This is a genomic window from Bacillus sp. EU63, from assembly GCF_038592915.1.
Taxonomy (GTDB): domain Bacteria; phylum Bacillota; class Bacilli; order Bacillales; family Bacillaceae; genus Bacillus; species Bacillus velezensis.
On the sequence record NZ_CP151944.1, the window covers coordinates 403,186 to 572,500 of the forward strand.

Here is a 169,315-nt window from a genome sequence, read left to right on the forward strand (position 1 = left end):
GCCCGTTTGCCTCAGAGGTGTATCAGGCGCCGTTTCCTTACTATTATCAAAAGCCGGCCGGCATGAGCGACGAGCAGTATGACGACTTTATCATCAGCGCTTTTGAGGATTTCTTTATCGCCGCAGTTGCACCGGAAACCGTCGCCTGTGTCGTAATGGAGCCGGTTCAGGGAGAAGGCGGCTTCATCATTCCTTCAAAACGTTTCGTGCAGCACGTCGCCGCTTTTTGTAAAAAACACGGTATCGTTTTTGTAGCGGATGAGATTCAGACCGGTTTTGCCAGAACGGGAACGTATTTTGCGATTGAACATTTCGAAGCCGTTCCGGATTTGATCACCGTATCCAAATCACTTGCGGCCGGATTGCCGCTGAGCGGCGTCATCGGCCGGGCGGAAATGCTTGATGCCGCCGCGCCGGGGGAACTCGGTGGCACATATGCGGGAAGCCCGCTCGGCTGTGCGGCTGCGCTCGCGGTCTTGGATATTATTGAAGAAGAAGGGCTGAATCAGCGTTCCGAAGAGATCGGCCGGATCATCGAGCATCAAGCGCTCGAGTGGAAAAAAGAGCATGCCTGCATCGGAGAAGTGCGCAGACTCGGCGCGATGGCGGCCATCGAAATTGTCAAAGATCCGCACACGCGGGAACCGGACAAAGCAAAAGCCGCGGCGATCGCTAAAACGGCGAACGAGAACGGACTGCTGCTGCTGACGGCCGGCATTAACGGCAACATTATCAGATTCCTGACGCCGCTTGTCGTGACGGATGAGCAGCTCAAAGAAGGCCTTTCCATTATCGAAGCAGCTCTGTGAGTTCAATTATTGGAATGCCGCCGGATGTGTCTGCTATCATGAAAGTGTGAGATACATCAACAAGCATTCAATGGCTTTACTATAGCAGAGAAAGGAATGTTCAATATGCCAGAACAATTAACAGTGTACAACCCGGCAACGGGAGAGGCGATCGAAAGCATCCCCCAGCAGACGGCCGAAGATGTTGAAAAAGCGATTGAACGTTCACATCAAGCGTTTCAATCATGGTCCAAAACATCAGCGGGAGAACGTGCCTCACTTTTGAGAAAATGGTATGAGCTGATTGTTGAAAATAAAGAAGAACTTGCGGAATTAATTACGAAAGAAAACGGCAAACCGTATGAAGAAGCGGTCGGAGAAGTTTTATACGGCGCCGGTTATATTGAATGGTTCGCCGAAGAAGCAAAACGGATTTACGGCAGAACCGTACCTGCGCCGACAACGGGCAAACGGATTGTCGTCACCCGTCAGGCGGTCGGCCCGGTAGCCGCGATCACGCCGTGGAATTTCCCGAATGCGATGATTACAAGAAAAGCCGCGCCCGCTTTGGCGGCAGGCTGTACGTTCATCATCAAACCGGCGGAGGATACGCCGCTTTCCGCTTACGCCCTTGCGCGTCTCGCATATGAAGCGGGAATTCCGAAGGACGTGCTGCAAGTGGTGATCGGTGACGGAGCCGAAATCGGAAACGTCTTCACCAGCAGCCCGAAAATCCGTAAAATTACTTTTACCGGCTCAACGCCTGTCGGCAAAATCCTGATGAAAAACAGCGCCGACACCGTAAAACATATGTCAATGGAGCTTGGCGGACATGCGCCGCTGATCGTGGATGAAGACGCTGATCTTGATCTGGCGGTAGCCCAAACAATGGCCTCTAAATTCAGAAATGCCGGCCAAACCTGCGTCTGTGCGAACCGGCTGATCGTACACGAATCCGTAAAAGACGAGTTTGCGAAAAAACTGAGTGAAGAAGCTGCGAAACTCAAAGTCGGAAACGGTCTTGAAAAAGGCGTAAACGTCGGCCCTGTCATCAACAAAAAAGGCTTCGATAAAATCGTCGGCCAAATTAATGACGCCGTGGAAAAAGGCGCAAAAGTGCTGACGGGCGGAACGTATGACCAAAACGATGAAAAAGGATGCTATTTCGTGACGCCGACCGTGCTGTCAAACGTAGATACATCCATGAACATCATGCATGAAGAAACATTCGGCCCGGTTGCGCCGATCGTTACGTTCTCAGATATTGATGAAGCGATCAAGCTTGCGAACGATACGCCGTTCGGGCTTGCGGCTTATTTCTTCACAGAAAACTACCGCCGCGGCATCTATATTTCTGAACAGCTTGAATACGGCATCATCGGCTGGAATGACGGCGGTCCGTCCGCGGTTCAAGCGCCGTTCGGAGGAATGAAAGAAAGCGGCATCGGCCGTGAAGGCGGTACGGAAGGCATTGAACCGTACCTGGAAACCAAATACATGTCTATCGGACTTTAATGAGCCGAAAAGAAAGCCCCGCTTCTAAGCGGGGCTGTTTTTTATTGAGCAGTCTGCCGGTGAATATCGCCGGCAGGCTTTTTTGATCTTGCGGGAATAATCGGTTCGATTCCAGACAAAATAACAGCAAATACGATTGAAAGAAGGTCGCCATCATGGATATATTACTGGCTCTTCTCCCGGCTTTATTTTGGGGGAGCATCGTGTTATTTAACGTCAAATTAGGCGGCGGGCCTTACAGCCAGACGCTGGGAACGACAATCGGGGCGCTCATCGTTTCGTTTGTGCTGTATCTGTTTGTCCACCCGGTGCTGTCTGGGCGCATTTTTATTGTCGGCATCATCTCGGGGCTGTTTTGGTCGCTCGGCCAAAGCAATCAGCTTAAAAGCATACAGCTGATGGGCGTTTCAAAAACGATGCCGATATCAACGGGAATGCAGCTCGTCTCGACTTCTTTGTTCGGTGTGATCGTATTCAAAGAATGGTCAACCCCGATCGCGATTACGCTGGGTATTCTCGCCCTTATTTTTATCATCGTCGGGATTGTGCTCACATCTTTAGAAGATAAAAAGGGGCGGGCGGACGGAGAACCGGGAAACTTAAAAAAAGGCATTGTCATCCTGCTGATCTCCACGCTCGGTTATTTGGTCTATGTCGTTGTGGCCCGGCTGTTCGGCGTATCCGGATGGTCAGCGCTTCTGCCGCAGGCGATCGGGATGGTCATCGGGGGACTACTCCTGACGTACAAGCATAAACCGTTTAATAAGTACGCCCTCAAGAACATTCTGCCGGGAATCATCTGGGCGCTCGGGAATATGTTTCTGTTCATCTCACAGCCGCGCGTCGGAGTTGCGACAAGTTTTTCCCTTTCTCAAATGGGGATCGTCATCAGCACGCTCGGCGGAATCTTCATTCTCCGTGAGAGCAAAACGAAGCGTCAGCTGGTCGCCATTGCCATCGGGATTATCCTGATCATTGTGGCCGCGGTATTCTTAGGCGTTGCGAAATCAAATTCATAACAAATGCAGGAGGTTTGAACATGTACACGGATTTAAAAGGAAAAGTCGTTGCCATTACGGGAGCTTCATCAGGATTAGGAAAAGCGATGGCGATCCGCTTCGGACAGGAGCAGGCGAAAGTCGTGGTTAACTACTATAGTAATGAAAAAGACGCTCAAACCGTTAAAGAAGAGATTCAAAAAGCGGGAGGCGAAGCGGTCATCGTTCAAGGAGACGTCACAAAAGAAGAAGATGTCAAAAACATCGTGCAGACCGCAGTGAAGGAATTTGGCACATTGGATGTCATGATCAATAACGCCGGCATGGAAAATCCGGTTCAGTCGCATGAAATGCCGCTCAAAGACTGGAACAAAGTCATCAATACCAATCTGACCGGCGCTTTCTTAGGAAGCCGCGAAGCCATTAAATATTACGTAGAGAATGATATTCAAGGAAACGTCATTAACATGTCAAGCGTACATGAAATGATTCCATGGCCGCTGTTTGTTCACTACGCGGCGAGTAAAGGCGGCATCAAATTGATGACGGAAACGCTGGCGCTTGAGTACGCGCCGAAGCGCATCCGTGTTAACAATATCGGACCGGGCGCCATCAATACGCCGATCAACGCGGAAAAATTTGCGGATCCCGTTCAGAGAAAGGATGTGGAAAGCATGATTCCGATGGGATATATCGGTGAGCCGGAAGAAATCGCGGCTGTCGCCGTCTGGCTTGCTTCAAAGGAATCAAGCTACGTAACCGGCATTACGCTGTTTGCTGACGGCGGAATGACAAAATATCCGTCATTCCAGGCAGGACGCGGATAAGAAAAAAAGCGATCGCAGGCTCTTTAGAGCCGGATCGCTTTTTGCTTACGCGCGTTTTTTCTTTACAAGCGCCGCGATGGAAAGGATAATCGCCGCAGCTGACAGAACGATGGCCGCAATATCAAGCGCTGATACGCCGGATTTGCTTTCTTCGTTTGACTGTTCAGCTCCGTGCGCATCCGTCACGCTGGCCGATTTCGTGATTTTCGTAATTGAGTGAGGCGTGTCGGCTTTCTCATCACCCGTCCATTCTACAATGCTGCCGTCTTTGTAATATTGGTAAGCGTCCCAAGCGGCATCTCCGCTCTTTTCAGGATTTTTCGCAACGAACGTGAACTGCTGGAATTGGCCGGGCTGAATGCCGCCGTCCTTTGCTTCCCAAGTGACGGAGACCGCTTTGTCATCATGTTTGGATACGGATGTTTTCCAGCCCGGAATCGGCTGATACTGCTGAAATTCAACGCCTGCGGGCATTTTCAGCACGACTTTCGTTGTCGGCTCATTCTTTTCCACAGGCACTTTCATCGTGTACGTTTCCCAAGAACCGGCCGCGGATTCCGCGGGTTTGACTGAGACGTGGGCGCTTGCTGTCGCCGTAAAACCGACGAGTGACAGGGTCACGGCGGATATGAATAATAAAGCCTTTTTTTTCAACATGAGATACACTCCTTAGTTTGTCGTTGAGAATATTTGGTTGATTTCATTAAAATCGTTTGTCAGCCCGTGGACTTTGATCTTCCAGTTTCCCTTTTCGGTGATGGATAGGTTGGCGGCTTCAAATGTGCCTTCCTTCGTCTTCTTCAAATCAAAGGTGCTTTCATGCTGTTTGCCGCTGAAGCCCGTCTGGTAAACAGTGACCGTAAATTGCTGAATGTCTTTTACCAAGCTGCCGTTATGATCGGTGACAATGACTTGAAATTCATTTTTACCCGGCTGGTTCGGCGTAATGTGCAAGGATAGGGTCTCCCCGTTTCCGATCGTTTCTGAGCCGTTAAAAGGCAATGGCGCAGGCGGCGGCGGGCTGGGCAGGCTTGTGAAGACGGCGGTTGTGAATAATACCGCGATGCCTAGTGCCCATTCGGCCTTTATCGTTGCGCTGATGCTCCTTTTTCTGCTGAACTTCGTCATCCATACGTGAACGGCGCCGAGCGCAAGCATGATGACAAACAGTCCGATTTTCAAAAGGAGCGTCTTACCGTAAGCGGTGTGAAAGAGTGAATCAAACGTGCGGATAATGAAAAATCCGTTCAGTACACCTGAAAATAACAGCACGCCGACAGAGGCGAACGCCCAAGGAGAAAACCGTCTGACCGTTTCCCAAGCGATGGTTTTATCGGGTTTTCTCCACTCTGATGAAAGAAGCAGCACAAGCGCGGCGATACCGCCCATCCATACAGACGCGGCCGATAAATGGAGAAAGTCCATTGCGATGCCGACCGCTTTTTCGTCGATAACCGCCGCGTGCCCGGCGAATGCTTTTGCCAAAAGCGAAGCGAAGCAGAACAACAGCGGCGCCGTCCAGTACGCAAATGACCGGAATGCTTTCTTCTTCAGCAGCGGGATCATGGACAGGGCGAGCAGGATAAATAAGCTGATCTGGATCATCCAGACGTACCCGCCTGCCGTTTTCAGAAGCGTTTCTTTTACATAGTCCGGCTGAAACGCGGCGCTCCAAGCGCCGCCCGCGTTTTCTTTCGTCTGGATCGGGAGCTGGCAGATAAGCGCGAGCCCCGTTAAACACAAAGAAATCACGAGCAGCTTTACAGTTCGTTTTGCTTTTGATGAATCTTTATTATTTCTGTACCAAAACAGATGGAAAAAAGCCGTGCCGATAAACAGGGAGAGAGCGGTGTACAAAATACCGCGGTCGATGGCCGCTTCAGGATGAAGCGCCGCTTGCGATGATGTCTGCTCCTGAAGTTCTCCGCCGGCTTTTCCGATACTGAAAGGGATGACGCCGGATACCGGATGTCCGTCGGCCGATACCGCGTTCCATTCCGCTCTGTAAATATCATGCGGCAGATTTTTTTTTAATGCCGCGGTCATGATGCGGGCATTATTTTTTTGAATCACCGTTTTGCCCGCGTCAACCCGTTCACCGGATGAATTATAGACCTTAATGGAGTGGAAGCCTTCTTCAATCTGTTCATTAAACTCAATTTCAATCTGCTTCGGCGCTTGTTTTAATTCGCTGTTCTCACCCGGATTTGAGTTTGTGATGTAGGCGTGGGCGAAGCTTGTTTTCGGAATCAAAACAAGGAACAGCAAAAAGATGAGCCAGCGTTTGTTCTGTCTCATGGATGATGACACCGCCTTCCGGTTGGTTGTTGTTATGTCTTGCTGCAGGTGCATCCCTTCTGCCTGTCGTGTAAGATGATGTCCGCCGCCTCGTCAAAGGTGCAAATGACCCCGCCGAATCCTTTTTGAAACCGTTCTGCGTAATCAAGCGTTGAGAAGGGAATCGCCTGAGGCCGGCAGCAGTGAAGGTCAATATCGGCATGGACTAAAAAGTATGCGGAAGCTGCCGTCAGCGTCGTCTGAAGAAGAAAATCCTTACAAATGACGTGGGACGCTTCTTCCTTTTTATCCTCATACCGCAAAATCGCGCAATGAATGCAGCACATCTGCTCAACGGTTTGTGAAACGGTAATAAGCTGAACAGAATACGAATGCTGAATCGGCCGCAGGCAATAGCCGCATTGATTGGCGCTTCGTTCTGAAGCGGGAGGGAGCGTAATGCCGCCGGGTGTCCGGATAATCCGGTTTGCATCCGCCAGCTGATTGACGTCTCTGTACACGGTCATCTCGGAGACGCCGAATCTCTCGCTTATGTCAGAGATTTTCAGCGCGCCCTCTTCTTTCAGCCATTCAAGCAAGGTTTGCTGTCTGTGAATCGGAAGCAATTCTTCATCCTCCTTTTTATGCGAATGAGTGATGAACCTCCCTCTAAGAGTAGATGTTTTCACAAATGCACACAAGAGCCTGATGATAAAATATGTGAAAAAATGTTGAACAATCACAAATGTAAAAGACGTAGTCAGACTCTGTTATAATAGAAGAGTTGAATGGAGGAATAAACATGAAAGAAACGACCTGCCCGAACTGCGGCAAGCCGATTACAGGCGACATGGTCAGATCATCCATGATCCCGTGCCAGTTTCAGTGCGGGCATTGCCATGTGAAATTGCGTGAATATAAAGTATCAGCTCCGATTATGGCTGTGGCCATTGCGATTACGGTGCTTTTGATTTATCTTGTGCAGATGGCCAGAACCGCCGTCATGCCGATGTTTCCGGCAGCGCGGTATGTGCCGGCCGCCATTTTCGCGCTCGTATGTGCGTATCCGGTGTTTATTGTCAGTGAGCGGCTCATTGCCAAACTCGTCGTCACAAAAGGACACATTATATACAGAAAGCGGTAAGACACCTTTGATGAGGTGTCTTTTTTTTGTTAAGGAGTTGTCACAGTCTCTGTGCCAAACTCCTCTTTACTTTTCATTGAATGGGGATTGTAAGCGTTTTATGATGAAGACACAGGGGAGAGAGAGAAACCCCGTGTCTTATTTATTTTCATCTGAAGGCAAGCAAACAGGGAGGGAATGAACATGCAGCAAGAACAGCAAGCTGGCATGAAAGTGAAGATACAGCGGTTCGGCAGTTATTTAAGCGGTATGATCATGCCGAATATCGGCGCATTTATCGCATGGGGAATTATCACCGCGCTGTTTATTCCTGCGGGATGGTTTCCGAATCCGCAGCTGAATACATTGGTAAGCCCGATGATTACGTATCTACTGCCGCTTTTAATCGCATATACGGGCGGAAAAATGATTTACGATCACCGCGGGGGAGTCGTCGGAGCGACGGCCGCCATCGGAGTCATTGTCGGAGCGGACATTCCGATGTTCTTAGGGGCAGTGATTATGGGGCCTTTGGGCGGTTATCTCATTAAACAATTAGACCGTGTGTTTAAAGATAAAGTCAGACAGGGTTTTGAAATGCTGATCAACAACTTCACGGCGGGAATTATCGGAGCTGTGCTGACGATTATCGCGTTTTATGCGATCGGCCCGGTTGTCCTGTCTCTTAACAAATTGCTGGCGGCGGGTGTGGAAGTCATTGTCCACGCGAATTTGCTGCCGATTGCAAGCGTTTTCGTAGAACCGGCGAAAGTCCTGTTCCTGAATAACGCGATCAACCACGGCATTTTAAGTCCGATCGGAATCGAGCAGGCCGCCAAAGCGGGTAAATCCATTCTGTTCTTAGTGGAAGCAAACCCCGGGCCGGGACTCGGTATTTTACTGGCATATATGTTCTTTGGGAAAGGCTCTTCAAGATCGACGGCTCCGGGAGCGGCGATCATTCATTTCTTCGGGGGGATTCATGAAATCTATTTCCCTTACATTTTAATGAAACCGATGCTGATCCTCGCGGCGATCGCCGGGGGAGCGAGCGGACTGCTTACATTCTCGATCTTTAACGCGGGTCTTGTCGCCGCATCATCTCCGGGAAGCATCATCGCCATTTTAGCGCTGACGCCGAAAGGAAGCTACCTCGGCGTGCTGACGGGCGTCAGCGTTGCCGCGGCCGTATCGTTTATCGTCTCGGCGCTTATTCTGAAATCGTCTAAAGCGGGCGAAGAAGATTTGACAGCCGCGGCGGAAAAAATGCAGGAAATGAAAGGCAGGAAAAGTGAAGCGGCGGCCGCATTGGCGGACAAAGAGGAAGAGCCGGAAAACAGCGCCGCTGATATTTCCGCCGACCAAGTCAGCCGCATTATCTTCGCGTGTGACGCGGGTATGGGATCGAGCGCAATGGGCGCCTCCATTTTAAGAAACAAAGTGAAAAAAGCAGACCTGGATATTGATGTGACAAATACGTCGATCAATAATCTGCCGAATGACGCGGATATCGTCATTACGCATAAGGACCTGACTGACCGCGCGAAAGCGAAGCTGCCGCAGGCGGTGCACATTTCGGTTGATAATTTCTTGAACAGCCCGAAATACGATGAACTGATTGAAAAGCTTAAAAACTAATCAAACAGAAAGAGGGATTTTCATCATGGAAGTATTGGCTAAAGCGAACATCAAACTGAACCAGACGGTGAACTCAAAAGAGGATGCCATCCGCCTCGCGGGACAGACATTGATTGATAACGGCTACGTGAAGAACGGCTATGTGGAAAAAATGTTCGAACGTGAAGAAACATCATCCACGTTTATGGGGAATTTCATCGCGATCCCGCACGGCACGGAAGATGCAAAGGATGAGGTGCTTCATTCAGGTATTTCCGTCATCCAGATTCCGGACGGTGTGGAATACGGTGAAGGCAATACGGCAAAGGTCGTTTTCGGTATCGCCGGAAAAAACAATGAACACTTAGACATCCTGTCAAACATCGCCATCATCTGCTCAGAGGAAGAAAACATCGAACGGCTGATCAGTGCAAAGACGGAAGAAGAACTGGCCGCTATTTTCAGCGAGGTGAACTGACATGATTGCCCTTCATTTCGGAGCGGGAAACATCGGGCGGGGCTTTATCGGCGCCCTGCTCCATCATTCCGGCTATGACGTAGTTTTCGCTGATGTGAATGAAACGATGGTCAGCCTTCTCAATGAAAAGAAGGAATATACCGTGGAGCTTGCCGACGGCGGCCGGCAGACCGAAATCATCGGCCCCGTTTCAGCCATCAACAGCGCGGTGCAAGAACAAGAGCTGTACGGGCTGATCAATGAAGCAGCGATCATTACGACGGCGGTGGGCCCGAACGTTCTCAGACTCATCGCCCCGTCCATCGCGGAAGGGCTGAAGCGCAGAACGTCCTCTGAGCCTCTCAATATCATTGCCTGTGAAAATATGATCGGCGGCAGCAGTTTTCTGAAAAAAGAAGTTTTCGGACATTTGACGGAAGCGGAGCGGGAACTCGTGAACCGGACGGTCGGCTTCCCGGATTCTGCGGTGGATCGGATTGTGCCGATTCAGCACCATGAAGATCCGCTGAAAGTATCCGTAGAACCGTTTTTTGAATGGGTCATAGACAGAACCGGCTTTGCCGGCGGCCAGCCGGTACTGGAAGGTGCGTTGTTTACGGATGATCTTACGCCTTTCATCGAGAGAAAGCTGTTTACCGTCAATACCGGCCATGCCGTTACGGCGTACGTCGGCTATCAGCGCGGATTAAAAACCGTCAAAGAGGCCATCGGCCATCCGGAAATCCGGCGTGTCGTGTACGATGCACTTTCAGAAACGGGCGAGTACTTGGTGAAAGCGTACGGCTTTAAGCAAGCCGAACACGAGCAGTACATGAAGAAAATCATCGGCCGCTTTGAAAATGAATACATCACGGATGATGTGACAAGAGTCGCCAGATCACCGCTTAGAAAACTCGGAGCGAATGACAGATTAGTAGGGCCGGCCAAAAAAATAAAAGAACCGAACGCGCTGGCAGAAGGCATCGCCGCCGCCCTGCGCTTTGACTATCAGGATGATCCGGAAGCGGTTGAGCTGCAAAAGCTTATCGCGGAAAAAGGCACGAGCGGCGTTCTTCAAGACATTTGCGGTATTCAGCCGCATGAGCCGCTGCACGGCATCGTGCTCAAAAAGCTCAATCAATAAAAATGAACCCGCGTCGGGGGACGCGGGTTTTTTCTTACGTTATAATGAGAGGGAAGGGAGGCTGCGTGATGAATCAGAAGCTATTGCCCCATCGTTTTCCGTTTCTTTTGATTGACGGCACGACGAACAGTGAAGCCGGAAAATGGGCGGCTGCTTACAAAAACATCAGTGAAAATGACTGGTTTATAACTGAATCCCAAAGAGAGATGCCATTTTCGCTCGTCGTTGAAGCAATGGCCCAAACGGCGGCTTGCGCGGGAATTACCGGCGGTGACGGCCTCGGTCTTTTATCCGCGGTGAAGAAAGCGGAAAGGTTAGGTGCCGCTTTGCCGGGAGACCGTCTGGATCTTTTTTTTGAGGTCACGCGAATCAGGCGCGGTTTTGTGTTCGGCCGGGCGAAAGCGTCCGTTGCCGGGAAGCCTGTGGCGGAAGCTGAGCTCAGCATATTTATCCAGCCATCGTAAAAAAAGCCGCCTCCAGCGGCGGCTTTCGGACAAGTCTGTTATTTTGTATCATAATCTCTTTCACTTTGTGAATTGTCCCTTTGGTCATGTTTGTGTTTTTCGTCATTGGCGTTTTCTTTCAGCTCTTCCAGCGGAATCGGATCGGTTAAATCATGATGTTCAGGATTTTCATTCGGTTTGTTCTTTTGTTTTCTTTCTTTCTTTCATCCTCCATCACCTCAATATTTCTTTTCCTCAACGTTCTCCCCGCCAAACGCAGGAAGCGGTTTTTTGTTCCTGCGGGTCATATGTATTAAAATAGAGACGACTACATTATAAAAAGTGAGGTACATATATGCCGATACAAAGAGAAGACGCAGATATTAAACTGATCGCGATTGATATGGACGGAACTCTGCTCAATGACGAGCAGCTCATCCCGGAGGAAAACCGGCGGGCGATCAAGGAAGCGGAGGCGAAAGGAATTCACGTCGTCATCAGCACAGGACGCACGCTGATGACCTGCCGCGAACTGGCTGAGTCTCTCGAGCTGTCATCCTTTTTAATCACGGCAAACGGCAGCGAAATCTGGGATTCCAACTTTGAGCTGGTTGAGCGCAAGCTTCTTCATACCGATCATATTCAAAAATTATGGGATCTGAGGAATAAGCACAACACGAATTTCTGGGCCTCTACCGTCGATAGAGTGTGGAGAGGGGAATTCCCGGAAACGATTACGGATCATAAGTGGCTTAAGTTCGGATTCGAAATCGAGGATGACGAAGTGCGGAATGAGGTGCTGAAAGAGCTCAAAGAATACAAGGAGCTCGAGATCACAAACTCAAGTCCGATCAACATCGAAGTCAATGCCCTCGGTATCAACAAAGCGGCTGCGCTTGCGAAGGTATCGGAAAAACTCGGCTTCACGATGGAAAATGTGATGGCCATGGGTGACAGTCTGAATGACATTGCCATGATTGAAAAAGCGGGTGTCGGCGTCGCCATGGGGAATGCGCAGGACATTGTGAAAGAAACAGCTGACTGGGTGACTGATGTCAACACGGAAAACGGGGTCGCCAAAGCGATCCGCCACTGGGTGTTATAATAGAAAAAAGAGAGAGTCTCGGTATGAGACTCTCTCTTTTTTGTTTTGTCAGATTTGTGACTAGGTCCATGGTAGGTTTTCTGACAAAAGGATGTTCAAACCTGTCAGAATTAAATATAATGAAGAGAAATCCAACAATTCGGAATAGTCATTCCGAATAGCGGAATGATAATAATATAAAACGTTTACAATACAGGAGGGATCTTATGTTTCAGATTGACATCAATTGTGATTTAGGAGAGAGTTTCGGTGCTTATAAAATCGGGCTGGATGAAGAGATTTTGGACTATGTGACATCTGCAAACATCGCCTGCGGCTTTCATGCGGGTGATCCCAGCGTGATGCGCAAAACGGTTGCGCTTGCGGCGGAAAAAGGCGTGAAAATCGGCGCTCATCCCGGGCTGTTCGATCTGCAGGGATTCGGGCGGCGGCAGATCGCGATTACACCCGAGGAAGCGTATGATCTGACGCTGTACCAAATCGGCGCGCTGTCAGGGTTTTTAAAAGCAGAAGGTGTCGAAATGCAGCATGTGAAGCCGCACGGCGCTTTATATAATATGGCCGCCGTCAATCCCGGCCTGTCAGAAGCCATCGCTCAGGCGGTCTGTCATTTTGATCCCGGGCTTATTCTTTTCGGGCTTTCCGGAAGCGAGCTGATTAAAGCGGGAGATCGAATCGGACTGAGGACGGCAAGCGAAGTGTTTGCGGACCGCACCTATCAGGAAGACGGCACGCTGACGCCGCGTTCAGAGCCGGATGCGCTGATTCAGGATGACAAAAAAGCGGTCGGTCAAGTGATTCAAATGGTGAAAGACAGCACGGTGACATCACGTAAGGGACAAGCTGTAAGCCTGAAAGCGGACACGGTCTGCATTCACGGAGACGGAGCCCACGCCCTCACATTCGCAAAAACAATCAAAAAAGAATTAAAAGCGGCAGACATTCAAATCAGCGCGCTTGCAAAAGACTGAGCAGCAGAGGGAGGAAGACAGCATGGAGCAAAAGAAAAAAACAGCCGGAAAGGCTTCCGGCAAATGGTCGCTTCTTTTAGGCGCGACATTTTTGATGGCGACATCATCAATCGGGCCCGGCTTTCTGACGCAAACGGCCACGTTTACCAATACATTGGCGGCAAGCTTCGGCTTTATCATTTTAATTTCTATTATTTTGGACATTTTCGCGCAAACCAATGTATGGCGGATTATCGCGGTTTCCGGAAAGCGCGGCCAAGAGATTGCCAATATGGTGCTTCCGGGCGCCGGTTATGCCATTGCTTTTCTGGTCGTGCTCGGCGGACTTGCATTTAATATCGGAAACATCGGCGGCGCGGGTCTCGGTCTTCAAGTATTATTCGGGATCAAACCGGAGATCGGCGCTTTAATCAGCGCAGCGGTCGCGGTGCTGATTTTTGTCATAAAGGAAGCCGGAAAAGTCATGGACCGTTTTATGCAGATCGCCGGAATCGTCATGATCGTATTGACGGTGTATGTTGCCGTAACGACGGCTCCGCCGGTCGGACACGCCGTTGTGAAAACTTTTATGCCTGATCATATCAGTGTGCTGGCGATCGTGACGCTTGTCGGCGGCACGGTCGGCGGGTACATTACATTTGCCGGCGGCCACCGTTTGCTTGATTCAGGCATCCAAGGGAAAGAAGTCATTCCTCAGGTCACGAAAAGCTCCATCACAGGCGTTCTGATTACATCGATTATGCGGATTGCCCTGTTTCTCGCCGTGCTCGGCGTCGTCTCAAAGGGCCTGAGCATTGATCCTGATAATCCTGCGGCTTCTGTATTCCGGCTTGCGGCGGGAAATGTAGGCTATAAAATTTTCGGCGTCATCATGTGGTCTGCCGCTATCACGTCTGTCATCGGCGCCGCCTATACATCGGTGTCATTCTTCAAATCGTTTTCAACAAAAATCGAAAAGCACTCACATGGCGTAATTATCGGTTTTATCATCGTATCCACTCTTATTTTTGTCACGATCGGCCAGCCTGCTAAAATTTTGGTCGCGGTCGGTTCGCTTAACGGCTTAATTCTGCCGCTTGCATTAGCGATGATTCTGTTGGGCGCTTATAAGAAAAAAATCGTCGGCGATTACAAGCATCCGATCTGGCTCACGATTGCAGGGGCGATCGTAGTGGTTGTCATGGCGGTTATGGGTATCTATACATTATTCACGCAGATGCCGCAGCTATGGAGCTGATGATATGAAAAAACATATGAGAGACATGAGCCCCGAAGAAATCAGACAGCTGATCAGGAAGGGGCAGATGACCGGGCCGACGGCGGGGGTGGCCGCTTCTTACGCACAAGCCAATCTCGTCGTTTTGCAAAAGGATCTTGCCTTTGATTTTCTCTTATTCTGCCAGCGCAATCAAAAGCCTTGTCCGGTGCTTGACGTGACGGATGCGGGTTCACCCGTTCCGGCAATAGCGGCGCCGGGAGCTGATATCCGGACGGACTTGCCGAAATACAGGATTTATCGGCATGGCGTGCTTACTGAAGAGGTAACGGATATTACGCCGTATTGGAAGGATGATGATGTCGGGTTTTTGATCGGCTGCAGTTTTTCATTCGAGCAAGCCCTTATCAATCAGCAAATTCCAATCAGGCACATCGATGAGGGTTTGAATGTCCCCATGTATAAAACAGACATTGACTGTGTTCCCGCCGGCCCGTTTTCGGGAAAGATGGTCGTCAGCATGAGACCGATTCCGGAAAGGCTTGCAGTCCGCGCGGCGCAGGTCACGTCACGTTTTCCCGCCGTGCACGGCGCCCCCGTCCGCATCGGAAATCCGCAAAGCATCGGCATCAGCGATTTGCATCAGCCGGATTTCGGAGATGCCGTAACGGTGCGGGAAGGTGAAGTTCCCGTATTCTGGGCTTGCGGCGTTACACCCCAGGCGGTGATCATGGAAGCAAAGCCTGACATCGTAATAACACATTCACCGGGGCACATGCTGATCACCGATATACGAAATGAATCGCTTGCTGTCCTGTAAAGTGAGAAAGAATACAACGAGGTGATGACAATGATGCAGTATAGCGGAAATACAGCGCTTGATATACAGCCGTACGGTGATTCCGCCGTTATCATCCGCTTTGGCGGGCACATCAGCGAAGAGGTCAACAGCCGGGTGCATGCGGCGGCAGCCTGTATGGAAGAACGGCCGTTTCCGGGCTTCGTTGAATGTATTCCGGCATTCACAAGCTTAACGATCTTTTATGATATGTATGCCGTCTCAAACATAAAAAAAGGCGTCTCTCCTTTTGCCCTGGTCAAGAAAGAAGTGACAGAACGTCTCAGTCATATAATGACCGACCGCCAGGAAGAGCGCCGGGTGATGGAAATCCCCGTTTGCTACGGCGGTGATTTCGGTCCCGATTTAGAAGAGGTCGCTGAGATGAACGATCTGACCCCGGAAGACGTCATCCGCATTCATACTGAAGGCGAATATCTCGTTTATATGCTCGGATTTGCGCCGGGATTTCCGTTTTTAGGAGGAATGTCTGAGCGGATCAGAGCGCCGAGAAAGGCGTCGCCAAGGCCGTCCATCCCGGCCGGTTCAGTAGGAATCGCGGGAATGCAGACCGGTGTGTATCCGATATCCACTCCCGGCGGCTGGCAGCTGATCGGCAGCACCCCGCTCCGGCTTTTCAGGCCGGAAGAACATCCGCCGAGTCTTTTGAAAGCGGGCGATACGGTGAAATTCGTCCGGATCACGGCAGAGGAGTACAGCCGCATCAAGGAGGGAGCCGAATGAGTATGAAAGTGGTAAAACCCGGTCTCTTGACGACGGTTCAGGACACGGGGCGGACGGGGTATCAGAAATACGGTGTACTGGGAAGCGGCGCAATGGATACGATCTCTCTGCGCATCGCCAATCTTCTTGCCGGAAATCAAGAAAAAGAGGCGGGGCTGGAAATTACGCTTATGGGGCCCGGGCCTTCCTTTGAATTTTCAGAACCTGCGGTTATTGCCGTCACGGGAGCTGATTTCGCCCTTCATATTAATGGGGAGCCCGCCCCTCTGTGGAAACCGGTTTTGATAAAGGAAAACAGCGTCGTCTCGTTCGGGCCGTGCAAGATGGGGAGCCGCGCTTATCTCGCCGTCGCGGGGGGATTTGACGTGCCCGCCGTCATGGAAAGCAAAAGCACGTATGTCAGAGCGGGGATCGGGGGCTTTTGCGGAAGAGCGCTCCAAAAAGATGATGAGCTGCCGCTCGGCCGTATGACGCCATGTTCGGAATCAATCGCGTACCGTCTGAGCGATTCTTTCGGACAGCATGGTTTCTCAGCGCCTGATTGGTCTGTCAGCAGCAGGGGATTTCTGCCGCTGAAAAAAAATCCGGTCATACGAGTGCTTGAAGGCGCTCAATTTCACGCTTTTACAGAAGAAGCAAAATTGCGTTTTTATCAAGAGTCATATACGGTCACGCCTCAATCCGACCGAATGGGCTACCGGCTGAAGGGCGCTCCGCTTGAATTGCGGGAGCCGCTGGAGATGGTATCTGAGGCCGTGACGTTCGGAACGGTGCAGGTGCCGCCGGACGGCAATCCGATTATTCTGCTGGCTGACAGACAGACGACGGGGGGCTATCCGCGGATGGCGCATATCATATCCGCCGATCTTCCTCTCGTCTCCCAAACGATGCCGGGGGAACATATTACGTTCCGGGCCGTTTCGCTGGAGGAAGCGGAAATGCTGCTTTTGGAGAAGGAACAGCAGCTGAAGGAGCTGAAAGCAAGGCTCAAAATGGAATGGCTGATCTGACAAAGGGGCTAAAGACCATGGAAAACAAAAACAAAACCGTCATCAAATCAATGGAACTGCTTCATTTGTTTCTGACTGAACCGAGTCTGAGCTTAAATGAGCTGGTTTCTCTATCGGAAATGCCGAAGACCTCGGTTCACCGGATGGCAAGCTCACTGGAGGAAACGGGGTTTCTCACCCGGGCGGCGGACGGCCGTTATCAGCTTGGTCTGATCTTTTTACAATTCGGCCAGCTCGTCTCTGAACGTCTGGACATCAGGAAAATAGCCAAACCGATTATGGAAGAGCTGTGCAGCGAAGTGGATGAGGCCGTTCAGCTGATCATGAGGGACGGAGATGAAGCCATTTACGTCGAAAAAATTGAAGGCACTCAAACCGTCCGCCTGTATACGGCCATCGGCCGCCGGTCGCCGCTGTACGCGGGAGCGTGCGCCAGAAGCATTCTATCGTTTCTGCCAAAAGAGGAGATTGACACATACATTCAGAAGACAAAGCTTGCCGCAATCGCCTCAGGCACGATGACGGATCGGGCTGAACTGCTTCAATCCATTGAAAGATCCTTACAATCAGGTTATACGATCAGCTATTCGGAATTAGAAGATTACACGGCGGCGATCGGGGCGCCGATTTTCAATCACGAAGGTAAGGTGGCTGCCGGAATCAGCATCGCCGGCTTCGAAGCCCGTTTTTCAGAGGATAGGCTGCCGTATTTAACCGAAAAGGTCAAAACCGCCGCACAGCATATTTCTGAGAAATTGGGTTATTGACCGAGCCAATTTTTCTTCACGCGCGTACATTACAATATCGATAGTAACGAGTGGAGGAAAGTAAATGGGACTTGTTTATACGGCGCTGGGGGATTCTTTGACGACGGGGAGGGGATCCGGGCCGTTTTCCGCCGGTTTTGTCCAGCGGTTCGGGCGTATGATGGCAGAAGATTTACAGACAAGAACCGACGTATCCATCTTTGCCAAATCAGGCCTTGAGACGGGAGAAATTCTCGGGCTTATGTCCTTGCCGTACATTCAGAGGCGGATTCAGGCTGCTGATATGATTACGATTACAGGCTGCGGCAACGATTTGATCGATTCGGTTCAGGCATATCAGCAAACATCGGACGCTTCGGTGTTCACCAGCGTGTCCAGTCACTGCCATGAGAACTTTGAAAAGATGATTGCCAAGATCGCTGCCTTAAAAGGGCCGCACCCGTCTCCTTATGAGATCCGCGTCTTCAATTTATACAATCCTTTCCCGGGCATCTCCATTGCAGAAAAATGGATATCCTCTTATAATGCGCATCTCAGCACACTCGCATCGGCGCCGCACGTCAAAATTGCCGACGTCCACAGCGCTTTCAAAGGAAAAATGAATGAATATCTCTCTCATGACCGCGTACACCCCAACAGCAAGGGGTATGAAGTCATGGCATGCGTCCTGCGGGGGCTCGGATACGGAAGCCTTGCCCGCTCATAACCGCGCGCTCCTTTTCATCGGGAGCGCGCTTTTCGTGCTCCTTAAAACAAACTTAAAATTGTCCGACTTTCGTTCTATCCGCGCAAAAAATACGCTAGAATAATGGGGGATAAAGACAGAAATAGAATTGTGTTCAAAAAATGATAACAGAAAGGATGGATTGCTTTGCTGCGCGCCTTAAAACTGTCACTCGCGATGCTGATTATTATACTTGCGGCCGCCGCATTTACGTATGCGGAACATACCTCTGTCATACAGCCGGTTATGCTCGTGTTTCTCGGTGCGGTCATGTTCATTCAGGGGCTGGAGGAAAAACGGAAAGAAAACGACGGTTCCGGGAAATTCAATATCTATACCGCCGTTTTTGTATGGTCGATCTCCTTAATCGGTTTTACGCTTCACGCGATCTGAGTCTGATAGATCCTCAAAATGCTCCACAACGGGAAATGGTGAATAAAAACGGTGCAGTAAGGCTTTCCATTCCTGATAATCCGGCGATCCGCGAAAGCCTTTTGTATGATCTTCCAATGTCTCCCATTCCACAAGCAGCAAATATTTATGCGTCTTTTCCATACATTTGGACAAGGAATGGGACAGATAACCTTTCATGCCCGCGATAATCGGCTCCGCCCGGCGGAATGCCTCTTCGAATTCCCCCTCAAGACCTTCTTTTACATACAGCATGGCTGCTTCTCTGATCATCTGAAATTCCCCCTTTTTTTAATAGATACATTGTATAAGAATATGGCCCGTGACGGCAGGAAAAACAAAAAAATTTTAAACACTATGAGAAAAAAATCCTTGCCAGCCTGATTTGGTTTAGGAGAAAATAACAGTTGGAAGGCAGGGGAATAGACAGTGAAAAAAGGGTTATACCTATTACTTTTACTCGCAGGAATCATAGGTTTGATCGGCTGCTCGAAAACGGAATCGGCCGAAGACAGAATGAAAGATTTCGTAAAAGACTGGAACGGCGGTCATTACGATAAGATGTACCAAAGCCTCACCCAGGATGAAAAGAAAAAACTATCCAAAAAGGATTTTGTAAAACGATATGAAACCATTTATGAACAAGCAGGGGTTAAAAATCTGAAAGTCACTGCCGAAAAACAGGACGAAGACGACAAGAAAAAAGATGACCTCCAGCACATCGATTATAAGGTCAGCATGGATACAAAAGCAGGGAAGGTCGCTTTTGAAAACACGGCCGTCCTGAAAAAAGAAAAAACAGACGATGGGGAATCATGGAACATCGACTGGAATCCTTCTTTTATTTTCAAACAGCTTTCCGATGACAAAACCGTGCAGATCGCAAATGAAGAACCGAAGCGCGGACAAATTTACGACAAAGACGGAAAAGGTCTCGCCGTGAATACTGAGGTGCCGGAAATCGGCATTATCCCTGGAAAACTCGGCAAGGATAAAGACAGCGTGATCAAAAAACTGTCTGAAAAACTGGACCTTTCTGAAGACGATATCAAAAGCAAACTGAACCAGGGCTGGGTAAAAGACGACTCCTATGTCCCGATTCAAAAAATCAGACCGGATGATGAAAGCAAGGTCAAAAGCCTGCTCGCACTAGACGGCGTGACGAAAACGAAGGTCAGCTCCCGCTACTATCCGTACGGCGAAAAAGCGGCCCATCTGACCGGCTATATTAAAACCATCACAGCGGAGCAGCTGAAAAAAGCGAAAGACGGCCAATACAGCGATACTTCCAAAATCGGCATCGCCGGCCTTGAAAATGTATATGAAGACAAGCTGCGCGGCACGACCGGCTGGAAAATTTACGTCCCGCAAACAGGTGAGGTCATTGCTGAAAAGAAAGCCGAAAGCGGGCGGGATATTCATGTAACGATTGACATGAAAACGCAGACGAAGCTGTATGATTCTATGAAAGACGACAGCGGAGCGGCAGTCGCCCTCGAACCGCAAACGGGAGAGACCCTCGCGCTCGTCAGCGCACCGTCTTATGACCCGAACGGCTTTATTTTCGGCTGGAGCGGCAAAGAATGGAAAAAGCTGAATGAAGATAAAAACAATCCGTTTTCAGCGAAATTCAACAAACTTTATGCGCCGGGATCAACGATTAAACCGATTGCCGCGGCAGTCGGCCTGACAAACGGCACATTGAAAGCGTCGGAAAAGAAAAAAATCACCGGTAAAGAGTGGCAGAAAGATTCGAGCTGGGGCGGTTACCATGTCACACGCGTATCAGAGCGCCTGAATGAAGTGGATCTCGAAAACGCGCTGATCACATCGGACAACATCTACTTTGCGCAAAATGCCATAGATGCCGGAGCGGACGCGTTTACAAAAGGATTAAAAACATTTGGCTTTGATGAAGAGATTCCGTACCAATTTCCGATTGAAAAGTCCTCAATCGCTAACGGCAAGCTTGATTCCGAGATCCTTCTCGGAGATACGGGCTACGGCCAGGGGCAGATGCTGATGTCTCCTCTGCACTTAGCGGCTGACTATACCGCATTTGTAACAGACGGAAATCTCGTCAAACCGACATTGATCAAAGACGGAGAAAAAACACCGCAAATCTGGCATAAGCAAGTGGTGTCGAAAGCCAATGCCGAAGAAATCACAAAAGGGCTGAGAGGCGTCGTTGAAGATCCGCGCGGCTCTGCATATCAGCCGGCCGTAAGCGGCATTACCGTAGCCGGAAAAACCGGCACAGCCGAGCTGAAAACGTCTAAAGAAGATAAAGACGGCAAAGAAAACGGCTGGTTTGTCGGTTACGATTATAAAAAGAAAGACCTCTTGATCGCGATGATGATTCAAGACGTCAAAAAACGCGGCGGAAGCCATTACGTCGTTGAAAAAGCGAAAAAGCAGTTTCAGAATCATTAAATGACGATTTTTGCGGGCTGAAAGGAAAATCGGCCGCCGAAGCAGAATGAAACAGCATGGGCAATTCCTGAAAACAGAGATACAAGAGGCTCTAAGAAAAAGGGGGATTTCACATGCAGCGCATTCAATTGGCTGAAGACCTGGAATTTTCAAGAGTGATACACGGGCTTTGGCGTCTGAACGAATGGAATGTTTCAGACGGAGAGCTGCTGAATCTGATTGAATGGTGTATCAGCCAAGGCATCACCACCTTCGACCATGCCGATATATACGGCGGTTATACGTGTGAAAAGCTGTTCGGCGGCGCTTTGTCCCTTTCGCCTTCAATAAGGGAGCGAATCGAAATCGTCACAAAATGCGGGATTGTCATTGAATCACCGGAGCGGCCCGGAAACAAGTCGCATCATTATAATACGTCGAAGTCTCACATCTTAGCGTCGGCGGAGCAGTCGCTTTTGAATCTGAATACGGATTATCTGGATGTGCTGCTCATTCACAGACCGGACCCGCTTATGGACCCGGAGGCTGTGGCTGAAGCGTTTCACGCGCTGAAAAGCTCGGGCAAGGTCAGATATTTCGGGGTATCGAACTTTAAAGCGCACCAGTACAGAATGCTCGAATCCTATTTGGATGATCCGCTCATCACAAACCAAATTGAAATCTCGGCGTACGAGCTGGAAAATATTCATGACGGCACGCTGGATTTCTGTCAGGAAAAACGCATTCCGCCGATGGCGTGGTCACCGCTTGCGGGCGGGAGCGTTTTTACAGGACAATCAGATAAGGACCTCCGAATCCGTGCCGCGCTTCGTTCCGTACAGGAAGAAATCGGCGCCGCTTCCATTGACGAAGTCATGTACGCATGGCTGTTCACCCACCCGGCAGACATCATGCCGATTGTCGGCAGCGGAAAAGAGAACCGCATTTCCGCCGCGGTGCGTGCATCCGCATACAAACTCAGCCATGATCAGTGGTTCCGGATTTATACCGGTGTCCAAGGCTGCGATATTCCATAAACAGAACAAACGCCCGGAAGGTATCTTCCGGGCGTTTGTTTATGTGGTGTGCAATGTCTAAAAACAAGTAAGGTCACTTTGAAGTATAGCCGTGCGGATCAAGAGTAACAAGCGTCATGGCATATTATCTGACACATTTTTCTTTTTCAATACTGTCACACGGCCCAGTGCCAAATTGCCATTTGAAAATGGTTGAATAATCATTGAAAGCGTTTTATATTATAATTTACACCACTTTCCCCGGCAGCACTCCCCATATGCCATACTTCTCACAACTAGAAAATCTGGAGGCGCGTTTCATGTATATGACAGCGAGAGAACAAAAATTAATGAAACATCTATTACTGCAGAACCGTTACGAGACAGTGCATGAACTGGCAGAAGCTTTACAAGTCAGCACAAGAACCGTTCACCGCGAGTTAAAAACAATCAAACCGATAATGGAATCATTCGGTCTGGCACTTGATAAACAGCCCGGCAAAGGACTGAAAGCGGTAGGAAACCCGGAGGACAAACAAAAACTCCTGTCAGACCTGTCCTATGAACAGCATGAATACAGCGCTGAGGAGCGGAAACTTTTAATTCTATGTTCTCTATTAGAGTCGCAAGAGCCGATCAAGCTCTACAGTCTGGCGAACGAATTGCAAGTGACAAACGCGACAATCAGTTATGATCTGGATGAGCTGGAGACTTGGATTGCGCCCTTCGGCTTGACGCTGATCCGAAAAAGGGGCTTCGGCATTCAGCTGACGGGGCCGGAAAATGCGAAACGGAAAATCGTCGGCAATCTCATCGTCAACCGCCTTGATATTCAAAGCTTTTTGGAAGCAGTTGAATTGAATATTAAAGGAAAACCGGACGATGCTGAAAAAATGTTCGGCGTCGTAAATAAAGCGGAACTTTTGAAAATGGACCGGCTCTTAATTCAGCTCAAGGAAAAAATCGCGATCGCCTTATCTGACAGCTCATACATGGCGCTTGCGGTTCATTTAACCTTTGCGATGGACCGGATCAGGCTCGGAGAAACCATCACGATGGAGGCTTCGGAACTAAAAGCGCTGCAGCAGACGAAGGAGTACGGCTCTGCGCTGGAAATAGCAAAAGAGCTTGAAAAAGCGTTCGGCGTTTCAATTCCGGAAGCTGAGATCGGTTATATCACCATTCATTTGCGGAGCGCCAACCGCAAATACAAAACGGAATTCAAACCGGAAGACATAGAGGTTGAAACGGCCTTGCAAACGAAGCAGCTGATCGGCTTCATTTCTGAAAAAATTAAAATTGATCTGACGGAAAACGGTTCTTTATACGACGGTTTAATCGCCCATCTGGAGCCTGCGATCAACCGGGTAAAAGAAAATATCGACATGTACAACCCGATGACCGAGCAAATTAAACGCGACTACTTTCTGCTGTACATGGCCGTAGAAGAAGGAATGGAAAAATTCTTTCCGGGGCTTCTTTTCTCTGATGATGAGATCGCTTTCATCGTTCTTCACTTCGGCTCCGCTCTGGAAATCAAACGGGAAGAAGCGAAGATCAAAGCGCTGATCGTCTGTTCTAGCGGCATCGGGTCGTCCAAAATGCTCGCATCCAGGCTGAAAAAAGAGCTTCCGGAAATCCGTTCCTTTGATATGTCTTCCCTCATCGAACTGAAGGACCGAGACACCGCTGCGTATGACATGATCGTATCCACTGTTCCGATCCCGTATGAAAACATTGATTACGTCATGGTCAGTCCGCTTTTAAACGAAGAAGACGCTGATCAGGTCAAGCAGTACATCAAAAGAAAAATTCCGCTGATTCTTGACAAAAAAAGAAACGGTAAAAGAGAAGAGAAGCAGCCGGAGACGCCTGATATGCTGGAAGCGGCCGGCCGTATGGCGCATTACGCGGCGGTTATCCAAAGCGTGCTGCGGAACTTTTCGATCAAATCCATTGATTCAAACACGGCGTATGAGCTGTTTTTGAACCGTATGTTTGACATGCTGGAGCAAGAAGGATTGGTTCATAATGCCCAAAAAACCGCACAGCGCCTTGCTGAGCGTGAACGACAGGGCGGACTCGGCATTCCGGGAACGGCGATGGCCCTGTACCATCTCAAAAATGAAGAAATTGTCACGCCTTTTTTCAAAATTTATGATTTGACAGCTCCATGCAGTGTCAAAGGCATGGACGGAAATTCCCTGACCGTCGGCCGCGCTTTGGTGATGATGGCGCCGGCTGATATGCCCGCTGAAGGGTCGGAAATACTAAGTGCGGTCAGCTCGGCCATTATCGAGTCTGAAGACAGTATAAAAGCCTTCCAGACGGAGGATGAGGCCGATTTATACAAACGTTTAAACAAGCTGTTTTATCATTTCATTCAGGAGAAAGGACAGCGGTAAACAGGAAGCGCACACCTCATGTGGGGTGTGTTTTTTTGTGCATGTATGAGGGTAAGGGGAAGGGAAGAAACTAAAAACACGGGACTATTGTATCATTCACTGATGGAATAGTTCTAAAACAAAATAGTTTTACAAGTTATATTTTTTGGTTTAAAATGGGTTGCGTGAGAAAGAAAATCTGACAGAGTTTTTTTGTGATTTATCATTATGGGAGATGAAAATATGGAGACATTACAGCATCTGATTCTGCATGACATTTCAAATAGCGAAGAGATCGAAGCTGTAAAAAGCGGTGCGTATACCCTGACCTACGCGGAATATCGAAAACGAATCAACCAGCTTGCACAAGCGCTTCTTGATAAAGGAATAAAAAAAGGCGACAGAGTGGCGATGCTTTGCAAAAACGGCCACGCGGCATCCATTGTCATGTTTGCGGCACTCGAAATCGGCGCGGTGGTTGTGCCGGTCAGCTGGCAATTAACACCTTACGAAATGAAAGGCATTTTAGCAGCCTGTGAACCGAAAGCTGTTTTTTACAGCACTGAATTTAAAGAGATCATGGAAGAAGTGCTTCCTGCGCTTGCATCTTCTCTTAAACTGAAGGTCGTAACAGGAACAGCTGCGGAGACAACGCCTGAGTTTGACGCTTTATTGACAGGCTCCGGTGATACACCGGATGTCGAAACGGTGTCTGAAAACGATACGGCATTGCTGATGTTTACCTCAGGCACAACCGGCAATCCGAAACGCTGCATGATCACTCACGGCGGTATATACAACTACGTAAACGCGACATTGGCTTACACGGGGAGAATGCAGCATGTCCGCTTCTTAGCATGCCATCCGAATTACCATACGAGCGCGATTATCTGCCAGATGGTCGGCACGATGAGCGGAACGACATTCATTATGACAGACAATCAGGACCCTGTGGAAAACTTGAAGCTCATCGAAAAAGAAAAAATTCAAACCATCATGGCGCTGCCAGTCTATTTCACATACCTGCTGAAAGCATGGGAAACGCACCAGACTGACATGTCTTCTATCGTTTATATGATGACGGGAGGCACAAAGGTGCCAAGCAGCCTGATCCAGCAGTATCTCGACATCGGCATCCCGCTCATGCACGGATACGGAAGCACGGAAGCGTGGGGCATCAGCTCTTGGAATCCGCAAATGGGAATGGATAAAGCCGCTTCCGCAGGTAAACCGATGGAAGAAGTGGACGTCCGCGTTGTAGATCCGGAAACAGGTGAAGTCCTTCCGCAAGGCTCAATTGGAGAAGTCGTTGTGACAAGTCCGTTTTTATTCAAAGGCTACGAAGGTAACGAAGAAGCGACACGAAAAGTGCTGAAAGACGGCTGGTTCCATACCGGCGATTCCGGCTATGTGGATGAAGACGGATTTATCTTTATCACCGGACGTTATAAAGATGTCATCATCTACGGCGGCGATAATATTTATCCTGACCAGATTGAAGAAGTCATTCAGCAAGTGCCGGGAATTCTCGAAACAGCGGTTGTCGGTATCCCTGATCCGCTTTACGGCGAAAAGCCGAAAGCGTTCATCGTGACAAACGGCAGAGAAGGCCTGACAGAAGAAGAAGTGACCCGTTTCCTTCAAGAACGTCTTGCCGCCTTTAAAATTCCGGAAATTGAGTTCGTCAGCGAACTTCCGAAAAACAACCTTGGAAAAGTGAGAAAAGACGTGCTCCGCAAACAAGCGGTACGTTCATAATTGAAACTAAAACCCGGCTGCCAGCCGGGTTTTTTTTCTTGCGTTCCATGTGAAACATTTTACTCCGAAAACATTTTGAACTGTCTCAATCATGTTTATCCGGAAGACAGCAGAGGTAGACAAGAAATATGAGATCGAACAAGAAGGAGGAACTTGACATGGAAAACTATCCGAAGGAATTCCCGGCGGAATCACAAAACCGCCAGCCGGGCATTGAAAACGAAATGAATCCGGCGCCTGTTTACGAATACAAAGAATATAAAGGCGCTGACAAATTAAAAGGGAAAACCGCGCTCATTACAGGGGGCGACAGCGGTATCGGACGCGCCGTTGCGGTTGCTTACGCGAAGGAAGGCGCAAATGTCGCGATCGTCTATTTTGATGAACACGGTGATGCGGAAGATACAAAAAAACGAGTGGAAGAAGAAGGCGTAAAATGTCTGTTAATCCCCGGCGATGTCGGTGAGGAAGACTTTTGCAATGAATCCGTTGAAAAAACGGTTGAAGAATTCGGGCGTCTTGATATTCTCGTGAATAACGCCGCGGAACAGCATCCGAAAGAAAGCATTAAAGACATCACAAGCGAGCAGCTTCACAGAACCTTTAAGACAAACTTTTACTCACAATTTTATTTGACTAAAAAAGCGATTGATTACATGAAGCCGGGCAGCGCGATCATCAATACGACATCCATTAATCCTTACACAGGCAATCCGCAGCTGATTGACTACACGGCTACGAAAGGCGCGATTAACGGTTTTACGAGATCCATGGCGCAAGCGCTCGTCAACGATGGTATCCGTGTCAACGCCGTGGCGCCGGGGCCGATCTGGACACCGCTTATCCCGGCGACATTCTCAGAAGAAACGGTCGCTTCCTTCGGTCAGGATACGCCGATGGGCCGGGCAGGCCAGCCTGTTGAGCATGTCGGATGCTATGTGCTCTTGGCCTCAGACGAATCCTCTTATATGACCGGACAGACGCTGCATGTCAACGGCGGCAGATTTGTGACCACATAAGGAGGCAGACCGATGACGATATCGAAGCATGACGTGAATGCATACTATCAAAAAGCGGGAATCGTTCTGACTGATGATGAAGTCGAAGACATTCAAATCATGGATTACGGTCTAGGCAAGCTTGAGGAAACCGGGCTTCAGCTGTTTATTTACGTGAATACCGACCGCTACTGTTCGAAAGAATTGGTGCTCTTCCCGCGCCAGACGTGTCCGGAACACCGCCATCCGCCGGTCGGCGGCGAGAAGGGAAAACAAGAGACATTCCGCTGTCGCTGGGGGAAGGTGTATCTCTACGTGGAAGGCGAAAAGACAGAGAACCCAAGCGTCCTCCCGCCGGAAGAAGACAAGGAATACTACACCGTCTGGCATGAGATTGTGCTTGAGCCAGGCGGACAATACACCATTCCGCCGGATACGAAGCATTGGTTTCAAGCGGGAGAAGAAGGGGCGGTCGTTACGGAAATGTCATCGACAAGCACGGATGATCACGATGTTTTCACCGACCCGCGCATTTAAGGATGAGGCTGCACGCCTCATCTTTTTTGTATGGAAAAAAATGAATTTACCTGTATAATGGCTAATAAAGGAAAGAAGGTGCGGTCGTGTTTTCCTGTCAAATCCGGGAACATCTGACGATCAGATTGCTTGCCAAAGAAGATACGGACGAATTGTATTCTGTTATGAAGCGAAATCAAAACCATCTCAGCGAATGGCTCAGCTGGGCGGAAGAACTGGCTGATATTGATACGTACCGAGATGTGATCATCCCTGAATGGCGCTATAAATACGCGGAAGAGAATGGGTTTGACGCCGGAATTTTTGTGAAGGGCCGGTTTTGCGGCATGATCAGCATCCATAATGCCGATCCAGTCAATCAAAAAGCAGAGATCGGCTACTGGCTGGATCGAGAGCATGAAGGATTCGGCATCATCACCGCAAGCTGCCGGGCGGTCATCACCCATGCATTTCAGGACCTCGGGCTGAACCGCATCATGATCAGCGCGGCTGAAAAAAACACGAAAAGCAGGGCGGTGGCGGAACGGCTCGGATTTCAGAAAGAAGGACTGACGAGAGAAGGCATTTTCGTACAGGGCGCCTATCATGACACGGTGAACTACAGCATGCTGAAGCGGGAATGGAGCGAAGATCGGCAGAAGAGCACATTTCTTGGTTTAAATGTCTCCCCAATGTGGAAAAGTAACAGCGGAGACGTTAAAAAGGAGTGATTCTTCATGAATCAAAATGAAATCAAAGAAAAAGTGCTTGAAGTACTGGATCATCATAAAGTCGGTTCGCTTGCGACGGTAGAGCAAGGCAAACCGCATTCACGCTACATGACATTTTTCCATGACGGCTTAACGATTTACACGCCGACGAGCAAAGACACTCATAAAGCGGAAGAAATTGAAAACAATCCGAATGTTCATATTCTGTTAGGGTATGACTGCGAAGGATTCGGTGACGCTTATGTGGAAGTGGCCGGAACCGCCAAACTGAACAACTCAGCCGATTTAAAAGAAAAGCTGTGGGATCCGAAACTGGAACGCTGGTTTGACGGAAAAGACGATCCGAACATGGTGATTCTTGAAATTGAACCGAAGCAGATCAAGCTCATGAACGCGGGTGAAAAAACGCCGGCCGAGCTGGAACTTTAATAAATCATTTGATCATTCAGGGGCAATCTGTTATACTTAATTGCTAAGTGACAACATGCAAATAAAAAAGAAAGTAAACTTCTTTTTTCTGTTTTGATATAGAAGCTTCAGGCTTCAACGGACAGCTTGAAAAAAAGCTGGGCTTATTCTTTTCCTTCTGACATTCGCCCCTAACGAAGAGATGGAAAAAAGACTTTTTGTTTTACAATTCACACCGGCGCGGCTTCGGAGCCGCAGTGACGATTGAGAGGTAGGGCTTTCGTTGTCTTGTGTTCAAGAACTTCCATGGTGTTTACTTTCGAAGAATGATTCTATCGGAACTGTTAATACGAATCACCCGCGGGCTAAGGCGGGCAACCATATATTATTTATTTGCGTAAGAAAAGAATAAGACAAAACCGCGCCGGGCATCCGGGCGGTTTTTTTATGTAACCGGCCGAAACCTCGCCGCAGTCTGCAGAGTCTAATCAGTAGAAAAGATTTGGAGGAATCATACATTGCACGTTATTACTTCACAAGTACTGTTTATCTTCTGTTTTCTGCTGCTGATACATTCGATTGAAACGCTTGCCTATGCAACACGCCTTTCCGGCGCGAGAGTCGGTTTTATCGCGTCCGCGCTGTCATTATTTAATGTCATGGTCATCGTGTCGCGCATGTCAAACATGGTTCAGCAGCCGTTTACCGGACATCTGATTGATGCCGCCGGATCAAACGCCCTGTCTCTTGTGGGCGCCCAGTTTCGATTTTTAATATTCGGCTCCACGGTCGGAACGATACTCGGCATCTGTCTTTTGCCGACATTCGTCGCGTTATTCACCAGGGCGATTATACACTTGGCGGACGGAGGAGGCTCCGTTATGCAGGTATTTAAAAAAGGATTTTCACTGAACGGGCTGAAGCATGCGCGTTCTTATATCAGACTGCCGTCAGTCTCCTATTTAAAGGGGCTTCAATTCCGAATGATCCCGAAACGCTTGTTTGTCATTAATATGGTCATTACGTCTATTTACACGATCGGTGTTCTGTCCGCTCTGTACGCCGGCCTTCTGGCGCCTGAGCACAGCACGACGGCCGTGATGGCATCAGGCTTAATCAACGGAGTTGCGACTATGCTGTTGGCTGTGTTTGTTGATCCGAAAGTTTCCGTACTGGCAGACGATGTGGCGAAGGGCAAGCGCAGCTACGTCTCCTTAAAATGGACATCATTGACGATGGTCACATCAAGGGTCGCGGGCACGCTTCTCGCCCAGCTCGTATTCATCCCCGGCGCTTATTATATCGCCTGGGTGACGAAATGGATGTAACGCATGAAAAAAGCTCCTCTGCAGAGGGACTGACCCCATAAGATGAGACAAATAAAAACACCTTCAAGTTTGAATACGGATGATTGTTAGCCGAAATTAGACTTGGAGGTGTTTTTTCTATGGGGACAAGAGTGAGTTATCCGGTTGAAGTGAAACAGAAGGCTGTAGAAATGAGATTGGCAGGCGTACCTATGAAAGAGATCCTGCAGGAGTTGAATATTAAGAATAAGACACAGGTTCAGACATGGGTTAGATGGTATAAGGCTGGTGATACACATCGATTCGAACAGCCTGTTGGAAAGCAATACACTTACGGAAAAGGTCCGGAGTATTCTTCCGATTTAGAGAAACTGCAGGCAGAGATTCGTTACCTGAGACAACAGAATGAAGTTTTAAAAAAGTACAACGAATTGGAAAGGAAGTTGATAGCGAAACGTCAGTCGAACTTGTAGAAATATTGCACAGCACAATGACCGTACAGGATATCTGTATTCATTTAGGTATCTCTCGAGCGTCTTATTATCGTTGGAAGAAGAATCTGATGAAGGATCATCCCAAGCGCCATTTGGAAAAACAAATCGGCACGTTGTGCCGAGAGCACAAGTATCGATATGGATATCGAAAAATCACAGCCATACTAAAAAAGAGAATGTGTATTAACCATAAAACGGTTCAACGTATTATGCAGAAAAATCAATGGCAGTGTCGGGTTAAGGTGAAAAAGCGCAAGAAGGATGGGCAGCCATATGCCGTGGTCGATAATATATTGGATCGGAACTTTCAGTCTGATCGTCCTCTTGAAAAACTAGTAACGGACATCACATATTTGCCTTATGGACAGAAACAATTGTACCTTTCCAGTATATTAGATTTATACAATGGAGAAGTGATTGCTTTTACTATTGGGGATAAGCAGGACACAGCCTTTGTCTTAGACACACTTGATCAGCTACCAATGCTGCCTGAGAACTGCGTGTTACATAGTGACCAAGGTTCTGTGTATACATCTTACGAGTATCAAAAAGCTGTTAAAACAAAAGGCATTACCATGAGCATGTCCCGCAAAGGGACGCCCGCTGATAATGCCTCCATCGAATCGTTTCATTCCTCGCTAAAGTCTGAAACGTTCTATCTTAACAGCATTGATCGAACTACGACTGCCATCGTAGAACGCACTGTCATAGAATACATTCATTATTATAACAATATTCGTATTCAAACCAAACTAAACAACCAATCACCGATAAACTATCGGCAATTGGCTGTTTAAAAGGTGTTTTGACCCCTGTCTCAAAAACGGGGGGCAGTCCCGCAGAAGAGGAGCTTTTTTATTGATAATGTCTCAGGCCGCGATCATAAATAAAATTACCGAACGGAATAAAGGCCGCGATAAAACCGGCGGCTGACCATTTCACATGCCATTTGACAGTGAACGCCGCATACGCCAGCACCGCCAGATAAATGATAAACAAACCGCCGTGAATGGAACCGGCAATGGTGACGGCGAGCGGATGATGAGCCCAATACTTCAGCGGCATTGCGATAAACAGCAGCACCAAAAGCGACATTCCTTCAATAAACCCCATCGTGCGAAGTCTGCCGATCGGCGTGTGTAACATACAGCTCCCTCCTGTCGGACATCTTTTTTCCTCTATACTATAAGCAAAGGGCAGTCCTAATATGACCATTTCGCGTCTGTTCCTAAAAAAACCTTCATTAATTCAGCCTGTTGTTCTTGTCATTTTTCGGATTTCTCTTGATAATATAGCCAAAAGGGTAAGGAAGGACTACAGTCATGAAACTAGATAATGTGGATCTGAGCATCATTAAAGAGCTGCAGCGGGACAGCCGCCTGTCCATGCGGGAGCTTGGCAGAAAAATCAAATTGTCAGCCCCGTCCGTCACAGAGCGTGTCAGACAGCTTGAATCCTTCGGCGTTATTAAACGCTATACATTGGACATTGATCAAAAAAAGATCGGACTTCCCGTTTCCTGCATTGTCGAAGCGACGGTAAAAAACGGAAAATACGATCAATTCAAAACCTACATTCAATCCATTCCCAACATTGAATTTTGTTTTCGGGTCGCCGGCGCGGCGTGTTATATGCTGAAGATGAACGCGGACAGCCTGGAAACGATCGAACACTTCATTAACCGCACCTCTCCGTATGCCCAAACCGTGACCCACGTCATTTTCTCAGAAATTGACACAAAAAACGTCCTCGATTAGAGAGAGCGTGAGGAAGTCTGTTATAATAACAGGATGATTGTGAAAGAAAGAGAAGTGAAAAGCATGTCAAAAACAGTTGTATTAGCTGAAAAACCTTCAGTCGGCCGGGACTTGGCCCGCGTGCTGAAGTGTCATAAAAAAGGAAACGGATATCTTGAAGGCGACCGCTACATCGTCACATGGGCGCTCGGACATCTGGTAACGCTCGCTGACCCTGAAGGATACGGCAAAGAATTTCAATCATGGCGGCTTGAGGATCTGCCGATTATTCCTGAGCCTTTAAAGCTCGTCGTCATTAAAAAAACAGGAAAACAGTTCAATGCGGTCAAAGCTCAGCTTGTCCGGAAAGACGTCAGCCAGATCGTAATCGCTACAGACGCAGGACGGGAAGGGGAGCTTGTGGCCCGCTGGATTATCGAAAAGGCAAACGTCCGCAAACCGATTAAGCGGCTGTGGATTTCTTCTGTGACAGATAAGGCGATTAAAGAAGGATTCCAGAAGCTCCGCAGCGGCAAAGAGTACGAAAACCTGTATCATTCCGCGGTTGCCAGAGCGGAAGCGGATTGGATCGTCGGCATCAATGCGACCCGCGCCCTGACGACGAAATTTAACGCGCAGCTGTCATGCGGACGCGTCCAGACTCCGACACTGGCGATGATCGCCAAGCGTGAAGCGGATATTCAGGCGTTCAAACCCGTTCCTTATTACGGTCTCCGCGCGGCGGCTGATCAGATGACGCTGACATGGCAGGATAAAAAAACAAAGCAGACAAGAACATTCGATCAGACGGTGACCGGCCGTTTGGCAAAAGATCTGCAAGGAAAGCCGGCAGTCATTTCAGAATTGAAAAAAACGGCGAAGAAAAGCTTCGCTCCCGGTCTTTACGACTTGACGGAATTGCAGCGGGACGCTCATAAGCGCTTCGGTTTCTCCGCAAAAGAGACGCTGTCCGTGCTTCAAAAGCTGTATGAACAGCATAAGCTTGTCACTTACCCGCGGACAGATTCCAGATTCCTTTCCGCAGACATCGTGCCGACTTTAAAAGACCGTTTAAACGGCATGGAAGTTAAGCCGTACGCACAGTACGTCAATCAAATACTGAAGCGGGGCGTCAAAGCGCATAAAGGATTCGTCAATGATGCGAAAGTATCGGATCACCATGCCATCATTCCGACAGAGGAGCCGCTGATCCTTTCAAGCCTCAGCGACAAAGAACGAAAACTTTACGATCTGATTGCCAAACGTTTTCTCGCCGTGTTAATGCCGGCGTTCGAATACGAAGAAACAAAGGTTACAGCCGATATCGGCGGCGAAACATTTACCGCAAAAGGGAAAACGGTTCAATCGCCTGGCTGGAAAGCCGTGTATGATATGTACGAGGATGACGACGATCATGAGGAAGACAAAGACCAGACGCTCCCGGATCTTCAGCAGGGTCAGCGCCTCACTGTCTCATCATTGAAAGAAACGAGCGGACAGACGAAACCGCCGGCGCGCTTTAATGAAGGCACGCTGTTATCCGCAATGGAGAACCCAAGCGCCTTTATGCAGGGAGAAGAGAAGAACCTAGTGAAAACATTGGGTGAAACCGGCGGACTCGGAACAGTCGCCACCCGCGCTGATATCATTGAAAAACTGTTCAACAGTTTCTTAATCGAGAAAAAAGAAAAAGATATTTTCATTACGTCAAAAGGGAAGCAGCTCTTACAGCTCGTCCCGGAAGATTTAAAATCGCCGGCCTTAACCGCTGAGTGGGAGCAAAAGCTCTCCGCCATCGCAGCGGGCAAACTGAAATCCGCCGTGTTCATTAAAGACATGAAAACATATGCGGGCAAAACGGTGAAGGAAATCAAAAACAGCAGCCAAACTTTCAGACATGACAACATTTCAGGCACCGCCTGCCCTGATTGCGGCAAAATGATGCTTAAAGTCAACGGCAAACGCGGCACGATGCTCGTATGTCAGGATCGTGAGTGCGGCAGCCGGAAAACGCTGGCAAGAAAAACAAACGCCCGCTGTCCGAACTGTCATAAGAAAATGGAGCTTCGCGGCCAGGGTGAAGGCCAAACCTTCGCATGTGTATGCGGCCACCGGGAGAAACTGTCCGTCTTTGAAAAGCGCAAGGCGAAAGATAAATCCGGACGCGCATCCAAGCGGGACATCAACTCTTATATGAAAAGCCAAAACAAAGAGGAGCCGATGAACAACGCGCTGGCAGAACAGCTGAAAAAACTCGGCCTGGATAAATAAATCAGAGAAAGGCAGCATTTGTAACGAAATGCTGTCTTTTGTTGTGTTTTTTACTGTAATGGGAATACGATCCATGTGAAGAGGGAAAAGGTGAGCAGGCGGTGCTCCCATTTAAAATTTCCCAATGTGAAAAAATGCTAGTATTCTTTTATCGTTTCCTATATAGTAAAAATACTTTGTGAAAAAATAAGATATGGGTCTAAAAAAGGATTTGTAAAATAGGAGGATAGACTGTGAAGCAATTCGTTTTTCGTCTGATGATCCTTTTGATTTCGATTGTTCTGACGGCGGGGTGCGCGGAGGCCGGCACTGAAAAACAGGCGGCGGCCGAATCGTCCGGACCGCTTCAGCCCGCAGAGCATTTTATTTATCATAAATTGATGAACGGGCGGGGGATGATCCGGACGAACATATCCGGTGAGCCGGAATATTTATCTGAGTCTCTCGGACTATGGATGGCATTTTTGCTGAACAGGAAAGATGAACGGCAGTTTCAAGCGCAATATCAGCTTCTCACCGATTCGTTTCTGACGAAAAACGGGCTTGTGTCGTGGAAGATTGACGGGAATAAAGCGAGCGGCACCAATGCCTTAATTGACGATTTCAGAATTATGAACTGTCTGAATGAGGCCGGAACCCTGTGGGGTAACAGTGAATACGGGAAAACAGCGGTGCAGATCGGGAAGGCGCTGGAAAAATACAATACGAATGACGGGTATTTTACGGATTATTATGATGCCGCTTCAAATGCCGCATCAAAGACCGTGACGTTGTCCTATGTCGACCCCGGCGCCTTACAGATGCTCAGAGAAAAGGGGATTATCGATGAGAAAACGGAAAACCGGAACCTTGATGTTCTCAATCTTGCGCCCCTGAAAAATGGTTTTCTGCCGAAATCGTTCAATACTGAAACAAAGGAATACAAATATGACAGCGAAGTGAATGTCATCGACCAGCTGTACGCCGCCGTGAATCTGAAGCGGGGCGATGACAAAGCCGCCGCGCTGTCAAAATGGATCATAGAAGAATGGAAGTCGCGCGGACAGCTGTACGGACGGTACATCGCAGACACGAAGGAGCCGGCGGTTCAATACGAATCACCGTCCGTTTACGCCCTGGCCGTTCTTTTTTTAGCAGAACAAAAAGCTGATCCGGCTGTCATCAAGCCGCTTTATGAAAGAATGACTTCATTTGAAACACTGGACACGCTGAAACCTGATTACGGCGGCTATATGAGCGGGGGCGATACACATTCTTTCGATAACCTGCTGCCGCTTCTGGCTGAAAGGAAATTGTTTAATGAAAATATCATTCAATGAATCACAAAAACTGTGCAGCTACACAGCAGTTATGCTGGTGCTGCTGTCTTTTTTTATTTACTATGCGTCTCAGCAATCCGCAGGGCTTCTGATAACCTGCATCACATTGCTTGTCACGGGAGCCGGCATATGGTTCGGGGCAATCTACGCGCTCGTCATCACCTTACTCGTCTTATTTGTTCTCGGCAGCCTGCTCCTGTGGTTTCAGACCGGGGGCTTTATGGCGTCTGCCGGTGCCGAAAGTCTGCAGGTGCTGGTCATTTGGGGGATTGCGCTGCTGCTCTTTTCTTACATAGCGGGAAGGATTCACGAGTTGGCGAAGGGGCTTGAGCGCTCAGTGAAACAGCTGCGTGAAGAGATTACGAGCTTTGTCGCCGTCGACAGGGTGACCGGCTTTGACAACCATCTGCGGATGAAGCTGGAGCTTTCTGAGGAAATCAAGCGGGCGGAACGCTACGGCAATTCCTTCGTCTTTTTGCTGCTGCACATGCATTATTTCAAGGAATTCAAATCCCTCTACGGAGAAAAAGAGACCGACCGCCTGCTGGCATTTATCAGCCGCCAAATCCGGTCAAGCGTTCGGGAAACAGACAAAAAATTCAGGCCGTCCGCTGAACGGTTCGGCATCGTGCTGACCCATACGCCTGAAAAAAACATGCCGGCCGTTCTGGCGAAGCTGAAAAAGGAATTGGATACGTACCGGCTGCAAAACGGTAAATACGTCTCCATCACCTTCCGTGTATGTTACTTGGCGTACCGAAAGGATTTACAAACGGCCGAGCAATTTTTAAATGAACTGGAAAACGAGATGATGATGAATGAACTCTAAATGGATACGTCTCTTACTCTCGGCGCTCTTCATGATTTCGGCGGTTTATGTTCCCCTTACGGCGGAAGCAAAAGACAAAAAGGACGGCATTCTCATTATTTATACAAGCACGGACGGCAAAGAAACCGCTGAGGTCAAAATGCTTGATCTGACCGCGGGCCATTTCTCATCAGCCGTCACCGTGAAAAGCGACGGAGACATCACAGCCGCGGACCTCAAAAAGAATCGGCGCGTCATCTATTACGGCGTCACGAAAAAAAAGCTCAGCACATCATTTGTGTCACTGATCAGCAGTATGCCGCAGCAGCTTATCAGCATCGGCTATAACGCCGGACAGTTCCGCCAATTTGCGGGTTTGTCCCTGACAGAGAAAGAAACGGTATACCGCATTTACAGCAAGAAAGAAAAAACAGACATGCCGCTTGAAAAAGGAATGTCCGTGCTCGGCGTATCGGGAGTAAAAGGAAAGCCCCTTTATACATACCGGTCCGGTGACGGCGGCACCCGCCCTTTTATGTGGAAAACGGCGCGCTCTGACTATTATTTCGGTGTGACGAGCCTGTTAAATGATTCGTTTCTGACGGCGAAAGCGCTGCGCAGCGCTTTCGGAGAATCAGCGGGCGGCACCCTCCTTTATTTGCGGCTTGAAGACATCAGTCCAATGTCAGATGAAACATTGCTTTACGAAGCGGGCTCTTACCTGCATAAAAGACACATTCCGTTTATTCTGGCGGTCATTCCGGTCTATCTCAATCCGGAAAACGGAGAAAAAGTATACCTGGCGGACAAGCCGAAAATGGTAAGTGTCCTGAAAAAACTTCAGCAAATGGGCGGCAGCATCATTATTCACGGCTACACGCACGCATACCGATACAGCGAAACGGGAGAAGGCTTTGAATTTTGGGATGCCAAAGCGGATCAGCCGATTACGTCAGAAAATGCGGATGATACTCCGGTCAAGCTTGAAAAGGAACAGGATTTTCCGAATGAAAAAGCGTACCGGGCGTATGTGAAGCCTTTCCGTGAAAAAGAAAACATCTACACGAGAACGAAGCTGGAGCAGGCGATTGACGATCTGACAGAGCTCGGCCTTTACCCGCTGTCATTCGAAGCGCCGCACTATACGATGTCTGAAGAAGGCTACAAAATCGCATCTTCTTATTTCTCCAGCATTTTCGGACAAGTGCAGCTCAGCGGCACGACGTGGAAAACCTCGGGCGCCCCTCCGTTCGTCTCAAAGCCGGCTATGCTGGACGGGATGACGCTGTACCCTGAAACAATCGGTTATGCCGATAACTCAAAGGAAAATCCGCTCGGAGATATGGAGAATCATATTTCGCAGATGATTGATTTCGGCGGCGGAGTGGCGGGCGGTTTCTACCATCCGTATCTCGGCATGAAATACCTCCCCGAGCTCGTCAATCAGATGGAGCGGATTCCCGGCGGCGAGTGGCTCGATCTGAAGAAAACGAAGCAAACGGTAACGTCGGACAGCGTCAGGATCAAAACGGACGGGGACGGAACCATTCATGTGGAAAACAAGATTCATCCGATAACGGCCTTTTTCAATCATCATCAGCAGACGCCTCTGGAAAAAGCGCTTTGGATTCTCTCCGGCGTGGTGTTATTGTTTATCATCATGTTCGCCTGCTACGTTCTTTATTTGCGCGCCACATTAAAAAAACGAATCTTTAAGGAGAGAAGGAGCCTTGAGTAACATTCTGTTTTTTATCTCATTAAGTTTAATATGGGTGATGCTTCTCTATCACATGTTTCTGATGCAGGGCGGATTCAGGCATTATATGACCTTCGAACGGAACATTCCGAAATGGCGCGCAAAGATGGGGGAGCTCCCGAAGGTCAGCGTGCTCATTCCCGCGCATAATGAGGAGGTCGTCATCAGGCAGACGCTGAAGGCGATGGTGAACCTGTATTATCCGAAAGACAGGCTTGAGATCATCGTCGTTAATGATAATTCCTCCGACCGGACGGGAGACATCGTCAATGAATTTTCCCGTCAGTATGACTTCATTAAAATGGTCATCACAAAGCCCCCTAACGCCGGAAAAGGGAAATCTTCGGCGCTGAACTCAGGGTTCGCGGAATCGAACGGAGACGTGATCTGCGTGTATGATGCGGACAATACGCCGGAAAAAATGGCGGTGTACTACCTGGTTCTCGGTCTGATGAATGATGAGAAAGCGGGAGCGGTTGTCGGGAAATTCCGTGTCATCAACGCGGCCAAAACGATCCTGACGAAGTTTATCAATATTGAAACCATCTGCTTTCAGTGGATGGCGCAGGGCGGCAGATGGAAATGGTTCAAAATCGCCACCATCCCGGGGACGAACTTCGCGATCAGGCGGAGCATTATCGAACAGCTCGGCGGCTGGGATGATAAGGCGCTGGCGGAGGATACCGAGCTGACCATCCGCGTGTATAATCTCGGCTACCATATCCGCTTTTTCCCGGCGGCCGTGACATGGGAGCAGGAGCCTGAGACATGGAAGGTCTGGTGGCGTCAGCGGACAAGATGGGCGCGCGGCAACCAATACGTCGTTCTCAAGTTTTTATCCCAATTTTTCAAGCTGAAACGCAAGCGGATCATCTTCGATCTGTTTTATTTCTTTTTTACGTATTTTTTGTTTTTCTTCGGTGTGATCATGTCAAACACGATTTTTATCATCAATCTTTTTTACGACCTGCATCTGGCAGTCGGGTTTTTGGCGATGATTTTGTGGATACTGGCCTTTTTCCTGTTTATGACTGAGGTCATGATTACTTTAAGCATTGAAAAAACAGAAATGAACAAACAAAACTTCTTTATCGTATTTCTGATGTACTTTACATACTCTCAGGCTTGGATCGTGCTCGTCATCTGGTCATTATTCACAGAGATCAAGCACCGCTTGTTCAAGCAGGAAGTCAAGTGGTACAAAACGGAGCGATACAATCAAAATAAAAGCGGGTGACCTTTTTGAAAAAAGCGATCATATTGATAACTGGCCTTTTGCTATTGATGTATAACGGGCAGGCGGCCGCGGCCCGGGAACTGAAAACGGACGGTTCCGCCCTCGGAACAAGCGCCGGCGCAAAAGAGCAGCAGGCGCTGACTGGCGATCTGATGACACTGTACGGGGCGAAAGACAGCGCAGAGCTGACCTATCAGATTCCTGCGGGAGCTTCGAATGCCGATCAGTCGCTTCTGATTGATTACGAGGCGTCAAACTTATTAATTGCCCCGTCTTCTTTAACCATCGCCATTGATGATGAACCCGTCAAATCCATAAAGCTTGACGGCAGTTCCAAGCGGAAAACGGTGAAGCTCAATCTCAGCAAAAGCCAATCCGCCCAAGGCTATCACAATGTATCATTACGATTTTACGGCGTATTAAAAGAGGGCGTCTGCGTCAGGCAGGATACGTCAGGCAACTGGATAAAAATTTATCCGGACAGCCGGCTTGTACTTTCAGAAGCAAGCAAGTCAAAGGGAGCGGATCTCGGCCATTTCCCGTATCCGTTTGCCCAATCAGGCAATACGGGTGAAGAAACCGATATTATTCTTCCTGACAAACCGACCTCGGCGGAAGCTGAAGCCGCAGTCAAAACAGAAGCATTTCTGAAAACGGCAGACAGCAGGCTGAAGGTATCCTATGTAAAAGAATCCGACGCCGGCAAAATCAGCAATCCGTCAATTGTCATCGGCGCTGATCAACATTGGAACGGGAAAATAAAAGAACTTTTCGAACAGGGGAACATCAAAGCGGAAGACAACAAACTTCTTCTCGCTGAACGGGTTCTGACATCAGGGGACAAACGGCAGCCCGTCCTGTTTGTCACGGCGCAATCAGACAAAACGCTGGCGGATAAAATCCGCGTCATCACAGACAGCGCTTATTCAGCTCAGCTGGGCGGAGATACTTTGACAATCGGCCGCCTTCAGCCCGCTGCGGAAAAGACAGGCAATAAACTGACATTAGAGGACTCCGGCGCGGGAAATGTAACGGTCGGATCAAACAAAACGGCGTCAGAGCACTTCTTTTACCCTGCGGCGGCCGCTGTTGATAAAGACGGTAAGGTCAAGCTTTCACTTACATTAAAAACGTCGGAATCGATCCGGACGAAGGCGGATTCAGCAAATGACGCCGAGAGAGCGGAGCTGAACGTCATGGTCAACGGACAGCCGAATGCGGTTGTTATGTTTCAAGCCTGATGTGACAAATTGCAGATCAATGTACCTGCTGCTTCGCAAAAGCTTCGGATCAATCGGGATTGAGACGTGGTAAAAGCCGTCTTTATCTTTATTGCCGAGATATCCGTGTATCGACCGTGACGAAAACAAATGGGTCTATATTGATAAAAGCAGCACGCTGACGTATCCGGTAAGCGATGCGGCGCAGAAAGCTGATTTCGGGCAATGGCCGCTCCCGTTTGCGGGCGGCGGGAAAGAGAAAACAGTGATCGTCATCCCGGATGACGTAAACATGCAGACACTGAAAGAGCTTTCTCTGGTGGCGGATTCATTCGGAAACGGCTTTACCGTAAAGACGGCATCAGACATGAAGGAAGCGGATGCCAAAGGCCGGAATGTTGTGTTTATCGGAGGCCTGCCGCAAATTCCGCTTTTGAAATCAAACGCTTCTAAGCTTCTCGTGCCCTCAGACCGCAGCGGCGCGTACGATGTTTCTTCGTTTCAAATGCTGAATGAGACAACGAAACAAGTCGCGTTTACCCAGGAATCACCTTGGGACTCCGGCCGGAGCATCGCTGTTTTTGCTCCGTTATCAGGAAGCGGCGCGTCTGTCACAAAAGAGCTGATCAGCTTTTTAGACAGCACAAGCGATGCCGCAACCGTCATTAACGAAACGGCCGGCCGGCAGCTGTTTTCGAATCATCAGCAAATCAAGTCCGATGACAGCAGTCCGGCGGCTGATACGAAAAGCCGTTCCGCACCACTGAACGTTACGTATATTGCTGTTTTCGCGGCGCTTATGATCATTGCGGCCGGTCTGATCTGGCTGACGGCAAGAAGGAAAAAAAGAAAAACGGATCATGAAAAAAGCGAAGAGTAATGAAGGAAAAAGAGGCCGTTAACAGGCCTCTTTTTTTGTATTTTCATTTCCATTTTTGGCGGCGGTTTTTTTATTTTTGAAACAGCATAAAAGCCCCTTTACAACTGAACGGGACGGGAGTATGATCTCTTTTATAATCTATATCGCTTAATCTGTAATCAGAGCGGGGGAACCAATTTGCGGCGCGTGATGCCGCTTGGGGTGAATCCTTTTTCAGGTAGGGCCAACTCTCATCAGCCCGAATCCGACAGCTAACCTCGTAAGCGTTCATGAGAGGAGATGAATGAAACCTGTGCACGATTATGGCGCAGGGGCATCCGTTTGCCTCTGTGTCTTTTTGCTGTGCTGAAATATGGCATGCAATCGTTATTCGGAGACATCATAGCAGTAAGGGTTTGTAAATCAAACGGAAAATGAAAAAAAGGGGAAAACAACAAATGTACCATTCAATCAAAAGATTTTTGATTGGGAAACCGCTGAAATCACAGGCGGCCGGAGAGCAGAAACTCACGAAACTCAAGGCGCTCGCCATGCTTTCTTCAGACGCGCTGTCATCAGTTGCTTACGGAACGGAACAGATTCTGATCATTTTGGCTGCGGTAAGCGCGGCCGCGTTTTGGTATTCCATTCCGATCGCAGCCGGTGTTCTCATTTTGCTGCTAGCTTTGATTCTGTCCTACAGACAGATTATTTACGCTTATCCGCAAGGCGGGGGCGCTTATATGGTTTCAAAAGAAAACCTTGGTGAGAAGCCGGGTCTGATTGCGGGCGGCTCATTGCTTGTTGATTATATTCTGACGGTGGCGGTAAGCATTTCTGCCGGAACTGACGCCATTACATCGGCATTTCCGGCCCTGCACCCGTATCATTTGCTCATTGCTGTTTTGCTTGTAATTCTGATTATGATTTTAAATTTGAGAGGACTGTCAGAGTCGGCGTCCATTTTGGCGTATCCCGTCTATCTGTTTGTGGCGGCGCTTGTCCTTTTGATCGTCGTCGGACTGTTTAAGCTCATGACGGGCCAGGTTCATCCGGCCGAACACACGCCGATCGGCACACCCGTGGCGGGCATCACGCTGTTTTTGCTGCTGAAGGCCTTTTCATCCGGCTGTTCGGCACTGACCGGTGTGGAAGCCATTTCAAACGCGATCCCGGCCTTTAAAAATCCTCCGGCAAAAAACGCGGCCCGCACTTTGGCCATGATGGGGATTCTGCTGGCGATCTTATTTACGGGGATTACGGTGCTGGCGTACGGATACGGCACGGGACCGAAGCATGACGAAACCGTTATTTCGCAAATCGCCGCGGAAACTTTCGGCCGCCATACGGTGTATTATTTCATTCAAGGCGTTACATCCTTGATTCTCGTGCTTGCGGCGAATACGGGCTTTTCCGCTTTTCCGCAGCTGGCGTTTAATTTAGCGCGCGATCAGTATATGCCGAGAATGTTTACGGTACGAGGCGACCGATTAGGATTTTCAAACGGAATCATCTTTCTCGGTATCGCGTCCATCTTGCTCATTCTTTTATTCGGCGGCCGCACGGAACATTTAATTCCGCTTTATGCCGTCGGCGTGTTCATTCCGTTTACGCTGTCGCAGACGGGAATGTGCATCAAGTGGATCAGGCAGAAGCCGAAGGGCTGGGCGGTAAAAATGCTGATCAACTCATGCGGCGCCGCCATTTCATTTATGGTGCTGTGTATTTTATTCGCGACGAAGTTCAATCTTGTCTGGCCGGTGCTGTTATTCATGCCTGCTGTCGTCATGCTGTTTTTCGTCATTAAAAATCACTACACCGCGGTCGGCGAACAGCTGCGGGTCGTTGATCAGCAGCCTGAGGAAATCAGGGGAACCGTCGTCATCGTGCCTGTCGCCGGTGTCACCACCGTCGTCCAAAAATCGATTCAGTATGCGAAATCATTATCGGATCAGGTCATTGCGGTTCATGTTTCCTTTGACAGAGAAAACGAAAAAAAGGTGGAAAAGCGCTGGGAAGAACTTCATAACGGCGTCCGCCTCGTCACCCTTCATTCCTCATACCGCAGTCTGGTTCACCCGTTTGATAAGTTTTTAGAAACGGTCGAACAAAAAGCGAAAAAAGAACAGTTCTCCGTGATGGTGCTGTTTCCGCAATTCATTACGAAAAAACGCTGGCAGACCATCCTTCACAACCAATCAGCCTTCTTGCTCCGAGTCCGGCTGTTTTGGAAGAAGGACATAATCGTCGCCACCCTGCCGTATCATTTTAAAAAGTAACGGCAAAGACCGCAGGCTGAAATGCCGCGGTCTTTTTTGTAAAGGAGGACGCCATGGCTCAAGGCGCTTTTGTCATCATTCAAAATGACGGGCGGGACATATTGCTCGTAAAACGAAAAGACATTCCCTTATGGGATTTGCCCGGGGGCAGGATCGCAGAAGGTGAAACACCTGAATCCGCAGCCGTAAGAGAGGCCTTCGAAGAAACCGGTTATAACGTGACCATCATAAAAAAAGCCGGTGAGTATGAAAGGCCGGCATTTGAAGATACACAACATGTCTTCATCGGAGCCATTACCGGAGGAACACCGCTGATGAACGGGCCGGAAACCGCCGCATTACGCTGGTTTTCCCCAAACCGGCTGCCGCTGTTCATGGTGCCGAACAGGAAACTCCAAATAAAAGACGGACTCAATGGGGCGGCAAATCGTAAGGCAGTCCTTAAAGACCGAAATCTGTTATCCATCCTTGATCTGCTGAGAAAAAAGCTGAGAGTATAGCCCGTGTTTCAACCCGTATGAAAAAGGGGATGAATACAGGTAAAAGGAGGATGCAGTATGCCAAGTAAAACAGCAGGACACGTAATGACGGAGCTGCTTGAACAATGGGGAGTCGGTCATATATACGGCATTCCCGGAGACAGCATTAATGAATTTATCGAAGAACTGAGACATGAACGAAATAACCTGACATTCATCCAAACCCGGCACGAAGAAGTCGCAGCCCTGGCCGCCGCGGCTGAGGCAAAACTGACCGGGCAGATCGGTGTCTGCCTTTCAATCGCAGGACCGGGGGCCGTTCATCTGCTGAACGGTTTATACGACGCCAAAGCGGACGGCGTTCCGGTGCTGGCGATTGCGGGACAGGTGGCTTCCGATGAAATCGGCCGTGACAGCTTTCAGGAAATCAAATTAGAGCAAATGTTTGAGGACGTGGCGGTATTCAACCAGCAAGTACATACGGCAGAAGCGCTGCCCGATCTTCTGAATCAGGCGATCCGCACGGCTTACAGCAAAAAAGGCGTTGCCGTTTTAACCGTTTCTGATGATTTATTCGCGCAAAAAATCAAACGGGAGCCGGTTTACACATCGCCGATATACCTCAAAGCTGATATAGAGCCGAAAAAAGAACATCTCGTGACATGCGCGCAATATATTAACAACGCAAAAAAACCGGTCATTCTCGCCGGCCAAGGGTTAAAATCAGCAAAAGAGGAGCTGCTCGCATTCGCTGATAAAGCGGCCGCTCCGATTGTCATTACCCTTCCGGCAAAAGGCGTCGTGCCTGACAGCCATCCCCACTTTCTCGGGAATCTCGGGCAAATCGGCACAAAGCCCGCCTACGAAGCAATGGAGGAATGCGATCTGCTGATCATGCTCGGCACATCGTTCCCATACAGGGATTATCTCCCGGATGATACGCCTGCCATTCAGCTTGATTCGGATCCGGCGAAAATCGGCAAGCGCTATCCCGTCAATGCGGGAATCGTCAGTGATGCGGCTCTGGGGCTGAAAGAGCTGACGGAATACATTGAATATAAAGAAGACAGAAGATTTTTGGACGCCTGCACCGAGCACATGAAGCATTGGTGGAAGGAAATCGAAAAGGATGAAACTGAAGCGACTCATCCGCTCAAGCCGCAGCAGGTCATTGCCCGGCTTCAGGATGCCGCCGCAGAGGACGCTGTCCTGTCAGTGGATGTCGGAACGGTTACGGTGTGGATGGCCCGCCATTTTAAGATGAAGAAGCAGGACTTTATCGTCTCAAGCTGGCTCGCCACGATGGGATGCGGGCTTCCGGGAGCGATTGCCGCAAGCCTTGCCGAACCTGAGCGGCAGTCCATCGCCATTTGCGGAGACGGCGGATTTTCAATGGTGATGCAGGATCTGCCGACGGCTGTTAAATACAAACTGCCGATTACGGTTGTCGTTTTAAACAACGAAAATTTAGGCATGATTGAATATGAACAGCGGGTCAAAGGCAACATTGACTACGTCACCCAGCTGCAAAATATGGATTACGCCGCTTTTGCAGAAAGCTGCGGGGCAAAAGGCATCAAAGTGACGAAACACGAGGAATTGGCTCCCGCTTTTCATGAAGCGCTCAACTCAAATGAGCCGGTCGTCATCGACGCCGTCATCGGCGACGAGCCGCCGCTTCCGGGAAAAATCACTTACGGCCAAGCGAAGGGCTTCAGCAAATACATGCTGAAAAACTTCTTTGAAAACCAAAAAATCGAAATGCCGTCTCTAAAGAAAAGCTTAAAACGGCTGTTTTAAGAAGCCGGCGCTTATAAAAAAATAAACAGGCAGCATGCCTGTTTATTTTTTTGTTGGGCGGCTTGCTTGCATATAGCCGTCCTAAACGAAAACGGAGATTGTGAAAAGCCACGGCTAGCGAGCGATGGCTGATCAAAAAACTCGTGAAGGACCAGTGCAATTCATCTCAAGAACAGCCAGAGAGCGGTCACAACAGCGATCATAAAGTAATCTCCATCATTCAGTGTAGTTCCATTTTTGACAAACACAAGTGCCGTACGGTTTGTCTTTGTCCCTTTCGGGGTTTTAAGCGCAATGTTCTTCCCTATATTGTAATAAACAATTTTAAACAAATAATATGCCAGCGAACAGAATAAAAAGAGCAACATGAACTTGCCAATAAACAATATCATGTTTCATTACTTCCTTTTGCAGTTTTTTCGTTTGAATATATGACGGAAAAGTCAGGATGTTATATAAAAGGAGAAGTATTTTACAGAGGCTGGTGTTATTCATTAATGAACGGTTCGCCGCAACATCCCCAGATCCGGAATCATTTCAAAACGAAAGAGAAGCCCGAGGATTATTAAAAAACAGTCCCTAATGTGTCCGCTTTTTTTTGGAAATTTGATCTAAGATGAACATAAAGAGGGTGAATAAGAAGGACACCGTAATCATATCTATCAGAAATATATTAGGAGTATCTTTTATTAATAGCAGCCATACCACCTGCAAAACTAAAGAAATAGAAAAATAAGATATATATGTCATGATCCTCATATTTGTTACCCCCTTAGCCTAATTTCTCTTTTGTGATCTTATCCAAATTAGTGAAAAGGATATCCAATCCCGAAAATAAGAAAGTGATGAACAATGAAAGAAGCACTTCTCCACCTTGAAATATAGATATGTTCTCAATGATATGATTGGAAACGTATTGAATTGAGAAGTAAACAGCAGCCCATGCAAAAATGAATTCAAGGATATAGGCTGACCAAGCAGGCAATGTCAAAACATGAGTCATTCCTTTTACAATTGCCGTAAGGATAAGCATATAAACTAAAGCTAAAATACTGACGACGACAGAAAATATGTATAAGTCTGAAAGTGAACCATATATGATATATTCTCCGAAAAAATGATGTATTGTTACAGCTGCAAAACAAATAATCAGGCTGGGGACAGTCACAGCGAAGAACAGAGAGAATCCAATAAGTACGATGAATGCTGCATGAGCTAAGCGGTTTGGCGGTGTATCCACGATCTCTTTTTTTAATAGAATCATAAAAATAAGAGATGAAATCACAAGGCAGCATAAGAAAGTGAGCAAAACAGTAAAAAAGACAGTCATGTGACATCTCCAATGAAAAAGTGCTATTAGAGTGAATCTAACAGCACTTTGCATTTACTTCATACGTATTTTCCTGACGATCATTTATGAATGATTTTAAAATGCTTTCATTGCTAAAGTTGTCAAATGAGCGAGGTTTTTAGCCTGACTGTCAGAAAGTCCGGACTTTTTAAGTGAAAGATAAAGATTCTTTTCCACGTCAGTCCAGCTTAAGGCGACATACTCGTTCAGCATTTTCTTTAAAACCGGTTCTATGTGTTGATTGAAAACGGATTCGAGTTCATTTCTTATTTTCTTTCCTGCTAATTTTTCAACAAGATTGAATAATTTTGTTTTATTTTTCAGCACTTCTCTGATTACATCTTTGACTGGTTTTGACACAGATGCATCGCTTTGTGCTTTAAGTCCGTAGGAAAATTGCGTATCAGTCTGATAAAAAAATGATTTGGTCGTTCCAGTGGCATTGGCAGTATTATTATGATTTTCTTTAGCTAAGGATGCGGGGACAAAAGCAGTAGTTACAAGGGCTAAAGATGCGGCAAACAGAATGCCTTTAGCTGCGTGTCTAATGGGAAATCCTCCTTTAGAAATGTAGTGTAGAGAGAAATGAAAGTCTATGTATTTAGGCGGGACCGATATGATCCGCTTTGAACATTTCCCCTCTCAGATACCATTCTATCAATAGGTATTTTTGGGGTAAATAGGATTTTCATACAGTATTTTTCTTATAATTCAAAATCTTCTTTAGCAGGATTCATTTTGGCTGCAGTTTCGATGATGGGACATGGGCTGAAGCCTATATAACACATGTACAGGCTGATTGAGGCGGAATCACATTATCGGAGCGGTTTATAATTCAGGGTTAATGAATAAAAATAAACAGGCGGCATGCCTGTTTATTTTCGTTTGCGTGAAAGAGCGAAGAAAAACGGGAAGGCGGAGCCGGCCAATAACGTACCGAATAAAAACATGCCCCCGATGAACACATGATAGTTCACCCCGCCGATCCAAAGCCCCGTGATTAAGGAAACGATGCTTAATGCGATCATCAAAAAGCCGGGAATCAGACGTTTCTTACCCGTTGTCCGATAAGCAAAAAGAGAACAGAAGATGCCGATGACAATCGGCACAATCCACAGATAAAAAAGGATAAATACTGACATAAGCAAAACTCCGATTTTTCTTCTATCATACCAAAAACGCCCGGAAAAAGATACGAACGGCACCCGGCGCTAAAAGAAAAACCGGCCGCTATGGCCGGTTTTTTTCTAACGGAAGGAATCGTAGATCACAAACAGATTAAGCGCGATCACCAAAACCGCAATCAGCCAGGCGAGAGCCGTCACCCATTTTCGGTTCGTCAGGGCGCCCATCAGGCGTTTGTTGCTTGTAAACATAATCAGCGGCACGAGCGCAAAGGCGATGCCGAATGAAAGAACGACCTGGCTCCATACGAGCGCTTCTGTGGCGTTGACCCCCGAGATAATGATGATCATCGGCGGAATGATGGTAATGAAACGCCGCAAATAAAGCGGGATACGGTAACGGATGAAGCCCTGCATGATAATATCGCCTGACAATGTGCCGACAGAAGAGCTTGAAAGCCCTGCGGCCAGCAGCCCGATCCCGAAGAGAATGGCTGAAGCCGGCCCGATATAGTGGCCGAATTGCTGATAAGCCACGTCTAAATCTTCTACATACAGCCCGTTCTTGAAGAAAAGCGCGGCAGCGACGATGAGCATGCTTGCGTTAATCGCCCCGGCGATCACCATCGCGATGAGAATGTCAATCGTCTCGAATCTAAAAATCTTTTTCCGCTCACTATCCGTTTTTCCGACGACACGGCGCTGTGTCAGTGCGGAATGTAAGTAAATGGCATGCGGCATCACGGTTGCGCCGAGTATCCCGGTTGCCAAGAGCACACTGTCCATTCCGTCAATTTTCGGGATAAACAGCCCTTCGAGAACGGAGGCGGCGTCAGGTTTGGCAAAGAAGGTTTGCAGAGCGAAGGCGATCACCACGACAAACAGAAGTCCGGCGATGCCCGCTTCCAGCGCCCGGTAACCCCTGCGCTGCAGCTCTAAAATCGCGAATGATCCGATCGCCGCGATAATGGCCGCTTCAACCATCGGTATGCCGAACAGCAGGTTGAGCCCGAGCGCCGCCCCGATAAATTCTGCCAGATCAGTTGCCATAATTACCAGTTCACCCTGTATCCACAGCCCGGCGGATACCCATTTCGGGTACCGGTCTCTGGCGATTTCCGGAAGGTTTTTACCCGTGGCAATGCCGAGCTTCGCGGAAAGAACTTGAATTAAAAAAGCCATCAAGTTTGAAAAGAGGATGACCCACAGCAGCATATACCCATATTTCGAACCAGCTGAGATATTCGTAGCGAAGTTTCCCGGATCAATGTAGGCAATCGCCGCGATAAAGGCGGGGCCTAAAAAAGGCAGAAGCCGCTTGAATCCCTTGCTTTTGCCGTCAAGTGCATCCTGCACGGCTTTTGATTGCAGTGATTGTGCTGAGATGTCTTTGCTCATTATGTCTCACCTAAATTCCGATAGATTTTTAGCTAAATAACAAAAAGTTTCCTAGATGCAAATTATTTTATCTACATCATAAATCCGCTATTATGAGATGTCAAGTTCTTTATGTTCAATAAACCGGTACATTGATGCCCTGTTTTATCTATGATATGTATCCCGCCGAAGAAAGGTCCGAAAATGAAAACGGCATCGTTCCGGGAAAGAAGCGATGCCGTTCGCAAAGCGTGTTTCCGCGTCCGATCATGCGCGGATGCGTGGAGCGTTCTTTTAAAAAGGTGAAAAGAGGACACTTGCCCATATCACTTCACAACTTTCTGTCCGCCCAACTGATTTGAGAAAAAGACGCTGTATTTCCTCCGTTTTCCCGGGTAAATAGAATAATAATGTTTCTTTCCATTGGAAGATAAAACCTTTCTGTACCATTCAAATGACCTCCGGAAAAACTCCGGCCGCTCTGAATAAACGTTTGAATCAACGATATATCAGTGATTCCAGTCCAATAAACCGCTGTTATCTATCAATTAAAGAATCGGCATGGCCACTTGCGAAGAAAAGAAGTTGGAGCATTAGACTTATTTCAGTCTCCCGGGCAAAAAAGTATAATAACGTCAGGAAAGCTTTCCAGCCATATGATAAAAGAGGGGGAATTTTCCTGGTACGTCGTTTGTCGATCATTTCTTTAGCCATGATTTTTGCTGTTTCTTTATTCGCTTTTGGCGGCTCTGCATCAGCAGCAGCTTTCAAACCTAAAGCTGAACCGGACGTTTCCATTTTAGCCAGCGGGGGTACAGTCGGTATTTACGGTGCTAATATGCGCTCATGCTCTAAGGTCAGCTGTTCAACGATCACAACATTCTCAAGCGGTAAAAAAATTACAGGTTCTTGGGTAACCGGAGAATATGTTCAAGGCCACTACACTAATTCTAATAAATGGCTGAAAGTCACGTATGCAGGAGCGACAGGCTACGTTTCAGTCACCACACTATCTTATTATTACGGTTTATAATCAGAAAAACCCCGTTCTCTTGAGAGCGGGGTTTTTCCTTTATTCCGATTCAATTTCCGCGTTTCGTTTCATCATCGTGTTTCATCAGCTGATCGATTTCTTCCTTAGAAGCGTTTTTTTTCCACTCTTTCGCCTGACTTGTCGCAATGGGAATGGCCCGTCCTTCTTCATAACCCTCATCTATCATCGCATTCGCGATTTCGATCGCTTTTTTCTTCACAGGTTCCTCGAGATTCTTCAATGATTGCGGATAATCCTTCATAGACCAAGGCATGTCTATCACTCCTTTATGAAAAGTGTTTCCCGCCTGAAGAAAAAGAAAACCGCCTCATCAAAAAGAATGACAGCTATTTTTATGAGAGACCAGCAATTTCCGAATAAAATATAAAGGATAAAGAAGCAAGTACAGATTGAATGCCCACCACATAAGATCAAAATCACCGATAAATACCCAAAAGGCAATCGCTTGCAGGCCTGAACAAAAGGTCAGCACAAGTGATATTAATGCGAAAGGGCGCCATAACGCATGTTTCCGTTTATAAAGAAACAAGCTGTACAGCCCGGTTATCGAAATGAAAATATCTAAGGGAAAGAATGACCAGTTCCAGGCCATGATCATGGCGTTATCATAATCTTTAAACACCATGTTTTTTGGAATCCACTCAAAAAAAGTAACAATCCAATAAACGATAAATCCAATATCTGTAATGAGGAAGAGAACCTTTAACCCTTTCATCATCTGTTTCTGTCCGTATGAACGCTGATGCCGTTTGATGACGTTTCACTTTCAGAAATAAAGTTTAAGGAAACGACACCGATGATGATCAGAAGAACAGAGACAGCTTTTATGACAGAGAACTGTTCATGAAAGAAAAAAATTCCGATCATGGAAATCAGCACGATCCCCATTCCCGACCAGACCGCATATGCGATGGAGACACTTATATATTTCAAAGTCAAAGTAAGAAAACAAAGGCTGCCGATATAAAACAATAATAATAAAATACTTGGGACAAGTTTTGTAAATCCATTTGATAATTTCATGCTGACCGTACCCAATACTTCAAAAATGATCGCTAAACTTAAATAAATCCATTGCATTCAGCATTCTCCTTCAATCGTATTATTCAAAATTATACAATATATAGAATTTGAAGAAAATTAAACAATGGAATGTTTTCCGGATAAAAAGTCCGGCCGGGTGTAAAAAGAAAACGCCATAAAGGTATACTATGTAGAAAGAAATCAGAAAGGGCGTGCAGGACGGGTGACAGAAGAACGGACAGATCTGGAAAGACAACTGAGAGACATTCAAAAATGGGAAAAGGCGCAGCAGAGGGCGATGTTCTGGCAAACATTCACCCGCTTGCCGTTTCAGCTTTTGGACAAGCTGACACCGCAATTTATTCAGAGGAAAATCGGACTCATACTCGATGAAACGGGAACGTTTATTCAGTCAGGCGGACAGTACCTTACATCAGAAAAGCGCATCATGAAAAAGTTTCAAAAACGGCTGCCGCACGGTACATGTCAAACGCTTCACGACATCCGCAATGCGCCGCTTGCCGTCATGGACGAAATCGCAGAAGCCATAGCGCGTACAAGCGTAAAGGCCGCGACGGTGCAGGGAGCCGCAACGGGAGTCGGCGGCGTGTTTACGCTTGCGGCAGACATTCCGGCGATGCTCGGCCTGTCCTTAAAGACGCTGCAAGACATCGCGGTTGCTTACGGCTTTGATCCGAAAGACAAAAAAGAACGCGTGTTTATCGTCAAATTGCTTCAGCTTGCATCCAGTGACGTCATCGGAAAAAAAGCGATCCTGCAAGATTTACGGCAATATGATCAAAACGACCAAACCTATCAGCGCGTCGCCTCGCAAATCCAAGGCTGGCGGGAAGTCGTTTACAGCTACCGCGATACGTTCGCCGCGAAAAAACTGCTGCAAATGGTTCCGGCCGCAGGCATCATCTTCGGCGCGTCCGCCAACCGTTCAGCTTTAGAAAGCATCGCGGAAACAGGCATCATGCTTTATAAAAAACGCCGGATTCTAAAACGCATGAACGATACAGAATGATAAAAAACCACCCGCAAACACATTCAATGTGTTTTCTTTGTTTAGCAGTTCTGAAATCGGGAAACCAACAACCAACACCAATTAAAGGAGGAATTCAAAAATGGCACAAGATAATAACAAAATGAGCAGAGAAGAAGCAGGTAAAAAAGGCGGAGAAGCTACAAGCAATAACCATGACAAAGAATTCTATCAGGAAATTGGTCAAAAAGGCGGAGAAGCCACAAGCAAAAATCACGACAAAGAATTCTATCAGGAAATCGGTGAAAAAGGCGGAGAAGCCACAAGCAAAAATCACGACAAAGAATTCTATCAGGAAATCGGTGAAAAAGGCGGAGAAGCCACAAGCAATAACCATGACAAGGAATTCTATCAGGAAATCGGCCAAAAAGGCGGAGAAGCTACAAGCAAAAATCATGACAAAGATTTTTATAAGGAAATCGGCCAAAAAGGCGGAAACAGACGAAGCAGCTAATAAAAGCATAAAAGGCAGACAACCTGCAGATCAAAAGCGATCCGGCACATCAGCTGGATCGCTTTTTATTTTGGGAAAATCTTGATCTGAGCCGCCGTTACGATACAATAAAATGAAAAAGGGGTTTTTCACTCGTGTCTGACATGCTGAATTTGCTCGCTATCGCCAATAAAGTCAAAGAAAAACACGCCAATTTTTCAATCGCGGAGATCAATGACCACTGTGTGCGCCTCGCAGTATTTACGGGAGAATATGACTGGCACCATCACCCTGACTCAGATGAATGGTTCATCGTTCTGGAAGGTGAGCTGCTGATCGATTTTAAGGACAAAGAAACCGCAGTGCTCAAAGCAAATGACAGCCTGCTCATCCCGAAAGGCACGATTCACCGCACCCGCTCTTACGTCAGAACCGTGAATCTCTGTGTCGAGCATACGCATGCGAAAACAGTCATCACAGAGGAACGGTCATGCTGATCAAAAAGATTGTATGTGAAACAGACGCTGCAAACGCTGAAGCATTTGGGCAAGCACAGTCAAGGTGGAGAGCATTATCATGTGTAAATGGCTTCGTCAAACAGGCCGGCGGCTGGCGGAAAAACGCAGACGGCCTGTTCATCGCAGAGATCATCAGTGTTTGGGAGAACAGACAGGCCTATGATGATTTTATGGAGAACGAACATGACCGCATATACGAAGAAAACGAGCAGAAGGCTCAATTCTTTCAATAGAAGTGATGCTGTACGAGGGGGATGAACCTGTCATTCACGAGCTGTTACATCACCCGGACATCCGATACGAACCGGACTGGACAGTTGTGCGCAAATAAAAAAAGCCCCTTTAGAGGCTTTTTTATTTTCGTCCGGGAAGCGTGTTGTGGACATACGGCGGGACGGGGTCCAGCTTAGCTATTTCGCCGTGCGCTTTCGGTTCCTTTTCGTATTCAAATGGTTCTCCGTCCGGCGCTGTTTCCTTCAGCCAATTTTGTTCAGCGCTTTCTGCTCCATCTGAGAAATGAATAAGCTTATGGGAGAATGACTGTTTTTCCAGCGCCTTCGGGAATGTGGAAGGAACGATCGGACCTTCCTGTTCTTCTAATTCTTTAATGGCCGCAAGCCATTGGTTTTGATGCATGGTATCGCGGGCCAATAAAAAGCTGAGCATATCTTTCACGCCTTTATCATCGGTCATTTCATACAGGCGTGCGACTTGAAGCCTTCCTTGTGATTCGGCGTTCAGATTGGCGCGGAAGTCTGCCAGAAGGTTTCCGCTTGCGACGATATAGCCTGCGCTCCACGGAACGCCCGTGCTGCTCTCCGGCATTGCCCCGAGTCCTGAGACAATTGCATGATGCGGATTCATCCCGCCTAAAATGGACCCGATGACCGGATCATCAGCCGCTTTTTCCTGCTCTGCCAGCGGGGCGTCTTCTAACAGTCTCGCAATCATCGTCGCGATCATTTCGACATGGCCGATTTCTTCCGTCGCGGTATCCATCAGAAGATCCTTATATTTTTCATTGCCCCGTGTATTCCATCCTTGGAACAAATATTGCATGGCGACGGATATTTCCCCGTATTGTCCCCCTAAAATTTCCTGCATCTTTTTTGCGAACAGCGGATCAGGACGATCCGGTTTAGCCGGATGCTGCAGTTTTTTCGTATGTGTAAACATGTCTCCATCTCCTTTTTTGATCTGTCCCTATTTACTTCCCCGGCGGGAAAAGGGATGAAACGGAGATGGGCGTATTGGTCCTGCTAAGGCTCGCGGCGCAAGGATAACAAATCCTGCACAAGCCCGCGGCCGATCACCTGTTCATATTGTCCGTAAATCGGGTCGAGGCGTTTCATCCATGTGTTCTTTTCCGCTTTGCTCAGCACATGAATATGAATGGATGAATTCTTCTTTATCTCTTCAAGCTGGTCTTTATTCATTTTCTCAGCGGAGGCTTCGTTCCATTCCGTCGTTTCTCTCATCGCCTCCGTTAAGATGGTTTTCGTTTTTTCTGTCTGCGAATTCCAGAAATGCTCGTCGGTCATCACGGCATAACCGAGGTACCCGTGATTGCTGATTGTCAAATAATCTTGAACATTATAAAATTTTTTAGAATAGATATTTGAAATCGTATTTTCTTCTCCGTCTACGAGATTGCTTTCCAAGAGCTGAAACGTGGAATTAAAGGAATCCTGCCGCGGGTGCGCGCCGAGCAGACGGTACTGGTCTTCGATCACGCTGCTCGGCATGATCCTGAGCGCCTGTCCTTTCAAATCGTCCGGAGTGAAGATCGGCCCTTTATTTGACGTGAGCTGCTTAAACCCGTTCGTCCAGTACGCCAGTCCTTTCAAATGATGCTTTTCTAATGAAGCGAACAGGCGTGTGCCGATTTTGCCGTTGAGGCCTTCTTGCACGGCTTTATAGTTTGTAAACGCGTACGGCAGATCCAAAACACCCCATTCGGGAGACAGTGATCCGAGCTTTGAGGTGGAGGGAGCGATGAATTGCACGTCCCCGTTTTGGAGGGCGTTTATTTCTTCATTATCTGAATAGAGGCTCCCGTTTGGAAACACCTCTACTTTAATGGTGCCGCCGGACTTTTGATAGACAAGGTCCGCAAACTTATTCGCCGCCCGCCCTTTAGGCGTGTTCTCAGCAACGACATGGCTGAATTTGAAAACGATTTGATCTTTCAGGCCTTCCTGTTCGTCATCATAATACGGTTCTTCCGTTGAGAAACGATCATGAAAGCCGATGAATAAAGCGGTTCCGATACCGAGTACCATCAGGCTGAGACAAGTCAGCAAGCTTTTCATCGAAAACCCCCTCCGCCATTTTCTATAACAAGCATAATCGGGCGGGCCGTTTTCGTAAAGAGACGGAAAGGAAGAGGCCAATGACGAAAAAAAAGCTCACCATCCGCTGGAAAATCACCATACTTTCGTATATCGTCGTGCTTTTTACCTTTTTGATCGTCGGCATCGTGCTGATCGGCAATATTCAGCATACAGAGGAGCGCGAGCTGAAAAAACGGCTGATGAATACCGCGCGGACGGTATCTGAGATGACCGATGTCAAACGCGCCCTAGAGCAGAAAAAACAAAGGGAAGACGTGCGCCATGCGGTCGAAGAAATAAGGATCATCAATGAAGCGGACTACATCGTCGTTATGGATATGGATCATATTCGCTATTCACATCCCGTCAGCACAATGATCGGAAAGCGTTCAAGGGGTGAGGACGAAGCCGCGGCGTTCGCCGAGCACATTTATTTTTCCGAAGCAAAGGGAGAGATCGGCACCGCCGTCCGCGCTTTTTATCCCATCAAAGACCGGGATTTGAATCAGATCGGCGTCGTTCTGGCCGGTAAAACGCTGCCCGGATTCGGTGAAATTCTTCTTCAGCTGAAACATGAAATACTGTTTATCGTTCTGCTGGCGCTCGGGTTCGGACTGGCCGGCTCCTTTTTGCTGGCCCGCCACATCAAAAAACAAATGTTTTGGCTGGAGCCCCATGAGATCGTGAGAATGTATGAGGAACGGACCGCTACGTTTCATTCGATGAATGAGGGCGTCATCGCGATCGATAATCAGCATCACATCACCATTTTTAATGAAAAAGCGAAGCAGATATTCAATGTCAGACAAGAGACCGATGGCAGGCTGATCTGGGACGTGTTAAAAGATTCGCGGCTCCCTGAGATCGTCGAGCGGAACCGAGCCGTATATAATGAAGAAATCCAAGTCAGCGGAAAGGTGATCATGAGCAGCAGAATTCCGATCGTCATGAAAAAGAAGGTCATCGGAGCCGTCGCCATTTTTCAGGACAGGACGGAAGCGGCGAAAATGGCGGAAGAACTGACAGGCGTGAAAAATTTTGTCGATGCGCTCAGAGTCCAAAATCATGAACATATGAACAAGCTTCACACCATCGCGGGACTCATTCAGCTCGGAAAATCAGAAAAAGCGCTCCAGCTTGCTTTTAAGGAATCATCAGAACAAGAAAGCGTCACCGATTTTCTTCATCAGGCCATTCAGAATGACGCTGCGGCGGGGCTGCTGTTAAGCAAAATCAAAAGAGGAAAAGAGCTTGGCATTTCTGTGAAAATTGATGAAAACAGCAGTTTCTCGGCATTTCCGGAGCATGTCGACCAGCATGACATTGTCGTCCTGCTCGGCAATTTAATTGAAAATGCGTTCGGCGCATTCGAAACAGCGGACACGGAGGACAAACATATTGACATCAGTATCGAGCAAAATGATGAAGTGCTTGCTATATTAATAGAAGACAACGGAAGCGGGATTTCCGATCAGCACATCCCGCGCCTTTATGACAAAGGGTTTACCGTCAATAAAACGGGAGGAACGGGATACGGCTTGTACCTCGTCAAACAAATCGTCGACAAAGGGATGGGCGTTATTGAAGTCGACACACGGCAGGGACAGGGAACGGCATTTTCTATTTTATTTCCGATGAAGGGGGAGGAATCATTCGATGGACATCAAGGTGCTGCTTATTGAAGATGATCCGATGGTGCAGGAGGTGAATAAAGAATTTATCACCGGTGTTTCGGGGTTCAGCGTCATCGCCACAGCCGCTGACGGAGACGAGGGAATCAGGCTTATTAAAGATCTGCGGCCCGGGCTCGTGGTATTAGACGTATATATGCCGAAAAAAGACGGAATTAAAACGCTCCAGGAAATCAGAAAACAAAAGCTCGAAGTGGACGTCATCATTGTCTCGGCCGCAAAAGACAAAGAAACAATCCAGCTTATGCTGCAAAACGGTGCGGCCGACTATATTTTGAAGCCGTTTAAGCTGGAGCGGATGAGACAGGCGCTCGAAAACTATAAACAATATAAGCGGAAAATTGAAGAGCATGACACCATGTCGCAAGAGCAGCTTGACATGCTGCTTAAAATTCCGCAAAATCCGTCCCGGGATCTGCCGAAGGGGTTAAATCATTTTACGATGAATGAAATTTTGACCTATATGAAACAGCAGACGGAGCCGCTTTCAGCTGAAGAAGCCGCCAAAGCGCTCGGAATCGCCAGAGTGACGGCGCGGCGTTATCTTGATTTTCTTGAGAAGGACGGCCAGATTAAGCTCGACATTCAATACGGGGGAGTGGGCCGGCCGGTTAACCGCTACAAATTCGTCCGCTAGCCGAGACCAAAAAGACCAAAATGTCCGTTATGATCATAAGCTTCCCCTCTTTGTTTGAAAACGCTATCATTTTCATATAGACGCAGCGAGAGGCAAGGGGGAGTAGGGATGAAAATTTTCAAAAATCTTACGGTGCAGGTCATCACGGCGGTTATCATCGGCGTCATTGTCGGACTCGTATGGCCTGAGGCCGGGAAGCAGATGAAGCCGCTCGGCGATACATTTATCAATGCGGTAAAAATGATTATCGCACCGATCATATTCCTGACGATCGTGCTTGGCATCGCCAAGATGGGAGACATGAAAAAAGTCGGCAAAGTCGGGGGAAAAGCATTTATTTATTTTGAAGTCGTGACCACCATTGCCCTTATTATCGGACTTCTGGTCGTCAATATCATGAAACCCGGTGAGGGCCTTGATTACAGCAAGCTTGAAAAAGGGGATGTCTCTCAGTACACCCAAAACGGGGGACAGGGGATTGACTGGATTGAATTTATCACTCACATCGTTCCGTCAAATATGGTTGACGCTTTCGCAAAAGGCGACATTCTTCAGGTCTTATTCTTTTCTGTTTTATTCGGTGTCGGCCTGGCGGCGCTCGGTGAAAGAGGCAAAAGCATTATTGATTTCTTCGATAAACTGTCGCACGTTTTTTTCAAAATCATCGGCTACATCATGCGCGCGGCGCCGATCGGCGCATTCGGGGCCATGGCCTATACGATCGGTCACTTCGGCCTTGATTCCATCAAGCCGCTGGCGAGTCTGATGCTGTCTGTATACGTTACGATGTTCCTGTTTGTATTTGTCGCTTTGAATATCATTTGCAAACTATTCGGTTTCAGCTTGTGGAACTATCTCCGTTTTATTAAAGATGAACTGCTCATCGTTCTCGGCACAAGTTCTTCTGAGTCCGTCCTTCCGCGGATGATGGATAAAATGGAGCGTTACGGCTGTTCCAAATCGGTTGTCGGCCTTGTCATTCCGACGGGATATTCTTTTAACCTGGACGGCACCTCGATTTATCTGTCCATGGCGACGGTTTTTCTGGCGCAGGTATTCGGCGTTGACCTTACCATCGGCCAGCAGGTTACGATCATTCTCGTGCTGATGCTGACATCAAAAGGCGCGGCGGGCGTAACCGGAAGCGGATTTATCGTGCTCGCCTCCACTTTATCGGCGCTTCAGGTTATTCCGCTGGAGGGACTGGCGCTGCTCCTCGGCGTTGACCGCTTTATGAGTGAAGGAAGGGCGATCGTCAACCTGATCGGAAACGGAATCGCCACCATCATCGTAGCCAAGAGCGAAAATGAGTTTGACGAAGCGAAAAGCACACAGGCCGTAAAAGAAATGAAAACGGCGGTATAAAAGGAAAGGAACGGCATGCATCCGGCATGCCGTTCTTTTTTTCGGCTGCCATGAGTAAAAAAGATAAATTTGTTTAAATTTATTAGGAGGTGGACAAAGACCTTAGCGTCATTTTGTTATATAATTTACAATTAGAGAGTGAAAGATGAAATCTAAGGGCTTTTTGTCCTAGCAGGAGTGTATAAATGGCGGCTATTTTTAAATTTTTTCAGCATCCGGGTGTCAGACGTTTTTCCGTTTTTCTTGTTTTGACTGGGGTGTTAGTTGTATTCCGAAGTATGATTAATTTGATTTTGCTTACGTTTATTTTTACTTTTCTGATGGATCGGCTGGAGACTGTCATCCGGCACGTGTTGAACCATTTTTTCCGGATCAGCCAGAGGGTGGTCATCACCATTTTATATATTGCGCTGGCTGTCGGGGCGACTGTCGGAGGCTTTGTCTTTTACCCGATTGTTGCCAAGCAGATTGAACAGCTGATTAAGCAGATCAAGCACATCGCGTATCATCCCGATGTCATTCCGTTTTATGATGAGATATCGAGCGTGTTCGGCGATATCAATATCGGTTCCTATGTAAAAGAAGGTTTTAATGTACTGTATACATACTTGGCCGATATCAGCACTTTCGGTTTGCAGGTCGTGATGTCACTGATTCTCAGCATGTTTTTCCTGTTCGAGAAAAAGCGGCTCACGGAGTTTATGAAAAAATTTCAGCACAGCAAGCTGTCTGTTTTTTACTACGAACTTGCTTATTTCGGCAGCAAATTTGCGAGAACATTCGGCAAAGTGCTTGAAGCCCAATTTATTATCGCGCTGGTGAACTGTATCCTCACCTTGATCGCATTGGCCATTCTGCATTTTCCGCAGCTGTTCGGCCTGTCCATCATGGTCTTTTTCCTCGGGCTTATTCCCGTTGCGGGTGTGGTGATTTCGCTCATTCCGCTCAGCATCATCGCGTATACGACGGGCGGCGCAGCGTATGTCATCTACATCGTGCTGGTCATTTTCGTCATCCATGCGATTGAGACGTACTTCCTTAATCCGAAACTGATGTCAGCGAAAACGGAACTGCCGATCTTTTTTACCTTTACGGTTCTGATTTTCTCGGAACATTTCTTCGGCATTTGGGGCTTGATTATCGGAATTCCGATTTTTGTGTTCCTGCTTGATATTCTGGATGTCGTCAATAATGAAGAGAAGGAAAAAAACGGACCGGCTCCTGATAAGACATAACGTCGGCTCCGGCTCTTCACGAATATATGACTAATGTTATAATGCAGACAGTGCCTATGTACGGGCACTGTTTATTTTTTGTGAAAAAGGAGGAAGGCTGTATGACTGAGCCGATTTTACATATTGAAGGCCTTGACAAAACAATAGGCAAAAAGCACATTTTAAAAAACATCAGCATGGATGTCAGGCAGGGCGAGATCATCGGTTTGCTCGGTCCGAACGGGTCGGGAAAAACCACACTTATCCGAATCATCGTCGGTCTTTTAAAGAAAAACAGCGGCACGATTACAATTAACGGCTTTCAGCACGATGCTGATTTCGAAAAAGCGCTTGAATCCGTCGGAGCGATCGTGGAAAATCCTGAATTCTACCCGTACCTGACGGGGTGGGAAAATCTGAAGCACTTTGCCAACATGCACAAAAACATCAAAGAGGACAGGCTTCAGGAAGTCATCGAGCGGGTCGGGCTCACAAATGCCGTTCATGACAAAGTTAAAACGTATTCCCTTGGTATGCGTCAGCGTCTCGGGATTGCACAGGCCATTCTTCACCGTCCGAATCTGCTCATTTTAGATGAACCGACAAACGGGCTTGATCCCGGCGGAATGAAGGATTTCCGCGATCACTTAAAGGAACTCGCGGAGCTTGAAGGGACGAGCATCCTTTTTGCGACGCATTTATTGCGTGAAGTGGAGGACCTTTGCGACCGTGTCATCATCATTCAAAAAGGTGAGATCAAAACAGAGGTTGTTCTGCGCGGCGCTGAGGAAAAAGAAGAAAAAGCCGTCCTCGACATTCAGCCGGCTGACGAAGCATTTGAATGGCTGTCCCAACAGCAATTTGCTCCGGAGAAAAACGGCGGGGGCATTACCGTCACCGTAGCGAAGAAGGACATCCCGGCATTAAACCGTGCGCTCGTCGGACAAGACTTCCTCGTGTATTCCATCATGCCGTATGCGGAATCGCTGGAGGATGAATTCATGAAAGTGACGACGGCGCTTCAAGAGGAGGGGGAGACGAATGTTTAAATTGACAGCGAATGAGCATATGAAACTCTTTAACCGAAAAGTCTCATTGGTGGCGCTGATTCTGATGGCCGTTCTCCAATTTATTATGGCGCTTGTCATTAAACGGCTTGTCATCAGTTCCGGAACGGATGAGAATTTCATCGGCTATATGGCGTACGCGCCCGGGCTGAATATTCTGCTTGAGGCGTTAACAATCGTGATCGCGGCAACGATCATTTCCGCTGAATTTGATAAGAAAACGATCAAATTTTTGTTAATCCGCCCGGTAAAGCGGGAGCGGATTTTTGTATCTAAACTCATTACCGTATTTTTGGTCAGCTTGTACCTGTATGCGGCGTACTATATTCTGTCTCTGCTGTTCGGCATGGCTTTCTTCGGCGTGTCGGTGACATCTGAATCAGGGACGCTTCTGATGAACACCCTGAAAGTAATCGGCACGAACTGGGTCGAGGCGTTTGCGATGGCATGCTTTGGCTTGTTGTGTTCTTCTGTATTCCGAAACAGCGCAACGGCCGTCATTTTGTCATTTATCGTGCTGTACGGCGCAAAATCACTCGTGACGATTATGTCGCTCTTCCAAAACAAATGGGGAAGTTTTCTGCTGTTCGCAAATACTGACCTGACGCAATATATGAGCGGGGCGAAACCGCTGTTTGCGGGAATGACGCCGTTATTTTCCGCAGGCATTATCATTATCCATATCGTATTCTTCTTAGCCGTCGCTTGGTGGAGCTTTTGCAAACGCGATGTTCGGGTATAAAGTAAAGGAATGACACTTTTGTGAAAAAGATCACGATAAATCAATAATTTATGCTATTTTGATTTATAATAAAGGTAATGACGGAGGTGCTCACTTGAGAAATTTTATTACCGCATTACCGATTGTGTTATTGCTTGGTTTTTCCTTTGTGTCATTCATGTTCCAATTCGAACATCTTGTTTATTTCAGGCTTGCGCTGGGTTTGTTTTCTACAGTGGGGCTGTTTCTCTTATATAAAATGAAGTCGGGATTCCGTTATTTCATCATCTACCTGTATGCAAGCTGGATCGTGCTTGCGGCGGTTACCGCGTTTGAAGAGCCGATTTTTTCAAGCTTTTTCTTTGGCGGGCTTGTGATGACGATGGGTTATCTCACATATATGCTGATTTATCTCGGGCTCAAGCAGGACCGCGGCCCGGAAGCAGTCTGAACGCGCTATTCCATGGAATAGCGTGTTTTTTTGTACAGCCTCACAGTTGCGAAACGAGACTTGAATCTCTATAATACTTATTAACTTTATCGGAATTATAATGGGGGGATTCCAGTGTCTTTATGGATACAGAATGAACGGCAGAGGGAATGGATGGAAAAAATCGGCCTGCTTGCAGACGAATTTCAAAAAACAGCCGCGCTTGATGATGAGGCGGGCCGTTTTCCCGCGGAGAAAATTCAAAGACTGCGCGACGCGGGATATACGGCGTTAACGGTACCTGAGGCATTCGGCGGTGCAGGCATTTCCGTTTATGATATGGTGCTGTTTCAGGAACGGCTGGCGCGGGGAGACGCGGCCGTTGCTCTCGGAATCGGCTGGCATTTATCCGTCATGGGTGAGCTCGGAGAAGGAAACAGCTGGGATGAAGATGTCTTTTCATTTATCACAGAAGAGGTGAAAAAGGGAGCCGTCCTGAACAGGGCAGCGACGGAACGGCAGACCGGCAGTCCGACGAGGGGAGGAAGACCCAGCACCTCCGCTGTCAAAAAAGACGGAAAATGGGTGCTGAACGGCCGAAAAACCTTTACAACCCTTTCACTGACTTTGGATTATATGCTTGTGACGGCATGGATTGAAGAAAAACAAACGACCGGTGTTTTTCTCATTCATAAAGATCAGGCAGGCGTTTCAGTCGAAGAAACATGGGATATGATTGCCATGAAGGCGACCGGAAGCCATGATCTCCTTTTAGATCATGTCACGGTCAGTGATGAGCGGCTTGTGGAGCTTATCAGCGGGCCGAGAGCGGCGAAAGTGAATGGCTGGCTGCTTCACATTCCCGCTGCTTATCTGGGTATCGCTCAAGCGGCAAGGGACTATGCCGTCCGGTTTGCATCCGAATATTCGCCGAACAGCCTGAACGGACCGATTAAAGACGTGCCGGCCGTTCAGCAGCGTGTCGGGGAAATGGAGCTCGAATTGTTAAAAGCGAGACAGTTTCTCTTCACGGCGGCGCAAATGTATGATGACCCGAAACGCCGCCCTTTCATCAAAAGCGAGCTCGGCGCCGCAAAACATATTGTGACAAATGCCGTCCTTTCTGTTGTTGATAAAGCAATGAGAATCACCGGCGCAAAAAGCCTGGAGCGAAATAATCCGCTTCAGCGGTATTACCGGGATGCCCGGGCCGGCCTTCACAATCCGCCGATGGACGATGCGGTCATCGGCAAATTAGCGGCGGAAGCCTTTGAGCAATAAAAAAAGAGCCTGAAAAAGGCTCTTTTTATGTATGGCTGTTGTGCCGGAGCAGTTTTTGATGCTTGCGGTCAATTCTGTCATAGATCACATTCATCAGCTTTTGATTATTCATAATGGCCGCCTTGTTTTCTTTTATCAGCTGTTCGTATGTTTTTATTTTACGTTTCGCCATGAGCCCGCACCTTCCTTACATATTTGTATTCGCTTTCTAATTCTCCGAGCGATAATTCATATAAATGCCGTTCCGACTTTTTGTATATTCCGTTATTGATCAGCAAATGGATCAGATGTTTTTTTCGTCCTTCAACTGATGATCTGAGCTGAGGAGAAGACCTCATGATTACCCTCCTAATCAAATGATATTGAGAATCATTATCAGTTAATGAAAGTATACAATGGTCATATTCATATGTAAAGGAAAAATACCGCCAATTTTTCGACAAAAAGTTTCCCGGGGAATAATGCTGTCGAATATTGCATTTGATCAGATCAAAGCTGCTATTTTTCCGCTTTTCCATCCATACTATGAATGAGAATGGAGGAATCCTTACATGAATGATCAAACGGCAAACTTAAAACGGGGCGAAAAAGGCGCGATTCTTAATATCGCCGCGTACCTCATCCTTGCCGCCGTCAAACTGGTGATCGGTCTTATTTATCATTCCGAAGCGCTCAGAGCGGACGGGTTAAATAATGCCACGGATATTGTCGCATCACTGGCTGTGCTGATCGGGCTCCGGATTTCCCAGCGACCTGCGGACAGTGATCATGCCTACGGACATTATCGGGCTGAAACAATTTCTTCATTAATTGCGTCTTTTATTATGATGGCGGTCGGTATTGAAGTGCTGATCGGAGGAGCAAAGGCGATTGTCAGCGGAACGGAGGCCGAGCCGAGCTTCATTGCGGCATGGACGGCGCTCGGAAGCGGGATTGTAATGTACGGCATGTATGTATATAACAGCCGTCTTGCGGATCGGGTTAAAAGTTCTGCGCTTCATGCGGCGGCGAAAGACAGCCGTTCTGACGCCTATGTCAGTATTGGGGCGTTTATAGGCGTCTTAACGGCCCGGCTTCATCTGCCGTGGATTGATCCGGTCATTGCTTTTCTGATCGGAATCATCATCTGTAAGACGGCATGGGACATCTTCAAAGATGCATCCCACTCATTGACGGACGGATTTGATCTGAAAGATTTGGAGCCGTATAAACACACAGTGAAAGAAATAAAAGAGGTCAGCAGGCTGAAGGATGTGAAAGCAAGGTATTTGGGGAGCACGGTTCATGTGGAAATGGTCATTACGGTAGATCCGGGACTGTCTGTGAAAGAAGGCCACGAAGTAGCCGATGAGGTCGAATATGCAATAAAACATGAACATGATGTGACTCATGTCCATGTTCATGTAGAGCCTGAAGTCATAAACAAAGATCGTGAAACGAATTAAATATGCTGTGATAAAAATTCTGTGACTTCTTCGGGCGTTTTCGCGTTTGCGCTGTGAAGATGCGCTTTCTTTTCGCCGTTTTTAAAGATCAGAAGGCTCGGTATGCCCATTACCTGATATTTGTCGGCAAGCTCAGGGAGCTCGTCTCTGTTCAGCTCATACCAATCATTTTGATTATATTCTTCCAAAATATCGCCGATGAACATATTCATGCGCGTGCAGTCAGGGCACCAGTCAGCGAAAAATTTCACGATGATTTCCTTGTCGGATTGAATAAGTTCATTAAATTGTTCTGTTGTACTGATTTTTTTCATATGACACATCTCCTTTTCCATGCCATTTTAATATAAAATAAAAAGGAATTACATACAAATGCTTTCATATTCAGAATGCCCAAAAATAATTAGATCATTTTCTGAGGAAAGTGATAAGATAGTAAAGATGAATTGTTGTGGGGGGAATATCCATTGAAAACAAGTCTAGGATTGGTGTACGGCGGAAAGTCAGCCGAACACAATGTATCGCTGCAGACAGCATTAGCTGTAACAAAAGCGCTTAATACTGAGAAGTTTGATATACATCCGATTTACATCACTGAAAAAGGAGAATGGCAAAGAGGCCCGCTGCTGACTGAGCCGGTTTCCAACGTGAAAATGCTTCAGCTGGAACAAAACGGTGAAAGTTTCGCTCTATCAGCATTGAACCGGGAAATGTTTCCTGAAGCGTCGCCTGACGAAAAGGCGCCGATCGATGTCGTATTTCCGCTTCTCCACGGACCGAACGGTGAAGACGGCACCATTCAGGGTCTGCTGGAATTGCTGAACGTTCCTTATGTCGGCAACGGGGTGCTTGCATCATCAGCCGGCATGGATAAAGTCATCATGAAGCATTTGTTCGCTCAAGCGGGGCTTCCGCAGGCGAAGTACGCCGCTTTCTTAAAAAAGGACTGGAAACAGACGCCGGACAGCTGCTTACAGCAGGTTGAAGAGGAGCTTGGGTATCCATGCTTCGTCAAACCGGCGAACCTCGGATCAAGCGTCGGAATCAGCAAATGCAGAAACCGTGAAGAGCTTGAAAAAGCCTTCGAACTGGCTTTTGAGTATGACCGGAAAATTGTGGTTGAAGAAGGAATCGCCGGCAGAGAAATCGAAATCGGCGTACTCGGAAATGACGAACCGAAATGCTCCGCCGTCGGTGAAATCGCGCCGAAAACCGACTTTTACGATTACAAGGCGAAATATGAAGACGGCGACACGGATTTAATGATTCCCGCGCAAGTGACGGATGAACAATATGCGGAAATCAGCGAGATGGCGATTAAAGCCTTCAAAGCGATTGACGGATCAGGCCTTGTCCGCGCCGATTTCTTCCTGACCAATGACGGTCAAGTGCTCATTAACGAAGTGAACACAATGCCGGGCTTTACGCCATTCAGCATGTTCCCGCTGCTTTGGAAAGAAGCAGGCGTAGATTACAGTGATCTGATCGAACAGCTGGTTGAGCTGGCAAAAGAACGCCATGCCGAAAAACAGCTGATTAAACATACATTTTAATGAAGACGGACACTGCCTGAAGGGGCAGTGTCTTTTCCCGTAACAGACAACATTTTCAGAAAGCGAGGTGCCACCTTTGATAAAGCGAACTGTAAAACGAATCGCAGATATGGTCAAAGGCACACTGACAAATCCCGTATTTGAACAAACAATGATTGAGGGCGCCGCAACCGATACGCGGACTTTGGAAAAAAATCAGCTGTTCATTCCTTTAAAAGGCGAGCATTTTAACGGCCACACCTTTGTGCCGCAAGCATTTGAAAAAGGCGTTTCCGCGGTGTTGTGGGACCGCTCTGAACCGAATCCGCCGGAAGAGCGTGCTGTCATCCTGGTCGATGACACGCTGGAGGCGCTGCAAACATTGGCAAAAGCTTATTTGAAAGAGCTCGGCACACGGGTTATCGGGGTGACTGGGAGCAACGGAAAAACGACAACGAAAGACATGCTTCACGCCGTTCTCGGCACGCAGTACCGCGTTCACAAAACCGCCGGCAATTTCAACAACCATATCGGCCTGCCGCTGACCGTGCTTGCCATGCCTGAAGATACAGAAATCGCCGTTTTAGAAATGGGAATGAGCGCGAGAGGCGAAATTGATTTTCTGAGCCGTCTTGCTGAACCGGAAGCTGCCGTCATTACCAATATCGGCGAATCCCACATGCAGGATTTAGGCTCAAGAGAAGGAATTGCGGAGGCAAAACTTGAAATTATAAACGGACTTCGGGAAGACGGCGTTCTGTTTTATTTCGGGGATGAGCCGCTGCTTCGCGAAAAGACGTACACTTGCCGGACAACGACATACGGCGCAGGCGCGGACAATGATCTCCGCCTGAAAGAAATAAAACAGGCGGAAGAAGGCACGTACTTTAATATCGACGGGATCGACCGTTCTTTCTTTATTCCCGTTCTCGGCAGACATAATGTGATGAATGCCATGGCCGCATACGCCGCCGGCATCTATTTCGGCATTACGCCGGAAAATGCCGCTCTGGGACTGAGCCGCCTGAAGGTGACGGGGATGAGATTGGAACTGGTCAAAACGGAAAACGGCATCTCGATCGTAAACGACGCATATAATGCGAGCCCGACGTCAATGAAAGCGGCGGTCGAATTAATCGAAACGATGAAAGGCTATCGGAAGAAAATGCTCGTGCTCGGTGATATGCTTGAACTTGGTGATGAAGAAAAAGCATTCCACGAAGAATGCGGTGCTGCGGTCAATCCGGCGGAAATCGACCATGTATTTACTTACGGCACACTCGGCGCATTCATCGCTGACGGAGCGCGCCGGCATTTTGAAGAAGGGCGCGTCAGCCATTATCTTGACAAAAAAGAACTGCTTTGCGCCATACAGGAAAAGACCGCTTCCGGCGATCTCCTTCTGTTTAAAGCATCAAGAGGTATGAAGCTCGAAGAAATCGTTAAAGATTTATTAGAGAAGAAATGAAAAAATACCGATCAGCATTATAAAAATATACAAAAATGAAGAAACTAATTCAGGGTGAAATAATTCTGTCCGTATGAAAAAGAAAGGCCGCCGGCTGGGAAATCCCGTCCGGCGCGGGGTCCGGCCTCGTTCGCGGGAAGAATCCGGTCAGGCCGCTTCCGGCCGCCTGACCATCTCGCCTTATTGAAAAACACATAGTGTAATGGTAAGATTAAACGTAAAGTAATTCGGGCTTTGTATACGTATGATCCTGTCCTTTGGATGAAAGGGCAGTTTTTAGTGGTAAATCACGACATTACTGAAACAGCAATCAGAAGGAGTTTGAATAATTTGACTATAACGTTTCAAGATTTCCAATTAAGTTCTGATCTCATGAAATCAATCAATCGTATGGGATTTGAAGAAGCAACACCGATTCAGGCACAAACGATTCCGCTCGGACTTTTAAATAAAGATGTCATCGGACAAGCGCAAACAGGTACAGGTAAAACAGCTGCGTTCGGTATACCCCTTGTTGAAAAAATGAACCCCGAGTCTCCTAATATTCAAGCAATCGTAATCGCGCCAACCCGTGAATTAGCCATTCAAGTATCTGAAGAGTTATATAAAATCGGACAAGATAAGCGTGCGAAAGTACTGCCTATTTACGGCGGCCAGGATATCGGACGTCAAATCCGCGCATTGAAGAAAAACCCGCATATCATCGTAGGTACGCCGGGGCGTCTTCTTGACCATATCAACCGCCGCACGATCCGTTTAAATAACGTGAACACGGTTGTCATGGATGAGGCTGATGAAATGCTGAACATGGGATTCATTGATGACATTGAATCCATTCTCTCAAACGTGCCGAGCGACCACCAAACGCTCTTATTCTCAGCAACAATGCCTGCGCCGATCAAACGGATCGCAGAGCGTTTCATGACTGAGCCGGAACACGTAAAAGTAAAAGCGAAAGAAATGACTGTGTCCAACATTCAGCAGTTCTACTTGGAAGTGCAGGAGCGCAAAAAATTCGATACGCTGACTCGTCTTCTTGACATTCAGTCTCCGGAACTTGCGATCGTATTCGGACGTACGAAACGCCGTGTCGATGAGCTTGCTGAAGCCCTGAACCTTCGCGGATATGCGGCTGAAGGAATTCACGGCGACTTAACGCAGGCGAAACGTATGGTTGCGCTTCGCAAGTTTAAAGAAGGTGCGATCGAAGTGCTTGTAGCGACTGACGTTGCCGCCCGCGGACTTGATATCTCAGGCGTTACCCACGTTTACAACTTTGACGTGCCTCAAGATCCTGAAAGTTACGTTCACCGTATCGGAAGAACGGGCCGTGCAGGAAAAACGGGTATGGCGATGACGTTTATCACACCGCGTGAGAAAAGCATGCTTCGCGCGATTGAACAAACGACAAAACGCAAAATGGACCGCATGAAAGAGCCGACGCTTGACGAAGCATTAGAAGGACAGCAGCAGGTGACGGTTGACCGTCTGCGCACGGCGATCAGCGAAAACAACCTGAACTTCTACATGACGGCAGCTGCGGAATTGTTAGAAGATCATGATGCAGTGACAGTTGTGGCTGCAGCCATTAAAATGGCGACAAAAGAGCCGGACAGCACGCCTGTACGCCTCACTGATGAAGCGCCTATGGTCAGCAAACGCTATAAAAACCAGCGTACTTCTAAGCGCAGAGACGGCCAAGGCGGCGGCTACCGCGGCGGCAAAGGGAAAAACAACAACCGTTCTTCCTACGATAAAAAACGCTCAAGCGACCGCCGTTCTTCAGGTGACAGACGCCAGAAAAAATCATACTAAAACACAGGAAGCGGACCCTTTTACGGGGTCCGCTTTTTTTTTGATATGCCGGAAAGTGAATCTTTTTTGCAAATCAGCCGTATTTGTATGTATGATAAAAAATGGGAGGTAGGTATGTTGAGAGCACAGCCAAAAAATCGAATCAGTCCAAGCGGCTTAAAAGTCTGGCGTCTTCAGGAAATCATCCTGTCCGCCTTCTGTCTTCTGGCCGTTATAGCAGCAGCTGTTTTAAGCCATTTCTTCCATTGGCCGTATTGGATCACCGGAGTCCTCGGCATCATTTGGGTTATCGGTTCAGTAATATCCGTCTATGCCATACCGAAAATCAGGCACAGGATCTGGCGCTATGAAGTCCATGAAAATGAAATTGATATTCAATCCGGCATTTTTATTGTCAAACGGGTCATTGTGCCGATGGTGAGGGTGCAGCACGTAGATACTTCACAAGGCCCGCTCCTCAGAAAGTACCGTCTGGCCTCAGTCAAAATCTCCACGGCGGCAACCGTTCATTCCATTCCGGCGCTTGATATGGAGGAAGCTGACCGGCTGAGGGATTCCATTTCCCGTCTGGCAAGGGTGACGGAAGATGATGTCTGAGCCGAAACGTCTGCATCCGGCGGCCGTGATTTTGAACTTATTCCATATTATTATCGAAACCATTAAAAACATTATTCTGCCATTTTTTCTCGTCTATATTGTAAACTCCAACCACTTCATCCGCTTTTACGGAGGCATTGCGCTCGCCGTCCTGCTTATCTGGCTGATTACGGCTAGTGTGATTGAGTGGAGAAAATTTACATACCGGATTGAGGACGGAGAATTCAGAATTGAAGAAGGCTTGTTTTTTACGAAAAAGAGATACATCTCCATTGACCGGATTCAATCAATGAATACGAGTGCCGGCATCATTCAGCAGCTTTTTAAGCTTGTTAAGCTTCAAATCGAAACGGCCGGCGACGGGAAAAACGCTGAAGCCGTCTTATCCGCCATTACTGTGGAAGAGGCGGAACGGATCAGAGCGGCTGTTTTTCAGCAAAAAGCGGAGCAAGAAGAACGAGGGGAGACCGCAGCGGAGCAGGAACCGATGCGCGGGGAAGATGTGCAATCCGTTTACCGCCTGTCTGTAGGTGAGCTGCTTATGGCCGCCTCAACATCCGGGGGAATCGGTGTCATCATCTCAGCGGTATTCGCCCTCTTTTCTCAGATTGATGAAGTACTTCCGATGGACTGGCTCTATGACAGGTTTTCCTTTCTCAAGCATGCGAGCATCGGCATATACGCCGTGATCATTTTCATAGGATTGTTCATCGCCTGGCTGTTAAGCATCGCCGGTATGATGATCAAGCATGCCAACTTTAAAATAGAAAAAAAGGAACACGAATTGGTCATTACCAGAGGAATTATTGAAAAGCATCAAGTGACAATCCCGCTCCGTAAAATCCAAGCCATTAAAATGAAAGAAAATGTGATCAGGCAATTATTCGGATACGCGACGGTTGCGATTGTCAGCGCCGGCAGTGCGGGGAATGAGAAAGAAGGAGCACAGACGATTCTGTTTCCGATCATCCGCAAATCAAAGCTCGGAGTGATGCTGAACGGTTTCACACCGGATTACGTGCTGGAAGAAAACCGGAATCATTTGCCGAAAAGGGCGCTGCGCCGGTATTTATTCCGATCCATAATCTTCTCGGTTTTCGTGATCATCCCGCTTTGTATTCTGTTTAAGCCGTGGGGATATGCATCGCTCCTCGTGCTTCCTGTCGAACTGGTGCTAGGATATGCCTCGTTTAGGACAGCGTCATGGTGCATAAACGGCGGCAGGCTTCAGATCACCACGAGGCTGATCGGGAAGACGACCACGATTATGCTGAGAAGAAGAATGCAGATGTTTGAAGTCAGCCGCTCCTTTCTGCAAAAAAGAAGGCGGCTCGCATCTGTGGCTACCGCAGTGAAATCAGCTCACCACATGGAGCATGTCATGCTGAAGGATGTCAGCGAGGAAGATGCCGAACGCATCGGGCGCTGGTATTCATATGAAAAAGCGGACGGTTAATACCGCCGCTTTTTTTGCTGCACGCATAAAAAGGAAAGCAAAAATCCGCCTGCCAGTCCGAACAAATGCGCCATAATGTTAATATTAGAGTTGATAAACGTCGACAGCACCGCGATGATAAGCAGGGTCATAATCATTTTCGACTGATCCCGGCCGATCAGCTCCTTGCGGAAAACAGTCAAAAACACATACACGCCGAAAAGTCCGAAGATCGCGCCGGATGCGCCGACATGCACATAATCAAGCGGTTCGGCAAGATACGTGCCGATATTGCCGATGATGCCCGATACGATGTACACAATCAGAAAACGGACTTTTCCGAGCATCTGCTCAAGCGGGGGCGCGAATAAAAAGAGAGACATGGAGTTAAACAAAAGGTGAGTGAAATTCGCGTGTAAAAACATTGGTGTCACCAGCCGCCACCATTCTCCCGAGGAAACGCCGTAATTATAGCCTGTCACAGCATCTGACCACATCATGACGGAATGAAGCGGCATACTGAAAAACAGCCACAAGAACGCCTGCAGCGCCAAGATACAGCTGACGGCCGGATAACGTCTGATAAAAGTCTGGAAATTTTCCGTTCGTATAAACATCGCAAGCCCCTTTGCATCTGATTTGTTACATATATAGTAACACGTTTATGACATAAACCGTTTTTTAGTACGGACTTTTAGGAGGAATTCACATGATTTTCGGAATCGGAATCGACATCGTTGAACTGCACAGAATTGAAAACATGCTCAGCCGGCAGGCGAGGTTTCCGCAAAGAATATTGACGGAGGCTGAATACGCCCGTTTTACATTGCTGTCGGACAAAAGGAAAATTGAATTTCTCGCGGGAAGATTTGCGGCAAAAGAAGCCTTTTCGAAAGCATACGGCACAGGTATCGGCAAAGAGCTCAGCTTTCAGGATATTGAAACCGGAAACGACAAAGCGGGAAAGCCTGTGCTGGCCTGCGCCAAGCTTGACTGCGCGGCGGTTCACGTCTCCATTACCCACACAAAAGAATACGCCGCGGCACAGGTCGTGATTGAAAGGTTGTCACGCTAGTCTGCATATTAGCCGGAACCCCTTCATATATTTGATAGTGCATTAAGGGAGACAAGTTGTTTGAGGCTTTTATGGTACGCGTCCGTCCGTTCAGGGCGTACCGTTAAAGTCAAACAAGCGATTTCTTCCCTTTACATCAATTGAGAAGAAGGGGTTGAAAAAAGGTGAGAAAAAGCTTTGTTTTGCTTTTAACGGGACTGCTTGCCGTCCTTATTCTTTCGGCCTGCGGCCAAAAATCACAGGAAGATATCGTGAACGGTTTAGATAAGAAGGCGAAAGAATACACCTCGTACAAAGCGAAAGCCAAAATGACCATTGAAACGGGGAGTGATCCGCAAGTATACAATGTGGAAATCTGGCATAAAAAACCTTCCCTGTACCGGGTCTATCTGGAAAATCCGAAAAAAGACCAAAACCAAGTCATTTTACGGAACGCCAACGGAGTCTTTGTCCTCACGCCGTCGTTAAATAAGAGCTTCAGATTCCAAAGCGACTGGCCGAATAACAGCAGCCAAGTATATTTGTTTGAGTCACTTGTAAAGGACGTGCAGCATGACAAAGACGCCGTCTATTCCGCCAAAGATAAAAAGTACACGTTTGAAACAAAAACAAACTATCAGCACAACAAAATGCTGCCGACTCAGGAAATCACTTTCAACAAAAAGGACATGAGCCCGTCGCTCGTTAAAGTTATGGATACAGACCGGAAAGTGATGGTAAAAGTCGAATTCAAAAGCTTTGAATTCAACAAACCGTTTGATAAAGACTCTTTTGACGAGAAGAAAAATATGACGCTTTCCCAGATGGACGTCGCCACAAGCGCCAAGCCGTCTGATTCATTTGCGGTCAAAACACCGCTTCAAGTGCCGGCCGGCGTCAAAAAGCTTGAAGAGAAAGATATTTCAACGGCGGACGGCAAACGGATCGTCATGACTTACGGCGGAGAAAAATCATTCACCCTTATTCAAGAAAAAGCCCATATCGCAAAAGCCGCCTCTGCCGTCACGCTGAAAGGCGAACCGGTTAATCTCGGCTTCACGGTTGCGGCATTATCTGATACGTCTTTAACGTGGACATATGACGGAGTGGATTATCTTCTGTCATCACAGGATCTTACAAAAGATGAAATGGTGGCCGCCGCCAAAAGCATGCAGGGACAGTCGTCAAAATAACGTCAAAAAAGAGGCCGCCGCTGTCGGTCTCTTTTTTGATTCCATTTCACTTTGCAGAATAATTTTAGTATGATAATAACAATATGAATTGAAAATAATGCTAGGAAGTGTATCGAATGAACACAGCATCCTTTTACAGAGAAACGTGGGCGGAAATCAACCTGTCCGCGATTAAAGAAAATGTCACGCATATGAAAAAACACATCGGGCAAAACGTCCATCTCATGGCGGTTGTAAAGGCGAACGCTTACGGCCACGGAGATTTGGAAGTTGGGAAAGCCGCGCTTGAAGCGGGTGCCTCTTGTCTTGCCGTAGCCATACTGGATGAAGCGATTTCATTGAGAAAGCGGGGCATTACAGCGCCGATTCTCGTGCTTGGCGCCGTGCCGCCCGAATATGTACAAGCAGCTGCCGAGTATGACGTAACACTCACGGGATATTCTGTTGAATGGCTTCAGGAAGCTGCGCGCCACCTCGGAAGTGCAACAGTGCCGTTTCATCTGAAAGTCGACACCGGCATGAACAGACTCGGAGTCAAAACGGAGGAAGAAATCCAAAGCGTGTTAAAAATCCTCGGTCAAAATCCCGGTTTAGTCTGTAAAGGCGTATTCACCCATTTTGCTACCGCGGATGAGAAAAACAGAGATTATTTCCTCTTCCAGTTTGACCGCTTTAAAAAATTGATCGCTCCGCTTCCTTTAAAAGAATTGATGGTGCACTGCGCGAACAGCGCTGCCGGACTTCGTCTTAAAAAAGGCTTTTTTAACGCGGTTCGTTTCGGCATCAGTATGTACGGGCTCCGTCCTTCTGCTGACATCCAAAGCGAAATTCCGTTTCAATTAAAACCGGCTTTTGCGCTGCACTCTGTTTTATCCCATGTGAAAAAGATCCGCAAAGGGGAAAGCGTCAGCTACGGCGCAACATATACGGCAGAGAAGGATCAATGGATCGGAACGGTTCCCATCGGCTATGCAGACGGGTGGCTCCGCAAGCTGAGCGGCACGTCTGTGCTGATCGGCGGCAAACGTATGAACATCGCGGGAAGAATCTGCATGGATCAATTGATGGTCGAATTAGATCAATCTTATCCGCCGGGCACCAAAGTCACCCTGATCGGCAGCCAGAAGGGAGAAACGATCACGATGGATGAAATCGCCGGGCGGCTTGGGACGATTAATTACGAGGTCCCTTGTACCATTAGTTCCCGCGTTCCCCGTATGTTTTTGGAAAATGAGAGTATAATGGAAGTAAGAAATCCTTTACTGCAAGATAATACAAGCAAGTAGCCGTCATCCGGAAAAAGAGAATTTATAAAACAGCTTTGCTTGACGTTTGAATAATGGTATCATTATGTCTGGATGGATGAATTGGTCGTATCCGTAAGTTTGGTGGAGGTGTATGTTTTTTGTCTGAATCCAGCGCAAGAACCGAAATGAAAATCAGCTTGCCCGAAAACTTAGTAGCTGAATTGGATGGTGTAGCGATGCGGGAGAAACGAAGCAGAAACGAACTGATATCACAAGCAGTGAGAGCGTATGTCAGCGAACGGACAACTCGCCATAACCGTGATTTGATGAGACGCGGGTATATGGAAATGGCGAAAATCAACTTGAATATCTCTTCTGAGGCTCACTATGCTGAGTGCGAAGCAGAAACGACCGTTGAGCGCTTAGTCAGCGGAGGATAATCATTTTGATTGTAAAGCGCGGCGATGTTTATTTTGCTGATTTATCTCCTGTTGTTGGCTCAGAGCAAGGCGGCGTACGCCCGGTTTTAGTGATCCAAAATGATATCGGAAATCGCTTTAGCCCGACTGCTATTGTTGCAGCCATAACAGCCCAAATACAGAAAGCGAAATTACCAACCCACGTCGAAATTGATGCAAAACGCTACGGTTTTGAAAGAGATTCCGTTATTTTGCTGGAGCAAATTCGGACGATTGACAAGCAAAGATTAACGGATAAAATAACTCATCTGGATGATGAAATGATGGATAAGGTTGATGAAGCCCTGCAAATCAGTTTGGCACTCATTGATTTTTAGTCATATTTTGGTTGCTCATATAGAGCAACTTTTTTTGTTTTCGAAAAACATAAGCGCTATAATAAAGAGATAATCAAACAAAATTTGTTGTTTTGTGTCGGGAGGTCAGTGAAACCCATGTCGAATCAGAAAGTGTATCAGTTCATCATTGATCAGCATGATGAACTGCTTGATACTTGGACAGCCAAACTAAAAGAAGTAGGCAATCAGGAAGACTATCAGCTTACGAATCACATATGTGAAAATATTTGTAAAGACTATATAGACATTCTTTTATTATCGACTAAAAATGACGAGGCTACGGAAGAGCAGATCAGTGAGCTCGCACTGCGCGCCGTTCAGCTCGGTCTGTCACTGAAACTTCTTTCAGCCACCCTGTCAGAGTTTTGGAAACTGCTTTACGAAACGATGGTCGACCTTAATATGGCCGATCAGGACAGAGCAGATTTGATTTTGGAAATAGACAGCTTTTTCAATCCGATCAACACGGAAATTTTAAATCAGTATTCTATCTCCTGGGAAAAAACGGTTACTTTGCAAAAAATCGCGCTTCAGGAATTGTCGGCTCCGCTGATCCCGGTATTTGAGCATGTAACGGTCATGCCGCTTGTCGGGACGATTGATACGGAGCGTGCAAAGCACATTATGGAAAATCTGTTAAACGGCGTCGTAAAGCACCGTTCACAGGTTGTATTAATTGATATCACGGGCGTGCCGGTCGTTGATACGATGGTGGCGCACCATATTATTCAGGCATCGGAAGCGGTGCGGCTTGTCGGCGCGAAATGCCTGCTCGTCGGAATCCGTCCGGAAATCGCGCAGACGATCGTTAATCTGGGAATTGATTTGTCGCAGGTTATTACGAAGAATACCCTTCAAAAAGGAATTCAAACAGCGCTTGAAATGACAAATCGAAAAATCGTTTCATTGGGGGAATAACATTGTGAGACATCCAAAAATCCCGATCCTGAAACTGTATAACTGCTTATTGGTATCCATCCAATGGGAACTTGACGACCAGACAGCTTTGCATTTTCAAGAAGATCTGCTGAACAAAATCTATGAAACCGGCGCAAACGGGGTCGTCATTGACCTGACATCCGTTGACATGATCGATTCATTTATCGCGAAAGTGCTCGGCGATGTCATCACCATGTCTAAATTGATGGGCGCAAATGTCGTATTGACGGGAATTCAGCCGGCTGTGGCGGTCACATTGATTGAACTCGGAATCTCACTTGAGGAAATTGAAACGGCGCTCGATTTAGAGCAAGGGCTTGAGACATTGAAGCGGGAATTGGGGGAATAGCGATGAACGACCAATCCTGTGTGAAAATCATGACAGAATGGGATATCGTAGCCGCCAGACAGCTTGGCCGCAACGTTGCGAAGGAATTAGGCTTCGGCACGGTGGACCAGGCCAGAATCACGACGGCTATCTCAGAATTGGCCAGAAACATTTACTTATATGCAGGCAAGGGCCAGGTCAGCATAGAACAAGTAAACGACAGAGGGAAAAAAGGCCTTAAAATTATAGCAGAAGACAAAGGACCCGGAATCCCCGACATCCGTAAAGTGATGGAAGACGGCTTTTCAACGTCAGGCGGACTGGGAGCGGGACTTCCGGGCGTCAAAAGGCTGATGGACGAATTCAGCCTGCAATCTGTTGCAGAGGAAGGAACAGAGATTCAAGCCGTGAAATGGCTTCGGTAGGAGGTTAGAACGTGGATTTCAGGGAGGTTATAGAGCAGCGGTATCATCAGCTGCTTAGCCGATATATAGCCGAATTAACAGAAACATCTTTATATCAAGCCCAAAAATTCAGCCGAAAAACGATTGAACATCAGGTTCCTCCGGAGGAGATCATCAGCATCCACCGAAAAGTAGTAAAGGAACTGTATCCGGATCTGCCGGAAGATGTTTTTCATTCGCTGGATTTTTTAATAGAAGTCATGATTGGCTACGGGATGGCTTATCAGGAACATCAAAGTCTGAGAGATATCCAGCAGGAGCTTCGTTCAGAAATTGAAATTGCCGCAAATGTTCAGCAGACGCTGCTTGGCACAAAAATTCCTGAAGAAGAAGATCTGGATATCGGGGCAATCAGCGTCCCCGCCAAACAGATGAGCGGGGATTATTATCACTTTGTCAAAGACAAGGAATCGATTAACATCGCGATAGCCGATGTCATCGGAAAAGGAATACCCGCCGCATTGTGCATGTCGATGATCAAGTATGCCATGGACTCTCTTCCGGAGACCGGCATTCACCCCTCCCAAGTGCTGAAAAATCTTAACCGCGTTGTAGAACAGAACGTGGACTCAAGCATGTTTATCACCATGTTTTACGCAAACTACAATACGAAAAATCACCAATTTACATATGCTTCTGCGGGGCATGAACCGGGCTTCTACTACTCTGAAAAAGAAAAAAAGTTTTATGATCTGGAGGCAAAAGGATTGGTGCTGGGAATTTCTCAGGATTTTGATTACAGCCAATATGAACAGCACATGGACGAAGGAGACATGATCGTTCTTTTTTCTGACGGCGTCACCGAATGCCGCACCGAAAACGGTTTCTTAGAACGCAGCGACATTCAGCGCATGCTGGAAGAACATATGGATTGCTCCGCGCAGGATATGGTCAAAAATATTTACGACAGCCTGCTGAGACTTCAGGACTTTCAGCTTCATGACGATTTTACGTTAATTGTTTTGAAAAGAAAGGTTTAAAAAAACAGCAGCACGGGTAAAAAGCCATTAGCACGAGTAAGGATAACTTTCAGAGGTGATACGATGAATTTAACGGTAGATATGAAGGAGAATCTTTCAGATATACAAATCAATATCGCTGGAGAAATCGATGTATACTCAGCTCCGGTGGTTCGTGAAAAGCTGATGCCCCTGGCAAACGAGGGGAAGGACATGAGAATCTGCTTAAAAGATGTAAACTATATGGACAGTACGGGTTTAGGCGTTTTTGTAGGCGTGTTTAAAACGGTGAGCAAGGAAGGCGGCTCTCTGAAGCTTGAGAATCTTTCCGACCGGCTCGTCCGTCTGTTTGAAATTACGGGGCTTAAGGACATCATCGACATTTCGGCAAAGTCAGAAGGTGGCGTGCAATGAGTACATCAGTTGATTATATAGAGATGAAAATTCCGGCCGAACCGGAATATGTAGGAATCGTCAGGCTTACGTTATCAGGGGTCGCAAGCAGAATGGGCTATACCTATGATGACATTGAAGATTTAAAAATCGCTGTCAGCGAAGCTTGTACAAACGCTGTCCAGCATGCATACAAAGATGAAAATAAGGGAGAAGTATCCGTGCGGTTCGGTGTGTTTGAGGATCGGCTGGAGGTCATTGTCGCCGATCAGGGAGACAGCTTTGATTTTGATCAGAAGCAGCAGGATCTCGGGCCGTACACACCTTCGCACACAGTCGATCAATTGTCAGAAGGAGGGCTCGGTCTGTATTTAATGGAAACGCTCATGGATGAAGTCAAAGTTCAAAGCAACTCTGGCGTAACCGTGGCGATGACAAAGTATTTAAATGGGGAGCGAGTTGATCATGGCACAACCATCAAAAACTACGAAACTAACTAAAGATGAAGTTGATCGGCTCATACGCGACTTTCAAACACATGATAATAAAGAAGCCCAGGAAACACTCGTCGAGGTGTATACCAATCTCGTCGAAATGCTGGCAAAGAAATATTCAAAAGGAAAAAGCTTTCACGAAGACCTCCGCCAGGTCGGGATGATCGGACTTCTCGGAGCCATTAAACGGTATGATCCCGAGGTCGGCAAATCCTTTGAAGCATTTGCGATTCCGACCATCATCGGCGAGATCAAACGCTTCCTCAGGGATAAAACATGGAGCGTACACGTCCCGAGACGGATTAAAGAACTCGGGCCGCGCATTAAAATGGCGGTGGATCAGCTGACGACAGAGACGCAGCGGTCGCCGAAAGTCGAAGAAATCGCAGCCTTTCTCGATGTGTCAGAAGAGGAAGTGCTTGAAACGATGGAGATGGGAAAAAGCTATCAGGCGCTTTCTGTCGATCACAGCATCGAAGCGGATGCGGACGGAAGCACCGTCACGATTTTAGATATCGTCGGGTCGCAGGAGGAAGGATACGAACGCGTCAACCAGCAGATGATGATCAAAAGCGTGCTTCATGTGCTGTCCGACCGCGAAAAACAGATTATCGATCTAACATTTGTGCAAAATAAAAGCCAAAAAGAAACAGGGGACATTCTCGGAATATCTCAAATGCACGTCTCGCGCCTGCAGCGGAAAGCGGTGAAAAAACTGAGAGAGGCCTTGATTGGAGATCCCTCCATGGAGCTAATGTAATGATTCAGGTTGAAGAAAATGAACATGTTCAAACTCTCGTATACCAATTAAATAAAGAAGGCAAGTCCATATGCGGCGACAGCTTTTTTATGAAGGCGAATGAAGAAGAATTAGTTTGCGCGGTAGCGGACGGTCTCGGCAGCGGATCTCTTGCCAACGAATCCTCGTCAGCCATTAAAGACATCGTGGAAACGTATGCGGATGAGGATGTGGAAAGCATCATTGAGCGCTGCAATCAAGCGATGAAAAACAAAAGAGGGGCGACTGCCTCCATCTTAAAAATCAATTTCATCAAAAGGGAATTGACATACTGCTCGATCGGCAACGTCCGTTTCTTCCTGCACTCCCCATCAGGCGAAGTCTTTCATCCGCTGCCGATTTCGGGTTACCTCTCAGGCAAACCGCAAAGATACAAAACGTATACGTCATCATACGAAAAAGGGGCGAGGTTCATCATCTACACGGATGGGCTTGAGGTTCCGCATATCCGCACCTGCTTAAAGCAGGGACACTCAATAGAAGATATATCAAAATCACTTCATCCGTACACAACATCCAGACGTGATGATTTGACCTATATTCTAGGGCAGCTTTTATCGTAAGGCTGCTTTTTTTATGTTCCGCCGTTTTTTGATACACTAGAGAAAGAATGAAGAGATGGAGGCTTTTGTGATATGGAAACGTTAGCCCTTTTGAAAAAACAAATTGCTGAAGAAACAGCGTTATCCCAAAAACATGTCGAAAGTGTCATCCGCCTGCTGGAAGACGGCAACACCGTCCCGTTTATTGCGCGGTACCGAAAAGAGCAGACCGGCTCAATGGACGAGGTGCAGATTCAGGCAATCTCCGAGCGGTGGCAATACATACAAAACCTGACGCAGCGGAAAGAAGAAGTCATCAGATTGATCTCTGAGCAGGACAAGCTGACGGAAGGGCTGAAGCAAAAAATCGAACAAGCGGTCAAGCTTCAGGAAGTCGAGGATTTATACCGTCCCTTCAAACAAAAACGGAAAACAAAAGCCACCGTCGCCAAAAGCAAAGGCCTTAAACCGCTTGCGGACTATATTCTTTCTCTCCCGAAAGAAAACCGCCTTCACGACATCGCTGATCAATATATCAGTGCAGAAAAAGAAGTCGCTTCAAGAGAGGAAGCCATTGAAGGCGCGAAGCACATCATAGCCGAACAAATCTCGGATGATCCTCATTTCAGAAAGTGGATCCGCCAGGAAACGTATAAAAAAGGAATTCTCACTTCCGCGGCAGGCAAGTCAGCCGCAGATGACGAGAAAAACGTCTATGAAATGTACTACGAGTACGAAGAGCCGATCCAAAAGGTCGTTCCTCACAGAGTGCTTGCGATGAACCGCGGTGAAAAAGAAGGCATTTTAAAGATTGCGATCGAACCGCCCGCCGATCAGATAAAAACTTATTTAGAAAAGCAAATCATCAAACGCCGTGAAACGCCTGTGAAAGAAACGCTGAAAGAAGCCATTGAGGACAGTTACAAACGTCTGATCCAGCCGGCTATTGAGCGCGATATCCGCAAAGAGCTGTCAGAAAAAGCAGACGCGCAGGCGATTCATATTTTCGCTGAAAACCTGCGTAAGCTCCTGCTGCAGCCGCCGATGAAGGGGAAAGTTGTGCTCGGCGTCGATCCGGCCTTCCGTACGGGGTGCAAACTGGCAGTTGTTGATGAGACGGGAAAAGTGCTGAAAATCGACGTCATTTACCCGCACGCTCCCGTAAAAAAGACAGCGGAAGCCCGGAAAAAAATCAAAGAATTGCTGGACCGGTACGAAGTCGAGGTTGTGGCGATCGGAAACGGCACGGCATCACGGGAGACAGAGCAATTCGTCGTTGATGTGCTGAAAGAAACAGAGCGGGACATTTATTATGTCATCGTCAATGAGGCCGGAGCAAGCGTGTATTCCGCGTCAGAAATCGCCCGTGAAGAATTTCCGGATTTTCAGGTCGAAGAGCGCAGCGCCGTCTCCATCGCGCGGAGATTGCAGGACCCGCTGGCCGAGCTTGTAAAAATTGATCCTAAATCCGTCGGCGTCGGGCAATACCAGCATGATGTGAGCCAAAAGCATTTAAATGAATCACTCCGTTTTGTCGTAGAGACCGTCGTCAACCAAGTCGGGGTGAATGTCAATACAGCATCCGCCGCGCTGCTTCAATATGTAGCCGGGTTATCCAAAACCGTTGCCGGCAATATCGTCAAAAAAAGGGAAGAGCTCGGAAAATTTACAAACCGCAAAGAGCTGAAAGAAATCCCGCGTCTCGGCGCAAAAACATATGAACAGTGCATCGGCTTTTTGAGAGTGCCCGGAGGACCGGAGCCGCTCGACCGCACCGGGATACACCCGGAAAGCTATAAAGAGACAAAGGCGCTGCTCAAAAAACTGCAGCTCACTGCGGATCAGATCGGAAGCGCGGACGCAAAAGAGAAAATCAGCGCACTGCCGCTGTCTGAAACGGCTGAAGAGCTTGGTATAGGAGAAATTACGCTTGCGGATATTTGCGGGCAGCTGACAAGGCCGGAGCGAGATCCTCGTGACGAAGTGCCGAAGCCTTTGCTGAAAAAAGACGTTCTGCAGCTTGAGGATTTAAAGGAAGGAATGGAATTGCAGGGCACCGTCCGCAACGTTGTAGACTTCGGCGCTTTCGTCGATATCGGCGTCAAACAGGACGGGCTTGTGCACATTTCAAAACTGAGCAATCAATTCGTCAAACATCCTCTCGACGTCGTATCGGTCGGAGACATCGTCACCGTATGGGTTGAAGGGGTTGACGTGCAAAAAGGCAGAGTGTCGCTGTCTATGGTAAAATAAAAGCACTGCTTACGAGCAGTGTTTTTTTCTGTAGAAATACCAGCACTGGTTCAGCAGTTTGATTTGGTAATTGTCCTTTTCTAAAAACGCTTTTTGCATTTGTTTCATCAGCCAATTCGGCATGGCTCATTCCTCCTCAGCTTTTAGTTAGAGGTCGGTTTTAACTCATTGTATGCGAACGGTGAATTGTCCCGTTCAATGTTTTTAAAGCGGGGTGCACTTATGGATAACGAACAACTTCAACAGCTGACGGAAGACATCTCTGCACAAGATTTCGGAAAGCCGTTCCGTCACAGAGCCTTCTTCAATGACCGGCTGAAAACGACAGGCGGCCGGTACATGCTGTCTTCCCATAACATCGAATTAAACCGCAAATATCTGCTCGAACACGGGCAGAGCGAGCTGGTAGGAATCATCAAACACGAGCTGTGCCATTATCATCTTCATCTTGAGGGAAAAGGGTACAAGCACAGAGACAAAGACTTCAGAGACCTGCTTCAGAAAGTCGGAGCGCCGAGATTCTGCACGCCGCTGCAAACCAAAAAGACACAAAAGAAAACATATATGTATAGATGCGCGGCCTGCGGCCAACAGTATATAAAGAAGCAGGCAATGAACCCGGAAAGATATGCCTGCGGAAAGTGCAGAGGAAAAATCAAAAGAATTTTTTAAAAAGGCTTGACTCATTTTAATGTTCTATGTTAAATTATAAAAGTCGTTGAGAGACAACGACACTTTCTTAAAAAAATAAATGTTGCTTCTTGACACAATATGTCGCATCATTTATAATAAAGAAAGTCTGATTATTCCACAGTAGCTCAGTGGTAGAGCTATCGGCTGTTAACCGATCGGTCGCAGGTTCGAATCCTGCCTGTGGAGCCATATGGAGAAGTACTCAAGTGGCTGAAGAGGCGCCCCTGCTAAGGGTGTAGGTCGCGTAAGCGGCGCGAGGGTTCAAATCCCTCCTTCTCCGCCAGATAAGTTCTCAACCAGACGGCCCGTTGGTCAAGCGGTTAAGACACCGCCCTTTCACGGCGGTAACACGGGTTCGAATCCCGTACGGGTCACCATTTACCTTCGTTGGGCTATAGCCAAGCGGTAAGGCAACGGACTTTGACTCCGTCATGCGTTGGTTCGAATCCAGCTAGCCCAGCCATTTTATTTAAAAATTTTGAATCACTTTTAGAGCGAGCCATTAGCTCAGTTGGTAGAGCATCTGACTTTTAATCAGAGGGTCGAAGGTTCGAGTCCTTCATGGCTCACCACTTGTCACGCGGGTGTGGCGGAATTGGCAGACGCGCTAGACTTAGGATCTAGTGTCTTACGACGTGGGGGTTCGAGTCCCTTCACCCGCACTTTCTTTTCAAAGTGCTGATCATCATCACTAGCTTATATGCTTAGTGGAAAGACAGCTTCATAGCACGCGGTCGTGGCGGAATGGCAGACGCGCTAGGTTGAGGGCCTAGTGGGTGAATAACCCGTGGAGGTTCAAGTCCTCTCGGCCGCATCAATGATACCAAGGGTTTAACCACCTTTGGTATTTTTTTGTGCTTATTTTTAAATGATCTACTATCCACAAACTGCCCGCTTACCTAAAGTAAGTCATCTGCAGTAGACATCGCATAAATATTTTCATCATTATAGGTAGTTACTAATGCCTCAAACTCCAATTTGCAAAAGCAGAGGAAGTATTGCTAAGCATGGAGGGAAAACAAAGATGCCTTGTTATATGATCAGTTATTAGAATTTAGACACGAGATAATAGGGCAGGGGCATAAAGGTACTGAAAAGCCTTAATCTTTTTTAAAAGGTTAAGCCTTTTTTGGGCTATAAATGTAATCGGTGTCCAATTAGTTGCCCTGAATTCATGAAAAAGGATAAAATAGGTGTAAATAAGTTGTTATTTTAAAATTAGAATCAATTCTTTATCACAAAAGCAATAATAACTAATCAGCGAAGAAAGGATAACAGTCAAATGAAAACATTAGTTATCGTTATACACCCTAATTTGGAAACGTCTGTTGTCAACAGAACCTGGATGAATCGTTTAAAGCAAGAGAATGACATTACGGTTCATGACCTGTACGGTGAATACCCTAATTTTATCATTGATGTAGAAAAAGAGCAGCAGCTCCTGTTAGATCATGAGCGTATCGTTTTTCAGTTCCCAATGTATTGGTACAGCAGTCCCGCGTTACTCAAACAATGGGAAGATGATGTGTTAACACATGGCTGGGCTTATGGAACTGGAGGTACTAAATTGCATGGAAAAGAACTACTCTTAGCTATCTCCTTAGGCGCACAGGAATCTGATTATCAAGCAGGCGGAGAATATAATATCACGATCAGCGAGCTTATCAGACCGTTTCAAGTCACTGCTAGCTATATAGGAATGCGTTTTCTTCCTGCCTTTACACAATATGGGACACTTCACCTTTCAAAAGAAGATGTTAAGAACAGTGCGGAGAAATTGGTTGACTATCTTAAAGCTGAGCATTGATCCGGTATTCGCGAGGGAAGTTGAAATAAATGATGTGAAACTAATTACAGCAGGGCGATGAGTACATATTTCTTGATGAAATGTAGATTTCCTTGGTCTCTAATCGGTGCCCAGTTTGTGCTCAGAATTCATGAAAAATGATGAAAATAAGTATAAATAAAATAAACAGATGCTTTGAATAAAAGCTTTTGTAACTCATGATAGGTTTTTACTAGGTTGAGGGACCAGCGGGTGAATGACCCGTGGAGGTGCAAGTCCTCTCGGCCGCATCAATGATACCAAGGGTAATAAAGAGATCCTTGGTATTTTTTGTGCTTATTTTTAAAAGATCTACTGCCCACTTACCTAAAGTAAGTCATCTGCAGTAGACATCGCACAAATATTTTCATCATTATAGGTAGTTACTAATGCCTCAAACTCCAATTTGCCAAAGCAGAGAAAGTGCTGCTAAGCAAGGAAGAATACCAAGACTTCGAGGAAAATGTTTGCTGATGTTGAAAATTTTTCGATTGAAGTCGTTGATTATTTTCATGAACGAGGAAGCTTAATGCTCTCTACGAAAATTAAAAAAGGGGAGATTATTGATGAAAATCAGCCGGTGTCTATTGGCTGCAGTGATTTTAGGTAGTGTATTTTCAATAACTTATTTGCAAAGTGATCAAAATACTCAAACTATCTGGACAATACTTTGCTTGGTTCTTATTTGTCGATAGTCGCCGTAACGAAAACCAGCGAAAAAACTGAATTTCATCCTTCTTTCCTGGTTTACAATGTTATTTGGCGCTGGTATGGATATTCGTCTAGTCTTTTAAGGTACAGTTGAACCAATCATCCACTATGCCGTTAGCTCTCCATCAGGTGAAACAGAAACCCCCAGACTTTAGAGAAGCATTACGCTATACATTCTGGGACTGCATGCTTGGACCGTTTATACGCTTGTATAATGTGGATTTGATAATTAAGGAGTCGATATTATTAAATGAAGTTTAACAAGAAAAAAATTAACGTTGTAGACATTCAAAAAGCGAAGAAAAGCGTGTTTGCTACAGGGATAGGAAACGCGATGGAATGGTTTGATTTTGCTTTATATTCTTATTTGGCAGTTATTATTAGTAAAAACTTTTTCAGTCCGGTTCAAAACGATGAATTAAAGTTAATATTTACTTTTGCTACATTTGCAATTGCCTTCTTACTTAGACCGGTAGGCGGAATTATTTTTGGTAAAGTGGGTGATAAATTTGGTCGGAAAATAGTATTAACAATTACTATTTTAATGATGGCTTTATCTACTTTAATAATTGGTGTGCTTCCTACCTATGACCAGATTGGTGTATGGGCCCCTATATTATTACTCTTAGCTCGTATTCTGCAAGGTTTTTCTGTGGGTGGAGAGTACGCTGGTGCAATGGTATATATCGCAGAATCTTCTCCAGATAATAAACGTATAAGGTTAGGCAGCGGTTTAGAAATCGGGACATTATCTGGTTATATAGTAGCGTCTGTTTTAGTTACAGTACTTTTCTGGACTTTATCTGATGTTCAAATGAATAGTTGGGGATGGAGAATTCCTTTCTTCTTAAGTATTCCAATAGGATTATTTGGTTTATATTTGAGAAGTCATTTAGATGAATCACCAATCTTTGAAAATGACATCTCTGAAAACCAAGAACAACAACCAGGTTTATTAGAAGTCATTAAAACATATAAAAAAGATATCTTTTTATGTATCGTATTTGTGGCATTTTTCAATATAACCAATTACCTATTGTTAGGTTATATGCCTTCTTATTTAGATGAGAACCTTGGTATAAGTGATAATATAAGTACACCGGTTACAGCAATTGTATTGATTATTATGGTACCGTTCGCTTTAACTTTTGGTAAATTGGGAGATAAATTAGGAAATAAAAAAGTTATAACAATTGGATTAGTATTAGGAATTGTATTTTCGATTATCTCTTTTCAATTTCTTAATATGGGGAGTCTAATATTCTTATTTATAGGACTTTTAATGTTAGGTATTGTATTATCTGTATACGAAGGTACTATGCCAGGATCTTTACCTACGTTGTTCCATACTGACATTAGATATCGAACATTATCCTGGACATTCAACTTATCAGTTTCTATTTTTGGCGGAACAACACCTTTAGTTGCTTCTTGGTTAACCCATGTGACAAGAAACAATTTGGCGCCGGGTTTCTATTTATTAGCAGTTAGTTTAATTGGCTTAATAGTTGTGTTAACCTTATTTAAAGATACTTCAGGTAAATCTTTAAAAGGTTCTTACCCAACAGTTGCTTCTAAAGCTGAGTTTCAAGAAGCTGTTGAAAATCCAAAAGATTCACTGTGGTGGAAAATGGAACAAACAGAAAAGGAATGAAAAAAACATCCATTTAATTGACCGGCTACTCGAAATACAGACTCAGAGTAAGCTGGGATTATCCGAGCAGCAATGACTGCAGCTCTTTTATATTCTGGAGGGCTTACTGCTTTGCAAAAGCAGCGTTGCTATTCTCGATCGTCATTATTTTATTGGTTGTGTCCTAATAATAAAACATTGACGCAAGAACGAAGAGAAATTAAAAGGTCCGAGCAATACAGCAAAATAAGAAATAAGAAGCTTTGTTATGCCAGTTCTTCTCCCGAAGGAGAGCTGGCTTTTTATTTTCTATATGGGGCCCAAAGCAGAAAACGAGAACTTGTACGCTAACTAATAATCCTATTGTTTTTATCAACAAAGGTTTTTTGGATATGAAGAGGGTGAACTGGTGAAAAAATGGAGTTTGTTGTGGAGTTAGCTTTTCAATTAGGGACATCTCAACAACAAAATAATAACCAGCCCGATTAAAAAGCTCATCAAAAGTTCCATTATTCCAACGTTAATATATTTGCGATAAGTTATTGAATCAATATACGATCCACTCAATTATTTGAGTGGATCTGTTTGTTTTTTATTTATTTGCAGCAGTCTCTAAGTGACGAAACAATAGATGAATTAAAACCCTTTACGCAGCCAAGTTGCGGCAAGATCAATTGCTCCGCGCGCAGCTTCAGTTTTAGCTAAGGCGTTGAGCATCACGAAATCGTGAATGATACCTAATGCAGTATTTGATAAAACCGGTTGTAATGAAGAAGAAATTAAAAGTTATAACAAGGAAATTCGTAATTTACTTAACATGCTGACAACTGAGCAATAGTTTTATGAATATAGATGGAGGGCCCTGCGGGTGAATAACCCTTGGAGGTTCAAGTCCTCTCGGCTGCATCAATGTTACCAAGGGTTGTAGACGCCCTTGGTATTTTTTTGCGGAAAATTCATCTGTTACTGTATAGTAGGCCGTATGATTTGTCAGTCACCTTCATCCTTCTGCTGACTGCGTGCGGCGGTAGTAAATATGATAATGCAATTAATGAAGTGATGAAGCAGGAGAAGAAAGTCAGAAAAGAAATACGAGCAGATTCAGATGAGTACAAAAGAGGTAACGCCATAATTCGTGTATATGATGACGGGAAGTATATTCAACTTGCGTTTTATCTGCCAGAAGAAAGTTCTCGCAAGAGCTGACTGCTTATTCTTTATTATGAGAAGCTTGGAGATTCTTATGAGGAAATGACACATATGCCGGGTGATAGTGATGGCGACCGCCTTGGTCTTTATAAGAAAACACCTGATTATAAAGAGGTTAAAAGCAAGGAAACAAAAACAATGTGCTTGTTCATTCCTGATAGGGGAACAATTGTTTCACCGTTAAGTTGTTGTGTGAGAGCCAGTATGTTAAAATGCTACGTAGATTTAATAATAAAGTTTAGATTCAAGGAGATTTATTTATGAAGTTGGATGAATTCACCATCGGGCAGGTTTTTCAAACTAAATCTTTTGAATTAACAAAAGAGAATATAATGAATTTTGCAGAAGTGTATGACCCACAATACATGCATTTAAATGAAGAAAAAGCAAAAATGGGCAGATTTAATGGAATTATTGCTTCTGGAATACAAACGTTATCTATTACTTTTAAGCTTTGGATTGAAGAAGGGTGTCATGAAGACGATATTATTGCTGGGACAGGAATGAATAATATAAAATTCCTAGCACCCGTTTACCCTAATGATAAACTGCACACTATTGTTAAGGTTATTGATAAAAAACCAAATAAAAGCCAGACGGGGATACTTACTGTATTGTTATCTACCTATAATCAGAAAGAAGAAAAAGTGTTTGAAGGTGAGTTATCAGTATTAATGAAACGCTAAATGACTTTTGTGGCATATCATCGTCACCTTTCATTTTTTATAGGTGTCTGGATGAAATAAGCAATCATCTTAATGAATTGAGTGGACTTTGAGTCTGCTCTTTTTTATTTGTTCAACCTATGTCAAGAAACAAAGGACTAACAATAACGAAAAAATCATCTCGTAAATACGAATTTAAACATTGCTGACTTGAGGTTTTTTGCATATTTCTCTGTATCACTGCACCGGATGAATATCTATAATGAGCGTTCTATCCTTCGATGTTATGTCTCCTTTTTACTTTTTGGTTTTGTCAGTTCAAAGCTGTACTTTACCATGTCATGGATTTGGTGCTCTGGGAGTCCCTCATCTAAGGTAAGAGTATTCCAATGCTCCTTGTTCATATGGTATCCGGGCTTGATTTCTTCAAAAAGACCACGTAGAAAATCAGCCCTTTCAGGTTCGCATTTAAGGTTGACACATAAGTGTTCGTCGCGGGTGAAGATAAGTGCAAATATTTTCTTATTCCCTTTGTGCCGAATTGCAGTCCAACCATCTCCAAAAGGATGGTCTTCATAAGAGTTTGGAAAGGTTAGGCAGTAATCTTTTATTTCATCATAATTCATTATCAATTCACTCCATACCTCATTATTTTTATATACAGAACATATTTGTTCAAACTAAGATTTGCGGTTTCTTTTATACCAATCCGAGATTTCCTCAAGTCTTTGTTTGAACTTAGCTTCTGAACCTTGAGTTGTTGGATAGTAATACTCACCCCTATTAAAGAATCTGGCATCGTCTGCATTGTCGTTAATTTTTCCTCTGTATCATGAGCATATTTATATCCCTTACCGTAATCTAAATCTTTCATCAAAAGGAGCAGACTTTATGTCTGCTCTTTTTTTGTTCATGAAAAAGCCATTTTTCTTATCCTCAATCTGATAAAAGATTTTCTGTGAAATCATTTAACAATTATTGGTCAATTTTTCTTTTTCAATAATATCCTTTACCACATCATCAATTGTGATATGCCCAAGAGCTTTTTCCAAGGCAGATTGGGCGATTTCAAATATTGGACCAATTGTACTTTGAATGTTCCGGCCTACAGGACATTGAGGATTGGGATTTTCATGTATACTAAACAATTCTTTATCTTGAACAACATGAACTGCTCTATAAACATCAAGTAAGGTGATTTCAGTTAAATCCCTCGCTAATTCAGCTCCTGCAATACCTGGCCGAACTTTTACTAAACCTGCTTTTTTCAGCATCCCCATAATTTTTCTTATGAAGGCGGGATTTGTATTTACACTTCCAGCTAAAAATTCAGAAGTGCTAATTCCGTCTTCATTTATTTCAATAAGAGCCAATATATGAATTCCTACAGCAAAACGGCTGCTAATAGACATGATTTCTTCACCATCCTAATTACGTTACACTCTTTATAGTACACTTGTAACTGAATGTATTACAAGTTCTTTTACTCTAATATGCTCAATTAACAAGATGATAAAAGTATTGACAAATAAATAAGGTGTAACTAAAATTATTACATGTAATCGATATGGTTACATTTAAAATTTTGAATGATTAGGAGGACTTTAAATTGAAAATTGGAATCATTGGTGCAACCGGAAAAGCTGGAAGTCTTATCTTGAAAGAAGCGGTAAGCAGGGGACATGAAGTAACTGCAATTGTAAGAGATGCTGCAAAACTTAAAGAGGAAAAGATTTCAATCATTGAAAAAAATATAATTGATCTTACATCGGATGATCTAAAAAAGTTAGATGTAGCAGTTAATGCCTTCGGTGCTCCATTAGGAGAAGAACAGGCACATGTAGATGCTGGCCGGGCATTAATTAGGGCATTAAAAGGAACGGGCACAAGAGCTGTAATTGTAGGTGGAGCAGGGAGTCTTTATGTAGACGAAAATAAAACTGTCAGTGTAATGGATACACCTGATTTCCCGGAGATTTTTATTCCAACAGCTAAAGGCCAAGGTCGTAACTTGCAAGAACTAAAGGAAACTTCTGATATTAACTGGACATTTATCAGTCCTTCAGCGGTATTTGACCCAGACGGGAAAAGAACTGGATTTTATCAGTCAGGAAAAGATCATCTTCTTGTGAATTCGAAAGGCGAAAGTTATATCAGCTATGCAGACTATGCAATTGCAGTATTGGATGAAATTGAAAATCCAAAACATATAAATGAACGATTTACAGTTATTGGAGAAGCTGAATAAGTTATTGAGTAGAAACAAAGGGGTACCATTAGTGTCATCGCTAATGGTATCTTTCTTCTAAGAATGTACGGAGACATTGAAAACTTTGCAATCAGAGCAGCTGATTTATTCGAGTTGATGATAGAGTAGGTGCTTAGTGAGTTGGACCAAAAAAATATGTATAAATAGCTCTGACTAAAACCTTTGTGGGTTAGTTAGAGCTTTTGTAAACCCACTCGTTTTCGTGAGTGGGCTTTTTTAAAATACATCTATCAACATGATATTTATTATTAAGTACGGTAAGGGGTCCGTCAAAACTTCTAAATTACAGAAGTTTATTTTCATGGTAGTTTAATCATGATGTCACTTTCGAATAATATCGATTAAACTTGATTGAATAGATCAAGACATAAATAACGATTAGTGCGGCAAATGTGTTTAGAACAATTAATGAGTGATTCAAGCTAAAGAAACTGGTCAAAATGCCGACTCCAATTGGAGGGATAATGAATCCGGAATAAGCGCACAAATAAAATGCTGATATTACTCTCGGTCGTTCTTCCGGCTTAGGCAGCTGTCCGGCAAACCTTAATGCTGCTTGGAACGACCAACCGGCGCCGACCCCTTGGATAAGCATTCCAATCCAGAGCATCCATAAATCGCCTGTCTGTCTGGAGAAAACAATGATCCACGGACCGATGGCCAGCAATACAATTCCGATGCGCATTCGCTTAACTGGATTCTGTACCCACGGGAAGAATTGTATCAAGGCAGCCACGCCTAAGAGTATGAACACCAACACACCTGCTAATGAGAGATTAGAGGAGTGAATGACGTTTTTGACATAGGAAGGAATGACGGAAAATACGATTCCGCCTAACATGAAGAATGTAAAAGCCGGAAGTCCAATAAATGAAATAAAATGGGATCGTATATTTTCCGGTATACCGAGCGAAATTTTTGTATTCAGCGGTTTTGGTTCTTCTTTAAGACTCGGTAACATTTCCAGAAATACTAAAGAACTCAATAGCATGGCAAGCAAAAGCCAAAATGGCATTCGAAGCGGCTGAACCTGCACATATTGCAACACTAGACCAGATATAGCCGGACCCATGCCGAATCCAACGTTTACGAATACTCCCGATAACTTAATAGCAGTACTTAGATGCTGGCGAGAGGTTTGTGATAATAAAAATGTGGTGGCCGTTCCTGTAAAAGCGCCATATGCAATGCCTTCCAAAATCCTTGCCGCAAATAGCATCCAGACGTTCTGGCTCCCTATGAAAAGCAACGTTGACGCGATGGATAGCCAGATGCTGATGCGAAGGATCTTCTTTAATCCCCAGGTGCTCCCCTTGGCTCCTACGATTAGCAAGGTCGGAACCAAGATAACGGCATAAACAGCAAACAACATTGTAATCTCTAGGCTGCTCATTTGATAGTGACTCCCGTATATAGGGAATAATGATGAAATATAAGTGGCTCCGCAAGACATCATCAGAATAATCCAAAACATTCTCTTCATCTTTCGTTCTCCTCGCACTTTATTAGTAAATCCGTTTTATTTGAGAATGATCGTTCTTAATAGGGTAAAAAATTATTTCTTTAAAATGGATAATGTCGTATCCACGATCTGCTCTAATTTATCTCTGTTATCTGTTGTCTTGATCATCACTCGAAGCCCGATTAAAGCATTATTTATATATTGGGATAGTAATTCCGCGTTTTGCCTCTTATCGAGTTCTCCGGACTGCTGACCTGCCTCAATGAGTTCACGGATTAGACGCTCTGTATCGGTTAATCGTTGATCTACCCAATCCTTACATTCGGAATCATGCAGAGCCAGTTCAACTGCTGTGTTTACGATCAAACATCCTTTAGGGTATTCGCCTTCTCCTCTAGTAATGACTCTATCGAACAACTGCCGGATTGCTTCAACTGCAGTAAGATTCTCTTTATTGATTTTTTTCTTCGACTGCAATTGAGTGTAACGGTTTAAAGCCTTAATGTATAACGAATGCTTATCTCCGAAGGTATCATACAAACTTCTCTTGTGCACTCCCATATGGTTAACTAAGTCTGTCATGGAAGTTTTCTCATACCCTTGTTCCCAAAATAAACGAACAGCTTTAAGCAGTACTGCATCTTCATCAAATTCCTTGGTTCTAGCCACTAAATTCCCCTCCTTGTGATGGTAATCATAACATATTGAGAACGATCGGTAAAGAATAATTATGATCCATTCCTCTTCTTATCTTTAGAACGATCCTGTCCTTTTGTCATAAATGGGGTCAATCTAAGATTGGGAAAGATCAGTTTCAAAAGGATCTTTTTTCTTTAAAACGGTGGCTATTTTAAGATACATGGCACCAATGATATGTCATGTAACTTTTTGGAAATGAAAAACTACTCCATTTTTACTCCACAATATGAATATTCAAAGGTTTTATAACAGAAAACACAGTTTTACTTTATTGATGGCCCAACGGGTGAATAACCCGTGGAGGTTCAAGTCCTCTCGGCCGCATCTCAATGATACCAAGGGTTTTGACACCTTTGGTATTTTTTTGTTGTAAGCGCATGTGGCATTAAAAAAAGTGCTGACCTCTGCACAAAATCTTTGTGCGAGTCTGCACTTTTATTCTGCAAGATACACTGCCATTATCACCGATTACGGGCGTTTATTTAATCCGTTCTTAGCCGAGCTGATACCTGGCTTTTAGAAGTTTTTTTTAAGTGGTTAAAACCAACAAATTTTTTGCCTTCTTCATCCCATAGACGGAACTTTAACGACTTAAAACTTGTTGCCAGTGTGATGGTCGGAACGTTTTGCAATGGTTCAGTGTTGTTATGCACGATTTCAAGCTTATAGTTTGGGACTCTTGGGCTTAAATGATGAACATGATGGAAACCGATATTGCCTGTCAGCCACTGCATGACTTTTGGAAGCTTATAAAAAGAGCTTCCTTCAACGGCTGCTTTTACATATTCCCAATGCTCATCTTCTTCGAAATATGAATCCTCAAACGTATGCTGAATATAAAACATCCAAATTCCGAGGGATCCCGATATCATAAAAATTGGCGTCTGGACCAGCAGAAAGTTTTGCCAGCCGATAGCCCAACATAAAAGTGCTGCCAAAGCGACGATCCCCAGGTTCGTTACATATGTATTCATCCGTTCTTTGCGTTTTGCCCCTTTACGATTAAAACGATTGGTAATCCCGAAGACGTAAATCGGTCCGATAATAAACATAACAAACGGATTTCTGTACAAACGGTACATTATTTTTGTCTTAGTTGAGGCTTCTTTATATTCCTCAACAGTCAGTACCCAAATATCGCCCGTACCGCGTTTGTCCAGGTTGCTGCTTGTCGCATGATGGACAGAATGATCGTGTGCCCAATGATCAAACGGATGCAGAGTCAGAATTCCTGTAATTGTTCCAAGGATTCGATTCGCCTTTCGGTTCTTAAAAAAGGAATAGTGGCAGCAATCATGAAAGATGATGAAGGTTCTCACTAAAAAACCTGCCGCAACGACAGAAATCGCTGATGTAAGGATATAAGAAATCGACAAGCTCTTATAGGCCAAACACCATAACAGGAAAAACGGCACCAATGTGTTAATGATTTGACAAATACTTTTGTGTAAATCGGACTTTTCATAAGGGGTAACCAGTTTTCTCAAAGTCCTTAGGTTTTGTTCATTCATTTTTAAAAGCTTCCCCTTCCCTGATGTTCTTAATCTGCGTATAGAAAACGTTTTATTGCCTTTGAAGTCCCAGCTGTCATACTCCATGTATGATAAGTATCTTTCCTAATCTTATGTAAAACTATTGAAGGTCAGAAACTGTTCTCCATCTCGATTAAATCTTTATTAGCAATGGCCAGCCGGGATACAAAAAGCGTATGAAGATTATACCCGGCTCTTTATCGGGCCAAACTCTCTCCATGCTCCCCTATGTGAATCGGTTTATTTAGACCGTAAACATTGATTGTTTGAGGAACAAACATGACAAGTTAATACCGTTAAAATAGGGGGTATACTTGAATGATCGTTTGGAAACATCTGCAGAAACAAAGCTATACCAGTGAACAGCCAAGAATATCTTGTACTTGAACAAGAAACAGCTGAGCTTTTTAAAGAAATCTTTAACAATCAATATGAAGTACTGGGATTGAAGACACTCGTGATTCATTTTCACGGTGTTTTCAAACCATAGTCATTAATAGGCATCTTATTTTGCACTCGTATCGACAGGTTTAACAAATAACATCATGAATGAATTATAATATTAATTTGCAGTTATTTCCGTTTCGTGCTATGATAAAGGGGAATTATTTTTGTTCGTGTAAAGGATAGTATGAATATCGACTTTTCGTCTTGATGATACTTTGGGCAAGGATAGTAATACAATGTGTAACACACTAGGAGGCAACAAAAATGGAACAAGGTACAGTTAAATGGTTTAATGCAGAAAAAGGTTTTGGATTTATCGAACGTGAAAATGGAGACGATGTATTCGTACACTTTTCTGCAATCCAAAGTGACGGATTCAAATCTTTAGACGAAGGTCAAAAAGTAACGTTTGACGTTGAGCAAGGTGCTCGTGGAGCTCAAGCTGCTAACGTTCAAAAAACTGCTTAATCTTTAATCGTTTATACAAACAGGCTCTTTATACAGGGCCTGTTTTTTTATGTTCTCTGTATCATACTGAATAAAAAAAACCCTACTCAACGTTCGAGTAGGGACAGTTGCTACAAGGTAAGAAAAAGGTTTAAAACCTCAAAGGATTGTTTACAGTATAACATACCGGATTGACGATATGTGGAATATATATAAATGATTTGTTTTTATGTTCTCAATATATCTGTATGTTATTCTTTGTTACATTTCGCATATCTCTAATATGAAAAGAAGATAAACAACTGCTATTCACTGTCGCAAGAGATGTAAGAAATTCTTAAAGATAAAGAGGAGAGTGGTTGTTTTTTCTTCCGGAAATAATCACTTAGACCTAAAACAATGAAAGCCCTGCCTCTCTTCCATCCTTACGGCTCCTTGTCCGTGCCAGTGTGAATCAGGATTACAAAAATCAAGTGACTATTTCATCGAGAATTCAAGTGTTCGTTGAAGAAAAAATAAAACAGATTAGATTGAGGAGTAATAGAAGCGGTTAATGTTTAAAAAGTAAGTTGAAGAGGTTGAACGTCTAATCGTAATATTCCGAAAACTTTCGGGTGCTTTTTGGAATGCAAAACATTATTTAAAATTAACCTTAGCAGAAACTTTTTATTTGTTTTTCAGTGATTCCTTTAATGACTTCCAGTTCACTAATCAAAAATTCATATGCATTATCCAGCATTTTTTTTTCGCTTGCGTTAAGTGCTTTTTCTTTCTTCATACGCATTAAATCACGTACAACTTCAGCGCCTTCTTGTATTTCACCCGTTTTTATTTTGTCCGTGTTTATTTTATACCTTTGCTTCCATGGCAGTAACCTATCTGATTCTCCATGCTGAAAAATGTGCATAATGTGTTTTAATGCAAGTATATCGGTAACTGGTCGTATATTCGAACTCAATATTTTACGCGTTGGAATCATAACTGTCATATTACTGATTGACATTCTTATGACATAATACTGTTGTTTTTCCTCTAAGAATTCTTTTTCTTCTATGGCTTCAATTGTACCTGCTCCGTGCATTGGATAAACAATGTTATCGCCAATTTGAAACATATCATCCACCTCCATATATAGGAACTTAACTTAAGGTTATCATATATGGAGTGAGATATCAAATTTTTAATGATAACATGGTCATTTATTGGTGTCAATAACTTTTTTGAAAAACAACATCAAAACAAGAGGGAACCTGTGGGATTCCGGCTTTCATAACCAATGAAATGTTGAGGGTCCAGCGGGTGAATAACCCGTGGAGGTTCAAGTCCTCTCGGCCGCATCTCAATGATACCAAGGATTTTTTACAACCTTTGGTATTTTTTATTTCTTTTTAAAACATGTGTTTTGTGGCCAAAAGAGTTCGCTGCTTATAGGAAGTCGTCCGGTTTGCCAGCCATCCTTTGAAGAGTCTTTTTATTTTCCTTAGTGTATCGGTTATTCTGCTGACTGCGTGCGGCGGAATGAGATATGATAATTCGATTAATGAAATGATAAAATAGGAGAAGACAGCCAAAAAGAAATGAGAGCAAATTCAGATGCGTAACACAAGAATAACTCATCGTGATCGTATTCGTACACATTTTTACAGAGGAGGACAATTATGATTGGAATACTGGCAGGAATGGGGCCAAAATCTACTGGGCCATTTGTAGATAAGGTAGTAGACGAGTGCCAAAAAATATATGGAGCAATACACGACATGGATTTTCCTCATATGATGATTTATTCTTGTCCGACTCCTTTCTACATGAATAAACCTCTCAATCATACGGACATGGAAAAGGCAATTATTGAGGGGGCTGTAAAGCTTGAAAAAACGGGTGTTGATTTTATTGCAATCCCATGTAATACCGCACATATTTATTTTAATCAAATAAAAAATGCGCTTTCAGTCCCTTTACTAAACATGGTTGATGAAACCATAAAAAAAATATCTAAAGGTTCAAAAAAAGCAGCTCTTTTAGCCACCGTTCCTACGGTTCAATCTGGAATATTTCAAGAAGCGTTAAACAGAGAAGGTTATGATTTTTTACATCAAGATAGTTGGCAAGTCTATGTCGATCACATAATAGAAAAGATTAAACAAGGTCAAATCGATGAGGCTGGTACATTATATGATGAATTACACCGTGACTTAGCAGAAAAGGTTGATACGGTTATCATTGCATGTACGGATTTAAATATGGTCACGGATCAAAAAAGCAGCGAACTTACCTTTGTTGATTCATCAGCTTGTCTCGCTCAAGCCATTGTAAATAAGTATGTATCATTAACAAAATAAGCCGTCTGATTTATCAGCAAATTCAGGGCGCTTTTTTCCGTTAAAGCGCCCGGCTTCGGCAGATATACAATCCTCGATTACTTCTTTGAATGTAACTTCCCCGTGTTATTGTTCTTTTAACATTGAATATTTTCGATACGCTTTATAGTAACTGATACCGAAGACAACAGCCATAAGAGCGGGAAGCGACCTTAGAAGGGCAAATGGAGTTTCAAATAAAAATGCTTTCCAAAACATTGCGCCTTCCATACTCCACAGACCTTCAGCTAAATACAAACCTGAATTCGTGTAAATCATATTACAATAAAACAAGCACAGTAACCCAAAACAAGATGAAAAACTCATTAGTCTTTTATAATAATTACTCTTTGATTGGCGATCCGAGAAGATTTCATTTTGATCATCATCTTCTTTTTGCCAATATCGAGTTCCAAGCCCCCATGGGCCATTTATATAAACCCAGCCGAAGTCTTCATATATCTCTCTGTAATCTTCGAATTTTTTCTTTGATAAATAATCTTGATAATCCAGTCTCATCACATATTTTTTGTCGGTTTTTTCGAAAGTGTATATTCCTAATCCGCTGATATTTGTACAGCGATAGCCTTTTTGTAATTGCTCGTTCAGCCATTGCTCCTCTTTTTCAATATCAAAAAACATCTTAAATGTCTTCATTCGATTCACTTCCTTCGTGCAGGGATAAAATATGCAGTAACCTGTTTTGTTCCATTTTCAAAATGGCGCTTCCTTCCGCAGTTATCATATAAACTTTTCTCCGGCCCGACTCTCCAACAGGTTCAATCCAGCCATGCTTATTCAAGTTTTCAATCGCGCCGTATAATGTGCCGGCTGCTAAAATAACAGTTCCGTTACTCATCTTTTCGATCTTCTGCATGGCGGCATAGCCATGAAGCGGCTCCCGCAAAGCTAATAAAATATAATGCATGGTTTCAGACAGCGGTAATAATTTATGTTTCATATCCTCATCCTCTATTCAGTCTGACTATATAGTTAAACTTAATACAGTTCAACTAAATAGTCAATGGTCTTTTCAAAATTTGTCAAAGGAACTTGAAAATCAAATCTAAAAAGTCGCTTTTCTTACGTAATGGGAAGCGACTTCTGAGTAGTCCTATTCAATTAAATGGCCCGATTGTTGGATGTAATGCTTAACTTCAGTGTTTGAAATGTCGGGCGGTAATAAGATTTCACTTTATCGAATGCCCAGCGTATAAATACCCCAGGAAGGTCCAAACCCTCTCGGCCGCATTAATAATACCAAGGGTTTTGAGTCCCTTGGTATTTTTTGTTCATTGTATGATGACGTAAACTTCTGACTTACTTAGTGGCTGTCGTTCCAGTTTTTCTCTATAAAAGTATTAGCAGGCTGTAAGTTGGTTTTGTTCGCAATTTCAATGACAGCGGGAACCACGGAAGGGTCTGTTTTGGAGAAGTTAGGAATCCGTGGATCTAACCGGAAAAAGCGATCTCCCAGCAGATTCGCGCTGACCATGGATTCATAGTAGCCATTTCCGCCGGAGATCATCTGAAGAAATGGCAGTAAAGGTTCATTAGGCGACCTGTCCAAAAGGACTCCCCAATTTGGAGGAAGGTTCTTCAGATTTTCGGGACGTATGTTATCCGCACTCACCATTCCCCATCCCCTCGTATCTCTTCTTAACCGAGTCGGGGCTTCACCTGTACCGATGGATAGCGCCGCAATTTGATCCAGTGGCACGTTGGCTTTACCAACCGCAAACGCGATACTGGCCGTACTGGGGTTCGTTGCCACTACATATCCGTCCACGTAGTTTTGATAGGCTCGTTGCGTTGCGGGAGCACCGCTGCTCCGCAGTATGACATCACTCACTTTCTCATTTAAATAGGGAGAGCCGGGAAAGTTGTGAAATAATACGGGCGTCCAACGATCCAGTGCTGGGGAGTATAATTTGAATGAAGGGACAACAATTCGTTTTCTTACATCTTTAAGACGAAGTCCTGGCGGGAAAAAGTTTCGTACCGCTTTAATAAAACCGGAATATGGTAATTGTTGATTGAAAACAGGTCCGCCCGGCCGGGAAGTGCTGAATGCGGGCAGGATTTCATCCTCAAAATACTGAAGTGTTTCCTTCGGAGATCTTCCGCTTGCTAATGCAAGGGCAGTAAATGAACCGATTGAATTTCCCGCAAATACATGGGTTCGACTTATTAATGCTGGATTTTCTTCAGCCAGTCTGTTCAATAGTTGTAAACTTAAAGCACCTAAGGTACCGCCCCCGTCAAAGGTCATGATCCGATATTTTGCCAAAGCTGATTTCTCCTTTCTGATGAAAACTATCATTCAGTATATGTTCACCCAGAGTCTATTGTATGGATGAATGAATATCTCCTTATCTTAAAAATGGTTTGATTATCAATCCAGCGAGTCGGGAAAGAATATGTTTTTTATTTAAAGAGGTTTTTTCCGGGAAAAAGGAGAATTATTTAAAAATAAAAGGGGGAAAACACTTGAATACGATTGACCTTATTGTTTTACATTTTGAAGAAGTAAGACGGCGAAGCATCAAGTTATGGACAGCTATACCTGAGGAAAAAATGGACTGGCGCCCGGATTCCGAAGCAATGTCGTGTAAGGAAATGATAAGACATGTATTAGAAGCGGAATTTCTTTATCATCACATTTTACTAAAACAAATGAATGAGTCTTCAGAGGAATCTAAAAACCCGTATGAATCAAAAACGTTTACCACAGTAACCGAAGAATTAGAATTCGCAAAACCGTATCGGGCCGAGTTTTTGACATTCATCAAATCGTTAAACGAAACAGATTTAACAGATATAAAGATTGACAGGTCTGATGTTGGATATATTCGCGAACTAGGAGACATGTTATTAAGAATCGCTTATCATGAGTCCGTACATACCGGTCAGCTTTTAGACTATCTCAGAACTGCTGAAGTGGACAGGCCTTTAATTTGGGACTAGTTAAATGATTGAGTTTTACATGGGAAGGGGAAAGAATGGAATATAAACCGATTAATTTCCAAGAGAAATTAGCTGCGTTCCAAGATCAATGGTCTCCAAAAGTAATCGCTGAAATGAATGATTATCAATTTAAACTTGTTAAAGTACAAGGGGATTTTGTTTGGCATAAGCATGACGAAACAGATGAAGTTTTCATTGTCATTAAGGGTAATTTAATCATTGAATTTCGTGATGGAGAAGTAAAATTAAATGAAGGTGAAATGTTTGTCATTCCGAAAAATGTTGAACATAAACCTTATGCAGAATCAGAGTGTCACATTTTGCTTGCAGAACCTAAAGGTGTTGTGAATACCGGGCAGGAAATAACTGATCAAACAGCTGAAAATGATGTCTGGGTCTAGCCTGTAACAAAAAAACGATCAAAAATCCGAAAGACCGAATGACGATTAGAGAAAATGATCAGGAAAACCAATTAAGAAAAATTTAAGGTTAAATATTGAAAAATTTTGTTAATATTATAATACATTGTTTGGAAATGTAATCATTTTATAAGGAGTTTTCTAATTGCGTTGGAGTAAATGGTTCAATATTTTTTGCATAGCAGCATTGGGATCAATATATGGCTATAAATTGTTTACTAACCAAGAAGTCAGTACGGCTCGTTTAATCATAGCTGCTGCAATTATCTTGTGGAACATTGTCGGACTTTTTAGCAAAGAACCAGTAAAACAAACACAGCAAGCAAACTAAAAGTCAAAAACACAAAAAGTTGGTACAGAAGGATGCTGCAGCGCGCAGCATCCTTTTTCGCAGTCTCTCTTTTTACGCTGCTTATCATAAATCATTTAAGTTTCATCAAGCATCCAGAATCTGTTGCATCGATAAATGAAAATTGCCCTAAAATGTGTCGATTCATCAACATAATAGTCCAAGCTGGGGTTTTTTATTTACATAGTATGAAGAGATTAAAAAATGCGAGAAGGAGTGGCGTAATGTATTATAACGAAGGTGAAGATCAACAGTACGTTCAGAAGAAAAAGCCATACAACGAAGCCTGTGACCTTGGCCATGATTTTGATATGGCGGACGACGAAGCAAGAGCGGAAGCAGCAAGAGAAGCAGAAGCGAGAGCCAGAGCGGAAGAGGCAATAGCAAGAGCGGAAGAAGCAAGAGCCCGAGCAGCAGAAGCAAAGGTAAAAGCGGCAAAATTAGCAGCAAAAGCGAAATGTAAAAAACGTCATAAGAAAGAGAAAAAACATGATTGCAAACGTAAGCACAAGAAGAAAAAATAAGAGCTTTTCATCATGTAAAAGATAAAATTCATGTGTATTGATTTTACCCGTACAGGGGTGCAAAAACGATAAGAAAAAGATTCTTGTCGGGCGATCAAGCAGAAAGGTTGCTCAGCCGGTGTCTCGGCAGAACCACGCATGGCAGGGCAAACATAATTTTCTATGGACTTCCATAGTTTGGTCGGTATATCACGCCAATAAATGTAAGTGCCTATCATGACAAAAAGGCAGGAGAGACAAGAGTTTCGGCAGCTTGCCGCTCTTGTTTTTTTTTGTTTTTATATCATCTTCGCGTATATGTATCTATTTTTAAGTTTGCAGATCATCTGTCTAAGAATTTGTCCCATTCCTACATATACTGGTATCGGAATCAAATGCTTATTGGGAGTGAAATAGATGGGATCAGCACAGTTAACAGGACGCATCATCTTCAAAGGGGACCCCGGCTATACACAGGCGGTTAAGAATTGGAACCCTTATGTTGATGTCTGTCCGCTTGTCTTTGTTTTTGCACAAAATTCATACGATGTAAGTAATGCTATTAAATGGGCTCGTGAGAAGAATGTGCCTATGCGTGTCAGAAGCGGCCGCCATGCTCTGGATAAAAATCTTTCCACGGTAAGTGATGGGATTGTTATTGATGTGAGTGACATGAATAAAGTTTTCTTAGATGAAAAAAACGCGGTAGCAACCGTTCAAACCGGCATTCACGTCGGCCCGCTTGTAAAAGGTTTAGCTCGGGAAGGTTTTATGGCCCCGTTCGGAGACAGTCCAACCGTCGGAATCGGAGGAATCACAATGGGAGGCGGATTTGGAGTGCTTTCACGATCGATCGGCCTGATAAGCGATAACCTTCTCGCACTGAAAATGGTAGATGCCAAAGGCAGGATTATTCAAGCAAATCAATCCCGCAATGAAGATTTACTGTGGGCTTCCAGAGGCGGCGGGGGAGGCAATTTCGGATATAACACCCAATATACGTTCAAAGTTCACCGTGCCCCTAAAACCGCAACCGTCTTTAATATTATTTGGCCGTGGGAACAGTTAGAAACGGTATTTAAAGCGTGGCAAAAATGGGCGCCGTTTACAGACGAACGATTAGGATGCTACCTGGAGATTTACAGCAAAGTAAATGGCTTGTGCCATGCGGAAGGATTGTTCCTCGGTTCAAAACCAGAGCTGGTTCAATTATTAAAACCTTTATTAAATGCCGGAACGCCGGCACAAACAGTAATCAAAACACTATACTACCCGGATTGTATAGATTTCTTAGATCCTGACGAACCGATTCCCGGCAGATCTGATCAGAGTGTTAAATTCTCCTCGGCGTGGGCGCTCAATCTTTGGCCGGAAGAACCTATTGCAGTAATGAGACAATTTTTAGAAAAAGCGACTGGGACAGAAACCAATTTCTTTTTTATCAATTGGGGCGGCGCGATAAGCAGAGTTCCAAGCAGTGAAACAGCCTTCTATTGGCGCCGGCCATTGTTTTATACGGAATGGACGGCTAGTTGGAAAAATAAATCACAAGAAGCTTCGAATCTTGCATCAGTTGAAAGAGTGCGTCAGCTGATGAAACCATATGTAACAGGTTCATATGTAAATGTTCCGGATCAAAATATCGAGAACTTCGGAAAAGCATATTATGGCTCAAACTTTGCAAGGCTTCAAAGAATAAAGGCGAAATACGATCCCGAAAATGTATTCCGTTTTCCGCAAAGCATCCCGCCCTCGTATAAATAGTTTGATCGTTTTGGGAAACAAAATAAAATGCTGCGTTTGCATTCTAAACATTATTATTGGAGCACACCAGAACATTCAGGTGTGTTTTTATTGTTGTTTTCATTTCTGAAATGTGGTTATTCACTTATATCGATTTCCCATAAGTGTCCATCGGGGTCTTGGAAGTGACCGGCGTATCCGCCCCAAAAAGTATCATGAGCGGGGTCAGTTATCGTTGCTCCTGCCTGTTTTGCCTGTTCCATGACTTTATCGACTTCAGCTTTACTGCTGACGTTATGTCCTCATGTAAATTCCGCAGGGCTTGGAGCAGTTAACGTAACGTTTGATTCATGTGCGATGTTTTTGGGTCCCAAAGGGCAAGTTTCAGTCCCGTTTGCAAGTCAAAAAAAGCAGCTGCGCCATGTTCAAATCTGTACCGGCTGTTCCTTCTGTAGGCAGACCCAAGCCATCCCGATAGAAGTGCAGCGATTTTTCTAAATTGTCTGCGCCTGAAGTGATTACTGTAATCCGCAACTTCATAGCAATCATTGATTAAGAGCAATATAAAGTATTGGACATTTTCATTGAAAATATTTTGACATTTCAGTAAAGAACCTATATATTCATATATGAGCACATAATCATATACGGTTATTTTTGTGTCCATGTTAGAATGCTTCATAACAGAAAAGAAATAATAAATGCAGTGTATGAGATAAGGAGGAGATTTTTATGGGTCACAATCACAATCACGCTGGCGGGTCCAATAAGAAGGTTTTATTGATCTCTTTTATCGTGATTACAGGTTATATGATCATAGAAGCGATAGGCGGATTTTTAACCAATAGTTTAGCGCTTTTGTCAGATGCAGGCCATATGCTGAGTGACTCGATCTCATTAATGGTTGCTCTGATTGCTTTTAAATTGGCCGAAAAAAAGGCAAGTCATCATAAGACATTCGGCTACAAACGATTTGAGATTCTCGCAGCTGTGATAAACGGTGTTGCATTAATAGTGATTTCCCTTTATATCATTTATGAAGCAATCAAACGTTTCTCTCATCCGCCGGAGGTAGCAACAACCGGCATGCTGACGATTAGTATCATCGGGTTAGCTGTGAATATATTGGTCGCTTGGATTATGCTGAACGGCGGAGATACAAAGAATAACCTGAACATAAGAGGGGCTTACTTACATGTGATAAGTGACATGCTCGGATCTGTAGGTGCCATACTGGCTGCGATTCTTATCATCTTCTTCGGGTGGAGCTGGGCAGATCCAGCGGCCAGTGTCATTGTGGCTATTCTTGTTCTGAGAAGCGGTTACCATGTGACGAAAGACTCCATTCACGTATTAATGGAAGGAACTCCGGAAAATATCGATGTCACTGACATCATTCATACAATTGAAGAGACAGAAGGAATTCAAAGCATTCATGATTTGCACATATGGTCTATCACAAGCGGATTGAATGCTCTTTCCTGCCACGCTGTTGTTAACGATCAACTGACCATTTCTGAAAGCGAAAGTATTTTACGCAAAATTGAACATGAACTTGTAGACAAAGGCATTACACATGTAACCATTCAAATGGAAACAGCAGCGCATAATCACGACAATACGATTCTTTGTCAGGCCCAAACTGAGAATCCGCGTGACCATCATCATCATCATTAAAGGAGGAAATAGGGACTCACTTGTCTGCTGACAATTAGGATAAAACCGGAGGGGGGATTCATATGTACGACACGATAGTAATCGGAGCCGGTCAGGCAGGAATCTCAGTAGGATATTATCTAAAGAAGTCGAAACAAAAGTTTATCATTTTGGATAAAAGTCATGAAGCAGGAGAAAGCTGGAAAAACCGGTATGACTCATTGGTTTTATTTACTTCTCGAATGTACAGCTCTTTGCCTGGAATGCCGCTTGAAGGAGACAAGCATGGACTCCCTTCAAAAAATGAAATTGCTGCTTATCTGAAAAAATATGTTGAAAGATTTGAAATCCCGATCCAATTACGGACAGAAGTAATAAGTGTCCAAAAATTAAAGAACTATTTCTTAATAAAAACAAACCGGGAAGAATATCAAACGAAGAATCTTGTGATGGCCGCAGGTCCTTTTCATACCCCTAACATTCCATCAATATCAAGGGATGTAGCCGATCATATTCATCAATTACATTCTTCACAATATAAACATTCAAAACAACTGGCGCCTGGGAATGTACTGGTAGTCGGCGGCGGGAATAGCGGGGCTCAGATAGCTGTTGAATTATCCAAAGAAAGAGTTACATATTTGGCTTGCAGTAATAAACCGGTTTATTTCCCTTTATGGATTGGAAAAAGAAGCATCTTTTGGTGGTTTGATAAATTAGGAGTTTTACATGCAAGTCATACATCAATATTAGGCAAGTTCATTCAAAAGAAAGGCGACCCCATATTTGGGTATGAATTAAAACATGCAATAAGACAGAAGAAGATCATCTTAAAAAAAAGAGTCATAGCCGGAAAGCAAAATGAAATCATTTTTAAAGATTCATCTTCATTAGTAGTAAACAATATCATTTGGGCAACCGGTTTTAAGAATCCGCTTTGTTGGATGAAAATAGAAGGTGTTTTGGATAAGGAAGGCCGAATTATACATCACCGGGGTGTTTCAGCTGTAGAAGGATTGTACTTTATTGGTTTGCCTTGGCAGCATAGGCGAGGTTCAGCGCTGCTTCAAGGTGTAGGAAATGATGCTGAATACATTGTAAAACAAATGAACGGCGGATAGACTGAGGAGAGCAGTAACTTACGTGTTTACTGCTCTTTTTTGTGTTGAATAAGTCCGGTTATGTGACTGTGTAAAGCCGAAAAAATCATTAATAAGAAGATCCCTGACTCATTGATTGTGCAACATTCTGACGTACTTCCCGAGCTAACTGCGCGGCACGTAAGGAAGCCTGCCAAATAGCCGGACTCACTGCAGATTGACTGATGGATAATGCCTGTTGTGTGGCTGGAACCATTGGTCTTAGGAGATTTTCCGCCTCGTCTACAGATGACGCGTATTGGTGACCGGCTGCTCTTCGCAGGTCTGCTATCGCTGCGGGGAAGTTTGACCATAGACGAAGTATTGAATTCATGCAGCCAACCATAAGAGGAAAATGAGGAGCCCGGCCTTGTCCGGAGGCGAGAAGCTCTGCTGCGCCTAAAGCGGAATAAACGTGATAGCTCAACGGAGTAAGATATTTCGCGTGTACAGTATGAAGTTCTCGTAATCCCCAAGTGTCTGGAAGAAATCTGAATTCTGAACTCATACCGCATCCCAGAGCGAGTGCTCTGCTGACAGCCTGCAAGTGTTTCACTACCGCAGCCATTGATTGTTGAAAGGAGGACGAGTGTATTGGAATTTGTTGAATCGCAGATAAATGGCTTCGCATTTTATGATTTGCCTGACTTAAATCAGGCTGCTGTCTGTAATCATATACATAATACGGATAATAATCATAATACATATCTAGACTCCCTTTATGAATGACTTTTAGGAGCAGGATATGCACCCAGATTGTTTTTGATAAGGGCATGTGCCTAAATGAATCCATCAGTGCAACTATTTTCGTCCGCGCATATTCAGTTGGTATTTTTTATGAAAACGGATTTTGTGGCCAAAACGTTTCTGCTAACTTAAGTCTTTTAGGCTGAAAAAGGGAATTTCTTAGTGCGGCACACTCTCATACAAAAAGCATAGGATAATATCACAAAAATTTAAAATTGCGGGGATGAAAAATGTATTATATACCTTTTTCGCATCAATGTTATTATTGTGTGAATGTACCGATGTATAGCGATGGAAGGTCTGTTTATTGGACTTTTCCAAATAACCATGATCCTTCATACGAAGATAGAAACCTTCTCTTGAAAGATTATGGACCAAAACCATTTGTTGTGAATATCAATAAAGCCGCAAAACAAAACAATACGTTCCGTACGGCCCTATGGACAGGAAAGCATTTTCAAATTACTTTGATGAGTCTTGGTATTGGAGAAGATATCGGTTTGGAGATCCATCCTCACGTAGATCAATTCTTACGGATTGAGCAAGGCCGAGGGATAGTTAAAATGGGCAAGAGTAAAGATAATTTAAGTTTCCGAAGAAATGTCTATGATGATTATGCCATTGTTGTCCCTGCCGGCACTTGGCACAATGTTATTAATACGGGTAATACGCCGTTAAAACTATATTCAATTTATGCTCCTCCCAACCATCCGTTTGGTACAGTTCATGTGACAAAGGCCGATGCAGCGGCTGCGGAAGATTAGTAGGATTCCAGAGGACTTTGCTGCTGCAAAGACTATAGAAAAAATGGTATTGGGACAGCATGATGAAATAAAGCGATTGAATGGCTGAAACACAAAATATTAACGTTTCAGCTTGTCATAGTGCAGTTGATGCGATGCTTTATTCCACAACTTTTCAACAGCAAATGTGGTTTTTTTGTCTGACCATTTTAATTGATTGGCAGTCAGTGAAAATAGACATTTGTAATGAATTTATCGTTGCTCCTCCAAATAAGCGGCTTTAACTGCCAAGTTTCTGTTTCTCTTCATACCATTTGCGAAGCTGATGAATATGAGCTTGATGATATCTATTATGGTCTGCCATATGCCATATTCCCCATTGAATGGTTGCTTGTTTTTCTGCTTCATAATCTGCTGTATGATTCAGCTGATCGTCAGTTAATTGATAACAAACAGACTTAAACATGCTGAATACTTCTTCATAATCAGTGAGAATTTGTTTTAATGAAACACCGGAAATGAAAGGGATCTTATTGTTCTGATCTAACATTGGTCCATACTTCTCTTCAAGCTGCTTTGGTATCGGTTCACCCTTTATTCTGAATATCCAGTTGAGATCAACATATGCTAAGTGTCTTATTAGCTGAGCTGTACTATTGTATGTTTGATTTGGTCCTTTATAATCGATCTCCTGCTGTGACATGTCTGACACAATGGATATTAAGCGGCTGTAATTTTCATTAACGGCAGAATACAGCATTCCCACAAGATGATCCATGTGCGTTTCACCTTTTAAATCTAAAATCATTAACCCCACCTCATTAGCACAATTTTTATATCAGTTTGCCTTATTACTCATATTTGTCAAGCCATCCGGGGAATGGGCCGCTGTAAGACGAAGCTATGAAGCAGGCTCTCTTTGCCTGCTTTTTTTGTGTGTCGGCTTTACATCTGACATGTTAAGTTATCTGAAACTGTACCTTTTTAAATGTCAGACAGTGTTATATGATACTCTGCAGATATTCAAGAATATGTACTTGGAGGACATTCTCATGCGAAATTTTAATGTTGCTATCCCTACGCCTTTTCATGAAGATGAAAGTTTATATTTAGAAGGATTTGATGCTATTGTCGAACATTTGAAAAACAGCGGTATCCATTCGTTACTCATATGCGGCACGACTGGTGAACAGCATTCACTCAGCATAGATGAGCGTCTTCAGATCATTGAGTATATTAATCAGCGAAAATTTGAAGATGTTGAACTGATGTTCGGTGTTTCAGCCGTAAGAACCAGTGATGCCGTCAAACTGATGAAACACATCGAGAAAACCAATATTGATTCTGTACTGATTGGTTTTCCTCCTTATATAAGACCGACACAGCAGCAAGCCGTTTATTACGTTGACGAACTTCTCAGTCATACCTCTAAAGAGGCTGTGCTTTATAATAACCCCGGCCGGACCGGTTTTAATCTGAGTGAGAAAGCGCTTAAAGACTTAATAAGCCGGCATCCGGGGATAAGGGGGCTGAAAGAAGGAGGAGACGTTCTGCGTCATAAACAAACAGAGTTCCCTGATCACTTTATTTTGTTTGCGGCAGGAGACGTTGAATTTCCGAAGATGCTGAGTAACGGGTGTAACGGCCTGTCAAGCATGGCGGGAAATGTCTATCCTGAAGAAATCAGAGAAAGCTTCAGCAGCTTATCAGAAAATAAACCGATTAATCTGGATCGAATAAACGATCTGATTGCTGAAGTGACAAATCATCATACTGTCATGAATATAAAAAATCACTATAAGAAGATTGGGATTCAAGCAGGCAGCTGCCGGTCACCCATTATATAAGAAATGTTCCGTCGCGGATAAGTGAAACATGTGATCAGCGCGCTTTCTGTACTTGGATTAGGCTTAATAAGCAAGTTATATAATACTGTCATTAGCGGGGGCGTAAGCATTTGTTTAACTTTACATAAGGGAACCCTTATGATATGGTGATTATTGCTAATATTGACAAGAAAGAGGTGAAAGCGATGATAACGATTTATGGAATTTTGTATGGTGAAAATGCAAAAATTGGAAACATCTTGGCGGATAAAGGGAGCAGTCTGTCCTTTTTTAAGCCAAATCATCATACAAAAACAGTTATCGGTGCTTTTTCTCTATGTCAAATAAACGATAATCCAATGACATAATGTCCTTGTTTATTTGTGCATGATGTTATTTAAGCGTAACACCGATAATTGTGTCGGTGTTTTTTTGTGCCTGATTTTTAAAAAAGGTTAGATGATCACTCCCTTCTATTTACTCAAACAAACCAGAGTTTTATGGAAGGATGAGAAAACATGCAACAAAAAAACAAGTATATAAGAATTCAAGAGTTCCTGAAACAAAATAAGTTTCCTGATTTTAGAATGAATCAAATCAAAAATGCTGTGTTCAAAGGGAGAATAAATCATTTCATTGAAATAACGGTTCTTCCTAAATCCTTGAGAAAATTGTTAATAGAGGAGTTCGGAGAGTCAATTTTAAATATTGCTCCTTTAAAAGTGCAGCATTCTGAGCAAGTTACAAAAGTCTTATTTGAAATTTCAGGAGACGAAAAAATAGAAACGGTTAATATGAAATATAAAGCCGGTTGGGAGTCATTTTGTATATCCTCGCAGTGCGGCTGTCATTTCGGCTGTACATTTTGTGCAACAGGAGATATTGGTTTAAAACGCAGCTTAACATCAGATGAAATGACTGACCAAATTTTGTACTTTCACTTAAAAGGACATTCAATTGACAGTATTTCTTTTATGGGAATGGGAGAAGCATTAGCGAATGTACAAGTTTTTGATGCTTTACATGTGCTTACAAATCCGGAGTTGTTTGCTTTAAGCCCTCGTCGGTTATCTATTTCGACCATAGGTATTATTCCGGGCATTAAAAAAATCACTCAGGATTATCCGCAGGTCAACCTGACGTTTTCATTACATTCTCCTTTTAATGAACAGCGAAGCAAGTTAATGCCGATTAATGAACGCTTCCCGTTATTGGAGGTAATGGACACATTAGATGAGCATATACGTGTGACCTCAAGAAAAGTTTATATTGCTTATATTATGCTGCCGGGAGTTAATGATTCTATTGATCATGCGAATGAAGTAGTAAATCTTTTAAGAAGCAGATATAAGAGAGGGAACTTGTTCCATGTAAACATCATTAGATATAACCCGACTGTTAGTTCACCTATGAGATTTGAAGAAGTAAATGAGAAACAAGTTGTAAACTTCTATAAAAAATTAAAGTCAGCAGGAATTAACGTGACCGTCAGAAGTCAATTTGGCATTGATATAGATGCTGCTTGCGGACAATTATATGGAAATTATCAAAAAAATAAGAACCGATAAATCAGGTGCAGAACTCGGTTTGACTTCATATTATTTCATTTGATAACATAAAATGGTTATCGTGATTGAAAAAAAGATACCCGTTTTTATAAAAAAGGAGTCATAACGTTGCTGAAAAGGTTTTTTCTTGTTTTTCTTACGCTGATAATGTCTATATTTGCTGTATTCGCGGCTGCTGAAGAGTCTCCCGGCGATCGTGTCATTTCTTTTGACGAGCCTATGATTTTATTGATCTCGCTCGGAATCATCTTATGTTTGTTCATTCCGCCAATCGTCATGTCCTTTTTTGGCAGCTTGGTTGTGAGAATCATATCCGGAGTCTATCAATGTTTTATCGTCCTAACGTTTGCGGGGCTCATTCCGATTGGATTTCTGATTCCCAATGGCTTTTTGACAATTCTTGCTGCCGTCCTGGGAACTTTGGTCAGTTCAGCCAGTGTTGCGGTCACCTTATTCGTTGGCAGGACAGAGAACACAAATAAGCTTTCGTAAGCGGTTTTGACAACAATAACACGTCCTGAAAACACCAAGTGTCACAGACCCTTGGTGTTTTTTAATTCCGGCAGAAAAGAAGGTATAATGGGCGGGGAAGAGGTGTCAGCCAATGAAAATAACCAGAGAGACATTAGAAAAACAGCAAATTTGGATATATGGTGTGACTCTTGTGATCGGAGGAATAGCGGGGATCGCCGGGAAAGATTCAGGACTTCGCTGGGGATGGACGATATCACCGTTTATCGCTGTTCTCATGTATGCCATGTTTGCCCAAATCCCATTCTTGAAGCTGAGGGAAGCCTTGTCAAACCTCAAGTTTATGTCGGCTTTACTGATCGGTAATTTCTTAGCTGTACCTGTCGTTGTATGGGTGTTAACCGCCATTTTTCCTCAATCTCCTCCTATATTATTAGGGGTTTGTTTGGTATTGCTTACACCTTGTATTGATTACGTCATCGTCTTTACTCAGCTCGGCAAAGGAAATGAGAGATTAATACTGGCTTCCACGCCGGTTTTGTTCGCCGTTCAGATGGTATTGCTTCCGTTATACCTGCGGCTGTTTATCGGGAAAGAAGTGATAGGAGCTGTTCATGCGGGACCGTTTCTGGAAGCATTCTTATTGTTAATAGCGGTGCCGCTGCTGGCGGCGGTGATGACTCAATTATGGGCTGATAAGAAGCCGGCGGGAGAAAAGGTGCTGGAATGGACGGCGTGGCTGCCTGTTCCTTTTATGGCTCTGGTCTTACTGGCGGTCGTCGCCACACAAATCGGCAAGGTCATCAGTGATGCTGACATCATTATACGTGTGATCCCGATCTATCTGTTATTCCTGCTCATTATGCCGTTTGTCTCCCGGTTTATCGCAAATGCGTTCTGTCTGGATACAGGTGAAGGAAGAGCATTGATCTTCAGCACAGGCACAAGAAATTCACTCGCAGTCCTTCCGTTAGCGCTGGCTTTGCCGGATGCTTGGGCCTCATTGGCCGCCGCTGTTATCGTCACACAGACGATTGTTGAGCTGATAGGCGAATTGGTTTATATAAAAGCGGTGCCCGGATGGCTGCTGAAATAAAAAATAATTTAAACTGAAAAAAACATACCAACAAATAGTGGTATGTTTTTTATATCGATTATAAAGTTGCAATATCAATGACGAAACGGTAGCGGACATCGCTTTGGAGAACCCGTTCGTACGCTTCGTCGACTTGATCGGCCGGTATCACTTCAATTTTAGGAGCAATGCCGTGCTCGGCGGCAAAATCAAGCATCTCCTGAGTCTGCGGAATACCGCCGACGAGTGAACCCGCAATGCTGCGGCGGCCCGTGATTAAGGAGAACACACTGTATGAATCCGGCTTAGCGGGCGCTCCCACATTTACCAATGTACCGTCAATGCGAAGCAGAGATAAGTAGGCATCTACGTCAAGGTTCGCGGATACTGTATTTAAAATAAGATCAAAACGTCCGGCCAGCTCAATAAATGTATCCGGATCGCTTGTTGCAAAGTAATGATCGGCTCCAAATTCAAGCGCTTCGTCTTTTTTGTTCATTGAGCGGCTGAGGACGGTGACCTCTGCGCCTAAAGCGTGCGCGAATTGAACGGCTAAATGTCCGAGCCCGCCCATTCCGACAATCGCCACTTTTTTGCCGGGGCCGGCATTCCAGTGTTTCAGCGGAGAATACGTGGTAATGCCCGCGCACAATAGCAGGCTGGCAGCATCCAAATCCAGCTGATCGGGAATCCGGACAACGAATCTGTCAGTGACAACTATTTTCTGGCTGTAGCCGCCGTATGTAGGGTTTCCGTCGTAGTCCAGGTTATTATAAGTCTGAACAACGCCTTTTGTGCAATATTGTTCGTCTCCGTTAAGGCAGTATTCACATTCCCCGCAGGAGTCTACAAAACAGCCGACACCCACACGGTCGCCGACGGCAAATGTGGTGACGTCTTCACCCACGGCTTCCACAACTCCGGCAATTTCGTGCCCGGGAACCATCGGAAAGATTCCGCCGCCCCATTCATCGAATGCGCTGTGGATGTCTGAGTGACAAATCCCGCTGTACTTAATATCAATCAGGATATCGTGCGGCCGTAATGCTCTTCTCTCAATCGTCGTCTGCTCAAATTTAGCTTTTGCATGCGGAGCGCTTAATACACGAGTCGGATGATTATTACACATGGTTATCTTCCTTTCCAAGGTAAAGTGATGAATCCTCTGTTCGGTTTTACTTTAAATGTTAAAGCGGACTTTAAGTCAAGGAGTTTGGTTTATTTTTTTATGAAATGATATTCTATAATGGCACGCTTATGAAAGGTATGAAGGACGGGTGGTAAGAATATGAAGATTGCACAGGCTGCAAAGCAGGTTGAGTTATCAGCCGCAACGCTTAGGTATTATGAAAGTATAGGACTGATTCCTCCGGTAAAACGCGATGAAAGCGGCATCCGCGATTATGACGAAGATGATGTGAATTGGATTCAATTTATAAAATGCATGAGAAGTGCCGGGCTGTCGATTGAGGCGCTGATTGAATATACCGCTTTATTTATTGAAGGAGCCGATCATACGATCGAACCCCGAAAAAACATCCTGATAAATGAAAGGAAAAGGCTGACGGAGAAACAGAGGGAAATTGATGAAACCATAAAACGATTAAACAGGAAGATTGAGGATTACGAAGATATCCTTGAAAATGAAGCGAAACTTAAAAACAGATTGAAAGCTGACTGTATTTCTGAATGAAGAGAAGGTGTCCCGGACGCGGGGCCGCATGAAATGTACCAAGGGAAACGAGCCTTGGTTTTTTTATTTTCTAAAGAGAGGAAACAAAACAGCTTTTTCTATCTTATCAATCATTACTTATCCTTTTTTCAGCTTGACTTTTTTACTGCAGACTTTTAAAGTGTGAAATGTTGCTTAGACTGTGATTAGCGACTTTAATGCTGAAAAGAGGTGGTTTACCCAGATGAACAATAAAAAGAACCCTTGGGCGTTATTGCCTTTAGTCTTATTCGTAGGGCTTTTTGTCGGCTCTGGTCTGGTGACCGGAGATTTTTATAAATTGCCGATCTTGATTGCCGCGATTATTGCGTCAGCTTTTGCGCTGTTATTTAACCGGAAGAAATCGCTCAATCAAAAAATAGAATGGTTCGCTTCCGGTGCGGGGCATCCTGATATTATCATTATGGTTATGATTTTTATATTGGCAGGTGCCTTTGCTTCAGCGGCTGAAGCGATGGGGGCGGTGCATTCAACTGTCAATCTTGCTTTGAGCGTTATTCCGCAGCAGTTTTTGCTGCCGGGGCTGTTTATCATTGCTTGTTTTATTTCTATATCGATGGGAACATCAATGGGCACGATTGCGGCGGTTGCGCCGATCAGCGCGGGTTTGAGCGGCGAGCTTGGCATCTCCGCCGCGATTCCGATTGCGGCTGTGGTCGGCGGAGCTATGTTCGGAGATAATCTTTCTTTTATTTCCGATACGACCATTGCGGCAGTCCGGACGCAAAAAACACAAATGAGGGATAAATTCAAAACGAACTTTCTGATTGTTTTGCCCGCTGCCATGGTAACTGTTATTATCTTATTTTTTATTCCGGCAGGACACGCCGTCCATACGGGAGCTGCATCTTACAGCTTGATTAAGGTGCTTCCTTATATCGCCGTGTTGGTTTTTGCGTTAATCGGTATTAATGTGATGGCTGTCATATTCGGCGGATTGATTTTGACGGGAATCATAGGGTTAGCGTGCGGCAGCCTGACGTTTGATTCTTATTTTAAGGCGATTACGGATGGAATTGCCGGAATGAGCGATCTGATCATCCTGTCCATGCTGATCGGAGGGATGGTCGGCGTGATGAAACAAAACGGCGGGATCGACTTTTTACTGGAGTTCATCACGAAACGAATCCGTTCGAAAAAAGGCGCCGAAGCCGGCATTGCCGGACTGGTCAGCGTGACGAATCTGGCTGCGGCCAATAATACGATCTCCATTATTGCAGCCGGGCCGATTGCAAAGAATATCGCTGATAAATTCAACATCGACAACAGAAAATCGGCAAGTATTCTGGATATCTTTTCGTGCATGATTCAAGGATTGATTCCTTACGGCGCGCAGCTGTTATCAGCCGGAAAATTCGGGAATATTTCACCAGTCAGCATCCTGCCATACTCTTTCTATCCCGTTTTCATCGGAATCTGCGGCATCGCCGCCATCATATTTGGACTGCCGAAATTCACAAGAAATACGAAATAAAAAAAGGCGCCGTTCGGCGCCTTTTTTCTTTCATGACAGCCAAGCATTTCTCAAAAGCTGTACGCCCTGTGTGATCTGATCCGTATCGAGATGGGCGAAACCCAGCTTTATGATCGGCGGTTCGGGTTTTTCGGCAACGAAATAATCGGCGGTAGGATATACCTTCACTCCGTACTGAAAAGCGCGTTTGATTAATGTTTCTTCTGTATAGTTCAGGTGAACTCTCACCAATATATACAATCCCGACTGCTCGCCGATGATCGTCACATGCTCGCCGAACTGCTGCTTTACATGTGAAATCAAGTGGTGCATTTTGCGCCTGTAAACAATACGCATGCGCTTAATATGGCGGGTCCATTCACCGGCCTTCATCAATTCAGCCATGGTCAGCTGGTTAAGCGAAGAAGCGGTGCTTTCGAAATGAATAAACCGTTTTTTATACCGGTGCAAAAGGCGTTGCGGCAAAACCATATAGCTTATGCGGATGCCAGGAAGAAAGGATTTTGAGAAATTCCCTAAATAAATCACCCGGTCTGATTGAATGGAAGCAAGAGCGGGAAACGGCTGCTGTGTATAACGGAATTCACTGTCATAATCATCCTCAAGAATATAACCCTCTCTATGATTCACCCAATTGATCAGAGTTTGGCGCTGCTGAATGGACATGCTTACGCCGTAAGGGCTGTGATGGGAAGGGGTCACATAGATTAATTTTTCTTTCATTGCATGTAATTGAGAAAAATCAGCTCCGTTTTCATAGACAGGCATCGTCTCCAGAGAAAGCCCATGAAATTGAAAAGCCGCTCTGGCACCGTCAAATCCCGGGTCTTCAACGATCATTCCCGAAAAATCCTCTTTCAGAATCCGGCTGAGATATATCAGCATCTGCTGGGTGCTGCTGCCGATGATAATGGAATCCGCATCTGTTTTCACTCCGCGGGATTCCAAGAGATAAGCGGCAATTTGTTCACGCAGGTCTCTCTCGCCGAACGGTTCACCGTACAGAAAGCTTTTCTCTGATGTCAAAACTTGATTGTATAATTTTCTCCATGTTTTCAGAGGAAAATGATTTTGATCGACGGCTCCGGCACGAAAATCAATCAGGATCGGCTGAGTTGATTCGGTTTTCTCAGCGTAAACAACATCATGTTCTTGTTGAAATAAAGAGGGTTCTATTTCATTAGCAAAATATCCTTTGCGTGTTTCTCCGCGAATGTATCCCTCCGCTAAAAGCAAATCATAGGCCATCAGCGTTGTATTACGGCTTACCCGCAGAGAATCTGCCAGCTCCCGAATTGAAGGCAGCCGCTCATCTGCCTGAATATTTCCCTGCTCAATCAATGTTTTAAATTGCTCATAAATTTGTTTGTATTTCGGGGTATCGCTTTCGAAAGCGAAAATCATATTTTTCATCAGATGTTCTCCTCTGACACGTATATTTATTCAAAACTGTACCTTTTTAAATGTCAGTTGATATCTTATTATAGCGGAAAGCGCTTTATCAATCCATGTTCAGAGAGGAGAGTTTTTATGTATATTCCCGCTCCATTTCAGCTGAGTGAAGCTGAAGCGTGCGATGTAATCAAAGAGTATGGTTTCGCAGCATTGTTTTCAACGGCGGAAGGCATGCCGTATGCAACCCACCTGCCATTGATGATGAGTAAGAATAACGAATGCTTATACGGTCATTTTGCATTGCCGAACCCCCAATGGAAAGAGATTGATGGCCAAAACGTGTTAGCCGTTTTTCAAGGGCCTCATTGTTATATCTCGCCTAAATGGTATGAGACGAATCAGGCTGTTCCCACATGGAATTATGTGGCGGTTCATGTTTACGGAGAGGCGGAGCTTTTGGATGAGGAAGAAACCGTGCAGTCGATGAGTGATCTCGTATTGAAATACGAAAGCCCCGACAGCCCGTACAAATTAGAGGATGTCGATGCGAAATTGCTGGCAGGCATGAACAAAGGGGTAAAAGGTTTTAAAATCAAAATCAGCAAAATAGAGGGGAAAGCAAAGCTGAGTCAAAATCATTCAGCCGCAAGACAAGGGCTGGTCGTACAACAGCTCAAACAGATTCCTCATACAAACGAACAGCTCATTTCCGGCTTGATGGAAGAAAACATCAAACGGATCACTGCGAACAACTGACAAGCATACTAAAAACATACCGGCAGCATGCGGTATGTTTTTTCAGGTTACGAAGCTTTTCTCAGGATGAATAACGACTCAAACAGCACATAAATCAACGGCGCCATTAAAATGAAGAAAGAATGAAAAATAGCATACGGTATGAGTAAGTAAACGATAAGTTTCAATAGAATGGAAGACGTTTTATTCAATGTCCAGCGGTTTTTCAAGATATCAGTCATACAAGCTAAAACAAGGCCGACCGTCAAATATCCGGCTGTGATGTAAAGATAAATAAAAAGGTAAAACGGGTAAGAAGACAACGGCGGTGTGTCTTCCTGTGTCATTTTTAAACCCACATAAAAGACCAATAAAAAGCAAACGGACGAAACGAGAGCTAACAAAAGGTGTTTATATAAATACTTCTTCATGTGCTCACCTGCCTATGGCGCAATTATTTCTTAACATATTATGACATGGTTTTACCGTTTCTGCTATGTGAGCGGGGCGTAAAGAATCAATATCATCTTTTCATGAATCCGGATTTTTTGTTCGGATGGATGTAAAGAAGAATACACCAAAAAAAGCTGTCAGCTTGGTCCTGACGGCTTATTTTTGGTGAAAGGCTTATTTCTCTGTGGTGAAATAAAGCAATGCTATGACCGGAAAAGCGATTCCAATCCATAATGTGATACTCCACCCGCCTGAGGCGTATGCCCATCCTCCGATTGATGATCCTATAGCACCGCGGAGAAAGAAGATTGCCATAAATAATCCGTTTAATCGGCTGCGAAATTCAGGTGCCAACGAAAAAATGGCACGCTGACTGAGTACGAGATTGGCAGATACCCCCATATCCAACAGGATAGCAGCGGCCACCAGAACTGCTATTCCGACGGGGGAGCTGCTCTGAATCATGAGCGGGAGTAATAAAGAAACGATGACAACACCGAGAGCGATTCCGGTGGCAAGCCGGGTCAAGCCGCGATCAGCCAGACGGCCGCCTATCGGTGCAGCCGCTGCACCCGCAATGCCCGCTAATGCATACAGCGCGATTGCCTTTTGAGAAAAATGAAAAGCAGGACCGGACAATAATAAAGGCACAGTCGTCCAGAATAAGCTGAAAGCGCCAAATACAAACGCATGATAAATGGCACGGCGGCGTAAGACCGGAGTCGTGCGCAGCAGCTTCCACATTGAACCGAGTAAGACGGTGTAGCTTGTGTTTGCTGTTGGTTTTCTGGCAGGAAGCACTTTTGATAAGATGATTGCCAGGACAACACTTAACGCGGCGGATAAAGCAAATATGGCATTCCACCCCCATATATCAGCGACCAGGCTGGATATCGGACGGGAAAGCATAATACCGAGCAGCAGGCCGCTCATCACATTGCCGACAACCCGGCCGCGTGCGGCATCTGGTGCAAGGTATGATGCGAACGGAACTAGCACTTGGGCCGCGATTGATCCCAGTCCGATGAAAAACGCAGCGGTTAAAAACAGTGTTCCATGCTTCACAAATGCTGTCAGTGTCAAAGCGGCTGCGCTTAGAAGGAGCGATACAACGACAAGTTTTTTGTTTTCGATAATGTCTCCCAAAGGGACGAGAAACAGTAAGCCGGCAACGTATCCGATTTGGGTCAGCGTGACAATCAGTCCGGCGCTGCTTGGAGAAAGTCCGATTGCCGCACTAATGAATCCTGCCAAGGGCTGTGCATAATAAAGATTAGCGACAATGATACCGCATGCCGTTGCGAGAAGAAGGGTTAAACCAGGTGAAATTCCCTGATCTGCTGTCTGTTTGTTTTCTTTAGCCATATGAATGAACTCCTTTTTAAGTGGTTTTTATGATGCTTGATAAATGATTTGCTGATTCATCTCCTTTACGCAGAGGCTTTTGGAGTCTGTGTTTCATCAAGATTTCCCTCAAGTTACTTTGTAAACTAAACGTTTAGTTTTATTATAAGCAAATGATATACTAAACGTTCAGTTTTGTAAATGGGTTTCTGTTTTCTTTTTTTATACAGGTTAAGTATACTGAACGTATCGTTTATAATTCGGGAAGGAATGATTCATGTGCAGAGTAAACGAGGACGGCCGCGCGATGAAGGAACACATAAGGCGATTCTTTCTGCAGCCTATGACCTACTGTTGGAAAATGGCTTTGACGCGGTGACAGTCGATAAAATTGCTGAGCGTGCCAAAGTGAGTAAGGCAACGATTTATAAATGGTGGTCAAACAAGGCTGCCGTTATCATGGACAGCTTTCTTTCGACCGCTACGGACAGACTGCCTGTGCCCGATACAGGATCAACAGTGCAAGATATATTGACCCACGCCACGAATTTAGCAAGGTTTTTGACGAGCCGGGAAGGAACCGTTATTAAGGAATTAATCGGTGCGGGGCAGCTGGATGCAAAATTGGCGGAAGAATATCGCACGCGATTTTTCCAGCCCCGCCGCCTCCAAGCGAAAGGCCTTCTGGAAAAGGGAATTCAAAAAGGTGAATTAAGAGAGAATCTTGATATTGACGTAAGCATCGATCTCATTTACGGACCGATTTTCTATCGCCTGTTGATCACAGGTGATGAGGTGAATGATTCCTATGTGCATGATCTGGTGATGAGTGCGTTTAAGGGAGTTCAGCCTGCCTGAAAAATACTCGGATCATGTGAAAGAGATGCAGACTTCTGCTGCCTATGGGCGGAATATAATGAAAGGCCGAACAAGTTCATTGTTCGGCCTTTTCTGATTGATTTGCGAACTGCCGGGCGGCCGCCACGCAAGCGATAACGCCGACGTTTACCGCCGCAAGTTCCCATCCTGCTTTTTCATGGAGAATCATGGCGGCCAGTAACAGCCCGAAGAAAGGCTGCAGAAGCTGCAGCTGTCCGACCGCGGCGATGCCTCCCTGGGCGAGTCCGCGATACCAGAATACGAAGCCGATCAACATGCTGAATATTGAGACATATGCAAGACTGAGCAGTGCGGGCGCGCCGATGTTTGACCATGAGTCCGGCATGAAGCAGAAAGACAGGATGAACATAAGGGGAAGCGATAAAACGAGAGCCCAAGAGATCACCTGCCAGTTGCCAAGCCGCCGGGAGAGGCGGGCGCCTTCGGCATAACCGAGACCGCACACGATAATCGAAGCGATCATGTACGTATCACCGAGCGGAGAGGATTCCCCTCCTTGCAGCAGAGCATATCCGGCTACGAGGATGCTGCCGGCAGCCGAGAAAATCCAAAAGACCGGCCTGGGCCGTTCGCCTCCTCGCAGTACGCCGAAGATCGCTGTCGCAAGCGGGAGAAGCCCGATGTAGACAATGGCATGAGCGGATGTGACATGCTGAAGCGCTAATGCTGTAAGCAGCGGGAAACCGATCACGACGCCGAGCGCTACTGTTAGTAGTGAAATGATGTCGCTTTTGGCAGGGCGTTTCTCCTGAAAAATGAGGAGCAGAGCGCCTGCCAATATACCGGCTATCGCGGCGCGGCATACGGTGAGAAATACCGGGTCAAAGTCCGCTACAGCCAAGCGGGTCGCGGGAAGCGAGCCGCTGAAAATGAGCACGCCGATAAATCCGTTAATCCAGCCGTTTGCGGCCTTATTCATTCCAATCACTCCAATATATATTTCTAAACCCATTTTCAAAGTTTATAATGACTATAAACTGAAATTGGCCATATACAAATGGCCAGTTTTTATAAAAAGAAGAATGCCAGTTTGGAGGGAGTAAAAATGGATATCACGCCATTTTTAAATAGAGATCTGGATATTCCGCTTTATCAGCAGCTTTATCGGCATTTTAAGGAAAATATGCATCAGGGCCGTATTCCTAAAGGACTGAAGCTTCCTTCAAAAAGGCTTTTGTCAAGTCAGCTTTCCATCAGTCAGACGACTGTGGAGCGTGCCTATGAACAGCTTGCCGCCGAAGGCTATATTGTCAGTAAGCCGAGAAGCGGATGGTTTGCCGATTATGACTCGGACGCCGTCTATGTGAAAAAGCCGGGTGCTTCGCCTGTTCAAACAAAGGCGAAGGAAGACCGCCAATGGATTGATTTTCACTACGGCACTGTGGATGCCGCTCATTTTCCTTTTTCGGCATGGCGCAAAAGCATGGTTGCAAGCTTAGATCAATATGGGCACGAGCTGTATCGGCCCGGGGATGATTTGGGCGAGCTTGAACTGAGAACGCTCATTTCAGAATACTTATATCAGTCGCGCGGCGTGAATTGCCGTCCTGAACAAGTGATAGTCGGCGCCGGGAACCCTGCTCTTTTGCAAATGCTGTGCAAAATATTTGAAGCAAATCTATCCATCGGATATGAAGATCCGGGTTTTCCGAGAGCGAGGGAGATTTTTAAAGCCAATCACATGAAGATCATTCCGATACCCGTCGATGATGAAGGAGTCTGTATCCGGAAGCTGAATGAAGAGCGGCCGCGTCTTGTATATGTCACGCCTTCTCATCAATTTACGTTAGGAACGATTATGCCGGTAAACAGAAGGATTCAGCTGCTGAAATGGGCGAAGGAACATCAATCGTTCATTATAGAAGATGATTATGACGGTGAATTCCGATACACCGGCCAGCCGATCCCATCATTGCAAGGGCTTGATCAGCATCACCGTGTTATTTATATGGGAACGTTTTCCCAATCTCTGCTTCCTTCGCTTCGCATCAGCTATATGATTCTTCCTTTGCCGCTTATCGAAAAAGGCAGGGAAATCGCTTCTTTATATAAGCAGACCGTCTCCTGCCACAGTCAGCTGACGCTGGCTCAATTTATCAAAAGCGGAGAGTGGCAGAAACATATTAACAGAATGAGAAAGCTGTACCGGAAAAAAAGAGCGGTATTATTAGAGGCCGTGCGGCGCGAGCTGGGACAATACGTCAGGATTCGCGGAGAAAATTCCGGGCTGCGGATTTTACTTGACGTTCAGCTGCCTTTCAGTGAAAAAGAGCTGATTGAAAAGGCGGAGGAACAAGGAGTCAAAATCTATCCCGTGTCTCTCACCTATCAAAAACAGCTCCCTGAAAAAACAGTTTCTCTCGGTTTCGCGGGGGTTTCTGAAACCAATATACAAGAAGGTATAAAAAAACTGAGAGCCGCCTGGGCGCTGTAAAAGGCAGCTCACAGTTTGAAATACTGAAGCTTGAGTCAGGGGTGCTGTCTCAGCAGCAAAACAATTTATAGGACGGGCAGGCGGAGCGCCGTATCAATATTTTGCAAATTGAGCCGGACTTGTTCATTTGTGTTCCACGGGTGATACCAGCCTTTTTCCATCATATAGCGTGAGATTTGCTCGTGCATGTCAAGGGCTTCTTCTAAGTGCCGGGTGAGGATCGCTTTCACTTCAGGCGTTCCGGCTTCCGTCGCCGCCATCGCATAGTTTCTGACACCGCTTTTTGCCGAATTCAATAAATCCATTGCGACAATTTGGTCTGTCAGTGCATTCATTCCCGTCAAGTATTCAATAATCGGATTCATTCGTGATTCATCTCCTCATTTCATGCTGTGCATCAGATAAAATCGAGGCAAATTCCTGCAATTGCCTTGTTGATGTATCCACATCCTGCTGCATGATTTCTTTCAGCTGCGGATCGGATACGAGCGCTTTCATGGTTTTGGATTTCGTCAGACAAAGTGACTTAAAAGAAGCCATCTCCTGAATTTCGAGTAATTCATGTAAGGCGCTGGCCATTTCTGTAGCCTCCGTTCTTTAAGGTTTGAGTACAACTTTAATACAATCATCTGTTTTCGTGTCAAACATCTCATAGCCGTGCTTCGCTTCACTGAGCGGAATGACATGGCTTACAACATCGCCCGGATCAATTTTGCCGGTTGACACCAATTCAAACATATACGGCATATAGTGGATGACCGGAGCTTGTCCTGATCGGATATTGACGTTCCGCTGCATGATATCGCCAAGGGGAAACCCGTTGTATCTGCCGCCGTACACACCCGTAATCTGGATCGTTCCGCCTTTTCGCACCGCTTGGGACGCGATGACCAATGCGCTCATCGCCCCGCCCTGAAGTTTTAATCCGCTGGCGAGGAACTCGAGATCCGTCATTTTTCCGTCCATGCCGACGGCGTCAATGACAACGTCGGCGCCGCCTTTGGTGATTTCCTTCAGGTAGCTGCCTGTATTTTCGTGGTCTTCGAAGTTCACGATTTCTACTTTATTCGTCCGTTTCGCATGCTGGAGACGGTAGTTGACATAGTCTACGGCTATTACGCGTTTCGCTCCCTTTAACCAGCAGAATTTTTGAGCGAAAAGGCCCACGGGCCCGCAGCCGAGAACGATAACTGTATCGCCTTCTTTTACGCCGGCATTGTCGACGCTCCAAAAGCCGGTTGTCATCGCATCGGAAATAACACTCAGTTTCTCATCCGGTTCTTCGCATGTTTCGGGAACTTTAAAGTGGGTAAAGTTCGCAAATGGAACGCGCAAATATTCGGCCTGGCCTCCCGGATAGCCGCCGGCATTTCCTGAATAGCCGAAATAAGCGCCTATATCGCCGTTCTCATTTGATTGATCACACTGGCTTTCCAGGTGATTCTTACAATAAACGCATTCTCCGCAGGCGATATTAAAAGGAATAATGACGCGGTCGCCTTTTTTGACTTTCGTCACGCCGGGACCGGTTTCTTCCACGATGCCCATCGGTTCATGGCCGATGATGTAGTCTTCCTGCAAATTCGGGATGAGTCCGTGGATTAAATGTAAATCTGATCCGCAAATTGCCGTACTTGTGACTTTTATAATCATGTCATCGTGTTTTTCAATCTTCGGATCAGGCACGTCTTTGACAACGACGTTTTTCACTCCTTGATACGTTACGGCCTTCATGCTGTAATACCTCCAGTGTTAGTGTTCATCAGGTGTGCGGTCAAACATCCCTTTTCTGTTTGTTTCAACGGGAAACAGGTTCATGCTTCCGACCATGAGGGTATTTTTTGCAGAGAGCTGATCCAATTTATACTGTTCGCTCAAATCATGCGGGTGAAACCACTTTTTGCTGACCATCAAGTCTGTTATCTCCTGATGCATCGCGATTCCCTGCATGAGCTGTTTGCGCAGCAAAGCTCTTACATCAGGTGAAGCGGTTTCTGTTAAAGCAACGGCGGTATTTCTGACGCCTTCTTTGGCGCGTATGAGAAAATCCATTGCGAATGTCATATCCGCAAGTTCAGGGACATGTAATGAATTGATCGGATCTAAATGGTCATGATTCAATGATGCTTACCTTCCTTTCAATTGATGATCGAAGTCGGCCGGTTTTGAGGAACGGGAGCCTGAAACGTTGCCCGTTCATAAACCGCCTGCAGATCAGCCAGGTCTTGAGAGGCTTGCTGAACGTCTTTTTCCATTAACGTTTTCAGATCCTGATCAAACACAAGCCCTTGCATGAGCTTGGATTTCGCTACACAAAGCGTCTTGAAGTTAATGATTTCATGTAAGTCCAGCGACTCGTGAGCCGCTAATTCACGCTTTTCCATAATCGTCTGAAACCTCCCTTTCTAAAAATACGTAATTAATTTCCCCTGAGAAAAGAGCTCTAGTCTTACAAATTTTGTTTATAAGAAAAAAGAGAGAAGAAATCTGACGGTACATCAAAAAAGAGGAAGCACAATCGCTTCCTCTTGTTCACATGGAACGGCTGTTGGTGTCCTGAACGTTTTTCTGATGCGCGGGCTGTTTTGCCGCGCGGGAGACGAGACCGCTGAAACCCGGGGAAGGTCATAAAAAAGATATGAACAAAAACAGCTTGCGAACAATCCCGCAGGCTGTTTTTTCTTTCACTCGTCATGCAGGGACAGAAGGGGAAGGTGAGAAGAAGGCATATATGGTATGATGACAAATAGAATAAAACCTCGTGAGGCCGGTCGGCTAAAAGGAAGTGGACAGAGATTGTTTGGTACAAAACATCAAGAAGACTACGTCTCCCGTGACAGACGCTCATTGCATATGCTTGCGCTTCGGGTGCCCGGTCTGGCGTTTATTTTAATGGTATATGCCGCATCAGTCTCTTTGCAGTACATTTATGAAAGCTGGACGGTTTTTTTGCAGCTGTTATTCACGATATTGATCGTCATTTTTACCGTGCTGCACTGGCATTCCCATCGCTGGGTGAAGAAAAAGACGTTTCTTTATTTCATCATACAGGGATTTATCATATATACATCGGCTAACTTGATGACCGGCGGCTATATCGCGCTGGTGATCGGTCTCTATGCCTTTTTAATTGGGCAGATTATCGGAATGTCGGATAAGGGAAAAACGCTGCTCATACTCTATCTTTTCATTTTAATGTCCATAACAGCCCTGCATCAGGAGCATCCGCATCATCTGCTGCGTTTCATCGTTATCGCCGCTCCCATCATGATCGTGATTATCACGTATGCGGCCACATTTTTCGCGCAAGTTGATGAAAAAATAAAAACACAGATGACGCTTGAAAAATTAGAGCTCGCTCACCGGCAAGTGAAACAGCTGACGCTTCAGAATGAAAGACAGCGGATGGCGAGAGATTTGCACGATACGCTTGCCCAAGGATTGGTCAGCTTGCACATGCAGCTTGAAGCGGTGCAAGTTCATCTTTCGAAAGATAACACTGACAGAGCGAAAGACATCATCAGCCAGTCAATGGAAAGAGTGAAGGGCACATTGGCTGATGCGCGCTTGGCCATTGACAACCTTCGCAGCAAATCAGAAGAGATCGGCTTCTTAAAAGAAAGCATCACTGAACAAATCAACCATTTTACAGAAGCCTCCGGGCTGTCTTGTTTTTTAGATTACAGCGTGCATCATGTGCTTGACGTTCATACGGCGGAGAATTGCCATTACATGATCGGAGAAGGCCTGACAAACGCCGCCAAGCATGCAGAAGCAAAAAATGTCTGGGTGTCCGTTCGGGAAGAAGAGAGACAGATCCGCATAACCGTCAAAGATGACGGGAAAGGCTTTGATGCCGGAACAGAAATGAGAAAAAGCGGACATTACGGGCTGCTTGGGATACAAGAACGCGTCAATATGATGAACGGCACTTTCCGTATAACAAGCGCCAGATCAGCGGGGACTCAAATTGAGATCATCATACCAATTCAGGGAGAGGCGGAACATGTATAAAGTGTTAATAGCAGATGACCATCTTGTCGTCAGAGAAGGTCTGAAGCTTTTGATAGAAACAAATGACCATTACACCATAACGGGAGAAGCGGAAAACGGGAAAACCGCCGTCCGCCTCGCAGAGGAACTAAAGCCCGATGTCATTCTCATGGATCTGTACATGCCGGAAATGAGCGGGCTGGAAGCCATTAAACAGATAAAAGAGCATTCTGATGTGCCGATCATTATTTTGACGACCTATAATGAAGATCATCTGATGATAGAAGGCATCGAATCAGGCGCGAACGGTTATCTGCTGAAGGACACAAGCTCAGAAACCTTATTTCATACGATGGATGCGGCGGTCAGGGGAGAAGTGCTTCTGCAGCCGGACATCTTGCGGCGTTTCCGGGAAATGAAAATGGAACGGGCAAATGCCAATGAAACACAGCTGACGGAAAAGGAAATCATAGTTCTGCAAGCCGTTGCGCAAGGACATAAAAGCAAAGCGATCGCCTTCGATTTAGGAATCTCAGAGCGGACGGTAAAAGCGAGATTAACATCGATTTATAACAAATTAGGCGCTGATTCGCGGACGGAAGCCGTCACCATTGCCATGCAAAAAGGCATTCTGAAACTGAATATATAATGAAAAACTGCCCAAACGTACATGCCCCTATGTACGTTTTTTTTATGTGAATGTGAACTACAATTAGGCAGAAAGTAATGATTGGAGAGGAGTATTCGATGTCTGGTTTTTTATATAAATTAGGGGGATGGTCTGCCCGCAATCGATTAAAAATGATCAGTGCGTGGCTCGTGATACTGATCGCTTCGATTGTGATCGCCATCTCGTTAAAACCTGCTTTTTCTGAGGATATGTCAATTCCCGACACACCTTCTGAAAAGGCGATGGATATGATTCAAAAAGAATTTTCAAAGGGTCCCGATAAAGGAAGCATACGGGTTATTTTCGGAGCTGAAGACGGGAAGAAATTGACGTCAAAACCGGAAAAACAAGCGATTGAAGAGACATTAAAGAAGATCAAAACAGATCATTCAGTCGCTTCGATTGCAAGTCCTTTTGAGATAGGAACCATTTCTAAAGACGGATCAGTGGCATATGCCGATATTACGTACAAAAAAGCGGCGGATGACATTACGGATGCGTCTGTTTCACATATTAAACACAGTCTGTCCGCCGCAGGAGACAAAGGTCTGCAGACGGAGCTCAGCGGCGATGTGCCGGGGGCCGGTGTTGAAATCGGCGGTGTATCTGAAATTGTCGGCGTTGTGCTGGCATTCGTCGTACTGGCTATTACGTTTGGTTCATTAGTCATAGCGGGGCTTCCGATTGTCACGGCCCTGATTGGGTTAGGCGTAAGCGTCGCGCTGACGTTAATCGGGACACAGTTCTTTACGATAGCCTCGGTCAGTCTCTCATTATCCGGAATGATCGGACTGGCCGTCGGGATTGATTATGCGCTGTTTATCTTTACGAAGCATCGTCAGTTTTTGGGCGAAGGTGTACAAAAAAATGAATCGATCGCGAAAGCCGCGGGAACGGCTGGCAGCGCCGTCGTTTTTGCGGGACTGACCGTGATCGTCGCGCTTTGCGGATTGACCGTTGTCGGCATTCCGTTCATGTCTGCCATGGGGTTGACTGCGGCACTCAGTGTGCTGATGGCTGTATCGGCTTCTGTTACGCTGGTGCCTGCGGTGTTGTCAATCGCAGGAAAACGGATGATTCCGAAATCAAACAAGAAGAAAGAAAAGAAAAGCGCCGACACGAATGCCTGGGGGCGCTTCGTTACAAAGAAGCCTATTCTGTTAAGCATTTTCAGCATTATTCTTTTAGCCGTCATCAGTCTGCCGGCCATGCATTTAGAGCTGGGGCTGCCTGATGCGGGAATGAAAGCGAAAGACAGCCCGGATCGCCGCGCCTATGATCTGTTGTCTAAAGGATTCGGCGAGGGTTTTAACGGCAAGCTGACAATTGTTGCCGATGCAAAAGGGGTCAAGGGGAACAAAAGTGAAGCTTTTCAAGACGCCGTGAACGAAATGAAGGACTTGCACAATGTGGCGAGCGTCACACCGGCCATGCCGAACGAAAAAGGGGACTATGCCATTATTACGGCAGTGCCTGAAACCGGGCCGAATGATAAGGCAACGAAAGAGTTAGTGCAGGATATACGGAAACGATCAGACAAAAACGGCATCCGCCTGCTCGTCACCGGTTCAACCGCGGTAAACATTGATATTTCAGACCGGTTAAACGATGCCATTCCGGAATTCGCCATTCTCATTGTCGGGTTTGCGTTTGTATTGCTGACCGTTGTTTTCCGCTCGCTTCTCGTGCCCCTTGCCGCCGTCGTCGGCTTTTTGCTGACGATGACCGCTACACTCGGCTTATCGGTATTCGTTCTGCAGGATGGGAATTTCACCGGCTTACTCAGCATTCCGGAAAAAGGCCCGATTCTCGCCTTCCTGCCTATTTTAGCGATCGGTATTCTTTTCGGACTGGCGATGGATTATCAAGTATTCCTTGTCAGCAGAATGAGAGAAGAATATGTCAAAACAAAAAATCCGGTACAAGCCATCCATGCCGGATTGAAACATAGCGGACCTGTCGTAACAGCGGCGGGACTGATCATGATTTTCGTCTTTGCGGGATTCATCTTTGCGGGAGAAGCTACGATCAAATCCATGGGCTTGGCAATGACCTTCGGTGTTCTTTTTGATGCGTTCATTGTAAGAATGACCATTATTCCGAGTGTCATGAAGCTGATGGGACATGCGGCCTGGTACTTGCCGAAGTGGCTGGATAAGATCATTCCGAATGTGGATATCGAAGGCCATAAGCTGACACAAGGCAAAACACCGGAGAAACCGGAAGAATAAAATGAAAAAGCAGATCGTTATGATCTGCTTTTTTTATGTGCTGACCGCATTCATGAAAAGAGAAAAAAGCTTTTTCATGTCTTCATGTTTTTTTGTCAGCATTTCAGGATGCCATTGCACACCGACGACAAATAATTCACCCGTCCGTTCAATCGCTTCAATGGCCCCGTCTTTCGCATAAGCCGCGGCTTTAAACGAAGGCGCCGTTTCTTTTATGATCTGGTGATGGAATGAATTCACCCGCGCTGAATCGCCAAACAAAGAATGGAGACGTGTCCCTTTTTCAAAGGAAACATGATGGGTTTTTAACGGCGGATCTTTTTCTTGATCGTGCTTGATTTCAGCAAATGAAGCGTGTGTCAGATCCTGATATAAAGTTCCCCCGTAAGTGACGTTTAACATATGCATCCCCCGGCAGATGGCCAGAATCGGCTTTTCTAAAGCAACCGCCGTGAGAATCAGCTCCTTCTCGTAGGCGTCCCGATCAGGAAAGGTCTTTCTTAAAGCCTGTAAAGGTTCTTCACCGTAAAACAGCGGGTCTATATCCTGACCGCCGGACAGAATGATCCCGTCAACATGAGAGACCTGTTCCTTTACAAGCGCCGTCTCTTGAATCACCGGCAGTATAAACGGCACACCGCCGGCCTCAGAAACAGACTGAATATAATCATTATTGACATATGCCCGATTATAACCCGGGAAAGGACCGGATTGATCAGCCATAATGTTTCCCGTAATTCCGATGCGTTTGGCCATTCTTTGCCCCCCTGAACCATGCTCATAATAAATCTGAACGTAGGTTGTACAAATCAGTTTGAAATTATTCTTCATGATACGTGAACTTTCAAAAAAAAAACCCGTGACAATCACGGGCTTTTACATTCATTTCAATTTCTTGATTTCTTCCGTCAGCTCTTTGAATTTTTGATCAAGCTCACGATATTGTTTATCAGCCGGAGTCATGAAGCTGAGTTTTCCGAGGACTTCCTGCCGTTCGGTTTCAAGCTTTAATCGCAGTTCTTCAGCATCGTCCCTGACGGAGGGAGATTCTTTCCATTGTTTTCGGACGCTGCCATTTGAGATATCAAGCCGGATGTCCGTCGTCTTTTCGAGAAAGTAGCGATCATGAGATACGATGATAAGCGTTCCGTCGTATCGGGCCAAAGTGTCTTCAAGCTGCTCGCGTGACGGCAGATCAAGGTGGTTTGTCGGCTCATCCAGAATCAGCACATCTTTCTCCTCTAAAATAAACGCCATCAGTTTGCATTTGACCCGCTCTCCCATGCTCATCTTGCCGATGGGTTCCGTCCATTGCGCTGCGGTAAATCCTAAATGCTTCATGAGGGATTGCACATTGCCCCTTGCTTCGAACGTTTCTTTGTAAAAAAGCTGTTCGGGGGTTTTATCAAGCGGAAGGTCGAATACTTCCTGGGTTAAATATCCGACATTTGCAGACGGAGATATCCATATGCCGCCCTGCGCTTTTTCCTGACCGAGGATGACCTTCAATAATGTTGTTTTCCCGCTGCCGTTCGGGCCTGTAATCGCGATCTTTTCACCGTGCATCACAGTGAAATTCACGTTTTTGAAAAGCGTTCGGCCGTCATATGACTTTGTGACATCCCTTACTTCTAAAAAACGCTTTCCCGCTTTTTTGCGGTGCTCAATGGAAAAACGGACTTCATACTCCGCTTCAACCGGTTCTGCTTTCACTTTTTCAAGCTCTTTTTCAAGACGCTTCTGCTTTGATTTAATCTGGGCGTCCGTGCGTTTTGCTTTTACACGATGGTATTCTTTAAAGCCTTCTATTTTCGTTGATTGGGCGTGGGCTTTTTTCGACCAGGCGCTCAGCTCGTTCATTTGAGCTTCAATCCGTCTGATCATATTTTGCTGATTCTCATATTCCCGCTGCTGTGTCAGCCTTCTCTGTTTGCGGACCTCCATATAGCTTGAATAATTCCCTTTATGTTCAATGAGTTTCTTTCCTTCGATGGCCCAGATTTTTGTCGCCGCTGCATCTATAAAAGCACGATCATGCGAAACGAAAATAATGGTGCCTTTGTAATTCTTGATCTGATTTAGCAGTATTTCTAAACTGTGCTGATCGAGGTGGTTCGTCGGCTCATCTAATAACAAAAGGCTGCTTGAGGAGGAGAAACCTTTGGCAAGACGGGCTTTCAGTTTTTCTCCGCCGCTCAATTGCGAAAAGGCGCGTGCGGGCACGTTCCACTTTTCTAACAAGGCTGCCTCCGCAGGCTCCGGATGGCCGGAATCATAAGCTTCCGTTTCTTGTTCCACCATATATATGTTCACATCTTGCATCATCTGAATCTGTCCTTGTGACGGCGCTTTTTGATTGCAGATCAATTGCAGCAATAACGATTTGCCGGCGCCGTTTTTACCGATAACGCCGATGATGTCACCTTGCTGAACGCTCGCGCTGATCTGTTCAAAAAGGGGAACGCTGTTGATTTCATAACTGATGCCGCTTATTTTTAACATTTCTTTCATATGTCAATCCCTCGCTTTAAAGGGAGGACAAAAAAATCCTCCCAATTGATTTGGAAGGATTAGCCGTACCTGTGCATGATCAAATAAGCTATTTTCACATAGCTTTCGTATCGTATAGAAAATGGGCAGACTAATCCTATTTTTTCTGATTTGAAATATTTGATTTCAAACGGTCAAAATAAGATTAGTTAATCATTGTCCACCCATCATCCCTTCGTATTTGTTACAAACAGTGTAGCACACACTTATCTGTAAAAGCAAAGGGTATAAGCCTTTTTATTCCAGATTGGAGACTTCCCACTCTTCTTCTAAAACGGCATAATAATATTCATCCCACCATTCATTATCATGGGGGATGCATTTTTTAAAAAATCCTTCCCGTCTCATCCCGATCTTTTCCATCACCCGGTGCGAAGCCGTGTTTTCCGGCTTACATGTCGCAATGATCCGGTGTAATTTCATCTTGTTAAAACCGAATGCCAGCACGGCGCGCGCCGCCTCTGAAGCATATCCTTTGCCCTGGTATTCCGGGTGAAACACCCAGCCGATTTCATACGTATGATCGCCAAAATACTGAAAAAAAACAATGTGGCCAATGACCGTTTCCTCATCCTTCAATAAAACGGGAAACTTCCCGGCATGTTCACCGCTGTTTTCAGTAACGAATTTCCTGGCATCATCTTCGGTAAAGACACCCTCTGGTATATATTTCATGACATTCGGATTTGATGTGTACGCATAGACATCCTGCCAATCTTCCGGTTCAAATGTGCGAATGACGAGCCTGTCAGTTTTGATATTCATTTTTTATGTTCCTCCATCAAAAAGATTTCATTTACTACTTCGATTGAAAGATGTAAAAACCTTTGAGCGGGGAAGAGCCGAATAAAAAAAGCCTGCAGCTATACACTGCAGGCGGTTATTTTTCATTTGCGGCGGCGGGCAGGTTTGTAAACCCGAATTGCCCTCCGACAGCTTCTTTTACTTCATGAATAACGATAAATGATTTCGGGTCAATTTTTTGAACATGTTTTTTGATTTTCAGCAATTCGTTCTTTTTAATGACGACATAGATAATGCGCTTGTCTTTGCTGCCATAATACCCGTATCCGTAAAAAATCGTCGCCGCGTTGCCGTACTCAGAGGTGATGGCTTTGGCGATTTCTTCGTATTGGTCAGACATAATGGTGAGGGCTTTTTTATTATGGAAACCCTCAATGACAATATCGACGATTTTGGCGCACAGATATACGAATATAAACGTATACAGCATGTGATTGATGCCGATCGCTAAAACGGATGCGAAAATGATGACACAATCCATATAAAACATGCTTTTGGAGATGTTAAAGCCCTTTGTGTAATTTAATAAATACGCCAAAAGCGTGGTTCCGCCGGTAGATCCGTCAGCAATAAAGATCAATGCCAGCCCCGCTCCCATCAGCAGAGCGCCGAATACAATCCCAAGCACCATGTCGTGCACGCCGAACGGAATAAAGCTGACGATGCTGAGAAAAACAGAAGTCATCCCCGTACCGAGTATCGTGTATAAAATCGTTTTTTTCGTTAAAAATTTATAAGCCAGCCCGATAAAAATCAAATTTACAACCAGAGTCGTAATACTTGCAGGTATATGGAAAAGATAATATAACACGAGAGCGATTCCCACGGTGCTGCCGTCCCCTAAATGATTCGGGATGACGAAAAATTCCACGGACGCCGCAATAAGAAAGGCTCCGGCCATAATCATCAGTATATCCTTGCAAATGTTCTTCATGTGCAAACCTCCTCTGCAGTCAAAAATATATAAAAAACAAAAACGCCTCAAAAATTATCCAGCAGAACTAAATAATTTTTAAGACGAATCATTCACAATCTCGTTTGTTCATTCAGTAAAGAATGATCAGCTTCAATATCGAAGATTATATAGACACCTTCACATCTTGTCAATGCCGTGAAAATTGATTTTTCTGCAGTGTATATGAGGTTTAAATCAAGTTAAAACGAGGAATTATATCAGAAGAGTTTTCATTTCTGCTCTATCAATAAGAGAAATGTAATGAAAGACAACGAAGAAGGGATGATGACATTGGAACGAATTTTTATCAGTCCGGCCAAATACGTGCAGGGAAAAAACGCCATTGAAACGATCGGCGGACATCTGGAGGGCATTGGTGAAAAAGCCGTCGTCATTGCGGACAAAACCGTATGGGATATCGCGGGCCACAAGGTGACGGCTGAATTAAAGAAAAGCAATATTTCTTCTGAAGAGGCGGTTTTCAACGGCGAAGCCTCCCAGGAAGAAATGAAAAGAATTGCCGGCATCGCAGAAAAAGCAGGCGCGACTATTGTCATCGGAGTCGGCGGCGGTAAAACGCTTGATACCGCCAAAGCCGTATCAGATGAAATAAACGGCTACACCGTTATCGTGCCGACGGCCGCTTCAACGGATGCTCCGACAAGCGGGCTGTCTGTCGTGTATTCTGAACAAGGCGCGTTCGAAAACTATCGTTTCTATCATAAGAATCCTGACCTGGTTCTGGTCGATACGAAAATCGTCGCGGAAGCTCCGCCGCGCTTTTTAGCATCAGGGATTGCCGATGCGATGGCGACGTGGATAGAGGCGCGCAGTGTCATCGCCAATGGCGGTAAAACGATGGCAGGCGGAATTCCTACCATCGCCGGAGAAGCTATCGCGGAAAAATGTGAAGCGGTGTTATTCAAATACGGACGTCTCGCTTATGAGTCTGTGAAAGCGAAAGCCGTTACGCCCGCATTGGAAGCGGTGGTTGAAGCCAATACACTTCTGAGCGGACTGGGATTTGAAAGCGGCGGCTTAGCTGCGGCACATGCCATTCATAACGGATTTACCGCGCTTGAAGGTGAAATCCATCACTTGACCCACGGTGAAAAAGTGGCATTCGGCACGCTCGTTCAATTGGCGCTGGAAAAACGTTCGCTTGAGGAAATTGAGCGGTATATCGCGTTTTATATCAGCTTGGGGCTGCCTGTCACACTTGAAGACATCAAATTGAAAGACGCATCTAAAGAGGACATTATGAAAGTGGCAGAAGCCGCGACGATTGAAGAAGAAACGATTCATGCCGCTTTTGACGTGACGGCTGACGACGTGGCGGATGCCATTATAGCGGCTGATCAATACGCAAAAGCTTTTAAAGAAAAACACGCGTAAAACCTTTTATGCGTGACCCGGAACCAAGGGCTGTTACAGCCCTTGGTTTTTTTGTGCCCTTTGAAAACTTTTAAAAATAAAGAAAAAATTATGATACAATATACAAATGTTTTGAGAGATTGACAAAGGAAAGGTGGGAACGATATGCTGCATAATCCGACCGGTAAGGAGCGGCTTGCGCTGGCTTTTCTTCTCGGAATGCTTGCGATACTGGGGCCGCTCAATATAGATATGTATCTGCCGAGTTTCCCTGAAATCGCTGAAGATTTAAGCGCCCGCGCATCGCTTGTCCAGCTCAGTTTAACCGCATGTCTGATCGGGCTGACAATCGGACAGGTTGTTGTCGGCCCGTTAAGTGACGCGAAGGGAAGAAGAAAACCGTTATTACTATGTATTTTTTTATTTGCGTTGTTTTCTCTGTTTTGCGCACTTGCACCGAACATTGCAACACTAGTGATTGCCCGTTTTCTTCAAGGGTTCACCGCTTCGGCAGGACTCGTTTTATCCCGTGCAATCGTCAGAGATGTGTTTACGGGAAGAGAGCTTTCTAAATTTTTCTCGCTGCTGATGGTCATTACCGCCGTCGCGCCGATGGTGGCGCCGATGACGGGAGGCGCGATTTTACTGCTTCCGTTTGCATCATGGCATACGATTTTTCTCTTTTTAACGTTTATCGGTTTTTTGCTTGTTCTCATCATTGCGCTCAAGCTGACAGAAACCCTGCCGCCGGAAAAGCGGATTCCGAGCTCCATCGGAAATTCCGTGCGGACAATGGGAAGCCTGCTGAAGGATCGGTCATTTATCGGCTATGCGCTGACGGTCGGTTTTATTCACGGCGGGAGCTTTGCGTATGTCTCCGGAACGCCTTTCGTGTATCAGGATATTTACGGAGTATCGCCTCAGGTATTCAGTGTTTTATTCGGCATAAACGGTCTGGCGATCATTACCGGAAGCTTTATCATCGGGCGTTTCGGCGGGATCATTCACGAAAAAAGCCTGCTGAGAATCGGCGTGATTACAGCGATGACGGCGACTGCCGTTCTGCTCGTCATGACGATCATTCACGGGCCGCTGGCGGCACTGGTGATTTCAATTTTTATTTATATGATTACGATCGGCATGACGCTGACAAGCACCTTTACATTGGCGATGGAAAAGCAGGGACACCGCGCGGGAAGCGCAAGCGCACTGCTCGGCATGCTTCCGCTTCTTCTCGGTTCCATCGTGTCGCCGCTTGTGGGGATGAATGAAGCGACGGCCGTGCCGATGGGGGCAATTATGTTCACGACATCCGTTATCGGTTCCATCGCTTTTTTCGCCTTAACAACAAAACCGGAGAAAGCAAAAAAGGAGTGAAATGATTCACTCCTTTTTTTGATGCCCGCTATTCATATTTCTTCAGCACGATCGCCGAATTATGCCCGCCAAAGCCGAATGAGTTGGAAAGGCCTATCGTTAACGATTGCTGGCGGGGCCCGTCTGCTACATAGTCCAAATCACATGCCGAATCAGGGTGCTGCAGATTGATCGTCGGCGGAATGATGCCGTGTCTCAGGCTTTCTGTCAGAGCGATGGCTTCAACGCCGCCTGCCGCGCCAAGCATGTGGCCGAGCATTGATTTGTTGGCCGTAACCGGAATGTCATAGGCAAGCTCCCCGAATAATGTCTTGATGGCCAATGTTTCAGAAAGATCTCCGGCTTTTGTGCTTGTCGCATGGCCGCTTACGACATCAATGTCTTCCGCTGAAACGTTCGCCTTTTTCAAAGCGTTTTTCATCGCCAGGTATGCGCCCGTTCCTTCCGGATGGGAGGCTACCATATGATAGGCGTCAGAGCTTGCGCCGTAGCCGAGCACCTCACAAAGGATCGGGGCATTTCTGCCGATTGCGCTATCCAATGATTCCAATACTAAGATGCCCGCGCCTTCACTCATGACAAACCCATCGCGATCCGCGTCAAACGGCCGGCTTGCCGCGGCGGGGTCTTCGTTTCTCGCTGACAGCGCGTGGGCATTGCCGAAGCTGGCTAATGACAAATTCGTAATCGCCGCTTCCGCTCCCCCGGCAAACATGATATCTGCGTCATCATTCCGAATGGCGTTGAATGCTTCCCCGATCGACGTATTGCCGATGGAACACGCGGTGACGGGAGAAAGTGAGGGGCCGAGCGCGCCTAATCTGATGCTGATTTGAGCGGCGGCCGCGTTTGAGATCATCATGGGGACAAGGCTCGGGCTCACTTTTCGCGCTCCCCGTTCATTTAAAGTATGAACGTTATCAATCAAAGTCGTGATGCCGCCGATTCCCGAACCGACGTACACGCCGAGGCGTTCACGGTCAATCTGATCGAGCTGAATCCCGGAGCTTTCAAGCGCCTGTTCCGCTGCCGCTAAAGCAAACTGGCTGAAACGGTCAAGCCGTCTCGCTTCTTTTCTGCCCCATCTTTCTTCTGCGTCAAAATCACGGACGGTACCGGCTATTTTTGTCTTTGAACCGGAGACATCAAACGAATCGATGAAAGAGATTTCCGATTTTCCTTCCGTCAGGTGTTTCCAAAATGTATGCACATCATTGCCGAGAGGTGAAATCACTCCCATTCCGGTGATCACAACTCTTTTCATGGTCATTCCTCCTTCAGTATGTATTTATTGTAACTCGCAATTATCCTATTACAAGTTGTTGATTATCCTAGTATAATGAATACCAGGGTAAGAGAGGAGAGATTCGGTATGATACCAGAAGGAAGATTGCAGGCGCTTTCAGAGTTTTTAAAAACGCAGCGGGCCAAAATTTCTCCGCAGATGGCCGGGCTGCCGATGGGCACACGGAGAAGAACGCCCGGACTCCGAAGAGAAGAGGTCGCGCAATTAGCCGGCGTAAGCACCACGTGGTATACGTGGCTGGAGCAGGGCAGAGACATTAAAGTGTCCGCAGCCGTATTGGACGCCGTTTCCGATGCGCTGCAGCTCAACAAAGATGAGAGAAATTATTTATACGCGCTTGCCATTGAGGAGGGCGTGAAGCAGCCGTTTACCGCGGAGGAAGAAGCGGTTATCAGCCCGTCGCTTTCAAAAATCCTGCAGGAGCTCCGTTATTGTCCCACCATTATCTCGGACAGGCGTTGTCATATCGTAGGATGGAACCAGGCCGCGGCTCACGTGTTTTTAGATTTTGAACAAATTCCTCCTGAAAAACGGAATCTCATAGAGCTATTGTTTTCCAGAAAAGAATTAAGAAGTTTAGCCGTGAACTGGGAGCACTTTGTGAAAGGATTCATCGCCATTTTCAGAACGTATTACGGCCAGTATGTAGCTGATACGTGGTATTCTCAGTTTATAGAAGAAATGGAGAAAACGTATTCGGAATTTCATACGCTGTGGAATGAGAGCGAAGTCAGCTCGGCACCCGAAGTATTAATTGAGTTCCGCCACGCGAAGGCGGGAAAAATGGTCTTTAACCTGACTTCATTTCAGGTTCAGGGCAACAGTGATCTGCGCTGCAGTGTGTATACGCCGGTAGATCATACCGAAACGGAAGCAAAGCTGAAAAAGCTCTTCGAAAACAGGTGAAGAACAGAAAAAAACGGGAGGCGGCCGCCTCCCGTTTTCAGTTTAAAATAAAAGCATGAGACCGGCGATGGCCGGTGTTAAAAAGATGGCTGATTTCAGAATGACTTTCGGCACGAGGTTGGTGAATTTCGCTCCGACATATGCGCCGCACATCGTTCCGATCAGCACTTTGACCAACAGCATATAATCGACAAATCCTTCCGTCACATAACCGAGTCCTCCGCCGACCGCAAGCGGGATAATGACAAGCATGGTGGTGCCGACCGACTGGCGGATGGATAAGCGCAAAAGAATCATTAAGCCGATTTGGATGAAAGGGGCAGAGCCGATCCCGAATGTTCCGGACAAGATTCCTGCGATGACACCGAGTACAACGGCTTTCACCCATATATTCAGATTGCTTTGCCGTCCGGAATCTTCATGTGTTTCTTTTACAAGAAATAACCGGACTAAAATAAGCAGAGCAGATAAAAACAGCATGCCCGCCGTCAAGTAATGCAGCAAATCTGCGGGGATAAGAGAAGTAAGCCTTGCCCCGAAAAACGAACCGAATGCCGCAAAAACGCCGACGATGAGGCCGATCTTCATCTGAATATTGCCTTCACGGTAGTGGCTGAAAGCCCCCGACAAACTTGTGAAAGCCATTCCGGCGAGGGAGGTGCCCAAAGCCGTATGAATCGGTACGTGAAACAGTATAGTTAAAAGTGCAATGACAAAACCGGCTCCCCCGGCGCCGATAAACCCGAGAATAATCCCGAGAAGAAACATAACGAGTATAATAAGCACAATCTTCTCCTCCATTTAGATGCCTGATCACCATGTTCCGCTCCGCTGTATCAGGTTCTAATAATCGACCGTAGTCCGTCGACCGTCGTCTGATATCTTTATGTTACCTTAAATTTAAGGTATTGGCAAGAAGACGAATCGCTTTTATACAGAGGGTTTACAGCTCTTTCACCATCACTTTTTCCCCGTTTGAGTCCAGCTCTCCATTGAATAAGAAGCCGAATTTTTGATAAAGCCGCAATGCATGCACGTTATCTTCAAACAGGCTTAAATAAATCCGTCTGCAATCATATATTCGAACGAGATGGCGGATAAGGGCATCAAGCAACAGCTTGCCCAATCCCCGTCCCTGATAACGTTCATCAATAAAAAAACGGTCAAGCCACACTCTTCCGTTTTCATTTTCCTCATCATATTCCGGAAACCATCCGTACATGGCAAAGCCGACCAATTCCCCGTTAACATAAAGACCGGCCGGCTGATAATGCCGGCAATCCTCAGCATCTTGTAAGCACTCTTCCGCGGTTTCAATAAATGAAGTCTGGCTTTCACTTACATGAAGCGCCAGTATATCGGCACGGTTTTCTTCCGTGACTGTTCTGATTTCAATCGTCATACTTGTTACTCCTCTTCCGCTTTTTTTGAGACGGTAAAGCTTTCATTGCGTAAGCCATTTGTGAATCAGCCTTCTCTCGGATACAATGATCATCATAAAGGATATGGTTACCGTATAGTCAAGGAGGCATTATGAGCGAAGACGTCAGAAAATACTTCACAACGGGTGAATTTGCAAAACTGTGCCACGTAAAAAAACAAACCCTGTTCCATTATGACGAGATCGGCCTGCTTTCTCCGGAAATCAAAAAAGCGAACGGATACAGATACTATTCCTATCATCAATTCGAACTGTTCCAGGTCATCGGCCTGTTTAAGGAGGTCGGCGTGCCCTTGAAGCAGATCAAACCGCTCTTAACAGACAAAACCCCTGAGGGTATCATCACACTTTTAAAAGAGAAATCTTCAGAAATCGAAAGCAAAATCAAAAAGCTGGAGCACCTGCAAAGGATGATTCAGACAAAGGTGAAGCTGACCGAACAAGCCTTGGAGACAGACTTTTCCTCCGTCTCATTGCAGCGATTAGATGAAGAGACACTTATGATAGGACGACCCGTACTCCATTTGCCAGAACGGCAATACACTGCCGCCATTTCCGAATTGATCCGTTATATGCGGGTACATGAGCTCGATCAGGGGCACCCGGTCGGCGGACTGTTTGCGCGGGAGCAGATTCTGAAAAAAGAATTCTACAACTACACCCATTTTTATATGAAGACAGAAGAAGGCATAGAGAATAGAGACCTCCATATTAAGCCGAAAGGGCTTTATGCCGTCGGGTACCAAATAGGGGATGAAGCGGAAGCGGCTTACCGCAGCATCATGCAGTTTATTGAAGAGTATGGGCTGGAAATGGGCGATTATGCATATGAAGAATATATGCTTGATGAGGTTGTGGCGGACGGGTTTGACAATCAGATCACAAGAATCCAGCTGCAAGTCCGCAATCGATAAAGCCGGTGACGCCGTTCGTTTACGTCTTCTAACAAACCTTGTATAATGAGAAAAATCAGATTGCAATTGAGGTGAAACACGATATGTTTCTAGCGCCCTTATTTGAACATGATGTACCGGCAGCACTTCTCCGCCCTTAATGGAGAAAAGTGACTGCGCTTCTCTCCGTTAGGGCATATGACGTGACCTAATATGATAACGGAGGGTGCATCAAATTGAAAAATACATTGTTCGGTTCGATTTATTTGGCATTGGCCGCCAGTATCTGGGGCGGTATGTATGTCGTTGTAAAAGTTGTGGTAGCGGTCATTCCGCCGCTTGAACTGGTATGGCTGAGATATGCGGTGGCGCTTCTTTCGCTTTTGATTCTCAGTTTGTTTACACGCCAATCCTGGAAAGTTCATAAACGTGATTTATTACTGATCGCTGCGATCGGATTGATCGGCAACACGATTTCGATCGTCACGCAGGAAATCGGCACGAAATTATCAACCGCGCAGATGGGTGCGATTATTACGGCATCCACTCCCGCATTTATGGTTGTATTTGCCCGGCTGATGTTGAAAGAGCGGTTAACGCTGAAAAAAGGAATAGCGACAGGGCTGGCGACGATCGGAGTATTGCTCATTGTGGGGAACGGAGATCTCGATATGTCGAGCCAGCTCGGCGGTCTCTCGCTTCTGGCTGCGGCGCTGACATGGGCTTTGATGTCCGTGCCGATGAAACGGGTTCCCGGCCATTACTCACCGCTTGTCGTCACAACGTATTCCATTTGCGTCGCATTTGTCATCCTGACCCCGTTTACAGCGGGCCCGCTTCAGGAGATTCCTTTGTCTCAGCTTGCCCGGCCTGAGATATGGGGCGGACTTTTATATTTGGGTGTGATCTCAACCGCCTGCGCGTTCATGCTTTGGAATCGCGGATTGCAATTACTGAATGCGGCAAGCGGCGGTCTGTTTTTCTTCTTTCAGCCGCTTTCCGGGACATTGCTCGGCTGGCTGCTGCTGGGAGAGACGATCGGAGGAACCTTCTGGATCGGGGCGGCCCTTATTGTTTCAGGCGTCGTTCTCGTCATGAAAGAAAAATAGAAAATGAAAAAAAGCCATTCAGCAAATGAATGGCTTTTTTCTGATTTCCCGGCAGGATTCGCTCCGCCATAAACAGAAAACAAGGAGCAGAAACGGATCATGGGCACCGGTACTCTCAAGGTGCAATTCGGGGGTTCGTCAATTAACATAAGGCGGTGAAAAAATGGAGCCAAAATGGCTTGAATGGGCAAAACAGCTTCAATCCGCGGCGCAAGCGGGGCTGGCTTATTCCAAAGACATATATGATATTGAGAGATTTGAAGAAATAAGAAAAATAAGCGTGGATATCATGGCGCATCATACCGGCATCGACAAAAGGATCATCAAAGACGTATTCGCCGGTGACAAGGGCTATCCCACTCCGAAAGTTGATATCAGAGCGGCAGTTTTTAAAGATCAGAGCATATTAATGGTAAGAGAGAAAAGCGACGGCAGATGGGCGCTGCCGGGCGGGTGGGCTGATATCGGGATTTCACCGGGCGAGACCGCTGTCAAAGAAGTAAAGGAGGAGTCGGGAATCGACGTAAAGCCCGTTAAACTGTTAGCTGTAATGGATAAGAAATGCCATTCCCATCCGTCGTCCGCCGCCCACGTTTACAAAGTGTTTATCAAATGCGAGATCATCGGCGGCCGGCTCAGGGAGGGAACGGAAACAAGCGCGGCCGGCTTTTTTGCGGAAACGGAACTGCCGCCGCTATCTGAAGCCCGCAATACGGAAAGTCAGATTGAAAGGATGTTTGCATATCTCAAACATCCGGATGAACCCGTTTATTTTGATTAAGGCAGCAAACAGAAAGAAAAGGGGGCCCGAGTATCATGGAGGATTCAATTAAACAGCAGGCGCAGCGGCAATTTGCCAAAAACGCCGCGAAATATGTGACTAGTCCAGGACACGCCGCAGGAGAGGATTTGGCGTATCTCGTTTCAGCTTCCGGTGCCGAAAAGCATATGGACGTGCTGGATATCGCGACGGGAGGCGGACATACGGCTAACGCTCTCGCTCCTCTCGTACGCTCTGTTATCGCATATGACCTCACGGAAGAAATGTTAGCAGCCGCTGAAGCATTTATAACCGGAAACGGATGGACGAACGTGTCATTCGAAAAAGGCGATGCTGAAAAGATGCCGTTTGCCGATGCTGCTTTCGATATCGTCACATGCAGAATCGCGGCGCATCATTTTCCCGATGTCAGAGCCTTTGTTCATGAAGCGTTTCGGGTTGTCAAACCGGGCGGCAGACTGCTTCTCATTGACAATACCGCACCTGAAAAGGATGAATATGACCATTTTTATAATGACATTGAAAAGAAACGGGATCAGAGCCACTTTCGGGCGTGGAAAAAAACAGAATGGCTCCGTTTTCTGGAGACAGCCGGCTTCCGGATTGAATCCGCTGTCTGCTTTTTGAAACCATTTCAATTTACCGTCTGGTGTGAACGGGCAGGCCTGACTGAAGAGAAAGCCGCATTACTGGAAAAACAGATGCTGGATGCTCCTCGTGATATACAGCGGTTTTTTTCTGTAGAAAAGGATCAATCAGGCCGTATTGCGTGCTTCACAGGTGAATCGGCCTGTTTCTGTGCGGTCCGTCCCGTCTGAGACGAAAAAAACCGCTGTGCAGTTTTCCTGCCCGCGGTTTTTTCGTATTATCTGTTCTTGATTTGAGAAATAATAGCGGAAGTGACGTCTTCCGCTGAATGTTTTCCGCCGACATCAGGAGTCAGAATGCCGCTGTTTGTGACCGTTTCAATAGATTGTAAGAGGAGATGGCCCAGTTCCTCTTCTCCGAATGAATCGAGCATTAATTTCGCCGTCCATATTTGGCCTATAGGATTGGCAATTCCTTTTCCGACAATATCCGGGGCGGAGCCGTGAACAGGCTCAAACATGGAAGGATATTTGCCGTTTACATTGATGTTGGCTGCGGGAGCGATTCCGACGCTTCCCATAATCGCCGCGCCGATATCTGTCAGCACATCTCCGAACAGATTCGAAGCGACAATGACATCAAAGCGTTCCGGCTGCGTGACAAAGAAGGCCGCCAGTGCATCGATATGCTGGGAATCCGTCTCAATCCCGGCGTACTCCCGGCTGACCTCTTTAAAGATGTCATCCCAGAACGGCATCGAGTGAATAATACCGTTTGATTTCGTCGCGCTTGTGACGTGTTTCCGCCGACTTGCCGCCAGTTCGAAAGCATACCGCATCACTCTTTCCGTACCCCGGCGGGAAAAGACCGCGTTTTGTATGGCGATTTCGTCCTCACCCTGATAGATTCTGCCGCCGACAGAGCTGTACTCGCCCTCACTGTTTTCGCGGACGACTATCAGATCAAAATCCTTCGGGTTAACGAGGGGGGAAGTGATTCCCGGCAGGAGCTTTGCCGGCCGCACATTAATCACCTGTTCAAATTCCCGGCGTATCTTGATGAGCAGCCCCCACAGCGAAACATGATCGGGGACGAGTTTTTGATTCCCCACCGCTCCCAAAAACAAAGCATCAAAGTGCTGTAACGTTTCTAATCCATCATCCGGCATCATAGTCCCGTGCTCCAAATAATACTCGCAGCTCCACGGAAAAGAAGTGAAATCAAAGGCAATGCCTCCATGTAATTCGGCGATCGCGTTCAACACCCGCTCCGCTTGCGGAACTGTTTCTTTCCCCACACCGTCCCCCGGTATGCTGGCAATTTTGTAAGTTTTCATGTTTCCGTCACCTCTGAATGAATTGTTTTCGGTTTACGGCAGACCGTCGACCGTCGTTCGCTATAATTCCATATTACGCCACATCCGATATGCTGACAAGCTCGGGAATGTTGCTTCCATAGATAAACTGTTATATGATCTTGGTAACAATAAGGCCTAAATTGTATGAAGAGGTAGGAAAGATGGATAATTTTAAATTAGATAAGCCAATCCCGTATTATCTGCAATTTTATTCCCAATTGAAAAAAATGATATTTGACGGGATTTTTAAACCGGGTGAACGGCTGAATGAGACTCAGCTGGCCAAGGATTTCGGAGTCAGCCGGTCGCCGGTCAGAGAAGCCATGCGGCTCCTTGAAAAGGACGGGCTTTTGACGGCAGACGATCGAAACGGCTTTGTCATTTATTCTTTGTCCGTTAAGGATGTTGAAGAGATTTATAAAATCAGAATGTCACTTGAATCACTGGCGGTCGAACTCGTTATTGATGAAGCGGCTGAGAGTGAAATGGACCTCATTGAAAAACAGCTGCGGGAGACGGAAGAAGCCATCAATAAAGGCGTCAAAGAGACTGAGATTATTTCCTTAAACGAGTCGTTTCATCGGCTCCTTGTGGATTTCAGCCGCAACAGCCGGCTGGCCATGCTGCTTGAGCATGTCAATGTGCTGATTCATTTTTGCAGAGTTCTTAATTTTAAAGGCGATGACCGTGCGGAGGTTATCCTGCATGAGCACCGGAAAGTCTTTGAAGAAATAAAAAAGGGCGATAAAACAAAAGCCGTGCAATATATGACGGAGCATCTCAAGCATGATGAAGAACATCTGAAAGGCGTGCTCAAAGCGGGAGAAACAGACGAATCATCACGATAGACAAGGTGAAAAGCCTTGTCTTTTTTTTTGCCGATGTCATCGAACCGTCATAAAGACCTGACGGATGTTCCTTGCATGATTTTTTCCGCGTCATTTATGATGGATATGGAAGAGACGCAAAAAAGGCAAAGGAGTTTGAAAAATGGCGAAACATATTCTGATGATCAATTTTCCCGCAGAAGGACACGTAAACCCGACTTTGGGTATGACAAAGGCCTTCAGCGAACGGGGCGATCACGTTCATTATATCTCAACGGAAAAATACAAAAGCAGACTGGAAGGAGTAGGGGCGAAAGTTCATCTTCACAGCGATCTGCTCAGAATGACACCTATTGATCCCGGCAGTCCGTCCGGTATACTTGCATTTTTAAAGGTTCATATCAAAACGTCACTGGAGATTTTACATATTGTGCAGCGGCTGGCAGAGGACATTCAATTCGACGCCGTCTATTATGATAAATTCGGTGCGGGAGAGCTGGTGCGGGATTATCTCAACATCCCCGGCATCTCTTCTTCAGCATCCTTCCTGTTCAATGAAGACCGTCTGAAAATACTGCCGCTCCATCCGGAATCGGGCGTGCCGTTTCAGCCGGACAGGGAATGTGAAGAGCTGTTGGCCGAGATGAAAGACAAATACGGTGTCGCCCCTGACAGCATGGTTCAATTTATGAACAACACAGGTGAATTGAACGTCGTCTATACAAGCAGGTATTTTCAGCCCGAAAGTGAGACATTCGGAGATGAGTATTTATTTATCGGTCCGAGTTTTCCGAAGAGAAAAGGGCGCGTCGACTTCCCGATTGACTCATTAAAGAATGAAAAAGTCATTTATATCTCAATGGGAACGGTGCTCGGGGACACGGAAGCGTTTTTCAATCTGTGCATAGACGCGTTCTCAGATTTTGAAGGAAAAGTAGTCATTGCCGCCGGGGAAAAAGCCGATCTGTCGAAAATCAAACAGGCGCCGGAAAACTTTATCATCGCCCCGTACGTGCCGCAGCTTGAAGTGCTGGAGCAAGCCGACGTGTTTGTCACGCATGGCGGAATGAACAGTGTAAATGAAGGCATTCATTATCAAGTGCCGCTGGTCGTCATCCCGCACGATAAAGACCAGCCGATGGTTGCGCGCCGCCTGACTGAATTGGATGCAGGCTATACCGTGCAAAAAGATGAAGTGAGCGCTGAAAAGGTAAAGCTTGCCGCGGAAGAAGTGCTGCATAACGGAAAATACAAACAAGGCATTCAAGCCATTAATGAAAGCTTTAAAGAATGTACGGACATGAAGGATGTTCTGGCCCGGATCGATCGGTTTATTGAACAAAAACATGCTCAATAATACATGGAAAAAGCCTGTTTCCTCTGCAAAAGGGAAACAGGCTTTTTATAATGGCTTTTAGATGATGTGATGTTCTTCATTTGCAAGTTTCACAAGAGTCAGAAGAGATTCTGCCTCACGTGCGTCGAGTGTTTTTGCCAGACGGTCTTTTTCAAAGATCTGCTGGCCGAAGACATTCACTGACGCCTGGTCAACCGCCGTGTGCCAGTCCTTTTGTGAATGATTCTCAGAAAAAGAGAAAACGAACACGGCAAAGACCGCTATAAGCATCGCCATGACCCAAAATTTTTGCCGATTTCCTGCTGCTGACATAGGCCGCCTCCTAAACATTTTACTGGTATTAGATCATATATGAGCTGTTTTTAACAGAGTAAAGAAGTCATTATTTCATGTAGTCCAAATGAAACGGAGCACAGCCGAAAGCCCGCCGGTCAGGCCGATGAGCCAATTCATATTTTGTTCATATTTTATTAAAAGTTTATCCAAGCCTGTCCTTTACAGTAGATATAACCACAAAATGCTGCTGAAAGGAGCCTTTAAAAAATGCATATTCATATGATCAACAAAAACCAGTTTGAGAGTGACTTGGAGGCGGCCGGCTTCAGCCGTCAGGCAGATGATATTATCGGCAAAATGAAAGAGTACGTAACGGAATACGCGGCTTCATCCGAACGGTTCCTGATTGAAATTCAAACCGTCATGAACGAATACAAAGCCGTCGTCTGTGCGATGTTTTCGACCATGGAAATTGCCGGTGCAAATAAAGACGAGAAGCATGTTGAATTTGAAGCCTGCACAGTATTGTGTGAATAAAAGACATTCATCAAACCTCCGCGGCTGCCTGAAGCGGCAGTATACTGACTGGTGTTTCGAGAAGGGAAAATATTGAAACTTCTATAGCGGCCGTTCGTATAAAAGAGTAAATCAGCTTGTATATGGAGGTTCGTGAAATGAACGATAAGAAAAAACAAGCTTTTGAACAGCTTTTCAGCACTTTAGACGAAAGGCATGAAATAAACGGCGCTGTATTGGCAGCGAAAAACGGCCGCATCTTATACCAGGGGTCATTCGGCGCTGCAGAACTGAATACAAAGAGGATGCTGAATGACCAATCGGTCTTTGAATTGGCCTCAGTATCGAAGCCGTTTACAGCTTTGGGCGTTATCATTTTAGAGCAGCAAGGGAAGCTGCGTTATGACGATATGATAGAGCGATGGCTTCCTGATTTTCCTTATCCGGGCATTACCATTCGGCATTTACTCCATCATACGTCAGGATTGCCGGACTATATGGAGTTGTTCTTAACACATTGGGACCGGGACAGAATTGCCGTTAATCAAGATGTGATCGATATGCTTAAGCAGCATAAGCCGGATGCTTATTTCCCGCCGGGCAAGGAGTGGCTGTACAGTAATACGGGGTATGTGGTGTTAGCGGTTATTATAGAAATTGTATCAGGCATGAGTTTTGCTGAATTTATGAAACAAGCCGTATTTCATCCGCTTCGTATGCACGATACGCGGATTTATAACAGGAGGCTGAGTAAAGAAAACATCCCGAACTATGCATATGGCTATGTGTATGATGTTCATTCCGGAGAATATGTGCTGCCGGATGAACTTGAGGAAACCGATTATGTCGTCTTTCTTGACGGGATTCAAGGTGACGGAACCGTTAACTCCGCTATTAGAGATTTATATCTGTTTGATCAGGCTCTTTATACGGAAGAAATCATCAGCAAAGAGTCTAAAGATCAAGCGTTTACACCGGGCTATTGGAATGAAGAAGAGCAATTCGGATACGGATTTGGCTGGATGATTCAAAACAGCCGGCAAAAAGGGAAGGTTATCAGTCACGACGGAGGCTGGCCGGGCTATTCAACTCTGATGATCCGGTATATTGACCAGAATAAAACACTGATTTATCTCAGCAATATGGAACAATCGTATCAATTTGAACAAGCTGTAATTGCCGCGGCTGTAAACATCTTATTTGATCAGCCATACGTGATTCCGAAACGTCCGGCAGATCAGAAAAAAGCAGATATCGATCCTGCGATTTACAGCAGATTTACCGGCAATTACTCATTTCAGGATGACACACATGCATCGGTGGCGGTAAAAGAAAACCGATTGTATCTTACAATAGACGGGCAGACACCATTCGAATTATTCCCAATGACGGAAACCCGTTATTTTGTCAGGGCGCTGCCGCTTGAAATTGAATTTGCAGGTGATAAAGCACAAACAGCCCCGCATTTTGTTTTATATCAGGACGGCACAGAAGAAACGGCTGTGCGGATAGACTGAGTGACATGCAAAACAAAACCGCCGTCCTGAGAAGACGGCGGTAATAGAAAAGTCAAACCCCTTTGATGACGCGAAATTTTCTTTTCGGCTCTGACATAAATATAGAAGAAAAAATCATAGCTCCGAGCATTGTGATGTATTCCATATAAAGCGAAACTTCTGCCAAAACCAACCCCGCAATCATTAAAACAGCGCCCAATACCACCGCAAAAACCTTCGTTTTCATGATGAGTTCCCCCTATTATCTGATAATTGAATTATACTGCATCTCCATTAATGTGTACATTTTGTGAACAATTTCACCTGATGAAAGGCAATAAAGAGAGATTTGAAGAATTAGGAGAAATGACAGGCCATCTTTTTGTTTTACCGAAGAAACGAAAGGGAAAGTGAAAAATCAAAAAGGCAAAGGAGTTCTTGAAATGAAAGCGAGACTATTTTTATTCAGCATGTTTCTCCTGATCCCCGTTCTGGCGCTTGCCGGATGCAACAGCCAATCTTCAGGAGGAAGCGAAAAAGCGAAAGACAAAGAAACGCACTCTCACGAAGACATGAATCACTCAGGTTCATCCGAGGTGCCGAAAGGTTTAAAGAAGGCCGAAAATCCGACTTATAAGGTCGGCAGTGACGTCATGATTTTAGCTTCTCATATGAAAGGCATGAAAAATGCGCAAGGAACCGTAAAAGGTGCTTATGATACAACGGTTTACAGTGTATCTTACACTCCGGAAACGGGAGGAAAGCGCGTCGAAGATCATAAATGGGTCATTCAGGAAGAGCTGAAGGGCGCCGGTGATAAAACGTTAAAACCGGGTGACAAGGCCGTGATCGAGGCATCCCATATGAAAGGCATGAAGGGCGCCGAAGCCGTTATTGATTCAGCCGAAAAGACAACCGTTTATATGGTCGACTATACACCGACTGACGGCGGCCAAAAAGTAACCAATCATAAATGGGTGACAGAAGACGAGCTTGCTGCCGCAAAATAAAAAGACCGCAAAAGCCGAAGGAACTCCTTTGGCTTTTTTGCGGTCTCACATTTATGCGGATTTTCTTTTCAAAGCGGGTCTCGTTAAAGAGAATACAGCTAACGCGACAGCGATAATGACAATCAAACCTCCGCACCAGGCTGTTGCTGTGACTGAACCGGTTTGTCCGATCACGCCGCCGCCGATGGCTGACCCGAGCGCGATGCCGATCTGCAAAGCGGACGTGTTGAAGCTTTGCTGAATATCGGAAGACTCAGGCGCAATTTTGATTAAATAGCTTTGCTGCGCCGGCGCAAGGCTCCAGCTGAGCAATCCCCAGATCACCATCGCAGGCAGGAAAATGATTAAAGAAACCGTTGTCAGCGGAAGAATAAACAGGATCAGAGCGAAAGAAACGGTCACAAGCATGATGCTTTTAAATGCCCCTAAGCGGTCATACAGCCAGCCTCCGAACGGGCCGCCGCATACCGCTGACAGACCGAACAAAAAGTAGCATACACTGACCCAAACGGAACTCAAATGAAGCGTTCTTTCCAAAAAAGGCGCAAAGTAGGCATAGAGTGTGTAATGCCCCGCCAATGTAAACAAGGTGACAAGATGTGCGCTGGCAATTTTGGCGGTCCCGATCGTCTTGATCTGCTCACGAAACGGAATCATTTTTTCAGCAGGTATTTTTTCGAAAAAGACGCTGATAATCAGCATGGAAACGAGAGATAATACGCCGATTCCCAAGAACAGAACGCGCCATCCGAAGGCATTGCTGATGATAATACCGACAGGCACGCCTAAAGCGATTGCGGAGCTGAACCCCATGAAAATGATGCCGATCGCCCGCGCTCTGTATTCAGGTGCCACGATTTTAGGAGCAATCGTTAAAGAAAGGACGACAATCAGCCCTGTGCTCATGGAAGCGAGCACCCGTGACACCATAAGTACGGCGAAATTGGGACTGAAATAAGCGACCAGATTACTTAGGAAGAAAATAAACAGTGCGATTAAATAAAGCCGCTTTCGTTCAGCCTTTGCCGTCACTGCCAAAAGCAGCGGGCCGGATACCGCGTAACCGAGCGCAAACACGCTGATCAGCTGCCCCGCGCTGACGATGGATATATCTAAGTCGGAAGCGATTTGCGGAAGAATACCGCCCACAATTAATTCAACCAATCCGACTGCGATGGTAGATGCTGCAAGCAGAAATACTTTGAAATTCATGTACAGATACTCCTTTTTTTATTTTTTAGAAAATAAAAAATCCTGATTACAAAAAGTGTACGGGACAATTTTTGTAATCAGGATTTTACGGTTCCTGGTAGACACCCTCAAACCATATCATTGAGGTTATACAATGTATGCAATATTCGGTTGTGTCCGTTTCTGCAAAAAATTCTACCATAATGGTGAGGGAGATTCCATAGAAAATTCGAGGAAATCCTTTCAAATTTCAATATCGGCGGCTGTAACGTCATTGATGAAGCAGGGAAAAAAATTTATGATAACCGTAAGGAGTCTATACAGATCAAACATTATACAGCCGGAGGAAACCGATGAATAAGTACGAAAAAATCGCCAACGAAATGAGAAAGAGGATTAAAAGCAGTGTATATGATATAGATCAGCCGATCCCGGATGAAAAGACGCTCGCTGCGGAGTTCGGGTGCAGCCGGATGACGATGAAGCGGGCGCTTGATACACTTGCGGCTGAAGGGATGCTTTTCAGAAAAAGAGGGCATGGCACGTTTATCATTCAATCAGCCATGCAGGATGAACACGTTCACGTAGTCAGCAACGAAATTCTCGGCTTGAGCAATTTGTTAAAAGGCAAAGATATCAAGAGCAAGGTCATCCGGTTTGAAGTGCAGTTTCCGTCTCAAGATGTCGCCGCACATTTGGCCATCGATGAAAAGACTCCCGTCTATTATGTAGTGAGGCTCAGAATCGTTGAAGGCGAACCGTACGTTCTTGAAAAAACGTACATGCCGGCGAGCCTTATACCCGGCATTAATGACGAGGTGCTCAACCATTCCATCTACGATCATATTACGCGGGAACTCCAGCTCAAAATCGCAGGCTCACACAGAAAAATCAGAGCGTGCAAGTCGGATGATATGGATCAGCAATATCTCGGCTGCCGGCCGGATGACCCGATACTTGAAGTCGAGCATGTAGGCTTTTTGGACAACGGCACTCCCTTTGAATATTCATTTTCCCGCCACCGTCATGACAAGTTTGTCGTGACCTCAGTCAATATAAAACGTTCATAAAGCGCCGAAGAGTGAGAGAAAAACTCACTCTTTTTTTTGTTGCCGCTGATTTACATCTTCGCTTCTTTTATGTTATATTACCCAATGATAGAATCATCCTACAAATTTCAGAGGTGTTTTGATGGAGATATCCAAAACAAGCAGACTGTCGCTCGTAGAACAAGTGGTGGCGCAAATTGAATCGTTAATTCAATCGGATAAATGGCCGGTCGGGACGCGCATTCCCCCTGAGCTGGATTTAATGAAGCAATTTGATGTGAGCCGAAACACATTGCGTGAGGCCATTCGAGCGCTCGTACATGCCGGCCTGCTTCAGACAAGGCAGGGGAGCGGTACGTATGTCAGCTCATCCAGTGTTCTCGGCGCGGCATTTTACCGCCATATTAAAAAATCAAATTTGCTTGAAACATTAGAAGTCAGGTACGCACTCGAAAGAGAAGCTGCACGATTGGCGGCGGAAAGGCGTAATGACGAAGACCTGAAAGCACTGAAGGCATGCTTGGATGAATGTGAAGCGGCCTTGCAAAATGAAGATCGAAAACGGTATGCCGAAGCCGACATTAAGCTGCACAAAACCATTGTACAGGCGGCCCATAACAACATGCTTTCTGATCTATACGAGCATATGACGGAGGCGCTTTGTGCGTCAGTCCATAACCTGTTGGAAATCACCCCTGCTATCCGGATCCACACCCAGCTTGCCGCCGCGATTATCGGACAGAAACCGGATCAGGCCATGGAGGCCGTCAACCAATACATCAGAGTATTTAAAGATACAATACACATGGAGGATGAACATGAAAATTAAAGACGAACATCAAATTCTGCAAGCAAGTCAGCGTAAAAAACTGATATTGCTGGTCATCGGAGTCATATTGATAGGGGCCAACCTCAGAGCGCCTCTGACATCGGTCGGACCGCTCGTTTCCTCAATTCGGGACAGCCTCGGCATGACCAATGCGGCTGCCGGCACCATTACGACAGTGCCGCTTTTGGCCTTTGCATGTCTGTCACCGTTTGTACCTTTATTGTCCCGGCGCTTCGGGACCGAGATTGTCTTACTGTCATCATTAATTGTCCTGACAGCCGGAACTCTGCTGCGCTCCATCGCCGGAATCGGCACTCTCTTTTTCGGAACGATCCTGTTGGGATTGTCGATCGCCGTATGCAACGTCCTGCTGCCGAGTCTCATTAAACATAAGTTTCCCGGAAATTTAGGCATCATGACCGGCGTCTACTCGGTTTCTATGAATCTGTGCGGCGCGATTGCATCCGGCATCAGCGTGCCGATCGCCTCTTCAGCGGGGTTAGGCTGGAAAGGCGCGCTCGGCTGCTGGGCTATCCTTTCTTTCATTGCGTTTGTCATGTGGATTCCGCAAATGCGAGGACGCGAACTGCCCGTCCGCACGACTGGGACAAACGGAGAGAAGAAAAGCAGTCTGCTGCGGTCTCCGCTGGCTTGGAAGGTGACGATGTTCATGGGGCTGCAATCCCTTATTTTTTACACCGTCATCGCTTGGCTGCCGGAAATTCTTCAGCAGAATGGACTCAGCTCAAGTAAGGCGGGATGGATGCTTTCATTAATGCAATTCTCAGTCCTGCCGATTACTTTTATCGTGCCGATCGCTGCCGCTAAAATGAAAAATCAGCGCGCACTCGCCGGACTGACGGCTTTATTTTTCCTTATCGGCATTGCCGGCGTTCTTTTCGGAAGCCCGGCTCTCACTCCGCTATGGGTCATTTTGATCGGAATTGCGGGAGGCTGTGCGTTCAGTCTGGCGATGATGTTCTTCAGCCTGCGGACCCGGCATGTTCATGAAGCCGCGGCGCTTTCCGGCATGGCACAGTCATTCGGATACCTGCTTGCCGCGTTCGGGCCGCTCGTATTCGGTTTGCTGCATGACATCACGCACGGCTGGACGGTTCCGTTATTCATGCTGATCGCAGTCTCCGTTCTGATTTTCATTTTCGGAGTCGGAGCGGGAAAAGCGGAACAGATCAAAACAGCATAAAAAAACAAAGGGCCCGTTTAGGGTCCTTTGTTTTTTGTTTAAAAAGCTGTCTCAGGCCGTCACGCTGTCAGTTTTAAGCCGATGACACCGATGAGGATAAGCCCCAGAGACACCAATTGTGACAGATTGAATTTTTCTTTAAACCAAAGTATGCCCACGGCCGAAACGCCGATGCTTCCCATGCCGGTCCAAGCCGCATACGCGACACCTGTGGGAAGAACCTGCATCGCTCCGGAAAGGCAAAAGAATGAAAGCATAAAGCCTGTTACCATGACAATCAGAGGCCACTTTTTTTTAAAACCGTCAATATGTTTCATGGCAACGGCCGCTACAACTTCCTCCGCTCCGGCAATAAATAACAGCAGCCATGCCATTAATGTTCACCCCTTGTTTCAGTTTCTTTCGTAAATACCTTCATTCCTAAAATGCCGGACAACAGCAAAGCCAAAAAGAATATTTGCCCGATTGAAAACGATTCGCCTAAAATGACGCCCGTTACATATGTGCCGACGGTGCCTATTCCGACAAAAACGGTGTATGCGGCAGCCATCGGAATTTTTTTATAAGAGCGGATCAGCATCAGAAAGCTGACGGCAATCAGAAGGAAAATACCAATCCAATCAAAGAGCGAGTCCGCATGCTTCAGGGCGGACGCCCAAACGACTTCTAACAGTCCGGCTATCAATACAAGCAGCCAATACATGATACAGTCACCTCAGTTATGAATGAATGTCAGTCATTTTTACGGCGGTCAAAAATGATCGGTCTCTGCCAATCATTTCTGCAAGCTTCTTTTGAGAAAGCTGAATATTTCTTTTTTATATACTTCGAGATCGACATCCTGTTCACAGCCGATATAAAACCGTTCAGCCGCGTTCTCGACAACGTTGATAATCGTTCTGGCCGTCCATCTGACATGAATGCCGCTGTGGACCTCACCCTGTTCAATGGCCGTATTGATCACGCCTTCCAGCCAGGAATAATAAGGCTGATAAATGGCTTCCCATTTCTCCATTGAATGATCGATGGCAAGACCGGAATAACAGAGAACGATAATATCTTTATGAAGCCGGGTGATGTGAAATGTCTCATCTACCAAAATGTCCAGCAACGTCCAAAAATCTTCAGAACCGTCCGTTTTCCCTTTTATTCTGTCCAGCGTAGTGTCGAGCAGGTTTTCTGCAATCGCGGATATCAGTGCGTTTTTAGAAGAAAAATATAAGTAAAACGTACCTTGGGCCGTGCCGGCTTTTTTGACGATTTCTGAAATGGATGCTTTGTCTAATCCTTTTTCAGAAATGACTTCAATCGCGGCTTGCAGGATCTTTTCGTATTTTCCCGAGCTTTGTTTTGCCAATAGAGGGGTTCCTCCTTTTATGAATGACTGTCATTCATTTTATCGCATGTTCGCTTTTTTGTCATCCTTTAAAATAAAAATACCGGAAAGAAGACCATACTTCTTTCCGGCATTCGTCATTTATCACTGTCGATCATAGCCTTCGGCAGACCCGTATATTTTGCCCAGTAATAAATACCGAGCGAGCCGATGGCGATCAGAATCAGGTCAAGCGGATTGCTGATAATGCCCAATCCGTGGCCGAACGAGCCGAGATAGGAGAAAATCAGCATCATGACATAAAAGCCGACGATCCACCATGCTGATTTCAGCTGCTGCCGTATGCTGACATCATCTTTGGGAGCATATTTACTGAAACAGAGATAGATCAGAAACATGACAATTTGAGAACCGAGAAGCCAGGATACGGTGCGCCATCCGGACCAATATACAATATAAGAGGTAAAAATAAACGACAGCGGTCCGATGATGCTCATCCCTTTTAAATAAAACGGTCTGTTAATATTCTTCGCGTTGACTCTCAGCGCCGCAGAAGAAATCGGCGCAATCGCATAAGACAGAATCAATGCGACGGAGCATACGTTGACAAGAGCGTTCCAAGAAGGGAACGGAAGCGTCCAAAAAACAGCCAGACCGAACGAAAGCCAAAGGGAGGCACGCGGTGTCCCGGTTTCTTTATTGACTTTAGAAAAAATGCTGAATAATGTTCCGTTTCTGGCCCAGGCATAGACGAGACGTGAAGTCGTATTCATAAAGATATTTCCGTTACCGCCCGGTGATAAAATCGCATCTAAAATGACCAATGTCGCCAGCCACCCCAAACCGAGCAAAACGGCGATATCTTTGAACGGAAGGGAGAATTCAGTCCCGATAGCCGGCCATCCGTGCTTCAGGGTATCCGCCGGGATCGCCCCGATAAAAGTGAGCTGCAGCACGGTGTAAATAATAGTAGAAACGATAATACAGACAATCAATGCGATCGGAATGTTCCGCTTCGGATTCTGCACTTCACTCGCGACAGCCACAATCGGATGCAGCCCAAGGTATGCAAACATGACGCCGCCTGTGGAAATCGCGGCCTGAATTCCGGTAAAACCAAAAGGCGCGAATCCGTGAACGGTCATATTGCCCGGGTGAAAATGAAAAATCAGTACCACAATTACCGTAATCGGTACGACATATTTAAAAATCGAAATAATGAAGTTTGCTTTCGCAAAGGTTTTGACACTCCAGTAATTGAGGAGGAAGAACAGGCAGAGCAGCGCAAATTGCAATATCCACCCGGCAATCGTCGGAGAATCGGAGCCTTTTACGGTCAAACCGGGAAACCAATACGCCACGTATTGGCGGACTGCCGTGACTTCTATAGAAATAAGACTCGTGTATGCCACAATGGTGACAAAGGAAATTAAATATCCGACCAGGTGTCCGTGTGAATATACGGGGTACCGGATAATTCCCCCGGTCCGCGGCAGCGCGGCGCCCAGTTCCGCATAAACCAAGCCGATCAATAAGATGATTCCCCCGCCGATCAGCCAGGAAAAAATGCCTGATGGGCCCGCTTTAGAGGCGACGTTACTGACGGCAAACAGCCATGCCGAACCGAATATGGCTCCCATGCCGATTAAAATAAGATCAAAAAGTGACATAGTTTTCTGGAAGTTTCCTTGCTTAGACATTCGCTGCCTCCTTAGAAAAGACATTGTTCTCTTTACATAATTCCCATTATCATTCAAACATACCCAGCCGGCCGGCTGGAAAATTAGGACAACTTTCGAAACGAAGTATGTACAGCAATGTGCTCACATTATAATAACGGCCGTATGGCAAGATCTCCCGGCTTATATTCCCCGTTTTAAACACATTCAAACCTCATATTCAGAAAAACAAAAAACGCCCGAAACAGGCGTTTTTTGTTACAAGTTCATATCTTTCAGTCCGGGGCTGTGCTCATTCGGAAGCTCGGGAAGTTCCGGCACGGGGAAACCTTTAGGAGGCTCGGACACACTTAATTCGCCGCCGTTTCGGCTCGGCGTCGTTCCCTGCAGAATTTCTCCGATCCGTGTCGGATCCAGTCTGAAATTAAATTGGGTATTATGATAACCCATCTCAACGAATTTCCGGCATTCCGGGTATTTTTCAATATCATAATTCGGCACGGGAAATAATTTGCCCCATTCGACACCCAGTGTTTCCAACGCTTTTGTAAATGCATTTTGATGGGCGTTGTCACGGACGATCAGAAATCCGAGTGTTTCTCTGAACGTCTGATTTGAACTCATTTCATAAATGCGTGTCTTTTGCAGCACGCCGGTTGATTCCAGCACGACATTGTCCAATAAATCGGAAATCAGATTCCCGTGGTTGTATACCCAAGACCCGTTCCATGGATTGCCGCCGGCGTCTACAGGAAGAGAACTTTGCGCCCCGATGATAAAATGGTGCGGATTGGCGTGTTTCACCGCTTCATCAAGCGGCGCCTGATCTGCTGCCTGATTTCCGGCGCCCTCAGCGCCGCTTTCATCTAGCAGTGCATTGATCGTACTTTGGACGAGTTCAACGTGTGCGATCTCTTCTAAAAATACACCGCGAAGCAGGTCACGGAACTGTTTTTCTTTTCCTCTGAAATTAGAGCTTTGGAAAAAGTATTGCATCATCGTCCGCATTTCTCCGTAGTGCCCGCCTAAAATTTCCTGAAGCACCTTGGCCGCGGCCGGGTCCGGCTTGTCCGGTTTAATGATATTGATCAGCTCTTCTTTGTAATAATACATAAACAGCGCCCCCTGAAAGAAGTTTTCGGTTCTTCTGTTAGTGTCTTTGCAAAGTCAGTTTTTATGTATCGGCATCAAAAAAAGGACGGAAAGCGTGTCCGTCCTTTTGTGTTAAGCCTCAACCGCCCCGCGAAGTTTCGTGTTGACAAGCCCGTTCCATCCTTGATCCATCGTACTGTGAATCTCGGAGCTTTTCCGATTGACTTTATTGATGACGGCTTCCGGCTCTTTCCATCCGCCGTGAATGAGAGTGAATTCCGTATCTCCGCTTTCCGTTTCCTTTAAGACAAAAGAAACGATCCAGCCTTCCGTATCCCACGAAAAAGACAGGCGGTACGGCGCTTCAATATCCAGCAGCTTGCACGGAGACGGACCGAACGGAGATTCCAGCTGAAACTCACTGTCTTCTTGAGGTGTGAAATCATTCGGCATAAACCAGAGAGACAGGCCGTCCGCAGTGGAGACCGTATCCCAGACAACTTGTATCGGCGCCTTGAAAACGGCGGTATGAATAATGTCGGGTAATGGCTGATTGCCGCTGTTGTTGTTTTTGTTATCTTTGTTTTGTTTATCAGACATGATGCGTAACCACTCTTTCGCTGTTTTTACTTTTGATCATACTACACGGGGCAGGACATTTGAAATCAAATCAAACTTATTCTATGCTTTTCCAAAGCCATTCAATTCATTTTAAGGAGACGTAGTGATGACAGATCAATTTAAAGCGTTAGTAGTCGATCAACGTGAAGACCGGTTTTCAGTCAGCGTACGGGAGCTAGCGGTTCAGGACCTTCCCGAGGGTGAAGTGCTGATTAAGGTTTGCTACTCAGGGGTGAATTATAAAGACAGCTTGGCTGCCATTCCTGACGGCAAGATCGTAACGTCGTATCCTTTCGTGCCGGGAATTGATTTAGCGGGAATCGTCGTTTCCTCAGATGACGCCCGTTTCAAAGAGGGGGACAAAGTCATTGCGACAAGCTACGGCATAGGTGTTTCCCGCTTTGGCGGTTATAGCGGGATGGCCCGCATTCCGGCAGATTGGATCGTGCCGCTGCCTGAAGGTCTGACACTTAAAGAAGCCATGACGATCGGAACCGCCGGCTTCACTGCCGCATTGTCCGTCCAGCGTCTTGAAGAAAACCATGCCGCTCCTGAAAAAGGGAAGGTGCTGGTGACGGGAGCGACAGGCGGCGTCGGAAGCTTTGCCGTCTCCATTCTTTCAACCTTAGGTTACGAGGTCGAGGCCAGTACGGGAAAAGAAGAAGAAAGCGGCTATTTGAAGAGCCTCGGAGCGAAGACGGTCATTCACCGTGATGAAGTGTATAACGGCACGTTAAAACCGATGCAAAAACAAAAATGGGCAGCGGCTGTCGATCCGGTCGGAGGTGAGCCGCTTGCTTCAGTTCTCAGCCAGATTCAGTACGGCGGATCAGTTGCTGTGAGCGGACTGACAGCGGGAACGAAACTCCCTGCTACAGTCTTCCCGTTTATATTGCGCGGCGTCAGTCTCTTGGGAATCGATTCCGTATTCTGTCCGATGGAGACAAGAAAGAAAACATGGCAGCGTTTAGCTGATGACTTCAAGCCTGCAGATCTGGAGGCCTTTATTCAAAAGGAAATTACACTTGAAGAGCTGCCGGATACGCTTCCTGCCCTTTTAAAAGGAGAAGCGAGAGGGAGAACGATTGTTACAATAAACGAAGAATAAAACAAAAACCCCCAACTGCTGATTGGGGGTTTTCAATATATAATCAATTATTTATTAAAAAGAGATTAACTATTGAGTATATAGTGAAAATGAGTTGATTAAAAACATAAATTGATTACATATAGGTAATATAAAGGTAAGATATAAAATTTTCTGAAATATTTATTGACTGAAAGCGCTTTTAAAATTATGATGATAACATAAGTACCAATAATATCATTATAACTTCACTACAAAGTAACTATAAAATAACAATTTGACGAGAGGGGAGAGCGAATAATCACTATAAATGATAACGCTTTCAGATCATTTTCTTCTTATATAACTGTTTTGGACGGTCAGAACTTGTATGCAGACGTTATAGGTGTAAATATTGATAACTGAATATTCCGATATTATCTCTGTGTAAAAACTAGGAGGATTTGAAGATGAATAAAAATAGCAGCCAGCATTCATTTTTAAGAACCATCATTTTAGTATCGACGTTCGGGGGTCTACTTTTCGGCTACGATACAGGTGTAATTAATGGGGCGCTGCCGTTTATGGCGGAAGCTGACCAGCTTAATCTTACGGCTTTGACTGAAGGGATGGTGGCGAGCTCCCTGCTCTTGGGGGCTGCGATCGGAGCAGTTTTCGGAGGGAGATTGTCGGACTATAACGGCAGACGTAAAAATATCCTTATCCTTGCCGTTTTGTTCTTTGCAGCGACGCTTGGATGTACACTGGCGCCTAACGTATCGGTTATGATCATCTCCCGTTTTCTGCTGGGGCTTGCCGTTGGGGGAGCATCCGTAACCGTTCCGGCGTATTTGGCTGAAATGTCGCCGGCGGAAAGCCGAGGGAGAATGGTTACCCAAAATGAATTGATGATTGTAACGGGCCAGCTGCTTGCCTTCACGTGTAATGCTATCATCGGCAATGTGCTTGGTGATACCTCTCACGCCTGGCGTTATATGCTCGTTATCGCGGCCCTTCCGGCGGTATTCTTGTTTTTCGGTATGCTGAAAGTTCCTGAAAGTCCGCGCTGGCTTGTTTCTAAAGGAAGAAAAGAAGATGCTCTGCACGTTCTCCGGCGAATAAGGAATGAAGAGAAAGCGAAGTCTGAGCTCGCTGAGATTGAATCTGCCTTTCATAAGGAAGCTGAGATGGAGCAGGCCACCTTTAAGGATCTTGCCGTTCCGTGGGTGCGCCGCATTGTGTTTATCGGGATCGGAATTGCGGTAGTGCAGCAGCTCACCGGCGTGAATTCAATTATGTATTATGGAACTCAAATTTTAAAAGATGCCGGTTTCGAGACAAAAGCCGCATTAATCGGCAATATTGCCAACGGTGTGATTTCGGTGCTCGCGACTTTTGTGGGAATATGGCTTCTCGGCAAAGTCGGCCGCCGCCCGATGCTGATGACGGGGCTGATCGGAACGACTGCGGTGCTGCTTTTGATCGGAGTTCTGTCTGTCGTGCTGAAAGGATCGCCTGCTCTTCCTTATGTGGTTCTTTCATTAACAGTCACTTTCCTTGCGTTTCAGCAGGGGGCTGTCTCTCCGGTGACCTGGCTGATGCTGTCGGAGATATTCCCGCTTCGATTGCGGGGACTTGGTATGGGGGTCACTGTCTTCTGCCTCTGGATCGTGAACTTCCTTGTGGGTTTAACTTTTCCGGTCCTGCTCGCCAACATCGGATTGTCTGTAACTTTCTTCATTTTTGTTCTATTAGGGATAGCGTCCGTTATATTTGTGAAAAGGTTCCTTCCGGAAACGAAAGGTCTGTCGCTCGAACAGCTTGAACAAAACTTCCGTGCTTATGAAAAAACAGATCGTAATAGCGCAGAAGCTGAGGTGAGCGGGTAATCTGAATAGACGCGGGGTTCCTAGGAATCCTGCTTTTTTATTTATTATATAGAAGGGAATAATAAATGAGAAAAAAGTTTCGTAAAAGTGTTGACCTCATTTAAAGAGCATGGTATATTATTAAACGTCGCTGATGAACAAAGCGATAACGACAAATGAGAAAATGATCTTTTTAAAAAAAGACTTTACAAATTCTCAAAAGCGTGTATAATAAATGAGGTCGAGAAAAAAGACTTCGTAAAGAAATAAAAAAACACTTGACATCATAACTGATTGGTAGTATGATAGTTAAGTCGCCTGATAAGCGCCCGTAGCTCAATTGGATAGAGCGTTTGACTACGGATCAAAAGGTTAGGGGTTCGACTCCTCTCGGGCGCGCCAATTCAAATGCGGGTGTAGTTTAGTGGTAAAACCTCAGCCTTCCAAGCTGATGTCGTGAGTTCGATTCTCATCACCCGCTCCATCATAATGATCTTTGAAAACTAAACAAGACAAAACGTACCTGTTAATTCAAAGTTTTAAATAAATCGCACAGCGATGTGCGTAGTCAGTCAAACTAAGGTCTGCACGATGCAGATCACACAGACGTCACTGCAGGATGCAGCGAATGTAGTCTGTGATCCATTTATCGGAGAGTTTGATCCTGGCTCAGGACGAACGCTGGCGGCGTGCCTAATACATGCAAGTCGAGCGGACAGATGGGAGCTTGCTCCCTGATGTTAGCGGCGGACGGGTGAGTAACACGTGGGTAACCTGCCTGTAAGACTGGGATAACTCCGGGAAACCGGGGCTAATACCGGATGGTTGTTTGAACCGCATGGTTCAGACATAAAAGGTGGCTTCGGCTACCACTTACAGATGGACCCGCGGCGCATTAGCTAGTTGGTGAGGTAACGGCTCACCAAGGCGACGATGCGTAGCCGACCTGAGAGGGTGATCGGCCACACTGGGACTGAGACACGGCCCAGACTCCTACGGGAGGCAGCAGTAGGGAATCTTCCGCAATGGACGAAAGTCTGACGGAGCAACGCCGCGTGAGTGATGAAGGTTTTCGGATCGTAAAGCTCTGTTGTTAGGGAAGAACAAGTGCCGTTCAAATAGGGCGGCACCTTGACGGTACCTAACCAGAAAGCCACGGCTAACTACGTGCCAGCAGCCGCGGTAATACGTAGGTGGCAAGCGTTGTCCGGAATTATTGGGCGTAAAGGGCTCGCAGGCGGTTTCTTAAGTCTGATGTGAAAGCCCCCGGCTCAACCGGGGAGGGTCATTGGAAACTGGGGAACTTGAGTGCAGAAGAGGAGAGTGGAATTCCACGTGTAGCGGTGAAATGCGTAGAGATGTGGAGGAACACCAGTGGCGAAGGCGACTCTCTGGTCTGTAACTGACGCTGAGGAGCGAAAGCGTGGGGAGCGAACAGGATTAGATACCCTGGTAGTCCACGCCGTAAACGATGAGTGCTAAGTGTTAGGGGGTTTCCGCCCCTTAGTGCTGCAGCTAACGCATTAAGCACTCCGCCTGGGGAGTACGGTCGCAAGACTGAAACTCAAAGGAATTGACGGGGGCCCGCACAAGCGGTGGAGCATGTGGTTTAATTCGAAGCAACGCGAAGAACCTTACCAGGTCTTGACATCCTCTGACAATCCTAGAGATAGGACGTCCCCTTCGGGGGCAGAGTGACAGGTGGTGCATGGTTGTCGTCAGCTCGTGTCGTGAGATGTTGGGTTAAGTCCCGCAACGAGCGCAACCCTTGATCTTAGTTGCCAGCATTCAGTTGGGCACTCTAAGGTGACTGCCGGTGACAAACCGGAGGAAGGTGGGGATGACGTCAAATCATCATGCCCCTTATGACCTGGGCTACACACGTGCTACAATGGACAGAACAAAGGGCAGCGAAACCGCGAGGTTAAGCCAATCCCACAAATCTGTTCTCAGTTCGGATCGCAGTCTGCAACTCGACTGCGTGAAGCTGGAATCGCTAGTAATCGCGGATCAGCATGCCGCGGTGAATACGTTCCCGGGCCTTGTACACACCGCCCGTCACACCACGAGAGTTTGTAACACCCGAAGTCGGTGAGGTAACCTTTTAGGAGCCAGCCGCCGAAGGTGGGACAGATGATTGGGGTGAAGTCGTAACAAGGTAGCCGTATCGGAAGGTGCGGCTGGATCACCTCCTTTCTAAGGATTTTAACGGAATATAAGACCTTGGGTCTTATAAACAGACGTTCCCTGTCTTGTTTAGTTTTGAAGGATCATTCGATTCTTCGAGATGTTGTTCTTTGAAAACTAGATAACAGAAGTAATTCACATTCAATTAGTAATGCAAGATATCACGTAGTGATTCTTTTTAACGGTTAAGTTAGAAAGGGCGCACGGTGGATGCCTTGGCACTAGGAGCCGATGAAGGACGGGACGAACACCGATATGCTTCGGGGAGCTGTAAGCAAGCTTTGATCCGGAGATTTCCGAATGGGGAAACCCACCACTCGTAATGGAGTGGTATCCATATCTGAATACATAGGATATGAGAAGGCAGACCCGGGGAACTGAAACATCTAAGTACCCGGAGGAAGAGAAAGCAAATGCGATTCCCTGAGTAGCGGCGAGCGAAACGGGACCAGCCCAAACCAAGAGGCTTGCCTCTTGGGGTTGTAGGACACTCTGTACGGAGTTACAAAGGAACGAGGTAGATGAAGAGGTCTGGAAAGGCCCGCCATAG

General features: G+C 45.8%; 172 protein-coding genes, 9 tRNA genes, 2 rRNA genes, 10 pseudogenes and 2 riboswitches (2 of these 195 running past the window's edge). Of the genes and pseudogenes, 132 read left to right on the plus strand and 61 right to left on the minus strand.

Going from position 1 to position 169,315, the window contains the following annotated elements:
• The 4 genes from gabT to gdh form a co-directional block, all read left to right on the plus strand.
• Window positions 1-809, plus strand: the 3' portion of a protein-coding gene (gene gabT, locus NYE38_RS02015) for a 4-aminobutyrate--2-oxoglutarate transaminase (protein ID WP_025649992.1). It extends 499 nt beyond the left edge of the window; only the last 809 of its 1,308 coding nucleotides appear in the window; its start codon lies beyond the left edge, outside the window; it ends in the stop codon at window positions 807-809.
• Between the two features lie 105 nt (window positions 810-914).
• Complete coding sequence (gene gabD / locus NYE38_RS02020) at window positions 915-2,303, plus strand: succinate-semialdehyde dehydrogenase (protein WP_007410282.1); 1,389 nt, start codon at window positions 915-917, stop codon at window positions 2,301-2,303.
• Window positions 2,304-2,458: 155 nt separating this feature from the next.
• A complete protein-coding gene (locus NYE38_RS02025; RefSeq protein WP_014416913.1) occupies window positions 2,459-3,322 on the plus strand; it encodes a RhaT/GlcU family sugar-proton symporter in 864 nt (287 codons plus the stop codon).
• Between the two features lie 20 nt (window positions 3,323-3,342).
• Window positions 3,343-4,128, plus strand: coding sequence for a glucose 1-dehydrogenase (gdh, locus tag NYE38_RS02030; protein ID WP_007609424.1), 786 nt, complete (start codon window positions 3,343-3,345; stop codon window positions 4,126-4,128).
• A 45-nt stretch (window positions 4,129-4,173) separates the two neighbouring features.
• Here gdh and NYE38_RS02035 read toward each other — a convergent pair whose 3' ends face one another.
• The 3 genes from NYE38_RS02035 to NYE38_RS02045 are packed head-to-tail and all read right to left on the minus strand — an operon-like array spanning window position 4,174 to window position 7,031.
• Entirely contained in the window at window positions 4,174-4,785 is a 612-nt protein-coding gene (locus tag NYE38_RS02035) for a DUF1775 domain-containing protein (RefSeq protein ID WP_007410287.1), read from the minus strand.
• A gap of 12 nt (window positions 4,786-4,797) precedes the next feature.
• A complete protein-coding gene (locus tag NYE38_RS02040) occupies window positions 4,798-6,426 on the minus strand; it encodes a copper resistance CopC/CopD family protein (RefSeq protein WP_340801347.1) in 1,629 nt (542 codons plus the stop codon).
• 32 nt (window positions 6,427-6,458) lie between these two features.
• Entirely contained in the window at window positions 6,459-7,031 is a 573-nt protein-coding gene (locus NYE38_RS02045) for a DeoR family transcriptional regulator (RefSeq protein WP_017419264.1), read from the minus strand.
• A gap of 176 nt (window positions 7,032-7,207) precedes the next feature.
• Here NYE38_RS02045 and NYE38_RS02050 point away from each other — a divergent pair, with 176 nt between their 5' ends.
• The 5 genes from NYE38_RS02050 to NYE38_RS02070 all read left to right on the plus strand — a co-directional run bounded on the left by NYE38_RS02050 (window position 7,208) and on the right by NYE38_RS02070 (window position 11,210).
• A complete protein-coding gene (locus tag NYE38_RS02050) occupies window positions 7,208-7,549 on the plus strand; it encodes a hypothetical protein (protein ID WP_007609433.1) in 342 nt (113 codons plus the stop codon).
• A gap of 177 nt (window positions 7,550-7,726) precedes the next feature.
• Entirely contained in the window at window positions 7,727-9,166 is a 1,440-nt protein-coding gene (locus NYE38_RS02055) for a PTS mannitol transporter subunit IICB (RefSeq protein ID WP_340801344.1), read from the plus strand.
• A 25-nt stretch (window positions 9,167-9,191) separates the two neighbouring features.
• A complete protein-coding gene (locus tag NYE38_RS02060; RefSeq protein WP_012116817.1) occupies window positions 9,192-9,623 on the plus strand; it encodes a PTS sugar transporter subunit IIA in 432 nt (143 codons plus the stop codon).
• 1 nt (window position 9,624) lies between these two features.
• On the plus strand, window positions 9,625-10,746 hold the full coding sequence (locus NYE38_RS02065) for a mannitol-1-phosphate 5-dehydrogenase (RefSeq protein ID WP_160216727.1): 1,122 nt from the start codon (window positions 9,625-9,627) through the stop codon (window positions 10,744-10,746).
• 68 nt (window positions 10,747-10,814) lie between these two features.
• Window positions 10,815-11,210 carry a 3-hydroxyacyl-ACP dehydratase FabZ family protein gene (locus tag NYE38_RS02070; protein ID WP_003156298.1) on the plus strand — a complete coding sequence of 132 codons (396 nt, stop codon included), beginning with the start codon at window positions 10,815-10,817 and terminating at the stop codon, window positions 11,208-11,210.
• Window positions 11,211-11,248: 38 nt separating this feature from the next.
• Here NYE38_RS02070 and NYE38_RS02075 read toward each other — a convergent pair.
• Window positions 11,249-11,407: pseudogene (locus NYE38_RS02075) on the minus strand (hypothetical protein); the annotation flags it as partial.
• A gap of 137 nt (window positions 11,408-11,544) precedes the next feature.
• Here NYE38_RS02075 and NYE38_RS02080 point away from each other — a divergent pair.
• The 9 genes from NYE38_RS02080 to NYE38_RS02120 all read left to right on the plus strand — a co-directional run bounded on the left by NYE38_RS02080 (window position 11,545) and on the right by NYE38_RS02120 (window position 18,957).
• On the plus strand, window positions 11,545-12,294 hold the full coding sequence (locus NYE38_RS02080) for a Cof-type HAD-IIB family hydrolase (RefSeq protein ID WP_095273139.1): 750 nt from the start codon (window positions 11,545-11,547) through the stop codon (window positions 12,292-12,294).
• A 206-nt stretch (window positions 12,295-12,500) separates the two neighbouring features.
• Window positions 12,501-13,265, plus strand: a complete 765-nt coding sequence (locus tag NYE38_RS02085) for a 5-oxoprolinase subunit PxpA (RefSeq protein ID WP_007609444.1) — start codon at window positions 12,501-12,503, stop codon at window positions 13,263-13,265.
• 22 nt (window positions 13,266-13,287) lie between these two features.
• Window positions 13,288-14,502 (plus strand): NRAMP family divalent metal transporter, encoded by a 1,215-nt coding sequence (locus tag NYE38_RS02090; protein ID WP_061861856.1) that lies wholly within the window; start codon window positions 13,288-13,290, stop codon window positions 14,500-14,502.
• Between the two features lie 4 nt (window positions 14,503-14,506).
• Complete coding sequence (locus NYE38_RS02095; RefSeq protein ID WP_340801341.1) at window positions 14,507-15,301, plus strand: putative hydro-lyase; 795 nt, start codon at window positions 14,507-14,509, stop codon at window positions 15,299-15,301.
• 30 nt (window positions 15,302-15,331) lie between these two features.
• On the plus strand, window positions 15,332-16,063 hold the full coding sequence (pxpB, locus tag NYE38_RS02100) for a 5-oxoprolinase subunit PxpB (RefSeq protein ID WP_159353786.1): 732 nt from the start codon (window positions 15,332-15,334) through the stop codon (window positions 16,061-16,063).
• Between the two features lie 2 nt (window positions 16,064-16,065).
• Complete coding sequence (locus NYE38_RS02105) at window positions 16,066-17,073, plus strand: biotin-dependent carboxyltransferase family protein (protein WP_159354691.1); 1,008 nt, start codon at window positions 16,066-16,068, stop codon at window positions 17,071-17,073.
• A gap of 17 nt (window positions 17,074-17,090) precedes the next feature.
• Complete coding sequence (locus NYE38_RS02110) at window positions 17,091-17,840, plus strand: IclR family transcriptional regulator (RefSeq protein ID WP_340801339.1); 750 nt, start codon at window positions 17,091-17,093, stop codon at window positions 17,838-17,840.
• Between the two features lie 64 nt (window positions 17,841-17,904).
• Window positions 17,905-18,546: a GDSL-type esterase/lipase family protein gene (locus NYE38_RS02115; protein WP_007609458.1), complete on the plus strand. Its 642-nt coding sequence runs from the start codon at window positions 17,905-17,907 to the stop codon at window positions 18,544-18,546.
• Window positions 18,547-18,711: 165 nt separating this feature from the next.
• The gene (locus tag NYE38_RS02120; protein WP_003156283.1) at window positions 18,712-18,957 is read left to right on the plus strand and encodes a YczI family protein; all 246 of its coding nucleotides are present in this window, start codon (window positions 18,712-18,714) and stop codon (window positions 18,955-18,957) included.
• Here the strand turns inward: NYE38_RS02120 and NYE38_RS02125 are convergent.
• Window positions 18,928-19,248 carry an antibiotic biosynthesis monooxygenase gene (locus NYE38_RS02125; protein ID WP_017419255.1) on the minus strand — a complete coding sequence of 107 codons (321 nt, stop codon included), beginning with the start codon at window positions 19,246-19,248 and terminating at the stop codon, window positions 18,928-18,930. The genes NYE38_RS02120 and NYE38_RS02125 overlap by 30 nt on opposite strands.
• A 156-nt stretch (window positions 19,249-19,404) precedes the next feature.
• Here NYE38_RS02125 and NYE38_RS02130 point away from each other — a divergent pair, with 156 nt between their 5' ends.
• From NYE38_RS02130 to NYE38_RS02175, 10 genes are all read left to right on the plus strand, one after another.
• The gene (locus tag NYE38_RS02130) at window positions 19,405-21,408 is read left to right on the plus strand and encodes a penicillin-binding transpeptidase domain-containing protein (RefSeq protein ID WP_017419254.1); all 2,004 of its coding nucleotides are present in this window, start codon (window positions 19,405-19,407) and stop codon (window positions 21,406-21,408) included.
• 113 nt (window positions 21,409-21,521) lie between these two features.
• Window positions 21,522-22,424 (plus strand): aldo/keto reductase family oxidoreductase, encoded by a 903-nt coding sequence (locus NYE38_RS02135; RefSeq protein WP_038456976.1) that lies wholly within the window; start codon window positions 21,522-21,524, stop codon window positions 22,422-22,424.
• A 299-nt stretch (window positions 22,425-22,723) separates the two neighbouring features.
• A complete protein-coding gene (locus tag NYE38_RS02140; RefSeq protein WP_340801335.1) occupies window positions 22,724-24,808 on the plus strand; it encodes a transcription antiterminator in 2,085 nt (694 codons plus the stop codon).
• A 222-nt stretch (window positions 24,809-25,030) separates the two neighbouring features.
• The gene (locus tag NYE38_RS02145) at window positions 25,031-26,545 is read left to right on the plus strand and encodes a class I adenylate-forming enzyme family protein (RefSeq protein WP_260654796.1); all 1,515 of its coding nucleotides are present in this window, start codon (window positions 25,031-25,033) and stop codon (window positions 26,543-26,545) included.
• A gap of 158 nt (window positions 26,546-26,703) precedes the next feature.
• Complete coding sequence (locus tag NYE38_RS02150; protein WP_176283122.1) at window positions 26,704-27,564, plus strand: SDR family oxidoreductase; 861 nt, start codon at window positions 26,704-26,706, stop codon at window positions 27,562-27,564.
• A gap of 12 nt (window positions 27,565-27,576) precedes the next feature.
• Complete coding sequence (locus NYE38_RS02155; protein WP_014304360.1) at window positions 27,577-28,080, plus strand: D-lyxose/D-mannose family sugar isomerase; 504 nt, start codon at window positions 27,577-27,579, stop codon at window positions 28,078-28,080.
• 86 nt (window positions 28,081-28,166) lie between these two features.
• Window positions 28,167-28,790, plus strand: coding sequence for a GNAT family protein (locus tag NYE38_RS02160; RefSeq protein ID WP_038456983.1), 624 nt, complete (start codon window positions 28,167-28,169; stop codon window positions 28,788-28,790).
• A 6-nt stretch (window positions 28,791-28,796) separates the two neighbouring features.
• Window positions 28,797-29,219, plus strand: a complete 423-nt coding sequence (locus tag NYE38_RS02165) for a pyridoxamine 5'-phosphate oxidase family protein (protein ID WP_029974297.1) — start codon at window positions 28,797-28,799, stop codon at window positions 29,217-29,219.
• 497 nt (window positions 29,220-29,716) lie between these two features.
• Complete coding sequence (locus tag NYE38_RS02170; RefSeq protein WP_014416933.1) at window positions 29,717-30,526, plus strand: lipid II flippase Amj family protein; 810 nt, start codon at window positions 29,717-29,719, stop codon at window positions 30,524-30,526.
• 119 nt (window positions 30,527-30,645) lie between these two features.
• Window positions 30,646-31,796, plus strand: a protein-coding gene (locus NYE38_RS02175; RefSeq protein ID WP_094246999.1) for an IS3 family transposase whose coding sequence is annotated in 2 segments (ribosomal slippage) — window positions 30,646-30,919 and window positions 30,919-31,796 — 1,152 coding nt in all. Because the reading frame shifts where the segments join, the coding sequence is not laid out codon by codon here.
• A 58-nt stretch (window positions 31,797-31,854) separates the two neighbouring features.
• Here the strand turns inward: NYE38_RS02175 and NYE38_RS02180 are convergent.
• Window positions 31,855-32,145: a DUF3817 domain-containing protein gene (locus NYE38_RS02180; RefSeq protein ID WP_007410179.1), complete on the minus strand. Its 291-nt coding sequence runs from the start codon at window positions 32,143-32,145 to the stop codon at window positions 31,855-31,857.
• A 176-nt stretch (window positions 32,146-32,321) separates the two neighbouring features.
• Between NYE38_RS02180 and NYE38_RS02185 the strand changes: the two genes are divergently transcribed.
• The 11 genes and pseudogenes from NYE38_RS02185 (at window position 32,322) to NYE38_RS02235 (ending at window position 46,763) form a co-directional block, all read left to right on the plus strand.
• On the plus strand, window positions 32,322-32,756 hold the full coding sequence (locus tag NYE38_RS02185; protein ID WP_007410180.1) for an Lrp/AsnC family transcriptional regulator: 435 nt from the start codon (window positions 32,322-32,324) through the stop codon (window positions 32,754-32,756).
• 63 nt (window positions 32,757-32,819) lie between these two features.
• Complete coding sequence (locus tag NYE38_RS02190; RefSeq protein ID WP_003156261.1) at window positions 32,820-35,006, plus strand: DNA topoisomerase III; 2,187 nt, start codon at window positions 32,820-32,822, stop codon at window positions 35,004-35,006.
• A 233-nt stretch (window positions 35,007-35,239) separates the two neighbouring features.
• The gene (locus NYE38_RS02195; protein ID WP_017419246.1) at window positions 35,240-36,325 is read left to right on the plus strand and encodes a hypothetical protein; all 1,086 of its coding nucleotides are present in this window, start codon (window positions 35,240-35,242) and stop codon (window positions 36,323-36,325) included.
• Window positions 36,306-37,154, plus strand: a complete 849-nt coding sequence (locus NYE38_RS02200; protein ID WP_025649983.1) for a diguanylate cyclase — start codon at window positions 36,306-36,308, stop codon at window positions 37,152-37,154. The genes NYE38_RS02195 and NYE38_RS02200 overlap by 20 nt, the downstream gene beginning before the upstream one ends.
• Window positions 37,144-38,871, plus strand: coding sequence for a DUF2334 domain-containing protein (locus NYE38_RS02205; protein ID WP_025649982.1), 1,728 nt, complete (start codon window positions 37,144-37,146; stop codon window positions 38,869-38,871). Before NYE38_RS02200 ends, NYE38_RS02205 begins: the two co-directional genes overlap by 11 nt.
• Window positions 38,864-40,126: a glycosyltransferase gene (locus NYE38_RS02210; protein ID WP_017419244.1), complete on the plus strand. Its 1,263-nt coding sequence runs from the start codon at window positions 38,864-38,866 to the stop codon at window positions 40,124-40,126. The genes NYE38_RS02205 and NYE38_RS02210 overlap by 8 nt, the downstream gene beginning before the upstream one ends.
• Before the next feature lie 5 nt (window positions 40,127-40,131).
• Window positions 40,132-41,349, plus strand: a pseudogene (locus tag NYE38_RS02215) (cellulose biosynthesis cyclic di-GMP-binding regulatory protein BcsB); the annotation flags it as partial.
• A 121-nt stretch (window positions 41,350-41,470) separates the two neighbouring features.
• Window positions 41,471-42,226 (plus strand): annotated as a pseudogene (locus NYE38_RS02220) (hypothetical protein); the annotation flags it as partial.
• A 134-nt stretch (window positions 42,227-42,360) separates the two neighbouring features.
• Window positions 42,361-42,507: riboswitch (cyclic di-AMP (ydaO/yuaA leader) on the plus strand.
• Between the two features lie 156 nt (window positions 42,508-42,663).
• The gene (locus tag NYE38_RS02225; RefSeq protein WP_025649980.1) at window positions 42,664-44,484 is read left to right on the plus strand and encodes an APC family permease; all 1,821 of its coding nucleotides are present in this window, start codon (window positions 42,664-42,666) and stop codon (window positions 44,482-44,484) included.
• 53 nt (window positions 44,485-44,537) lie between these two features.
• Window positions 44,538-44,984, plus strand: coding sequence for an NUDIX hydrolase (locus NYE38_RS02230; RefSeq protein WP_017419242.1), 447 nt, complete (start codon window positions 44,538-44,540; stop codon window positions 44,982-44,984).
• Window positions 44,985-45,041: 57 nt separating this feature from the next.
• On the plus strand, window positions 45,042-46,763 hold the full coding sequence (locus tag NYE38_RS02235) for a pyruvate oxidase (protein WP_014304370.1): 1,722 nt from the start codon (window positions 45,042-45,044) through the stop codon (window positions 46,761-46,763).
• 161 nt (window positions 46,764-46,924) lie between these two features.
• Here the strand turns inward: NYE38_RS02235 and NYE38_RS02240 are convergent, their stop codons facing one another.
• From NYE38_RS02240 to NYE38_RS02260, 5 genes are all read right to left on the minus strand, one after another.
• Window positions 46,925-47,155 carry a hypothetical protein gene (locus tag NYE38_RS02240; RefSeq protein ID WP_022552619.1) on the minus strand — a complete coding sequence of 77 codons (231 nt, stop codon included), beginning with the start codon at window positions 47,153-47,155 and terminating at the stop codon, window positions 46,925-46,927.
• A gap of 380 nt (window positions 47,156-47,535) precedes the next feature.
• Window positions 47,536-48,093 carry a hypothetical protein gene (locus NYE38_RS02245; RefSeq protein ID WP_106068005.1) on the minus strand — a complete coding sequence of 186 codons (558 nt, stop codon included), beginning with the start codon at window positions 48,091-48,093 and terminating at the stop codon, window positions 47,536-47,538.
• Between the two features lie 96 nt (window positions 48,094-48,189).
• Window positions 48,190-48,474: a hypothetical protein gene (locus NYE38_RS02250; protein WP_014720743.1), complete on the minus strand. Its 285-nt coding sequence runs from the start codon at window positions 48,472-48,474 to the stop codon at window positions 48,190-48,192.
• A 515-nt stretch (window positions 48,475-48,989) separates the two neighbouring features.
• Window positions 48,990-49,256 carry a hypothetical protein gene (locus tag NYE38_RS02255; protein WP_014416946.1) on the minus strand — a complete coding sequence of 89 codons (267 nt, stop codon included), beginning with the start codon at window positions 49,254-49,256 and terminating at the stop codon, window positions 48,990-48,992.
• A 105-nt stretch (window positions 49,257-49,361) separates the two neighbouring features.
• Complete coding sequence (locus tag NYE38_RS02260) at window positions 49,362-50,639, minus strand: Nramp family divalent metal transporter (RefSeq protein WP_088056325.1); 1,278 nt, start codon at window positions 50,637-50,639, stop codon at window positions 49,362-49,364.
• A gap of 655 nt (window positions 50,640-51,294) precedes the next feature.
• Between NYE38_RS02260 and NYE38_RS02265 the strand changes: the two genes are divergently transcribed.
• A complete protein-coding gene (locus NYE38_RS02265; protein ID WP_007410203.1) occupies window positions 51,295-51,648 on the plus strand; it encodes a hypothetical protein in 354 nt (117 codons plus the stop codon).
• A gap of 58 nt (window positions 51,649-51,706) precedes the next feature.
• Here the strand turns inward: NYE38_RS02265 and NYE38_RS02270 are convergent.
• The 3 genes and pseudogenes from NYE38_RS02270 to NYE38_RS02280 all read right to left on the minus strand — a co-directional run.
• A pseudogene (locus NYE38_RS02270) lies at window positions 51,707-51,922 on the minus strand (DUF2188 domain-containing protein); the annotation flags it as partial.
• Between the two features lie 57 nt (window positions 51,923-51,979).
• Window positions 51,980-52,387, minus strand: coding sequence for a DUF5360 family protein (locus NYE38_RS02275; protein WP_014720748.1), 408 nt, complete (start codon window positions 52,385-52,387; stop codon window positions 51,980-51,982).
• Window positions 52,384-52,749 (minus strand): multidrug efflux SMR transporter, encoded by a 366-nt coding sequence (locus tag NYE38_RS02280; RefSeq protein WP_017419236.1) that lies wholly within the window; start codon window positions 52,747-52,749, stop codon window positions 52,384-52,386. The genes NYE38_RS02275 and NYE38_RS02280 overlap by 4 nt, the downstream gene beginning before the upstream one ends.
• Window positions 52,750-52,915: 166 nt before the next feature.
• Between NYE38_RS02280 and NYE38_RS02285 the strand changes: the two genes are divergently transcribed.
• The 4 genes and pseudogenes from NYE38_RS02285 (at window position 52,916) to NYE38_RS02300 (ending at window position 55,022) form a co-directional block, all read left to right on the plus strand.
• A complete protein-coding gene (locus NYE38_RS02285) occupies window positions 52,916-53,722 on the plus strand; it encodes an EcsC family protein (RefSeq protein ID WP_003156231.1) in 807 nt (268 codons plus the stop codon).
• Window positions 53,723-53,822: 100 nt separating this feature from the next.
• A complete protein-coding gene (gsiB, locus tag NYE38_RS02290) occupies window positions 53,823-54,194 on the plus strand; it encodes a glucose starvation-inducible protein GsiB (RefSeq protein WP_012116853.1) in 372 nt (123 codons plus the stop codon).
• Between the two features lie 134 nt (window positions 54,195-54,328).
• Window positions 54,329-54,670, plus strand: coding sequence for a cupin domain-containing protein (locus NYE38_RS02295; protein WP_039252672.1), 342 nt, complete (start codon window positions 54,329-54,331; stop codon window positions 54,668-54,670).
• Window positions 54,664-55,022: pseudogene (locus NYE38_RS02300) on the plus strand (YdbC family protein). The gene NYE38_RS02295 and the pseudogene NYE38_RS02300 overlap by 7 nt, the downstream one beginning before the upstream one ends.
• Window positions 55,023-55,045: 23 nt before the next feature.
• On the opposite strand, the gene NYE38_RS02305 reads toward NYE38_RS02300, so the two are convergent.
• The gene (locus NYE38_RS02305) at window positions 55,046-55,867 is read right to left on the minus strand and encodes a manganese catalase family protein (protein ID WP_003156225.1); all 822 of its coding nucleotides are present in this window, start codon (window positions 55,865-55,867) and stop codon (window positions 55,046-55,048) included.
• A gap of 83 nt (window positions 55,868-55,950) precedes the next feature.
• Entirely contained in the window at window positions 55,951-57,003 is a 1,053-nt protein-coding gene (locus NYE38_RS02310) for a TRAP transporter substrate-binding protein (protein WP_017419232.1), read from the minus strand.
• A gap of 80 nt (window positions 57,004-57,083) precedes the next feature.
• On the opposite strand from NYE38_RS02310, the gene NYE38_RS02315 reads away from it, so the two are divergent.
• The 8 genes from NYE38_RS02315 to NYE38_RS02350 all read left to right on the plus strand — a co-directional run bounded on the left by NYE38_RS02315 (window position 57,084) and on the right by NYE38_RS02350 (window position 65,430).
• A complete protein-coding gene (locus NYE38_RS02315; protein ID WP_014416956.1) occupies window positions 57,084-58,706 on the plus strand; it encodes a sensor histidine kinase in 1,623 nt (540 codons plus the stop codon).
• Complete coding sequence (locus NYE38_RS02320; RefSeq protein ID WP_003156219.1) at window positions 58,681-59,352, plus strand: response regulator; 672 nt, start codon at window positions 58,681-58,683, stop codon at window positions 59,350-59,352. The genes NYE38_RS02315 and NYE38_RS02320 overlap by 26 nt, the downstream gene beginning before the upstream one ends.
• Window positions 59,353-59,460: 108 nt before the next feature.
• Window positions 59,461-60,717, plus strand: a complete 1,257-nt coding sequence (gene dctP / locus NYE38_RS02325; RefSeq protein WP_012116859.1) for a C4-dicarboxylate transporter DctP — start codon at window positions 59,461-59,463, stop codon at window positions 60,715-60,717.
• A gap of 185 nt (window positions 60,718-60,902) precedes the next feature.
• Window positions 60,903-61,952, plus strand: a complete 1,050-nt coding sequence (locus NYE38_RS02330) for an AI-2E family transporter (RefSeq protein WP_340801307.1) — start codon at window positions 60,903-60,905, stop codon at window positions 61,950-61,952.
• Window positions 61,953-62,053: 101 nt separating this feature from the next.
• Window positions 62,054-62,980, plus strand: a complete 927-nt coding sequence (locus tag NYE38_RS02335; RefSeq protein ID WP_012116860.1) for an ABC transporter ATP-binding protein — start codon at window positions 62,054-62,056, stop codon at window positions 62,978-62,980.
• Entirely contained in the window at window positions 62,973-63,740 is a 768-nt protein-coding gene (locus tag NYE38_RS02340) for an ABC transporter permease (RefSeq protein ID WP_007410217.1), read from the plus strand. The genes NYE38_RS02335 and NYE38_RS02340 overlap by 8 nt, the downstream gene beginning before the upstream one ends.
• Before the next feature lie 94 nt (window positions 63,741-63,834).
• Complete coding sequence (locus NYE38_RS02345) at window positions 63,835-64,170, plus strand: hypothetical protein (protein WP_007410218.1); 336 nt, start codon at window positions 63,835-63,837, stop codon at window positions 64,168-64,170.
• A 114-nt stretch (window positions 64,171-64,284) separates the two neighbouring features.
• Window positions 64,285-65,430, plus strand: coding sequence for an acyl-CoA dehydrogenase family protein (locus tag NYE38_RS02350; protein ID WP_289394639.1), 1,146 nt, complete (start codon window positions 64,285-64,287; stop codon window positions 65,428-65,430).
• Between the two features lie 25 nt (window positions 65,431-65,455).
• Here NYE38_RS02350 and fbpB read toward each other — a convergent pair whose 3' ends face one another.
• Complete coding sequence (gene fbpB, locus NYE38_RS02355; protein ID WP_003156206.1) at window positions 65,456-65,602, minus strand: Fur-regulated basic protein FbpB; 147 nt, start codon at window positions 65,600-65,602, stop codon at window positions 65,456-65,458.
• Window positions 65,589-65,768, minus strand: a complete 180-nt coding sequence (locus NYE38_RS02360) for a Fur-regulated basic protein FbpA (RefSeq protein WP_003156203.1) — start codon at window positions 65,766-65,768, stop codon at window positions 65,589-65,591. Before NYE38_RS02360 ends, fbpB begins: the two co-directional genes overlap by 14 nt.
• A gap of 213 nt (window positions 65,769-65,981) precedes the next feature.
• On the opposite strand from NYE38_RS02360, the gene NYE38_RS02365 reads away from it, so the two are divergent.
• Window positions 65,982-66,875, plus strand: a complete 894-nt coding sequence (locus NYE38_RS02365) for a cation diffusion facilitator family transporter (RefSeq protein WP_017419229.1) — start codon at window positions 65,982-65,984, stop codon at window positions 66,873-66,875.
• Here NYE38_RS02365 and NYE38_RS02370 read toward each other — a convergent pair.
• The gene (locus NYE38_RS02370) at window positions 66,872-67,189 is read right to left on the minus strand and encodes a thioredoxin family protein (RefSeq protein WP_003156200.1); all 318 of its coding nucleotides are present in this window, start codon (window positions 67,187-67,189) and stop codon (window positions 66,872-66,874) included. The genes NYE38_RS02365 and NYE38_RS02370 overlap by 4 nt on opposite strands.
• A 153-nt stretch (window positions 67,190-67,342) precedes the next feature.
• On the opposite strand from NYE38_RS02370, the gene NYE38_RS02375 reads away from it, so the two are divergent.
• The 5 genes from NYE38_RS02375 to NYE38_RS02395 all read left to right on the plus strand — a co-directional run bounded on the left by NYE38_RS02375 (window position 67,343) and on the right by NYE38_RS02395 (window position 73,743).
• Window positions 67,343-68,428, plus strand: coding sequence for a D-alanine--D-alanine ligase (locus NYE38_RS02375; protein WP_003156199.1), 1,086 nt, complete (start codon window positions 67,343-67,345; stop codon window positions 68,426-68,428).
• A 76-nt stretch (window positions 68,429-68,504) separates the two neighbouring features.
• Window positions 68,505-69,875, plus strand: a complete 1,371-nt coding sequence (murF, locus tag NYE38_RS02380; RefSeq protein WP_340801299.1) for a UDP-N-acetylmuramoyl-tripeptide--D-alanyl-D-alanine ligase — start codon at window positions 68,505-68,507, stop codon at window positions 69,873-69,875.
• 330 nt (window positions 69,876-70,205) lie between these two features.
• Window positions 70,206-71,690, plus strand: a complete 1,485-nt coding sequence (cshA, locus tag NYE38_RS02385; protein WP_014416963.1) for an ATP-dependent RNA helicase CshA — start codon at window positions 70,206-70,208, stop codon at window positions 71,688-71,690.
• Between the two features lie 117 nt (window positions 71,691-71,807).
• Window positions 71,808-72,287: a PH domain-containing protein gene (locus NYE38_RS02390; protein ID WP_025649968.1), complete on the plus strand. Its 480-nt coding sequence runs from the start codon at window positions 71,808-71,810 to the stop codon at window positions 72,285-72,287.
• The gene (locus NYE38_RS02395; protein WP_021495081.1) at window positions 72,277-73,743 is read left to right on the plus strand and encodes a PH domain-containing protein; all 1,467 of its coding nucleotides are present in this window, start codon (window positions 72,277-72,279) and stop codon (window positions 73,741-73,743) included. The genes NYE38_RS02390 and NYE38_RS02395 overlap by 11 nt, the downstream gene beginning before the upstream one ends.
• On the opposite strand, the gene NYE38_RS02400 is transcribed toward NYE38_RS02395, so the two are convergent.
• Window positions 73,740-74,339 carry a rhomboid family intramembrane serine protease gene (locus NYE38_RS02400; protein ID WP_015239195.1) on the minus strand — a complete coding sequence of 200 codons (600 nt, stop codon included), beginning with the start codon at window positions 74,337-74,339 and terminating at the stop codon, window positions 73,740-73,742. The two genes, NYE38_RS02395 and NYE38_RS02400, sit on opposite strands and share 4 nt — an antisense overlap.
• 92 nt (window positions 74,340-74,431) lie before the next feature.
• On the opposite strand from NYE38_RS02400, the gene acpS reads away from it, so the two are divergent.
• From acpS to NYE38_RS02470, 14 genes are all read left to right on the plus strand, one after another.
• Complete coding sequence (acpS, locus tag NYE38_RS02405; RefSeq protein WP_053104569.1) at window positions 74,432-74,797, plus strand: holo-ACP synthase; 366 nt, start codon at window positions 74,432-74,434, stop codon at window positions 74,795-74,797.
• A gap of 164 nt (window positions 74,798-74,961) precedes the next feature.
• Window positions 74,962-75,969, plus strand: coding sequence for an outer membrane lipoprotein carrier protein LolA (locus NYE38_RS02410; RefSeq protein ID WP_007410230.1), 1,008 nt, complete (start codon window positions 74,962-74,964; stop codon window positions 75,967-75,969).
• Window positions 75,970-76,085: 116 nt separating this feature from the next.
• Complete coding sequence (gene alr, locus NYE38_RS02415; protein WP_053285486.1) at window positions 76,086-77,255, plus strand: alanine racemase; 1,170 nt, start codon at window positions 76,086-76,088, stop codon at window positions 77,253-77,255.
• Between the two features lie 119 nt (window positions 77,256-77,374).
• Window positions 77,375-77,656, plus strand: coding sequence for a type II toxin-antitoxin system antitoxin EndoAI (gene endB, locus NYE38_RS02420; RefSeq protein ID WP_003156188.1), 282 nt, complete (start codon window positions 77,375-77,377; stop codon window positions 77,654-77,656).
• A 5-nt stretch (window positions 77,657-77,661) separates the two neighbouring features.
• Window positions 77,662-78,012, plus strand: coding sequence for a type II toxin-antitoxin system endoribonuclease NdoA (ndoA, locus tag NYE38_RS02425; RefSeq protein ID WP_003156187.1), 351 nt, complete (start codon window positions 77,662-77,664; stop codon window positions 78,010-78,012).
• Between the two features lie 117 nt (window positions 78,013-78,129).
• Entirely contained in the window at window positions 78,130-78,951 is an 822-nt protein-coding gene (locus NYE38_RS02430) for an STAS domain-containing protein (protein WP_003156182.1), read from the plus strand.
• A 4-nt stretch (window positions 78,952-78,955) separates the two neighbouring features.
• Complete coding sequence (gene rsbS / locus NYE38_RS02435; protein ID WP_007609584.1) at window positions 78,956-79,321, plus strand: RsbT antagonist protein RsbS; 366 nt, start codon at window positions 78,956-78,958, stop codon at window positions 79,319-79,321.
• A 2-nt stretch (window positions 79,322-79,323) separates the two neighbouring features.
• Window positions 79,324-79,725: an anti-sigma regulatory factor gene (locus tag NYE38_RS02440; protein ID WP_003156178.1), complete on the plus strand. Its 402-nt coding sequence runs from the start codon at window positions 79,324-79,326 to the stop codon at window positions 79,723-79,725.
• A gap of 11 nt (window positions 79,726-79,736) precedes the next feature.
• Window positions 79,737-80,744 carry a PP2C family protein-serine/threonine phosphatase gene (locus NYE38_RS02445; protein WP_007609589.1) on the plus strand — a complete coding sequence of 336 codons (1,008 nt, stop codon included), beginning with the start codon at window positions 79,737-79,739 and terminating at the stop codon, window positions 80,742-80,744.
• A gap of 63 nt (window positions 80,745-80,807) precedes the next feature.
• Window positions 80,808-81,137 carry an anti-sigma factor antagonist RsbV gene (gene rsbV, locus NYE38_RS02450; protein ID WP_003156176.1) on the plus strand — a complete coding sequence of 110 codons (330 nt, stop codon included), beginning with the start codon at window positions 80,808-80,810 and terminating at the stop codon, window positions 81,135-81,137.
• Window positions 81,134-81,616, plus strand: a complete 483-nt coding sequence (gene rsbW, locus NYE38_RS02455) for an anti-sigma B factor RsbW (RefSeq protein WP_003156173.1) — start codon at window positions 81,134-81,136, stop codon at window positions 81,614-81,616. The genes rsbV and rsbW overlap by 4 nt, the downstream gene beginning before the upstream one ends.
• Window positions 81,582-82,370 carry an RNA polymerase sigma factor SigB gene (sigB, locus tag NYE38_RS02460; protein WP_003156171.1) on the plus strand — a complete coding sequence of 263 codons (789 nt, stop codon included), beginning with the start codon at window positions 81,582-81,584 and terminating at the stop codon, window positions 82,368-82,370. Before rsbW ends, sigB begins: the two co-directional genes overlap by 35 nt.
• Complete coding sequence (locus tag NYE38_RS02465) at window positions 82,370-82,972, plus strand: PP2C family serine/threonine-protein phosphatase (protein WP_007410234.1); 603 nt, start codon at window positions 82,370-82,372, stop codon at window positions 82,970-82,972. Before sigB ends, NYE38_RS02465 begins: the two co-directional genes overlap by 1 nt.
• A 72-nt stretch (window positions 82,973-83,044) precedes the next feature.
• A complete protein-coding gene (locus NYE38_RS02470) occupies window positions 83,045-85,204 on the plus strand; it encodes a Tex family protein (protein ID WP_065180973.1) in 2,160 nt (719 codons plus the stop codon).
• 9 nt (window positions 85,205-85,213) lie between these two features.
• On the opposite strand, the gene cmpA is transcribed toward NYE38_RS02470, so the two are convergent.
• Window positions 85,214-85,327, minus strand: a complete 114-nt coding sequence (cmpA, locus tag NYE38_RS02475) for a cortex morphogenetic protein CmpA (protein ID WP_003156164.1) — start codon at window positions 85,325-85,327, stop codon at window positions 85,214-85,216.
• A gap of 99 nt (window positions 85,328-85,426) precedes the next feature.
• Between cmpA and NYE38_RS02480 the strand changes: the two genes are divergently transcribed.
• The 13 genes and pseudogenes from NYE38_RS02480 to NYE38_RS02540 all read left to right on the plus strand — a co-directional run bounded on the left by NYE38_RS02480 (window position 85,427) and on the right by NYE38_RS02540 (window position 90,087).
• Window positions 85,427-85,876, plus strand: coding sequence for a SprT family protein (locus NYE38_RS02480; protein WP_017419220.1), 450 nt, complete (start codon window positions 85,427-85,429; stop codon window positions 85,874-85,876).
• A 135-nt stretch (window positions 85,877-86,011) separates the two neighbouring features.
• Window positions 86,012-86,086: transfer RNA gene (locus NYE38_RS02485), tRNA-Asn, on the plus strand.
• Window positions 86,087-86,089: 3 nt separating this feature from the next.
• Window positions 86,090-86,180 (plus strand) — tRNA-Ser (locus NYE38_RS02490).
• Between the two features lie 19 nt (window positions 86,181-86,199).
• Window positions 86,200-86,274, plus strand: a tRNA-Glu gene (locus NYE38_RS02495).
• Between the two features lie 11 nt (window positions 86,275-86,285).
• Window positions 86,286-86,360 (plus strand) — tRNA-Gln (locus NYE38_RS02500).
• Window positions 86,361-86,393: 33 nt separating this feature from the next.
• Window positions 86,394-86,469, plus strand: a tRNA-Lys gene (locus NYE38_RS02505).
• Between the two features lie 8 nt (window positions 86,470-86,477).
• Window positions 86,478-86,559: transfer RNA gene (locus NYE38_RS02510), tRNA-Leu, on the plus strand.
• Between the two features lie 68 nt (window positions 86,560-86,627).
• Window positions 86,628-86,711 (plus strand) — tRNA-Leu (locus NYE38_RS02515).
• A 468-nt stretch (window positions 86,712-87,179) separates the two neighbouring features.
• A complete protein-coding gene (locus tag NYE38_RS02520) occupies window positions 87,180-87,704 on the plus strand; it encodes an NAD(P)H-dependent oxidoreductase (RefSeq protein WP_065180990.1) in 525 nt (174 codons plus the stop codon).
• Window positions 87,705-88,176: 472 nt separating this feature from the next.
• A pseudogene (locus tag NYE38_RS02525) lies at window positions 88,177-88,332 on the plus strand (tetratricopeptide repeat protein); the annotation flags it as partial.
• Window positions 88,289-88,417 carry a hypothetical protein gene (locus NYE38_RS02530; RefSeq protein ID WP_223204396.1) on the plus strand — a complete coding sequence of 43 codons (129 nt, stop codon included), beginning with the start codon at window positions 88,289-88,291 and terminating at the stop codon, window positions 88,415-88,417. The pseudogene NYE38_RS02525 and the gene NYE38_RS02530, both read left to right, overlap by 44 nt.
• 12 nt (window positions 88,418-88,429) lie before the next feature.
• Window positions 88,430-88,585 (plus strand): annotated as a pseudogene (locus tag NYE38_RS02535) (BCCT family transporter); the annotation flags it as partial.
• 98 nt (window positions 88,586-88,683) lie between these two features.
• The gene (locus NYE38_RS02540; RefSeq protein WP_021495073.1) at window positions 88,684-90,087 is read left to right on the plus strand and encodes an MFS transporter; all 1,404 of its coding nucleotides are present in this window, start codon (window positions 88,684-88,686) and stop codon (window positions 90,085-90,087) included.
• A gap of 615 nt (window positions 90,088-90,702) precedes the next feature.
• Here NYE38_RS02540 and NYE38_RS02545 read toward each other — a convergent pair.
• A pseudogene (locus NYE38_RS02545) lies at window positions 90,703-90,804 on the minus strand (esterase); the annotation flags it as partial.
• A gap of 249 nt (window positions 90,805-91,053) precedes the next feature.
• On the opposite strand from NYE38_RS02545, the pseudogene NYE38_RS02550 reads away from it, so the two are divergent.
• A pseudogene (locus NYE38_RS02550) lies at window positions 91,054-91,539 on the plus strand (cystatin-like fold lipoprotein).
• Entirely contained in the window at window positions 91,536-91,961 is a 426-nt protein-coding gene (locus NYE38_RS02555; protein WP_017419214.1) for a MaoC family dehydratase, read from the plus strand. The pseudogene NYE38_RS02550 and the gene NYE38_RS02555 overlap by 4 nt, the downstream one beginning before the upstream one ends.
• 263 nt (window positions 91,962-92,224) lie before the next feature.
• Here NYE38_RS02555 and NYE38_RS02560 read toward each other — a convergent pair whose 3' ends face one another.
• Together NYE38_RS02560 and NYE38_RS02565 are read right to left on the minus strand one after the other, a co-directional pair.
• A complete protein-coding gene (locus NYE38_RS02560) occupies window positions 92,225-92,566 on the minus strand; it encodes an MmcQ/YjbR family DNA-binding protein (protein ID WP_015239219.1) in 342 nt (113 codons plus the stop codon).
• Window positions 92,567-92,908: 342 nt separating this feature from the next.
• Entirely contained in the window at window positions 92,909-93,352 is a 444-nt protein-coding gene (locus NYE38_RS02565) for an Rrf2 family transcriptional regulator (RefSeq protein WP_017419213.1), read from the minus strand.
• A 197-nt stretch (window positions 93,353-93,549) separates the two neighbouring features.
• Between NYE38_RS02565 and NYE38_RS02570 the strand changes: the two genes are divergently transcribed.
• Window positions 93,550-94,188, plus strand: a complete 639-nt coding sequence (locus NYE38_RS02570; protein ID WP_017419212.1) for an NAD(P)-dependent oxidoreductase — start codon at window positions 93,550-93,552, stop codon at window positions 94,186-94,188.
• Between the two features lie 334 nt (window positions 94,189-94,522).
• Here the strand turns inward: NYE38_RS02570 and NYE38_RS02575 are convergent, their stop codons facing one another.
• The 3 genes from NYE38_RS02575 to NYE38_RS02585 form a co-directional block, all read right to left on the minus strand.
• A complete protein-coding gene (locus tag NYE38_RS02575) occupies window positions 94,523-95,692 on the minus strand; it encodes an MFS transporter (protein ID WP_017419211.1) in 1,170 nt (389 codons plus the stop codon).
• Between the two features lie 72 nt (window positions 95,693-95,764).
• Window positions 95,765-96,340: a TetR/AcrR family transcriptional regulator gene (locus NYE38_RS02580; RefSeq protein ID WP_237586965.1), complete on the minus strand. Its 576-nt coding sequence runs from the start codon at window positions 96,338-96,340 to the stop codon at window positions 95,765-95,767.
• Window positions 96,341-96,852: 512 nt separating this feature from the next.
• The gene (locus tag NYE38_RS02585) at window positions 96,853-97,881 is read right to left on the minus strand and encodes a fatty acid desaturase (RefSeq protein WP_026092308.1); all 1,029 of its coding nucleotides are present in this window, start codon (window positions 97,879-97,881) and stop codon (window positions 96,853-96,855) included.
• Window positions 97,882-98,613: 732 nt separating this feature from the next.
• On the opposite strand from NYE38_RS02585, the gene cspC reads away from it, so the two are divergent.
• The gene (gene cspC / locus NYE38_RS02590) at window positions 98,614-98,817 is read left to right on the plus strand and encodes a cold shock protein CspC (RefSeq protein WP_003156143.1); all 204 of its coding nucleotides are present in this window, start codon (window positions 98,614-98,616) and stop codon (window positions 98,815-98,817) included.
• Between the two features lie 631 nt (window positions 98,818-99,448).
• On the opposite strand, the gene NYE38_RS02595 is transcribed toward cspC, so the two are convergent.
• The gene (locus tag NYE38_RS02595; protein ID WP_110085355.1) at window positions 99,449-99,910 is read right to left on the minus strand and encodes a CarD family transcriptional regulator; all 462 of its coding nucleotides are present in this window, start codon (window positions 99,908-99,910) and stop codon (window positions 99,449-99,451) included.
• 544 nt (window positions 99,911-100,454) lie between these two features.
• Between NYE38_RS02595 and NYE38_RS02600 the strand changes: the two genes are divergently transcribed.
• Entirely contained in the window at window positions 100,455-101,135 is a 681-nt protein-coding gene (locus NYE38_RS02600; RefSeq protein WP_123117619.1) for an amino acid racemase, read from the plus strand.
• Window positions 101,136-101,240: 105 nt separating this feature from the next.
• On the opposite strand, the gene NYE38_RS02605 is transcribed toward NYE38_RS02600, so the two are convergent.
• The 3 genes from NYE38_RS02605 to cotR form a co-directional block, all read right to left on the minus strand.
• The gene (locus tag NYE38_RS02605; RefSeq protein ID WP_340801276.1) at window positions 101,241-101,810 is read right to left on the minus strand and encodes a DUF2812 domain-containing protein; all 570 of its coding nucleotides are present in this window, start codon (window positions 101,808-101,810) and stop codon (window positions 101,241-101,243) included.
• Window positions 101,797-102,114, minus strand: coding sequence for a helix-turn-helix transcriptional regulator (locus NYE38_RS02610; RefSeq protein ID WP_015239232.1), 318 nt, complete (start codon window positions 102,112-102,114; stop codon window positions 101,797-101,799). Before NYE38_RS02610 ends, NYE38_RS02605 begins: the two co-directional genes overlap by 14 nt.
• A gap of 363 nt (window positions 102,115-102,477) precedes the next feature.
• The gene (cotR, locus tag NYE38_RS02615) at window positions 102,478-103,443 is read right to left on the minus strand and encodes a sporulation hydrolase CotR (RefSeq protein ID WP_014416989.1); all 966 of its coding nucleotides are present in this window, start codon (window positions 103,441-103,443) and stop codon (window positions 102,478-102,480) included.
• 200 nt (window positions 103,444-103,643) lie between these two features.
• Here cotR and NYE38_RS02620 point away from each other — a divergent pair, with 200 nt between their 5' ends.
• The 5 genes from NYE38_RS02620 (at window position 103,644) to NYE38_RS02640 (ending at window position 107,155) form a co-directional block, all read left to right on the plus strand.
• Window positions 103,644-104,120 (plus strand): DinB family protein, encoded by a 477-nt coding sequence (locus NYE38_RS02620; protein ID WP_014416990.1) that lies wholly within the window; start codon window positions 103,644-103,646, stop codon window positions 104,118-104,120.
• A gap of 35 nt (window positions 104,121-104,155) precedes the next feature.
• Window positions 104,156-104,521 carry a cupin domain-containing protein gene (locus NYE38_RS02625; RefSeq protein WP_017419204.1) on the plus strand — a complete coding sequence of 122 codons (366 nt, stop codon included), beginning with the start codon at window positions 104,156-104,158 and terminating at the stop codon, window positions 104,519-104,521.
• A gap of 163 nt (window positions 104,522-104,684) precedes the next feature.
• Window positions 104,685-104,870, plus strand: coding sequence for a hypothetical protein (locus NYE38_RS02630; RefSeq protein ID WP_017419203.1), 186 nt, complete (start codon window positions 104,685-104,687; stop codon window positions 104,868-104,870).
• 242 nt (window positions 104,871-105,112) lie between these two features.
• On the plus strand, window positions 105,113-105,412 hold the full coding sequence (locus NYE38_RS02635; RefSeq protein WP_017419202.1) for a hypothetical protein: 300 nt from the start codon (window positions 105,113-105,115) through the stop codon (window positions 105,410-105,412).
• Window positions 105,413-105,808: 396 nt separating this feature from the next.
• The gene (locus NYE38_RS02640; protein WP_104843114.1) at window positions 105,809-107,155 is read left to right on the plus strand and encodes an FAD-binding oxidoreductase; all 1,347 of its coding nucleotides are present in this window, start codon (window positions 105,809-105,811) and stop codon (window positions 107,153-107,155) included.
• A 116-nt stretch (window positions 107,156-107,271) separates the two neighbouring features.
• Here the strand turns inward: NYE38_RS02640 and NYE38_RS02645 are convergent.
• Window positions 107,272-107,674: pseudogene (locus NYE38_RS02645) on the minus strand (VOC family protein).
• Window positions 107,675-107,866: 192 nt separating this feature from the next.
• On the opposite strand from NYE38_RS02645, the gene NYE38_RS02650 reads away from it, so the two are divergent.
• Both NYE38_RS02650 and NYE38_RS02655 read left to right on the plus strand, forming a co-directional pair.
• On the plus strand, window positions 107,867-108,811 hold the full coding sequence (locus NYE38_RS02650; RefSeq protein ID WP_063636962.1) for a cation diffusion facilitator family transporter: 945 nt from the start codon (window positions 107,867-107,869) through the stop codon (window positions 108,809-108,811).
• 62 nt (window positions 108,812-108,873) lie between these two features.
• On the plus strand, window positions 108,874-109,911 hold the full coding sequence (locus NYE38_RS02655; RefSeq protein ID WP_017419199.1) for an NAD(P)/FAD-dependent oxidoreductase: 1,038 nt from the start codon (window positions 108,874-108,876) through the stop codon (window positions 109,909-109,911).
• Window positions 109,912-109,999: 88 nt separating this feature from the next.
• On the opposite strand, the gene NYE38_RS02660 is transcribed toward NYE38_RS02655, so the two are convergent.
• On the minus strand, window positions 110,000-110,635 hold the full coding sequence (locus tag NYE38_RS02660; protein WP_017419198.1) for a hypothetical protein: 636 nt from the start codon (window positions 110,633-110,635) through the stop codon (window positions 110,000-110,002).
• Between the two features lie 271 nt (window positions 110,636-110,906).
• On the opposite strand from NYE38_RS02660, the gene NYE38_RS02665 reads away from it, so the two are divergent.
• On the plus strand, window positions 110,907-111,440 hold the full coding sequence (locus NYE38_RS02665) for a cupin domain-containing protein (protein WP_063636959.1): 534 nt from the start codon (window positions 110,907-110,909) through the stop codon (window positions 111,438-111,440).
• A gap of 259 nt (window positions 111,441-111,699) precedes the next feature.
• On the opposite strand, the gene NYE38_RS02670 is transcribed toward NYE38_RS02665, so the two are convergent.
• Complete coding sequence (locus NYE38_RS02670; protein ID WP_022552656.1) at window positions 111,700-112,227, minus strand: DinB family protein; 528 nt, start codon at window positions 112,225-112,227, stop codon at window positions 111,700-111,702.
• Between the two features lie 244 nt (window positions 112,228-112,471).
• Here NYE38_RS02670 and NYE38_RS02675 point away from each other — a divergent pair, with 244 nt between their 5' ends.
• The 5 genes from NYE38_RS02675 to NYE38_RS02695 all read left to right on the plus strand — a co-directional run bounded on the left by NYE38_RS02675 (window position 112,472) and on the right by NYE38_RS02695 (window position 116,380).
• On the plus strand, window positions 112,472-113,266 hold the full coding sequence (locus NYE38_RS02675) for a dihydrodipicolinate synthase family protein (RefSeq protein WP_026092306.1): 795 nt from the start codon (window positions 112,472-112,474) through the stop codon (window positions 113,264-113,266).
• A 143-nt stretch (window positions 113,267-113,409) separates the two neighbouring features.
• Window positions 113,410-113,613: a hypothetical protein gene (locus NYE38_RS02680; RefSeq protein WP_017419194.1), complete on the plus strand. Its 204-nt coding sequence runs from the start codon at window positions 113,410-113,412 to the stop codon at window positions 113,611-113,613.
• A gap of 150 nt (window positions 113,614-113,763) precedes the next feature.
• Window positions 113,764-114,813, plus strand: a complete 1,050-nt coding sequence (locus NYE38_RS02685; RefSeq protein WP_340801266.1) for a Cfr family 23S rRNA (adenine(2503)-C(8))-methyltransferase — start codon at window positions 113,764-113,766, stop codon at window positions 114,811-114,813.
• 108 nt (window positions 114,814-114,921) lie between these two features.
• The gene (locus NYE38_RS02690) at window positions 114,922-115,305 is read left to right on the plus strand and encodes a hypothetical protein (protein WP_022552659.1); all 384 of its coding nucleotides are present in this window, start codon (window positions 114,922-114,924) and stop codon (window positions 115,303-115,305) included.
• 112 nt (window positions 115,306-115,417) lie between these two features.
• A complete protein-coding gene (locus NYE38_RS02695; protein WP_021495046.1) occupies window positions 115,418-116,380 on the plus strand; it encodes an arsenic resistance protein in 963 nt (320 codons plus the stop codon).
• A gap of 58 nt (window positions 116,381-116,438) precedes the next feature.
• On the opposite strand, the gene NYE38_RS02700 is transcribed toward NYE38_RS02695, so the two are convergent.
• Window positions 116,439-117,488: an NAD(P)-dependent alcohol dehydrogenase gene (locus NYE38_RS02700; protein WP_340801262.1), complete on the minus strand. Its 1,050-nt coding sequence runs from the start codon at window positions 117,486-117,488 to the stop codon at window positions 116,439-116,441.
• A 159-nt stretch (window positions 117,489-117,647) separates the two neighbouring features.
• Here NYE38_RS02700 and NYE38_RS02705 point away from each other — a divergent pair, with 159 nt between their 5' ends.
• Entirely contained in the window at window positions 117,648-118,052 is a 405-nt protein-coding gene (locus tag NYE38_RS02705; RefSeq protein ID WP_123117625.1) for a MerR family transcriptional regulator, read from the plus strand.
• Window positions 118,053-118,275: 223 nt separating this feature from the next.
• A complete protein-coding gene (locus tag NYE38_RS02710) occupies window positions 118,276-119,565 on the plus strand; it encodes a Na+/H+ antiporter NhaC family protein (protein WP_104843117.1) in 1,290 nt (429 codons plus the stop codon).
• A 30-nt stretch (window positions 119,566-119,595) separates the two neighbouring features.
• Here NYE38_RS02710 and NYE38_RS02715 read toward each other — a convergent pair whose 3' ends face one another.
• A complete protein-coding gene (locus NYE38_RS02715) occupies window positions 119,596-120,978 on the minus strand; it encodes a PLP-dependent aminotransferase family protein (RefSeq protein ID WP_257989092.1) in 1,383 nt (460 codons plus the stop codon).
• A gap of 117 nt (window positions 120,979-121,095) precedes the next feature.
• Here NYE38_RS02715 and NYE38_RS02720 point away from each other — a divergent pair, with 117 nt between their 5' ends.
• Window positions 121,096-121,716, plus strand: coding sequence for an FMN-binding negative transcriptional regulator (locus tag NYE38_RS02720; protein ID WP_021495040.1), 621 nt, complete (start codon window positions 121,096-121,098; stop codon window positions 121,714-121,716).
• Window positions 121,717-121,763: 47 nt separating this feature from the next.
• Here NYE38_RS02720 and NYE38_RS02725 read toward each other — a convergent pair whose 3' ends face one another.
• Together NYE38_RS02725 and NYE38_RS02730 are read right to left on the minus strand one after the other, a co-directional pair.
• Window positions 121,764-122,126 (minus strand): hypothetical protein, encoded by a 363-nt coding sequence (locus tag NYE38_RS02725; protein WP_022552664.1) that lies wholly within the window; start codon window positions 122,124-122,126, stop codon window positions 121,764-121,766.
• Between the two features lie 196 nt (window positions 122,127-122,322).
• On the minus strand, window positions 122,323-123,513 hold the full coding sequence (locus tag NYE38_RS02730) for an MFS transporter (protein WP_063636955.1): 1,191 nt from the start codon (window positions 123,511-123,513) through the stop codon (window positions 122,323-122,325).
• Window positions 123,514-123,771: 258 nt separating this feature from the next.
• Between NYE38_RS02730 and NYE38_RS02735 the strand changes: the two genes are divergently transcribed.
• Entirely contained in the window at window positions 123,772-124,350 is a 579-nt protein-coding gene (locus tag NYE38_RS02735) for a TetR/AcrR family transcriptional regulator (protein WP_021495037.1), read from the plus strand.
• Window positions 124,351-124,426: 76 nt separating this feature from the next.
• Here the strand turns inward: NYE38_RS02735 and NYE38_RS02740 are convergent, their stop codons facing one another.
• Window positions 124,427-125,311 (minus strand): DMT family transporter, encoded by an 885-nt coding sequence (locus NYE38_RS02740; RefSeq protein ID WP_063636953.1) that lies wholly within the window; start codon window positions 125,309-125,311, stop codon window positions 124,427-124,429.
• A 126-nt stretch (window positions 125,312-125,437) separates the two neighbouring features.
• Here NYE38_RS02740 and NYE38_RS02745 point away from each other — a divergent pair, with 126 nt between their 5' ends.
• On the plus strand, window positions 125,438-126,826 hold the full coding sequence (locus tag NYE38_RS02745; protein ID WP_063636952.1) for a PLP-dependent aminotransferase family protein: 1,389 nt from the start codon (window positions 125,438-125,440) through the stop codon (window positions 126,824-126,826).
• 65 nt (window positions 126,827-126,891) lie between these two features.
• Here the strand turns inward: NYE38_RS02745 and NYE38_RS02750 are convergent, their stop codons facing one another.
• The 5 genes from NYE38_RS02750 to NYE38_RS02770 are packed head-to-tail and all read right to left on the minus strand — an operon-like array spanning window position 126,892 to window position 129,210.
• Window positions 126,892-127,191, minus strand: a complete 300-nt coding sequence (locus NYE38_RS02750) for a spore coat protein (RefSeq protein ID WP_014417026.1) — start codon at window positions 127,189-127,191, stop codon at window positions 126,892-126,894.
• Between the two features lie 7 nt (window positions 127,192-127,198).
• Window positions 127,199-127,405 (minus strand): hypothetical protein, encoded by a 207-nt coding sequence (locus NYE38_RS02755; protein WP_014417027.1) that lies wholly within the window; start codon window positions 127,403-127,405, stop codon window positions 127,199-127,201.
• 18 nt (window positions 127,406-127,423) lie between these two features.
• On the minus strand, window positions 127,424-128,560 hold the full coding sequence (locus tag NYE38_RS02760; RefSeq protein ID WP_014417028.1) for a zinc-dependent alcohol dehydrogenase: 1,137 nt from the start codon (window positions 128,558-128,560) through the stop codon (window positions 127,424-127,426).
• An 18-nt stretch (window positions 128,561-128,578) separates the two neighbouring features.
• Complete coding sequence (locus NYE38_RS02765) at window positions 128,579-128,947, minus strand: spore coat protein (protein WP_014417029.1); 369 nt, start codon at window positions 128,945-128,947, stop codon at window positions 128,579-128,581.
• 17 nt (window positions 128,948-128,964) lie between these two features.
• Window positions 128,965-129,210 (minus strand): hypothetical protein, encoded by a 246-nt coding sequence (locus tag NYE38_RS02770; RefSeq protein ID WP_007409324.1) that lies wholly within the window; start codon window positions 129,208-129,210, stop codon window positions 128,965-128,967.
• Between the two features lie 412 nt (window positions 129,211-129,622).
• Between NYE38_RS02770 and NYE38_RS02775 the strand changes: the two genes are divergently transcribed.
• The 3 genes from NYE38_RS02775 (at window position 129,623) to NYE38_RS02785 (ending at window position 133,720) form a co-directional block, all read left to right on the plus strand.
• Entirely contained in the window at window positions 129,623-130,840 is a 1,218-nt protein-coding gene (locus NYE38_RS02775) for a sensor histidine kinase (RefSeq protein ID WP_025650280.1), read from the plus strand.
• Complete coding sequence (locus NYE38_RS02780) at window positions 130,833-131,468, plus strand: response regulator transcription factor (RefSeq protein ID WP_014417035.1); 636 nt, start codon at window positions 130,833-130,835, stop codon at window positions 131,466-131,468. The genes NYE38_RS02775 and NYE38_RS02780 overlap by 8 nt, the downstream gene beginning before the upstream one ends.
• A 98-nt stretch (window positions 131,469-131,566) precedes the next feature.
• Window positions 131,567-133,720: an MMPL family transporter gene (locus NYE38_RS02785; RefSeq protein ID WP_025650281.1), complete on the plus strand. Its 2,154-nt coding sequence runs from the start codon at window positions 131,567-131,569 to the stop codon at window positions 133,718-133,720.
• Between the two features lie 33 nt (window positions 133,721-133,753).
• Here NYE38_RS02785 and NYE38_RS02790 read toward each other — a convergent pair whose 3' ends face one another.
• The 4 genes from NYE38_RS02790 to NYE38_RS02805 all read right to left on the minus strand — a co-directional run bounded on the left by NYE38_RS02790 (window position 133,754) and on the right by NYE38_RS02805 (window position 138,008).
• Complete coding sequence (locus NYE38_RS02790; RefSeq protein ID WP_104843124.1) at window positions 133,754-134,476, minus strand: gamma-glutamyl-gamma-aminobutyrate hydrolase family protein; 723 nt, start codon at window positions 134,474-134,476, stop codon at window positions 133,754-133,756.
• Window positions 134,477-134,602: 126 nt separating this feature from the next.
• Window positions 134,603-136,231: an ABC-F type ribosomal protection protein gene (gene abc-f / locus NYE38_RS02795; protein WP_014417038.1), complete on the minus strand. Its 1,629-nt coding sequence runs from the start codon at window positions 136,229-136,231 to the stop codon at window positions 134,603-134,605.
• Window positions 136,232-136,507: 276 nt separating this feature from the next.
• Window positions 136,508-137,035 carry a GNAT family protein gene (locus NYE38_RS02800; protein WP_340801246.1) on the minus strand — a complete coding sequence of 176 codons (528 nt, stop codon included), beginning with the start codon at window positions 137,033-137,035 and terminating at the stop codon, window positions 136,508-136,510.
• 115 nt (window positions 137,036-137,150) lie between these two features.
• The gene (locus tag NYE38_RS02805; RefSeq protein WP_003156057.1) at window positions 137,151-138,008 is read right to left on the minus strand and encodes a YitT family protein; all 858 of its coding nucleotides are present in this window, start codon (window positions 138,006-138,008) and stop codon (window positions 137,151-137,153) included.
• Window positions 138,009-138,290: 282 nt separating this feature from the next.
• On the opposite strand from NYE38_RS02805, the gene NYE38_RS02810 reads away from it, so the two are divergent.
• Both NYE38_RS02810 and NYE38_RS02815 read left to right on the plus strand, forming a co-directional pair.
• Window positions 138,291-139,424 carry a glycerol dehydrogenase gene (locus NYE38_RS02810; RefSeq protein ID WP_065180736.1) on the plus strand — a complete coding sequence of 378 codons (1,134 nt, stop codon included), beginning with the start codon at window positions 138,291-138,293 and terminating at the stop codon, window positions 139,422-139,424.
• Window positions 139,425-139,568: 144 nt separating this feature from the next.
• Complete coding sequence (locus NYE38_RS02815) at window positions 139,569-140,780, plus strand: Bcr/CflA family efflux MFS transporter (protein ID WP_017419177.1); 1,212 nt, start codon at window positions 139,569-139,571, stop codon at window positions 140,778-140,780.
• Window positions 140,781-140,808: 28 nt separating this feature from the next.
• Here NYE38_RS02815 and fabF read toward each other — a convergent pair whose 3' ends face one another.
• On the minus strand, window positions 140,809-142,044 hold the full coding sequence (fabF, locus tag NYE38_RS02820) for a beta-ketoacyl-ACP synthase II (protein ID WP_065180737.1): 1,236 nt from the start codon (window positions 142,042-142,044) through the stop codon (window positions 140,809-140,811).
• Window positions 142,045-142,152: 108 nt separating this feature from the next.
• Here fabF and NYE38_RS02825 point away from each other — a divergent pair, with 108 nt between their 5' ends.
• Complete coding sequence (locus NYE38_RS02825; protein WP_014417044.1) at window positions 142,153-142,992, plus strand: helix-turn-helix transcriptional regulator; 840 nt, start codon at window positions 142,153-142,155, stop codon at window positions 142,990-142,992.
• 42 nt (window positions 142,993-143,034) lie between these two features.
• On the opposite strand, the gene NYE38_RS02830 is transcribed toward NYE38_RS02825, so the two are convergent.
• Both NYE38_RS02830 and NYE38_RS02835 read right to left on the minus strand, forming a co-directional pair.
• Window positions 143,035-143,778: a sulfite exporter TauE/SafE family protein gene (locus NYE38_RS02830; RefSeq protein ID WP_017419175.1), complete on the minus strand. Its 744-nt coding sequence runs from the start codon at window positions 143,776-143,778 to the stop codon at window positions 143,035-143,037.
• Between the two features lie 157 nt (window positions 143,779-143,935).
• On the minus strand, window positions 143,936-144,394 hold the full coding sequence (locus tag NYE38_RS02835) for a GNAT family N-acetyltransferase (RefSeq protein WP_017419174.1): 459 nt from the start codon (window positions 144,392-144,394) through the stop codon (window positions 143,936-143,938).
• 131 nt (window positions 144,395-144,525) lie between these two features.
• Between NYE38_RS02835 and NYE38_RS02840 the strand changes: the two genes are divergently transcribed.
• The 4 genes from NYE38_RS02840 to NYE38_RS02855 all read left to right on the plus strand — a co-directional run bounded on the left by NYE38_RS02840 (window position 144,526) and on the right by NYE38_RS02855 (window position 148,034).
• Window positions 144,526-145,347, plus strand: coding sequence for a MerR family transcriptional regulator (locus NYE38_RS02840; RefSeq protein WP_003156048.1), 822 nt, complete (start codon window positions 144,526-144,528; stop codon window positions 145,345-145,347).
• Window positions 145,348-145,562: 215 nt separating this feature from the next.
• On the plus strand, window positions 145,563-146,435 hold the full coding sequence (locus tag NYE38_RS02845) for a DMT family transporter (protein WP_340801240.1): 873 nt from the start codon (window positions 145,563-145,565) through the stop codon (window positions 146,433-146,435).
• A gap of 163 nt (window positions 146,436-146,598) precedes the next feature.
• Window positions 146,599-147,216, plus strand: a complete 618-nt coding sequence (locus NYE38_RS02850) for an NUDIX hydrolase (protein WP_017419172.1) — start codon at window positions 146,599-146,601, stop codon at window positions 147,214-147,216.
• Between the two features lie 35 nt (window positions 147,217-147,251).
• Window positions 147,252-148,034 (plus strand): class I SAM-dependent methyltransferase, encoded by a 783-nt coding sequence (locus NYE38_RS02855; protein WP_017419171.1) that lies wholly within the window; start codon window positions 147,252-147,254, stop codon window positions 148,032-148,034.
• Window positions 148,035-148,081: 47 nt separating this feature from the next.
• On the opposite strand, the gene NYE38_RS02860 is transcribed toward NYE38_RS02855, so the two are convergent.
• Window positions 148,082-149,140, minus strand: coding sequence for a tartrate dehydrogenase (locus NYE38_RS02860; RefSeq protein ID WP_017419170.1), 1,059 nt, complete (start codon window positions 149,138-149,140; stop codon window positions 148,082-148,084).
• A 182-nt stretch (window positions 149,141-149,322) separates the two neighbouring features.
• Here NYE38_RS02860 and NYE38_RS02865 point away from each other — a divergent pair, with 182 nt between their 5' ends.
• Window positions 149,323-150,009, plus strand: coding sequence for a GntR family transcriptional regulator (locus NYE38_RS02865; RefSeq protein ID WP_025650286.1), 687 nt, complete (start codon window positions 149,323-149,325; stop codon window positions 150,007-150,009).
• 142 nt (window positions 150,010-150,151) lie between these two features.
• Window positions 150,152-151,345, plus strand: a complete 1,194-nt coding sequence (locus NYE38_RS02870; RefSeq protein WP_012116955.1) for a macrolide family glycosyltransferase — start codon at window positions 150,152-150,154, stop codon at window positions 151,343-151,345.
• A gap of 57 nt (window positions 151,346-151,402) precedes the next feature.
• On the opposite strand, the gene NYE38_RS02875 is transcribed toward NYE38_RS02870, so the two are convergent.
• Window positions 151,403-151,657 (minus strand): hypothetical protein, encoded by a 255-nt coding sequence (locus NYE38_RS02875; protein ID WP_014417054.1) that lies wholly within the window; start codon window positions 151,655-151,657, stop codon window positions 151,403-151,405.
• A 231-nt stretch (window positions 151,658-151,888) separates the two neighbouring features.
• Here NYE38_RS02875 and NYE38_RS02880 point away from each other — a divergent pair, with 231 nt between their 5' ends.
• A complete protein-coding gene (locus NYE38_RS02880) occupies window positions 151,889-152,158 on the plus strand; it encodes a hypothetical protein (protein ID WP_007409303.1) in 270 nt (89 codons plus the stop codon).
• 137 nt (window positions 152,159-152,295) lie between these two features.
• Entirely contained in the window at window positions 152,296-153,654 is a 1,359-nt protein-coding gene (locus tag NYE38_RS02885) for a serine hydrolase (protein WP_063636949.1), read from the plus strand.
• Between the two features lie 52 nt (window positions 153,655-153,706).
• On the opposite strand, the gene NYE38_RS02890 is transcribed toward NYE38_RS02885, so the two are convergent.
• On the minus strand, window positions 153,707-153,880 hold the full coding sequence (locus NYE38_RS02890) for a hypothetical protein (RefSeq protein ID WP_007409301.1): 174 nt from the start codon (window positions 153,878-153,880) through the stop codon (window positions 153,707-153,709).
• 196 nt (window positions 153,881-154,076) lie between these two features.
• Between NYE38_RS02890 and NYE38_RS02895 the strand changes: the two genes are divergently transcribed.
• A complete protein-coding gene (locus NYE38_RS02895; RefSeq protein ID WP_017419166.1) occupies window positions 154,077-154,643 on the plus strand; it encodes a YdhK family protein in 567 nt (188 codons plus the stop codon).
• 51 nt (window positions 154,644-154,694) lie between these two features.
• On the opposite strand, the gene NYE38_RS02900 is transcribed toward NYE38_RS02895, so the two are convergent.
• A complete protein-coding gene (locus NYE38_RS02900; protein WP_007409299.1) occupies window positions 154,695-155,855 on the minus strand; it encodes an MFS transporter in 1,161 nt (386 codons plus the stop codon).
• Window positions 155,856-155,909: 54 nt separating this feature from the next.
• Window positions 155,910-156,009, minus strand: a riboswitch (purine riboswitch).
• Between the two features lie 178 nt (window positions 156,010-156,187).
• Here NYE38_RS02900 and NYE38_RS02905 point away from each other — a divergent pair.
• From NYE38_RS02905 to NYE38_RS02915, 3 genes are all read left to right on the plus strand, one after another.
• Window positions 156,188-156,904 (plus strand): GntR family transcriptional regulator, encoded by a 717-nt coding sequence (locus NYE38_RS02905; RefSeq protein WP_014417057.1) that lies wholly within the window; start codon window positions 156,188-156,190, stop codon window positions 156,902-156,904.
• Window positions 156,905-157,025: 121 nt separating this feature from the next.
• Entirely contained in the window at window positions 157,026-157,712 is a 687-nt protein-coding gene (locus NYE38_RS02910) for a FadR/GntR family transcriptional regulator (protein WP_014417058.1), read from the plus strand.
• The gene (locus tag NYE38_RS02915; RefSeq protein WP_012116961.1) at window positions 157,702-158,916 is read left to right on the plus strand and encodes an MFS transporter; all 1,215 of its coding nucleotides are present in this window, start codon (window positions 157,702-157,704) and stop codon (window positions 158,914-158,916) included. The genes NYE38_RS02910 and NYE38_RS02915 overlap by 11 nt, the downstream gene beginning before the upstream one ends.
• A 59-nt stretch (window positions 158,917-158,975) precedes the next feature.
• On the opposite strand, the gene NYE38_RS02920 is transcribed toward NYE38_RS02915, so the two are convergent.
• From NYE38_RS02920 to NYE38_RS02945, 6 genes are all read right to left on the minus strand, one after another.
• Window positions 158,976-159,290, minus strand: coding sequence for a multidrug efflux SMR transporter (locus tag NYE38_RS02920; protein ID WP_003156024.1), 315 nt, complete (start codon window positions 159,288-159,290; stop codon window positions 158,976-158,978).
• On the minus strand, window positions 159,290-159,619 hold the full coding sequence (locus NYE38_RS02925) for a multidrug efflux SMR transporter (RefSeq protein ID WP_003156023.1): 330 nt from the start codon (window positions 159,617-159,619) through the stop codon (window positions 159,290-159,292). Before NYE38_RS02925 ends, NYE38_RS02920 begins: the two co-directional genes overlap by 1 nt.
• A gap of 72 nt (window positions 159,620-159,691) precedes the next feature.
• Complete coding sequence (locus tag NYE38_RS02930) at window positions 159,692-160,273, minus strand: TetR family transcriptional regulator (RefSeq protein WP_007409294.1); 582 nt, start codon at window positions 160,271-160,273, stop codon at window positions 159,692-159,694.
• 116 nt (window positions 160,274-160,389) lie between these two features.
• A complete protein-coding gene (locus tag NYE38_RS02935) occupies window positions 160,390-161,952 on the minus strand; it encodes an APC family permease (RefSeq protein WP_017419163.1) in 1,563 nt (520 codons plus the stop codon).
• Between the two features lie 237 nt (window positions 161,953-162,189).
• Window positions 162,190-163,044, minus strand: coding sequence for a manganese catalase family protein (locus NYE38_RS02940; RefSeq protein WP_014417059.1), 855 nt, complete (start codon window positions 163,042-163,044; stop codon window positions 162,190-162,192).
• A 111-nt stretch (window positions 163,045-163,155) separates the two neighbouring features.
• On the minus strand, window positions 163,156-163,623 hold the full coding sequence (locus tag NYE38_RS02945) for an SRPBCC domain-containing protein (RefSeq protein ID WP_017419162.1): 468 nt from the start codon (window positions 163,621-163,623) through the stop codon (window positions 163,156-163,158).
• Window positions 163,624-163,750: 127 nt separating this feature from the next.
• Between NYE38_RS02945 and NYE38_RS02950 the strand changes: the two genes are divergently transcribed.
• From NYE38_RS02950 to NYE38_RS02975, 6 genes are all read left to right on the plus strand, one after another.
• Entirely contained in the window at window positions 163,751-164,752 is a 1,002-nt protein-coding gene (locus NYE38_RS02950) for an acryloyl-CoA reductase (RefSeq protein WP_025650290.1), read from the plus strand.
• 428 nt (window positions 164,753-165,180) lie between these two features.
• A complete protein-coding gene (locus NYE38_RS02955) occupies window positions 165,181-166,599 on the plus strand; it encodes a sugar porter family MFS transporter (protein ID WP_022552683.1) in 1,419 nt (472 codons plus the stop codon).
• 304 nt (window positions 166,600-166,903) lie between these two features.
• Window positions 166,904-166,980: transfer RNA gene (locus tag NYE38_RS02960), tRNA-Arg, on the plus strand.
• An 8-nt stretch (window positions 166,981-166,988) separates the two neighbouring features.
• Window positions 166,989-167,062 (plus strand) — tRNA-Gly (locus tag NYE38_RS02965).
• Between the two features lie 162 nt (window positions 167,063-167,224).
• A 16S ribosomal RNA gene (locus NYE38_RS02970) occupies window positions 167,225-168,774 on the plus strand.
• Between the two features lie 174 nt (window positions 168,775-168,948).
• Window positions 168,949-169,315, plus strand: a 23S ribosomal RNA gene (locus NYE38_RS02975) (it continues 2,563 nt past the right edge of the window).
• The 16S and 23S rRNA genes sit together here with 2 tRNA genes alongside, the layout of an rRNA operon.

Excerpts from the sequence above, each read along its gene's own strand:
- NYE38_RS02695 (WP_021495046.1), top strand. The coding sequence starts at position 115,418 with ATGAAAATAACCAGAGAGACATTAGAAAAACAGCAAATTTGGATATAT.
- NYE38_RS02360 (WP_003156203.1), bottom strand. The coding sequence starts at position 65,768 with ATGAGGTCTTCTCCTCAGCTCAGATCATCAGTTGAAGGACGAAAAAAA.
- NYE38_RS02085 (WP_007609444.1), top strand. The coding sequence starts at position 12,501 with ATGTTTCAGATTGACATCAATTGTGATTTAGGAGAGAGTTTCGGTGCT.
- NYE38_RS02205 (WP_025649982.1), top strand. The coding sequence starts at position 37,144 with ATGAACTCTAAATGGATACGTCTCTTACTCTCGGCGCTCTTCATGATT.
- NYE38_RS02755 (WP_014417027.1), bottom strand. The coding sequence starts at position 127,405 with ATGGCCAGCGCCTTACATGAATTACTCGAAATTCAGGAGATGGCTTCT.
- cmpA (WP_003156164.1), bottom strand. The coding sequence starts at position 85,327 with ATGCCGAATTGGCTGATGAAACAAATGCAAAAAGCGTTTTTAGAAAAG.
- NYE38_RS02080 (WP_095273139.1), top strand. The coding sequence starts at position 11,545 with ATGCCGATACAAAGAGAAGACGCAGATATTAAACTGATCGCGATTGAT.
- NYE38_RS02135 (WP_038456976.1), top strand. The coding sequence starts at position 21,522 with ATGCAGCGCATTCAATTGGCTGAAGACCTGGAATTTTCAAGAGTGATA.
- sigB (WP_003156171.1), top strand. The coding sequence starts at position 81,582 with ATGGCACAACCATCAAAAACTACGAAACTAACTAAAGATGAAGTTGAT.
- NYE38_RS02040 (WP_340801347.1), bottom strand. The coding sequence starts at position 6,426 with ATGAGACAGAACAAACGCTGGCTCATCTTTTTGCTGTTCCTTGTTTTG.
- NYE38_RS02200 (WP_025649983.1), top strand. The coding sequence starts at position 36,306 with ATGAAAATATCATTCAATGAATCACAAAAACTGTGCAGCTACACAGCA.
- NYE38_RS02650 (WP_063636962.1), top strand. The coding sequence starts at position 107,867 with ATGGGTCACAATCACAATCACGCTGGCGGGTCCAATAAGAAGGTTTTA.
- gdh (WP_007609424.1), top strand. The coding sequence starts at position 3,343 with ATGTACACGGATTTAAAAGGAAAAGTCGTTGCCATTACGGGAGCTTCA.
- NYE38_RS02875 (WP_014417054.1), bottom strand. The coding sequence starts at position 151,657 with ATGTCAGCAGCAGGAAATCGGCAAAAATTTTGGGTCATGGCGATGCTT.
- NYE38_RS02465 (WP_007410234.1), top strand. The coding sequence starts at position 82,370 with ATGATTCAGGTTGAAGAAAATGAACATGTTCAAACTCTCGTATACCAA.
- NYE38_RS02810 (WP_065180736.1), top strand. The coding sequence starts at position 138,291 with ATGAAAGACAACGAAGAAGGGATGATGACATTGGAACGAATTTTTATC.
- NYE38_RS02065 (WP_160216727.1), top strand. The coding sequence starts at position 9,625 with ATGATTGCCCTTCATTTCGGAGCGGGAAACATCGGGCGGGGCTTTATC.
- NYE38_RS02330 (WP_340801307.1), top strand. The coding sequence starts at position 60,903 with ATGGCGGCTATTTTTAAATTTTTTCAGCATCCGGGTGTCAGACGTTTT.
- NYE38_RS02725 (WP_022552664.1), bottom strand. The coding sequence starts at position 122,126 with ATGAAGAAGTATTTATATAAACACCTTTTGTTAGCTCTCGTTTCGTCC.
- NYE38_RS02675 (WP_026092306.1), top strand. The coding sequence starts at position 112,472 with ATGCGAAATTTTAATGTTGCTATCCCTACGCCTTTTCATGAAGATGAA.
- NYE38_RS02470 (WP_065180973.1), top strand. The coding sequence starts at position 83,045 with ATGGAAACGTTAGCCCTTTTGAAAAAACAAATTGCTGAAGAAACAGCG.
- NYE38_RS02780 (WP_014417035.1), top strand. The coding sequence starts at position 130,833 with ATGTATAAAGTGTTAATAGCAGATGACCATCTTGTCGTCAGAGAAGGT.
- NYE38_RS02430 (WP_003156182.1), top strand. The coding sequence starts at position 78,130 with ATGTCGAATCAGAAAGTGTATCAGTTCATCATTGATCAGCATGATGAA.
- NYE38_RS02480 (WP_017419220.1), top strand. The coding sequence starts at position 85,427 with ATGGATAACGAACAACTTCAACAGCTGACGGAAGACATCTCTGCACAA.
- NYE38_RS02730 (WP_063636955.1), bottom strand. The coding sequence starts at position 123,513 with ATGGCTAAAGAAAACAAACAGACAGCAGATCAGGGAATTTCACCTGGT.
- NYE38_RS02660 (WP_017419198.1), bottom strand. The coding sequence starts at position 110,635 with ATGTATTATGATTATTATCCGTATTATGTATATGATTACAGACAGCAG.
- NYE38_RS02800 (WP_340801246.1), bottom strand. The coding sequence starts at position 137,035 with ATGAATATCAAAACTGACAGGCTCGTCATTCGCACATTTGAACCGGAA.
- NYE38_RS02180 (WP_007410179.1), bottom strand. The coding sequence starts at position 32,145 with ATGTTACACACGCCGATCGGCAGACTTCGCACGATGGGGTTTATTGAA.
- NYE38_RS02665 (WP_063636959.1), top strand. The coding sequence starts at position 110,907 with ATGTATTATATACCTTTTTCGCATCAATGTTATTATTGTGTGAATGTA.
- NYE38_RS02745 (WP_063636952.1), top strand. The coding sequence starts at position 125,438 with ATGGATATCACGCCATTTTTAAATAGAGATCTGGATATTCCGCTTTAT.
- NYE38_RS02025 (WP_014416913.1), top strand. The coding sequence starts at position 2,459 with ATGGATATATTACTGGCTCTTCTCCCGGCTTTATTTTGGGGGAGCATC.
- fabF (WP_065180737.1), bottom strand. The coding sequence starts at position 142,044 with ATGAAAAGAGTTGTGATCACCGGAATGGGAGTGATTTCACCTCTCGGC.
- NYE38_RS02155 (WP_014304360.1), top strand. The coding sequence starts at position 27,577 with ATGACGATATCGAAGCATGACGTGAATGCATACTATCAAAAAGCGGGA.
- NYE38_RS02635 (WP_017419202.1), top strand. The coding sequence starts at position 105,113 with ATGTATTATAACGAAGGTGAAGATCAACAGTACGTTCAGAAGAAAAAG.
- NYE38_RS02365 (WP_017419229.1), top strand. The coding sequence starts at position 65,982 with ATGAATGATCAAACGGCAAACTTAAAACGGGGCGAAAAAGGCGCGATT.
- rsbW (WP_003156173.1), top strand. The coding sequence starts at position 81,134 with ATGAGTACATCAGTTGATTATATAGAGATGAAAATTCCGGCCGAACCG.
- NYE38_RS02870 (WP_012116955.1), top strand. The coding sequence starts at position 150,152 with ATGGCGAAACATATTCTGATGATCAATTTTCCCGCAGAAGGACACGTA.
- NYE38_RS02440 (WP_003156178.1), top strand. The coding sequence starts at position 79,324 with ATGAACGACCAATCCTGTGTGAAAATCATGACAGAATGGGATATCGTA.
- NYE38_RS02815 (WP_017419177.1), top strand. The coding sequence starts at position 139,569 with ATGCTGCATAATCCGACCGGTAAGGAGCGGCTTGCGCTGGCTTTTCTT.
- NYE38_RS02370 (WP_003156200.1), bottom strand. The coding sequence starts at position 67,189 with ATGAAAAAAATCAGTACAACAGAACAATTTAATGAACTTATTCAATCC.
- NYE38_RS02605 (WP_340801276.1), bottom strand. The coding sequence starts at position 101,810 with ATGAAGACATTTAAGATGTTTTTTGATATTGAAAAAGAGGAGCAATGG.
- NYE38_RS02900 (WP_007409299.1), bottom strand. The coding sequence starts at position 155,855 with ATGAATTTCAAAGTATTTCTGCTTGCAGCATCTACCATCGCAGTCGGA.
- NYE38_RS02935 (WP_017419163.1), bottom strand. The coding sequence starts at position 161,952 with ATGTCTAAGCAAGGAAACTTCCAGAAAACTATGTCACTTTTTGATCTT.
- NYE38_RS02395 (WP_021495081.1), top strand. The coding sequence starts at position 72,277 with ATGATGTCTGAGCCGAAACGTCTGCATCCGGCGGCCGTGATTTTGAAC.
- NYE38_RS02910 (WP_014417058.1), top strand. The coding sequence starts at position 157,026 with ATGGAGATATCCAAAACAAGCAGACTGTCGCTCGTAGAACAAGTGGTG.
- NYE38_RS02595 (WP_110085355.1), bottom strand. The coding sequence starts at position 99,910 with ATGTTTCAAATTGGCGATAACATTGTTTATCCAATGCACGGAGCAGGT.
- NYE38_RS02090 (WP_061861856.1), top strand. The coding sequence starts at position 13,288 with ATGGAGCAAAAGAAAAAAACAGCCGGAAAGGCTTCCGGCAAATGGTCG.
- NYE38_RS02150 (WP_176283122.1), top strand. The coding sequence starts at position 26,704 with ATGGAAAACTATCCGAAGGAATTCCCGGCGGAATCACAAAACCGCCAG.
- NYE38_RS02625 (WP_017419204.1), top strand. The coding sequence starts at position 104,156 with ATGGAATATAAACCGATTAATTTCCAAGAGAAATTAGCTGCGTTCCAA.
- NYE38_RS02320 (WP_003156219.1), top strand. The coding sequence starts at position 58,681 with ATGGACATCAAGGTGCTGCTTATTGAAGATGATCCGATGGTGCAGGAG.
- NYE38_RS02600 (WP_123117619.1), top strand. The coding sequence starts at position 100,455 with ATGATTGGAATACTGGCAGGAATGGGGCCAAAATCTACTGGGCCATTT.
- NYE38_RS02060 (WP_012116817.1), top strand. The coding sequence starts at position 9,192 with ATGGAAGTATTGGCTAAAGCGAACATCAAACTGAACCAGACGGTGAAC.
- NYE38_RS02335 (WP_012116860.1), top strand. The coding sequence starts at position 62,054 with ATGACTGAGCCGATTTTACATATTGAAGGCCTTGACAAAACAATAGGC.
- cspC (WP_003156143.1), top strand. The coding sequence starts at position 98,614 with ATGGAACAAGGTACAGTTAAATGGTTTAATGCAGAAAAAGGTTTTGGA.
- NYE38_RS02225 (WP_025649980.1), top strand. The coding sequence starts at position 42,664 with ATGTACCATTCAATCAAAAGATTTTTGATTGGGAAACCGCTGAAATCA.
- NYE38_RS02785 (WP_025650281.1), top strand. The coding sequence starts at position 131,567 with ATGTCTGGTTTTTTATATAAATTAGGGGGATGGTCTGCCCGCAATCGA.
- NYE38_RS02275 (WP_014720748.1), bottom strand. The coding sequence starts at position 52,387 with ATGATGAAAGGGTTAAAGGTTCTCTTCCTCATTACAGATATTGGATTT.
- NYE38_RS02280 (WP_017419236.1), bottom strand. The coding sequence starts at position 52,749 with ATGCAATGGATTTATTTAAGTTTAGCGATCATTTTTGAAGTATTGGGT.
- NYE38_RS02560 (WP_015239219.1), bottom strand. The coding sequence starts at position 92,566 with ATGAATTATGATGAAATAAAAGATTACTGCCTAACCTTTCCAAACTCT.
- NYE38_RS02055 (WP_340801344.1), top strand. The coding sequence starts at position 7,727 with ATGAACATGCAGCAAGAACAGCAAGCTGGCATGAAAGTGAAGATACAG.
- NYE38_RS02245 (WP_106068005.1), bottom strand. The coding sequence starts at position 48,093 with ATGACTGTCTTTTTTACTGTTTTGCTCACTTTCTTATGCTGCCTTGTG.
- NYE38_RS02255 (WP_014416946.1), bottom strand. The coding sequence starts at position 49,256 with ATGTCAGTATTTATCCTTTTTTATCTGTGGATTGTGCCGATTGTCATC.
- NYE38_RS02585 (WP_026092308.1), bottom strand. The coding sequence starts at position 97,881 with ATGAATGAACAAAACCTAAGGACTTTGAGAAAACTGGTTACCCCTTAT.
- NYE38_RS02720 (WP_021495040.1), top strand. The coding sequence starts at position 121,096 with ATGTATATTCCCGCTCCATTTCAGCTGAGTGAAGCTGAAGCGTGCGAT.
- NYE38_RS02125 (WP_017419255.1), bottom strand. The coding sequence starts at position 19,248 with ATGATCAGAGAAGCAGCCATGCTGTATGTAAAAGAAGGTCTTGAGGGG.
- NYE38_RS02885 (WP_063636949.1), top strand. The coding sequence starts at position 152,296 with ATGAACGATAAGAAAAAACAAGCTTTTGAACAGCTTTTCAGCACTTTA.
- NYE38_RS02770 (WP_007409324.1), bottom strand. The coding sequence starts at position 129,210 with ATGGAAAAGCGTGAATTAGCGGCTCACGAGTCGCTGGACTTACATGAA.
- NYE38_RS02740 (WP_063636953.1), bottom strand. The coding sequence starts at position 125,311 with ATGAATAAGGCCGCAAACGGCTGGATTAACGGATTTATCGGCGTGCTC.
- NYE38_RS02565 (WP_017419213.1), bottom strand. The coding sequence starts at position 93,352 with ATGTCTATTAGCAGCCGTTTTGCTGTAGGAATTCATATATTGGCTCTT.
- NYE38_RS02905 (WP_014417057.1), top strand. The coding sequence starts at position 156,188 with ATGAATAAGTACGAAAAAATCGCCAACGAAATGAGAAAGAGGATTAAA.
- NYE38_RS02715 (WP_257989092.1), bottom strand. The coding sequence starts at position 120,978 with ATGAAAAATATGATTTTCGCTTTCGAAAGCGATACCCCGAAATACAAA.
- NYE38_RS02165 (WP_029974297.1), top strand. The coding sequence starts at position 28,797 with ATGAATCAAAATGAAATCAAAGAAAAAGTGCTTGAAGTACTGGATCAT.
- NYE38_RS02110 (WP_340801339.1), top strand. The coding sequence starts at position 17,091 with ATGGAAAACAAAAACAAAACCGTCATCAAATCAATGGAACTGCTTCAT.
- NYE38_RS02680 (WP_017419194.1), top strand. The coding sequence starts at position 113,410 with ATGGTGATTATTGCTAATATTGACAAGAAAGAGGTGAAAGCGATGATA.
- alr (WP_053285486.1), top strand. The coding sequence starts at position 76,086 with ATGAACACAGCATCCTTTTACAGAGAAACGTGGGCGGAAATCAACCTG.
- NYE38_RS02070 (WP_003156298.1), top strand. The coding sequence starts at position 10,815 with ATGAATCAGAAGCTATTGCCCCATCGTTTTCCGTTTCTTTTGATTGAC.
- NYE38_RS02915 (WP_012116961.1), top strand. The coding sequence starts at position 157,702 with ATGAAAATTAAAGACGAACATCAAATTCTGCAAGCAAGTCAGCGTAAA.
- gabD (WP_007410282.1), top strand. The coding sequence starts at position 915 with ATGCCAGAACAATTAACAGTGTACAACCCGGCAACGGGAGAGGCGATC.
- NYE38_RS02400 (WP_015239195.1), bottom strand. The coding sequence starts at position 74,339 with ATGTTTATACGAACGGAAAATTTCCAGACTTTTATCAGACGTTATCCG.
- NYE38_RS02890 (WP_007409301.1), bottom strand. The coding sequence starts at position 153,880 with ATGAAAACGAAGGTTTTTGCGGTGGTATTGGGCGCTGTTTTAATGATT.
- NYE38_RS02670 (WP_022552656.1), bottom strand. The coding sequence starts at position 112,227 with ATGATTTTAGATTTAAAAGGTGAAACGCACATGGATCATCTTGTGGGA.
- NYE38_RS02340 (WP_007410217.1), top strand. The coding sequence starts at position 62,973 with ATGTTTAAATTGACAGCGAATGAGCATATGAAACTCTTTAACCGAAAA.
- NYE38_RS02305 (WP_003156225.1), bottom strand. The coding sequence starts at position 55,867 with ATGTTTACACATACGAAAAAACTGCAGCATCCGGCTAAACCGGATCGT.
- dctP (WP_012116859.1), top strand. The coding sequence starts at position 59,461 with ATGAAAATTTTCAAAAATCTTACGGTGCAGGTCATCACGGCGGTTATC.
- pxpB (WP_159353786.1), top strand. The coding sequence starts at position 15,332 with ATGATGCAGTATAGCGGAAATACAGCGCTTGATATACAGCCGTACGGT.
- NYE38_RS02145 (WP_260654796.1), top strand. The coding sequence starts at position 25,031 with ATGGAGACATTACAGCATCTGATTCTGCATGACATTTCAAATAGCGAA.
- NYE38_RS02235 (WP_014304370.1), top strand. The coding sequence starts at position 45,042 with ATGCCAAGTAAAACAGCAGGACACGTAATGACGGAGCTGCTTGAACAA.
- NYE38_RS02555 (WP_017419214.1), top strand. The coding sequence starts at position 91,536 with ATGAAGTTGGATGAATTCACCATCGGGCAGGTTTTTCAAACTAAATCT.
- NYE38_RS02185 (WP_007410180.1), top strand. The coding sequence starts at position 32,322 with ATGAAACTAGATAATGTGGATCTGAGCATCATTAAAGAGCTGCAGCGG.
- acpS (WP_053104569.1), top strand. The coding sequence starts at position 74,432 with ATGATTTTCGGAATCGGAATCGACATCGTTGAACTGCACAGAATTGAA.
- NYE38_RS02940 (WP_014417059.1), bottom strand. The coding sequence starts at position 163,044 with ATGTATTATTACAAAGAAGAGCTGATCAATATCATTAAACCGGACAAG.
- NYE38_RS02920 (WP_003156024.1), bottom strand. The coding sequence starts at position 159,290 with ATGGCATGGCTGCTGTTATTTATTGCCGGAGCGGAGGAAGTTGTAGCG.
- NYE38_RS02825 (WP_014417044.1), top strand. The coding sequence starts at position 142,153 with ATGATACCAGAAGGAAGATTGCAGGCGCTTTCAGAGTTTTTAAAAACG.
- NYE38_RS02850 (WP_017419172.1), top strand. The coding sequence starts at position 146,599 with ATGGAGCCAAAATGGCTTGAATGGGCAAAACAGCTTCAATCCGCGGCG.
- NYE38_RS02855 (WP_017419171.1), top strand. The coding sequence starts at position 147,252 with ATGGAGGATTCAATTAAACAGCAGGCGCAGCGGCAATTTGCCAAAAAC.
- NYE38_RS02865 (WP_025650286.1), top strand. The coding sequence starts at position 149,323 with ATGGATAATTTTAAATTAGATAAGCCAATCCCGTATTATCTGCAATTT.
- NYE38_RS02640 (WP_104843114.1), top strand. The coding sequence starts at position 105,809 with ATGGGATCAGCACAGTTAACAGGACGCATCATCTTCAAAGGGGACCCC.
- NYE38_RS02945 (WP_017419162.1), bottom strand. The coding sequence starts at position 163,623 with ATGTCTGATAAACAAAACAAAGATAACAAAAACAACAACAGCGGCAAT.
- NYE38_RS02955 (WP_022552683.1), top strand. The coding sequence starts at position 165,181 with ATGAATAAAAATAGCAGCCAGCATTCATTTTTAAGAACCATCATTTTA.
- NYE38_RS02760 (WP_014417028.1), bottom strand. The coding sequence starts at position 128,560 with ATGAAGGCCGTAACGTATCAAGGAGTGAAAAACGTCGTTGTCAAAGAC.
- NYE38_RS02790 (WP_104843124.1), bottom strand. The coding sequence starts at position 134,476 with ATGGCCAAACGCATCGGAATTACGGGAAACATTATGGCTGATCAATCC.
- gsiB (WP_012116853.1), top strand. The coding sequence starts at position 53,823 with ATGGCACAAGATAATAACAAAATGAGCAGAGAAGAAGCAGGTAAAAAA.
- rsbV (WP_003156176.1), top strand. The coding sequence starts at position 80,808 with ATGAATTTAACGGTAGATATGAAGGAGAATCTTTCAGATATACAAATC.
- NYE38_RS02895 (WP_017419166.1), top strand. The coding sequence starts at position 154,077 with ATGAAAGCGAGACTATTTTTATTCAGCATGTTTCTCCTGATCCCCGTT.
- NYE38_RS02240 (WP_022552619.1), bottom strand. The coding sequence starts at position 47,155 with ATGATATTGTTTATTGGCAAGTTCATGTTGCTCTTTTTATTCTGTTCG.
- NYE38_RS02115 (WP_007609458.1), top strand. The coding sequence starts at position 17,905 with ATGGGACTTGTTTATACGGCGCTGGGGGATTCTTTGACGACGGGGAGG.
- fbpB (WP_003156206.1), bottom strand. The coding sequence starts at position 65,602 with ATGGCGAAACGTAAAATAAAAACATACGAACAGCTGATAAAAGAAAAC.
- NYE38_RS02685 (WP_340801266.1), top strand. The coding sequence starts at position 113,764 with ATGCAACAAAAAAACAAGTATATAAGAATTCAAGAGTTCCTGAAACAA.
- NYE38_RS02710 (WP_104843117.1), top strand. The coding sequence starts at position 118,276 with ATGAACAATAAAAAGAACCCTTGGGCGTTATTGCCTTTAGTCTTATTC.
- NYE38_RS02575 (WP_017419211.1), bottom strand. The coding sequence starts at position 95,692 with ATGAAGAGAATGTTTTGGATTATTCTGATGATGTCTTGCGGAGCCACT.
- NYE38_RS02520 (WP_065180990.1), top strand. The coding sequence starts at position 87,180 with ATGAAAACATTAGTTATCGTTATACACCCTAATTTGGAAACGTCTGTT.
- NYE38_RS02835 (WP_017419174.1), bottom strand. The coding sequence starts at position 144,394 with ATGACGATTGAAATCAGAACAGTCACGGAAGAAAACCGTGCCGATATA.
- NYE38_RS02035 (WP_007410287.1), bottom strand. The coding sequence starts at position 4,785 with ATGTTGAAAAAAAAGGCTTTATTATTCATATCCGCCGTGACCCTGTCA.
- NYE38_RS02540 (WP_021495073.1), top strand. The coding sequence starts at position 88,684 with ATGAAGTTTAACAAGAAAAAAATTAACGTTGTAGACATTCAAAAAGCG.
- NYE38_RS02840 (WP_003156048.1), top strand. The coding sequence starts at position 144,526 with ATGAGCGAAGACGTCAGAAAATACTTCACAACGGGTGAATTTGCAAAA.
- NYE38_RS02315 (WP_014416956.1), top strand. The coding sequence starts at position 57,084 with ATGACGAAAAAAAAGCTCACCATCCGCTGGAAAATCACCATACTTTCG.
- NYE38_RS02705 (WP_123117625.1), top strand. The coding sequence starts at position 117,648 with ATGAAGATTGCACAGGCTGCAAAGCAGGTTGAGTTATCAGCCGCAACG.
- NYE38_RS02105 (WP_159354691.1), top strand. The coding sequence starts at position 16,066 with ATGAAAGTGGTAAAACCCGGTCTCTTGACGACGGTTCAGGACACGGGG.
- NYE38_RS02310 (WP_017419232.1), bottom strand. The coding sequence starts at position 57,003 with ATGAAAAGCTTGCTGACTTGTCTCAGCCTGATGGTACTCGGTATCGGA.
- abc-f (WP_014417038.1), bottom strand. The coding sequence starts at position 136,231 with ATGAAAGAAATGTTAAAAATAAGCGGCATCAGTTATGAAATCAACAGC.
- NYE38_RS02190 (WP_003156261.1), top strand. The coding sequence starts at position 32,820 with ATGTCAAAAACAGTTGTATTAGCTGAAAAACCTTCAGTCGGCCGGGAC.
- NYE38_RS02750 (WP_014417026.1), bottom strand. The coding sequence starts at position 127,191 with ATGAATCCGATTATTGAATACTTGACGGGAATGAATGCACTGACAGAC.
- NYE38_RS02805 (WP_003156057.1), bottom strand. The coding sequence starts at position 138,008 with ATGAAGAACATTTGCAAGGATATACTGATGATTATGGCCGGAGCCTTT.
- NYE38_RS02050 (WP_007609433.1), top strand. The coding sequence starts at position 7,208 with ATGAAAGAAACGACCTGCCCGAACTGCGGCAAGCCGATTACAGGCGAC.
- NYE38_RS02095 (WP_340801341.1), top strand. The coding sequence starts at position 14,507 with ATGAAAAAACATATGAGAGACATGAGCCCCGAAGAAATCAGACAGCTG.
- NYE38_RS02655 (WP_017419199.1), top strand. The coding sequence starts at position 108,874 with ATGTACGACACGATAGTAATCGGAGCCGGTCAGGCAGGAATCTCAGTA.
- NYE38_RS02610 (WP_015239232.1), bottom strand. The coding sequence starts at position 102,114 with ATGAAACATAAATTATTACCGCTGTCTGAAACCATGCATTATATTTTA.
- NYE38_RS02925 (WP_003156023.1), bottom strand. The coding sequence starts at position 159,619 with ATGTATTGGCTGCTTGTATTGATAGCCGGACTGTTAGAAGTCGTTTGG.
- NYE38_RS02950 (WP_025650290.1), top strand. The coding sequence starts at position 163,751 with ATGACAGATCAATTTAAAGCGTTAGTAGTCGATCAACGTGAAGACCGG.
- NYE38_RS02230 (WP_017419242.1), top strand. The coding sequence starts at position 44,538 with ATGGCTCAAGGCGCTTTTGTCATCATTCAAAATGACGGGCGGGACATA.
- NYE38_RS02530 (WP_223204396.1), top strand. The coding sequence starts at position 88,289 with ATGAAAATCAGCCGGTGTCTATTGGCTGCAGTGATTTTAGGTAGTGTA.
- NYE38_RS02140 (WP_340801335.1), top strand. The coding sequence starts at position 22,724 with ATGTATATGACAGCGAGAGAACAAAAATTAATGAAACATCTATTACTG.
- NYE38_RS02880 (WP_007409303.1), top strand. The coding sequence starts at position 151,889 with ATGCATATTCATATGATCAACAAAAACCAGTTTGAGAGTGACTTGGAG.
- NYE38_RS02700 (WP_340801262.1), bottom strand. The coding sequence starts at position 117,488 with ATGTGTAATAATCATCCGACTCGTGTATTAAGCGCTCCGCATGCAAAA.
- NYE38_RS02860 (WP_017419170.1), bottom strand. The coding sequence starts at position 149,140 with ATGAAAACTTACAAAATTGCCAGCATACCGGGGGACGGTGTGGGGAAA.